Origin of the sequence: Streptomyces sp. NPDC058653 (genome assembly GCF_042716895.1) — a bacterium.
In the GTDB taxonomy this organism is placed as follows: Bacteria; Actinomycetota; Actinomycetes; order Streptomycetales; family Streptomycetaceae; genus Streptomyces.
In genome coordinates this window covers 46,711-243,320 of record NZ_JBHXRM010000006.1, presented here as the reverse complement: position 1 = coordinate 243,320, position 196,610 = coordinate 46,711, and the positions used below count along the sequence as shown (strand labels likewise).

The following is a 196,610-nucleotide window of genomic DNA, read 5'->3' as shown; positions in this document are numbered from 1 at the left end:
CCGCCGGACCTCTGAGGAGGTCCGGCGGCCCTTCCGGTGGCTCTCCGGTGGCGTCACCGGCGCGATGGGCCGGTCAGACGTTCTTGGCCGCCGCCGCGTCGGTGCTGCTCTCGCCGTCGGACCCGGCGTCCGTGGACGCGCCGACGGTCTCGGGCTCGTCGCCCTTGCCGATCCTGACCTTGGCGTCGCCGGCCTCGGCGTCGTCCTCGGTCCTGTCCTCGCCGTCCTTGGAATCCTTGGAGTCCTCGGCCTTCTTGCCGAGCGTCTCGCGGTCGGGCTCGACGATCTCCTCGCGCCCCGGCCTCGTCCGCGCCGAGAGCACGATGTACACCACGGCCAGGACGAAGACGACGATCGCCGTCCACACGTTGAGGCGGAGCCCCAGCACATGGTGCGCCTCGTCGACGCGCATGTACTCGATCCAGGACCGGCCCACGCAGTACGCGGCGACGTACAGCGCGAACGCCCGTCCGTGGCCGAGCTTGAAGCGGCGGTCCGCCCAGACCACGAGGGCCGCGACACCGAGGCACCACAGCGACTCGTAGAGGAACGTCGGGTGGTACGTACCGCCCTCGCGGTTCACCCCGTCGGAGATCTCGACGGCCCACGGCAGATCGGTGGCCTTGCCGTACAGCTCCTGGTTGAACCAGTTGCCCCAGCGGCCGATGGCCTGGGCGATCACGATCGCGGGTGCGATGGCGTCCGCGTAGGCGGGCAGCGGGATGCCCCGGCGGCGGCAGCCGATCCAGGCGCCGACGGCGCCGAAGGCGATGGCCCCCCAGATCCCGAGGCCGCCCTCCCAGATCTTGAAGGCGTCGACCCAGTTCTTACCGTCGCTGAAGTACAGCTGGTAGTCGGTGATCACGTGGTAGAGCCGGCCGCCGACAAGTCCGAAGGGCACGGCCCAGACGGAGACGTCGGCCACGGTGCCGGCCTTGCCGCCGCGGGCGATCCAGCGCTTGTTGCCGTACCAGACGGCGACGAAGACACCGAGAATGATGCAGAACGCATAGCCGCGCAGCGGGAGTGGTCCGAGATGGACCACGCCGCTCGACGGACTGGGGATATAGGCAAGTTCCATGGCAGTTCCGACGCTACCGTGCCGGGCGGGGCCTACGGCAACCCGCCCGGCAACGTCTGGATAACGAGCCCGCGCGGAAAGGCCGCCGCGCGGAGTGCCGGCTCAGGAGGGCGAGGCCCCGGTGTCCGGCGGTGTCGCCGGTGCGGTGCCCGGCTTCTTGCCCTTGTTGGCGTCCGTGACCCATCTCTTGAAATTGTCCGGAGTGATGTTCTCGTCGCCCTTCTTGGGGAAGACGGATTCACCGTTGAGCAGGACGGTCGGCGTGCCGCTGAAGCCGCCGTTCTGGAAGGCCGTGTTCGAATTCACCACCCATTTGTCGTGCTTTCCGTCCTCCACGCAGCTACGGAAGCCGGGGGCGGACTCCAGGCCCTCGACCTTGCCCGCGAGCTTCAGCAGCCGCGCGTTGTCCGCGAAGGCGTCGTCGGGCTCCGGCGGCTGATTCCGGAAGAGCGTGTCGTGGTACGGCGCGAACTTCCCGGCGTCCTGGGCGCACGCCGCCGCGTTGGCCGCGCGCAGCGAGCCGGTGCCGCCCATGTTGCCGTCGATGATCGTGGCGAGGTGGTAGTCGACCTTGAGCTGACCGGCGCGCTCCAGTTCCTCGATGGTCTCCCTGAACGCGTTCTCGAACTGGCCGCAGGCCGGGCAGCGGAAGTCCTCCCACACGGTGAGGGTCGACGGGGCGTCGGCCTTGCCCACGGGGATCGACAGCTCGTCCTTGCCCTGCGCGCCCGAGGGCGCGAGCACGGGGCCCGCGGCACCGCTCTTGCCCTTGTCCTTGTTCGCGTTGCTGGCGACGAGTCCGATCGCCCCCGCCACGCCCAGCACGCCCACCACCGCCGCCGAGACGACGAGGGTCCGCCGGCGCCGCTCCCGCCTCTTCTCCTGCTCACGCTGCTCCTGGAGCCGCTCTCTCGCGCTCCTCTTTGCCTCACGGTTCTTCTCGCTCACGCCACAGCAACGAACCGGGGAGGCGCGTACGCACCTCCCCGGTCCCAGGTCCACCCGTACGAGCGACCTCGCCCGTCAGCGCTTGCGAACGCCTTCCGCCAGGTCGGCGGCGAGGGCGCGGACCGCGTCCAGCCCCGCCCCGTGGTCGGACGCGTCCAGCATCAGCTTGACGAAGGCCGACCCGACGATGACCCCGTCGGCGAACGAGGCGACCTCGGCGGCCTGCGCCGCGTTCGACACCCCGAGGCCGACACAGACCGGCAGATCGGTGGTGGCACGGGTGCGCCGCACCAGCTCCTGGGCCTGCGCGCCCACCGACTGGCGGGTGCCGGTGACGCCCATCAGCGAGGCGGCGTAGACGAACCCGGAGCCGACGGACGTGATCTTCGCCAGCCGGTCGTCCCTGCTGCTCGGCGCGACGACGAAGACGGTGGCCAGACCCTGCTTCTCGGCGTGCTGGCGCCATACGTCGGACTCCTGCACGGGCAGGTCGGGCAGGATGCACCCGGCGCCGCCCGCCTCGGCCAGCTCGGCGGTGAAGCGCTCGATGCCGTACCGGTCGATCGGGTTCCAGTACGTCATGACCAGCACGGGCTTCCCGGTGGCCTCGTACGCCTCGCGGACCGTGCGCATCACGTCCGCGATCTTCACACCGCCCTTGAGCGCGATGTCGTCGGCGGTCTGGATGACGGGGCCGTCGAGCACCGGGTCGCTGTGCGGCAGCCCGACCTCGACCACGTCGGCGCCGCCGTCGAGGACCGCCTTGACGGCGTCGATGCCGCCGTCCACCGTCGGGAACCCGGCCGGCAGATAGGCGATGAGGGCGGCACGTCCCTCGCCGCGCGCGGCGGCGAGGGTGTCGCTCAACAGCTGGATGTTCCCGCTCACTTGGCGCTCTCCCCGTCGTACAGCCCGAAGTAGCGGGCGGCGGTGTCCATGTCCTTGTCGCCGCGCCCGGAGAGGTTGACGACGATGAGGCCGTCCTTCCCCAGCTCACGGCCGACCTCCAGCGCACCGGCGAGCGCGTGCGCGCTCTCGATGGCCGGGATGATGCCTTCGGTGCGGGAGAGCAGCAGCAGCGCCTTCATCGCGTCGTCGTCGGTCACGGCGCGGTACTCGCCGCGCCCGCTGTCCTTGAGGTACGCGTGCTCGGGGCCGATGCCCGGGTAGTCGAGCCCGGCCGAGATCGAGTACGGCTCGGTGATCTGGCCCTCCTCGTCCTGGAGGACGTAGGACCGCGAGCCGTGCAGGATGCCGGGCTCGCCCGCGCTCAGCGTCGCCGCGTGCTCGCCGGTCGCGATGCCGTGTCCGGCGGGCTCGCAGCCCACCAGGCGTACGGCCTCGTCGGCGAGGAACGCGTGGAAGAGACCGATCGCGTTGGAGCCGCCTCCCACACAGGCGACGGCCGCGTCGGGCAGCCGGCCCGCCCGCTCCTGGATCTGGCGCCGCGCCTCGACGCCGATGACGCGGTGGAAGTCGCGCACCATGGCGGGGAAGGGGTGCGGTCCGGCGACGGTGCCGAAGAGGTAGTGCGTACGGTCCACGTTGGCGACCCAGTCGCGGAACGCCTCGTTGATGGCGTCCTTCAGGGTGCGGCTGCCGGACCTGACCGGTACGACCTCGGCGCCGAGCATGCGCATCCGGGCGACGTTCAGCGCCTGTCGCTCGGTGTCGATCTCGCCCATGTAGATGGTGGATTCGAGTCCGAACAGGGCGCAGGCGGTCGCGGTCGCGACGCCGTGCTGTCCGGCGCCGGTCTCGGCGATGACGCGGGTCTTGCCCATGCGCCTGGTGAGCAGCGCCTGGCCGAGCACGTTGTTGATCTTGTGGGACCCGGTGTGGTTGAGGTCCTCCCGCTTGAGGAAGACCCGGGCGCCGCCGGCCTCCTCGGCGAACCGCGGGACCTCGGTGAGGGCGCTGGGGCGGCCGGTGTAGTTGACCATCAGGTCGTTGAGTTCGGCCGCGAAGGCGGGGTCGCCCTTCGCCTTCTCGTACTCGACGGCGACCTCGTCCACGGCGGCGACGAGCGCCTCGGGGATGAACTTGCCGCCGAACGCGCCGAAGTAGCCGTCGGGGTTCGGGCTCAGGCCCACGGGGTCGGGGATGAAGAACCCGGAGGAACCGGAGGAAACGGAAGATCCGGATGAATCAGGGAAACCGGTGGAAGCGGACGTCACGGATGATCTCCTCGTGAAGCGACGAGTGGGGTGCACCGTATGCGCCATGGGCGGGTCGGCCCCGTGACCGGCACGGCCGGAAGGGGCGCGGGTCGTCACGACCGGCCTTCCGCGCGCGTCGACCCGGCGCGACGACGTGTTCACGCCGTCCACGCGGCCGCGCGGCGGTTCTCCGCCTACGCGCGGTGGTCGCGGTCGGAAGGGCCTCGCCGGAGCGCGGCCCGGGGCCATCGCATCCCGTTGACCTGACCGGGTTCGTCGCCGATCACGTACCGCACCCGCCGTCCGTGCACCCGTCTGGCCGGGGCCCGGCAGCCGCGCGGCCGGCACCCGCGCGCCAGGGGCGCGTGGGGCGCGGGCACGGGGACCGGCCTGCCGGAGACGGGAACGGGCATCGGGGGGTCAGCTCCGCCCGTGCCGCAGTGCGGGGTGGGCGCCGGCGGCGACCAGGTCGGCCACGGCGGTCTTCGGGTCGCGGCCGGTGACGAGGGACTCGCCGACGAGCACCGAGTCGGCGCCCGCGTTGGCGTACGCGATGAGGTCGTGCGGTCCGCGCACACCGGACTCGGCGATCTTGACGATGCCGTCCGGGATCTCGGGGGCGACCCGCTCGAACGTGCCCCGGTCGACCTTCAGCGTCTTCAGGTCGCGCGCGTTGACCCCGATGATCCTCGCCCCGGCGTCGACGGCGCGCTCCACCTCGTCCTCGTCGTGGACCTCGACGATGGGGGTGAGTCCGATGGACTCGGCACGCTCGATGAGCGAGACGAGCGCGGGCTGCTCCAGGGCGGCGACGATCAGCAGGGCGAGGTCGGCGCCGTACGCCCGCGCCTCCCACAGCTGATACGCCGTGACGATGAAGTCCTTGCGCAGGACGGGGATGTCGACCCTGGCCCGGACGGCTTCGAGGTCGGCCAGCGAGCCGCCGAAGCGGCGCTGCTCGGTCAGTACGGAGATGGCGGCCGCGCCGCCCGCCTCGTAGTCGGCGGCCAGTCCGGCGGGGTCGGCGATCGCGGCCAGCGCGCCCTTGGAGGGGCTGGAGCGCTTCACCTCGCAGATCACCGTGACGCCCTCACCGCGCAGGGCGGCGACGCCGTCCTTGGCCGGCCGCGCCTTGGCCGCGCGCTCCTTGAGCTCGTCGAGGCCGACGCGCGCCTGCCGCTCCGCGAGGTCGGCGCGTACGCCTTCGATGATCTCGTCGAGCACACTCACGCGAGCGGCCCCCTTCCGGGAACGGTGTCGGATTCGGCCATGGATCAGGATCAGCCATGTCGATGGTATCCGGAGGAGGGCCGGGTGCCCGCATCCGCCGGGCCACCCTCCCACCACCTGGCACTTCACGGGGCGAGCGACGAGCCGAAAGGCAGGTTCCGTACCACCATGAAGACCACGACGACCGCACCGACGGCCCATCCGGAGAAGGGTGGCACCGAGACGCGCGGGCGTGTTCCGCGAACGACGAGAATCAGCCACATCAGCCAGACGACCGCGAAGATCGCGTAGCCGACGACGGCGAGCGCGTTGGAACCGAGGGCTGCGGCGATGTCGCCGTGCGCGACGGCGTGCGCGCTGCGCAGACCGCCGCAGCCGGGGCAGTAGAAGCCGGTCATGCTGAGCAGCGGGCAGACCGGGTAGTGGCCGCTCTCGTTGGGGTCGACCAGGCCGACGTAGGTGAAGGCGGCGGCGACGCCGGCGAGTGTGCCGAGGGGGGCGAGGAGCCGCCGGGCGCGGGTCGCCGGAGCGGGTGCCGGGGGCGGCGCGGCGGGTGCAGGCAGGGCGTCCACCGGGTGATTGTCCCCCGCCGGGGGTGGAAAGCGCAGCCGGGTTCCGTACGCGCGTGGCCGCCATGACTCGTCCAACGACGGCGTGCGAAGACGTACGACGGCGTACGACGAAGGCGCAGCCCGGCGACGGCGGGGCTGCGCCTTCGTGTCGACGCGCGCGGTACGTTCCCGTACCGGCTTGGAGGTCGGCTACGCGGTCTGCTTCGCCGGCTCGGCGGTGGCCGGGGCGGCCGGAGCGGTCTGCTCGGGCCGCTCGGTCTGCGGCTGACCGGTCGGGTGGCCCTCGCCACGCTCCGCGGCCTCACGCTCGGCACGGTCCAGGGACGCCCGGGCGGCCTCCACCCGGGCCTGCTTCGCCGCTTCGGACTCCTTCACGGCGCCGAGGCCGGCGGCCCGCATGGCGAGGCCGACGATGCCGCCGAGGAGGACGACCGCGAGGCCGCCCACGAACCCGACGGGGTCGGCGGCCACCATGAAGACGCCTGCGATGCCGAAGCCGATGACAGAGATGGTGACACCGGTCCAGGCGGCCGGGGTGTGTCCGTGGCTGCTGCCCGCCATGAATTCGCTCCTCGTTTGCTGATGTGCTGCTGTGGCGCTGGGGTCGCGCACCGGCTGAGTCGGACGCTCACCGTTCATTGTCCCGCACCGCCTCGGCGCTCCCCGCCCAGGGGTCCGGGCCGCGGGCACCGGTCAGCCCGTGGGGTCCTCGCCGCGGTCCAGCGCCTTCCAGATGTCCTCGGGCCGGTCGGGATCGGCCGCGGGCCCGCCGGCCTTGGCGGGCCTGGCCGAGGGCCCTCGGACGCGGGCGGCGCGCGGGGTGCCGTCGCGCTCGTAGCGGCCGGACATGGTGGGCCAGTGTGATCCGTATCGCAGTGCCAGCAGTCCGGCGAGAAGGATCAGTACGCCGCCGGCCGCCGTCACATAGGGCCAGGCGGTGTGGGTCAGGGCGGCGACGGTCGCGGCGGTGTCGCCCGTCGTGCGCGCGGCCCGGTCGTCGAGCGCCGAGCTGTCGCCCGCGCCGATGAACGCGGCGACGGCCGCGCCCGCGCCGCTGAGGGTGAGCAGCGCGGAGACCAGCAGCCGGCCGCCCGTACGGACGGCGAAGACGGCGACGAGGGCGGCGAGGCCCGCGATGGCGAGCGCGGCCGGGACGCCGGTGACATCACGGCCACCGGCGTGGAGCGACACGCGGGCGCCCGCGACCGCGGCGCTGCCCTCGGCCCAGGTCTGGCCGGAGGCGATCAGCACCACGGCGCAGCCGGCGGCGCCGAGGAGAAGGGCGATGCCGAGACTTCGGCCGGCGCGCCTTCTCGTGGCGTCCGCCGTGGTCTCGGCGCGGGGCTGGGGAATCGGTACGGCACTCACCCGCCCCACTATCCCCTACCGCTCCGGCCCGGCCTCGGACGGGCCCGGGTAGGGCCCGCTCAGCCGGTTCGCGGTGTGGACGGCGCGCAGCACCGCCGCCGCCTTGTTGCGGCACTCGGTGTCCTCGGCGACGGGGTCCGAGTCGGCGACGACGCCGGCGCCCGCCTGGACGTAGGCGGTGCCGTCCCGGAGCAGGGCCGTACGGATGGCGATGGCGGTGTCGGAGTCGCCGGCGAAGTCGAGATAGCCGACGCAGCCTCCGTACAGACCGCGCCGTGAGGGCTCCAGTTCGTCGATGATCTGCAGGGCGCGGGGCTTCGGGGCGCCCGAGAGGGTGCCGGCGGGGAAGCAGGCGGTCAGTACGTCGAAAGCGGTACGGCCTTCGGCCACCCGGCCGGTGACGGTCGAGACGATGTGCATGACGTGCGAGTAGCGCTCGACGGACATGAAGTCGACGACCTCGACGCTGCCGGGTTCGCAGACCCGCCCCAGGTCGTTGCGGCCGAGGTCGACCAGCATCAGGTGCTCGGCGCGCTCCTTGGGGTCGGCGAGCAGTTCGTCGGCGAGGGCCTGGTCCTCCTGCGGGGTCGCGCCGCGCGGGCGGGTGCCGGCGATGGGGTGGACCATCGCGTGACCGTCCTCGACCTTGACGAGCGCCTCCGGGCTGGAGCCGACGACATCGAAGCCGTCGAAGCGGAAGAGGTACATGTAGGGGCTCGGGTTGGTGGCCCGCAGCACCCGGTAGACGTCGAGGGCGCCGGCCTCGCAGGGGGTCTCGAACCGCTGGGAGGGCACGACCTGGAAGGCCTCGCCCGCCCTGATGCGCTCCTTGATGTCCTCGACGGCCTCCTGGTAGGCCACGCCGCCCCAGAGCGCGGTGTACGGGGGCAGTTCGGACGGCGGCAGCGCGGTGGGCGCGCTGTCCAGGGGGCGTGCCAGGTCCCGCTCCATGGCGTCGAGCCGGGCGACCGCGTCGGCGTACGCCTCGTCGACGCCGGTGTCGAGGTCGTTGTGGTTGATCGCGTTGGCGATGAGCAGGACGGTGCCGGAGCGGTGGTCGAGGACGGCGAGGTCGGAGGTGAGCAGCATCGTCAGCTCGGGCAGCCGCAGATCGTCGCGCGCGTGGTCGCCGATCTTCTTCTCCAGCCGGCGTACGACGTCGAAGCCGAGGTATCCGACCATGCCGCCGGTGAAGGGCGGCATGTCCGCCTCGTGCTCGTGGAGGGTGCGCGGTGTGTGCAGGGCCTCCACGGTGGCGCGCAGGGCTGCCAGCGGGTCTCCGTCGAGGGGGACGCCGACGGGCGGGGTGCCGTGCCAGTGGGTCTGCCCGTCCCGTTCGGTGAGGGTGGCGGCGGACCGTACGCCCACGAACGAGTAGCGCGACCAGGAGCGGCCGTTCTCGGCGGATTCGAGGAGGAACGTCCCCGGGCGTTCGGCGGCGAGCTTGCGGTAGAGGCCGACGGGGGTGTCGCCGTCCGCGAGGAGCCTGCGGCCGACCGGGATGACACGGCGGTCGACCGCCAGCTTGCGGAAGGTGTCGAGATCCATGGCAGCGGAGCCTAGTCGGCGGCGGGGCCCCTCGTCGGCGTCGATGGCTTGAGGACGTCGGCGTCGAAGCAGGTCCGGTCGCCGGTGTGACAGGCGGCGCCCACCTGGTCGACCTTGACGAGGATCGTGTCGGCGTCGCAGTCGAGCGCGACGGACTTGACGTGCTGGACATGGCCGGACGTGTCGCCCTTGACCCAGTACTCGCGGCGGCTGCGGGACCAGTAGGTGCCGCGCCCGGTGGTCAGGGTGCGGTGCAGGGCCTCGTCGTCCATCCAGCCGAGCATCAGCACCTCGCCCGTGTCGTACTGCTGGGCAACGGCCGGAATCAGCCCGTCGGCCCCGCGCTTGAGCCGGGCGGCGATGGCGGGGTCGAGGCCACTGGCGGGGGCCGGGCCCCCGGTCGCGCTGGTCATGGGCCCATTGTGCCGCGCGTGTCCGATGGGCGGCCCCGGCGTCCACTGGGCGGACGGTGGGCGGCGGTCGTACGCTGGCGGGTATGTCGACCCATGCGAAGCGTGAACGACTCCTGCTCGCCGACCTGTTGGAGTCGGTGGGACCGGATGCCCCGACCCTGTGCGACGGATGGACCGCGCGTGATCTCGCGGCCCATGTGGTGGTGCGTGAGCGCCGTCCGGACGCGGCGGGCGGATCGGTGATCGGACCGCTCAGGGCCCGGCTGGAGCGGGTGCAGGGCGAGTACGTGGCGAAGCCGTACGAGGAGCTGATCCAGCTCATCCGTTCGGGGCCGCCCCGGATGTCCCCCTTCGGGATCAAGCAGCTCGACGAGGCGGCGAACACGGTGGAGTACTACATACACGCCGAGGACGTACGGCGGGCGCAGCCCGACTGGACGCCCCGCGAGCTCGACAAGGTCTTCTCCAACTCCCTGTGGGGGCGGCTGGAGAAGGGCGCCCGGATGATGGGCCGCAGGTCGCCGGCGGGTCTGGTGCTGCGCCGCCCGGACGGCCAGACGGCGGTGGCGCACCGGGGCTCTCCGGTCGTGACGGTCACCGGGGAGCCGGGCGAGCTGCTGCTGTTCGTCCTCGGGCGGCAGGAGGCGGCCCGGGTGGAGGTGGAGGGCGACAAGGACGCGGTCGACAAGGTCCAGCGGGCGAAGCTCGGGATGTAGCCCGGGCCCGACGACTCACGAGCGGGGCGGTTCGGCGCGAGGCGGCTCGGCGCCGGGGAGTCCGGCCCGGGGCGGCTCGGCGCGAGACGGCTCGGCGCCGGGGAGTCCGGCGCGGCGCAGGCCCGCGAAGGCGAGGCCCAGCGCGCCGCCCGCCGCGCAGATCACGGCGCTGACGACGAAGACCGGGCCGGTGCCCCAGAGCCCGACGGCGGCGCCGGTCACCGGGTAGCTCAGTGGCGCGATGCCGAGGGTGAAGAGCGTCGAGACGGATGTCACCCGACCGAGGTACGCGGGTTCGGTGACGGTCTGGGTCAGCGCCCCGCAGAGTCCGCCGCCGAATCCGGCGAGCAGCCCGACGAGGAGGCCCGCGACGGCGGCGAGGGCGAGGGTGGGCACGAAGGCGAGGGCGGCGACGGCGAACGCGCCGGCGACGACGGAGAGGCACAGGACGAGGCCCGCGCGCGGTATCCGGCCGCGTACCGCCAGCAGCAGCGAGGCCCCGCCCGCGCCGGTGCCGAAGGCGGCGACGATCCAGCCCATGCCGCTCGCGCCCCAGCCCCGGTGCTCGGCGAGCAGGACGAGCCCGAGGTTGAGCGGGCCGACGAAGCCCAGCTCGCTGAGGGCGATGACGAGCATCAGCGGGCCGAGGACGCGGCTGCGGCGGATATGGCGCAGCCCGTCGGCGAGTTCGCCCCGGGCGCCGGTGGACCCGGTGTGGGCCGCTCCGTCGGTGGGCAGGGGGGCGACGCGTACGGCGACGAGCAGGACCAGTGACACGGCGAAGAGCGCGCCCGCCGCCGCGAAGGCCGCCGCCGAGCCGCCGAACGCGACGAGGAGCCCGCCGATCGGCGCCCCGGTCACATTGGCCACGCGCGCGGCGAGGCCGCGCAGCCCCTGGACCCTGGTGAGCTGCCCGGGGGCGGTGATCCGTGGCGGCAGGGCGCCGACGGCGGGCAGGAACAGGGCGTCCACGACACCGAAGACCAGGGCCACGGCGATCAGCAGCCAGAGCCCGGGCGCGGAGAGGAACAGGACCACCGCGACGGCGAGGATCACGGCGCAGCGCGCGGCGTCGCTCCCGATGACGACGCGGCGCGGGCCCCACCGGTCGGCGAGCACTCCCCCGCCGAGCATCAGGACAGCGCGTGGCACGGCGCCGAGGGCGAGCACGAGGCCGGCCTGGGTGGGGCCGCCGGAACGGGTGGCGGCCCAGGCAAGCGCCATGTAGTAGACGCTGTCGCCGACCATCGACAGGGTGTAGGCGGCGAGCCAGCGCAGGACGTTCGGGTCGCGGTGCGCGGGACGCTCGGGGACGGCGGAGGGGGCTCGTACCGCGGTTACGGGAACGGCCGGGAGCGCGGACATGAGGACGCGGACCTTCCGTCGAAGGGTGCGGGCGGTGTGCGCGGTGCGGGTTCCGCTCGAAGGGCGGTGAGCGCGTGCGGGGTCACTGGCGGAAGGGGAATCCGTACAGGTGCAGGGCGACGTTCTCGCGCCCTTCCGTGTCGCCCGCCTCCTCGGCGGCCCGGCCCAACTCCTCGTACCGCTTGACCAGTTCGTGCATCTCGGCGCCGAGCCCGGCGAGTTGTCCGGCGGTGAGGCGCGCCAGGTACTCGCTGCTGAACGAGGCGCCGCGCCACTCCGGCGCCCAGCCCGACTGGGCGTCGAGGTAGCTCCGGTAGAGGTCCGAGCGCTGTTCGAACGACAGGCGTCCCACGGCCGCGTGTGCGGCGACGGCCTCGGGCGCGTCCCGGAAGTCCTCGTCGCGGAAGCTCAGCCCTTCGGACGCCGGCCGCCACCAGCGCTCGCGCCCGTCCCGCCCCTGCGCCGGCGCCTCCTCGATCAGGCCGTAGTCGGCGAGTCTGCGCAGGTGGTAGCTGATGAGCGAGACGGCCTCGTCGACCTGCTCGGCGAGCTGCGACGCGGTGGCGGTGCGGGCGACGTAGAGCGCGCGGTAGAGCTTCATCCGCAGGGGGTGGCCGAACGCCTTGAGGGTGGCCAGGTCGTCGATTCGGCGCGATTCCTTCGCTGTCATACGGTCCACGGTAGATACGCAAGGAAAGTTGCGCAACATTAGTTGCGCAATAAATCCTGCGGATTCGGCGCGGGCAGCGGAGGGCCCCCGCACCGTGCCCGGTGCGGGGGCCTTGAGTCGTGTACGGGGTCGGCGCCGGGCGGTCGAGGTCAGCCGAGCGGACAACTCCCCCGGTACTCCTCGATGGTGGCGCTCGGCCGGGGCAGCGGGCAGAGGAACTGTTCGAAGCGGGTGTCGTCGTCGATGAACCGCTTCAGCCAGGAGACGCTGTACTTGGCGATCGTCGTGTTCGACGAGCTGGGCGCGGAGTGCGTGGCGCCGTTGAGCTCCAGATAGGCCTTGTCGAGCGAGCCGGGCAGCGACTCGTAGAACGGCTCCGAGTGCGTGGCCACGGGGGCGACCGTGTCGCCGTCCGCGCCGACGACGAGGGTCGGCGTCCGCAGCTCGGGCCAGGTCTTGTCCGTGTTCCAGCCGGTCAGCGGGATCGCCGCCTTCAGCGACGTACGGGTCTTGGCCGCCTCCAGCGAACCCCCGCCGCCCATCGAGTGGCCCATGACGCCGAGCCGGGACGCGTCGATCCGGCCGCGCACCGTGCTGTTCTGGCTCAAGTGGTCGAGCGCGGCGAGGAGTTGACGGCCCCGTGAGGCCGGCTGGTCGAGCGTGGAGAGCGTGTCGATGGTGAAGACGACGAAGCCCTGTGAGGCGAGTCTGGGACCGAGCCACGCCATGCTGGACTGGGTGGCGGTGAACCCGGGGGCGATCGCCACCGCGCCGAAGGTGCCGTCCGCCGTGGAGGTGGGGTAGTAGATGGTGCCGCCCCCGAAGCCGCTGACGCTGCCGGAGGAGACGGCGGTCTGCGAGACCGCGTACGAACCACGGGCCGCCTCGATGCTGGAGACGGTGGGGTCGGGGCCGCGCTCGTAGGGGTTGGCGGCGAGCGCCCCGGGCGCGGGGGCCGCCTGGGCTCCGGGGACGAGCCCGCCGAACAGGGCGGCGGTCGCGGCGCCGGTGGTCAGCGCGAGGCTCCAGGCGCGGAACGGGGCATGCGAGCGCGACCGGGAACGCGAACGAGAGACGGGGCGAGCGCGGCCCGCGGCGCTGTCGCCGGTGGAGAGCTGCTGCACGAGGGGGGTCCTCTCGGTGGAAGCGGACTGGCGGGTGACCCCAGCACCATCCCCCGCCAACCCGCTCCGCGCACCGGTGGGTTCACGCGTGTTGACGCAAAGCCGCCCCGGAACGGATCGTTCCGGGGCGGCTCGCGTACGTAGATCCGACTACCGCGGATACGGGGGTGCTCAGCGCACCGCGTGACCCGTGTCCCGCAGCTCCTTCTTGACCTGGGAGATCCGCAGATCGCCGAAGTGGAAGACCGAGGCGGCCAGTACGGCGTCCGCGCCGGCGTCGACGGCCGGCGGGAAGTGGGCGAGGGTGCCCGCGCCTCCCGAGGCGATGACCGGAACGCTCACCCGCGCGCGTACGGCCGCGATCATCTCCGTGTCGTACCCGTCCTTGGTGCCGTCCGCGTCCATCGAGTTCAGCAGGATCTCCCCCGCGCCCAGTTCGGCCGCGCGGTGCGCCCACTCCACGGCGTCGATGCCGGTGCCCCGGCGGCCGCCGTGCGTGGTGACCTCGAAGGTGCCCTCCGGCGTACGCCGCGCGTCGACCGACAGGACGAGCACCTGGCGGCCGAAGCGCTCGGCGATCTCCCGGAGGAGGTCCGGGCGGGCGATCGCGGCGGTGTTGACGCCGACCTTGTCGGCGCCCGCCCGCAGCAGCTTGTCGACGTCCTCGGGGGTGCGGACCCCGCCGCCGACCGTGAGCGGGATGAAGACCTGCTCGGCGGTGCGGCGCACCACGTCGTACGTGGTCTCGCGGTTCCCCGACGAGGCGGTGATGTCGAGGAAGGTGAGCTCGTCGGCGCCCTCGGCGTCGTACAGCCTGGCCATCTCGACGGGGTCACCGGCGTCGCGCAGGTTCTGGAAGTTGACGCCCTTGACGACCCGGCCGTTGTCCACGTCCAGACAGGGGATGACTCGGACGGCGAGGCTCATGCCGGGCCTCCGGAGGGTGCGCGGAAGGCCTCCACCTCGACCTCGACGACCAGGCTGGGGTCGATGAGCCCGGCGACGACGACCATCAGGGCGGCGGGCCGTGCGGCACCGAACGCCTCCTTGTGCGCGCGCCCGACGTCGTCGGCGTCCCCGGCGTGCGTCAGATACATCCGGGTGCGGACGACGTGCTCGGGGCCGAGGCCGAGGTCGCGCAGGGCCTTGACGGCGACGCCGAAGGCGGTGACGGCCTGCTCGTAGGGGCCGCCCTCGGCGATCCGTCCGTCGACGACCGAGGTGCAGCCGGAGACGAGGACGAGACCACCGGGCAGTTCGACCGCGCGGGAGTAGCCGTAGGCGTCCTCCCAGGGTCCGTCCGAGGCGATGCGGCGCACCCCGTCGGCCGCGCCGGCGTTCGTGCTCGCGCCCGCCTCGGTGCCCGCCGCGCCGCCCGACTCCGTGCCCGCGTTCGCGTGGGTCTCGCTCATCGGGACACCTCCGCGAGCGCCTCTTCCAGCGTGAAGGCCTTCGCGTACAGGGCCTTTCCGACGATCGCGCCCTCGACGCCCGCCTCCACCAGCGAGGCGATCGCGCGCAGGTCCGCGAGCGAGGAGACGCCGCCAGAGGCGACGACCGGCCGGTCGGTGGCGGCGCAGACGCTCTTCAGCAGCTCCAGGTTGGGCCCCTCGAGAGTGCCGTCCTTGGCGATGTCGGTGACGACGTACCGCGCGCAGCCGGCCTCGTCGAAGCGGGCCAGCGTCTCCCACAGGTCACCGCCGACGCTGGTCCAGCCGCGCCCGCGCAGTGTCGTGCCGCGTACGTCGAGGCCGATCGCGATCCTGTCGCCGTGCTCGGCGATGGCCTTGGCCGCCCACTCGGGCGTCTCCAGCGCCGCCGTACCGAGGTTGACCCGCGTACAGCCGGTGGCGAGCGCGGCGGTGAGCGAGGCGTCGTCGCGGATACCGCCGGAGAGTTCGACCTTGATGTCCATGGCGCCGGTGATCCCGGCGACCAGGTCCCTGTTGTCGCCGGTGCCGAACGCCGCGTCGAGGTCCACGAGATGCAGCCACTCGGCGCCCGCGCTCTGCCAGGCGAGCGCGGCCTCCAGCGGTGAGCCGTAACTGGTCTCGGAGCCCGACTCGCCGTGCACGAGCCGCACGGCCTGGCCGGCGCGCACGTCGACGGCGGGGAGGAGTTCGAGCCTCTTCGGGGAGGGGGAGGAGGGTGTGCCGGACATCAGAAGGTTCCGATCCAGTTGGACAGCAGCTGGGCTCCGGCGTCGCCGGACTTCTCGGGGTGGAACTGCGTGGCCCACAGTGCCCCGTTCTCCACGGCGGCCACGAACGGCTCGCCGTGCCGGGACCAGGTGACCTTCGGAGCGCGGATCTTGGGGTTGGTGACTTCGAGGGTCCAGTCGTGGACGGCGTACGAGTGCACGAAGTAGTAGCGCTCACCGGCGTCGAGCCCGGCGAAGAGCCGGCTGTCCTCCGGTGCCTCCACGGTGTTCCATCCCATGTGGGGGACGGTCGGGGCGACGAGCGGTCCCACGGTGCCCGGCCACTCGTCGAGCCCTTCGGTCTCCACGCCGTGCTCGATGCCGCGCTCGAAGAGGATCTGCATGCCGACGCAGATGCCGAGGACGGGACGGCCGCCCGCGAGCCGGCGGCCGACGATCCAGTCCCCGCGCGCCGCGCGGAGCCCCTCCATACAGGCGGAGAAGGCGCCGACGCCGGGGACGATCAGCCCGTCGGCGTTCATCGCCTTGTCGAAGTCACGGGTGATCTCGACGTCCGCCCCGGCGCGCGCGACGGCGCGCTCGGCCGAACGGACGTTGCCGAAGCCGTAGTCGAGGATGACGACGTTCTTGGTCATTCCCAGAGCCCCTGGATACGGAGGATACCCGCGAGGAGACAGAGCGCGGAGCAGATGCCGAGCAGGACGACGACGCCCGTGGGCTGTTTCTGCTTGGCGAAGGAGTAGACGCCGCCGGCCAGGAACAGGCCGAGGACGATCAGGATGGTGTTGAGACCTGTCATGGAGTTAGAGCGCGCCCTTCGTGGACGGGAGGATGCCGACGGCGCGCGGATCGCGTTCGCTCGCGTACCGCAGCGCGCGGGCCAGCGCCTTGAACTGGCACTCGACGATGTGGTGCGCGTTGCGCCCGTACGGGACGTGGACGTGCAGCGCGATCTGGGCCTGGGCCACGAACGACTCCAGGATGTGCCGGGTCATCGTCGTGTCGTAGCCGCCGATCATCGGGGCCATGTTCTCGGGCTCGCTGTGCACCAGATAGGGGCGGCCGGAGAGGTCCACGGTGACCTGGGCGAGCGACTCGTCCAGCGGGACGGAGCAGTTGCCGAAGCGGTGGATGCCGACCTTGTCGCCGAGCGCCTGCCTGAAGGCGGCGCCGAGCGCGAGGGCGGTGTCCTCGATGGTGTGGTGCGAGTCGATGTGCAGATCGCCCTCGGTCTTGACCGTGAGGTCGAAGAGGCCGTGCCTGCCGAGCTGGTCGAGCATGTGGTCGTAGAAGCCGACGCCGGTCGACACCTCGACCTTGCCCGTGCCGTCGAGGTCGAGCTCGACAACGACCGAGGTCTCCTTGGTGGTTCGTTCCACGCGGCCGATACGGCTCATGCGCTCTGCTCCTTCGTCAATGTACGTACCGCGTCGAGGAACGCGTCGTTCTCGGACGGGGTGCCCGCCGTGACCCGCAGTCGGCCGGGGACGCCGTTGTCGCGCACCAGCACGCCCTGGTCGAGGATCGTCCGCCAGGCCCGCCCCGCGTCGTCGAAGACCCCGAACTGGACGAAGTTGGCGTCCGACTCGGTGACCTCGAAGCCCATCGCCCGCAACTCGGTGACCAGCCGGTCCCGCTCGCCCTTGAGCAGTTCGACGTATCCGAGCAGCGTATCGGTGTGCTCCAGCGCGGCGAGCGCGGTGGCCTGGGTGACCGCGGACAGGTGGTACGGCAGGCGTACGAGCTGCACCGCGTCGACCACGGCGGGGTCGGCGGCGAGATAGCCGAGGCGCAGTCCGGCGGCGCCGAAGGCCTTGGACATCGTGCGGGACACGACGAGGTTCGGCCGGCCGGCGAGCAGCGGCAGGAGCGAGGGGTGGTGGCTGAACTCCACGTAGGCCTCGTCGACGACGACCAGTGACGGCCGGGCGGCCTGCGCCGCGTCGTACAGCCGGACGACGGTCGCGGCGTCGACGGCGGTGCCCGTGGGGTTGTTGGGGGTGGTGATGAAGACGACGTCGGGGCGGTGCTCGGTGATCGCCCGCTCGGCGGCGCCGGTGTCGATGGTGAAGTCCTCGTTGCGCGGGCCGGAGATCCAGCCGGTGCTGGTGCCGCGCGCGATGAGGTTGTGCATCGAGTACGAGGGCTCGAAGCCGATCGCGGTACGGCCGGGGCCGCCGAAGGTCTGGAGCAGCTGCTGGATGACCTCGTTGGAGCCGTTGGCCGCCCACACGTGGGCGGCGGTCAGCGGGAGGTCCCCGGCGGTGCGGCGGAGATAGGCGGCCAGCCGGGTGCGGAGTTCGACCGCGTCCCGGTCGGGGTAGCGGTTGAGGCCGCGGGCGGCCTCGCGGACCCGCTCGGTGATCCGCTCGACGAGCGGTTCGGGCAGCGGGTAAGGGTTCTCGTTGGTGTTGAGGTGGACGGGGACGTCCAACTGGGGCGCCCCGTAGGGGGACTTGCCGCGCAGTTCGTCGCGTACGGGGAGGTCGTCGATGTTCGTCACGCCTCGGGCACCTCCTCCGTGATCGCCCGGGGCGACGGCACTTTCCAGCCGAAACGCGCCTTGACGGCGGCGCCGTGCGCGGGCAGGTCCTCGGCCTCGGCGAGCGTCACGACATGGTGGGCGACATCGGCGAGCGCGTCCCGCGTGTAGTCGACGATGTGGATGCCGCGCAGGAAGGACTGGACGGAGAGACCGGAGGAGTGGCAGGCGCAACCGCCGGTCGGCAGGACGTGGTTGGAGCCGGCGCAGTAGTCGCCGAGCGAGACGGGCGCGTAGGGCCCGACGAAGATCGCGCCCGCGTTGCGGACCCGGGCGGCGACGTCCGCGGCGTCGGCGGTCTGCACCTCCAGGTGCTCGGCGCCGTACGCGTCGACGACCCGCAGGCCCTCCTCGACTCCGTCGACCAGCACGATCGCGGACTGCCTGCCGGCGAGGGCGGGTGCGATGCGCTCCTCGACGTGCTTGGTGGCGGCGGTCTGCGGCGCCAGCTCCCGCTCGACCGCGTCGGCGAGTTCGAGGGAGTCGGTGACCAGGACGGCGGCGGCGAGCGGGTCGTGTTCGGCCTGGCTGATCAGGTCGGACGCCACGTGCACCGGATCGGCGGTGGCGTCGGCGAGGACGGCGATCTCGGTCGGGCCGGCCTCGGTGTCGATGCCGATACGGCCCGCGAAGTAGCGCTTGGCGGCGGTGACCCAGATGTTGCCGGGGCCGGTGACCATGTCGGCGGGCGGGCAGCCGTCGGGGCCGCTCGTGCCGTACGCGAACATCGCGACGGCCTGGGCGCCGCCGGCGGCGTACACCTCGTCGACGCCCAGCAGCGCGCAGGCGGCCAGGATCGTCGGGTGCGGCAGGCCGTCGAACTCCTTCTGGGGTGGCGACGCGAGGGCGATCGAGCCGACGCCCGCCTCCTGGGCCGGGACCACGTTCATGATCACGGAGGACGGGTAGACCGCGCGTCCGCCGGGCGCGTAGAGCCCGACGCGGCCGACGGGCACCCACTTCTCGGTGACCGTGCCACCGGGCACGACCTGTGTGGTGTGCGCGGAGCGTCGCTGCGCGCGGTGGACGGTACGGGCCCTCCTGACCGACTCCTCCAGCGCGGCCCGCAGGGCGGGATCGAGGGCGTCCAGGGCCCGGCGGAGGGCCTCGGCGGGGACCCGTACCCGGTCCAGCGTCACGCCGTCGAACCGCTCCGCGTACTCGATCAGCGCCGCCGTGCCACGATGCCGTACGTCCTCGCAGATGGGGCGCACCTTGTCCAGGGCGGCCGCCACGTCGAAGTCGGCTCGGGGCAGCAGGTCGCGCAGGGCGCCGCCCTCGGGAAGGGCGTCGCCGCGCAGATCGATTCGTGAGATCACGCGGTCAATTCTCGCAGACCTGATCCGGCCTCCGGTCGCCCGTATCACTGGCTGATATGAGCCCTGAATGTCACTCACGGCTACTAATGTTGACGATTGGCGTTCAATCGGTCACTCAGAGGGAAGGACATTCGTACGACCCCACAACAGCAGCCCCGTACGGCGACGGCTGCCCGGGAGTCACACGACGACTGAGTACGACGACAGCGCACGACGGCACCACGACGGAGCACGCGGTAGGGCACCCATCGAGGTACGGCGCGCAGCACGGCACGGCAAACGGGGAAGAGAGGCGCGGCAGTGTCCGAGCCGCACGACGACGAAGCTCCGGACTGGCTCTCGGCCACAGAACTCGGCATGTGGCAGGCGTTCCGGAACGGCAGCACCTACGACCTGAGCGTGCCGAGTCCACTGCTCAACGATCCGGCCGCGGCAGGCCCCTGGGGCGAACACCGCAGCGTGCGCGCCCGGGTGGTCGCGCTGCTGCTCCTCAGCGGTCCGTCGGCGCGCCCCGGGAGGGTCGCCGCGCTCAAGCTGCGCGGGGCCTACATCAGCGGGTCGCTGGATCTGGCGGGCGGCAATGTCGAGCCGTACGTGGAGCTGACCTACTGCCGCTTCGAGCGGGAACTGGTCCTGCCGGAGTGCCACTTCACCACGTTGCGGCTGGTGGGCTGTGTGATCCCGCGGCTGGAGGCGGCCCGGCTGCGCACGGAGGGAGATCTGCATCTGCCGCGCTGCCAGGTCGCGCGCGGTATCCGGCTCACCGACGCGCAGATCGGCACGGACCTGCTGATCAGCCAGATATCGGTCCGGCCGGACAGCGGCAACCGGTCGATAGCCGCCGACGGGATGTCGGTCGGCCAGGATCTCCAGGCCGAACAGATAGAGACGCACGGGGAGTTCAGTCTGCGCGGCTCGAAGGTCGGCGGCTCGCTGATGCTGCGCGGCAGCCGGCTGCGCGCGGCGGGCGAGCGCCGCGCGCTCAACGCGCCGCAGCTGACCGTGGAGCGCTCGCTCTACCTGACGGGCGCGGTGGTGAGCATCGCGACGGGCAACGCCAACTCCACCCCGCCGTACGGCACGGTCTACACCGGCAACAGGGCCAGTCCCGCGTCGCTGCCGCCGGGCACGGAGATCCGGCGCTTCGAGTGCTACGGCGGGGTGCGGCTGGACGACGGCAGGTTCGGCGACACGATCGACCTGCACCAGGCCCGTTTCCTGATGTCGCCGGGCGAGGAGCTGTCGCTGCGCCGGATCACGGCGACGGAGCTGCGCTTCCAGTGCGAGCGCCCGCTGGAGGGCCGGGTCGTGCTGAACGGCGCCAAGATCATCACCTTGATGGACCTCTCCACGAGCTGGCCGGGCCCCGGCGGTCTGGCGATGGGCGGTTTCGTCTACGAGAACGTGGTGCCGTCCGGTCATTTCCCGCTCAACCGGCGGCTGGAGTGGCTGGACTCGGCGACCCCGGAGTACTCACCGGAGCCGTACGAACGCCTCGCGCAGGTGATGCGCAACAGCGGCGAGGACGCCGACGCCCGCGAGGTGCTGCTCGCCAAGCAGCGCCGGCGGCGCGAGACGCTGCCGGTCGCGGGGAAGGTGTGGGGCTTCATCCAGGACTGGACGGTGGCGTACGGCTACCGGCCGGGCCGGGCGGCGCTGTGGATGGCCATGCTGTGGGCGGCGGGCACGTTCGTCTTCGCGCGGCACCCCCCGGATCCGATCAAGTCCGAGGAGCACGCGGCGTGGAATCCGGCCCTCTACGTCCTGGATCTGCTGGTGCCGGTGATCGATCTGGGCCAGGACGGGCACTGGCGGCCGGAGGGCGGCTGGCAGTGGCTCGCGGCGGTGATGATCCTGCTCGGCTGGATCCTCGCCACAACAGTCGCAGCAGGTGCTTCACGCCTCTTGCGTCGCGGCTGACACAGGGCTCGCCTGCTTTCTTTGCTCTCCCTTGACCTGCCCGAAGACAACCTTTCACCCCCCACCAAAGCTTCACATATGCCCTCTGGCGCCCCTGCGACCTGCGGTTTTCAATGGTCCGCACCATGTCATTGATTCGCGCCCTGATCAGCACCGCGCGCATGCTCCGGCACACCCCGCGGCTCGCCGAGGGGCTGCCGCCGGACGACGCGGTACTGCTCGACGCCCCCGACGACCGGCTCGCCCCGGCGCTCGTCTCCGCCGCCCTGGGCGAGTACGAGCACGCGGCGAAGCTGCTGGCGTCCACGCGCGAATCCGCCGAGTGGGAGGACCGCGACCGCTATGTGACGCGGCTCGCCGCCTTCGCCCACAACCGCCACGAATGGCTCGCCCACTGGCTCGCCGCCTCGCCCGGCGACCCGGACGCGCTCGTCGTCAGGGCCGAACTCGGGGTGCGCAAGGCCTGGGAGTCCCCGGCCCGCGTCGAGTTGCTGCGCGACCTGGGCCCGTTGATCGACGCGGCGGCCGACGGCGACCCGCGCGACCCGGTGCCGTGGCGGATCGCGCTCGACCACGCGCGCGGCACGCACGCGGGCCACCTGGCCTTCGAGTCGCTGTGGGAGGAGGCGGTGCGCCGCTCCTCGCACCACTACGGCTGCCATGTCGCGGCGCTCCAGTACCTCTCCGGCCAGTGGCACGGTTCGCACCAGGAGTGCTTCGACTTCGCCGAACAGGCCGCCGAGGACGCGCTGCCCGGGTCACTCGTGAAGGCACTTCCGATGCGGGCCGCCTTCAGCCGGCTGCTGGGCGACGACCTCACCTCCCTGACGACGGACCGGATCGACGCGGCCTGCGACCAGGCGATCCTGCTGTCGTCCGTGTACGTGGTGGGCGACCCCTGGCCGGCGGAGGTGCGGAATCTGCTGGCGTACGTGCTGGTCAGGCGGCACCGATGGGACGAGGCGCTGGAACAGTTCCGGCTGATCGGCCCGTACGCCACGTCGTTTCCGTGGACGTCGCTGACCGACGATCCACTGGGTCAGTTCCTGGAGACACGCGACGGTGTACGGCTCCAGGTGGCCTCCGGGATGCCGTTGTGGAACCGGACAGACCGAGGGCGCCCGCGCGGCCATTACGCTTGAGCGTTGTGACCACCGCACATCTCCCTCTCTTCCCGCTGAACGCGGTGTTGTTCCCGGGCCTCGTCATGCCCCTGAACATCTTCGAGGAGCGGTATCGCGCCATGATGCGCGACCTGCTCAAGACAGACGAGTCCGAACCGCGACGCTTCGTCGTGGTCGCCATCCGAGACGGGCACGAGGTCGCGCCGACCGCGTCCGGCATGCCCGATCCCACATCACTGCCGGAGCGCGGCCCCGCGGCGGGCTTCGGCACCGAGCCGCTCAAGGCCTTCCACCCGGTGGGCTGCGTCGCCGACGCGACCACCATCCGCGAACGCCCCGACGGCAGTTTCGAGGTGCTGGGCACCGGCACCAGCCGCGTCCGGCTGCTCTCCGTCGACACGAGCGGGCCCTATCTGAGCGCCGAGGTCGAGGCGATCGAGGAGGACTCGGGCGAGGGGGCGGGAGCGCTCGCCGAAGGCGTCCTGCGGGCGTTCCGCAACTACCAGAAGCGGCTGGCGGGCGCGCGTGAGCGGTCGCTGTCGACCGGCGACGACCTGCCCGAGGAGCCGTCCGTCGTCTCGTATCTGGTGGCCGCGGCGGCGGTCCTGGACATCCCGGCCAAACAGCGGCTGCTCCAGGCCCCGGACACCGTGTCGCGGCTGCGGGAGGAGCTGAAACTGCTGCGCGCCGAGACGGCGGTGATCCGGCATCTGCCGTCGCTGCCGGCCGTGGACCTCACCCGCTCCCCGACGAGCCCGAACTGAGCGCCCACCGCGCCCTCCTGTCCTTCCGGCTCCTCAACCGACGCGAGGAACACGTCCCTTGGCGAAGAAGCAGACGAAGAAGGCCACCGGCTCCACCCCGGCGACGGTGGCGCTGACGGCGGCGAAGGCGGAGTTCACGCTGCACGCGTACGAGCACGATCCGGCGGCCCCCTCGTACGGCGAGGAGGCCGCGGCGGCCCTGGGGGTCCCGGCGGACCGGGTGTTCAAGACGCTGGTCGCCGAGGTCGACGGCGAGCTGACGGTGGCGGTCGTCCCGGTCTCCGGTTCGCTCGACCTCAAGGCGCTGGCCGCCGCCGTGGGCGGCAAGCGGGCGACGATGGCGGACCCGGCGGCGGCGGAGCGCACCACGGGTTACGTACGCGGCGGCATCTCGCCACTGGGCCAGCGCAAACGGCTCCGTACGGTGCTCGACGCCTCGGCGGGAAGCCACGCGACGGTCTGTGTGTCGGCGGGCCGCCGAGGTCTGGAGGTCGAACTGTCCCCCTCGGACCTGACGTCCCTGACATCGGCGACGCTCGCCCCGATCGCCAAGGTCTGACGGCCCGCGACGGGGTCCGTCAGTGTCCGCCCTCCGGCCCGTCCTCCCGGTCACCCGGCAGATACGGCGCCCCGAAGGGCACCCACTCCGGCTCCGGGTCGCGCGGACCGAACAGCGCCGTCAGCCCCAGGTGCACCACCATCGCCGCGACCGGCCAGGCCAGCAGCGCGCCCCGCGCGTTCAGCTCCAGGGGTGCGTCGAACGTCGCGCCCTCCCCCGCCGCGCGCGCCTGCGCGACCACGTCGTCCGGGCCCAGACTCCAGCCGACCAGCCAGGCGAGCCCGGAGGCGAGCAGCCCGCCCAGCGCCAGGCCCACGACCAGCGGGACGCCGCCGCGCCGGCGGAAGAGGAAGACCAGGGCCGCGCTGACCACCCCGAATCCCAGCGCCAGCAGCACGAACGTGCCGTCCGCGCCGATCGCCTCCTCGCCCTCCGTGTCCTTCAGGAACACGGCCGACTCACCGGCGATCAGCGGCACCCGGGGTGACAGCCAGAGCCAGAGCAGTCCCATCAGGGCGCCGGAGACAGCCAGGGCCAGCGTCAGGACGGCGGCCTGTTTCAGCTCGGTCCTGGTCTCGGTCCGGTCCGCCGCGTCGGCGGCGTGGTAGGCCGTGGACCCCGCGCCCTGGGCTTTCTGCCAGGGGTCCTCGTTCGGGGGCTGGTGGGGCGGCGTCAGAGGTGCTGTCACCCCGCCATCGTGCCAGGCATGGCCCGGCAGTGCCTCATCGGACCGCGGCACGCCTGTACGCCCACGTCGCCACGGCCAGGGAGACGACACCGACACCCGCGCAGACCGCCAGGTCGAGAGCGACGGTCGGCCAGTCCGGGTGCCGGTCGAAGGTACGGGCCAGGGCCTCCACACCGTACGTGGACGGCAGCAGGTCACGGGCGTACGTGATCGGCCCCGGCAGCCGGTCGGCGGGCAGCACACCCAGCAGCAGCGCGGCGGACATGCCCAGCTGCCCGAGCAGCGTGGCCACCTCCTGGCGGGGCGCGAGCAGCCCCAGCGCCGCCCCGAGCCCGGCCAGCGCGGCGCCCGCGAGCGGGATGACGGCGACCAGGACCCACAGACGCGTGAGCGGCAGGTCGAAGAGCAGACTGCCGGTGACCGCGGTGACGGCGGTGCCCGGCACGGTGAAGGAGGCGTACGCCCCGGCCGTGCCCAGCACCACGGCGGCGGGCGGCACGGGCAGGGTGGCGTAGTGGTCGAGACCGCCGGTGGCCCGGAGCTGGCCGAAGTACTGGGCGAGCAGGTTGAGCGCGACGAAGGCCACGACGAGCACGCTCGACCCGGCCACCACGGCCCGCGCCTCGGCGCCGCCGTCGACGACACCGCGCATCAGGATCATGATCCCGACGGACTGGAAGGTGGCCACGAAGAGCAGCGGGATCCGGGCGACCCGGGCCCGCGACAGCTGCGCCCGGTACACGGCGGCGAGCGAGGGCAGCAGCCGCGCGCGCGGCGCGAGCACCGCGGGCGCCCCGTCGGCTCCGTCGCTCACGGCACGGGTGTCCGGTGCCGGCCGGCTCTGCCGGCCGACGGCCTCCGCGGGCACGATGCTCACCTGGCGCAGCTCCTGTTCGGTGCGGACGGACGGGGGCGGGTACGACCAGTGGCGTACGGCGCCGACCGGGACCAGCGTGCCACACGCCCCGAACGCGACGAACGCCCCGTGGGTACGGGCCCGTTCCACCCGCCCGCGACGGCGGGGACGCGATGGGCGGCGCGGCCCCCGGTGGCGTGCGGGGCGGGCGTCGGAGCCGTACATCCGGAGTCGTTCGGGCTCACGTCTTCACCAGCCCCTGTGTCCGGCCGCCGAGCGCCAGATAGACATCCTCCAGGCTCGGCGTGGCCAGCGTGAAGTCGTCCAGCGCCGCGAAGGCGGCACCGCCGGTCACCGCCGCGACCGCGGCGCGCGCCTCGTCGGGGGCGAGGCGCAGCACCCAGCGGCGGCCGGACTCCTGGGCGGAGCCGCGCAGGGCAGCGACCTCGGGGACGTCGAGCGGGGCGCGTTCGCGCCAGACGAGTTCGAGCCGCACCTCGCCCGCGACCTGTTCCTTCAGCCCGGACGGGGTGTCGCAGGCGATGACCTTGCCCCGGTCCAGCACCGCGACCCGGTCGAGGACGGTCTCCGCCTCGATGACGTTGTGGGTGACGAGCAGCACCGTCGCGCCGCGTTCGGCCCGGCGGCGGTCGACAGCCGCCCAGACGGCGCGTCTGGCGACCGGGTCCATACCGGTGGTGGGCTCGTCCAGGACGAGCACGGGCCGGTCGCCCACCAGCGTCGCCGCGAAGCAGGCCATCCGGCGCTGACCTCCGGAGAGCTTCTTGAGGGGGCGCCCGGCGAGTTCGCCGAGGCCCAGTTCCGCGAGGACCGCGTCCCGCTCGGCACGTGCCTCGCTCAGCCCGAGCCCGCGCAGCCGGCCCGTGGTCTCGGCCGCGAGCCCGACGGTCAACTCGTCGAGCGCGGTGGACTCCTGGCCCAGATAGCCGATGAGGCGGGAGGCGCGTTCGGGATGGCCGACCAGATCGTGGCCGAGGACGTCGACGCTGCCGGAGTCGGGCCGCATGAGCCCGGTGAGCTGACGTACGAGGGTGGACTTGCCCGCGCCGTTGGGGCCGAGCAGTCCGAAGATCTCGCCCTGCCGTACGTCCAGGGAGATCCCGTCGTTGGCGCGCACCTCGGGGGTCGCCGGGGTGCCCCGTCCGCCGCGCGCGGCGGGGTACGTCTTGACCAGCTCCCGCACCGCGCACACCGTACTCACAAGAGACGAGCCTACGGGGTCCAACTGCCCGGAATCCGCCCGGGGGCGCGGGGACGGGCGGGCGGGAGCGGACCGGGCCCCGGGGACAGGGGCTACTCCGCCGCTCCGTCACCCTTCGCCGCCGGATGGTCCGCGCCCTTGGTGGCGGGACGGTCCGCCGCCGCCCGCACATCGATCTCGCGCCAGAAGCCCGCCCGGATCGCGTACCTGTCGTGCTCGTCGATCTGGTCGTCCTTGTGTGCCAGCAGCCCGAAGCGGGCGGCGTATCTCAGCACCTCGCCGTCGATACGGTGCGGGATCCGCGGATACATCGTGGACAGCTTCTGCACATGGCCCGCGTCGGGCAGCCGCTCCATCCAGCGTCTGGCGAACACCTGGCCCACCTCGAAGGGGTCCCCGCCGACCGTGGTGATGTCCTCCTCCCGGTCGGCCCAGCGCTGCTCGGCGCTGGTGAGCTGCGCGAGCGTCGGCAGCGACGCGGTCTCGGGCGACTCCCCGAGCTGGCCTCCGCCGCCCGTGCGCTCGACCCAGCCGCGGTCGGACGACCAGCGCAGGGTCGCGTTCCCCGGCGGGGGCGCGGGGGCGGCATGCGCTCCGGGTGCGCGCAGGGCGGCGAGGTCCTTCGGGGTGGGGACCCCCTTGGCGCCCGTGGGGGCCGGGTGCGCGGTCTCGGGGTCGTGCTCGTGGCCGGGCCCGGCTCCCGGCCCGTGCTCCGTCGTGGCCGGCGCCGTGCCGTTGCGCGCGGACGCGGCCTGTGCCTCGGCCGCCCGCTCGGCGGACGCGGCGAGCGCCGACTCGGGCAGCGGCGCCGAGAGGATCGCGGCGATCTCGGGGCGGGGGGCGGGCGGCGGCGCGCAGACACCGCCGAAGTCCTTGGCGCGTACGGCCTTGGTGATCCAGGCCCGGTCGAGCACCCGGCGTTCGTCGGCCTCGGCCACCAGGTCCTCGGACTGGTTGTAGTCACCGTCGGCGGCCTGCACCGCCCAGAGGTGCACGGCGACCCCGTGCTCCTTCGCGGACATCAGACCGGGCAGCAGATCACCGTCACCGGTCACCAGCACCACGTCCGAGCAGGCGCGATTTCTGGCCAATTCCGTGAGCTCGGCATGCATCGCCGCGTCGACGCCCTTCTGTGCCCATCTCCCGTCGCTACGGGTCAGGGCGCCGAGCCGGACGGTGACACGTGACATGACGCGCAGCCGTCGGTGTTCGGGCTGCGGTACGCGGTCGGGGGCGCCGTCGAACCAGTAGATACGCAGGAGCGGCTGCTCCGTATCGGCCTCGGCACGCTCGCGCAGCCCCTGGATGAGGGCGGCGTGGTCGACGGTGATCCGTGAGCGGGCCGGTTCTCCGGCGAGGAGGCTCGCGGCGGCGCCCAGCAGGTAACCGGCGTCCACCAGGACGACGCAGCGGTCCACGTGTTCCACCCTCTTTCGGGAACGTCGGGATCGGAAGTTGCTACGGGTTTCCTTCGAGTCTGCCCGACCGCAACTGGCTTAACGGCCGGAACTGGATCATCGGCGTGGCGCGTCCCTCCCGGCTACCCCCAGGGACGGCCGAACTATGGTCCGTTACGCACAGCTATGATCCAAAATGCGGTGAGTCACGGCATATGTGAATCTGGTCGCGGCCCTGGCCCCAACATCCTTCAGGAGGCAGCACCATGGCCAAGAACAAGAACCGTGACCGCGGCAAGCAGCAGGACCGTTCGTCCACCGAGCGTGGCGCCGAGCAGTCCTCGACCTCCTCATCGGAGGCCAAGGCCGAGCAGATACAGACGCAGGTCACGCCGTCCGACGTCGCGCGCAAGGGCCGCGAGAAGCGTTTCGGCCACAACTGACGCGCCACCGGTCCGGCGCGTGACCGAGGTGATCGGTCCGACACGGGATCGGACCGGCGCGTGACCGAGGTGATCGGCCGCATCCGGCGAAAGAGGGGCACGCCCAGTCTCCCGGGCGTGCCCCTCCCCGCGTACGTCTTCCGCCGCCGCTACCCCGCCAGGCAGGACGGCCCGAGCAGCACCTTCAAGTCGCCGAAGAGCGCCGGGTCGGGCTGTACCCGGTGCCGGTCGAGCCGCAGCACCGTCGTCTTGCGCGCGCCCTGGAGCTTGATGCGCACCTCCGAGTTGCCCCGGTGGTGGCTGAGGATCTCGCCGAGCCTGCTGACCATGGGCGGGGTGAGCTTCACCGTGGGGATGGTGATGGTGACCGGCGCGTTCGTGCCGCTGGACGACAGGTCGGGGACCTGGAGCTCCATGGCGACAAGACGCGGGATGTCCTCGCGCTTGTCGAGCCGGCCCTTGACGAAGACGACGGTGTCCTCGACCAGTTGGGTGGAGACCAGCTGGTAGGTGGCGGGGAAGAACATGCACTCGATCGAGCCCGCGAGGTCCTCCACGGTGGCGATCGCCCACGCGTTGCCCTGCTTGGTCATCTTCCGCTGGAGGCCGGAGATGATGCCGCCGATCGTGACCACCGCGCCGTCCGCGTGCTCACCGCCGGTGAGCTGCGAGATCGCCGCGTCGGACTTGTCGGACAGGACGTGCTCGATACCGAAGAGCGGGTGGTCGGAGACGTACAGGCCGAGCATCTCGCGCTCCTGCGCGAGCAAGTACGACTTGTCCCACTCGACGTCCGAGAATTCGACGTCGAGCCCGAAGCCGGGTTCGGACGAGGCGTCGTCGCTGTCGCCCATGCCGCCGAAGAGGTCGAACTGCCCCTCCGCCTCCTTGCGCTTGACCTGCACGACGTTGTCGATCATCGGCTCGTGGTGCGCCACCAGGCCCTTGCGGGTGTGGCCCATCTCGTCGAAGGCGCCGGCCTTGATGAGGGATTCGACGGTGCGCTTGTTGCAGACGACCGCCTCGACCTTGTCGAGGAAGTCGGGGAACGTGGCGTACTTCCCCTTCGCCTTGCGCGAGCGGATGATCGAATCGACGACATTCGTGCCGACATTGCGGACCGCCGTCAGCCCGAAGAGAATCACGTCGTCGCCCTGCGCGGCGAAGTTCGCCACCGACTCGTTCACATTCGGCGGCAGCACCTTGATGCCCATCCGCCGGCACTCGTTGAGATAGACGGCCGACTTGTCCTTGTCGTCCTTCACCGAGGTCAGCAGGGCCGCCATGTACTCGGCGGGGTAGTTCGCCTTGAGATAGGCGGTCCAGTAGGTGACGAGCCCGTACGCGGACGAGTGCGCCTTGTTGAACGCGTATCCCGCGAACGGGACCAGTACGTCCCACAGCGCCTGGATCGCCTCGTCCGAGAAGTTGTTCTTCTTGGCACCGGCCTGGAACAGGACGAAATTCTTGGCCAGTTCGTCGGCCTTCTTCTTGCCCATCACACGGCGGAGAATGTCCGCCTCGCCGAGCGAGTAGCCCGCGATGATCTGCGCGGCCTTCTGCACCTGCTCCTGATACACGATCAGGCCGTAGGTCAGACCGAGGACCTCCTTGAGAGGCTCCTCCAGCTCCGGGTGGATCGGGGTGATCTCCTGCTGCCCGTTCTTGCGCAGCGCGTAGTTCGTGTGCGAGTTCATTCCCATCGGACCCGGCCGGTACAGGGCCGACACGGCGGAAATGTCCTCGAAGTTGTCGGGCTTCATCAGCCGCAGCAGCGAACGCATCGGGCCGCCGTCGAACTGGAACACACCGAGCGTGTCACCGCGGCAGAGCAGTTCGTACGTCTTCGGGTCGTCCAACGGCAGTGACAGCAGGTCGAGATCGATGTCCTTGTTGGCCTTCACCATCTTGACGGCGTCGTCCATGATGGTCAGATTTCGCAGACCCAGGAAGTCCATCTTCAGCAGGCCGAGCGACTCGCACTGCGGATAGTCCCACTGCGTGATCGTGACGCCGTCGGTGTGCCTGACCCAGACCGGCACATGGTCGGTGATCGTCTCGCTGGACATGATCACCCCGGCCGCGTGCACACCCATCTGCCGCACCAGACCCTCGACACCCTTTGCCGTGTCGATGACCTTCTTGACGTCCGGCTCGTTCTCGTACATCCCCCGGATCTCGCCCGCTTCGCTGTAGCGCGGGTGCTTGGGGTCGGTGATGCCGTTGAGGTCGATGCCCTTGCCGAGGACGTCGGCGGGCATGGCCTTGGTGAGCCGGTCGCCCATCGCGTACGGATAACCCAGCACCCGCGCCGAGTCCTTGATGGCGTTCTTCGCCTTGATCTTTCCGTACGTCCCGATCATGGCGACCTTGTCGGCGCCGTATTTCTCGGTCACGTACCGGATGACCTCACCGCGCCTGCGCTCGTCGAAGTCGATGTCGACATCCGGCATGGAGATGCGCTCGGGATTGAGGAACCGCTCGAAGATCAGACCGTGTTCGATCGGGTCGAGGTCGGTGATGCCCATCGCGTACGAGACGATCGAACCGGCCGCGGAGCCACGGCCGGGGCCGACCGCGATGCCGTTGTTCTTGGCCCACATGATGAAGTCCGCGACGACCAGGAAGTACCCGGGAAACCCCATCTCGATGATGATGCCCATCTCGTACTCGACCTGCTTGAGACGGTCCTCGGGAATTCCTGCGGGGAATCGCCTGGCCATCCCCCGCATGGTTTCCTCACGGAACCAGGTGATCTCGGTGAAGCCGTCGGGGATGTCGAACTTGGGCATCAGGTTCTGTTCCTGGAACCAGCCCTCCGTGTCGATCTGCTGCGCCACCAGCAGGGTGTTGGCGCACCCCTCCTGCCACGCGTCCGACGAGTCGACCGCGTACATCTCGTCCGTCGACTTCAGGTAATAACCGGTCCCGTCGAACCGGAACCGGTCCGGGTCCGACAGGTTCTTGCCCGTCTGAATACAGAGCAGCGCGTCATGCGCCGTCGCCTCGTTCGCATAGGTGTAATGCGAGTCGTTCGTCACCAGCGGCGGGATTCCCAGCTTCTTCCCCACCTCCAGCAGCCCGTCCCGCACCCGGCGCTCGATCTCGATCCCGTGATCCATCAGCTCCAGGAAATACCGGTCCTTGCCGAAGATGTCCTGGTAGTCCGAGGCCGCCTGCATCGCCTCGTCGAACTGCCCCAGCCTCAGCCGGGTCTGCAACTCACCCGACGGACACCCCGTCGACGCGATCAGACCCTCCGACCACTTCGAGATCGTCTCGCGGTCCATCCGGGGCCACTTCGTCAGCCACCCCTCCGCATACGCGTCCGACGACAACCGGAACAGATTGTGCAGACCGGTCTTGTTCGCCGCCCAGATCGTCTTGTGCGTATAGCCACCCGAGCCGGAGACATCGTCCCGCTTCTGATGCGGCTGCCCCCACTGCACCTTCCGCTTGTTCCGCCGCGACTCCGGCGCCACATACGCCTCGATACCGATGATCGGCGTCACACCCGCCTTCTTCGCCTGATGGAAGAAGTCGTACGCGCCATGGAGATTCCCATGATCCGTCATCGCGATATGGGACATCCCCATCTCGTTGCACGCCTTGAACATGTCCCCCAACCGCGCCGCACCGTCCAGCAACGAGTACTGCGTATGGACATGCAGGTGCGTGAACGGCGGCTTGGTCACGGCTGAGGCCTCCAGCGAAACGAGCGGGCGAGCGAGAGCGCCCCCGGGGGGACAGCGTCGAAGTCTACGACCGCCCACCGACAATCCGAGCGCGTCCCGGGGATGTCCCGACGCCGGCCGGCCGGCGTCCCCGGCACCCCCGGTCGACGATGTCCCGGCCCGCGCGAAACCGGCCCCACGAACCTTCGGGTCGACCGGCGCGGGACGGGCACGCACCGGTACGTTCGTGCGTTGCCACTACTGACGGCGCCGTCGCCCGAGGCGGGTGGCGTGTCAGTTCGTCCCGCCCAGTTCGTCATGTTCCAGGAGGCACCACCGATGTCGGTCCCGCGCCCCGTCGAAGCCGCTGACCAGCAGCGAGGGGAGGAGATCCTCACCGTGTTCGGCACCGCCTTCGGTGCCCTGCTCGCCGCTGATCCGGCGGCCTTCCAGGTCAAATTCCGCAAGATGGCCGCCTCCGCCTTCGCCTTCTACCGGGGCACGGCGTCCCTGTTCTACAACGACCTGGAACGGGAGCAGCACGGCGGGCCGTACGTGGACGAGCGCACCGGCCGGGTCTGGATCCACGGCGATCTGCACGCCGAGAACTTCGGCACCTACATGGACGCGAACGGCCGGCTGATCTTCAACGTCAACGACTTCGACGAGGCCTATGTAGGACCGTTCACCTGGGACCTCAAGCGGCTGGCCGCCTCGCTCGCGCTGATCGGGTACACGAAGGCCCTCAGCGACGACCAGATCAGCGAGCTGGTCCGGATCTACGCCACCGCCTACCGCGAGCGGATCCACGCGCTGGCGACGGGCGCGAAGAACGACGAGGTGCCGCCGTTCACCCTGGACACGGCGACGGGCCCGCTGCTCGACGCGCTCCGCGACGCCCGCTCGCTGACCCGTTTCGGGCTGCTCGACTCGATGACCGAGATCCGTGACTTCGAGCGGCGCTTCGCCCCCGGCGGCGGCTCCATCGAGCTGGACGCCGCCACCCGCTACAAGGTCCTGGCGGCCTTCGACGGCTATCTGGAGACCCTGCCGGAGTCCAGCCTGACCCGCCCCGACTCCTACCGGGTGAAGGACGTCGTGGGGCGGCGGGGCGTCGGCATCGGCTCGGCCGGCCTGCCCTCGTACAACATCCTGCTGGAGGGCAACAGCGACGCCCTGGAGAACGACGTCGTGATCTACCTCAAGCAGGCGCAGACCCCCGCCGTCTCCCGGCACATCACCGACGCGCGGGTGCGCGAGTACTTCCAGCACGAGGGGCACCGCACGGTGATCTCGCAGCGCGCGCTCCAGGCGCACGCCGACCCGTGGCTCGGCTGGACCGAGCTGGACGGCGCGGGCCAGCTGGTCGCCGAGGTCTCGCCGTACGCGGTGGATCTCGACTGGTCGGACCTCGACGACCCCACCGAGATCGCCGCCGTCGTCGCCGACCTCGGCCGGGCGACGGCCACGATGCACGGAGCGGCGGACGACGAGAGCGGCCACTCGCTGGTGCCGTTCAACACGGAGCGGGCCATCGACGCGGCGATCGCGGCGGACGAGGAGGGCTTCCCCGAGCTGCTGGTGGAGTTCGCCCACAGCTACGGGGCACGGGCCCGCGCGGACCACCAGATCTTCGTGGACCTCTTCCGCAACGGACAGCTCGCCGCCGGCTGACCCTCCCGCCTCTTCCCGCCACCTCCCGGCCCGTCGGACCTGGTCGGAGCCGGTCCGACCGGCCGGATCCGACCGGGGCGACGGCGACCTTAGGGGCCCCTTACAGGTTCTCGTGGCACACTCGGCGACGATGGACATATCGGCGGCACGGCTCAGGGCGCTGCGGGCGGCATTGTTCACGGCACTGGCCGTGACGCTGTCCGCCGGTTCCCATGTCCTGCTGTCGCGGGCCCCGCTGCCCGTCTCCGTCGTCGCCGTCCTGTGCGCCGTCGTGTTCCCGGTCTCCTACGCCCTCGCGGGCCGTGAGCGGGGCTTCTGGCGCATAGCGGCGCTGCTCGTCCCGCTCGAACTGGCCGCGGACACCATCTTCACCACCGGCCAGAACGTCTGTTACGGCGCCGCCGGCGGTCCCGTCGCGGGACCGCTGCGCTCCGTCGGCTTCGACGTCCTGTGCGGCGGCGCCTTCGGCTCCCCGCTGCCCGGCGTCTCCTCGGTCGCCTCGGCCGAGAACCCGGCGGCCACCCTGCTCGGCTCCCCCGATCCCGCGCTCCCGTGGCTGCTGCTCGCCACACATGTCGCGATCGGTCTGCTCGCCGCGCTCTGGCTGCGCCGGGGCGAGGCCGCCTTCGCGGGCCTGGTGCGAGCGCTCGCCGGCTTCGCCTTCCGGCCGCTGCTGATCGCCGTCGCGGTGGCCGGCACGGTCCGCCGTACGGTACGGCGCTTCCCGCGCCCCGCCGACGGCCCCTACCCCTCCCGTACGCGCCTGTGCGCGCACTCCGTCGGACGACGGGGACCTCCTCTCCCGGCCCTTCTGCCGGCCTAGGAGCCCTAGGAGCCGCGGCCGTCTCCGGCCGCCGCCCGTCCCCCGCGTGACGGCGCGCGCCCCACCGCGCCCACGCGTCCCGTACGACCCACACGGAGCAGACCAGTCATGAGCGCACGCAACAGCAACGCCAACAAGGCCGCCGCCCGCGAGAGGCTGCGCGAGCAGCGCGAGCGGCAGGCGAAGAAGGACCGTGCCCGCCGCCAGCTCGTCGTCGCCGGATCCACCGTCGCGATCCTGGCGATCGCCGGGGGTGTCGGCTTCGCCGTCGTCCAGGCGAACAAGCCCTCGCACTGGGAGGCCGCCAAGGACGCAACGAGCATCACCGCGCCGAAGCACACCTCCGGCGAGAACGGCACGACCGTCGTCATCGGCAAGCCCGAAGCGAAGAAGACCCTGGAGCTGTACGAGGACTCCCGCTGCCCGATCTGCGCGACGTTCGAGCAGCATGTCGGCGCCACGATCCAGAAGGACGTCGACGCGGGCAAGTACAAGATCAAGTACATCGGTGCCACGTTCATCGACAACTCGGACAACGGCGAGGGGTCGAAGAACGCGCTGTCCGCGCTGGGCGCCGCGCTCGATGTGAGCCCCGAGGCGTTCTCGGCGTACAAGGCCGCGCTCTACTCGGCGCAGAACCACCCCAGTGAGAGTGACGACAAGTTCGCCGACGACGGCGTCCTGCTGAAGATCGCCGACTCGGTGGACGGGCTCAAGGGCAACGCGGCCTTCGAGCACAACGTCGAGAGCGGCACGTTCGACGCCTGGGCGATGAAGATGTCGGCGACCTTCGACAGCAGCAGCGTCGAGGGCACCCCCACGCTCCGCATGGACGGCAAGAACGTCACCGCGGAGGGCAGCGAGAACGCCCCGCTCACGGCGCAGGAGTACACGGCGGCGATCACCAAGGCCCTGGCCGCCTGAGGGCCCCCGGTCCCCGGGCCGGGGCCGGGGCCGGGGGTGACGGTGTACGGGCCACCGGCCGTGGCCCGTACGCTGATCCGCATGACCGGGGGCGACGAGAACAGGACCATCGACGGACGGTTCGAGCTGCTGGAGCGGCTCGGCAGCGGTGGGATGGGCACGGTGTGGCGGGCGCGTGACACCGTGCTCCACCGCGAGGTGGCACTGAAGGAAGTACGGTCCCCGGACGCCTCCGTGGAGGCGGGCACTCCCCGGGGCGCCGATGTGCCGCGCGAGCGGGTGCTCCGCGAGGCACGGGCGTTGGCGAGGATCAGCCACCCGCATGTGGTGACGATCCATCACATCGTCGATGTGGGGCCGCATCCGTGGATCGTCATGGAGCTGCTGTCCGGCGACACGCTCCACGACCGGCTGGCACGGGGGTCGCTGACCCCTGTGGAGGCCGCCAGGATCGGCCGGCAGGTGCTCTCCGGCCTGCGGGCCGCCCACGCGGTCGGCATCCAGCACCGTGATGTGAAGCCCGGAAACGTCATGCTGCGGGAGGACGGCGGCGCGGTGCTCACCGACTTCGGCATCGCGGCCCTCCAGGGTTCGTCCTCCCTCACGGCGACCGGCGAACTCGTCGGCTCGCCCGAGTACTTCGCCCCGGAGCGCATTCGCGGCCACGACGACGATCCCGCGTCCGACCTGTGGTCGCTGGGGGTGACGCTGTACGTCTGTACGGAGGGTGTCAGCCCGCTGCGCCGCGCCACGACCCTGGCCACGCTCGCCGCCGTACTGGACGAGGCGGTCCCGCCGCCCGTACGGTCCGGGTCCCTCACGCCCGTGCTGAACGCGCTGCTGGTGCGCGACCCGGCCGCGCGGCCCGACGCCGCGCGGCTGGAGCTGATGCTGGCCGAGGTCGAGTCGGGCACCACCCCGCACCGGCCGCGGCCGACCGTCGTCGAGCCCGTGACGCCGCCCGCACCCGTCCCGGATCCCAGGGTGGCGCTGGCCCGGCCCGTCGTCCACCACCCGGTGACGCAGCGCGTGGTGGACGACGTGGAGAGCGCCGCGCCGGACAGCCGGCCCTCCGGTCCCGGGCGGCGGAGGGCCCGGGGGCCGATGGTCGTCGCGGCGGTCGCCGTGGCCGTCGCGCTCGTGGCGACCACCGCGCTGGTCCTCTCCCTCACGGACGATTCCGGCTCACCCTCCGCCGGGAAGGACGGCGGCACGAGCGACAGCTCTCCCGAGGCCTCCACGCCCGGGCCGTCCGGCACGGACGACGGCGACGACAACAGCGGCGGCGGGGACGGACCGTCGGGAGACGACCTGACCGGCAACTGGGTCGCGCAGGTCGCCTCCACGGAGAAGTCCGCGGGCAGCGCCGCCCGCGACGAACAGGCCGCCACCCTGCGCGAACAGGGCATCACCAACGCGCGCTATCTGGACAGCGACGACCACGCCTCGCTCCAGCCGGGCTACTGGATGTTCTACGTCTCCGGCTTCAACAGCGGCTCGCACGCCCTCGACTGGTGCCGCACCCGCGGTCTGGACACGGACACGACCTGTGTGGGCCGCTACATCAGCGACGAGGCCACCGACATCACGTACGTGTGCCGCCCGGCCCCCGGCGGCCGCACCACCGGCCGCTGCACCCACGGCTGAGCGGTATCGACGGCTGAGCGAAATCCCGGGCTGAGCGGCGTGCCCGGCTGGGCGGCGTCCGCGACCGCGGGCCGGTGCGGCGGGAGCGCCCGCCGGCGGGCGCTACGCCTGGTCGGCCAGCGACTCCACGAAGGCCAGCCCGATGCGCCAGGTCTCCTCCGCCGCCGACTCGTCGTGGTCCGGCAGGTCCGGGTCGGTGTAGAGGTGCCCGACGCCCCGGTACCGGTAGATCTCCACGTCCGCCCCGATCTCCCGCATCCGCAGGTACCAGGTGTTCAGCCAGTCGTGCGGCTCGGACACGTCCGGGTCGGCGACATGCAGCTGTACGGGCAGGTCGTCCACCGAGGCGTTCGGGGCGATGTCCGACGTGCCGTGCATCAGCAGCAGCCCGCGGGCCTTCGAGTCCCCCAGCGCGAGCGTCTGCGCGACGGACCCGCCGAGGGAGAACCCCGCGTACACCAGTCCGCGCTCCGAGTACGGCGCCACCGCGAGGACGGCGCGCCTCAGCAGCTCGTCGGAGCCGATCTTGTCCCTGAGCGCCCTGCCCTCCTCGACCGTCTCGACGGTTTGGCCCTCGAAGAGGTCGGGCACGTGCACGTGGTGTCCGGCAGCGCGCAGCCGCTCGGCTCCCGCGTGCACCGCCGGGCGCAGGCCGTGGGCCGAATGAAAGAGAACGACGTCCATCCGCCCATCCTGCCAGGTGGGCCCTCTCGTCCGAATCCGGAGCCATGGAGAACGTACTGCGACCGTTGACCGTGCTGGGTGGCGCCGTTGTCGTGACGCTGCTGCTCGGCTGGGCCGTCGACCTGATGCTGCGCCGCGCGGACGCCCGGCACCCGGAGACCCCCCTGTGGGGTCTGCTGCGCCGCTGCCGGCTGCCGCTCCAGGTCGTCGTCCTCACCGCCCTGCTGTGCGGCACCTACCGCGAGACGCGCTGGCCGGTCGTCGAGAACCACGAGAGCGGCATCGGCCGCCTGCTGACACTGGTCCTGATAGCCGCCGGGGCGTGGCTCGTCGTACGCATCGTGTCGGCGGCCGTGGAGTCGACGTACGCCCGCTACGCGACCTCGGCCCGCGATCTGGCGAAGGTCCGCCGGGTCCGTACGCAGGTGACGCTCATCATGCGGATCGTGACGGCGGTGGTCGTCGTGGTGGCCGTCGCCGCGATCCTGCTCACCTTCCCCAGCATGCGGACCGTCGGCACGTCGATGCTGGCGTCGGCGGGCATCATCGGCATCGTCGCGGGTGTCGCGGCGCAGTCCACGCTCGGCAATCTCTTCGCCGGCTTCCAGATCGCCTTCGGCGACATGGTGCGCATAGGTGACACGGTCGTGGTGGACGGCGAGTGGGGTGTGGTGGAGGAGGTCACGCTCACCTTCCTCGCGGTACGCACCTGGGACGAGCGCCGGATCACGATGCCGGTGTCGTACTTCACGAGCAGGCCGTTCGAGAACTGGTCGCGCGGCGGGGTCCAGATGACCGGGACCGTCTTCCTCCAGCTCGACCACTCGGCGCCGGTGAGGCTGATGCGCGAGAAGCTGCACGAGATCCTTCGGGAGTGCGCGGCCTGGGACGGCCGGGACTGGGGTCTGGCCGTCACGGACACCACCCCGAGCACCATCGAGGTGCGGGCCGTGCTCACGGCGAAGGACGCGGACGACATCTGGACGGCGCGGTGCACCGTACGGGAGCAGTTGGTGGCGTGGCTGGCGGAGGAGCATCCGTACGCGCTGCCCCGGATCGCGACCGCGCCGGCGGCGGTGTCGCCGGCCGTGGGGAAGAACGGCGACGCCCCGGCGCGCCACGAGCCCGACCCCGTGCTGACCGAGAACGCCGACGGCGACCCGCGCACCGGACGGGGCTGACTCCGGGGGGCCGGGCCGCCCGCCTCACCGGATGCCGCCCCGGCCTCACCGCATGCTGCGGACGTCCAGAACCCTGAGCACGCGGTCGACCACCTCCGGGTTGGCGTTGGGTTCGCTGCGCGCCGCCAGGACCTCGTGCCGGGCGGCCGACATCATCTCGCGCTGGATCCGCTGCATGGTCCTGACCCGCTGGGTCCGCTTGGCGAGCCAGTCCCTCCGCTCGTCGTCGACGACGTCCGGGCTGATCCGCGCCCCGATGTCGAACGCCCCGCGCGCGAGCCGTTCGCTCAGGTCCTCGGGCAGGTCCTCCACCTCCTCGATCTCCCGGAGGCGGTGTTTCGCGGCCCGCGCGGCGCGCACCGCCAGCTCGTGCTCGAAGCCGCGCTCGGCCTCGGTGTCGGCGCGTACGCCGAGGACCTTCACCAGCCACGGCAGGGTGAGTCCCTGGAAGACGAGCGTCGCCATGATGACCGCGAACGCGATGAAGATGATGGTGTCGCGGCCGGGGAAGGGCGACCCGTCGTCGGTCTCCAGCGGGACGGCCAGGGCCAGCGCGACCGAGGCGACGCCGCGCATCCCGGCCCACCACATGATGACGGTCTCCCGCCAGCTGCCCGGGAACTCCTCGTCGTAGTCGCGGAGTTGGTGCAGGCGCGCCGTGACCCACACCGCGGGGAGCAGCCACACCAGCCGTACGAGGACGACGACCCCGACGACGGCGGCCGACCAGGCGAGCATCTCGCCGGTGTGTCCCTCGGCCGTGCCGAGGGCGGTGTGCAGTTCAAGCCCGATGAGGCCGAAGGCGATGCCGGTGACGAGGATGTCGATGATCTCCCAGAAGGTGTTCCCGGCGAGCCGTCCCATCACGTCGTCGGCGTCGGCGGTGTGCTCGGCGAGGAAGAGCGCGGTGGTCAGGACGGCGAGGACACCGGAGCCGTGGAGCTCCTCGGCGAGTACGTAGCCGACGAACGGCACCAGCAGGCTCAGTCCGACCTGGAGGGGCGCGTCCCCGAGCAGTGCCATGAGCTTGTTGGAGAGCCAGCCGAGCGCCACTCCCACGATCAGCGCGACGACGGCGGAGAGCACCAGCGTGCCCAGCGCCTCCGGCCAGGAGAAGCTGCCGCCGACGACCGCGGCGATGGCCACGTGGTAGAGCACGATCGCGGTGACGTCGTTGAACAGTCCCTCGCCCTCCAGGATCGAGACGAGCCTTCGGGGCAGTCCGAGCGAGCCCGCCACGGCGGTCGCGGCGACCGGGTCGGGCGGCGCGACGAGCGCGCCGAGCACGAAGGCCGCGGCGAGCGGCAGCCCGGGGACGACGGAGTTGGCGACGCTCGCCACCGTCACCATGGTGAGAAGGACCAGCGCCACGGCGAGCAGCAGGATCGGCCGTACGTTGGCGGTGAACTGCCGCCAGGAGGTGCGCTGTACGGCCGCGTAAAGCAGGGGCGGCAGCAGCAGCGGGAGGATCAGGTCCGGCGGCACGTCCACGTTCGGTACGAAGGGCAGCAGCGCCAGGACGATCCCGAGGATGGTCATCAGCACCGGCGACGGCAGATTGAGCCGCTCCCCCAGTGGCACCGTCACCACGGCGCCCAGCAACAGCACGAACAGCAGCGCCAACTGGGCCACGGTGCGCCCTCCGGAGTCGTGAGCCCTGACGATCAAGGCCTCTCAACCCTGCCACGCGGCCGCGCCGAACCCGGCGAGGAGGAGCGCCGCGCCGAACCCGGCGAGGCGCTGCTCCTCGCGGCCCGCTTCCGGACCGCGAGGAGACGTTTCACCGGTGCTGCCGGTGGCTGCCCGTGCCGCCGGTACCGCCGGTGCTAGCGGACCCGGTCGCGGATCCAGACGCCGGCCTCCTTGAGGACGCCGGTGCCGGAGAAGTTGCCGGCGTTGCAGGAGCCCTGCTTGAAGACGGCTCCCGAGCGGTGGTCGTCGGAGTAGTTCCAGTTGGTCCAGGAGATGTTCTTCCGCTTCATCAGGTCGAGGAAGCGCTGCGACATGCCGAAGTCGTTGGCGCCCTCGCCCGCGTAGTTCTGGGTGCCGAACTCGGTGACGAAGACCGGGAGTCGGTCCGACGCCCGGTCGAGGGCGGCCAGGTACTCGTCCCGGTGGGACGCGGCATAGAAGTGGAAGGTGTACATGATGTTGGAGGCGTTGACGGGGTTGTTCACGACCTCCTTCTCGTCGGCGCCGTCGGAGACGCCGAACGAGGACCAGGCACGTGTGCCGACGAGGACGACGGCGTCCGGGTCCTGCGCCCGGATGACCGGAATGATCTTCTCGGCGTACGACTTGACGGTCCCCCAGCTCACGTCCGAGGGCTCGTTGGCGATCTCGTAGAGGACACCGGGACTGTCCTTGTACTTCTTCGCCATGGCGGTGAAGAAGGTCTTCGCCCGCTCCAGGTTGAAGTTGGGGTCACCGGGGCTCAGCATGTGCCAGTCGATGACCGCGTACATCCCGCGGCTGATGGCGCCGTCCACGAACTTCTGGGCGAGGGAGGTGAAGCGCTGCGGGTCCGTCTCGTAGCCGCCCTCCTGTACGTAGGTGGAGACGCGCAGCACGTCGGCCTGCCACTCGTTGGCGAGGACGTCGAGCGAACCGTTCGTGACGCACTGGGAGTACCACTGGGTGCCGTGCGTGCTCATACCGCGCAACTGGACGGCCTGGCCCCGGTTGTTGCAGAGGCGGTTGCCACAGACCTTGAGCTGGCCGTTCTCGCTGATGGGCGAGGCGATACCGGCGGCCGGCGCGGCGGTGCCCGTGGTCGTGGTGGCCGCGCCCGCCTGCATGGGCGACAGCAGGGCGGTGACGATGCCGAGCGCGGAGACGGCGAGGAGTGCCTTACGGGCGCGGTTTCCTCGGGTGCGGGAGGCGCGGGGCGCGCCGGAGTCGGTGTGCTTGGGCATGGGGTGGTGCTCCCTTCGGGTGGGGTCCGTTACGGGAGTGCGACTGTCAGAGGCATGACAGCAAGTGAGTGAAAGTTAAGGTTGTTTCCAATCACCGTCAAGAGTGTTGGGAAAGTTTCCTAACGATTGGCGGGCGGAGGCGTGCCCGGGATCTCCGGGCGACCTCCCGGCGCGCTAGAGCAGGCGCCGCATCCCGCGGTGCGGGATGCCCACGGACTCGTACTCCGGGCCGTACGCCTCGTAGCCCAGCCGCTCGTAGAACCCCAGCGCGGGCGTCTGCGCGTGCAGATCCACCACCAGCAGCCCGAGCTCCCGCGCCACGTCCTCGACGGCCCTCACCAGCGCGACGCCGACCCTGAGGCCGCGCGCCTCCTCGACGACCGCGAGCCGGCCGAGCGAGCCGACCGTCGGATCACCGTCGGTCCGGTCCGCCGCCTCCGGCCCGTACAGCAGCCGCGACGTACCGAGCGGCAGCCCGTCGTCCCGCACCGCGAGCACATGGGCCGCCGCGGCGTCCAGGGCGTCGTGGGAGTCGAACTCAAGGTCCTCGGGCACCTGTTGCTCCACGACGAAAACCTGCCGGCGGACCACGAGACAGCGCTCACGGTCGGCCGCGCCGGTCGCCGACCGGATCTCGTACGCCAGACCGTCGAGGCCCGCTGCGGCCCGGGCCGCAGCGGTCTTCCCCGTGGTCATACGTTGCTCTCGGCGCGCACCGTGTCCAGCGCGTGCTGGAGATCGTCCGGGTACGTGCTCTCGAACTCGACCCACCGGCCGTCCGACGGGTGCTCGAAGCCGAGCCTCATCGCGTGCAGCCACTGCCGGGTCAGCCCCAGCCGCTTGGCCAGCGTCGGGTCGGCGCCGTACGTCAGATCGCCCACGCACGGGTGGCGGTGGGCCGCCATGTGCACCCGGATCTGGTGCGTACGGCCCGTCTCCAGCTTGATGTCCAGCAGCGAGGCGGACCGGAACGCCTCGATCAGGTCGTAGTGCGTGACCGACGGCTTGCCCTCGGCGGTCACGGCGAACTTGTAGTCGTGGTTCGGGTGCCGCCCGATCGGGGCGTCGATGGTGCCGCTCATCGGGTCCGGATGTCCCTGCACCAGCGCGTGGTAGCGCTTGTCGACGATCCGCTCCTTGAACTGCGCCTTGAGCGAGGTGTACGCGCGCTCCGACTTGGCCACGGCCATCAGCCCGGAGGTGCCGACGTCCAGCCGGTGCACGACGCCCTGGCGCTCGGCGGCGCCGGAGGTCGAGACGCGGTAGCCGGCGGCGGCCAGCCCGCCGATGACGGTCGTGCCGGTCCAGCCGGGGCTCGGGTGCGCGGCCACACCGACGGGTTTGACGACCACGACGATGTCGTCGTCGTCGTACACGATCTCCATGCCCTCCACGGGCTCGGCCACGACCCGCACGGGAGCGGCGGGCGCGGGCATCTCCACCTCTAGCCAGGCACCCCCGCGGACCCGCTCGGACTTGGCCACCACGGCGCCGTCGACCTGCACCTTGCCTGCGGCGGCCAGCTCGGCCGCCTTCGTACGGGAAAACCCGAACATACGGGCGATGGCGGCGTCGACACGCTCGCCCTCAAGGCCGTCGGGTACGGGCAGGGTGCGGATATCGGGAACGGTGCTCACCCGTCGAGTATGCCTTGCCCGGGCGCCCCCACCGCCCACGGAGGGCCCGCACGGCCCCGGCAGGAAGCCTCGGTGGGGGCGTCAGTCGCGGTGGACGGTCCCGTCGGGGTCGAGCCCCCGGAAGGAGAGGATCACGATCAGGAAGCCGCCGCAGACGATCGCGGAGTCGGCGAGATTGAACACCGCGAAGTTGGCCGGCGCGATGAAGTCCACGACGGCGCCCTTGAACACTCCGGGCTCACGGAAGATCCGGTCGGTGAGATTGCCCAGCGCCCCGCCGAGGAGCAGACCGAGCGCCACGGCCCAGGGCCCGCTGTAGAGCTTGCGGGCCAGCCGCGCGATCACCACGATCACGGTCGCGGCGACGAACGTGAAGAAGACGGTGTACGCCTCACCGATACCGAAGGCCGCGCCCGCGTTGCGCACCGCCTCGAACTTCAGCAGATCGCCGACGACACTGATCGGATCGTGGTGCTCCAGCTTCGCCACCACGAGCATCTTGCTGCCGAGGTCGAGCAGATAGGCGACCAGCGCCACGGAGAAGAGCGCGACGATCTTGCGCTCTCCCCTGACCGGCTCGGCGGGAGCCGCGCCCTCGTCGTCAATAGCCGGCGTACCGATGACGCGCTCCGCCTCTGCCACGTGAGTCCCTCAAGTTAGATCCCGATTACGGTCGAGGGTAACGGACCCACGTACGGTCTCAGCCGCGCCGTTCCTGCTTCTGCTTGTCCTCGACACAGAGGGTGGCCCGGGGGAAAGCCTGCATCCTGGCCTTGCCGATCGGCTTGCCGCAGACCTCGCAGAGACCGTACGTACCGGCGTCCAGGCGCAGCAGCGCGCGCTCCGTCTGCTCCACCATCTCGCGCGCGTTCGCCGCGAGGGACATCTCGTGCTCACGGGTGATGTTCTTGGTGCCGGTGTCGGCGTCGTCGTCCCCCGCGCCGTCGCCGGAGTCCCGCATCAGTCCCGCCAGCGCCTGCTCGGACGAGGAGATCTCGGCGTTCAGCCGGGCCGCCTCGCTCTCCAGACCGGCCCTCGCCTCGGCGACCTCCTCCTCGGTCCACGGATCCTCACCCGGCCGTACGGGGAGCTCCCCGGCCTGTGTGGTGCCACGCGCCGGGGGCGCGGCGGTCGCCGTGCCGCCCGGGGCCGCCGGACCCTTGCCCGCTGTCTTCTTCGCTGCCACCGTCTTGGCTCCCGTCTGTTCCGCGGCCTCGGCCGCCCCCTCGGCCGCGGACGCGGCCTTTTTCGCGGCCTTCTCGGCGGCGGCCTTCTTGGGAGGCGCCGTCTTCTTGGCCGCGGTCTTCTTCGCAGGTGCCTGGTGCTCCGGCCCGGCGGCGGCGGTCTCGTCCGCGGCCGGTGCGTGCGTCGCCGGTGTCCCTCGCTCCGGTGCCTTCGTCGCCGGCGTCTTCTCGGCGGCCGCCTTCTTGGCCGCCGACTTCTTCACAGCCGCTTTCTTGGCCGTTGTCTTCTTCGCGGCGGTCTTTTTCGCCACCATGGCCGCGGCCCCTTCACATTTTGTGATCTTGCACGCGAGTCGTGCTGGGACGATAAATCGACATCAGCCACGCGGCAACGGGGCACGCCGCCGGTGAGACCCGCCTCCGCCGGTGACAAGGCGAGCCTCCATCGGTTGTGCCCAGCTCCCCGCCGGGTAATCCGCCCCACGGGCCGCTCCGGGAAGTCCACTCGGCCCGCCGGACCATTCGGGTCAGCCTCGGAGCCGTATGCCGGGGGCGCCCTGCTCCCGCCCCGGGGCCCGCCGCCGGGCGTCCCGCCGGAAGCCGTGCCGGGGCGCCGGAAAACGGTCTGCCGCCTCTTCCCCGGCCCCGTACACTGGGCCGAGCGAGAGGCGTGGATGGGGACGAGTAGCTCCGAGAGCGGCCATGAGCGACCCGGGGACGGTGCGAGCCCGGGGGCAGAGCGCGGAGTGAAGCATCACCCCGGAGCCGCCGGAGGAAAGCCCTGGCCGTACGCGGGGTGAGTAGAACCGGCAGCGCGACCCCAATGAGGGGGCCGAGGGCGGCGACGCCCGGGGCCAAGGAGGGTGGTACCGCGGGAGCCGGAGGCTCTCGTCCCTCCGACGGAGATCCCGCAGTTCCGTTGGAGGAGTTTCGTCCATGACGCCACCGCAGTACAGCCAGGTGCCCGCCCAGGTCGACCTGCCCGCGCTCGAGCACGCCGTGCTCGCCTTCTGGCGCGAGAACAGGGTCTTCGACAAGAGCCTGGCCCAATCCGAGGGCCGCCCCGAGTGGGTCTTCTACGAAGGCCCGCCGACGGCGAACGGCATGCCCGGCGCGCACCACATCGAGGCCCGCGTCTTCAAGGACGTCTTCCCGCGCTTCCGTACGATGCGCGGCTACCACGTCGCGCGCAAGGCCGGCTGGGACTGTCACGGCCTGCCCGTGGAGATCGCGGTCGAGAAGGAGCTGGGCTTCACCGGCAAGCAGGACATCGAGAAGTACGGCATCGCGGAGTTCAACGAGAAGTGCCGTGAGTCCGTGACCCGGCACACCGACGCGTTCGCCGAGCTGACGACCCGCATGGGTTACTGGGTCGATCTGGACGACGCGTACCAGACGATGAACCCGGAGTACATCGAGTCCGTCTGGTGGTCGCTGAAGGAGATCTTCAACAAGGGCCTGCTCGTCCAGGACCACCGCGTCGCCCCCTGGTGCCCGCGCGACCAGACGAGCCTCTCGGACCATGAGCTGGCCCAGGGCTACGAGACGATCGTCGACCCGTCCGTCTTCGTCCGCTTCCCGCTGACCTCCGGCCCGCTGGCGGGCGAGGCGGCGCTGCTCGTCTGGACGACCACGCCCTGGACGCTGGTGTCGAACACCGCGGTCGCCGCGCACCCCGACGTCACGTACGTCGTCGCGACGAACGGCACCGAGAAGCTCGTCCTCGCCGAGCCGCTGCTGGAGAAGGCGCTCGGCGAGGAGGGCTGGGAGGTGACCGGCGAGCGGTTCACCGGCCGCGAGATGGAGCGGTGGACGTACGAGCGTCCGTTCTCGCTCGTCGAGTTCCCCGAGGACACCGAGGCGCACTACGTCGTCAACGCGGAGTACGTGACGACGGAGGACGGTACGGGCCTGGTCCACCAGTCCCCCGCGTTCGGCGCGGACGACCTGGTGGTCTGCAGGGCGTACGGCCTGCCGGTGGTGAACCCGGTCCGTACGGACGGCACGTTCGAGCCGGACCTGCCGCTGGTCGGCGGCGTCTTCTTCAAGAAGGCGGACGAGGCGCTCACCGCCGACCTGGACGCGCGCGGGCTGCTCTTCCGCCATGTGCCGTACGAGCACAGCTACCCGCACTGCTGGCGCTGCCACACGGCGCTCCTCTATTACGCGCAGCCGTCCTGGTACATCCGTACAACCGCCGTCAAGGACCGCCTCCTTGAGGAGAACGAGAGGACCAACTGGTTCCCGGACTCGGTCAAGCACGGCCGGTTCGGCGACTGGCTGAACAACAACGTCGACTGGTCCCTGTCCCGCAACCGCTACTGGGGCACCCCGCTGCCCATCTGGACGTGCGAGGACGGACACCTCACCTGCGTGGGCTCACGGGCCGAACTGACCGAACTCAGCGGCGAGGACCAGTCGTCGCTCGACCCGCACCGTCCGTTCATCGACTCGGTGACCTTCCCCTGCCCGACCTGCGGTGGGACCGCGACGCGCGTTCCCGAGGTCATCGACGCCTGGTACGACTCCGGTTCGATGCCGTTCGCGCAGTGGGGGTATCCGTACCGGAACAAGGACCTCTTCGAGAAGCGCTACCCCGCGCAGTTCATCTCGGAGGCCATCGACCAGACGCGTGGCTGGTTCTACACGCTGATGGCCGTGGGCACGCTCGTCTTCGACAAGTCGAGCTACGAGAACGTGGTCTGCCTCGGTCACATCCTCGCCGAGGACGGCCGGAAGATGTCCAAGCACCTGGGCAACATCCTCCAGCCGATCCCGCTCATGGAGCAGCACGGCGCGGACGCGGTGCGGTGGTTCATGGCGGCGGGCGGCTCGCCGTGGGCGGCGCGGCGGGTCGGTGACTCGACGATCCAGGAGGTCGTCCGCAAGACGCTGCTGACGTACTGGAACACGGTCGCCTTCCAGGCGCTGTACGCGCGCACGACCGGCTGGGCGCCGTCCGACGCCGACCCGGCGCCGGCCGACCGGTCCGTGCTGGACCGCTGGCTGCTGAGCGAGCTGCACGCGCTGGTCGACCAGAGCACGAAGGCGCTGGACGCGTACGACACCCAGCGGGTCGGCAAGCTGCTGTCGGCGTTCGTGGACGACCTGTCCAACTGGTACGTACGCCGCTCGCGCCGCCGCTTCTGGCAGGGCGACAAGTCGGCGCTGCGCACGCTGCACGAGGTCGTCGAGACGGTGACCCGGCTGATGGCGCCCCTCACCCCGTTCATCACCGAGCGGGTCTGGCAGGACCTGGTCGTCCCGGTCACGCCCGGGGCGCCGGAGTCGGTGCACCTGTCGGCCTGGCCGGAGGCGGACCTGTCGGCGGTCGACCCCGCGCTGTCGCGCCAGATGGCGCTGGTACGGCGGCTGGTGGAGCTGGGGCGTGCGACGCGGGCGGAGTCGGGCGTGAAGACGCGCCAGCCGCTGTCCCGCGCGCTGGTCGCGGCGGCGGGCTTCGAGTCGCTCTCGCCCGAACTGCGGGCGCAGATCACCGACGAGCTGAACGTCTCGTCGCTGGCGGCGCTTTCGGAGGTCGGCGGCTCGCTGGTCGACACGACGGCGAAGGCGAACTTCCGGGCGCTGGGGAAGCGGTTCGGCAAGGGCGTCCAGGCGGTGGCGAAGGCGGTCGCCGACGCGGACGCGGCTGCGCTGTCCGCGGCGCTGCGGGACGGTACGGCGTCGGTCACCGTCGACGGCGAGCCGGTCTCGCTGGCACCGGACGAGGTGATCATCACGGAGACGCCCCGCGAGGGCTGGTCGGTCGCGTCCGACTCGGGAGCGACGGTGGCGCTGGACCTGGAGATCACCCCGGAACTCCGCCTGGCGGGCCTCGCCCGCGACGCGATCCGGCTGATCCAGGAGGCCCGCAAGAACAGCGGCCTGGACGTCGCGGACCGTATCGCGGTCCGCTGGTCGGCGACGACGGAGGAGACGCGTACGGCGCTGTCGACCCACACGTCCCTGATCTCGGACGAGGTCCTGGCCCTGGACTTCACCCCGTCCCCCCCGGACGCCACGTTCGGCCCGGCATTCACGGACGAGTCCCTGTCCCTGACGTTCCACCTCCGCAAGGCCTGACCCCGGGGGGGGCTTCTCCCCCACCCCGCCCCTTCCCAAATCCGGGGACGGGCCCCCCGGACCCCCCGCCCGCCGAGGGCGGGGGGGCAGGCACCAGCGGCCTCACGGCGAACCCCCGGCCCGGCCCGTCAGGGCCGTGGTCCGGGGGTGTAACTGCAGGGGGTCCGGGGGCTGGCCCCCGGTTTCGGGGAGGGGCGGGGTGGGGGAAAAGGTTCGGGCCCGGGGTGGGTACCCCGGGCCCGGACCTTCAGCCTGCCGACGGCTGTGCGCGACGACCGCGCCCAACGCCCGTCAGTTGTCGTCCTCGTCGATCAGGAACCCACGCATCGGCGACGGAGCCTGCTGCATCGGCTGCATGGGCTGCGGCGCCTGCGGCCGTACCGGTGCCATCGGCTGCGTCATCGCCGGGGACATCTGCTGCTGGTTCCCGTACGACGGGCCGCCCGACGACGGACCGTGCCCACCGCCCATGGACGGGTTGCCCCCCATGGTGTGACCCATCGCGCCCGCACCGGCCGGTGCCATGGACGGCGACGGCGGCAGCGAGGCCGCGGCCGGCGTACGCGGCGGGGCCAGCGAGTCGTCCGCCTGGGTCTCCAGCTGACGCAGCTGGCTCTCCAGGTACGACTTCAGCCGCGTCCGGTACTCCCGCTCGAAGCCACGCAGGTCCTCGACCTTGCGCTCCAGCGTCGCGCGCGCGGACTCCAGCGAGCCCATCGCCACGCGGTGCTTCTCCTGCGCGTCCCGCTCGAGCGCGTCCGCCTTCGCACGGGCGTCCCGCTCCAGACCCTCGGCACGGCTCCGCGCCTCGCCGACGATCTTGTTGGCCTCGGAACGGGCCTCCGCGATCGCCTGGTCGGCGGTCTGCTGCGCCAGCGAGAGCACGCGCGCGGCGCTGTCGCCGCCGGGACCGCCCTGACCGGGACCCGGGCCGTGACCCATGGGTCCGCCCATCGGTCCACCCATGGGACCGCCCTGCATCTGCCCTTGCATCGGACCGCCCTGCATCTGGCCCTGCATGGGGCCGCCCTGCATGGGGCCGCCCTGCATGGGACCGGGACCGTGCTGACCCTGGGGGCCGGGGCCGTGACCGGGGTGTCCACCGGGACCGGGATGTCCACCCGGACCCGGACCGTGGCCACCGGGTCCGGCGGGAAGCTGCGGGGGCCCACCGGGCAGTTGGGGCTGGCCCATCTGCGGGGGCTGCTGCTGGACCGGCGGTCCGGATATGGCGGCGGGGACGGGCGCACCGGGCCGCTCCTGCTGCTCCGGCGGCTTACGCATCCCCTGCTGCTGTTGCTGCTGCTGGTTCTGCGCGGCGGCACGCGTCGCGGCGGCCAGCTTGGCACGCAGATCCTCGTTCTCACGAAGCAGGCGCGTCAGTTCGGCCTCGACCTCGTCGAGGAAGGCATCGACCTCGTCCTCGTCGTAGCCCTCTCGGAGGCGGACGGTCGTGAACTGCTTGTTCCGCACGTCCTCTGGGGTCAACGGCATCTCTTCTTCACCTCTACGTAGTCGTCGGCAGTCGGCAGGACCGTATCGTTCACATGCCCCTCGCAAGGCCGCTGACGACCGAGATCAGGATGTACACGATGATCATCAGAACGAAGAAGGACAGGTCGAGTGCCACGCCCCCGAGACGCAACGGCGGGATGAACCGCCGCAGAAGCTTGAGCGGTGGATCGGTGACAGTGTAGGTGGCCTCCAGAATGACCACCATCGCCTTGCCGGGCTGCCATGAGCGGGCGAATTGGAAGACGTAATCCATGACCAGCCGGAAGATCAGCACGATGAGGAAGCACACCAGCGCGATGTAGACCACCTGTAGCGCAACGCTCATCCCGCGCTTCCCTCTCCCCTGGCTCTCTGGTCCGGCCTCGTGGCCGGGTCGTTCCCGGTGTCGAATCTCAGCTCTGGTTGAAGAACCCGCCCTCTGCGATACGGGCCTTGTCCTCCGCCGTGACATCGACGTTAGCAGGCGACAACAGGAACACCTTCTGCGTCACTCGCTCAATGCTGCCATGGAGACCGAAGACAAGTCCCGCGGCAAAGTCGACAAGTCTCTTCGCATCGGTGTCGTCCATCTCGGTCAGATTCATGATCACCGGGGTCCCCTCGCGGAAGTGTTCCCCGATGGTACGGGCCTCGTTGTAGGTCCGAGGGTGCAGTGTGGTGATGCGGTAGGGCTCTCGTTCGGAGACGACCTTGGGCATGATCACTGGTGCGTTCTTCTCCAGGCTGGGGCGTTCAGGTGTGATGGACGCCACGGGGGCGATTCGGGCAGGACGTCCGCTTTCTGCCGCTACCGGCACCGGCTGACGCTCCCGTTCACGCTGCGGAGGTGGCTGCACCACTCGTACTGGTTCGTCCCGTTCGACCTGGTGCACCGGCTGGTGGCGCCGGTGTTCGCGCTCGGGTTCGGGCTCGGGTTCGAAGTCGTCGTCGGGGTCGAAACCCCGGCCGTCGTACCCATCGTCCTCCACGAGGCCGAGGTAGACCGCCATCTTGCGCATCGCGCCGGCCATGCTCTGAGTCCTCCGCTCTGTGGTGGATCGGCCTCGTCACCAAGTGCCCTCGATCCACGCGGTCCATCCACCTTTCGGCGGAAATGACCATATTTTCTGCTGTGGTCCGACTTGCTTCGCGACGTTACCCGAGCCGGGGTCGGACTCCGAGTACCGCCGTACCGACGCGCACATGTGTCGCTCCGGCCGAAACGGCGGCTTCGAGGTCCGCACTCATCCCTGCTGACACCATGTTCGCAGCAGGATGGTCCGCGCGCAGCAGGGATGACAATTCCAGCAGGCGGTCGAACGCCGCCTGTTGGCGATCGGCGTACGGGCCGGCGAGCGGCGCGACGGTCATGAGGCCGTCGAGTCGCAGCCCCGGAGCCTCGGCGACCGCGGCCGCCAACTCCCCGATCCCGTCCGGCGCCACGCCTCCCCGCTCGCCCCGCGCGCCGGAGCCGGCGTCGAGCGCGACCTGGATCAGCGCACCGATCTCGCGGTCCGCGCGCACCGCCGCGGCGGACAGCGCCGTGACGAGCCTGAGCCGGTCGACCGACTGCACGACATCGGCGTAACCGACCACGGAACGGACTTTGTTGGTCTGCAACTGACCCACGAAGTGCCATGTCAGCGACAGATCCGCGCACGCGGCGGCCTTGGGCGCCGCGTCCTGGTCGCGGTTCTCGGCCACGTGCCGGACCCCGAGCCGGTGAAGCAGCCGGACATCGCTCGCCGGATATGTCTTGGTGACCACGATCAGGGTCACTTCGTCCCGGTTCCGTCCGGCCGCCGCGCAGGCGGAGGAGATACGGTTCTCCACCGTGTGAAGATTTTCCGCGAGTTCGGTCTCGCGATCGGTCATGACGCCCCCAGCCAGACATATCCGGCGAGCCGTCCGGTGGTGCGGTCGCGGCGGTACGAGAAGTGGTCGGCCGATTCGAGGGTGCAGATCTCTGAGCGGTGCCGGTCCTCGACCCCGAGTGCGGCGAGTTGGGCGTGCACCCCGGCGACGACGTCGACCGCGGGGGTGCCCCAGCTGGTCTCGGCCCATGACTCCGGTACGGACCGGGCGACTTGGGCCCGCATGGCCTCGGGTACCTCGTAGCACCGTCCGCAGACGGCGGGCCCGGTGCGGGCGGTGATCCGGGAGGGCTCGGCCCCCCGCGCGACCATCGCCCCGACCGCCGCCGGGACGACGCCCGCGACCATTCCGGGGCGTCCGGCGTGCGCGGCGGCGGCGACTCCGGCCACCGGATCGGCCAGCAGGACCGGGACGCAGTCCGCGGTCAGTACGGCGAGTGCGAGCCCCGGGCTCGTGGTGACCACGGCGTCGACCGCCGGGACCGCGCCCGGGACTTCCGACTCCCAGGGGCCTTCGACGACGGCGACGTCACGGCCGTGCACCTGGTTCATCCAGACGACCCGCGCCGCGTCGAGCCCGAGGGACTCGGCGACGGTGGTCCGGTTCGCGCGTACGGCGGCGGGGTCGTCGCCGACCGCGCCGCCGAGGTTGAGCTGCTCGTACGGAGCGGCGCTCACCCCGCCCCACCTGTCGGTGAAGGCGAAGTGGGCGCCGCCGGCCGAGCTCAACGCGTCGTGCTGTCCTATCACTTCAAGAAGTCCGGAACATCCAGCTCTTCGGCCTGGGTGTCCTGGTACGGACGGGCCAGCGGGACGTGCGGCGGGGAGACGGGCGGCAGGGGCTTCTCGTTGGCCATCGGGGCCGGCTCGGGGGCGGGCGCCTCGTCGCGCGAGGGCACCGTGCCGAGCCCGCCGGAGGAGCGGCCCGCGTCGGGCTCCGGGGCGGAGGAGCGGTAGGTCGGCTGGTCGTCCCGCTTGGCCGAGGTGAGTCCGCTCTCGCGGCGGGTCGGCGGCTGTCCGCCGTCGAAGCCGGCCGCGATGACGGTGACCCGTACCTCGTCACCGAGGGCGTCGTCGATGACGGCGCCGAAGATGATGTTGGCCTCGGGGTGCGCGGCCTCACTGACCAGTTGCGCGGCCTCGTTGATCTCGAAGAGACCGAGGTCGGAACCGCCGGAGATGGAGAGCAGCACACCGCGTGCGCCGTCGATGGACGCTTCGAGGAGCGGCGAGGAGATCGCCATCTCCGCCGCGGCCACCGCGCGGTCGTCGCCGCGGGCGGAGCCGATGCCCATGAGCGCCGATCCGGCCTCGGACATCACGGACTTGACGTCGGCGAAGTCGAGGTTGATCAGACCCGGTGTGGTGATCAGATCGGTGATGCCCTGGACACCCGAGAGCAGCACCTGGTCCGCGGACTTGAACGCGTCCAGGACGCTGACCTGACGGTCCGAGATGGACAGCAGGCGGTCGTTGGGGATGACGATGAGGGTGTCGACCTCTTCGCGGAGTTCGGCGATGCCGTCCTCCGCCTGGTTCGCGCGCCGCCGGCCCTCGAAGGTGAAGGGGCGGGTGACGACGCCGATCGTGAGGGCGCCGAGGGAGCGGGCGATGTTGGCGACGACGGGAGCGCCTCCGGTACCGGTTCCACCGCCTTCGCCCGCGGTGACGAAGACCATGTCGGCCCCCTTGAGGACCTCCTCGATCTCCTCGCGGTGGTCCTCCGCCGCCTTGCGGCCGACTGCCGGGTTCGCGCCGGCGCCGAGTCCGCGGGTGAGTTCACGGCCGACGTCGAGCTTGACGTCGGCGTCGCTCATCAGCAGGGCTTGTGCGTCGGTGTTGATCGCGATGAACTCGACGCCCTTGAGGCCGACCTCGATCATTCGGTTGATGGCATTGACACCACCGCCGCCGACACCGATGACCTTGATGACTGCGAGGTAGTTCTGCGGTGCTGCCACGTCGAAGGCCTCTCGCCTCGAGTTACGTGTCGCCGCTTCGCTGTTGTCGCGAGGCGGGGACTGATGCCGATGGGACGGTCCGGACGCCGACCCGAACCCTAACCTTGAAGTTTAGGGTTACCAGTGTGTCTGCTTCTTGGACTCTTCCGAACAGGACACTAAGTCGACACGTGGCGCACGTTCAACGAACACGCCGAACCTCCCGTTTTTCTTTTCACCCTATGTGATCACGCACAGCGCTGACCAACCAGGGTCCTGGTCAGCACATATACGCGTCAACTCCCTGATGCGGAGGGGGCGGTGGGCGCACTCACATCGAAGTGCGTCGCGTCGGGAACTGCTTTCATGAGAGCGGTGAGAGCCCGCGCCTTCGCGCCGCCGTCCTCGCCGTTCCCCCACATCACGGTGCGCCCGCCGGTCAACTCCAGTGAGATCGAGTCGTACGAACGGACCTTCACCACGCTGGTGGCGTCGGCGACTTTGCCCGGGAGTTCGTCCCAGACGCCCACCGCCTCGGACATCAGACGAGTGGCTGTGAAGCGTCGCACACTCGGGGAGTGATCCACCGTCAATTGCAGCAGGGGTACGCCCTTCGGGGCCTTCTCGACCGTGGCGAAACGCACGCCCTTCGCGTCCACTTCGATGAACTTTGCGCCCTTTTCGATAAGCAGCGCCGCCTTTCGCTCCTTCACTTTCAGACCGATGCCGTTCGGCCATGACCGTTCGACATCCACGGAGTCGATACGCGGCAGCTTCTGCCGAAGTCGACGCTCAATCGCTTCGGTGTCGACGGAAATCAGGGGGGTGTCGAACGGAACTGCCGCGACGGCTTCCACCTCGGCGGGTTTCAGCACTTGGAGGCCGGAAGTCTTCACCCGCTCGACCCGTACCCAGGCGGAGCCGTAAAGCAGCCAGATTCCGCCACCGCAGAGCACGATCAAGGAAGTGAGAAGAACCAGAAAACGACGGCCGGGAAGCCGGAATCGACGGCCCCGGAGCCGCCCCGAACGGGGGCGGCCGGATTCCGACTCGGTGCGTTCCGCGTCACGCTCGACGGTCGTCGGTCCGGCCACTGACCCTGCCTCCCTATCCCTGACGGCGCGCTGCGACCGCCTCGTACACCATGCCGACGAGCAGCTCGTCCGCGTCCCTGCGGCCGAACTCGGTGGCCGCGCGGGACATCTCGTACAGCCGGTGCGGGTCGGACAGCACCGGCAGCACATTGCCCTGGACCCACTCGGGCGTCAGCTCGGCGTCGTCGACCAGCAGTCCGCCGCCCGCCTTCACCACCGGCTGGGCGTTGAGCCGCTGTTCACCGTTGCCGATGGGCAGCGGTACGTAGGCGGCCGGGAGCCCGACGGCGGAGAGTTCGGCGACGGTCATCGCGCCGGCGCGGCAGAGCATCATGTCCGCCGCGGCGTAGGCGAGATCCATCCGGTCCACATACGGTACCGGGATATAGGGTGGCATTCCCGGCATGTTGTCGACGCGCGGCATTTCGTTCTTCGGGCCGACCGCGTGCAGGATCTGGATCCCGGAGCGCTGGAGGAGCGGCGCGGCCTGCTGGACCACCTCGTTGAGCCTGCGGGCGCCCTGCGAGCCGCCGGAGACGAGCAGGGTGGGCAGGTTGGGGTCGAGCCCGAAGGCGGCACGCGCCTCGGGGCGCACCCGGGCCCGGTCGAGGGTGGCGATCGTGCGGCGCAGCGGGATGCCGATGTAGCGGGCGCCGCGCAGCTTGCTGTCGGGGGTGGAGACGGCGACGGCCGCCGCGTACCGGGAGCCGATCTTGTTGGCCAGACCGGGGCGGGCGTTGGCCTCGTGCACGACGATCGGCACTCCGAGGCGCTTGGCGGCGAGATAGCCGGGCAGCGCGACGTAGCCGCCGAAGCCGACGACGCAGTCCGCCTTGGTCCGTTCCAGGATCTGCTCCGCGGCCTTGATGGTGCCGCGCAGCCGGCCGGGGACGGTGATCAGTTCAGGGGTGGGTCTGCGCGGCAGCGGGACGGCGGGGATGAGGGCCAGTTCGTACCCCCGCTCGGGTACCAGCCTGGTCTCGAGTCCGCGCTCCGTGCCGAGGGCCGTGATCCCCACGGTGGGGTCCTGCCTCCGCAGGGCGTCCGCGAGGGCGAGCGCGGGCTCGATGTGGCCGGCGGTCCCCCCACCGGCGAGTACGACATGCACCGAAATTCACCGCTCTCCGGACGGACGCTTCTTGACGCGCCGTCTCATCGTCTTCCATCTCACGCCGGGCCTTCGCATGGCCAGGGCCGCTTTCGCGGCGGGATCCTCTCGCGCGAACGCGATCAGCAGCCCGACAGCGAACATGGTCGGCAGCAGGGCTGAACCTCCGTAGGAAAACAGCGGGAGCGGGACTCCGGCGATCGGCAGCAGACCGAGCACCGCGCCGACGTTGACCACGGCCTGCGCCGTGATCCACGTGGTCACGCCTCCCGCCGCGTACCTCACGAAGGGGTCCTCCGTGCGTCCGGCCACGCGGATACCCGCATAGCCTAGAGCCGCGAAGAGGGCGAGTACCGACAGCGTCCCCGCCAGCCCCAGTTCCTCCCCGGTGATGGCGAAGATGAAGTCCGTGTGAGGTTCCGGGAGTTGGCCCCATTTTTCCACACTCGCGCCGAGGCCGGAACCGAACCATCCGCCGGAGGCCAGCGCGTAGATGCCGTGCACGGCCTGCCAGCACTGGTCGCCGGGACCGGGGTCCGTGGCGCCGATGCAGGCGAGCCTGGACATCCGGTTGGGGCTCGTCTTGATGAGGACGAGGACCAGGACCAGGGCGATGGCGAGCACGCCGCCGAAGAGCCGGGTGGGCGCCCCCGCCAGCCACAGCAGTCCGAAGAGGATCGCGGTGAGGATGACGGCGGTTCCCATGTCGCCGCCGAGCATGATCAGACCGAGCAGCATGAAGGCGACGGGGACGAGCGGCACCAAGAGGTGCTTCCACTGGGTCAGCAGCCGCTTGTCCTGTTTGCGGGCGAGCAGATCGGCGCCCCACAGGATCAGTGCCAGCTTGCCGAACTCACTGGGCTGGAGCTGGAAGGGACCGCCGATGTAGATCCAGTTCTGGTTGCCGTTGACCGAGTGCCCTATCCCCGGGACCTGCACGAGGACCATCAGGAAGACGGCGCCCACGAGCAGCGGGTAGGACAGGGCGCGGTGCAGTTTGCCGGGCATCCGGGAGGCGAGCAGCATCAGTCCGGCGCCGATGACCGCCGCGAGGAACTGTTTGCGGAAGAAATACGAGCCGGGCAGCGAGAGCTCCAGCGCCTTGATCATCGAGGCGCTGTAGACCATCACCAGACCGAGCACGGTGAGCAGCATGCTGGCGCCGAAGATCAGGTAGTACGCGGTGAGCGGCCGGTCCCAGGTGCGGCGGGCCTGCTCGTACATCCGCCGCACCCTGTTGCCCCGCGGCGGACGGGGCGGGCGGGTGCCGGGTCCGGCCGATCCGCCACGGACGGCGGGAGCGCGTCGTACGGGCGCTCCGGGGGCCCGGCCGCGCAGGGCGAGGCCCGGCGGTGCCGACGGGCACGCGGACCCCGTCAGGGCGTCGGTGGCGGCCCCCGGCAGGGCGAGGGACGGCGAACCGAAGGACGGGGGGACGAGGGGCGGTGCGGGGGCGGGGAACCACCCTCGTACCGAAGGGCGCGCGGGACGCGGGGCTCGCCCCGCGGTGTCGTCGGCCGGCATCTTCGCTGTCCCCTCCAGTCGTGCGCGGCACGACCGGACCGGCCGGTGGGGCCCCGCGCGGCTCGCGCTCGCGGGGCTGTCGGCCGGTCGGTCAGGCGTGCTCGGCGGCGAGTGCGCGGACCGCGTCCGCGAACGCCTCGCCCCGCTTGTTGTAGTTGACGAACATGTCCATCGAGGCACAGGCCGGGGCCATCAGGACGGTGTCCCCGGTCTTCGCGAGGCGCGCCGCCGCACGGACCGCGGCCGACATCGCCCCAGTGTCCGTCTGTTCGAGGTCCACGACCGGGACTTCGGGGGCGTGTCGCGCGAGGGCTTCGCCGATCAGCGCACGGTCGCGGCCGATGAGGACCACGCCGCGCAGCCGCTTCGCCGACTTCTCGACCAGTTCGTCGAAGGACGCGCCCTTGGCGAGTCCGCCGGCGATCCAGACGATCGGGTCGTAGGCCGCCAGTGAGGCTTCGGTGGCATGGGTGTTGGTGGCCTTGGAGTCGTCGACGTAGCTGACGCCCGCGATGTCCGCGACATGCTCGATACGGTGCGGGTCCGGGCGGAAGGCGCGCAGCCCGTCGCGTACGGCCGCGGGTGCGACGCCGTAGGCGCGGGCGAGGGCCGCCGCCGCGAGGGCGTTGGCGATGTTGTGCGGGGCGGGCGGATCGACGTCCTTGACCTCGGCGAGCTCCTGGGCCTGCGCGCTCCGGTTCTCGACGAAGGCCCGGTCGACCAGGAGGCCTTCCACGACGCCGAGTTGGGAGGGGCCGGGGGTGCCGAGGGTGAAGCCGATGGCGCGGCAGCCCTCCTCGACGTCGCCCTCGCGGACCAGGTCCTCGGTCACCTTGTCGGCGACGTTGTAGACGCAGGCGACGGTGTTGCCCTCGTAGACACGGCCCTTGTCGGCGGTGTACGCCTCCATGGAGCCGTGCCAGTCGAGATGGTCGGGCGCGATGTTGAGCACGGCGGCGGAGTGGGCGCGCAGGCTCGGCGCCCAGTGCAGCTGGTAGCTGGAGAGTTCGACGGCGAGGACGTCGTACTTCTCCCGGCCGTTCTCGTCGGGCAGGACCGCGTCGAGCAGCGAGACGCCGATGTTGCCGACGGCCTCGGTGCGCAGGCCCGCCGCCCGGAGGATCGCGGCGAGCATGCGCACGGTGGTGGTCTTGCCGTTGGTGCCGGTGACGGCCAGCCAGGGGGCGGCGTCGGGGCCCCTGAGCTGCCAGGCCAGCTCGACGTCCCCCCAGACCGGTACGCCCGCTTCCGCGGCGGCCAGGAAGAGGGGCTTGTCGGGCTTCCAGCCGGGGGCGGTGACGACGAGTTCGGTTCCCTCGGGGAGGGTCGCGCCGTCGCCGAGCCGTACGGTGATGCCGGCCCCGGTCAGTTCGGCCGCCTGGGCGCGGGAGCGTTCGTCGTCGCCGTCGTTGACGACCGTGACGACGGCGCCCAGTTCTCTCAGTGTGCGGGCGGCCGGCATCCCGGACACCCCGAGACCGGCGACGGTGACGTGCTTGCCGTGCCACCGGGCCCGGAGGCCGGCCGAGGGGTCGGCCGGCGTCCCGGCCCGCTGGCGGTCGTTCACTTGTCGGCCGCCCAGCCCGCGTAGAAGAGTCCGAGTCCGACGATCACGCACATGCCCTGGATGATCCAGAAGCGGACCACGACAAGGACTTCGGACCACCCCTTGAGTTCGAAGTGGTGCTGGAGCGGGGCCATTCTGAAGACGCGCTTGCCGGTCAGCCGGAACGAACCGACCTGGATCACCACGGACATGGTGATGAGGGCGAAGAGACCGCCGAGCAGGGCGATCAGGAGTTCGGTACGGGAGCAGATGGCGAGGCCCGCGAGGGCGCCGCCGAGGGCGAGCGAGCCGGTGTCGCCCATGAAGATCTTGGCGGGTGAGGTGTTCCACCACAGGAAGCCGAAGCAGGAGCCCATGAGGGCGGAGGCGACGACGGCGAGGTCGAGGGGATCCCGTACCTCGAAACACGCGTCGGGGTTGGTCAGGGTGATCGCGTTGGCGCAGGACTCCTGGAACTGCCAGAGACCGATGAAGGTGTAGGCGCCGAAGACCATCACCGAGGCGCCGGTGGCCAGACCGTCCAGACCGTCGGTCAGGTTCACGCCGTTGGACATCGCGAGAATCATGAACAGCGCCCAGACCACGAAGAGCACCGGTCCGATGGACCAGCCGAAGTCCGTGACGAACGAGAGCCGGGTGGAGGCCGGGGTGTTGCCGCGCAGGTCGGCGAATTGGAGCGAGAGCACCGCGAAGGCGATGCCCACGGTCAGCTGTCCGGCCATCTTCGCCTTGGCCCGCAGACCCAGCGAACGCTGCTTGACGATCTTGATGTAGTCGTCGAGGAAGCCGACGAGGCCCATCCCCGCCATCAGGAACAGCACCAGCACACCCGAGAACGTCGGGTCCTCGCCGGTGATCACCTTCGCCAGGGCGTAGGCGATCAGGGTGGCGAGGATGAAGGCGATGCCGCCCATGGTGGGCGTGCCCTTCTTGCTGCCGTGGCTGCGTGGGCCGTCGTCCCGGATGAACTGGCCGTAGCCCTTGCGGGCCAGCAGCTTGATCAGCAGCGGCGTGCCGATCAGGGTCAGGAAGAGCCCGATGGCTCCCGCGAAGAGGATCTGCCTCATCGGCCGGAGACCTCACCCTCGACTGCGTTCTCGAGCAGTGCCTGGGCGACCCGCTCCAGTCCGGCCGACCTGGAAGCCTTCACCAGCACGACGTCTCCCGAACGCAGTTCACTGCGCAACAGATCGACCGCCGACTGCGCGTCGGACACGTGCACCGACTCCTCACCCCACGAACCCTCGTTGTAGGCGCCCAGTTGCAGCCAGGACGCTTCCCTGCCCCCGACTGCGACGAGCTTGCTGACGTTGAGCCGGACGGCGAGCCGTCCGACCGCGTCGTGCTCGGCGAGCGCCTCGTCACCGAGTTCGGCCATCGGGCCGAGCACCGCCCACGTGCGGCCGCCGGTTTCCCTGGCGGCACCGCCCATGGCGACCAGCGCGCGGAGCGCTGCTCTCATGGAATCGGGGTTCGCGTTGTAGGCGTCGTTGACGATCGTCACGCCGTCCGCGCGCTCGGTGACCTCCATACGCCAACGGGAGAGGGTCTCCGCCTCGGAGAGCGCCAGGGCGATCTCGTCGACGGACATGCCCAACTCATGGGCGACGGCGGTCGCGGCGAGCGCGTTCGACACGTGATGCTCACCGTACAGCCGCAGCGTCAGCTCCCTGCACCCGGTGGGTGTTCGAAGGAGGAAGGAGGGTCTGCCCAGGGGGTCGACGTGCACGTTCTCTGCCCGTACGTCTGCTTCGTCGGACTCTCCGAAGAGCAGCACGCGCGCCTTGGTGCGGGATGCCATGGCGCGTACGAGGGGGTCGTCGGCGTTCAGGACGGCCACGCCGCCCTCGTCGGCGGGCGGCAGCGACTCGACCATCTCGCCCTTGGCCTCGGCGATCTGCTCGCGGCCGCCGAACTCGCCGATGTGGGCGGTGCCGACATTCAGGACGAGGCCGATCCTCGGGGGGACGAGGCCGGTGAGATAGCGGATGTCGCCGATGTAGCGCGCGCCCATCTCCAGGACGAGGAAGCGGGTGTCCTCGGCGACCCGCAGGGCGGTGAGCGGGAGACCGATCTCGTTGTTGAGATTGCCGTCGGGCCAGACGGTGGGGGCGGCCCGCCGCAGGAGCTGGGCGATGAGGTCCTTGGTGCTGGTCTTGCCCGACGAGCCGGTGAGCGCGACGGTCGTGGCGCCGGTGCGCTTCACCACGGCGCGGGCGAGGGCTCCGAGGGCCTGGACGACGTCCTCGACGACGATGGCGGGGACACCGAGGGGCCGGACGGCCAGTACGACGGCGGCGCCCGCCTCGACGGCCTTGCGGGCGTAGTCGTGGCCGTCGACGTTCTCACCGGCGAAGGCGGCGAAGAGACTGCCCGGCGCCACCTGACGGGAGTCGATGACGACGGGTCCGGTGACGCGGACGTCCGGATCCGGTATGTCGTGCGGCTGCCCGCCGACGATGGTGGCGATCTCGGCGAGGGAGAGGGTGATCACAGGGACCGTCCGGCAATTGGAGGGCGGGTGAGGGAAGGGGGCGGGGCGGGGTGCCCGGAGAGGGGCTCCGGGCCGCGGACGGGGAGCTCATCCCTGGTCGGTGCTCCCGGTCTTCTCCTTGCAGGAGCGCTCGATGGCCTCGCGCAGTACCTGGCGGTCGTCGAAGGCGCGTACCACCCCGGCGATGTCCTGGCCCTGTTCGTGGCCCTTGCCGGCGATCAGGACGGTGTCGCCCTCGCCGGCGCGGGAGACCACGGACGCGATGGCGGCGGCCCTGTCGGCGTCGACCAGGACGTCGCCGCGCTCGTGGATGGGGACCTCGGCGGCGCCCGCGAGCATCGCGGCGAGGATGGCCAGGGGGTCCTCGGAGCGGGGGTTGTCCGAGGTCAGTACGGCGGTGTCGGCGAGCCTCGCCGCCGCGGCGCCCATCGAGGGGCGCTTGGCCCGGTCGCGGTCGCCGCCGCAGCCGAGGACGACGTGCACCTTGCCCCGGGTGACCTTGCGCAGGGAGCGCAGGACCGATTCGACGGCGTCCGTCTTGTGGGCGTAGTCGACGACGGCGAGGTAGGGCTGGCCCACGTCGACGCGCTCCAGCCGGCCGGGGACGCCGGGGACGTTCGCGATGCCGTCGGCGGCGACCTGGGGATCGATTCCGGCCACGGCGAGGGTGACGACGGCGGCCAGGGTGTTGGCCACGTTGAAGGGGCCGGGCAGCGGCGCCTCCGCGCGGATCCGCTCGCCCTTGGGGCTGACGACGGTGAACCTGCTGCCGCGCGAGCCGACGTGGACGTCCTCGGCACGCCAGTCGGCGTCGGGGTGGCCCTCGGCGGAGAAGGTCGTGATGGGCACGCCCGCCTCGTCGACGAGGCGGCGCCCGTACTCGTCGTCGTAGTTCACCACACCCACCCGGCTGCGCTCGGGGGTGAACAGCCGGGCCTTGGCCTGGAAGTAGTCCTCCATGCCGGAGTGGAACTCCATGTGCTCCGGGCTGAGGTTGTTGAAGACCGCGATGTCGAAGACACAGCCGTCGACCCGGCCGAGCACCAGCGCATGGCTGGAAACCTCCATCGCCACGGAGTCGACCCCGCGCTCGCGCATCACGGCGAGAAGCGCCTGGAGATCGGTCGCCTCGGGGGTCGTGCGCTCGGACTTGATGCGCTCGTCGCCGATGCGCATCTCGACGGTGCCGATGAGCCCGGTGTGGTGTCCGGCGCCGCGCAGCCCTCCCTCGACCAGATACGCGGTGGTGGTCTTGCCGGAGGTGCCGGTGATGCCGATCTGGAGCAGCCCGGCGCCGGGGTGGCCGTAGATCTCGGCGGCGAGTTCACCCATGCTGCCCCGCGGGTCGGGGGTGACCAGCACCGGGAGCCCGGTCGCCGCGGCGCGTCCGGCGCCGGCCGGGTCGGTCAGGATCGCCGCGGCGCCGAGGTCGGCCGCCTGGGCCGAGAAGTCGGCGCCGTGGAAGCGGGCGCCGGGCAGGGCGGCGTACACGTCCCCCTCGCGTACCGCCCGTGAGTCGTGGGTGATGCCTGTCGCCGCCCCGTCCGCCGGGGGCTCGGCACCCAGCCGGGCGGCCAGGTCCACGAGTGAGGTCGGCCGGACATGGTCCGGGCGGGGCGCTCCGGGATGGTTCACGGGCGCGTCCTTTGTGGCGGTTCGGTGGTTATCTGCGTGGGGCACGGCGGTGAGCGTACCGGGCTCACCGGGCACCGGGCCAAGTGAGGGCGGCCGGGTGCCGGAGCCGTCCGGCGGGGTGACGGACGGGTCGTCTTGGTTCCCCGAGTCGGGGGTGATCGTTGTCACTGGGGTGTTCCCTGGGTCACTCGCCGGGCTTGAACTCGACCGGCAGCGGATCTGATGTCTTTCCGGTCGGTGGGACCTGGAGGCTCTTGAGAGCGAACTCCATGACCTCCTTGTAGATGGGGCCGCAGATCTGGCCGCCGAAGTAGCTGCCCGTGGTCGGGTTCTGGATGGCGCAGTAGACGGTGATCTGCGGGTTGTCGGCGGGCGCGAAGCCCGCGAAGGACGCGGTGTAGCCCTTGTAGCGCCCGGTCTCGGGGTCGACGCGGTTGGCGGTTCCGGTCTTGCCGGCGACGCGGTAGCCGGGGATACGGGCCTTGGTGCCGGTGCCCGCCTCGTCGCCGACGACGGATTCCAGCATGGTGGCCAGCGTCTTCGCGGTCTTCTCGCTGACGACGCGGGTCTTCTTGGGGGCGGGGGCGGGGGTGAAGAGGCCGTCGGGCCCCTGGGTGCCGCGGACCAGGGTGGGCTCGATCCGTACGCCTCCGTTAGCGATGGTCGAGTAGACCGACGCCGCCTGCATGGCGTTGACCGAGAGTCCCTGGCCGAAGGGGATCGTGTACTGCTGCGAGGTCGACCAATCCTCCGGGGCGGCCAGGATGCCCTGGGTCTCGCCGGGATAGCCGAGGCCCGTGGGGCCGCCGATGCCGAATTTGCGCAGATAGGAGTGGAGGACCTGGTTGGCCTCCGGCTGCGTCCTGCCCAGTTGGCCGGTCGCCAGGATGGTGCCGATGTTGCTGGACTTGGCGAGGACACCGTTGAGGGTCAGGTACCAGGTGGGATGGTCGATGTCGTCCTTGAAGAGACGGTCGCCGCGGTGCAGCCGGTTGGGCACGGTGACATGGGTGCCGGGGATGGCGGCCTTCTCCTCCAGGACGGCGGCCATGGACATGACCTTGCTGGTGGAGCCGGGTTCGAAGGCGTCCTGGAGCGCGGCGTTGCCCATGCGGGCGCTGTCGGCCTGGGAGAGGTCGTTGGGGTCGAAGCCGGGGGCGTTGGCCATGGCGAGCACCTCGCCGGTGCGGGTGTTCTGCACTATCACGTAGCCGCGGTCGGCCTGCGACTCCTGGACCTGGTCGGCGATGGCCCGCTGGGCGGCCCACTGGATGTCCCGGTCGATGGTGAGCTCGATGTCGGTGCCGGGGACGGCCGGGGTCTCCTCGGAGTCCGCCGTGGGGACACGGCGGCCGCCGGAGTGCGCGTAGGTGATCTCTCCGTCCTTGCCGGACAGCTTCTTGTCGAGCATGGACTCCACGCCGCCGCCTCCGTGGCCGGCCGCGTTGACGTAACCGAGTATCCCGGCGGCCAGGTCCCCGTTGGGGTACACGCGCTTGCTGCTGGGCTCCTGGAAGACGCCGGCGAGGACGCTGCCCGGCGCCTTGTCGCCCTGGGTGGCGCGTGCCTTGTCCGCCTTCTCGGCGAGGACGGACTTGAGGTCGCTGATCTGGTTCCAGACCTGGGGGGTCTGGCGGTGGGCGAGCACCGTGAAACGGGACTTGGGGGTCGAGAGCTGCTTGGCGAGCGTCTCGGGCTCCTTGTCGAGGATCGGGGCGAGGAGCGCGGCGGCCTGCCGGGGGGCGTCGCGGACCTTGCTGTCCTCGGGGGTGAACATCTTCGGGTCGGCCGTGATGTCGTGCGCGTCGACGCTGGTGGCGAGGGCGACCCCGGCCCGGTCGGTGATCTCGCCGCGCTCGGCGGCGAGCGTGACGCTCGTGAACCGGTTCTTCTCCGCCTTCGCGGTGTACGCGCTCGCGTCGACGGCCTGGACCTGGAGCAGCCGGACGACGAAGACCAGCATGACGAGGGTCAGTCCGAGGCTGACCAGCCGCAGCCGGGGACGGTGGTTGCCGAGCCGGATGCGGTGCGGCGCGCGAGAGGCGGCGCCGGGGCGCGGGCGGTCCGGGTCGGGGCGGCGCGGGCGCCGCGGGGGCCGGGGCGCGGGGCGCTGCGGGGAGCGTGATTCGGGCCGGGGGCGGGCGCCGCTCCCGGAGCGCGCGGGGCCGGGGACCCGGCGGCGCGGTGGTTGCTCGGGGGGCACTGCGTCACCTGCCGGGGGTCGTCGGGGTGAGGGGCGTGCCGGACGTCGGTCCGGGACGGGGCTCGGTGGAGGGCGCCACGCGCGAGCCCGCGGATACGGAGGGGCCGGGCGGGGCGCTCGGGGTGGTCGACGGGGCCCCGGACGGGAGCCCTCCTGAGGAGGAGGACGGGGACGCCGCCGGCTCCGTGGACCCGGCCGAGGGGGTCACGGACGGTGCGAGCGAGGCCGGCAGGCTCGGCGCGACGGGCGGGAAGGCTTCGAGGGCGGAAGGCGCGGCGTACGGGAGGGGATCGGCCTCGGAGGGGACACCGCTGACCTTGCCGTCGGGGTTCAGGAAGGCGGGGCTGCCGCCGGGCACCATGCCGAGCTGCCGCGCGCGGCGCTGGAGCGCGTCCGGCGCCGAGAGGTTGTCCACGTCCCGCTGGAGGGCCTGCTGCTCGTCGGTCAGGTCGGTGGTCTGCCTCTTGAGTTCGCTCAGCTTGAACGACCCCGCGTTGAGCGAGGAGTTCAGCAGGAGCAGGGTGATCAGCCCGCCGCCGAGGAGCAGAACGACCAGCAGGACGAAGGGCGTACGCGCGGCGGTGCTCGCCCCGGTCGTCGGCATCAGCCGGGCGAGCCGCGCGGCGCGCCCCCTCAGCTGCCTGGCCGGTCCGCTCACCGCACGTCCTCCCGGATCCGCTCCGCGCCGCGCAGCCGGGCGGGGGCGGCCCTGCGGTTCTCGGTGATCTCGGCCTCGGTCGGCAGTTCGGCGCCGCGCGTCAGGAGTTTGAGCCTCGGCTGGTAGCGCTCGGGCACGACGGGCAGGCCGGGGGGCGCGGTGTTGGCGGCGCCGGCCGCGAAGACCTGTTTGACCAGGCGGTCTTCGAGGGAGTGGTAGGCCAGGACGGCGATGCGGCCGCCGACGGCGAGGGCCTTCACCGCGGCGGGGATCGCCGCCTCCACGGAGGCGAGTTCGCCGTTGACCTCGATACGCAGGGCCTGGAAGGTGCGCTTGGCGGGGTTGCCGCCGGTCCGCTTGGCGGCCTGCGGCAGCGCGTCACGGATGAGTTCGACCAGGCGGGCGCTGTTGCTGAAGGGCTCGACCGCGCGTTCCCTGACGATCGCCGACACGATGCGCTTGGCCTGCTTCTCCTCGCCGTACGCCCTCAGGATCCGCACCAGTTCGCCCGGCGCGTAGGTGTTGAGGACCTCGGCGGCGCTCATCCCGGCCGACTGGTCCATCCGCATGTCGAGCGGGGCGTCCTGGGCGTACGCGAACCCCCGCCCGGCCTCGTCGAGTTGCATGGAGGAGACACCGAGGTCGAAGAGCACGCCCTGGACGCGCGGGATGCGCAGCCGGTCCAGTACGTCGGGGAGTTCGTCGTAGACGGCGTGCACGAGGGTGGCGCGGTCGCCGTACGGGGCGAGGCGCTCGCCGGAGAGGCGCAGCGCCTCCTTGTCGCGGTCGAGCGCGACCAGCCGCGCGGCGGGGAAGGTGCTGAGCAGGGCCTCGCTGTGGCCGCCGAGACCGAGGGTGCAGTCGACGACGACGGCGCCCGGTTCGGCGAGGGCGGGGGCGAGCAGATGGAGGCACCGGTCGAGCATCACCGGAACGTGCCGGGTCGCCGTCATGCCCGGGCCTCGCGGGTTCGCTGGCTGCGCTCGCTCATGCGCCCTCTCAGGTCCGGCGTGGTTGTACGTACCGCCGAGCGTGGGGAGGCCGAGCCGCACGTACGCCGCACACGCGGGGGAATTCGGAAGTGTTCGGTCAAGCGTTCGGGATGTCCGTGAACTTAGCGTCACTTTAGTCCACAGGTCTCCCCGGTCAATCAACCGGCCAGCGCGTCGCCCGGCCCGCTGCGGGCGGAGCGGAGGTGGGGATCGTCCGGCGATCACGTGCGGGCCGGGTAATGATCAAAGTGGATCCGGTGAAGGTCCGGACCGACCGGAATCAGGAGCGCGCGCAAGGGAAATCGGCGGACATCACCCGTTCAAACCCTTGGACTTCACCTGTGTGGCTTACCTCACACCGGACCTCGTGGACGATGTTTCTCCTGCCGTAGAGCAGGCTCCGGGCGCGGCTGAGTATTACCGTCTACTGGTATGTCGACCTCCGCGCACCTCCCCGCCGAGTCCGCCCAGGTGTCCGCCGGTACGGCCCGTACCGACGGCACGGTCACCGATCGACTCGTGGACGCCAACCGGCACTACGCCAAGGACTTCGCCGACCCCGGCATGGACGCGCGCCCCGTGCTCCGCGTCGCCGTGGTCGCCTGCATGGACGCCCGTCTCGACCTGCATGACGCGCTGGGCCTGGAGCTCGGTGACTGTCATACGATCCGCAACGCGGGCGGCGTCGTCACCGACGACGTCATCCGCTCACTCACCATCAGCCAGCGGGCGCTGCAGACGCGCAGCGTCGTACTCATCCATCACACCGGCTGTGGCCTGGAGTCCCTCACCGAGGACTTCAGGCATGAACTGGAAATGGAGGTCGGACAGCGTCCGGCCTGGGCCGTGGAGTCCTTCGCGGACGTGGACCAGGACGTACGCCAGTCGATGCAGCGGGTCCGGACGTCTCCGTTCCTTCTGCACACCGACGACGTACGGGGCTTTGTGTTCGACGTGTCGACCGGCCTTCTGCGGGAAGTCGACCCGACGGACTGACCGCGTAGCCCGCACCAGATACACGGCAACTCCGGCAATTCCCACCCACTTATCCACAGGCGAGTGACACGAAGCGGTAACGGCTACAAGAATGCGTGAGTGACGGCGGCGTTCCGGAACCATCCGGGCGCGGCGTCCGTATTTCGGGGTGGGCCGGGCCGTGAGAAGAGCCTCGGCCCGTATGAACGGGCCGAGGAGGGCCGGGTGACGACCTATGACGATCGAGCGAGCCTCACAGATCTGACCACCACAGCGGAGCGTGTGCGCGCATCGGTGGAGGGTGTGATCGAGGGCAAGCCTGAGGTCGTACGGCTTTCGCTGACAGTGCTGCTCGCCGAGGGACACCTCCTCATCGAGGATGTCCCCGGCGTCGGCAAGACGATGCTGGCCAAGACGCTCGCACGCTCCATCGACTGTTCGGTGCGGCGTATCCAGTTCACGCCGGACCTGTTGCCCTCGGACATCACCGGGGTCTCCATCTACGACCAGCAGCGGCGCGACTTCGAGTTCAAGCCCGGTGCGATCTTCGCGCAGATCGTGATCGGCGACGAGATCAACCGCGCCTCGCCGAAGACGCAGTCGGCGCTGCTGGAGTCGATGGAGGAGCGCCAGGTCACCATCGACGGGCAGACGTACGAACTGCCCAGCCCGTTCATGGTGGTGGCGACGCAGAACCCGGTCGAGATGGAGGGCACCTACCCGCTCCCCGAGGCACAGCGCGACCGTTTCATGGCCAGGGTCTCCATCGGCTATCCGAGCGCGGAGGCCGAGTTGGAAATGCTGGACGTGCACGGCGGGGTCTCGCCGCTGGACGACCTCCAGCCGGTGGCCCACGCGCACGACATCGTGAAGCTGATCGACGCCGTACGGAAGGTCCATGTGGCCGACTCTGTGCGGCGGTACGCGGTGGAGCTGGTCGGCGCGACCCGTAACCACCCGGATCTCAGACTGGGCGCCTCGCCGCGCGCGACGCTGCATCTGCTGCGCGCGGCGAAGGCGTCGGCCGCCCTGAGCGGCCGGGAGTACGCCCTGCCGGACGACGTACAGGCGCTGGCGGTCCCGGTGCTCGCGCACCGGCTGCTGCCGACCGCGCAGGCGCAGCTCAACCGCCGGACCGCCGAGCAGGTGGTGCAGGAGATCCTCCAGCGCGTCCCGGTGCCGACGGCCGACGGCGGCCGGCAGGCGCCCGTGGTGCCCCCGCCGCTCTACGACCGGCCGCAGCCGGGCGTCCGGCGGCTGTGATGGAGCCCGGCGCAGCCCCCTCGGAGAGCGAGGACAAGGGCGGACTGCGGGCGGCGCTGGGCGGTCTCACCACCCGTGGCCGGTCGTTCTTCGCCGCGGGCATAGCGGCGGCCGTCTGCGCCTATGTCCTCGGCCAGGCGGATCTGCTCCGGGTGGGGATGCTGCTGGCCGTGCTGCCGCTGGTCTGTGTGGGCGTGCTGTACCGCACGCGCTACCGGGTCGCTGGCAGCAGGCGGCTCGCGCCCTCGCGGGTGCCCGCGGGGTCCGAGGCCCGTGTCCATCTGCGGATGGACAACGTGTCGCGGCTGCCCACCGGTCTGCTGATGCTCCAGGACCATGTGCCCTACGTGCTGGGCCCGCGCCCGCGGTTCGTCCTGGACCGGGTGGAGGCGGGCGGGCGCCGTGAGGTCTCCTACCGGGTGCGCTCCGATCTGCGCGGGCGCTATCCGCTCGGACCGCTCCAGCTGCGGCTGAGCGACCCGTTCGGGATGTGCGAGCTGACGCGTTCCTTCAGCGCCCACGACCTGCTGACCGTCATCCCCCGCACCGAGCCGCTGCCACCGGTCCGGCTGGCGGGAGCGACCTCGGGGTACGGCGACGGGCGGCAGCGCTCGCTGTCGCTGGCCGGCGAGGACGACGTCATCCCGCGCGGCTACCGGCACGGCGACGACCTCCGACGGGTGCACTGGCGCTCCACGGCGCGCTACGGCGAGCTGATGGTGCGCCGCGAGGAGCAGCCGCAGCGGGCCAGATGCACGGTGCTGCTCGACACCCGTCGGCTCGCCTACGAGGGCGCGGGCCCCGACTCGGCCTTCGAGTGGGCGGTGTCGGGCGCGGCGTCGGCGCTGGTGCACATGCTAGAACGGGGCTTCGCCGTACGGCTGTTGACGGACACGGGTGATTCGGTGCCCGGCGAGGGCGCCGACGGGTTCGCCGGCTCGACGCAGGAGTCCGCCGACGCGGCCGGACTGATGATGGACACGCTCGCCGTCGTGGACCACTCCGACGGAGCGGGGCTGTCGCGCGCGTACGACGTACTGCGCAGCGGCAACGAGGGGCTGCTGATCGCCTTCCTCGGCGATCTCGACGAAGAGCAGACCGCGCTGGTCGGCCGGATGCGGCACCGCAGCGGCGCCGCGGTGGCCTTCGTCCTGGACAGCTCCGGCTGGTACCAGGACGGTGGCGAACCGCCCGAGGCGGTGCGGGACCGGCTGAGGGAGCTGCGTGAGTCCGGCTGGACCGCGCTCACGGTGCCGGCCGGGGTGGCGCTCTCCGACCTCTGGCAGCAGGCGGCACAACAGCGCACCGAGTCGGGTGCGGCACAGGGCTCGGCGGGTTTCTCCGGAGGATGGTCATGAGCGGTCGCGCGAGGCTCGCGCTGTGCGCGTTCGCCGCCACGATGCTGTCGGCGGGGGCGCTGCTGCCCCTGGTCGATCCGGCCACGTGGCTGCTTCAGGCGGCGTTCATGGTGGCGGTCCTGGTCGGCGCGGGTGCGCTCGGCCGCCGGGTGCCGCTGGCCAGGACGCTGATCGTGGCGCTCCAGGCGGTCGTCGGGCTGCTGATGCTCACGGTGGTGTTCGCCTCGGAGCACGCCGTGCTCGGTCTGCTGCCCGGCCCCGAGGTCTTCCAGCGCTTCGGCGAGCTGCTGAACGAGGGCGGCGAGGACGTCGGGCGGTACGCGATCCCCGCTCCCGCGACCGACGGCATCAAGCTGATGCTGGTCGGCGGTGTGCTGGTGATCGGTCTCGCCGTGGACGCGCTCGCCGTGACGTTCCGCAGCGCCGCCCCCGCCGGGCTGCCCCTGCTCGCGCTGTACTCGGTCGCCGCCGGGCTCAACGGCGGCGCCGCCTCCTGGCTCTGGTTCCTGCTCGCGGCCGGCGGCTATCTGCTGTTGCTGCTGGCCGAGGGCCGGGACCGGCTCTCCCAGTGGGGGCGGGTGTTCGGCGGCGCGCCGCGCGCACCGGGGCGTACGGCCGCCGGGATGGACACCGGGAGCGGGACCGCGGCCCCGATCCGCGCGGGTCACCGTATCGGTGTGATGGCCCTGGGAATCGCGCTCGTGGTGCCCGCGGCGCTGCCGTCGTTGAACGGCGGGCTGCTCAACGGGACGGGGGCCGGGGCGGGTTCGGGTCTGGGCGGTGGCACGATCTCCGCCGTCAATCCGCTCGTGTCCCTCCAGGACAACCTCAACCAGCCCGAGGACCGGGAGGCGTTGCGGTACCGGACGAACGCGCGGAGCACCGAGAACCTGTATCTGCGGATCATGGCGCTGGACGACTTCGACGGTACGTCCTGGCGGTTCTCGCAGCGCAGTGTCGAGGACGTGCCGGACAGGCTGCCCAGTCCGCCGGGTCTGAACGGCGACGTCAGCACCACCGAGATCAAGACGAGTATCTCCGCCGCCGGTTGGTACCGGCAGAACTATCTGCCGATGCCCTATCCGGCGTCCCAGGTGGACATCGAGGGGCGCTGGCGCTTCGAGCCGAGCGGCCGGACCCTGGTCGGTGACCGCGGGCAGACGACGCAGGGCGCGCAGTACCAGGTCGGCAGCCTGCTCGTGGAGCCGACGCGCGACCAGCTCGCGGCGGCGCCGAGGCCGTCGGCCTCGATGCTGCGGGAGTACACCAAGGTGCCGGAGGTGCTGCCCGAGGAGGTCGCGGCGACGGCGCGCGAGGTGACCGAGGGCGCGGTGAACGACTACGAGAGGGCCGTCAGGCTCCAGGACTGGTTCGCCGTGGACGGCGGCTTCACCTACGACACACAGGTCGCGTCCGGCACGGGTGTCTCGGCCATCAGCCGCTTCCTCAGGGAGAAGCAGGGCTTCTGCGTCCACTTCTCGTTCTCGATGGCCGCGATGGCCCGCACGCTGGACATTCCGGCCCGTGTGGCGGTGGGCTTCACCCCGGGCACCCCGCAGTCGGACGGCTCGATGTCCGTCGGGCTGCGTGACGCGCACGCCTGGCCCGAGCTGTACTTCGAGGGGGTCGGCTGGACCCGCTTCGAGCCGACGCCGAGCCGGGGCAGCGCACCCGACTACACCATCCCGGAGGCTCCTTCGGGCGACACGAGCGATCCCTCGCAGCCCGAGGCGAGCACGTCGTCGGAGCCGAGCGCGCAGCCGTCCGCCTCGGAGAGCTGCCCGCCGCAGGCCGCGAGGATCGGGGACTGCGGGACGACCACGCCGGCGGGCGCGCTGCCGCCGACGGACTCGGGAACGTCCGCGGGGACGATCGCCGGCATCACGCTGGGCGTCCTGGCGGCGCTGCTGCTGCCACTCCTGCCGCTGCTGTGGCGGGTCAGGGTCCGGGCGCGACGCCTCGGTTCCGGGGGGCGTACGGAGGCCGACGCGACGGCGCGGGCGCTGGGGGCCTGGCGGGAGATCATCGACACCGCCTGGGACCACGGCATCCGCCCCGACGACGCGCAGACCCCACGCAGGACGGCGGCGCGCATCGTGCGGCTGGGGCGGCTGGAGGGTGAGGCAGCCAACGCCGTGCACCGCGTGGCACGCACGGTGGAACAGGTGCTGTACGCGCCGGAGCCACGGCCCGTGACGGGTCTCGCCGAGGAGGTCCAGCGGGTGCATGCGGGCCTGGACGCGGGCGCGAGCCGCTGGGCCAGACAGCGCGCGCTTCTTCTGCCGCGCTCCTCCATTCGGGTGATATGGGCCCTGTCCGAACGCTGGTCCGTGTTCACCGCCCGCTGGGCGGCCCGTAGCACGGAGCTGACCCGCCGCTCGTCGACCCTGCTCACGAGACCGTCCCGCCAACGGGGCTGACCCACCGGCCCCGGACCGCCCCCGGGGGCGGTCCGGGGCCTCCAGGGGCGGAGGGTGCGGTGAGCCCGGAAGCTGGCGGAACGGTGCCTGTGCGACCGGGGCGAGGGACGGACGGTGCCACCGCAGGCAGCCCGGGGCGAGAACGACCGAGGGGCCGGAGGCAGGCGTCGTACGCGGAAACAGGTGGTCGACCGGGCGGCCAGGGGCGGAGCCGCCGGAGGCGGGAGGCCGAAGGGCCGGAGCCCAGCGTCGTACGCAGAAACGGGTAAGGGTCCGGGCAACCGGAGCCGCTGCTGCCCGGGACCGGGCACCCAGGGGCGCCGCAGCCGGGGGCCTGCGGCCGGAGGCGCCGCGGTCGGACCCGCCCGGCCCCGGAGGGCCAAGCCGTCCCCGACCCGGGGAGCAGCAGCCGGGGCGTACAGCAGCCCGGGGGCCTGCGCCCGGAGGCGCCCCAGCCGGGGCGGACCGGCCCGGCGCCGCAGGCGGACCCGCCCGGGCCCCGGGGGCCAAGCCGTCCCCGGCCCGGGGAGCAGCAGCCGGGGGGCGCGCAGCAGCCCGGGGCGGACTCGGAGGCGCCCCAGCCGGGGCGGACCGGCCCGGCGACGCAGGCGGCGGACCCGCCCGGGCCCCGGGCGCCAAGCCGTCCCCCGCCCCGGGGAGCAGCAGCCGGAGCGGACCGGCCGGGCGACGCGGTCGGACCCGCCTGGCCCCGGAGGGCCCGGCCCGTCCCCCGTCCCCGGGGGGCCTGCGGCCAGAGGCGTCGCAGGCGGGGCGGACCGGGCCGGGCCCCGGGCGCCAAGCCGTCCCCGACCCGGGGGCCCTGCGGCCGGAGGCGCACAGCAGCCCGGGGGCCGACTCAGGGGCGCCCCAACCGAGGCGGGACCGCCGCCCCCCGGGTGGGGATCGGCGGGGCCGGATACGTCTGAGGGGCGAACGCTCTTCGCGTTCGCCCCTCAGACGTATCCGCCGTGACTCACGGCAGCCGCTCCATTACTACAAGCTTGGGCTCGAGAACCTCTGCGCCGTGCTACTGACCCTGCTCGTCACGGCGGCGCTGCCATCGCTGCTCGATCCGGTTCATGAACGAGCGGCGCTGCCGAGGTTGTCTGCGGTCCGCTGTGGCCTCCCCGGACGGCTGCTGCTCGCCCGGTTTCGGGGCCTTGCGCCAGCCGGTGACCGCGAGGACCGCACAGCCCAGCATGACGAGGAATCCCACCACGCCGATCCAGATCTGCTTGGCGACCATACCGGTCATGAGGAGCGCGATACCCACCAGAAAGCCTGCGACCGCCTGGTAGACCCGTCGCCGGGTGTACCTGCGCAGCCCGCTTCCCTCAAGCGCTGTCGCGAACTTGGGATCTTCGGCGTACAGCGCTCGCTCCATTTGCTCGAGCATTCGCTGCTCGTGCTCCGAGAGCGGCACGGAGTCCTCCTAGTCGTCGGTCGCGGGGGGCGACCGGTATGCGGCCCCTTCAGGATAGGCAGGGAATCGCCCCCGTGAAACCCGCCCTCTACGCCATTTCGCCAATCCGGGCCGCCACGACGACTCGGCCGCTGAGGCGTTGATTCCCCAACCGTCGTCCCGTCATGCCGGAAGGCGTACCCCGATCATACGGCGCCGAAGGCTCCGCCGGGGGGCCTGTGGCGCACTCCATCCACAGCTTCGTTGCTGATCAGCCCGGCGATCAGTGCTCCCCGGAGCCCGCCGTCAGGTCCGCTTCTCGCCGAGGACGTGCAACTGGCTCGCGACGGAGTGGAAGGACGACAGCTCGGCGGCCGCCGCCTCAAGCTTCAGGAGGGCCTCCAGAGCGCCGGGCTGAGTGTCCACCAGAACCCCGGGAACCAGGTCGGAGAAGACCCGTACACCGTGCACCGCGCCCACGTCGACACCGGCCTTGTCGACCAGCTCCGTGAGCAGCTCGACGGTGAACCGCCTGGGCACCGGGTCGCCTTCGCCCCAGCGGCCGGCCGGGTCCGTGAGCGCCTGCCTGGCCTCGGTGAAGTGCCCGGCGAGCGCCCTGGCGAGGACGGCCCCGCCGAGCCCCGCCGCGAGCAGGCTGAGCGCGCCGGAGGGCCGCAGCGCCTCGACCGCGTTCCGCACGCCCTCGGCGGGGTCGTCCACGTACTCAAGGACGCCGTGGCAGAGCACCGCGTCGTAACCGCCCCGCCCCACGACCTCGAACAGGCCGTGGATGTCGCCCTGAACGCCGGTGACGCGGTCGGCGACACCCGCCTCGGCGGCCCGGCGTTCCAGGGCGAACAGCGCGTTGGGGCTGGGGTCGACGACGGTCACCCGGTGCCCCAGCCGGGCCACGGGCACGGCGAAGTTGCCCGTGCCGCCCCCGGTGTCGAGGACATCCAGGCCCGCCGTACCCGCCGCGGCGGCGCGGCTTTCGAGAGCGACCTGGAGCACCTCCCAGACCACGGCCGTGCGCAGGGAGCTACGGGGGCGCGACGGCGTCTCTCCACCGAAGGCAGGGGAAGGGTCCGACACGGCAGTTGACTCCTCGGCGCGGTGCCGCCCCAGGTCGCGGGGCGTGAACGGTGCAGGCACCGCACAGCCTATTGCCTCCGTCGGCCGTCCCCGTCACCCAACGGCGCCGCCCTTCTCCGGCTGTTCGGCCCTCGGCTGGGGCAGCACCGGTTCGAGCACGAGCAGCCGCTCGACGAGGCGCAGGAACATCGCCACGTCCCGTAGCAGATCGTCCGCGTCGCGGCTGCTCGCCGCGCCCCGGATGCCCGCCTCGGCCCGCGCCCTGCGGGTGGCTCCTGAGGCGAACAGGGCGCTCCACTCGGTGAGCTCGGGGGCGATCTCCGGCAGCACTTCCCAGGCGCTGCGTATGCGCCGGCGGCGCGGGCTCGTGGGCTCGGGGCGCCCCCGTGCGGCGAGCACCGCCGCCGCCGTGCGCAGGGCGGCCAGATGGGCCGTGGCATAGCGCTCGTTGGGCGCTTCGAGGGTGGCGGCCTCGTCCAGTCCGGAACGGGCCTTGGCGAGGAGGTCGAGGGCGGCGGGCGGCGCGGTCGCGCGCCTGAGGACGGGGTGGACATCGGTCGCGGCGCCGGTCAGTGAGGGGGCAGGGCCGCCTGTGCTTCGCCGGTGTGCGGCTGCGGCGTAGGAACTGGCCATGACGAACCTCCTGGTCGTCTCTGTGACGGCTCTGTGGCCGTATGTGTCCATCGTGGAGCACGCCACTGACAATCGGCTCTGACCTGCGCTTTTACTTCGCGCGCACGTTCGCAGGCGCTTTCGCGCACGCGGCGCCGCGGCTGGCGTGGATCATCCGGGCGTGCGGCTGCGCACCCGCGGCACCTGTGAGAATCGGGCGTATGGACAGGAGCAGCACCCGCCGGCAGGCCACCCGTCAGAAGCTCTACGACGCCGCGGTGACGCTCATCGCCGAACAGGGCTTCTCGGCGACGACCGTGGACGAGATCGCCGAGCGCGCCGGAGTCGCCAAGGGCACCGTCTACTACAACTTCAGGACCAAGAACGAACTGTTCGAGGAGCTTCTGCGGCACGGCGTCGGTCTGCTCACCGACTCCCTCCGGACGGCGGTCGACGAGACGGCCGGGCGCGAGGGGACCAGCGTGGAGGCGCTGGACGCCATGGTCCGCGCGGGACTCGCCTTCATCGACCGCCACCCGGCCTTCACCCAGCTGTACGTGGCCGAGCTCTGGCGCACCAACCGCGCCTGGCAGGCCACGTTACTGGTGGTGCGTCAGCAGGCCGTCGCCGTCGTGGAGAAGGTGCTCCAGGAGGGGATCGACGGCGGTGAACTCAACCGTGAGATGGACATTCCGCTGACCGCCGGCGCGCTGATGGGAACGGTGCTGGTGGCGGCCCTCGACTGGCAGGCGTTCCAGCCCGAGCGGTCGATCGACGAGGTGCACTCGGCCCTCTCGCTGCTGCTGCACGGCCGGGTCGGCGGCGGCTGACGGGGGGTCGGCCAGGGGGGCCGCCAACGGAAAGTGCGCCGCCCCGACCGGCCTTCCTCACTCGGACCCGATCGGAGCGGCGCACCGCCCACCCCCGTTGCGGTCGGGGTGCCACGCCGCTCCGCCGCCCCGTGCCGGCGGTATCGGCACCGCGCCCCTCCCGTGCCCCTCACTCTTCCGTCTTCGCAGGTGAGGGCCCATCCGCGTCTCTACTCATCTCATGTACTAGGTACGGATACTCACGACCCCGTTCCGGAGCTCACCCGTCCGGCCGACACGCTGGCTACGATCGCGTCCGTGTCCGTACTCCCCCTTGTCTTCACCAGTGGCTGGGCCAGCGGGATCAACGCCTACGCGGTGGTCCTGCTGTTGGGCGTCTTCGGCGCGACGGGGATGACCGACGAGGTCCCCGAGTCGCTCCAGCGCACCGATGTCCTGGCCGTCGTCGGCGTGCTCTTCGTCTGCGAGGCGGTGGCGGACAAGATCCCGTACGTCGACTCGGTCTGGGACTCCGTGCACACGCTGATCAGACCGGTCGCGGGCGCGGTGGTCGCGGCGCTGCTCGCCGGGGAGAGCGGTTCGCTCCCTGAGATCACGGCGGGCGCGGTCGGCGGGTCGACCGCTCTGGTGAGCCATCTGGTGAAGGCCGGCACGAGGATGGCGGTCAACACCTCCCCCGAGCCGTTCAGCAACATCGCCGTGAGCACCGCGGAGGACCTGGGCGTCGCCGGGGTCATCACGTTCGCGATCTTCCACCCGCTCGCCGCCGCGGTCGTCGCGGGCGGTCTGCTGCTGCTCGGCGTCGTGACCGTCTTCTTCCTGGTCTCCAGGATCCGGCGGTTCCGGCGGCGCAGGGCGGAGAGACGCGAGGAGAGACGCCTCGCCACGCCGTGGCCACCACTGTGAACTCCGGCGCGGCGGGGCGCGGCACGGCGCCCCCCGCCGGGCGTCCCGGGCGCGACCGGGGGAAAACCGGCGGCTAAGGTCCACTTCCATGGCACGGATTGCGGTGATCGGCGCCGGGATGGGCGCGATGGCGGCGGCTGCCCGGCTGGCGGTGGCTGGGCACCGGGTGACGGTGTACGAGCGTTCTGCGACGTACGGCGGGGCCCTCGGCCGGTTCGAGCGTGACGGGTTCGCGTTCGACACGGGGCCCGGGTTGCTCCATCTGCCCGCCGTCTACCGGGATTTGTTCGTCAAGACCGGCAAGAAGCCCCTCGAAGAGTGTGTGCGGATGACGCAGGTCGACCCGGCGAGCCGTCATGTCTTCCCGGACGGGACCGATGTGTCCCTGCCGAACGCCTCGCGCGCCGGTGTCGTCGCGGCCCTGGACGCCGCGCTCGGCGCGGGCGCGGGAGCCAGGTGGGGGGATTTCCTCGGCCGCGCCCGGGACGCCTGGGACCGGTCGCGGCGTCCTCTGTTGGAGGAGCCGCTGCGGGCCGACTGGCAGGTGCTGGGGCGTGATCCGTATCCCGCCGTCCGGCAGCGCAGGCTGCTGCGCGGGCCCCGGCTGGCGGGCACCGTCGCCGAGGTGGGGGCGCACGAGCTGGCGGATCCCCGGCTGGCCGCGCTGCTGGAGGGCTACGCCCTGTCGTACGGGCTGGATCCGCGGCACACGCCGACGGGCGCCGCACTGCTGCCGTACATGGAGCAGACCTTCGGCAGTTGGTACGTGCGGGGCGGCATGCGGGCGCTCGCGCACGCGGTGTACGAGCGGTGTCTGGAGCGCCGGGTGGAGTTCGTCTTCCACGCCGAGGTGACCCGCATCGTCGAGAAGGACGGCCGGGCGGCGGGCGTCGAGCTGGCGCCGGGGGCCTCGGTCGGCCCCTCCCCGGTCGTGGAGGCGGACCAGGTGGTGGCGGGCGCGTCCCCCGCCGCGCTGGCGGGTCCGGAGCTCTGGCGGGACGAGGACGTACGGCCCCTGAACGGGGGCGCGGGCGGCGGGCCACCGTCGGTCCCGGGCAGATTCACCGTGCTGCTGGCCCTGCGGGAAGGCCGGCCGGACGGCACCGCGCACCGTACGGTGGTCCACTCCCCCGACAACGGCGAGGCCGCCGCCGTCTTCTCCGGGCGGACGGCCGAGCGGCCCACGGTCACGGTGCTGCGGCCGGACGACCCGACCACGCGCCCGGACGACGGGCACGAGGCGGTCACCGTCACGGCGACGGTGGCACCGCAGGGTCCCGTCGACTGGACGGACCCGGGGCTGCGTGAGCGGTACGCGGACGTCCTTGTCGCGGCGGCCGGCGGCGCGGTGCCCCGGCTGAGGGAGCGGCTGCGCTGGCTGGAGGTCCGTACGCCGGCCGACACGGCGTCACGGACGGGGGCGCGGGGCGGTTCGGTGCCCGCGCCGTCGCTGGCGGGTGCCGAGGGCCGGCTGCTGCATCCGGCGAACACGACGCGGCTTCCGGGGCTGTATCTCGTCGGCGGTGAGGCGCACCCGGGCGGCGGGCTGGCGCACGCGGGGATGTCCGGGGCGCTGGTCGCCGGGCTGATCGTCGAGGGGGCGGACTTCCGCGGCTCGCGCTGAACCCCTCCGGCGCCCGCTGAACTCCCCCGGCGTCCGTGAGAGTTGACGGGCCGTCAGGTGCGGTCAGTAACGGTACTGCTGCTCGTCGTAGTTGGGGTCGTAGCCGTACTGCTGGGGCTCCTGCTGTGGCATCGGGGGGACGTTCTCACCCTCGCGCTGCTGCGGGACCCAGACACCGCCGGGCGGGGTCTCGGCGCCGTACTGCGACTGGGCGCCCTGCCCGCTCTGGTCGCCGTAGGGGTCGGCGTACTGCTGCTGGCCGCCGTAGCTGTCGTACGAGCCGTAGGCCTCGCCGCCGGTGGTGGTCGCGCCGCTGTACGGGTCGGTGTAGGCCGCGTACTGCTGCTGGCCCGTGCCGTAGTCGTACTGCCCGGACTGGCCGTTCTGCGCCGCGTACGGGTCCTGTTGGGCCGCGTAGGAGTCCTGGCCGCCATATACGTCCTGGCCCTGGCTGGCGTACGGGTCGGGGGCCGCGTAGACCTCGGAGGCGCCGTAACCGTCCTGGCCGGCGCCGGCGTAGGAGTCGTGACCCGCGTAGGAGTCCTGGCCCGTGGTCGCGTCGTAGCCGTGGTACGGGTCGTAGTCGCCGTACTGCGTCGCCTGGTAGGCGGCGTCGGTGTACACGCCGTACTGCCCCGTCTCGTCGGGCATCGGCTCCGGCTCGTAGACGGAGGCGGCGTACGGGGGCTCGTCGGGCATGGGGCCGGCGGCCTCGGCGGGAGAGTCGGCGACGGGCTGGTACTCCAAGTCCGAGACCTCCAGGCTCGGTTCCCGGATCTCGCCCTCGCCGCCGCCCGCCTTGCGGCGCCGGCTCGCGCCGGGGCTGCCGCCGATCGCCCAGCCGGTGGAGAAGCCGCGCCGGAACGAGAGCGTCACATAGGTCTGGCCGACCGCGAACGCGATCGCGCCGACCGCGATGACCGGGACGGAGGCGAGCAGGACACCCAGCACCACGCCGAGGAACCCGGTGAAGGCGAGAAGCCTCCAGCGGAGCCGCGCCTTGTACTGGAGCAACACTTCGCCCAGCAGCCACAGCGCGACGATGCCGAACGCGATGTAGAGGACCGTCCAGCCCATGCCCGCCCCTCTCCTGTGGTCACCGTCCTGGGACGGTGACCGGTACGACCGGTCAGGACTGCTCGTGCAGTCCGAGGTTCTCGTAAATTTCGAGCGTCGCCGTGGAGTTGTTGAGTGTAATGAAGTGGAGTCCGGGAACACCCTCCGCGCGCAGCGTCGCGCAGAACTCCGTCGCGTACTCGATACCGATGGAGCGTACAGCGGCGGGATCGTCCTTGACGGAGAGGATCCGCTCTTTCAGCGCCGGGGGCAGCGAGGCGTTGCTGAGCTGCGAGAAGCGCTCGATCTGCCGGACGTTGGTGACCGGCATGATCTCCGGGATGATCGGCGTGTCGCAGCCCGCGGCCACGACCTTGTCCCGCAGCCGCAGATAGTCCTCGGGGTCGAAGAACATCTGGGTGATCGCGTAGTCCGCGCCCGCGCGGCACTTGGCCACGAAGTGCCGGATGTCGCTCTCCCAGTCGGACGAGCGCGGGTGCATCTCGGGGAAGGCCGCGACGCCGACGCAGAAGTCGCCGGACTCCTTGATCAGCCGGACCAGGTCCGCCGCGTACCGCACGCCCTCGGGGTGCTTGACCCACTCGGCCATCGGGTCGCCGGGCGGGTCTCCGCGGACGGCGAGGATGTTCCTGATTCCGGCGTCCGCGTACTGGCCGATCATGTTGCGCAGCTCGGCGACCGAGTGGTTCACGGCGGTGAGGTGGGCGACCGGGATGAGCGTGGTGTCGGAGGCGATGCGCTGGGTCGCCTTGACCGTCCCGGCGCGGGTGGAGCCACCCGCGCCGTAGGTCACGGAGACGAAGCTGGGGCCGACCGCCTCGACCCGGCGCAGCGCGTTCCAGAGATTCCGCTCGCCTTTCTCGGTCTTCGGTGCCCAGAATTCGAACGAGTACGACAATTTGCCGGTCGCAAGCAGCTCACGCACCGTACGGGCGCGATCTGTCCTGGTCGAAGCTGTGCCAAGGGCCATACCCGAAGGCTATCGAGGCTGCGGCGATCACCCAACCAGAGCAGGGCGAATTGTCCACTTCACGCCATCCCTGTCCATTACTCGGACAGGACGGACACCGGAGATCGAGAGTGGACAGGGTGCCCGCGCCCCTCCGGGGCGGTCGGAGGCCCGCTGCCGGGGGCCCGGAATCAGGCGGCCTTCTGTCCGTGTCAGGCGACTCGGTCGCGGACGCGCTTCGCGAGTCCGGCCGCGGCCATCGCCGGATCGTCCGCCTCCGTGACGGCCCTGACGACCACGACCCGGCGGGCCCCGGCGTCCAGCACCTCGTCCAGGTTTCCCGCGTCGATGCCGCCGATCGCGAACCAGGGGCGCCGGGTCGCGAGCGAGGCGGCGTACCGCACGAGGCCGAGCCCCGGCGCGTGCCGGCCGGGCTTGGTGGGGGTGGGCCAGCAGGGCCCGGTGCAGAAGTAGTCCACGCCGGGCTCCCCGGCCGCCGCCATCGCCTCGGCCTCGGAGTGGGTCGAGCGGCCGATCAGCAGCTCCGTACCGAGGATGGCGCGGGCGGCGGAGACGGGCAGATCACCCTGGCCCAGATGCAGCACGTCGGAGCCGATGGCGTGCGCCACGTCGGCCCGGTCGTTCACGGCCAGGAGCGTGCCGTGGCGCCGGCAGGCGTCGGCGAACACCTGGAGGTGGTCCAGCTCCTCGGCCGCCTCCATGCCCTTGTCACGGAGCTGCACGATGTCCACACCGGAAGAGAGGACGGCGTCCAGGAACTCGGGGAGATCCCCCTGCCGCTTACGGGCGTCCGTACACAGATAGAGCCGGGCGTCGGACAGCAGATCGAGTGCGCTGGGCGCACCGGGCGCTGCGGGCATGCGGGTCTCCCCCGTCGGATCGGTGTCTTCGGGAAACGCCCCGACGGGCGTCCCCGGACGGCCGTGCTCGGATCGGTGCCTGTCGGATCGGTTCTCTGTGACGGCCGTGCGCGGAACGGGGCGCTCCGCCCCGCGCACGGCCGGTGGTGGTGTCGTCAGACGGCGAGCGCCTGGGCGCGGCGCTTCACCTCCGTACCGCGATTCTCGCTGAGGGCCTGCGCCGGCGTGCCCGGCAGCGACGGGTCGGGAGTGAAGAGCCACTCCAGCATCTCTTCGTCGGTGAAGCTGTCGTCCCTCAGGAGCGTCAAGGTCCCGGCGAGGCCCTTGACGACCTTGTTGCCGTCGATGAAGGCGGCCGGCACCTGGAGCGCGCGGTTCTCCCCGCGGCGCACGGCGATCAGCGTGCCTTCCTTCACCAGCTGACGCACACGCGTCACCTCGATATCCAGCATTTCGGCGATATCGGGCAGGTGAAGCCAGGCAGGGACGAGAGCATCGATCTTTGCGTCAATCTCAGTCACAGGACAAGCCTGCCATCCCGGACTGACAGTCGGAAGCCGAGCCGGGCACCGAACGGGTCGGCGAACGGCGCGTCGGCCCGGCGCCCACGGCGCGGGAACCGGCGCGGGCGACGTTCAGAGAGCCGTGGATCTGAGCGGTACGGCGGGGTCGGCGGCCCGCCCCGTGTCGATCCGCGCGCCCGCTGCCACGAGCTTGCGGCCCTGGGTCAGATCACGCGGCCGGCCGACGGTCAGCAGGGCCACCAGCGCCCCGTCACGCAGCCACAGGACCGTCCAGGCGGCGGTCGCCGGGTCACCGCGCCACAGCAGCGTGTCCGCCCGCGCGTGGTGGCCCGCGTACTGCACGAAGCGGCCGAACTGCTCGGACCAGAAGTACGGCACGGGGTCGTACGGCTCGCGGGCCTCCCCCACGATGTCGGCGGCGACCGTGCGCGGCCCCTGGAGCGCGTTGTCCCAGTGGTGCACCAGCAGCCGCTCGCCGTACCGGGCCGAGGGGAAGGAGGCGCAGTCCCCGACCGCGTACACGTCGGCCCGTGAGGTGCGCAGCCGGTCGTCGGCGGTCACGGCGCCCTCGGGGCCGGTCACGATGCCGGAGCCGGCCAGCCAGGCCGTGGCGGGCCTGGCGCCGATGCCCACGACGACCGCGTCCGCCGCCAGCTCGCGGCCGTCGGCGAGGACGACGGTGCCGGGCTCGACGACCGCCACGCGCGCGCGGGTGAGGAGTTCCGCGCCGCTCTCCGCGTACCAGTGCGCCATCGGAGTGGTGACCTCCGCCGGCAGCGCGCCGGCGAGCGGCCGGTCCGCGGCCTCGACGACGGTCACCGCGCACTCGGCCTCCCTGGCGGCCGTGGTGAACTCGGCGCCGATCCAGCCCGCGCCGACCACGACGATGTGCTTGCGGCGGTCCAGGACGGGGCGCAGCCGCGCGGCGTCGTCCAGGGTGCGCAGCAGATGGACGCCGGGCACGTCCCGCGTGCCGGGGAGGGTGACCGGCTCGGCGCCGGTGGCGAGGACCAGGACGTCGTACGGGATCGGTCCCGCCTCCGTGTCCACCTCGTGGTCGTCGGGGCGTACGCCGGTCACTTCGAGCCCCAGGCGCAGTTCCAGGGAGAGCGCGTCGAAGTCCACGTCGAGGGCCGAGCTCTCGGCCGTCCCCAGGAGGACGGCCTTGGAGAGAGGTGGCCTGTCGTAGGGCCGGTGGGGCTCGGCCCCGACGAGGGTGACGGGGCCGCCGTACCCCAGTTCACGCAGGGCCACGGCGGTCTGCACGCCCGCCATGCCCGCGCCGACGACGACGGTGCGCCGCTCGTCCGCCTGCTTCCGCTGCTCGTTCACCCGATCACCTTAAGGACACCGCGGGGGCGACGACTGCCTGAACGGCTCCCTTACAGGGCACGGGGAGGAGGGTTACGCTGACCCGGAAGCACTTATCGGCAGTAGCGAACAAGAGACTTCACACCTCGCGGGAGCCCGTACGCACCGGGCTGAGAGGGAGGCTGACGCGGCCTCCGACCGTACGAACCTGATCCGGGTCATGCCGGCGAAGGGAGGAGCTGGACGCCCATGCGCTCATCTCACGTTCCGTTGGGGGGATCCGGCCCGGAGACATCTCCGGGCGGGCCTCCGGACCCGTCGGCCGGCCGGGGTCCCCGGCACAGCGACGTCCTGGTCGTCGGGGGCGGCATCATCGGCCTCGTCACCGCCTGGCGCGCCGCGCAGCGCGGGCTCGGCGTCACCGTGGTCGATCCCGAGCCGGGCGGCGGGGCCGCGCAGGTGGCCGCCGGGATGCTCGCCCCGGTCACCGAGGTCGACTACGGCGAGGAGGCCCTGCTGGGGCTGAACATCGCCTCCGCGCGGCTCTATCCCGGCTTCGTCGCCGAACTGGAGTCGGCCACCGGCCAGGACACCGGCTACCGCGCCTGCGGCACGCTGGCCGTCGCTCTCGACAGCGACGACCGGGCGCGGCTGCGTGAACTCCACGCCCTCCAAAGGAGATCGGGCCTCCGGTCCGAATGGCTCACCGGCCGCGAGTGCCGGCGTCTGGAGCCGATGCTCGCTCCGGGGGTACGGGGCGGGCTGAGGGCCGACGACGACCACCAGATCGACCCGCGCAGGCTCGCCGCCGCCCTCGTGACGGCCTGTGAGCGGGCCGGGGTGGTCTTCCACCGGGCCTGGGCCGAGAGGCTGCGGGTGGTCCGGGACCGGGCCGCCGGGGTCGCCGTCGGGGGCGGCGCCGAACTCGCCGCCGACCAGGTCGTCATCGCCGCCGGCAGTCTCAGCGCGCGGCTCGCCGGGGTGCCGGCCGAGGTCCTGCCACCGGTACGGCCCGTCAAGGGCCAGGTCCTGCGGCTGACGGTGCCGCGCCCGTACGCCCCGTTCCTCTCCCGGACGCTGCGGGCCGAGGTCCGCGGCAGCCATGTCTATCTGGTGCCCCGCGAGAACGGCGAGCTGGTCGTGGGCGCCACGAGCGAGGAGCTCGGCTGGGACACGACGGTGACGGCGGGCGGGGTCTACGAACTCCTGCGCGACGCCCACGAACTGCTCCCCGGCATCACCGAACTGCCGCTCGCCGAGACCCGCGCCGGGCTGCGCCCGACCTCGCCGGACAACGCCCCGCTGCTGGGGCCGACCGCCCTGCCGGGGCTGCACCTGGCCACCGGGCACCACCGCAACGGGGTGCTCCTGACGCCCGTCACGGGCCAGGTGATGGCCACCGTACTCACCACGGGCGAACTCCCCGACGACGCGCGGCCCTTCGCACCGGGCCGCTTCCCGTCCAGCGCCCCCGGCCCCTCGCCGGGCCCCTCCCCCGCCGCCTCCGCAGCTCAGGAGCAGCACGCATGACAGACACCGTGAACTCGCCCGCCGACCCGTCCATGACCGTCTCGGTGAACGGGGAGGCCCGCGTCCTCGCGGGCCCCGTCACCCTCGACGTCCTCGTCGCGACCCTCACCCCCGCCCCGTCGGGCGTCGCCGCCGCGCTCAACGAGACCGTCGTCCCGCGCGGGCGCTGGTCGGCCACCACCCTGTCCGACGGCGACCGGGTCGAAGTCCTCACCGCGGTCCAGGGAGGCTGAACCGGATGTCCGACGACAGGCTCGTCATCGGCGACACCGCCCTCGACTCCCGGCTCATCATGGGGACGGGCGGCGCGCCCAGCCTCGACGTGCTGGAACGGTCCCTGGCCGCGTCCGGCACCGAACTCACCACCGTCGCCATGCGCCGGCTGGACCCCACCGTGCAGGGCTCCGTCCTGTCCGTGCTCGACCGCCTCGGCATCCGGGTGCTCCCGAACACGGCCGGCTGCTTCACCGCGGGCGAGGCCGTCCTGACCGCCCGGCTGGCCCGGGAGGCGCTCGGCACCGACTGGATCAAACTCGAAGTGGTTGCCGACGAACGGACGTTGCTGCCCGACCCGATCGAACTGCTCGACGCCGCCGAGACGTTGGTGGACGACGGCTTCACCGTCCTGCCGTACACGAACGACGATCCGGTGCTCGCCAGGAAGCTGGAGGACGTGGGCTGCGCGGCGATCATGCCGCTCGGCTCCCCGATCGGATCGGGTCTGGGCATCCGCAACCCGCACAACTTCCAGCTGATCACCGGCCACGCGCGCGTGCCGGTCATCCTGGACGCGGGGGCGGGCACGGCCTCGGACGCGGCGCTCGCCATGGAGCTCGGCTGCGCGGCCGTGATGCTGGCGTCGGCGGTCACCCGCGCCCAGGAGCCGGTCCTGATGGCCGAGGCGATGCGGCACGCGGTCGAGGCGGGCCGGCTGGCGCATCGCGCGGGCCGCATCCCGCGCCGACACTTCGCCGACGCCTCCTCCCCCACGGAGGGGATGGCGATGCTGGACCCCGAGCGGCCCGCCTTCTGAGGGGGTCCGACGACGCGCTCGGGGGCGGCGGCCGGAAGGCCCCCGGCCGATTGCCGCGACGCTGTGCGGGTGCTGTCACAAGACGGCTCCATTGGGCCGTCCGGTCGCACCCGGGGGCCCGGCCCTGTCGGTGGCGGCTCGTAGACTCGGCCGGGTGGATACGACGCTCAGGGACCCTCTTGTCGGGCAGGTGCTCGACGGCCGTTACCGCGTCGACGCGCGCATCGCCGTCGGCGGCATGGCCACGGTCTACCGCGGTGTCGACACCCGGCTCGACCGGGTCCTCGCCCTGAAGGTGATGCACCCGGCCCTGGCCACCGACTCGGTCTTCGTGGAGCGCTTCATCCGCGAGGCCAAGTCCGTGGCGCGGCTGGCGCACCCGAACGTGGTGGGGGTGTTCGACCAGGGCGCCGAGGGCGCGTACGTCTATCTGGCGATGGAGTACGTGGAGGGCTGCACGCTGCGGGACGTCCTGCGCGAGCGCGGCGCGCTCCAGCCCCGGGCCGCCCTGGACATCCTGGAGCCGATGCTGGCCGCGCTGGGCGCCGCGCACCGGGCCGGCTTCATCCACCGGGACATCAAGCCGGAGAACGTCCTGATAGGGGACGACGGCCGGGTGAAGGTCGCCGACTTCGGTCTCGTACGGGCCGTCGGCTCGGTCACCAACACCAGCGGCACAATCCTCGGCACGGTCTCCTACCTCGCCCCCGAACAGATCGAGTACGGCACCTCCGACACCCGGGTCGACGTGTACGCGTGCGGGGTCGTCCTGCACGAGATGCTGACCGGCGCCAAGCCGCACGGCGGTGACACCCCCGCGCAGGTGCTCTACCTCCATCTGAACGAGGACGTGCCCGCGCCGTCCGCCGCGGTGCCGGGAATGGCGATCGAGCTGGACGAGCTGGTCGCGGCGGCCACCGCCCGTAATCCGGAGATCCGCCCCGAGGACGCCGTGGCGCTTCTGGCGCTGACCCGGGCGACCCGCGCGGCACTCGACGACGCGCAGCTGGACGCGGTGCCGCCGCAGGCGACGACGGCCGAGGGGACCCCGTCGGCCGCGGCCGGGACGGCGGACGGCACGGACCGCGCGGGAGCCCGCGCCGCGTCCCAGCCGTCCCAGGACGGCCACGGGGCCGGGCGCCCCCAGGACGCCTCCCTCGCCTCGTACGACGCCTCCGGCGGCGCCCCGGCCCACGGTCCGGCCGATGGGCCAGGCGACGGCTCCGACGACCGTACGAGCGTGATTCCGCGCCTTGTCCGCTCCCCGGTGCCGTCCGACGGATCCGGTGCGCCCGACCAGGCCGCCGCCCCGGGGGACGACCGGGTCCACCGCACCAGCCGCCTCACGATGCCGCCGCCCGGACCCCCTGCGCCCCCGCGCCGGCCGCCCACGCGGCACCGGGACGGACCTGCCCGACCGCGCAGAGGCGCGGTCGCGATCGTGGTGGCCGCGCTGCTGGTGCTCGGTGTGGGCGTCGGTGTCTGGTACATCAACTCGGGGCAGTTCACACGGGTCCCCTCCGTCCTCGGGCAGACCGAGCAGGTCGCGAAGAAGCGCCTCGGCGACGCCGGTCTGGACGCGAGGGTCGAGAAGGACTTCAGCGCGACGTTCGAGCGCGGCACGGTCATGCGCACCGACCCCGAGCCCCGGTCCCGGATCAGGGGCAACGGTTCGGTGACCCTCGTCATCTCGCGCGGCCCCGAGATCGTGCGGGTCCCGGACCTGGCGGGCACGTCGCTGGCCGACGCCAAGGACGCACTGAGGAAGGCCGGGCTGGCGCCCGGGGTCATCACCCGCTCCTTCGACCAGGAGACCGAGCAGGGCGACATCATCCGCACCCAGCCGAAAGCGGGTACGGAGCTGCGGCCCGACGCCGGAGTGGCGTTGGTCGTCAGCAAGGGCAGCCCGGTCCATATGCCGGACGTGACGGGGCAGTCCGAGGAGGAGGCGACCGCCTCCCTGGAGGACGCCGGACTCGACGTGCGGATCGCCTCCGAGCGGGTCAACTCCCCCGAGGAGGCCGGGACGGTGGCCGGACAGTCCGCGAAGGAGGGCACCAGGCTCGCCCGTGGCGACACCGTCACGCTGACCATCTCCAAGGGCCCCCGGATGATCGCCGTCCCCGACGTCACGGGCAAGTCGATAGACGCCGCGAAGGCCGAGCTGTCGGAGGCCGGCTTCGAGGTGGAGGTCGACCGGAGCTTCCCGTTCCTGGACGACACCGTGTCGAAGCAGTCCGTCGACGGCGGCGATAAGGCCCCCGAGGGCAGCACCGTCACCATCACGACCAAGGGAATCTGAGGCTTGACGCTCCCCGACCGCCTTCGCAATCCCGTCGGCGGCCATGTTCCGGTGGCGGGCGGCCTCGCCCGCGTCGGGCTGGCCTGGGCGCGGGACATCGGCGCCGAGACCGTCCAGGTCTTCGTCGCCAACCCACGGGGCTGGGCGACACCGGCCGGGAATCCGGCGCAGGACGAGCGGTTCCGCGCGGAGTGCGCCGCCGAGGGGCTCTCCGCGTACGTCCACGCGCCCTATCTGATCAACTTCGGCTCCCATACGCCGGAGACGGCCGAGAGGTCCGTGGAGTCGCTGCGGCACAGCCTTCGCCGGGGCCGGGAGATCGGCGCCCCGGGCGTCGTCGTGCACACCGGTTCGGCGACGGGCGGGCGGACGCGTGAGGTGGCGCTGGCGCAGGTACGGGAGCTGCTGCTGCCGCTTCTCGACGAGCTGACGCACGACAACGACCCGTATCTGCTGCTGGAGTCGACCGCGGGGCAGGGCTCCTCGCTCTGCTCACTCGCCGCGGACTTCGGCCCCTACTTCGCGGCGCTGGACTCGCACCCCAGGCTGGGGGTCTGCCTCGACACGTGCCATGTCTTCGCGGCGGGCCACGATCTGGCCGCGCCCGGCGGGACGCACCGGACGCTGGACGAACTGGTGGAGACGGTGGGCCCGGGGAGGCTGCGGCTGATCCACGCCAACGACTCCAAGGACGTCCGAGGCGCCCTGAAGGACCGCCATGTGAACGTCGGCGCGGGCCATATCGGCGAGGAGCCCTTCCGGGCGCTCTTCTCGCATCCGGCGACCGAGGGCGTCCCGCTGGTGATCGAGACCCCCGGCGGCAAGGAGGGCCACGCGGCGGACGTGGCCCTCCTGAAGAAGCTGCGTGAGGACGGGCGCTCCCAAAGCACCTGAACCGCTGAACCCCTGAGCCCCTGAGCCGACTCTGGGCCCCTGTGCCTCCGAGGCCGGGTCCGGGGCCGCGGGTGTCAGAGCTCGGGCCCGTCCCCGGGGCCTTCCTGGTAGGAGTAGCGCTGCTCGCCCCAGGGGTCGCCGATGTTGTGATAACCGCGCTCCTCCCAGAAGCCGCGGCGGTCGGCGGTCATGTACTCCACGCCCCGGACCCATTTCGGGCCCTTCCACGCGTAGAGATGCGGAACGACCAGCCGGAGCGGAAATCCATGCTCCGCCGTGAGGAGTTCGCCGCCTTTGTGGGTGGCGAAGACGGACCGTTCCGACGCGAAGTCGGCGAGCCTGATATTGGCGCTGTAGCCGTACTCGGCCCAGACCATGACATGGGTGACGGCGGGCGCCGGCGGGGCCAGTTCCAGGATCGTACGGGCGAGTACGCCGCCCCATTCGGCCCCGAGCATGCTGAATTTCGTGACGCAATGCAGATCGGCGACGACGGTCGAGAACGGCAGCGCCGAGAACTCCTCGTGATTCCAGCACCGCTTGTCACCGTCGGCCGTGGCGCCGAAGACCCGGAACTCCCAGCGGTCCGGCTTGAACTTGGGCACCGGCCCGTAATGGGTGACCGGCCAGCCGCGCTGGAGCCGCTGCCCCGGCGGAAGCCCGGACTGCGCCGACTCCCGCTCTTCCCGGCTTTCCGGCTGACCCATGCCTTCCATGGTGACAGACCGCGAAGGGTGGTCATGACCAGGTACGGCCCGATTCGGGCAACTACTACTAAGGATGGACTTACTGGACGCTTTTCATGTGCGGTGCGAGGATGCGCGAACTGCCAGTCCCCGTGCGGAAGGAGTCTCTGCGATGCAGGGCGACCCCGAGGTCATCGAGTTCCTGAATGAGCAGCTGACCGCCGAATTGACCGCGATCAACCAGTACTTCCTGCACGCGAAAATGCAGGAGAACTTCGGTTGGACGAAGCTCGCGAAGTACACCAGGTCCGAGTCGTTCGACGAAATGAGGCACGCGGAGACGCTGACCGACCGGATTCTCTTCCTGGACGGTCTGCCGAATTACCAGCGGCTTTTCCATGTACGGGTCGGCCAGACCGTCACCGAGATGTTCAACGCCGACCGGCAGATCGAGATCGAGGCCATCGACCGTCTGCGGCGCGGGGTCGAGGTCATGCGGGCCAAGTCCGACATCACGTCCGCGAAGATCTTCGAGTCGATCCTCAAGGACGAGGAACACCACATCGACTATCTCGACACCCAGCTGGATCTGATCGAGAAGCTCGGTGAGCCGCTGTACATCGCCCAGCTGATCGAGCAGCCGGACAGCTGACGGGCGGCGTCCGACGGTGGCGCGCCCGCGCGTCGCGTGTCAGGCGGCTTCCAGGCCCGTCGACGCCCCAACCGGCTGCTCGGCACCCGACCGGGCGACCGCCGACCGCGCGAGCACCGGCTGAGGGACCGCCGTCTCGGCGATCACGGTGTCGGCCGCCGTCCCCAGCGGCTCGCGGCGCGGGCAGCCACCGCGTCCGAGGAGGGACTGGATGCTGCGTACGCACGATCCGCAGTCCGTGCCGGCCTTCGAGGCCGAGGCGATCTGGCGGGGGGTGCACGCACCCGCCTCCGCGTGTGCGCGTACCTGCTGCTCGGTGATGCCGAAGCAGGAGCAGATGTACACGCGGTTCACCTCCCGGCGGGATCGTTGGCTGGCGCCGTCCCCGTACTGAACGGTGAGGCAAACCTAACCTTACCCGCCGCCCGGTGCGCGCGACAGACCCCCCTGCACGGCTGGGGCGCGGATCACATCGTGATCCGCGCCCCATGTGTCGTACGTCTCCGTCTGTCCGCCGCCGGCGTGCGGCCCTACTGCGCCCGGTACATCTCCGAGACCAGGAAGGCCAGATCGAGCGACTGGCTGCGGTTGAGCCGGGGGTCGCAGGCCGTCTCGTACCGCTGGTGCAGATCGTCGACGAAGATCTCGTCGCCGCCGCCCACGCACTCGGTGACGTCCTCGCCGGTCAGCTCGACATGGATGCCGCCCGGGTGGGTGCCGAGGGCCTTGTGGACCTCGAAGAAGCCCTTGACCTCGTCCAGCACGTCGTCGAACCGGCGGGTCTTGTGGCCGGACGCCGCCTCGAAGGTGTTGCCGTGCATCGGGTCGGTCACCCAGGCCACCGTCGCGCCGGACGCGGTGACCTTCTCGACCAGCTCGGGGAGCTTGTCCCTGATCTTGTCGGCGCCCATCCGGACGATGAAGGTCAGCCGGCCGGGCTCACGCTCGGGGTCGAGGCGGTCGATGTAGCTGAGCGCGTCGTCGACGGTCGTCGTCGGGCCGAGCTTGATACCGATCGGGTTGGCGATCCGCGAGGCGAACTCGATGTGCGCGCCGTCCAGTTGACGGGTGCGCTCGCCGATCCAGACCATATGGCCCGAGACGTCGTACAGCTTGCCGGTGCGCGAGTCGAGGCGGGTCAGCGCCGTCTCGTAGTCGAGAAGCAGCGCCTCGTGCGAGGAGAAGAACTCGACCGTGCGGAACTCCGCCGGGTCGGTGCCCGCGGCCTTCATGAAGTTCAGCGCGTTGTCGATCTCGCGGGCGAGCCGCTCGTAACGCTGCCCGGACGGGGACGACTTCACGAAGTCCTGGTTCCAGGCGTGCACCTGGCGCAGGTCCGCGTAACCGCCGGTGGTGAAAGCCCGAACCAGGTTCAGCGTCGCGGCGGACGCGTGGTACATCCGCTTGAGCCGTTCGGGGTCCGGGGTCCGGGCCGCCTCGGTGAAGTCGAAGCCGTTGACGGAGTCGCCGCGGTAGGTGGGCAGCGTCACCCCGTCACGCGTCTCGGTGGGCTTGGACCGCGGCTTCGAGTACTGGCCGGCGATCCTGCCCACCTTCACCACCGGCACCGACGCCGCGTAGGTGAGGACCGCGCCCATCTGGAGCAGGGTCTTGAGCTTGCTGCGGATCTGCTCGGCGGACACGCCGTCGAAGGCCTCGGCGCAGTCGCCGCCCTGGAGCAGGAACGCCTCGCCCTTGGCGACGGCGCCCATCCTGGCGCGCAGCTGGTCGCACTCGCCGGCGAAGACGAGCGGCGGATAGCTCTCGAGCTCCGCGACGGCGGCGCGCAGAGCCTCGGCATCGGGATATTCGGGCTGCTGCGCCGCGGGGAGGTCTCGCCAGGTCGCCTGCACGGCGGGTGCTCGGGTGTCAGCGTTCACGGTCACGCGGACAACATTACGGGGTCATGGGGGCCGTCCATGCCCTCTCTCAGTGGTTGAGACGTCCGTCCATGGTCGTTTCCCGGGCGGGGGATGTCGGTTATGCTCCGCGACATGTTGACGCAGCTGAACCAGGCTTGGTGGTGGACCGCACATCCGGCGGTCCGCTGATTCACGCGCGCAACACCGAATCGCAAGGCCGCCCGAGGGGCGGCCTTCCGTGTTTCCGGCCCGTCGGCCGACACGGACCGGAATCGGGGCCGCTCCTCCCTCCGGAAGGAAACCCGCCCCGCATGGACACCACCCGCCCGGACACCCCCCGTACAGACGGAGCCGGCACAGTCGGGGCCCGCACGGACACCCGCGCGCTCCTGGCGAGACTTCTCGACGACGCCTGCCCGCCCTTCGCCCTGCTGCGCCGCCGCACACCGGGGCGGGACCACGACACCGTGGAACTGCTCGTCGGCGACGTGCGCGAGGTGGCGCTGCTGGCCGACATCCCGGCCGAGGACGAGCGCCCCTCGCTGGCCCTGGTGCCGTTCCGGCAGATCCGGGAGCGCGGCTTCGAGGCGCACGACGACGGCACGCCCCTGGCGGTGCTGGTCGCCGACGAGTCCTACGAGCTGCCGCTCGCCGAGGTCCTCGCCCATCTCCCCGCGCACCCGGTCCGGGTCGAGGGCGGTGCCTTCGACATCGACGACGAGCGATACGCGGACATCGTCCGGCGTGTCGTGGAGGACGAGATCGGGCGCGGCGAGGGCGCCAACTTCGTCGTCCGGCGGACGTTCGAGGGCCGGATCCCCGGTTTCGGGCGCGCCGACGCGCTGGCGCTCTTCCGGCGGCTGCTGGCCGGCGAGCGGGGCGCGTACTGGACGTATGTGGTGCACACCGGGAGCCAGGGCGGCCGGACCCTGGTCGGGGCGAGCCCCGAGGTGCATGTGCGGATGAGCGGCGGCACCGTCGTGATGAACCCCATCAGCGGGACGTACCGCTATCCGCCCGGGGGCCCGACCGTGGAGGCGGTCCTGGACTTCCTCGGCGACCGCAAGGAGACCGACGAGCTGTCCATGGTCGTCGACGAGGAACTCAAGATGATGTGCACCGTCGGCGACATGGGCGGGGTCGTGATCGGCCCCCGGCTCAAGGAGATGGCCCATCTCGCGCACACGGAGTACGAGTTGCGCGGGCGCAGCTCGCTCGACGTCCGCGATGTGCTGCGGGAGACGATGTTCGCCGCGACGGTCACGGGGTCTCCGGTGCAGAACGCGTGCCGTGTCATCGCGCGGTACGAGCCGCCGGGCCCGGACGGCGGCGGGCGGGGCTACTACGCGGGCGCGCTGGCGCTCCTCGGACGGGACGCGGGCGGGGCGGCGACCCTCGACTCCCCCATCCTCATCCGCACCGCCGACATCGACGCCGACGGTCGGCTGCGGGTGCCGGTCGGGGCCACGCTCGTGCGTCACTCCGACCCGGTTGGCGAGGTCGCCGAGACCCATGCCAAGGCGGCGGGGGTGCTGACGGCGCTGGGGGTGCGCTCCGGGGTGCCGGGCGGCTCCTCCGTACGGAAGGCGCTCGCGGACGACCCGCGCGTGCGGGCGGCGCTGGACTCGCGGCGCGCGCGTCTGGCGCCGTTCTGGCTGCGGATGCGGGAGCGGTCGGGGTCGTTGACGGGGCACGCGCTGGTCGTGGACGGCGAGGACACGTTCACCTCGATGCTGGCGCATCTGCTGCGCTCGGTGGGTCTGGAGGTGACCGTACGGCGCTACGACGAACCCGGCTTCGGTACGGAGGCGGCGCTCGCCCACCGGGGGCCCGTGGTGCTCGGCCCGGGCCCGGGCGATCCGTCCGACCCCGCCGATCCCCGGATGCGTACGCTGCGCGCCCTGACCGCCGCGCTGCTGCGCGAGCACCGGCACGGGCTGCTGGGTGTCTGTCTCGGCAACGAGCTGATCGCGGCGGAGCTGGGGCTCGCGACGGCCCGCAAGCGGCTGCCGTACCAGGGCGCGCAGACCCGGATCGAGCTCTTCGGCAGCACGGAGACCGTGGGCTTCTACAACAGCTTCACCGCCCGCTGCGACGACGGGCGGGCGGCGGCGCTGGCGGCGCGCGGCATCGAGGTGTGCCGGGACGGCGCGGGAGAGGTGCACGCCCTGCGCGGGCCGGGCTTCGCCGGGGTCCAGTTCCACCCGGAGTCGGTGCTGACGCTGCGCGGGCCGGAGATCGTCGGTGGTCTCGTCGCGGGCGCCATGCGGGGCAGCGGGGCGCCGCGCCCGCTCTGACCGACCCGCGCCGCCGGGGGGCGGTCGGCCGTACGTACGCCACCGCGCGTACGTACGGCCCTGGCCGATGACGGTCAGCCGAAGAAGACGCCGACTTCCTTGTAAAGCTCCGGCTGGACGGTCTTGAGTTCCGCGATCGCCTCCGAGATCGGTACCCGCACGATGTCCGTGCCGCGCAGGGCGACCATCTTGCCGAAGTCGCCGTCCCTGACGGCGTCGATGGCGTGCAGCCCGAAGCGCGTGGCCAGCCAGCGGTCGAAGGCGCTCGGCGTGCCACCGCGCTGCACATGGCCGAGGACCGTGGTCCGCGCCTCCTTGCCGGTGCGCTTCTCGATCTCCTTGGCCAGCCACTCGCCCACGCCGGACAGCCGGACATGGCCGAAGGAGTCCAGCGTCCCGTCCTTGAGGATCACCTCACCGTCCTTGGGCATCGCGCCCTCGGCGATGACCACTATCGGCGCGTAGGAGGCCTTGAAACGGGAGGTCACCCAGGCGCAGACCTGGTCGACGTCGAAGCGCTGTTCCGGGATGAGGATGACGTTCGCGCCGCCGGCGAGACCGGAGTGCAGGGCGATCCAGCCGGCGTGCCGGCCCATCACCTCGCAGACGAGGACGCGCATGTGCGACTCGGCGGTGGTGTGGAGGCGGTCGATGGCCTCGGTCGCGATGCCGACCGCCGTGTCGAATCCGAAGGTGTAGTCGGTCGCGGAGAGGTCGTTGTCAATGGTCTTGGGCACGCCGACGCAGGGCACGCCGTGCACGTCGGAGAGCTGGGCGGCCACACCCAGCGTGTCCTCGCCGCCGATCACGATGAGCGCTTCGACCTCGCTGCTCGCGAGGTTCTCCTTGATGCGGCGGATGCCGTCGGCCGCCTTGAGGGGGTTGGTGCGTGAGGATCCGAGGATGGTGCCACCGCGCGGCAGGATGCCTCGCACGGTGGGAATGTCGAGCCGTACGGTGTCGCCTTCCAGCGGTCCGCGCCAGCCGTCCCGGAAGCCGGTGAACTCGTATCCGTACTCCTGGACACCTTTGCGCACGATGCCTCGAATGACCGCATTGAGCCCTGGGCAGTCGCCGCCCCCGGTCAATACTCCGACCCGCATGGAAACACTTCCCTTCGCCGTCGGTGACGCACCTGAGCCACGCCTGAGTGACACAGGTCACCCCGGCATGGTGCGCAGGCTCATTTCCGTAACACCAGAGGGCGGTGGGAGGCGGTTGCCGGCCGGCCGGGGTACGCAGGGTGGGACGGGGGCGCGTCACACGTCGTCGAGGCCGCGCTCGATCGCGTACCGCACCAGCTCGACACGGTTGTGCAACTGGAGTTTGCCGAGGGTGTTCTGGACGTGGTTCTGCACCGTCCGGTGCGAGATGACCAGGCGCTCGGCGATCTGTTTGTACGAGAGTCCCTTGGCGACCAGGCGCAGCACCTCGGTCTCCCGGTCGGTCAGTTGGGGCGCCTTGGGCTCGTCGGGCGCCGCCGGGGCGGGCTCGGAGGCGAGCCTGCGGTACTCGCCCAGCACCAGTCCGGCGAGTCCGGGGGTGAAGACCGGGTCGCCGGCGGCGGTGCGCCGTACGGCGTCGGTCAGCTCGGCCGTACTGGCCGACTTCAGCAGGTAGCCGGTGGCGCCGGACTTCACGGCTTCGAGTACGTCTGCGTGCTCGCCGCTGGCCGAGAGGACCAGGACGCGCAGACCGGGCTGGGAGCCGACCAGTTCCTTGCAGACCTGGACGCCCGGCATACCGGGCAGATTGAGGTCGAGGACGAGCACGTCGGGGGTGGTGGCCGTCGCGCGGCGTACCGCCTGGGGGCCGTCGCCGGCCGTGGCGACGACGTCGAAACCGGCCTCCGTGAGGTCGCGGGCGACGGCGTCGCGCCACATGGGGTGGTCGTCGACGACCATCACCCGCGTCGGGCCGCCTCCGGCGCCGTCCGCGCCCGTGCCCCGCTCGTGCTTCTCCGTCTGCTCGCTCATCGCTCCGCCTTCCCCCGTGGAACCTTCAACTCGACTTCCGTGCCCTGGCCGGGAACCGAGATCAACTCGGCGGTACCGCCCAGCTCCCGCAGCCGCCCCCGGATCGAGAGGGCCACACCGAGACGCCCCTCCCCCTCGGCCTGGGCGAGACGGCCCTCCGGGATACCCGGACCGTCGTCCCGCACGGTCACGACCACCTCGTCCGGGGAGTCCTCCACCAGGATCCAGGACCGCGCCCCGTCACCGGCGTGGAGACGGACATTGTCCAGGGCGGCGCTGACCGCCGCGGCCAGTTCCCTGGCGGCGGGGGGCGGCAGCAGGACGGGTGCGCCCGGCTCGGCGAGTGTCACGGAGGAGTTGGAGAACGGCGCCAGCAGCGTGCGCAGATCCCACAACTCGGCGCCGCCGTCCGCCCCGTGGCCGTGCCCGTCCTCGTACGCCGCGTCGTCGACGCCGCGCACCACCGCGCCCTGCGAGGCGTCCTCGGAGGCGCGGGTGGTGGGCACGAGGCCGCTGGAGACCAGCGTGCGCAGGGCGACCTCCTGCTCCCCCGCCATCCTGCCCAGCTCCGCCGCCTCGCCCCCGAGCGCGGTACCGCGCCGCTGGACCATGGCGAGGACCTGAAGGACGCTGTCGTGGATGTCGCGCGCCAGCCGCTCGCGCTCCCGGGTGGCCGCCTCGATCTCCAGGGCGCGCGCCAGGGTGCGTTCGGAGGCGCGGGCGACCTCCACGATGTAGCCGATGGCGATGGACGCCACCCAGACGAGCAGGACGTTGTGCAGGGTGTCCCGGCTGGGGTCGCCGCGGCCGACGAGATTGGCGACGGCGACGAGCGAGGAGGCGAACGCCGCCCACCGCCAGCCGCCCTTGACGGCGAAGGCGAGGACGGAGCCCGCGGTCCATATGCTCGGCAGGGTGGGGCCGTCGGTGTGCCGGGCCTGCGCGTCGACGACCGGGGTGAGCAGGACACCGGCGAGAGCGATGGCGAGGTCGGCGCCGAGGAAGCGCCTGGTGCAGCTGACGGCGTTGGCCACCTTGGGCAGGGTGGCGGCGGTCCAGACGACGAGGACGGCGAGATATCCGGCGGCGAGCCAGGGGCGTTCGAACTTGTCCCACGCGAAGGCGGCGATCAGGGTCGCGTAGACCATCGTCAGCAGGCGGTAGGCGGTGAGCGCCCGCCACAGCGGCTGCTCGACCGACATCCGTACGACCCGTTCGCGTCCCGCCACGTGCTCCCTCAACCCCTCGGTGCCGCCGGGCGCCCGCGGCCCCGCCGGGCTCCCGTCCTCCACGACCGGACGCGGCCCGGTCAGCCGGTCCGCCCGGTGTGGCCCGTCTTCTCCGGCTCCTGCCGCTTCCCGGTCCTCTGCGGCCTGTCCGTCTGCTGCGGCCTGTCCGTCTGCTGTGACTTTTCCGTCTGCTGTGACTTTTCCGTCTGCTGCGGCCTGTCCGTCTTCGACGGTCTGGCCGCCTTCGCCTCTTCGGCGATCCTGCGCTTGGCGGCCGTCGCGTAGATGTCGACGTACTCCTGACCGGAGAGCCTCATGATTTCGTACATGACCTCGTCGGTCAGCGAACGCAGGATGAAACGGTCGTTCTCCATGCCCTGGTACCGGCTGAAGTCCAGCGGTCGCCCGATCCTGATCCCCGGCCGCATCAGCTTCGGCATGACCGTGCCCGGCGGCTGGATCTTCTCCGTGTCGATCATGGCGACCGGGATCACGGGCGCGCCGGAGGCGAGCGCCAGGCGCGCGAGGCCGCCCGGCTTGCCGCGGTAGAGCCGCCCGTCGGGCGACCGGGTGCCCTCGGGATAGATACCGAAGAGCTCACCGCTCTCCAGGACCGCCATACCGCTCCTGATGGCCGCCTCGCCCGCGCCCCGGGCTCCGGAGCGGTCCACCGGGAGCTGGCCGACACCTTTGAAGAACGCGGCCGTGAGGCGGCCCTTCACGCCCGGCGACGTGAAGTACTCCGCCTTGGCGATGAAGGTGACCTTCCGGCTCAGGACGGCGGGAAGGAAGAACGAGTCGGAGAATGAGAGGTGGTTGCTGGCGAGGATCGCCGGGCCGGCATCGGGGATGTGCTCGATGCCCTCCACCCAAGGTCTGAACGCAAGCTTGAGCGGCCCTCCTACGGAGAACTTCATCGCGCGGTAGATCAACTCGGGTGCCTCCTGTGTGCTGTCGACCGACCTTAACCCGGCGGGGACGCGCGGGTTCCGTCCCGGGGCACCGACGGCTCTGGTCGGTGTCGGTCCGGTCGCGTACGGTGAAGTACCACTTCGAGACTGACGAACAGGAGACCCTGTGCCGGTCCTTCCCGGAGCCGAGCCGTACCGCCACGAGGGCGGGAGTGTCGGCGTCCTCCTCTGCCACGGATTCACCGGTTCCCCGCAGTCGCTGCGCCCCTGGGCCGAGTCCCTGGCCGCCCGGGATCTCACGGTCTCGCTGCCGCTCCTCCCCGGGCACGGCACCCGCTGGGAGGACATGCAGATCACCGGCTGGCAGGACTGGTACGCGGAGGTGGACCGCGCGCTGCGGGAGCTCGTCGAGCGGTGCGAGCGGGTCTTCGTCTTCGGTCTCTCCATGGGCGGCACACTGGCGCTGCGCCTCGCCGCCAAGCACGGGCACGCCGTCACCGGCGTCGCCGTCGTCAACCCCGGCAACAAGGTGCACGGCCTCTCCGCGTACGCCCTGCCCGTCGCCCGCCATCTCGTCCGGACGACCAAGGGGCTGCGCAGCGACATCGCGCTGCCGGGCAGCGAGGAGATCGGTTACGACCGGGTCCCGCTGCACGCGGCGCACTCGGTGCGGAACTTCTTCCGGCTGGTGGACCGCGAGCTGCCCCAGGTCACCCAGCCTTTGCTGCTGATGCGCAGCCCCCAGGACCATGTGGTGCCCCCCGCCGACTCGGCCAGGATCCTCGGCCGGGTCTCGTCCACGGACATCCGTGAAGTCATTCTGGAACAGAGCTACCACGTGGCGACGTTGGACCACGATGCGGAGCGGATTTTCGAGGAGAGTCACGCGTTCATCGGCCGACTCGCTCCGATCGTCGGGAAGAAGGGGAGCACAACCGGTGGCTGAGCATGACGCGGACCGCGAGCCGCAGCCGATCGACGAGGACGCCGCGTGGGCGGCGATCGTCGCGGGTTACGGGGAGGAGCCGGCCGATCCGCCGGGCGCCAAGCCCTTCAAGTCGGTCGAGGACCTGGCGCTCCTGGAGAGCGACCGGAACAGCAACGAGCCGGCGCCGCCGAAGGACAAGGGCCCGGGGACCACGAAGGCGGACCTGGGTCCGGTGAACCGCACGGGGGCCGGCCCGGAGGCGGCTTCGGACACCACGAGGCCGGACACCACGGGGCCGGACACCACCAAGCCGGGCGCCGCCGACGCGGAAGCCGTCGTGGCGCCCGCGTCCGCGCCCGAGGGCGGGCCGACCGCCGCACCGGACACCGGGCCGGACCATCCCGTCAAGCCGAGCAAGTTCGACAAGCCGGACAGGTCGCCGCTCGGCGGCTCGATCGTCTTCGCGCCCGGCGTCGGCGGCGGAGGGCCGCGCGACTACTCGGTGGCGGAGCCGAAGGACGACGACCTCGACGACGGCGACGAGGGCCATTTCGTACCGCCCGAGCCGCCGCCGCTGCCGGAGGCCGACGTCACGGCCAAGTTCGCCTGGCTCGCCGTGATCGGCGGCCCGGTGCTGATGCTCCTCGCCGTGCTGTTGCAGTGGGAGATGACCTGGTGGCTGACGACGGTCTGTATCGGCGGCTTCCTGGGCGGTTTCGTCACGCTGGTGGCGCGGATGCAGCAGGGCGACGAGGAGGACGACGATCCGGGCCGCGGCGCGGTGGTCTGAGCGACGGCGGTCCGAGTCACGGTGGTACGGGTCCGGTGGCCCGGCCCGCGGTGGTCCGGCCGGCCGGGTCCGACGGAGCCGGGAGCGCGTGCTCCTGACGCTCCGTCGGAGCTGACACCCGTTCAGGGCCCTTGTCCGGGGCCGCCGTTCAGGACGCCGGCACGCGCAGGGCGGCCAGCACCGGAAGGTGATCCGTGGCCGCCCGCAGGTCGCTCTCCACGATGCCCGGCAGCCCCAACGGCACACCGCAGCCCAGCACTTCGACACCCTCGGTCGCGAAGACCGCGTCGATGCGCTGACGCGGATCGGCGGGTGTCGAGGTGTACTCGCTCCCCCAGGGCTTGACCGCCCAGCAGTCCTGAAGCTCCTTGGCGATCCGCCGGAACGAACGCCCCGGCGGCCGGTCGTTGAGATCACCGGCCACGATCGCGTGCGGCACCTTCATCGCGCCGACGCGGTCGAGCAGCATTCCGGCCTGGGCGAGACGCTCGTCGGCCCGGAGGCTCAGATGGCAGCTGAGCAGCCCGATCCGGGCGCCACCGATCCGTACGACGGCGGTGGCGAAGCCGCGCCGGTGCAGCCCCGGTGTGAGCGGCAGCAGCACGTCCTCCGTGCGCTCCACGGTGGCGCGCAGCGAGCACAGCAGCAACGGGCCCGCGGCGGTGCCGCCACCGCTGAGGACGACGAGATCGGTCCGCGCGGCCAGCCACGCGGCGCGCTTGCGCCAGCGGAAGAAGCGCGGGGCCTCCTGTACGAAGACCAGGTCGGGCTCACAGGCGCGGATCACCCGGGCCAGCGCGTCGCAATCGTCGCGCATGGAGCGGACGTTGTAGCTGAGCACACGGATCACGGCCGAACCGTCGGGCTCGGTACGGGAGTCGGGCAGCGAAATCTTGGGGACGGGTCCACCCTGTCCACTCACCGGAATCGTCACCGGACCACGATAGGCCAACGCCCGCCGCACCCCTGAGGGGCACGGCGGGCGTGATCATCCGGATTGCCGGGCCCGTCCGCGGTTCTGGACGGGAACCGTACGGCTCAGCCCTGGCGGGCCAGGTCCGCGGCGCCGACCAGCCCGGCCTTGCCGCCCAGTTGGGCCGCGAGGACCTGCGCGTGCGGACGCCACTGGCCGCCGATCAGCCAGCGGCGGAAGGACTTTCGGATCGGGTCGAGGACCAGCTCGCCCTCGTCCGAGACGCCACCGCCGACGATGAACGCCGACGGGTCGAAGAGCGAGGCCAGGTCGGCCAGGCCCGCGCCGGCCCAACGGGCCAGCTCCCGGAAGGAGTCGACGGCCACCGGGTCGCCCTCACGGGCGGCGGCGCTGACATGCTTGCCCTCGATGCCGCCGGGGGTGCCGTCACCGAGACGCAGCAGTATCTCCGCGTTCTCGGGGGTGGCGTTGGCACGCTGCTTCGCGTATCTGACGAGCGCGCGCCCCGAGGCGTACTGCTCCCAGCAGCCCTGGCTGCCGCAGCCGCAGAGCAACCCGTCGGGAACGACCCGGATATGGCCGAATTCCGCCGCCACACCGAAACGTCCCCGGCGCAGCTTGTTGCCGATGATGATGCCCCCGCCGAGGCCGGTGCCGAGCGTGATGCAGATGACGTCGTCGTGGCCCTGTCCGGCCCCGAACCTGTACTCGCCCCAGGCAGCCGCGTTCGCGTCGTTCTCCACCACGACCTGCATACCGACCCGCTGCTCGACCTTGTCCTTGAGCGGTTCGTGACGCCAGTCGATGTTCGGCGCGAAGAGGACGGTGGCGCGCTTGTCGTCCACGTAACCGGCGGCGCCGATGCCGACGGCCTCGATGTCGTGTCCCTCGCCGGCCCCGGACACCGCCGCGCAGATCGCGTCGATGATGCCTTCGGCGGTCGGCGGGGTGGGCACCTGATGCGTATCGAGAATCGTGCCCTCTTCGTCGACCACGCCCGCCGCGATCTTCGTGCCGCCGATGTCGACGCCGATGGTGAGTCCCATGTGTCCCTCAGTTTTCGGTCGAGCCCCGCTGGGCCCAACCGTACCCGAGGGCAGGCGTCCCGCTGGTCAGTCCAGGTCGATGTGGGTACCGGGAGTAGGGCCCTCGTCACGCGGGTCCGAGGGGTCGTTGGCCTTTTCGTCCGCCTTGTTCAGGCTGATGTCGGGCGCCTCGGACGGTCCCCGGGTCCAGCGGCGCTCGTCGCCCTCGACGGCGGAGCGGTAGGCGGCGAGCAGTTCGTTTCCGGCCGCCGCGAGGTGGTCGAAGAGATCGGGATTGCGGTCGATGACCGGCTCGACCGCGGACTTGGCCTGATTGATGAACTGCTGGACGGCGCCCTGGGCGGCCATCCCGAGCAGCGGGCTCTGGAACGACGACACCTTGTCGGCGACCGCGTCCACGAACCTGCGCAGCTCCTCGGAGGCGGATCCGGGAGGCGTACCGTGCACAGCGCGACGACGGGCCTTCTCGGCGGCGAGGTCCTCCGCACAGGCCGTGGCCCAGGCGTCCGGGTCGGCGGCGGGACGCTCGGTGGCATCACTCATGGTTACTCCCGCATCGGGACAAGGTGCCTCGTCCGGGGCGGAACGGAGGCTGTGTACCTTCGACGGTACCTGAACCCCGGGGGGACGTTCAGGGAGTGCGCGGCCAGAGCCCCGGGTCCGGCGTGAAGCGGACCTTCAGGACACCGTCGGTGAGCGCGGCCCCCGAGACGGTGCAGCGCCGCAGGGCCCCTCCGAGGGGCACCATGCGCTGGAACGGCCCTACGGTCAGCAGGAGTTCGTCGCCGCGCCGGACCAGCCCGACGTCCGACTTCACGGTCCCGGGCAGGGGCAGGCACCAGAGCAGCAGACCGTCCTCCTCCCGGCGGTCCTCGACCCACCACGGGCCGCCGTGGGCGCCGGCATCCGGGCCCGCGACCGTGTCGGTGTCCGGGTCCGGGCCGGCGGGGGCGGGGTCCCCGAGGTCGCCGAGATCCGCGAGACCGCCGAGGTCCCCGAGATCGGCGACTCCGCGTGGATCACGCCCGAGATGGCCCACCGCGCGCAGCGGCCACGCGGGGCCGTACTCCTCGCCCCACTCCTGAAGGCACTTCTGCTGCTGGGCGGCGAGCGTCGCCGACCAGGCGTCGGGCGAGTCCGTCGGCAGGACCTTGTTCGGTACGAGGGCGTCGACGCGCAGCCCGTACAGGCTCAGACCGTCGCGGGCCACGCGCAGGGCGTCCGCGGCGGCCGGGCCCGGCTCGGCGACCAGCCGCACCGTCGTGGTGGGGGCCTCGATCAGCGCCTGGACCGTCGCCAGTTCCTCGTCCCTGCGGGCCGCGGCGCCGTACAGCCACTCCGCGGGCATCGGCACTCCGGCGAGCTGCGCCATGATCGGGCGCAGCGCACGGGCGGCCTGCCGCTCCACCGGCAGGAGGCGGCCCAGCAGCCGGCGGAGCCGCTCCGGCAGGGCGAGCACGGACAGGGCGTCGCGCAGCGGCGGCAGGTCGACGACGAGTACGTCCCAGTCGCCCGCGGAGGCCCGGCGCAGCGCCTGGAGCAGCGCGAACTGTTCACTGCCGGGCAGCTCGGTCAGCTCCTCGCCGTCCAGCCGGCGGGCGCCGAGCAGGTCGAGCACGGTGGCGGCGCGGTCCTGGAGGGCGAGGAACTCGGTGCGGAAGTAGTCGGTGGGGTCGACGCGCGCGGCCCAGAGGCCGGGGGTCACCTCCGCCGGTTCGTCCGCCGGTCCGGCCGCTGTGCCGAGGACGGCGCCGGGGCCCGCCGGGTCGGCGCAGAGGAGCAGCGTGCGGTCACCGCGCGTGGCGGCGGCCAGGGCGGTCGCCGCCGCGACGGTGGTACGGCCCGCGCCGCCGGGGCCGGTGACCAGGACCGTACGCGTCGTCCTCGTCGTACGTGGCCCGGGTGCGGTGTCGGCCGTACTCGGCGCCATCAGGTGCCGGGCTTCTCGTACGCCTCGGCGGTTCCGGGGGTCCCGGGGGCGCTCTCGACGCGCTTCTTCAGACCGGCGAGGGCCCGGTCGATGATGACCTTCTCGGCCTTGCGCTTGATCATCCCGAGCATGGGGATCTTGACGTCGACGGTCAGCCGGTAGGTGACCTCGGTGCGGGCGCCGCCGTCCGTCGGCACGAGGTGGTACGAGCCGTCGAGCGAGCGCAGCATCTGGGACTTGACCAGCGTCCAGCTGACCTCGTCGCCGCCGGTCCAGGTGTACGCGAGAGTGTGGTCGTCCTTGATCGCGCCCGCGTCGAGCACCAGCCGTACCTCTTCGGCGCGGCCCTGGGCGTCGGTGGCGAGCACCTCGGCCTCCTTCACCTCGCCGGTCCACTCGGGATAGCGGGCGAAGTCGGCGATCACGCCCATCACGTCGGCGGGTGCCGCCTCGATCACGATGCTCGACTTGGTGTGTTCCGCCATCGACGTGCTCCTCCAGATGGTGTCTCCCCGGTGGTGCGGGGCGACGGTCACGCTTACCGGTACCGCCCGTGCAGCGTGCAGGTTATCGCGTGCGCGCCGGTCACCATTCCATGGCCCAGGGCCGTCCGGTGGACGCGAAGTGTCCGACGTTCACGCACTCCGTCGAGCCGACGCGCATCCGGCGGGCCAGCGGCTGGTGGACATGGCCGAAGAGCGCGTATCGCGGTCTCGTACGGCGCACGGCGTCGAGGAGCGCGCGGCTGCCGCGCTCGAAGCGGCGGGCGACGGTGTCGTACGTCAACTCCGGTACGTCGGGCGGGATGTGCGAGCAGAGCACGTCGACCTCGCCGAGCCGCTCGACCTTCGCGGCGTACTCCTCGTCGGAGATCTCGAAGGGCGTGCGCATCGGGGTGCGCAGTCCGCCGCCGACAAAACCGAAGACACGCCCGCCGATCTCGACGCGCTCGCCGTCGAGGACGGTCGTGCCCGGTCCGGCGTACTCGGGCCAGAGGGCGGGGATGTCGACGTTGCCGTAGGTGGCGTACGTCGGGGTGGGGAGGACGGCGAACATTTCGGCGTACTGGCGGCGCACGGCCGATTCGATGGCCGTCTCTCGGTCGGTCTCCAGTCCGGACCAGAGGTCGCGGCCCAGCTCACGGGCCTCGTCGAAGCGGCGGGCGGTGCGCAGCTCGACGATGCGGTCGGCGTTCTCCCTGCCGAAGAGGTCGGGGAAGATGCCGCGCGAGTGGTCGGCGTAGTCGAGGAAGAGGACGAGGTCGCCGAGGCAGATCAGGGCGTCGGCGCCGTGGCCGGCGGTGGCGAGGTCGCGGGCGTTGCCGTGCACGTCGCTGACGACATGGACGCGCGTACGGGTGCGGGCGCCCCCGCCGCCGGCCGGACCGCCGGCCGCGCCCGGGCCGCCGGCCCCGCCGATGCTCGTGTCGCCGACTCCGCCGATGTTCCCGCCACCACCCATGGCGCCCACCCTAGATCGCCGCCCTCCGACTGAGTAGAGGGGTCCGGACCTGCGATTACTCGCACGTTCGCACAGCTGTGGACTACTCTGCGCGAAGGACCGTCAAAAAACGTGTGACGCAGGGAACATCTGGCCGGGACCCTCTATCCGGAACCCTGTACCGGTGGGTAACGTCCGGGCAGTCCCGTCGTGCTCACCCCCGAGAGCACCTGCCCGATGTGGACCGCAGCCGGGTCGGCACAGTGCCGTGCCACCGGCGCACGACGAGGAGCAGCAGTCTTGCGCGAGTTCAGCCTTCCGGCCCTGTACGAGGTCCCCTCGGACGGCAATCTGACGGATCTCATCGGCCGCAACGCGGCTCAGCATCCGGATGTCGCGGTCCTCGGCCGCAAGGTCGGCGGCGCCTGGACGGACGTCACGGCCGTCCAGTTCCTCGCCGAGGTGCGGGCGGTGGCCAAGGGGCTGATCGCGTCCGGGATCCGCCCGGGTGAGCGGGTCGCCCTGATGTCGCGGACCCGGTACGAGTGGGTGCTGTTCGACTTCGCGATCTGGAGCGCGGGCGCCGTCACCGTACCGGTGTACGAGACCAGCTCCGCCGAGCAGGTGCAGTGGGTCCTCGGCGACTCGGGCACCGCCGCGGTGATCGTGGAGTCCGACGCGAACGCCGCCGCGGTGCGGTCGGTGGCGGACGGGCTGACGGAGCTGCGGCACATCTGGCAGATCGACCAGGACTGTGTGGCCGAGCTGACGGCGGCGGGCGCGGAGATCACCGACGCGGTGGTCGACCAGCGCAGCGCGACGGCGAAGGCCGACGATCCGGCGACGATCGTGTACACCTCGGGGACCACCGGCCGGCCCAAGGGCTGCGTGCTGACCCATCGCGCGTTCTTCGCGGAGTGCGGCAACGTGGTGGAGCGGCTGAAGCCGCTGTTCCGTACGGGCGAGTGCTCGGTGCTGCTCTTCCTGCCCGCCGCGCACGTCTTCGGGCGGCTGGTCGAGGTGGCGTCCGTGATGGCGCCGATCAAACTCGGCTGCGTACCGGACATCAGGAATCTGACCGAGGAGCTGGCCACGTTCCGGCCGACCCTGATCCTCGGGGTGCCGCGCGTCTTCGAGAAGGTCTACAACTCGGCCCGTGCCAAGGCCCAGGCGGACGGCAAGGGGAAGATCTTCGACCGCGCGGCACGCACGGCGATCGAGTACAGCCGCGCGATGAGCGGCGCGCGGGGCCCGTCCCTCGGACTCCGGGTCAGGCACAAGGTCTTCGACGCGCTCGTGTACCGCAGACTGCGCGCGGTCCTCGGCGGCCGGGGCGAGTACGCCATCTCCGGCGGCGCCCCGCTGGGCGAACGGCTCGGTCACTTCTTCCGCGGGATCGGTTTCACGGTGCTGGAGGGGTACGGCCTGACGGAGACGTGCGCGGCCACCTCGTTCAACCCGTGGGACCGGCAGAAGATCGGCACGGTGGGGCAGCCGCTGCCGGGTTCGGTGATCCGTATCGCCGACGACGGCGAGGTGCTGCTGCACGGCGAGCACGTGTTCACGGGCTACTGGAACAACGAGGCGGCGACGGCGGAGGCGCTGGCCGACGGCTGGTTCCACACGGGCGACATCGGCACGCTCGACGAGGACGGCTATCTGGCGATCACCGGCCGCAAGAAGGAGATCCTGGTGACGGCGGGCGGCAAGAACGTGGCGCCGGCCGTGATCGAGGACCGTATCCGCGCGCACGCGCTGATCGCCGAGTGCATGGTGGTCGGCGACGGGCGCCCGTTCGTGGCCGCGCTGGTGACGATCGACGAGGAGTTCCTGGCGCGCTGGGCGAAGGAGAACGGCAAGCCGGCGGGCTCGACGGCGAAGTCGCTGCACGACGACCCGGACCTGCTGGCGGCGGTCCAGCAGGCGGTGGACGACGGCAACGCGGCGGTCTCGAAAGCGGAGTCGGTCCGGAAGTTCCGCGTCTTGGAAGCCCAGTTCACGGAGGACGCGGGCCACATCACGCCGTCGCTGAAACTGAAGCGCGGGGTCGTGGCGAAGCACTTCGCGGACGAGATCGACTCGCTGTACCGGGGCTGAGCGGGCCGGCGGCCCGCCGCCGGGGCGCGTCCCTCTACAGCAGCGCGCGGAGGCGGGTCGCCAGGAGGTCCCAGCGCCACTGGGCCTCCACCCATTCGCGGCCCCGTGCGCCCATCCGCCCGCGGAGTTCGGGGTCCAGCAGCAGTGTGGTGACGCGGTCCGCCGTCTCGCTCGCGGCGAGGGGCCCCGGGGCGCCGTGCACCACCCAGCCCGTCTCGCCGTCCAGCACCGCGTCCGGCGCGCCGCCGGAGTCGCCCGCCACCACCGGGAGGCCCGTCGCGGAGGCCTCCAGATAGACGATGCCGAGGCCCTCCACGTCGAGACCGCCGCGCCGGGTGCGGCAGGGCATCGCGAAGACGTCGCCAGCGCCGTAGTGGGCGGGCAGTTCGGACCAGGGCACCGCGCCGGTGAAGCGTACGGAGCCGGCGACCCCGGTCTCCGCCGCCAGTTTCCGCAGCTCCTCGGCGTACGGTCCGCCGCCGACGATCAGCAGTACGGCGTCCGGGACGCGCGCCAGGATCGCCGGCATGGCGAGGATCAGGGTGTCCTGCCCCTTGCGCGGCACCAGCCGCGAGACGCAGACCACCACGGGCCGCCCCGTGAGCCCCAGCCGCTCGCGTACCGCGTCCCCGCCCGAATCCGGGTGGAAGGTCTTCTCGTCGACACCGGGCGGCAGTTGGACCATGCGCCCGGCCGCGTCCGGTGTGAGCGCGGCGGCGATACGTGAGCGGGTGTACTCACCGAGATAGGTGATCGTGTCCGTGCCCTCGCCGATATGGCGCAGCAGTCGCCGGGCCGCGGGCAGCTGGGCCCATCCCGCCTCGTGGCCGTGCGAGGTGGCGACGATCCGCCTGGCGCCGGCCCGGCGCAGCGCGGGCCCCATCAGACCGAGCGGGGCCGCGGCGCCGAACCAGACGGCCTCGCAGCCGTGTTCACGCAGCAGCCCCACCGCCCGCCGGGTCGCGCCCGGGGTCGGCAGCAGCATCGTCGTGTCGTCGCGCACGACCGTGAAGGGCTGCTCGGCGTCGAAGGCCGCCGTCGCCTCCCTGCCCTCGGCCCCGCGCTTCCAGGTGGAGGCGTAGACGACGAGCCGGTCGGGGTCCAGCCGCAGCGCCATGTTGTGCAGGAACGCCTGGATGCCGCCGGGCCTGGGCGGGAAGTCGTTGGTCACGATCAAGGTCTTGTGCATCGTCGCCGACAGTACCGAACGGCCCCGCCTCACCGTTCCCGCGCCCGTTCCCCCGCATGATGGCTCCCGCCAACACGTAAGACATATCAGTCAAAACGGGCAGGTGGTCATGGCGGTCGAGGACACGGCACGCTCCCGCGCCGGAGCGGCCCCGGGGACGGCGGGCGTCACACGGGGCCGGGCGGCCGGGGCGGTCACGGTGTGGCTTCTCACCAGGACCCTGCTGATGCTCTGCGTTCTCAGGATTCTCGTCACCCCCGGCTCCGACGTCACTCCGGACGTCTCCGTCACCTACCGGGGCTGGTACGACATCCTGCGCGCCGGCACCTTCCCGCTGTCGGACGTCACCTGGCAGTACCCGCCGGGCGCCGCGTTCGCGATCCTCTCCCCCGCCCTGCTGCCCTTCCTCGGGTACGCCACGGCGTTCTTCACCCTCTGTCTGCTCTGCGACGCCCTGGTGTTCGGGCTGCTGCTCCGCGCGGGCCGGCGCCCCGGGCGCTCGACGCGCGGCGCCTGGGTGTGGGTGGCGGGCCTGGCGCTGCTCGGGCCGACCGTGTACGCGCGTTACGACCTGATGGTGACCGCCGTCGCCGTCTGCGCCCTCCTGGTGGGCCTCCGGCGGCCTCAACTGCTCGGCGCGCTCGCGGGGTTCGGGGCGCTGCTGAAGGTGTGGCCGGTGCTGCTGCTGATCGGTACGACGCGTGGCCGGGCCACCCGGCTCTCCTGGTCCGCCGCGGCCGTGACGGCGCTCGCGCTGCTGGCCGGGGTGTCCGCGGTGCTGCCCGGCGCGCTGGAGTTCCTCACCGCGCAGCGCGACCGGGGTACCGAGGTCGAGTCGCTGGGCGCGCTGGTCTTCCATGTGGCGCGCCATCTCGGCTGGGACGGGGCCGTGATGTTCTCGTACGGCTCCGTGGAGTTCATGGGGCCCTACGTCCCGCTGGTCAGCGCGCTCGCCCTGTTCCTCAGCGTCACGGCCTTCGGGTGGCTGCTGTTCTGGCGGGTGAGGGCGACCGCCTTCACCGCGAGCACCCTGGGCGACGCGGCTTTCACCGCGGTCCTGCTCTTCACCGTCACGAGCCGTGTGATCAGCCCGCAGTACATGGTCTGGCTGGTCGGCCTGGCCGCTGTCTGTCTGCTTCTGCGGTCGAGCCCGATGACGCTGCCCGCGGTGCTGGTGGTGGCGGCCTCCGCGGTCACGGTGCTGGAGTTCCCGCTGTTCTTCGACCATGTGACCGCGAGCGACCCGCTGGGGGTGACCCTCCTCGTCGTACGCAACGGGCTGCTGGTCGCCGCCGCGCTGACCGCGTGCGGCCGACTGTGGCGCGCGACGGTCTCCCCGCCGGCCCCGCGTGCGGACCAGGAGGCGGCGAGCGCGGCCGACGGCGAGGAGGCGGGCACGGAGGACAGCTACCGCCTGCTCGGCTCCTGACGGCCCGCCCAGGGCCCTTACGGGCGCCGGGCCCGGCGGACACGCGCCCCCCGCCCGGACCTCGCCCTCAGCGCAGCCGCTCGCGCATGTGGTCGCGCCACAGCCCGCCGAACTCCTCGGGCGTCACCGACAGCACCTCGTTCATCGCGTCCTCGACCGCGCCCTCCCGCTCGTCGTGCTCCCCGACCGCCCGGTAGAAGTCCGTCAGCTTCCGCTCGCCCCAGCGCTCGGCGATCAGCTCGCAGGCGAGGCGCCCGCCCTCGTACGCCCGCGCCAGTTCGTCCGCGTCCGCGTCGAACGCGAAGTCGCCGTCCTCGGGAAGCGCGGCGGGCAGATCGCCCCGGCGCAGCGACCGTTCGAGCTCCGGCGCGGCCTGTCCGTCCATGGGGCTGGTGTCCCGGTAGGCGACCCAGTCGGAGAAACCCTCCGACAGCCACATCGGCGTGGCCTTCGAGGTGTCCTCCCGGGTCGCCACATGTGTGGTCTCGTGCGTGAGCACCACCCGGCGCCCGAAGTCGCCCAGGATGCTGTACGCCTCGGGGTTGACGATCACCCGGTCCGCCGGGGAGGAGCCCTCCCGCCCGGTCTCGCCGGTCGTGACGGCCGCGATGCCCCGGTAGCTCGTCGCCGACGCGCCCAGCAGGCCGGCCATCGACGTCACCGACTCCGGCACCAGCACCACGACGCGGCCCGACCACTCGCCCGGCCACGCCTCGTCGACGGCGGGCACCGCCCGGTCGGCGGCGGCGGCGATCTCGCGCAGCCGGTCGTTGTCCTGGCCGACGCCGAGGATCAGGCTTCGCCTGCCGTGGACGACGTCGACGGCGCCCTGCTGCCAGAGCTGCTGCACACCGCCCTTGCCCGGCCGGTCGGCCGTCACGTACCAGCGCCCGTCCCGCTCCAGCAGCTCCAGCGTGCGGGCCGAGGTGACGGGCGCGCTGTCGTAGCCCTCTATCCGGTACCGCAGCTCGACCCGCGCCGTCGCGCGCTTTCCGGACCGGTCGACGTCGCGCAGCTCGTACTCCCAGGAGCGCACGGGCACGTCGCTGAGATTGCGGTACGTCCGCCGCTCGGCCGCGAGCAGATCAGCCGCCCCGGGGTCGACGGCGGCCAAATAGCGGCTCTCGTCACGGTCGAGCAGCGCCTCCGCCCGGTGGTCGAGCGTCCGCCCGATCGCGCCGGCGGCCCTGTCGCCCGCGCCGGGCGCCGAACAGCCGGAGGCGACCAGCAGGCACCCCAGCAGCGCCGCCGCCGCACGGCGGCGCGCCGTGCGAGGGGTGGGCGCACGCCCGCGACCCGCCGCACGTCTTCGAGTCGTACGTCCCTGACCTGCCACCCCGCCGATCGTACGGGGCGCCGCGAGGACGAATCCCGACAGATCGTCGGCGACCGGGCACCGCGAGGGCAGAACCCGCTCAGATCCGGGTGACCGAGGAGACCGGCATCATGCCGACCGGGTCGTAGCGGACCGAGGCACCGGGATAGGGCGCGTGCACGACCTGGCCGTTGCCCATGTACATCCCGATGTGGCTGGCGTCGTCGCGGTAGGCGACCAGGTCGCCCGGTCGCGCCTCGGAGAGCGGCACCTGCTGTCCGGCGTACCGCTGCGCCTGTGACGTACGCGGCAGGGAGACCCCGGCCTGTGCGTACGCCCACTGGGTCAGGCCCGAACAGTCGAATCCGGAGGGGCCGTTGGCCCCCCATACGTAAGGCATCCCGACGACACCGCGGGCGGCGCGGGCGGCGGCCCCGGCCCGCGCGGAGGCGGGCGCCTCCGCCCCGAAGGAGAGCGAGCCCCCGTCGCGCCCCGAGCGCGAGGCCCGGTCGGCGTCCCGCTCGGCGTCGGGCAGCGAGTTCAGCAGCCGCCGCGCCGCCGCGAGCTTGGCCTCGACGGTGCGCTTGTGGCGGGCGACGGCGGCCCGGCTGCGCTCCAGTTCGGCGAGGTCCTTGGCCGCCTCGTCACGCTGCCCGTCGAGCTTGCGCTGGGCGAGGCCGAGTTCCCGCAGGGCGGCCGCCTGCCGGTCGCTCAGCCGGCCGAGGGCCTCGGCCCTGCCGAGATAGCTGTCCGGGTCGGAGGAGAGCAGCAGGGCGAGCGCCGGGTCGAGCCCGCCGGAGCGGTACTGGGCGCTCGCGATCGAACCGAGCGCGCCCCGCATCCTGTTCACCCGCTCCTGGCCCCGGGCCGCGCTGTCCCGCACCCGGTCCACCCGCTGGCGCAGCACACCGGCCCGCTCGCCCGCCTTGTTGAACCGCTCGGTGGCCTTCTCGGCCTCCTCGTACAGCCGGTCGACCGTCGACCGGGTCGCCTCGGTCGTCTCTCTCGGGTCCGCGCCCGCCGGCGCCGTCCCGAGGGCGGCCGCGGCCGTGACAGCCGCGGCGGACAGGACCGTGACCCGGGTGCCCCGGCTGTGGCCGGGGTGTGAGGAACGACGATGGGACACCACAGGAAGCCGCACTTCCTTCCGCTGACGCAACTACGCAGCCCCTGCCGCCCGGCGGGCGGAACCACGACCGGGAGCTGCGGCGCAGCAGACAGTAACCGTGCGGACACGGAGTGACCAAAGGCCGCGCCGGGCACAGACAGTGATGCCCCGCCGGAGATCACAGGTCACCGGCGGGGCGTGCGTCAGCGGGAGTAACCGTAATTCGCCCGTACGGGCGGTCGCGGTGGTGTCCGTGGGTGTGCGCGGGTGTCCGTGGTGGGCACCCGCGCCGAGCGGTGTGTCAGACGCGGACGCCGAACTGGAAGCTGCCGGCCCACTCCATGGACTCGTAGCGCACCACGGTGCCCGGCTTCGGGGCGTGGATGACCTGGCCGTTGCCCGCGTAGAGGCCGACATGGCTCAGACCGCTGAAGAAGACCAGGTCACCGGGGGCGAGTTCGCCCCGGCCTATCTGGACGCCGTCGTTGACCTGGGTGTACGTGGTCCGGGTGAGGCTCACGCCCGCCTGGGCGTAGGCCCACTGGGTCAGCCCGGAGCAGTCGTAGGAGTTGGGGCCCTCGGCGCCGGAGATGTACGGCTTGCCGAGCTGGGTCTTGGCGGCGGCCAGCGCGGCGGCGGCCATGCCCGAAGAGGCCGACTCGTTACCGAGGTTGACGCGCTCGTTGCCACGGGCCGCGCGCTTCACGTCGTCGGCCTGGATCTTCGCGCGCTCTTCCGCGGTCAGCGTGTTGAGCAGCTTGTTCGCGGCGTTGAGCTTGGTCTGGACGTCCTTCTTCTTCTTCGCCAGCTCGACCCGGGTCGCCTCCAGGTCCTTGAGCTTGAGGGTCGCCTCCTGGCGCTGCTGCGCGAGGGTCCGCTGCTTGGCCTGGATCTTCTCCAGCGCGCCGACCTGCTTGGTGCCCATCTGGTCGAGCACGGAGGCCTTGTCCAGATAGTCGTCGGGGTCGGAGGAGAGGAAGAGCTGGAGGGCCGGGTCGATACCGCCGGAGCGGTACTGGGCGCTGGCCATCGAACCGAGGCCGGTGCGCAGCTCGTTGAGCTCCTCCTGGCCACGGGCGACCTTGTCCTGGATCGCCTCGACCTGCTTCTCGAGCTTCTTTTCCTTCTCCTCGGCGCCGCTGTGCTTCTCCGTCGAGGCCTCGGCCTCGTGGTAGAGCTTGTCGACCTTTTCCTTGACGTCTTCGACGGTCGGCTTCGGGTCGGCCTGCGCGGCCTGGGACGTCAGGGCGACAGCTGCGGCTGCGGTCGCGGAGAGCACGGTCACGCGGGCGCGGCTCGGCTGCTTGGGACGACGGTGGGACGCCACGAAGGCGAGCTCCTTCTTCCTCGAGCCGCCTACCGGGTCAGTGGGGAGCGGGTCCCCGGCTCCGTACGTTCAGCTTTCCCGGCGGGGGCCGGGAATCCGGTACAACCGGACTGAACTGGACGAATTCGGCGGTTCCTTCGCCGCCACCCCGGATGGGTGATCAACCGCGCGAAGGTTCGAGGCATGACCCTAGTGACCTTCCCGTGATCAGTTCAAATCCTGAAGAGAAAAAACTTGGCCGCGGAGTGGTTTCTTCACATACATCGCACCGACAGTGATGAGCAATTGACGCTGTGGTGTGACATGGGGGGACCAAATGCCGCATTGGCCACAGGAGTTACTAGACGCGCGAAAGCCGCTTCAGCAGCAAGGCGGACGCGACGGGCCGCGCCCCGGCCCGCGCCACTCCGTCGGCGACCTCACGGTCGGTGGAGACGACCACCACGGGGCGCCCGGGGGGCTCCGCCCGTACGAGCTGACGGATCAACTCGTCCGCCGTCACTCCCGGTTTCGAGAACAGCACCCGCACTCCGCGCGGCGGCGCGAGCAGTACGGGGGCGGCCAGCTCGGCCCCGTCGAAGACACACGTCATCTCGGCGCCGGACTGCGCCGCGAGCATCGCGAGCCCGCCCAGCAGCCGCAGCCGCTGCTTCTCCAACGGCATCGTCGGATAGCCGGTCTTGGTGACGTTGTAGCCGTCCACGACCAGATGCGCCTGGGGCAGCGCGAGCAACTGGTCCAGCAGCGCCGGGTCCATGTCGGAGAGCGCGCGCGCCGCGACGTCCTTGGGCGACATCCGGCCGGGCTCCACGGCGTCCACGAGATCGGCGGGGTGGGAGGCGGCGGGCGGCAGCGCCAGCTCCCGCCGCAGCCCCTGGGCCGACTCCAGGACGGTGTCGAGCAGCAGCCGCAGCCGCATGTCCTCCACGGAGCGCCCCTCACGGGCGGCCCGGCGGCCGGCCTCCACCGCCGACTCCGCCTCCGCGAGCCGGGCCTTGAGGCGCCGCGTCTCGCTCTCCGCCGCGGACACCTGAACGGCGGCCTCCGCGCGGGCGGCCTCGATCTCGGCGGACGTACGGCGCAGGGCGGCCTCGCCGCGCTTCACATCACTCAGGGCGCTGCGGAGCTTGCGGTGCGTGGACTCGGCCTCCTTGCGGGCGGCGTCCAGCTCCGTGCGCAGCCGCTCCGTCTCGCTCCTCGTCGCGGCGCGGGCCTGGGCCAGCTCCTCGCGCAGCCGCTCCAGCTCACGGCGGTTCTCCTCGTCGACCCGCTCGGCGTCGGCGCGCTGGACCTCCTCGCCGGCCGCCGCGACCAGCTTCACCCAGCCCACGGGCCGCAGGACGTAGGCCGCCGCCGCCACGTCGACGGGGTCGGCGGCCGGGGGCGGCGACCCGGACTCCACCGCGGCGGCCAGCTCGGGATCGGCCTGGCCGAACCGCTCGCCGATCCGCTGCCGGAACACCGGGTCGCTCTCCAGGGCGGCGGCCATCGCGTTGCCCGCGAACCGGGCCCGTCTGGTCGGGGTGAAGCGCGCGTACTGTCGTAGCTGCGGGGGCAGTTCGGTGACGGTCAGACCGCCGAAGGCGTCCGAGACCAGCGCCACGACCCGGCGCCGTACTCCCTCGGGCAGCGGCCTGTCGAGCGCCTCGGCGTCGCCGCCGGCCGCACCGGCCGGCTCAGCGCCATGTGCGGGCTGCTCCACGATCCGTCACCCCACTACCCTTTCGGGCGGCTCCCTCAGGAGCCGGCGCCCGGCCTGTCCACCAGTTCGATCTGATCCACCGCGTTGCACCAGCGGCAACGGACGGACTCGATGGTCTCACTGACCACGTCGCGCTCCTCGACCTTCGAGGTCCCGGCCAGGTCCAGATGGACGTACTCCACCACCTTGGACGAGCGCGTCACGTCGAACCTGGTGAGATTGCCGCACAGGGTGCAGCGCCACCGGGTGGCGTCGGTCGGCAAGGGAACCGTCGTCATCGTGCCGTCCTCATTTCGTCGAGCCTGATGTCGTGAGGTCGAGCCTGCCGCACCGCACTCCGGTACGGCACCGTTCCGTGGAAGTACGCGCCCGTAACCCTACGGCCTCCCGCATGTCCCATGTCGCGGCGAGGCGCTCTGTCACTCTCTGTCCGTGTACGGGATGATCCGTGGATGATCGATTGGCGGGCGGTGGCCCGAGCGCCGGTGATGACCTACGGGCTGATCGGCCTGTGCGCCCTGGCCTTCCTCACCGGCCCGCTGTCGGGGTTCAACCCCGCGTACGGGACCGGTGACGCGCTGCTCGCGGCGCAGAGCGCGTACTTCGAGCGCTGGGGAGTCATCCCCGACCAGCTGACCAGCGGCGATTCCCACGCTCTGCTCACCCCTCTCACCGCGCTCTTCGTCCACGGAAGCTGGCTCCATCTGCTCGGCAACCTGCTCTTCCTCTATGTCTTCGGGGCGATGGCCGAGGAGCGCATGGGGCGGGTGCGGTTCACCCTCTTCTATCTCGTCTGCGGCTATCTCGCCCTGCTCGCCTACGCGGCGGCGAACGCGGACTCCGACCAGACCCTGGTGGGTGCGTCGGGCGCGATCTCCGGCGTGCTGGGAGCCTTCCTCTTTCTCTTTCCCCGCGCGCGCGTCACCAGCCTCTTTCCGTTCCTTTTCTTCCTGCCGCTGCGCTTCCCCGCCTGGATCGTCCTGATCTTCTGGTTCGTCCTCCAGTGGCTGGCGGCCCACAACGCCGGGCCGGGCCCCGGCGTGGCGTATCTGGCACATCTGGTGGGCTTCGCCCTCGGCTTCGTCGCCGCCTGGGGGCTCTTCCGGCGTACGGCTAGAGTGAAGTCCCGTTCAGCGGCACCCGAGGGAGAACGTCAACCGTGATCACCGCGATCGTGCTCATCAAGACCAGCGTCGACCGGATCCCCGAGATCGCCGAGTCGATCGCGGCGCTGGAGAGCGTCAGCGAGGTCTTCTCCGTCACCGGCACCTACGACCTGATCGCCATGGTGCGGGTCGCCAGGCACGACGACCTGGCGGACGTCATCCCCGGCAGCATCAGCAAGATCCCGGGCGTCGAGGCCACGGACACGCACGTGGCGTTCCGTACGTACTCCCAGCACGATCTGGAAGCGGCCTTCGCGATCGGCCTCGACGCCTAGGGCCCTTCCTCAGGGCCGGCGGCTCAGCCCCGGTCGGGGACGCAACGGCCGTCCTCCGTGCGGTAGTTCCAGCGCGCGCCGTCCCGGACGAGTTCCTTGACGGCGCCGGTGAACCGCGCCACGTGCTCGTCCGGCGTGCCGGCCCCGAAGCTGACCCGGATCGCGTTGAGGGACCTCTCGCCGGGACCGGCGTCCGGCGCCCCGCACTCCCCCGGGTCCCCGGGGTCGCCGCCCAGCAGGGTCCGGACGAGCGGGTGGGCGCAGAAGAGGCCGTCGCGCACGCCGATGCCGTACTCCGCCGAGAGCGCGGCGGCGAAGTGGGAGCTGTTCCAGCCCTCGACCACGAAGGAGATGACGCCGACGCGGGGCGCGGCGTCGCCGAAGAGGGAGAGCACCCGCACCTCGGGCACCTCGGCGAGTCCCTCGCGCACCCGGGCCACCAGCTCCTGCTCACGCTCGACCAGCCGGTCGAAGCCCGCCTCGGTGAGCGCCTCGCAGGCGGAGGCGATCGCGTACACGCCGATGACGTTGGGCGATCCGGCCTCGTGCCGTGCCGCGCCGGTGTGCCACTCGACGTCCACACCCCCGTCCGTACGGCGCGCGACCTTGCGGCTGGCGCCACCACCGGCGAGATACGGCTCCGCCTCCCGCAGCCAGTCCGCGCGGCCCGCGAGCACACCGGAGCCGAACGGCGCGTACAGCTTGTGCCCGGAGAAGGCGACCCAGTCCACGTCGAGCTCCGCGATGTCCACGGGATGGTGCGGGGCGAGCTGCGCGGCGTCGAGCACGACACGCGCGCCGTGGGCGTGCGCGGCGGCGGCCAGTTCCCGTACGGGCCACAGCTCGCCGGTGACGTTGGAGGCGCCGGTGACACAGACCAGCGCGGGGCTCTCAAGGTCACGTCGCGCCAGCGCCCGCTCCAGCGTGGCGACCGCTTCTCGCGGGGTGCGCGGCGCGTTCAGGAAGGTGACCCGCGCGTCGCGCCAGGGCAGCAGCGACGCGTGGTGCTCGGTCTCGAAGACGAACACCTCGCACCGCTCGGGGAGCGCCGAGGCCAGCAGGTTGAGCGAGTCGGTGGTGGACCGGGTGAAGACGACCTGGTCGTCCTCGCGACAGCCGAGGAAGCGGGCGACGGTGCGGCGGCTGTTCTCGAAGAGGTCGGTGGAGAGCTGCGAGAGGTATCCGGCACCGCGGTGGACGCTGCCGTAGTACGGGGCGTAGGCGGCGACGTCGTCCCAGACGCGCTGGAGGGCGGGGGCGCTGGCGGCGTAGTCGAGGGCGGCGTAGGTGACCTCGCCGCCGGTGACGAGGGGGACGGTGACATCACGTCCGAGGACGGGCAGCGGCTGGTCGTCCTCGGTGCCCGCGGCAGTGGTGGCGCTGGGGCGATGTGTGGAGGTCTGTACGGACATGTCGGTATCTCCCGGCGGGACAAGGCGGAAACGGCGTCAGGACCCGGCAGGCCGACGCGTCGTCGTGACGGCGGATGCCGTGACGGCGCGGGACATGGCCTGGGGTGTGGGGCTCACTGAAGAGGGCCGGCCTCTGTTCCGGCGCGATGCGCGGGAACCGGGCCGAAAGCCCTATCGCATTCGCTTGCTCACGAGACTGCTCCCTCGAGGACCAAGGACCCCAGGGATGACGACATCCGAACGATGTCCAGGGGTCCGCGCTTGCCGTAGACCTCGCTGCCTACGGCCTGGTCTTCACCCGGGGCACCCCGCCACGGACGGAGGGTTGCCGGACAGCGGGCCGGGGCCGTAGTCGCTGTCACTCATGACCTGGGGCGAGATTACCCCACGCGTGCGCGACGGCCCAGACGGTGTCCGTCATACGGGACACCCTCCGGGCCGTCCTGGGCCGTGGTCGGCCTCCGTCACGCGTTGCTGGCCGCCACCCAGCGGTCCAGCGCCTGCTTCGCCGCGCCGGTGTCCACCGCGCGGGCCGCGCGCTCGTACTTCGCGGCGAGCCGGTCGTTCAGCGCGGCGTCGGACGGTTCGAGCGCCACCAGCGCCGCCGCCGCGTTCAGCAGGACCGCCTCCCTCACGGGGCCGCTCTCGCCGTCCAGCAGCCGGCGCGCCACGTCCGCGTTGTACGAGGCGTCGGCGCCACGCAGGGCCTCGACCGGGACCAGTTCCAGACCGATGTCCCTGGGGTCGAAGCTCTGCTCGGTGACCCGGCCGTCCCGAACCACCCATACGTGTGAGGTGGCGGTCGTGGTCAGTTCGTCCAGACCGTCGTCGCCGCGGAAGACGAGCGAGGAGTTGCCCCGCGCCGCGAGCACGCCGGCCACGATCGGCGCCATCCGGATGTCCGCGACGCCGACCGCCTGCGAGCGGACCCGCGCCGGGTTGGTCAGCGGGCCCAGGATGTTGAACGTGGTCTGGGCGCCGAGTTCCTTGCGGGCCTTGGCCGCGTACCGCAGCGCCGGGTGGAACTTCGCGGCGAAGCAGAAGGTGATCCCCGCCTCCTCGGCGACCTCCACGACCCGCTGCGGTGTCAGTTCCAGATTGACGCCGAGCTTCTCCAGGACGTCGGAGGCGCCGCTCGCGGACGAGGCGGCCCGGCTGCCGTGCTTGACGACCTTGCCGCCCGCGCCGGCCACCACGATCGCGGCCATCGTGGAGATGTTGACGGTCTTGGCGAGGTCGCCCCCGGTGCCGACGACATCGACGGTGTCGCCGGGCACCTCGATGGTCATGGCGTGCTCGTACATGGCGTTGACGAGCGCCGTGACCTCCTCGACGGTCTCGCCCTTGGCGCGCAGCGCGACGGCGAAGCCCGCGATCTGCGCGTCGGTCGCCTCGCCGCTCATGATGCGGTGCATGGCCCAGGCGGTGTCCTCGGCGTCGAGGTCCTCACCGCGCAGCAGCGGGTTCAGTACACCCGGCCAGGAACGCGCCGCCACGGTGTCGCCTCCGGCCGGTGTAACAGCGCTGCTCATGCTCGCTCCTGGGGTCTGTGGACGGGTGCACGGCCGTGTGGCCCGTGCAGGCGGCGTCAGCCTATCGGCGTCGGCCCCGATCCAGGACCCGCCGCCCGAAGGGCGGACGATCTGCCCGCCGAACGAGCGCCGGGAGGGGAACGCGACCGGGACGTACGAAGGCCCCGGCCCGGTCCCCCGAAGGAGACCGGGCCGGGGCCCGGCAGGACGTACGCCGATCAGTGGTGGCCGTGGCCGCTCGTGATCTCGTTGTACTCCTCGGCCGTCGGCTTGGGGATCTGGCTTCCCTCGCCGTAGTAGCCCTTGCTCAGCCTGACCCGCAGCTTCTCCGTCGGAGAGGTCTTGCGCTCGACACCGTTCTCGTCGACCGTCGGGCCGATCTCGGCCGGCTTGTACTGCTCGTGCGCGGTGAGCGTGTGCAGCGCGCTCTGGTCGAGCGGCTCGTGGACCTCGATGAACTCACCGTGCGGCAGCCGCTTGATGATGCCGGACTCGCGTCCGTGCAGCACCTTCTCGGCGTCGCGGCGCTGAAGTCCCAGACAGATCCGCTTGGTGACGACGAACGCGACGACGGGCGCGACGAAGAACGCGATCCTGACGAACCAGGTGATCGTGTTGATCGACAGATGGAAATGAGTGGCCCAGATGTCGTTTCCGCCACCGACCAGCATGACGAAGTACCAGGTCAGCCAGGCCACACCGACGCCGGTCCGCGTTGGCGCGTTGCGCGGGCGGTCCAGGATGTGGTGCTCGCGCTTGTCGCCGGTGACCCAGGACTCGATGAACGGATAGACCGCGAGGACCACCAGCACCATCGGGAAGATCATCAGCGGGATGAAGACGCCGAGGACCAGCGTATGGCCCCAGAAGTTCAGCTCCCAGCCGGGCATCACCCGGATCAGGCCCTCGGAGAAGCCCAGATACCAGTCCGGTTGGGCTCCGGTGGAGACCTGGTCCGGACGGTAGGGGCCGATCGCCCACACCGGGTTGATCGTGGCGATCGCCGAGATGATCGCGATGACACCGAAGATGAGGAAGAAGAAGCCGCCGGCCTTCGCCATGTAGATCGGCATGAACGGGGCGCCGATGACGTTGTTGTTGGTCTTGCCGGGGCCCGCGAACTGCGTGTGCTTGTGGTAGAAGACCAGGATCAGGTGCGCCACCACGAGGCCGACCATGATGCCCGGCAGAAGCAGGATGTGGATCGAGTAGAACCGCGCCACGATGTCGTGGCCGGGGAACTCCCCGCCGAACAGGAACATCGAGATGTACGTGCCGACGATCGGCGTGGACAGGATGGCGCCCTGCGCGAAGCGGACACCGGTTCCCGACAGCAGGTCGTCCGGCAGCGAGTAACCGGTGAGTCCGGTGAACAGCGCCAGCACGAACAGCAGGAAGCCGAAGATCCAGTTGATCTCGCGCGGCTTGCGGAACGCGCCCGTGAAGAAGACGCGCATCATGTGCACCAGCATGGCCGCCACGAAGATCAGCGCGGCCCAGTGGTGGATCTGCCGGATCAGCAGACCGCCACGGACGTCGAAGCTGATGTCCAGGGTCGAGGCGTACGCCTCGGTCATCCGGACACCCTGCATCGGCACGTAACTGCCGTCGTACACGACCTCGTTCATGCTCGGGTGGAAGAACAGCGTCAGATACACACCCGTGAGGATGATGACGACGAAGCTCCACAGGGCGATCTCGCCCAGCATGAAGGACCAGTGGTCTGGAAAGACCTTCCGCACCATGCCCTTGGCGGCACCGTAGATCCCGAGACGACCGTCCGCCCAGTCGGCGACCCGCTCTCCCGCAGGAGCCTGGCGGCTCTTTTCGTCAGACGCTGTACTCATCCGCGCTCCCAGAAGGAAGGACCGACGGGCTCGTCGAAGTCGCCGAGCGCTTCGAGATAACCCTCACCGTTCACACCGATCCGCAGCTGCGGAAGGGCGTGGCCGGCCGGGCCGAAGATGACGCGGGCGCCGTCGGAGAGGTCGAAGGTTGACTGGTGGCACGGGCAGAGCACGTGATGCGTCTGCTGCTCGTACAGGCTGATGGGGCAGCCGACATGGGTGCAGATCTTCGAGTAGGCCACGATGCCCTCGTGCGACCACTCGAGTTCGCGCTTGTCCTTGATGTCGGCCGGCTGGATGCGGACGATCATGAGAGCCGCCTTGGCGATCTCATTGTTGAAGTCCTCGTTGTGCTCGTCCAGCCCCTCGGGCTGGGCGAAGGTCAGCGACCCCACCGTGACGTCCTCGGGACGCAGCGGCTCGTTCGTGTTCTGGTTGATGAGCATCAGGCCCTTCTTCCAGAACGTCTTGCGCAGCTTGTCCTCGGGCAGCGGCCCGAGGTCACGCAGCAGGACGATGCCGGAGAGGGGCACCAGGGCCAGCGCGCCGAACATCGTGGTCCGGATGAGCTTGCGGCGTCCGAAGCCGGACTCCGCGGCACCCTGGAGGAAGTCCCGCTTCGCCTGCGCGGCGACCTCGGGAGTGGCCTCGATCGGGTGCCGCTCCTGGATGATCTCGACGTCGCTCATCAGGGTGCGGGCCCAGTGGACCGCTCCCGCGCCGACGGCGAACAGGGCGACACCGAGGGTCAGTCCCAGTGAGAAGTTGAGCGCGCTCACATGGCCGAAGGGCCACACGTACACGATCTTGTCGACGGGGAAGGCGACGAAGCAGGCGATGAAGCCCACCGTGGCCAGCATCGACAGGGTGAAAAGTCCCGCCACCGTGCGTTCGGAGCGCTTGGCCGCCCGTTCGTCGATGTCCTGGATACGCGGCCGGTGGGCCGGCATCCCGGGGTCGGCGAACGGGTCTTGGGCCCGCTCCACGTCGCCGTGCGCGGATTCCTGCTCGCTGCTCGGCAGGATCTCGTCTGTGTTCCGGTTGTCGCTCATGACTTCCTGGCCTTAGCGGTGTGCGCCGCGACCCAGACGGCGAGTGCGATCAGTGCGCTCAGACCGATGGCCCACGAGAAGAGCCCCTCGCTGACGGGCCCGATGCCACCGAGCTTGAGCCCGCCGGGGTTCGAGGACTCGTCGCTGTTCACGGACTCGACGTACGCGATGATGTCCTGCTTCTGCTGCTCGGGCATCGTCGAGTCGGGGAAGGCGGGCATGTTCTGCGGACCCGTCAGCATCGCCTCGTACATGTGCTTGGGGGTCACGCCCTCCAGGCTCGGGGCGTACTTGCCGTTCGTCAGCGCGCCGCCCTCACCGCCGAAGTTGTGGCACTGCGCGCAGTTGGACCGGAACAGCTCGCCGCCCTTGGCCGCGTCCGCCCCTTCCGGGTTCGACTGCTCCGCGGACGGGACCGAGGGACCGGGGCCGAGCGAGGCGACGTACGCCGCGAGCTGGTCGATCTCCTTCTGGTCGTAGATGACCTTCTTCTTGGGTACCTGCGGGCCGGGCTGCTGCGCCGGCATCCGGCCGGTGCCGACCTGGAAGTCCACGGCCGCGGCGCCGACGCCGGTCAGCTGCGGACCGTCGGTCGTACCCTGACCGCCGACGCCGTGGCAGCTCGCGCAGCCAACGGCGTACAGCTTCTTGCCCTCGTCGATGGCGAGGGACTGGGCGGTGTCGTCTGCCTGTGCCTTGCCCGCGGGCGCGAACGCGGCGTACAGCCCCCCGGTGGCCGCCAGCGCGAGGAGTAGGACGACGACCGCCGCCATCGGATGGCGTCGTCGTGCGGAGAGCTTTTTCACGGATTACCCCGGTGTCAGGATCTTCTGCGTCGGTGCTTCTGGACTGGACTGGGTGCAAGCGCTTCGGGCGCTGTGGCCCGCTACTTGATCAGGTAGATCGTGGCGAATAGGCCGATCCAGACGACATCGACGAAGTGCCAGTAATAGGACACGACGATGGCGGCGGTTGCCTGCTGGTGGGTGAACCTCTTGGCCGCGTACGTTCTGCCGAGAACCAGCAGGAAGGCGATGAGACCGCCTGTCACGTGCAGACCGTGGAAGCCGGTCGTCAGATAGAACGCGGAGCCGTAGGCGTCGGACGAGAGCGAGATGCCCTCGTGCTTGACGAGCTCCGTGTACTCGAAGATCTGACCACCGACGAAGACCGCACCCATCACGAACGTGATCACGAACCACGAGCGGAGCTTCTTCACGTCGCCCCGCTCCGCGGCGAAGACGCCGAGCTGGCAGGTGAGTGAGGAGAGCACCAGGATCGTGGTGTTGACCGCGGAGAACGGGACGTTCAGCGTATCGGCCTTCTCCGACCAGAACGCCTCCCCTGTCACCGACCGCAGGGTGAAGTACATCGCGAAGAGGGCCGCGAAGAACATCAGCTCGGAGCTCAACCAGATGATCGTTCCGACACTGGTGAGGTTCGGCCGATTGACCGTCGGGTGCGCGTGCCCGGTTTCTACTGTCGTTGCTGTCGCCACGACCGACATTATGTCGGTCGCTTATCCCGCCCTCACTCCCGGGGGTGCTTTTCGGAGTGTCAGCGGCTTCGGACGGGATTCGGGCCAGGACCGAACGGCCCATCGCGGGCGGCCGGGACCCGTGCTGACATGGCGCCCGACGGAGTAGCATCCGCGCAGCGGGTCTCCGCGCCAAGGGCCTGTCGCCTTCCACCGGCCGACAGACCCGGGGCCCCGAGGCCCTCGCAGACGCGGATGTGCGGATGTCACGACGGATGTCACGGAGGAACAATGCAGCCGACCGCCACGGTCCTGGTCTACAGCGACAACGCGAACACCCGCGAGCAGGTACGGACGGCCGCGGGACGCCGGCCGGCCGCCGATCTGCCACCGGTCGAGTACCTGGAGTGCGCGACGATGCACGCCGTCCTCAAGGTGCTCGACAAGGGTGGCGTCGACGCCTGTGTCTTCGACGGCGAGGCCACCCCCATCGGTGGCATGGGCCTGTGCCGGCAGATCAAGGACGAGATCTTCAACTCCCCGCCCGTACTCCTGCTGATGGGCCGCCCGCAGGACGCGTGGCTGGCCACCTGGAGCCGTGCGGAGGCCGCTGTGACGCTGCCGGTGGAGCCGGTCGGCTTCCCGGAGGCACTGGCGGCGCTGCTGCGCACCAGGCTCGCCGTGGAGGCCTGACGGCTCCACCGGGGCCGGTCACCCGGCGGCGTCAGACGTGTGGACGCAGCCGGGCGGCTTCCACCGGGCCCCTGCCGTCCTTGGTACCGCCCACCAGGGCGCTGCCCTGGCGCCACTCGTTCCAGTCCAGGTTCCAGTCGCCGAAGCCGTTGCCGAACGGGTCCATGTCCTCGCCCTCGCTGTTGACGACCTTGACGATGTCGCCCTCGCGTACGGCGTCGAAGAACCACTCGGCGTTGTCGGTGGACATACCGACACAGCCGTGGCTGACGTTGGCCGATCCCTGCGAGCCGACGGACCACGGGGCGGCGTGGACGTACTCACCGCTCCAGGTGACCCGCGTCGCGAAGTGGACGGGCAGGTCGTAGGACTCGCTGCTGCCGGCGGCGATGCCGACGCTGGTGCCGCGCATCCGTACGAAGGCCTGCTTCTCCAGCACGACCTTGATGCCGTTGCGGGTCGAGAAGCCGGGCTTGCCGGTCGTCACGGGGATCGTCTTGATCTCCTCGCCGTTGCGCAGCACGGTCATGTGGTGCGTACCGGCGTCGGCGATGGCTTCGAGCCGGTCGCCAGTAGTGATCTTGAGGGGCTTCACCGGCCCCCCGTAGAGCTTGTTGCCCACTTTTATCCCGTCCAGGGTGCTGCTGACCTCGATGGACGCGTTGGCGGGCCAGAACTCCCGGGGCCTGAAGTGCAGGGTCTTGTCGTCGACCCAGTGCCAGGTGCCCTCGACGGCGGGGCTGGAGCGGACCTTGAGGCCACGCTCGACGACGGCCCTGGCCTCCTTCTCCTTCACCGGCGCGCTGAGCTCCGCGGTGACGGGCTGGCCGACGCCGTACTTGCCGGCCTTGGGGCCGAGCTTCACGGACAGGTTCCGCTTCATGGGGGATGTCTCGAAGTCGAGCGTACGGCTGCCGGGGGCGCCGTCGTCGTCCTCCGTGGCGACCTTGACGGTGTAGCGGGCACCGGCGGCCAGGGGGGCCGTGGAGTGCCAGCGGGCGCCGTCGGCGGCCAGCTCGCCCGCCAGGTGGTGGCCGGAGGCGTCGGTGACGGTCACGTCGGTGATGCGGGCGTCACCGCCCTTGGCGACGATTTCCAGAGGCTTGTCGGGGTTCGCCTTGGCGTCGCCCTTGGGCGCGTTGAGGGAGACCTGGTCGGCTGCGTCGTAGGGCTTGCCTGACAGAGGATGGCCGTCCGAACCGCCACAACCGGTCGCTGTCGCCCCGAGGGACAGGACCAGCAGAGTGCAGCCGAGAACGGTGCGAAAGCGCGGCGTGTGGTTCATATGCACACGTTATGAAGAATGTGCGGTTACGGCGCGCTGTATGACTGCAAACGAGGGGCCCGGATCCACCTCAGGGGTGAGGGGATCCGGGCCCTTGTACGTCCGGTCGTGGCTCTCGCCGCGTTACGGCTACTGGTTCTGGTTCTCACCCGAGTAGTACTCGAAGACCCAGCCCCAGAGGCCGATCAGGAGCACCGGGAAGGAGAAGAACAGCAGCCACCAGCCGATGGCGACGGAGAGGAACGCGAGCGCGCCGCCGATGGCCAGCGAGAGCGGCTGCCAGCTGTGCGGGGAGAAGAACCCGACCTCGCCGGCCTCGTCCGCGACGTCGGCCTGCTTGTTGTCCTGCGCCATCGCGTCGACCCGCCGGGCCGTGAAGGCCAGGTAGAAGCCGATCATGAGGCTCAGGCCGAACGCCAGGAAGAGCGCGGCGGTGCCGGCCGGCTCCTTCGACCACGCGCCGTAGACGATCGCGACGACGAGGATGAAGAGGCTCAGCAGGGAGAACATCCAGCCCTGGACCTTCACTTGCCGACCTCCTTGCCGCCGAGCAGCGCGGCGTCCTTCTGCCCGTCGTTCTCAAGGTGTTCCAGCGCCGCGATCTCCGGGTGGTGCAGGTCGAACGCCGGGGATTCGGAGCGGATACGCGGCAGCGTGATGAAGTTGTGCCGCGGCGGCGGGCAGGAAGTCGCCCATTCGAGTGAGCGACCGTAGCCCCACGGGTCGTCCACCTCGACCTTCTTCCCGTACTTGGACGTCTTCCAGACGTTGTAGAGGAACGGCAGGACCGACATACCGAGGAGGAAGGAGCTGATCGTGGAGATCGTGTTCAGGGCGGTGAAGCCGTCGGCGGCGAGATAGTCCGCGTACCGCCGCGGCATGCCTTCCGCGCCCAGCCAGTGCTGCACCAGGAACGTGCCGTGGAAACCGATGAACAGCGTCCAGAAGGTGATCTTCCCGAGCCGTTCGTCGAGCATCTTGCCCGTCATCTTCGGCCACCAGAAATGGAAGCCGGCGAACATCGCGAAGACCACCGTGCCGAAGACGACGTAGTGGAAGTGCGCGACGACGAAGTACGAGTCGGAGACATGGAAGTCCATCGGCGGCGAGGCCAGGATGACGCCCGTCAGACCGCCGAAGGTGAAGGTGACCAGAAAGCCGATGGTCCAGAGCATCGGTGTCTCGAAGGACAGCGAGCCTTTCCACATCGTGCCGATCCAGTTGAAGAACTTCACTCCGGTCGGCACCGCGATCAGGAATGTCATGAACGAGAAGAACGGTAGAAGTACCCCGCCCGTCACATACATGTGGTGCGCCCACACCGTCACCGAGAGGCCGGCGATGGCGATGGTCGCGCCCACCAGGCCGATGTAGCCGAACATCGGCTTCCGGCTGAACACCGGAATGATCTCGGAGACGATCCCGAAGAACGGCAGCGCGATGATGTAGACCTCTGGATGCCCGAAGAACCAGAAGAGGTGCTGCCACAGCAACGCGCCGCCGTTGGCGGCGTCGAAGATGTGCGCACCGAATTTCCGGTCGGCCTCCAGGGCGAGGAGCGCGGCGGCCAGCACCGGGAAGGCGAGCAGGACGAGCACACCGGTCAGCAGCACGTTCCAGCAGAAGATCGGCATGCGGAACATCGTCATGCCGGGCGCGCGCATGCAGATGATCGTGGTGATGAAGTTGACCGAGCCGAGGATCGTACCGAAGCCGGAGAGGGCCAGACCCATGATCCACAGGTCGGCGCCGACGCCCGGTGAACGGACCGCGTCCGACAGCGGGGAGTAGGCGAACCAGCCGAAGTCGGCCGCGCCCTGCGGGGTGATGAAGCCGGCCACCGCGACGATCGAGCCGAACAGGTAGAGCCAGTAGGCGAACATGTTCAGCCGGGGGAACGCCACATCGGGCGCACCGATCTGGAGCGGCATGATCCAGTTCGCGAAACCGGCGAACAGCGGCGTCGCGAACATCAGCAGCATGATCGTGCCGTGCATCGTGAACGCCTGGTTGAACTGCTCGTTCGACATGATCTGCGTGCCGGGACGGGCGAGCTCGGCGCGCATGAAGAGCGCGAGCACACCACCGATGCAGAAGAAGACGAACGACGTGACCAGGTAGAGCGTGCCGATCGTCTTGTGATCGGTGGTGGTCAGCCATTTGACGACGACAGCGCCGGGCTGCTTGCGCCGCACCGGCAGCTCGTTCTCGTACGAGTCGTCAGCTGCTACGGCGGCACCCTTGGGTTCGTTGAGGATGCTCACAGTTGTTTCTTCTCCGCATTCCTGGCCGGGTCCGTCAGCTCGATGCCCGACGGGATGTAGCCTTCCTGCCCCTTCTCGTCCAGCTCCTTCAGGTGCTGCTGGTAGCGCTCCGGGGAGACGACCTTGACGTTGAAGAGCATCCGCGAGTGGTCCACACCGCACAGTTCGGCGCACTTGCCCATGAAGGTGCCCTCCCGGTTGGGAGTCACCTCGAAGGCGTTGGTGTGACCCGGGATGACGTCCTGCTTCATCAGGAACGGCACGACCCAGAAGGAGTGGATGACATCACGTGATGTGAGGACGAACCGGACCTTCTCCCCCTTCGGCAGCCACAGGGTCGGACCCGGGTTGCCGTTCTGGGGGTTCCTGTCGCCCGGGACTCCGGCGTCGTAGACGCCTTCGGCGCCGGCGGGGAAGTCGTCCTGGAACTTCTGGGGGATGTCCGCGAGTTCCGAGGGCACCTCGGCGCCCGTGGAGTCGTCGCCGTCCACGTTCTCGACGTAGTTGAAGCCCCAGCTCCACTGGTAGCCGACCACGTTGATGGTGTGGGCGGGCTTGTCCTCCAGGGAGAGGAGCTTCGACTCGTCACGCGCGGTGAAGTAGAAGAGCACCGACACGATGATGAGGGGAACGACCGTGTACAGGGCCTCGATGGGCATGTTGTAACGGGTCTGTGGAGGAACCTCCACCTTGGTGCGGCTACGCCGGTGGAAGATGACGCTCCACAGGATCAGCCCCCAGACCAGGATGCCCGTGATGAGCGCTGCCGCCCACGAGCCCTGCCAGAGGGAGAGGATTCTGGGGGCCTCCTCGGTCACCGGTGTGGGCATTCCAAGGCGGGGAAAATCCCTGTATGTGCAACCGGTGGCGGTCGCGAGGATCAGGCCCGCAGTCAGCACCTGCGGCAGCTTCCGCCGCATCGGGCGCCGCGACGAGCGGTCGGAGCCGTTGGGACTCACGTAGCGCCTTCCCGAGAGTCTCGCCCGCACGGCCGGCTGCGGCCGTCACGGTCGTCGCCGGCCCTGACACGGGCAGGGGTTTGGATGTTTATGCGGACCAAACCCTACTGGACGCAATTTGGGGCCACGCATGGAGGGTGCCCAACGCGCCGTCCGGCACCCCGAAGGGGTGGAATGCCTGGCTCCGGGGCACTTCTGACGCCTCTCCAGACCGGGTCGTGGTCGCCGTCGCGGGCCCGTCCCGGTCCCGGTCCCCGTCCCCGTCCCGGCGTGGTCCCGGGGGCAGGGCTTAGCGTTGCGGCGTGGCCTACTTCGACTCCGCGTCCTCCGCGCCCCTGCATCCCGTCGCTCACGAGGCCCTGCGCGCGGCCCTGGACGAGGGGTGGGCCGACCCCGCCCGGCTGTACCGGGAGGGGCGGCGCGCCAGGCTGCTGCTGGACGCCGCGCGCGAGACCGCGGCGGAGGCCGTGGGCTGCCGTCCCGACGAGCTCGTCTTCACTCCTTCGGGGACGTACGCGGTCCACTCGGGGATCGCGGGAGCGCTCGCGGGGCGTCGGCGTGTCGGCACTCATGTGGTGGTCTCGGCGGTCGAGCACTCGTCGGTGCTTCATGCCGCCCGCACGCGGGTCGCCGACCGGGGCGACGCGGCGGTGACGGAGGTCCCGGTGGACCGTACGGGGGCGGTGTCCCCGCGGACGTACGCGGCGGCCCTGCGCGCGGACACGGCGCTGGCCTGCCTCCAGTCGGCCAACCACGAGGTCGGCACCGTGCAGCCGGTCGCGGCCGTCGCCGAGGCGTGCCGGGCGGCCGGGGTGCCGCTGCTGGTGGACGCGGCGCAGTCGCTGGGGTGGGGGCCGGTCGACGCGGGCTGGTCGCTGCTGGCCGCGAGCGCGCACAAGTGGGGCGGGCCGGCCGGGGTGGGGCTGCTCGCCGTACGCAAGGGGGTGCGGTTCGCGCCCCAAGGGCCGATGGACGAGCGGGAGTCGGGGCGGGTGCCCGGTTTCGAGAACCTGCCGGCGATCGTCGCCGCCGCCGCGTCGCTGCGGGCGGTACGGGCCGAGGCGGCGGACGAGGCGGCCCGGCTGCGGGTGCTGGTGGACCGGATCCGGGAGCGGGTGCCGGAACTGGTCCCCGATGTCGAGGTGGTGGGCGATCCGGTCGACCGGCTCCCCCATCTGGTCACCTTCTCCTGTCTCTATGTCGACGGGGAGACTCTGCTGCACGAGCTGGACCGGGCGGACTTCTCCGTGTCGTCGGGCTCGTCCTGCACGAGCAGCACGCTGACTCCGAGCCATGTGCTGCGGGCGATGGGGGTGCTCTCCGAGGGCAACGTCAGGGTCTCGCTCCCCCCGGGTACGGCCGAGGCGGAGGTGGACCGGTTCCTTCAGGTGCTGCCCGGGGTGGTGGCGCGCGTACGGGAACGGCTGGGCGCCCCGGTGGTACGTACGGAGTCCGCCGGCGTCTCCGAGGCTCCCTCGCTGGTCGTGGACGCGCTCGGCAAGCTCTGCCCGATCCCGGTGATCGAGCTGGCGAAGGTGATCGGGGACGTGCCGGTGGGGGGCACGGTGACCGTCCTGTCCGACGACGAGGCCGCCCGCCTGGACATTCCGGCCTGGTGCGAGATGCGCGGGCACGAGTACGGCGGTCGGCGGGGCACCGCGTTCCTGGTGCGCCGCCTCGGCTGACCCCGGGCCCGTGCCCGTACCCCTTTCCCCGTTCTCTCCGCCGTCCTTACAACTACGTGCGCACGCGCGTGCCTACGGGCGCACGCGCGCGGGCGCGAGGGTCAGGAGACCGTGACCACGGGGGCGCCGGACGGCTGCCCGGACCCCGGCTCGTTCCCGGACTCCTCCGCGATCTTCATCGCCTCCTCGATGAGCGTCTCGACGATCTTCGACTCGGGCACGGTCTTGATGACCTCGCCCCTGACGAAGATCTGGCCCTTGCCGTTGCCGGACGCGACGCCGAGGTCGGCCTCCCGTGCCTCGCCGGGACCGTTGACCACACAGCCCATGACGGCCACCCGCAGCGGGATCTCCATCCCCTCAAGACCCGCGGTCACCTGCTCGGCGAGCTTGTAGACGTCCACCTGGGCCCGGCCGCAGGAGGGGCAGGAGACGATCTCCAGCTTCCGGGGCCGCAGATTGAACGACTGGAGGATCTGGGTGGCGACCTTCACCTCCTCGACCGGGGGCGCGGAGAGCGAGACCCGGATGGTGTCGCCGATGCCCTGCCGGAGCAGCGCGCCGAAGGCGACGGCCGACTTGATGGTGCCCTGGAAGGCCGGGCCGGCCTCGGTGACGCCGAGATGCAGCGGGTAGTCGCACTGCTCGGCGAGGAGCTCGTACGCCCGCACCATGACCACCGGGTCGTGGTGCTTGACCGAGATCTTGATGTCGTGGAAGTCGTGCTCGGCGAAGAGGGACGCCTCCCAGAGCGCGGACTCCACCAGGGCCTCGGGGGTGGCGCTGCCGTGTCTGGCCAGCAGCCGGGGGTCCAGCGAGCCTGCGTTCACGCCGATCCTGATCGGGGTCGAGCGGTCGTGCGCGGCGCGCGCGATCTCCTTGACCTTGTCGTCGAACTTGCGGATGTTGCCGGGGTTGACGCGTACGGCGGCGCATCCCGCCTCGATCGCGGCGAAGACGTACCTGGGCTGGAAGTGGATGTCCGCGATCACCGGGATCTGGGACTTCCTGGCGATCTCGGACAGCGCGTCGGCGTCGTCCTGGCTCGGGCAGGCGACGCGGACGATGTCGCAGCCGCTCGCCGTGAGCTCCGCGATCTGCTGGAGCGTCGCGTTGATGTCGGCGGTGAGGGTGGTGGTCATGGACTGCACGGAGACGGGTGACTCGCTGCCCACGCCGACGGTGCCGACGTTCAGCTGCCGGGTGGTACGGCGGGGGGCGAGGGTCCGGGGCGGGAGCTCGGGCACGCCGAGGTTGACCGTCATGACTGCTCCTTGTCCAACGCGTCGGTGCTTTCCGTCAGCCGCTTGGTGAGGGTCCCCACGATGTGGTCCTCGGTGAGACCGCAGTCGGCCAGCACCTCGCCGCGGCTGCCGTGGTCGAGGAACCGCCGGGGGATGCCGAAGGAGCAGACCGCGGTGGCCGCCCCGATGTCCTGGAGGGCCTGGGTGAGTACGGCGCCGAGGCCGCCCGTACGGAGGTTGTCCTCGACCGTGGCGACAAGGGCGTGCCGGGCCGCCAGCGCCGTGAGCGCCGGATTGAGCGGGGCGATCCAGGTGGGGTCGACGACGGTGGCCTCGGTGCCCAGTTCACTGAGCCGGTCCGCGACGGCGAGGCCGAGGCCCGCCATCGCACCGGTGGTGACCAGCAGCGGCCCGCCGGGGGCGCCCTGCCGGAGTATGTCGAGCCCGCCGCTCACGGCGAGGGCGTGGATGTCGGGGCCGACCTGCCCCTTCGGGAAGCGGATGACGGTCGGCCCGTCGGACACCTCCACCGCCTCGCGCAGGGCGGCGCGGAGGGTGGACGCGTCCCGGGGCGCCGCCATCCGCAGCCCCGGGACGAGGCTGAGCAGCGGCACGTCCCACATGCCGTTGTGGGAGGCGCCGTCGTCGCCGGTCACCCCCGCCCGGTCCAGGACGAGGACGACGGGGCAGCGGTGCAGCGCCACGTCCATCAGCACCTGGTCGAAGGCGCGGTTGAGGAAGGTGGAGTAGACGGCGACGACCGGGCGCAGACCGGCCGTCGCCAGGCCGGCCGCCGAGGTGACCGCGTGCTGTTCGGCGATTCCCACGTCGAAGGCCCGCTCGGGGAAGCGTTCGGCGAAGGAGCTGAGTCCGGTGGGGCCGGGCATGGCGGCCGTGATCGCGACGACGTCCCGGTGCTCCTCCCCCACGGCTATCAGTTCCCTCGCGAAGACCGAGGTCCAGGAGGTGCCCGGGGCGGGCGCCGATCTGCCGGTCTCCGGGTCCATCACCCGTACCGCGTGGAAGCGGTCGGCCTCGTCGTTCTCGGCGTGCGGATATCCCTCTCCCTTGCGGGTGACGCAGTGGACGATCACGGGCGCGCGGAACTGGTGGGCCCGGCGCAGCGCGAACTCGACCGCCTCGATGTCGTGTCCGTCGACGGGCCCGATGTACTTCAGGCCGAGACCCTCGTACATCCCCTGCGGGGTGAAGATGTCCTTCATCCCCTTCTTGAGCCCGTGCAGCGCGTCGTAGACGACCGGCGCGGGCGCCAGCACCTTCTTCCCCCACCGCAGCACGTTCTCGTAGCGGTGGGAGGTACGGAGCGCGGCGAGGTGCGCGGCGAAGCCGCCGACGGTGGGGGCGTACGAGCGGCCGTTGTCGTTGACGACGATGACCATGGGCCGGTCCGCCCCCGCCGCGATGTTGTTGAGCGCCTCCCAGGTCATACCGCCGGTGAGGGCGCCGTCCCCGATGACGGCGACCACCGCGCGGTCGGTGGTGCCCTGGAGGGCGTACGCCTTGGCCAGGCCGTCGGCGTAGGACAGCGCCGTCGAGGCGTGCGAGTTCTCGATGAGGTCGTGCTCGGACTCGGCGCGCGACGGGTAGCCGGAGAGACCGCCGCGCTTGCGCAGGGCGTCGAACCGGTCGGCGCGGCCGGTGAGCATCTTGTGCACGTACGTCTGGTGGCCGGTGTCCCAGAGGATGCTGTCGTGCGGTGAGGTGAAGACACGGTGCAGGGCGACGGTCAGTTCGACGACGCCCAGGTTGGGTCCCAGATGACCGCCGGTGCGGGAGACCTTGTCGATCAGGAACTCCCTGATCTCCCTTACCAGGTCCCGCAGTTCGTCCCGGTCGAGCTGTTTCAGCGCGTCGGGTCCGGTGAGGTTGTCGAGTTGTCCCACGGTGCTCACGCCTTCCGGTAGGCGACGCGCAGGGCCATGGCGCCGAGTTCGTCGCGCCACACCTGGTCCATCGGGGCGTCGTCGAGCGCCGCGCGGCCCCGCTCGACGAGTTCGCCGATGTGCCTCTCGACGTCGTCGGGCACACCGGTGCCGAGGAGCAGGTCGCGCAGTTCGTCCGGGTCGTGGCCGGGTGCCGTCACCAGGTCGCGGACCCGCTCGTCGCGCTGCATCGCCCAGCCGAGCAGCAGCGTCATCTTGTGCTGGGTGAAGTCGAGTCCGGCGGGTTTGCCGGTCTCGGCGGAGCTCCCGAAGGCGCCCAGCAGGTCGTCGCGGAGCTGGAACGCCTCCCCGACGCAGGCGCCGTACTCCTCGAAGGCCCTGCCGAGTCCGGTGCATCCGGCCAGGGTGGCGCCGACGACCAGGGGCCGGTGGATGGTGTAGCGGCCGGACTTGGCGAGGGCGATCCAGCGGGAGAGTTCCGGGTCGACGGCGAACTCGGCGGCGGCCGCGACGTCCATGTACTGCCCGATGATCAGCTCGGCGCGCAGTTCGGACCAGACGGGGACGACCACGGAGGGCGCCTCGGCCATCAGCTGGTCGGAGTAGACGAGCGCCAGGTCCCCGGCGAGTACGGCCACGGACTCGCCGAACCGGCGCTCCTCGCCCTGCCAGGCCTTGACCCGGTGCACCGCGGAGTGTTTGACATGGACGGTGGGCGCGCCGCGCCGCTGTCCCGAGTCGTCCATGACGTCGTCGTGGATGAGGGCGCAGGCGTGCAGCATCTCCAGGGCGGCGGCGGCCGGTACGACCCCGGGGGTGTCGGCGTCGCCGCCCGCCGCGAGATATCCCATGACGCAGAAGGCGGGCCGCAGTCGCTTGCCGCCGGAGTCGATCAGATCGGCCACGGCCTTGACGGGGACCGTCGCGCGTTCGTCGACGGCGGTCCAGAGCTCGTTCTCGGCGGTGAGGAAGTGGTGCAGGTGGTGTTCCACCCGCTCCAGCAGGTGTTGTGTGGTGCGGCGGGCGGAGTCGGTCGTCAGCACAGGGTCGTCGGGCCGGGCGGTCACTTCGGTGGTCACACGTGTCTCCTGGTCTAGAAGCCGTTGCGGAAGAACACGGGGCGGTGCTTCCTGCCGCCCGTGGGGGTCGGCCCCTCAGGGACCGCCGGCCGTCGCGGCGTCCGCCGTCGCGAGCTGCGTGGGCATGGAGAAGGTGACGTCCTCGACGGAGGTCACGTCGATCTCGACGTCCGTGTAGCCGAGTTCGGCCAGCCGGTCGACGAGTTGCCCGACGAGGATCTCGGGCGCGCTGGCGCCGGAGCTGACGCCGATCGACGTGACGCCGCTCAGCCAGCTCTCGTCCAGGTGCGAGACGTCGGGGGTCAGATGGGCCGCGACGCCGCCGTCGCGGGCGACGTCGACCATCCGCAGGGAGTTGCTGGAGTTGCGTGAGCCGACGACGAGCACCAGGTCGCACCGGCCGATCAGGGACTTGATGCCGTTCTGCCGGTTCTGGCTGGCGTAGCAGATGGTGTTCGTGGCGGGCGAGACGATGTCGGTGAACCGGCTCTTGAGCCGCTCGACGACGCCCGCCGTCTCGTCCATGGAGAGGGTCGTCTGGGTCAGATACGCGACGGGGGTGTCGGGGTCCAGTTCGAGGCGGTCCACGTCGTCGGCGGACTCGACGACGATCGTGGCCTCCGGTGCCTCGCCGCGGGTCCCCTCGGTCTCCTCGTGCTCCTCGTGTCCGATCAGCAGGAGCACCCGGCCGTCCCTGGTGACCCGGCGGGCGTGCTGGTGGACCCGGGAGACGAGCGGGCAGGTGGCGTCGATGACCTCCAGCCGTCGCGCCGCCGAGCCCTCCCGGACCTCGGGCGAGACCCCGTGGGCGGAGAAGAGGCAGACGGCTCCTTCCGGTACCTCCTGTTCCGACTCCACGAAGCGGGCACCCTTGCGCTCCAGCGTCTCGATGACATGGTGGTTGTGCACGATCTGCTTTCGCACGTAGACCGGGGCCCCGTACACCTCCAGCGCCCTCTCCACCATCGCGACGGCGCGCACGACGCCCGCGCAGAAACCGCGCGGTTCGGCGAGGACGACTCTCTTCCGTACCGGGACCGCCTCGGGGCCGTCCGGTTCGACGGTAAGTTTGAATTCCACGAAAACTCTGCCTCCATCAGAAGTCGGTTCAATTGCGGACCGGTAATTCACGCCGCCGGGCGTACGCCCGCGCTCACCGGGCCGTGGGTCACAACTCCCCCACCAGTAGTGGCGTTGACAGGCTCATTGTGACCGTGGGACGATCGTTTTCTTATTGTCCCAAGTTGCACCAAAGGGTCAGTTCGAATCCGGGGGTACAGCATGGAAACCAAGCCTGCCCAGATATCTGAGGCAGCCTCAGGAGTATCCAGCAGAACCGTCTTACGCGGATTACTCCGACTTTCGAAAATCCGCGTATTCCAGCATTACTTCGGCCTTGCCCTCGCGTGGCTGCTGCTCAGCCCCGACGCACTCGGCCGGCCGGGCGCCACGAGCGCCATGTTCCTTTTCCTCCTCGGCTCCGTCGCCATCGTCGCGTGCGCCTGCGCCAGCGACGACATAGCGGGATTCCGGAACGGCAGCGACCTGATGAACTACCGGTCGGAGGAGCAGCTGCGCGACATCCGCGCCAAGCCTCTGCTGACCGGCGCCGTCACCGAGAAGCAGGCGCTCGCGTTCGCCGCCGGATCGGGAGCCGTGGCCGTACTGGCCGGGGCCGGCGCCTTCTGGGCGCTCGACTGGGACTCCCCGCTCAGCGCCTATGCGCTCTATCTGCTGGGACTCGTCTTCAGCGTGCAGTACTCGGTGGGGCTGAAGGTGAGTTACCGGCGTGGCGGCGGCGAGACGTTGCTCTGTCTCTCCACCGCGGCCGGACTGCTCGCGCCCTTCCTCGCGGTGAACCGTGACTGGACCTGGCCCGCCGTCGCCCAGGCCCTTCTGCTCGGTCTCTGGCTGGTCATGGTCAGCAGCTACTCCAACGTCAACGACGTCGCGGGCGACCGGATGGCGGGCCGTCGGACGCTGGCCGTGACCACGGGCAGAGCCGTCCAGACCGCCGCCATGACCTCGTTCTTCCTGATATCGGCCGGCCTGCTCACGGCGCTGGCGTGCACCGACGGATGGCCCTGGTGGCTACTCCTCACGGCGCTTCCCGCCACCGTCCTGCACGGGGCGCAGCTCTATCAGGGCCCGGTCAGGGGCCGCTGGCTCCGGGCCAGAAAGCTCGGGCTCGTCGCGTACAACCTCGGCTTCGCCGGCGTGGCCGTACCGACGTTCTTCGCTCTTCACCGCTAGCGGCGAAGAGCGGGGGAGCCGGCGTGCCGGAAGGCCGCGAAGCCCGGCGTCACACTCGCTCCGGCGAATTCAGTTCAGCACAGGGGGAAAGAATGACCCGACAACTCTGCCGTCGAGACCATCTGTTAGAGAGGGAGCCCGTGCCCGGGCTCCGTCTGTGCGGCGCCTGTCTCCGACAGACCGAGAAGAATCTCACCGCGCTTCCCGCCCTGTACGACGAATGCGCGGACCACGTTTTCGGCGGCCCCCGGAATCCCACCCGGCAACGGGTGACCGGGACCCGGGACGTGGCTCCTCTCAACGATTCCGCCATCGAGACCCGCAGCAATATCTCCGAGGTGCTCGCCTCCTGGGCGAGCACCGTGGTCGAGGAGAAAGGGATACCGGCTCCCGGACCTTCCGTCGGGTCTCTGACGGGCTTTCTCGTCCGTCAGCTGACCTGGCTCGGGGGCCATGTGGCGGCGGTGCTGTTCGCCGACGAGACGGAGAATCTCGTCACGGAGGCCCGCCGCACCCTGGACCCCGCGCCCGACGCCCGGCTCGTCACCCTCGGACTCTGTGTGGAACCCGGCTGCTCGGAAATCCTGAGCGCCGCCGAACCGGGTCAGCGAATCTCCGCCTCACGCGGTATCAGCTGCACGGCGGGGCATTCCTGGCAGGCCCATGAGTGGTTCCTCCTCCAGAGCCGTATCGAACAGAAGGGTGAGGTCGGTACCGCATGACCAGACCACCGCGCCACCGGCGCGTACCGACCAAACTGGCCGCGCTCGCCGTGGGTGTTCCGGAGGCGACGATCAGGCAGTGGGTACGCCGGGGGAAACTCACGCGCTACGGAACGCCCGGCCGGGCCGAGTTCGACATCGGTGAACTGACCGAGATCGCCCGGGCGTCGGGCCGCTGACCGCCGCCGGGCCGGGTCACCCGCTCCCGGAGGGGTGGCCCGGCCCGGCGGAGACCGCCAGCGCCGCTCTGGCGATGGCGTCCGCGTCGCCGAGGATCACGGAGTCCGCGCCGGGCCGGATACCGGCCGCCGTGACCCAGTGGACGGTCTCGGTCGGCACCCCGAAGGCGAACCTCCTGGGATGGGCCCGGCCCGCGGCGTCGAGCAGATGGTAGGGACGTTCGGTCACGGCGAGTCCTCCGGTGCGGTAGGCGGCGCCCGTCGTCTCGCGCAGTTCGTACGGCCGGCAGGCGCCGGTCGCGAGCAGGTGGCGCACCAGTGGATCGGTGGTACGCCGGATGTCGACCTCCGGCAGCCGGGACTCGATGAGGGTGGTCACCCGCACCTCGGACCCGGTCACCGCCGGGGAGCCGACGAGGAAGCCGTCACCCGAGGGCGCGGGCCGCGCGTAGGTGTCCGGGCCGAGCAGGGTCAGCACTCCCGCCTCCATGAGCGCGATCATCTCCTCCGTGCGCAGGGCGGGCGGACCGATCGACAGATAGGCGTTGAGCGGGGTGTACCACCCCTGGAGCTCCTCCCGGTAGGAGTCGCCGGTGATCCCGGCGTGGTCGACGACGAGCCTGATCTCGTTGCGCAGATCCCTCAGCACATCGAGCGCCGCCTTGAGCGGGCTGGATAGATTGCCGGTCCGCGCCTCCTCCAGATCGCCCTGGAGCCGGCCGAGCACCCAGTCCTGGAAGGCGCCGGGACCGGGGAACCGCAGGCCGGCGGCGGGCCGGGCCACCGCCTCCCAGCTCCAGCGCTCGTCGGGGGCGATGCCGTACGCGTCGAGCAGCGCCTCCTCCAGGGTGTCGGGCACGGTCGGATAGCGGCGCGCGAACTCCACGGCGCCCGTGTGCCCGCGCCGGGCCAGCAGCGTCGCGTAGTAGACGCCCTGCACCTCCCGGGCGATCAGCGGCCAGACCTCGGCCAGGAAGGCCGGCGGGCCGCCCCGCCGGCTGCGGGCGCGGAACCCCGCGATCACCTCCGCGGTGAGCAGCTTCGGCTCGTGACGCCCGTACACCCCTTTCTCGTTGTCGCCCCGCGCGTGGTACGGGACGCCGCGCCGCGACCCCGCGTACAGGCGTGGCTCACGGCCGGAGGGCCGGTAGACGAGCTGTCCGCCGTCGCCCTTCTCGAAGACCCCGCCGCGCGCCGACGTGAGCAGGGTCAGATGGTCGAAGAAGGTGAGGCCGAGGCCCCTGAGGGCCACCGGTTCACCCGGTCGCAGACCGGTCAGGTCCTGGTCCGCCGGGTTGGCCGGCGGCTCGTAGCGCAGACCGTGGGCGTCGGCGAACGCGCCCAGCGCGCGCTCCCGTTCGCCCGGGGGCATGTCGAGGTGCCCCTGGGCGAGTACGACGGCGGAGAGCCCCGCCAGCCGGGTGCCGTTCTCCAGCGTGACGCTCTGGCTGCCGTCGGGCTCGTCATCCAGCCGCAGCGCACGGGTGCGGTGGCGGCGCACCGTGCTCCCGGCGGGAGCCGTCGTACACAGTTCGCGCAGCACCCAGTTGAGGTAGTGCCCGTAGAAGACCCGGGTCGGGTAGTCGTCCGGTCCGAGTCCGGCCGCCTCGGCGAGCATCCTGGCCGGGAATCCCTCGGGCGGCTCCGCCGTCAGGGGCGACTGGGCCCACTCGTAGAGGCTCGGACCGCGGACCACCGGTCCCTCGCAGGTGACGCTGGCGTCGGTGAACATCGTGACCTGCGAGGCGATCGTGTTCATGAGCAGCACGTCCGGCTGGTCGACGCTCCACACCCGTCCGCCCGCCCCGATGAGCGGGTCGACGAGATGGACGACGAGTGGTCCGGCGGACGGGCCGCGCTCTCGGGCGTTGGCGAGGAGCCGCTCGGTCACGCTGATCCCCCGCGGTCCCGCGCCGATCACGCATATCTCGGCGCGGGGTTCGGGCCCGCTGTGCTCTGTCACCTCGGTCTCCCCGTGTTCCGGTGTTCCGGTCGTCGGCGGTCCGCCGGTTCGCTGGGCCGCCGGTTCGCTGGGCCGCCGGTTCGACTGCTCCGTCGGCGGCGCCGGCGGCGGTCAGAACTCGCTGATCCGCTCGGCCACCTTGATTCCGACGTGCCGGCCCGGTTCGGTGACATGGCCCAGGAGCTTGGTGCCCGGCACCACTTCCGTGAGGTTGAGCGGCTTGCCGTCGGCGCCCATCACGCGCACATGCCAGTCGTCCTGGAGGAAGACGTTGACCTTGACGTCCCCGTACACCGCCTCGACGAGCCGCAGCGGACGGAGCTCGACCTTGACCCGGCCGACGACGACCTCGCGGAACGTGCCGTCCGCCGCCACGGCGTGCGTGCGCTCCCCGGCGGCGAGGTCGGTGATGTAGGCGGTGGTCTCGGAGCCGAACACATAGCTGTGGACGGCGCCCGCGTTGACCCGGAACGGGCGGAGGTTCATGTACGGCAGGTAGTGCACCTCCGCGCAGACCAGGATGCCGCCGGACGAGGTCGAGCCGACGATCATGCCCTCGTCCTCGCCGAACAGCGTGGCGGTGTCGACGCAGCCCCGGTAGCCCATGCCGATCGGTTCGGCGCGGACGACCTCCAGCGGCACAAGGTCCTTGCGGACCTGCCGGCGCAGCCGCAGCGCCTCGCCCACCCGGTCGATGTCGGCGAGCTGGTCGCCGCGGACCACCAGTCCGGCGGGTCCGCTCTCCAGCACACCGGCGACACTGGCGGTCTCGGCGGCGCTGAGCAGTTCCTTGAGGACCCGCGTCCTGCCGTCCTGGGCGCGGGCCAGCAGCAGCTCCAGCGGGATGTTGGTCTCGTCGACGAAGGCGGCCACCAGCACGTCGACCCGGCCGCAGAGGTCGGCGGCCGCGTTCATGCTGTCGCCGTCGACGATCTCGCAGCGGACACCGACCGGACGGCCGTCGGCCAGGCTCCGTACGGCGTCGAGCTGGTCGGGTCCCCGCACCAGCAGGGCGCCCACCCGCCGGTCGTCGAGTGCGGCGGCGGCGTTCCCGGTGTCCACCAGGGCGGCCAGGGTGATCCGCTCCAGCGGCTCCCAGCCCTCCAGCTGGTCGGGCCGCAGCAGGACCGTCGTGGCGGCGGAGGACCGCGCGTGGGCGAGGGCCGCCGCTGTCTCGTCGGGGCCGAGTCCGGTGACGTCCGCCCAGAGTTCCTGTTCCTTGTCCACGTGCCATCCGTTTCTGAGATGTGGTGAGGGATTTCGCGGGGTGGTGGAGGGAGAGCGGGGAAGGGAGGGGAGCGCGGCGGGGCTCAGCCGGAGCCGTGCACGATGCCGCGCAGCTCGGACGTGGCCCGCGCGGGATCGGCGCTGCCGAAGACCCACCGGCCGACGCAGAGCCCGCCGATGCCCGCCCCGATGGCGTTCTTGGCGGAGTTGAGGAAGTCCTCCCACGTCCCGTCGGCGGCACCGCCGGCGATCACCACGGGCACCGGCACCTGGCTGGCCAGATCGGTGAGGTACTGCTCGCCGGGGTGCGCCGCCTTGACGATGTCGGCGCCCAGCTCGGCCGCTATCCGGGCGGCGTGCAGCACCTGCGGACCGATGTCCGCCGCCTCGGTCCTGATGTAGGTCATCACCAGCAGCGGCAGGCCGAGCCGGTCGCAGGAGCGGGCGATGGCGCCGAGCCCCACGAGCGCGTCGCGGTCCTCCCGGTGGCCGCAGCCGAGGGTGATGTGCGCCGAGACGGCGTCGGCGCCCAGGGCGGCGGCGGTCTCGGGTTCGCAGACGGTGGCCTTGAGTTCGGCCTGTGCGCTGAGGGCGGTGTTGCCCGACAGGTGCACGATCATCGCCGTGTCCCGCTGTACGGGCATCTCCCTGGCGGCCGAGCCCCGGTGGGAGACGATGCCGTCGGCGCCACCGCTGATCACCGAGCGCATGACCGAGCCCATGTTGGCCAGTCCGCCGACGACACCCGTGGTCACCGAGTGGTCCAGTGCCACGAGGAGCGTTCTGCCGTCCTCTCCGACGAGCCGACGCAGCCGTCGCTGTTTTCCGTTCACCAGTGTCACTGCCCTACCTCTTCCGTTGCTGGTCTCCGGCACGCCGAAGGGGCCGGCTCCGGCGCGCGGGGCGCCGGGGCCGGCCCCTTCGGGCGACCGGTTCGGTTCGGGTTGCTACGGACAACTCATGGGGCTACCGCTGTGCGGCCGGTGCCGGCTCGACCACCGCGTGGACGGTGTGGGGGCCTCCGTCCGACTCCTTCAGGCCGAATCTGGCGTGCAGGCGACGGAGCGGCGCGGGCGCCCACCAGGTGGCCCGCCCGCCGAGGCGCATCAGGGCGGGCAGCAGCAGCCCGCGGATCAGGGTCGCGTCCATCAGGACGGCGAGCGGCAGGCCGATGCCGTACGCCTTGGACAGGGTGATGTCGGAGACGGCGAAGGCCAGGAACACCACCGAGATCAGCACCGCCGCCGCGGTGACGATCCGTCCGATGCGCTCCAGGCCGCGGGCGACCGCCGCGTTGCCGTCCCCGGTGATCTCGTACTCCTCCCGGATCCGGGCGAGCAGGAAGATCTGGTAGTCCATCGCCAGGCCGAACGACAGCGCGAAGAGCATCACCGGCACCGTCGCCGCGATGTCCCCCGTGACGGTGAATCCCCCGAGCAGGCCGGAGAGATGACCGTCCTGGAAGATCCAGACCAGTGCGCCGAAGGTCGCGGTGAGACTGAGCGCGCTGAGCAGTACGGCGATGAACGGCACCAGCACGCTGCCGGTCACCAGGAACAGCAGCACCAGCATCGCGAGCACCACCGACACCAGCGCGTACGGCAGCCAGTGGATCATCGAGCTGGTCGCGTCCTCGTTGACGGCGGCCGTGCCGCCGACGAGGGTCCCGGACGGGGCGGGCGCGTCGCGGATCTCCCGCACCAGCCCCGCCGTCAGGTCCGCGTCGGCCCTCGTGGGCGTGACCGAGAGGAAGACCGAGCCGTCGCCGCGGAAGCGCTGGTGCGCCTCGGACGCCGGACCCGCCGGGGACCCGTTCGCGTAGCTGCCGGTGGAGGTGTCCACCCGCGCCACGTCGTCGAGCCGGGAGAGCGCGGTGGCGTACGACGCGATCTCGCCGTTGGCCGGGGCGTCGGGGACGACGACCTGGAGCGCGCTCTGTTCGCTGGTGTCGAAGTCGGCACGGATCTCCGTGACGACCTGCCGGGCCATGGACGACTCCGGCAGGGTGCGCTCGTCCGGCATTCCCAGCTTGATGCCCAGGAACGGCACGCCGAGCAGCAGCAGGAAGGCCGTCACGAGGGTCGCGATCGGCAGCGGCCTGCGCATCACGAAGGTCGCGAGCCGGTGCCAGAAGCCGCTCTCCAGCTCCGCCGTCGCCGGACGCTCGCGGCGCCGGAGGATCCGGCCCTTCTCGATCCGGGGGCCGAGTGCCACCAGGACCGTGGGCAGCAGGGTGACCGAGACGAGCGCGGCCAGCAGGGCGGTCGCCACTCCCGCGTACGCCATGGAGCGCACGGCGGGCAGCGGGAACCAGGCCAGGCCCGCGAGGGCCACGGCCACCGTGATCGCGGAGAAGACGACCGTACGGCCCGCGGAGAGCAGGGTGCCGTGGACCGCCTCACGCTCGTCGTGCCCGGCGCGCAGCTGCTCGCGGTAGCGGTTGACGATGAGCAGGCTGTAGTCGATGGCCAGGCCGAGTCCCAGCAGGGTGATGACGCTGACCGAGAGCGAGGACAGCGAGGTCAGACTGGCCAGCACCCACATGAAGCCCATGCAGAGCAGCACGGTGACCAGGGCGATCAGCAGCGGAAGCGCGGCGGCGACCAGGCTGCCGAAGACGAACACCAGCAGGACGAGCGTCACCGGGAAGGCGATCATCTCCCCCTTGGTGGCGTCCTTCTGGCCCTGGTCGATGATCTCGTGCTGGAGCGGCGCGTAACCGCCGACCTTGACGTCGAGACCGTCGTGCGTGCCCTGGTAGCGGGGCAGCAACTCCTTGACCCGCTTCTCCACCTCCGTCTCGTCGCCGGTGATGGTGGCCAGGATCAGGGCCTTGTCGCCGCCGGCACCGCGCAGCTGGGGCGCGCGGTCCCCGCCCCAGTAGCTGATGACGTCGGCGATCTGCGGTTCGGCGGCCAGTTTCTTGCCGAGCGAGACGCCGGCACTGGTGGCCGCGGGTTTGTCCACGCCGCCCGGCGCGGTGACGAGCAGCGTCAGATTCGACTGCGCGTGGCCGAAGTCCGACGTGAGCGCGGAGGCCGCGCGTCCTGACTCCGACTGCGGGTCGTCGAACCCTCCGGCGGTGAGTTTGGTGAACAGCGTCGAGCCCGCCGCGCCTCCCAGCACGGCGAGCAGCAGGGCCACCACGACCACCGCCCTGCGCCTGCGCAGGGCGAGCCCCGCAAGGGTTTCCAGCATTGTCGCTTCTCATTCCTCGTAATATCGACGGATGTCGGCATGCGCCAGGTATACGAGAAGCGACGGCTGCCGCTTGTGACGTGACGGGCCATAATGTGTCCGGCGTCACATCGCTCTCCCCGGACAGGAGGCACCGCCCGTGCAGGACGCCCGCCCGGACTCCCCCACGACCGGCCGCGCGGTCACCGCCGATCCCGGTCACCCCCCGTCCTCCGAACCCGAGCGGTGCTCCGGCCGCGACGCCTGGCGCCCGGGACCGGACGCGCTCGACGCCGCGACCGAGGTGTACGCCGCCCATCGCGAGCTGCTCTTCGCACTGGTCCACAATCTGCTCGGCACCGTCACCGACACCGAGGACGTCCTCCAGGAGACCTGGCTCTCCTGGGCCTCCGCGCGCCGCTCCCACATCGCCAATCCCCGCGCCTATCTGGTCCGTATCGCGGTGAACCAGGCCCTCGCGCGGCTGCGCCACGCGCGCCGCGACCGGGTGAGCGACCTCGGCCCCTGGCTGCCGCAGCCCCTCCTCAGCACCGCCGGCGCGGAGGACGGCGCGCTGCGCGAGGAGTCGGTGTCCCTCGCCCTCACGGTGGTGCTGCAGACGCTGACGCCGCTGGAGCGCGCGGTGTTCGTGCTGCGCGAGGTGTTCGGCTACGACCACGAGGAGATCGCCACCCTGCTGGGCCGGAGCCCGGCCGCCGTCCGCCAGACCGCCCGCCGCGCCCGGACCCATGTGCGCGCGCGCAGGCCCCGGGGGGCGCCGGAACCCGAACTGCGCCGGGCCGTCACCGAACGCTTCATGTCGGCGGCGCTCGGCGGGGACCTCGCCGCACTGATGGAGGTCCTCGCCCCGGACGTGGCGATGTGGACGGACGGCGCCGGCACGCTGCACATCGCGCAGCGCGTCGTGGAGGGCCGTGACCGGGTCGTACGTCTCGTACGGGCCAAGGCCCCGAGGCTGCCCGCCGGTCTGACGGCCCGCTATGTGAACGTGCGCCGGGAGTCGGCGGTGCTGCTGTTCGCCGGCGACCGGCTGCACACCGTCGTCGTGCTCGAACTGACTCCGGCGGGCGACCGGGTGAGCGGGATCTACGGTGTCGTCGACCCCGGCAATCTCACCCCCGCCGGGTAGGGCGGGGCGTCAGACCTGGACCGGCTGCTCCTCCACCGGTGCCACGGCGGGCCGCTTGAGCGCGGCGGGCGAGTGGCCCTCCCGCTTGATCTGGCGGTAGAGCATCCGCGCGTAGGTGATGTCCAGGACGATCACCGTCGCGCCGAGGACCGGGATCATCAGGCTCTCCGGGTAGAGCGAGACCGACATCAGCACACCGAGCGCGGAGCCGATGCCCTTGCAGCCCGCGATGTACATCGACTGGCCGGCCGACGACCCGCGGCGCCGCAGCATGGAGATGAAGGCCATGCTCATCACGCAGTTGACGCCGAGGCCCGCGTAGGCGCCGTAGAAGTCGTTGATCTCCAGTTCCGCGGCCGGGATGAAGAAGACCGCGAAGAGGAAGGCGCCGCCGAAGAACCGTTTGAACTCCTTCGCGGTGAAGGCCGGGTAGTCCTTGAGGCCGAACTTCAGGACCTGCGTGACGATGTAGATGTCGAGCAGGAACCAGGCGAGGTTGAAGGGCCGCTGCCAGCCGGCGTGCGGCACGATGAAGGTGTCGTTGAACTCCCACGCGATGTTGAAGGCCACCGCCACCGCCGGGATGCCCACCCGGCGGTCGAGCCGGGCGCGCTGGATCGCGAACATGTACGCCGCCAGCCAGAAGGCTCCGACGACGACCACGAGCCCCACGTAGTACCAGTCGGGGAGGTCGCGCGCGTCCTCCAGCCGGATCCGTCCCTCATCGCCGAACAAAGGGGGTGGCCACACTGTCGGTCTCCTTGTCTCGTACGGGGGTTGGCGGTGCCGGTCATGTCCACCGGCCGGTGCCCCGGCCGGTCTTCTCGCCCAGCAGCTGTTCGCGCAGCTGGGTGCGGCGGACCTTCCAGGTGGCCGTGCGCGGTACGTCGTCCCAGGGGACGAGCCGCGGTTCGTCGAGGTCGGGCAGCCCCTTCACCGCCCGTTTCCACTCCTCGGGGTCGAGACGGTTGTCGCGCATGCACAGGACGGGCACGGGCAGCCCGTCGGGCACGCTGAGCACGACCACCTCCTGGGCCCGCTCCAGCCGGTCGAGCAGGGTGCTCTCGGCCTCGATGCAGCTCATGCCGGGGATCATGTCGACCTCGCGGTCGACGAGCCGGACCCGGCCGAAGCGGGTGCGTTCGCCGAGGTCCCCGGTGTTCCACCAGTCGCCCCTGGTCTTCATCCGGTGCCGTTCGCTCTCGCCCAGATAGTCCAGACAGCGGGTGCGGGTCCTGACCATCAGGAGTCCCCGCTCGCCCCGGGGCAGTCGGCGGCCGGTCTCCGGGTCGACGACCTCGACCCGGACCAGGGTGGGCCAGCCGACATTGGTGACGTCGTTGCGGGTCGTACGCGCCCTGCGCATCGTCCGGCGGGTGAAGAGGTTCGCCGAGATGCCGGCGATCTCGGACTGGCCGAGCCCCCAGGCCCACACCGGGAAGCGGGCACGTGAGACGCCGAGGAACGTGCGTACCGTACGCGGATGCACGGCGTCGAAGGTGCTGATGAACCGGCGGACCCGGGCGAAGAGTTCGGGCTGTTCGTCCGCCAGCTCCTCCCACCGCTGATAGATGTTGGGCAATGCTTCGAGCGAGGTCGGCCGGTGCCGCGCGAGCACCCTGGCGGACGATTCGAGGCCCGGGTCGGAGATCACCACCATGGCCCGGGGCGCCAGCGCGAACTGGGACCTCGTCCAGGACAGACCCCGCATGTGGCAGAAGGAGATGGCGCTGGCGACCACATCGCCCCGGCCCGAGGTGAGCAGCGGGATCCGTGAGGACTCCAGCCGGTAGGGCGGCGCCCCCAGCGCGGTGTACGGCGAGTGCATCACCAGCTTCGGTACGCCGGTGGTCCCCGACGTATGGGTCACGATCATGGGCTCGTGGTCGCCGCGCAGCCGGACGGGGGCCGCGGCCGCCCCGCGCAGGTGGTCGAGCGCGATCGCACCGGGCGGAAGCCCTTCCCGGGGCTCGCCGATCACCACCAGCCGTACGCGGGGACCGGCCGGCGCGATCCCGGCGCTGGCCGCGCGGTCCAGCACACTCGCGCCCGCGACGAGCACCTTCGGATCGGCTCTGGCGATCATGGTCCGGAGGGCGTCCAGGTCCTGGACGGGCGCCATCATCACCGGGAGCGCGCCGATCCTCGCCGCTCCGGCCGCGATCAGGACCATGTCGAAGTGGTTGTCCTTGACGACGGCGAGCCGGTCGAGAGGGCGCAGGCCTGCCGCGTAGAGCCAGTTCGAGATCTCCTCGACCTGTTCGGCGAGGTGCGCGGCGCTGTAGGTGGTGCCGCCGTCCGGCGCGATGTCGAAGGGCCGGTCGAGGTGGAGAACGGTCCGGTTCCTCTTCCGGGCGTGCCAGTCGAAGACAAGACCGATGTTGATGGGGGGACGCGTACGCAGGGCCATACTCAGGGACCTCTTCAGATGCGTGGGGGGACGAAGACGCTGTGGCCGTACCGCGGTTGCTGCCCGGTGCGCGCCCGGGCATGGGAGAACCCCCGGCCGCGGCGTCCTGTTGGACGGGCCGCGATGCGGGGGTTCATCTGTTTTCGGGCGTGCCGAACGTAGTGAAAGAGTGACACCTGCCGTCGGCGGAGGCCAAGGCGCGTCCGAAGCGACATGGATCACTCGGAGTGACAAAGGCGCACGTCGGGGGCGCGGGCAGTACAGCGGGAGTCCGGTGAATGCCGCGCGCCCCCGGGGCCGCCCCTACGTGAGGTGCTTGCGGACCTCGTTCGCCGCCTCGTCCCCGTACGCCTTGGTGAAGCGGTCCATGAAGTTGTTGCGCCGCAGCGTGTACTCCTGGGTGCCCAGCGTCTCGATCACCAGGGTCGCGACCATGCAGCCGACCTGCGCCGCGCGCTCCAGGCTCACGCCCCACGACAGACCGGAGAGGAAGCCGGCGCGGAAGGCGTCGCCGACGCCGGTCGGGTCGACCTTCGCGGTCTCCTCCGGGCAGCCGACCTCGATCGGGTCGTCGCCGACGCGCTCGATCCGGACGCCGCGCGAGCCGAGGGTGGTGACGCGGTGGCCGACCTTGGTGAGGATCTCGGCGTCGCTCCAGCCGGTCTTGGACTCGATGAGCCCCTTCTCGTACTCGTTGGAGAAGAGGTACGTCGCGCCGTCGAGCAGCAGCCGGATCTCGTCGCCGTCCATCCGGGCGATCTGCTGCGAGAAGTCGGCGGCGAACGGGATGGACCGGGTGCGGCACTCCTCCGTGTGGCGGAGCATCGCCTCGGGGTCGTCGGCGCCGATCAGCACCAGGTCGAGACCGCCGACCCGGTCGGCGACCGACTTCAGCTCGATCTGCCGGGCCTCGCTCATGGCGCCGGTGTAGAAGGAGCCGATCTGGTTGTGATCGGCGTCCGTCGTACAGACGAAGCGCGCGGTGTGCAGGACCTCGGAGACCCGGACGGACGCGGTGTCGACGCCGTGGCGGTCGAGCCAGGCGCGGTACTCGTCGAAGTCGGGGCCGACGGCACCGACCAGGATCGGCGCGGTGCCGAGCTGACCCATGCCGAAGCAGATGTTGGCACCGACACCGCCCCTGCGTACGTCGAGGTTGTCGACGAGGAAGGAAAGCGAGACCGTGTGCAGCTGGTCTCCGACCAACTGGTCGGCGAAGCGACCGGGGAAGGTCATGAGGTGGTCGGTGGCGATGGAGCCGGTGACTGCGATTCTCACGGCTGACTGCTCCTGGGGAGGAGGGCATGGTGGACAGCTCACGCTATCGGGTCGGCCCGGGAGCTTCTCAACGGCAAGCTACCCGGACGTACGGCTTTCCCGCCGACGGCTCCGTGCTTACGGTGCGTACATGAGGAATGACACCGTCCCCCGCGAGCGCGCGGTCCGCGAATCCGACACCAGCCTGGCCGAACTGCGCGGTGACTGCGCGCGGATGGCACCGGACTGGGTGAGGCCCGCGCCGGACGCCCCCGCCCCCGTACCGCCGTCGCTGATCCTGGGCGTCACGGTCCCGCCGGACTCCGCCCGGCTGATCGACGGCATGTCCGAGTACGGCGACTGACGTTCATCCCTTGGGGGGAACCGGGCGCGCCTCGCGCCCGTCCCACCGGTGTCCCCGGCCACGGCGGGGCCATCCGGCCCGAAGGAGCAGACGGTGACCAGTACCGAACGACCTCAGGACAGCGGCGAACGGGGCGGCGCCCGCCCGGGGGCGCGGCGATCCCCGCTCGCGATCGTGTCGGTCGCGGCGGCGGTGCTGCTCGCGGGTGGCGGTGGGGCGTACTACGCCACGACCGCGTCGGACGGCGGTGGGGACAAGCGGGCGGCGCGCGGGGGTGATCTGGATCCGCCGCCCCTGGCGCTGGGCGCCGGCGGGGAGGCGGCGGCGCCGGCCGGCCGTCTCGCGGACCCCGGCCCGGGCATCGCGCCCGGTGAGCCGAGCCCGTACGGCGTCGAGTACCACGCGGCGGGCCCGCTGCCCGAGGGACCCGGATCGGCCGCCGTACACCGTCCCGAGGGGTCCGTCGCGGCGGCCGACGTGGCGCGTCTGGCCAAGGCCCTGGGAGTGGCCGGTACGCCCGAACTCTCCGGTACGGCCTGGAAGGTCGGCGGGCGGAAGGACGGTTCGGGCCCGCTGCTCAGCGTCGACAGGCAGGCGCCCGGCGACTGGACGTTCGGCCGCTTCGGCTCCGCGCCCGGCGGTGACGACTGCCTCAAGGGCAAGGAGTGCCCGAGCGGTGGCGGCGGTGTGGCCGGCGCCAATCCCGTCGTACCGCCGGACGGGGCCGGACCGGTGAGCGAGGAGGCCGCGAAGAAGGCGGCTGCGCCCGTGCTGGAGGCGCTCGGCCAGCAGGACGCGGCGCTCGACGCGGGCCAGTTGATGGGCGCCGTACGGGTGGTGAACGCCGCACCGGTGATCGGCGGACTGCCGACGTACGGCTGGTCGACCGGCATCCAGATCGGCGCGGACGGCCAAGTCATGGGCGGCAGCGGGAAGTTGAAGGAGCCCGCGCGGGGCGACGAGTATCCGGTGGTGGGCGCGGCGGAGGCGCTGAAGCTGCTGAACGGTTCCATGAACGCGCCGGGCACGGGCGGGATCGGCGGCTGCGCGTCGGCGGTGCCGCACAAGGACGGGCGGGAGCCCGCCGCTCCGTGCGAGCCGAAGGGCAGGGGCGGGGAGCCGGCGGAGCCCACGCGGGTGGAGGTGGACAAGGCCGTCTTCGGTCTGTCCGCGCGGCAGGTGGACGGGCGGCCCGCGCTCGTACCGGCGTGGTGGTTCGAGGTGGTGGGCACCGGGAGCGGGCCCACGTCGACCGTCACTCGAACGGCGGTACTTCCCGAGTATCTGACGCAGGACGGCGAGGGCGTCGGCGGCGGGAGCGGCACGGACGGGGGCGGCACCGACGTGGTGCCGCCCGTCGAGCCAGCCCCGAAGGACCCTCAGGAGGAGCCGCAGGAGGGGGAGCGGCGCGAAGGCCCGCCGGTCGAGACGTACAGCGCCGACGGCAGCGCCTTGAGCGTGCGCTTCGTCGGCGGCGTGTGCGGTGAGTACTCCCTGCGGGCGGACGAGAGCGGGTCCACGGTCACGGTGGAGGTGGTGGACTCCGCGCCGCCCGGAGGCGTCTGTGTCTCGATGGCCAAGAGCTTCACCGAGAAGGTGACCCTGGACCGCCCGCTCGGGGACCGGAAGGTCCTGGACGCGGTCACGGGTGAGGCGCTGCCCTCACGGAAGTAGCGGGAGCGCCGGGCCACCGGCGTACGCGGAAGGGGGGGGGGGCCCCCAGGGGGGGGGGCGGCAGTCCTTTAGGGGTGCGCGCGGTGCCGGGGACGGGGTGGGGTCTGCGGCAGGGGTGGGGCGCGCCCCTCAGGTATTTGGCGGGCGGCCCGTGCCACGGGCGTCCGCGGAGGGCGGCGGTCCCCCAATGGGGGGCCGCCGCCTTCCGTTCTGCGTTCAGCTCGGTCCGCGGTCAGCGGTCGACGATCAGCTGAAGGAGTCGCCGCAGGCGCAGGAGCCGGAGGCGTTGGGGTTGTCGATCGTGAAGCCCTGCTTCTCGATGGTGTCGACGAAGTCGATGGAGGCGCCACCCAGATACGGGGCGCTCATCCGGTCGGTAACGACCTTGACGCCGCCGAAGTCCTTGACGACGTCGCCGTCCAGCGAGCGCTCGTCGAAGAAGAGCTGGTAACGGAGACCGGAACAGCCGCCGGGCTGGACCGCGACGCGCAGCGCGAGGTCGTCCCTGCCTTCCTGGTCGAGCAGGGCCTTGACCTTGCCCGCGGCGGCATCGGACAGGAGGATGCCGTCGCTCACGGTGGTGGTCTCGTCCGATACGGACATCTGCTTCTCTCCCGGGGTGGGGCCTCCCCGCCGAGGCAGGGGAAGTACGGACTCAATTAGCGGCAGTTACAACCGGTACGGCCGCGGATTCATTCCCGGCCCCGCCGCTCGTCTCGTCTGCCGTCCTTCTGTCGAGCTGTCGAGCTTCTGTTGTTCTTCTCTGTTTTCCCCTTCATGCTCGCACACCCTGCTCCGGAGCGGGATGTGCCGTGTTCCCCGGGAATGCGTCACATCGACGCTATCGACATCGTCAAAGTGACGTGAAGGGGTTATGATAGATAACGTCAATTAGACGAAAAGGCTCCTCCGCAGAGAAGAAAGGGTGCGTGACGTGACCACGGCCCAAGCTCGTCAGGATCTCGATGTCCAGCCCACGCCCCTCGCACTGCTCCTGCTCGGCCGTGAGGCCGACACCCGGAGCGAGCGCGGCGTGGAGTGCCCCGGTGATCTGCCGTCGCCGTCCGACCCGGACCTGGTCGAACGCGCCCGCGCGGCGAAGGAGAAGCTCGGCGGGAAGGTCTTCGTCCTCGGCCACCACTACCAGCGCGACGAGGTCATCCAGTTCGCGGACGTGACCGGGGACTCGTTCAAGCTGGCCAGGGACGCGGCGGCGCGCCCCGACGCCGAGTACATCGTCTTCTGCGGTGTCCACTTCATGGCCGAGTCGGCGGACATCCTGACGGCCGACGACCAGAAGGTCGTCCTGCCCGACCTCGCCGCGGGCTGCTCCATGGCGGACATGGCGACGGCCGAGCAGGTCGCCGAGTGCTGGGACGTGCTGACCGACGCCGGTATAGCCGAGGGGGTCGTCCCCGTCTCGTACATGAACTCCTCCGCCGACATCAAGGCCTTCACCGGCAGGCACGGCGGCACGATCTGCACCTCCTCCAACGCCGCACGCGCCCTCGAATGGGCCTTCGAGCAGGGCGAGAAGGTCCTCTTCCTCCCCGACCAGCACCTCGGCCGCAACACCGCCGTGCGGGATCTGGGGATGTCCCTGGAGGACTGCGTCCTCTACAACCCGCACAAGCCGAACGGCGGTCTGACCACCGAGGAGCTGCGGAACGCGAAGATGATCCTGTGGCGCGGGCACTGCTCCGTGCACGGACGGTTCTCGCTGGACTCGGTCGACGACGTCCGCGAGCGGGTTCCCGGGGTCAATGTGCTGGTCCATCCGGAGTGCCGGCACGAGGTGGTCTCCGCCGCCGACCACGTCGGCTCGACGGAGTACATCATCAAGATGCTGGAGGAGGCGCCGGCCGGTTCCAAGTGGGCCATCGGCACCGAACTGAACCTGGTGCGACGGCTGGCGAACCGATTCGCCGCCGACGACAAGGAGATCGTCTTCCTCGACAAGACGGTGTGCTTCTGCTCGACGATGAACCGCATCGACCTGCCGCACCTGGTGTGGACGCTCGAATCGCTCGCCGACGGCAAGGAGATCAACCGGATCCAGGTCGACAAGGAGACGGCGGACCTCGCCCAGCTGGCGCTGGAGCGGATGCTGGCGCTGCCGTAGCCCCAGCCATAGCCGTACGGCGCTGTCCGCGGCGTGATCCGGAACAGCGGTAAGGGGCGCCCGCCAATGGCGGGCGCCCCTTACTGACCTAACGCCCGGAATCCCGGTCAGACGTTGACCGGCTGAGCCGGAGGCGCCTCGGAGGCCGGCGACGTACCGCCACCGACGTTCCCGTCACCCGACTTCTTGGCGCGCTTCGCCGCCTTCTTGCCGGCACGGCGCTCCTTGCGGAGCTCGACCATCGTGTACAGCGTCGGCACCAGCAGCAGCGTCAGCAGCGTCGACGACAGCAGACCGCCGATCACCACCACGGCCAGCGGCTGGCCGATGAAGCCACCCTCGCCGGTGATCCCCATCGCCATCGGAAGCAGCGCGAAGATCGTGGCCAGAGCGGTCATCAGGATCGGCCGCAGCCGGTGCCTGCCGCCCTCGACGACCGCCTCGATCACCCCGAGGCCCTGCCTCCTGTACTGGTTGATCAGGTCGATGAGCACGATCGCGTTGGTCACCACGATGCCGATCAGCATCAGCATGCCGATCATCGCCGGCACACCCAGCGGCGTACCGGTGAGAAGCAGCAGACCGATCGCGCCGGTCGCCGCGAACGGGATGGAGACCAGCAGGATCATCGGCTGGATCAGCGACTTGAACGTGCCGACCAGCAGCATGAAGACGATCGCGATGGCCGCCAGCATGGCGAGCCCCAGCTGGAGGAACGCCTCGTCCTGGTCCTCGGAGACACCGCCGATGGAGGCGGTCGCACCCTCCGGCAGATCGAGCCCGTCGATCTTGGACTGGAGCGTCGCGCCGATCGCGCCGGTGTTGTCGCCCTCGGGCTTGGCGGTGATCGTCGCGGCCGTGGAGCCGTCGATCCGGGTCTTCGACAGCGGACCCGGCGCCAGCTCGACGTCGGCGATCTGACCGAGCTTCACACCGCCGAGCGGCAGCTCCTTCAGCTCGTCGAGCGTCTTGGCGGGCTTGGCGGACGTGACGTACACGTCGCGCTCGGTGTCACCGAGAATCGCCTTGCCGGACGGCGTACCGCGTACGGCCTGGCCGACGGCCATACCGAGCGTGGCGTCGTTGAATCCGGCCTCGGCCGCCGCGGGCTTGGCCTTGACCGAGATACGCGGGATGCTCTGCGCCAGGTCGCTCTGGACGTCGGTGACGTCGTCGATGCTCGCGACCTCCTCGCGCACCTGCTCGGCGGCGCTCGCCAGGGTCTTCGCGTCGGGCGCCTTGACGACGACGCTCAGGTCCTGGGCGCCGAAACCGTCGCCGGCCGTGATGTTCGTGTCACCGATGCCGTCGAGCTTGCCGAGGGCCTCGTCGATGGCGTCGCTGGTGTCCTCGTACGTCCCCGAGTCCTTCAGGGTGATCTGGTACGACGCCTGGTTGGCACCGGTACCGCCGCCGAACGCCGCCATGAAGCCGGACGAGCCGACGGTGACCTGGTACTCCTTGATCTCGTCGATGCCGTCGAGGGTCTTCTCGACCTTCTTCGCCGCCGCGTCGGCCGCCTCCAGGCTGGTGCCGGGAGCCAGTTCCTGCTTGACGGTGAGGACTTCCTGCTCGCCCTGGTCGAAGAAGTTGGTCTTGAGCAGCGGCGCCATGCCCAGGGTGACGAGCAGGACGACGAACGCCAGGACGACGCTCGTGATCCGGCGCCGGGTCGCGAAGCCCAGCACCTTGACGTACATCCGCTGCATACGGCTGGTGGACTCCTTCTCCTCCGCGATCCGGCGGGCCTCGGCGGGGTCCATCCCGCGTACGGCCTTCGGGGCGCGCAGGAACCAGTACGAGAGCACCGGTACGACGGTGAGCGAGACGAGCAGCGACGCCAACAGGGCCGCCGTGATCGTCAGCGAGAACGAGCCGAACAGCTCGCCCACCATGCCGCCCACGAGGCCGATCGGCAGGAACACCGCGACCGTGGTGAGCGTCGAGGCGGTGACCGCGCCCGCGACCTCCTTGACCGCCGAGGTGATCGCGAACTCGCGCTCCTCGCCGTAGCCCAGGTGCCGCTTGATGTTCTCCAGCACCACGATCGAGTCGTCGACGACGCGTCCGATCGCGATGGTGAGCGCGCCCAGGGTGAGCATGTTGAGCGACAGGTCACGGGTCCACAGCACGATCAGCGCGAGGACGACCGAGAGCGGGATGGAGACCGCCGTGACCAGGGTCGAGCGGATCGAGGCCAGGAAGACAAGGATCACCAGGATGGCGAAGACGAGACCGAGCGCACCCTCGGTCGTCAGGCCGGAGATCGACTTGGAGACCGCCGGGCCCTGGTCGCTGACCACGGTCAGATCGGCGCCCGCGCCGAGGTCCTTGCGCAGGTCGGGCAGCTGGTCCTTGACGGCGTCCGAGATGGTGACGGCGCTGCCGTCGTTGTCCATGGTGGCCATCACGGCGAGGCTGGGCTCACCGTTCGTACGGGTCAGCGACGCCGCCGCGGCCGGCTCCTGCTCGACGGTGGCGATGTCACCCAGGCGTACGGGCTCACTCGCCCCGCCGCCGTCGGGGGCGCCGGGTGCCGGGCCGCCGACCCGCAGGTCCTCGATCTGCTCCAGGGAGGTGAAGCCGCCGCCCACCTGCACGGTGCGGCTCTTGCCGTCCTCGGAGAACGAACCCGCCGGGACGGTCGCGCCGCCCGCCTTCAGCGCCTCCGAGAGCGCGACGGTGTTCAGGCCCGCGGCCGCGAGCTTCCTGTCGTCGGGGGTGACGGAGACCTGGAGGTCCCTGACACCGTCGATGGTGACCTGGCCGACGCCGTCGATGCCTTCGAGCGCCGGGACGACCGTGCGCTCCAGCCGGTCGGCGAGCGCCTGCTGGTCCTCGTTGGAGGTGGCGGCGAGGACGACGGTGGGGATGTCGTCCGTCGAGCCGGCGATCACCTGCGGGTCGACGTCGTCGGGAAGCTGGGGCCCTGCCCGGTTCACCGCCTGCTGGATGTCGGCGACCAACTGCTGCGAACCGTCACCGCCGAAGTCGAAGCTGGCCATGATCACGGCGCTGCCCTCGCTCGCCGTGGAGGTGACGCCAGTGATGCCGTCGACGGACTCGAGTGAGGCCTCGATCGGCTCGACGACCTGCTTCTCGACCACGTCGGGCGAAGCGCCCTGGTAGGGGGCGAGAACCGAGACCATCGGAAGCTCGATGGAAGGCAGCAGCTGCTGCTTGAGCTGGGGGATGGCGATCGCCCCGAAGACGAGCGCGATGATCGATATCAGCCCTATGAGGGCCCGTTGCGCGAGGCTGAATCTGGACAGCCAGGACATGGGGTCTCTCTTCTGTGGTGTACGCGTGCAGAAGGGCGCAGGGGCCCGTCTATACGATCTGCCATCCGGCAGTGCTGTTCCGTCGAACCCCAGGGCCATTTCCTTACGCGCGGCATACCGCGCCTGGAGTAGTGACCCCCGGGAGCTACTCCACCCTTGGACGTACCAGGCCCGATTCGTAGGCGATTACCACCAATTGAGCCCGATCGCGTGCCCCCAATTTCGCCATGGCCCGGTTGACATGGGTCTTGACGGTGAGCGGACTGACGACCAGCCGCTCCGCGATCTCGTCGTTGGAGTGACCGCCGGCGACGAGGACGAGGACTTCGCGCTCGCGGACCGTCAGGGCGGCGAGCCTCTTGGAGTACGCGGCCGAGTCGGGTCCCTCGCCCGCGCTGCCGCCCTGGGCCAGGAAGGTGGCGATGAGCCCCTTCGTCGCGACCGGCGACAGCAGCGCCTCACCGGCCGCGGCGATACGGATGGCGTTGAGGAGTTCCTCGGGCTCGGCCCCCTTGCCGAGGAAGCCGGCCGCCCCCGCCCGCAGCGACTGCACCACGTACTCGTCGACCTCGAACGTCGTCAGCATGACCACCCTGACCCCGTCCAGCTCGGGATCGGCGCTGATCATCCGGGTGGCCGCGAGACCGTCCGTACCGGGCATCCGGATGTCCATCAGGACGACGTCGGCCTTCTCGGAGCGGGCCAGCGCCACGGCCTCGGCCCCGTCGGCGGCCTCGCCCACGACCTTCATGTCCGGCTCCGAGTCCACCAGCACCCGGAACGCGCTGCGCAGCAGCGTCTGGTCGTCCGCGAGCAGCACCCTGATCGTCATGTGTCCTCCCCCGTGCGGGCCTTGACCGGCAGTATCGCCTGCGTACGGAAGCCGCCCCCGTGGCGGGGGGCCGCCGTGAGGGTGCCGCCCAGCGCGGTGACGCGCTCGCGCATCCCCAGCAGGCCGTGGCCGCTGCCGTCGGCGGGCTCGCCGGTGCCGGTGCCGTCGTCCAGGACGGTCACCTCGACGGTCGGGCCGACCCGTACGACGCTCACCTCGGCCTTCGCGCCGGGGCCCGCGTGCTTGCGCACATTGGTCAGCGCCTCCTGGATGATGCGGTACGCCGCGAGGTCGACGGCGGCGGGCAGCCGCGAGACCGCGTCGCCGTGGGCCACCTCCACGGGCAGGCCCGCGTGCCGGAAGGTGCCGACGAGCTCGTCGAGCAGGGCGAGGCCGGGGGCCGGTTCCGTGGGGGCGGCGGGGTCGCCGGACTGGCGCAGCAGACCGACCGTGGCGCGCAGCTCGTTGAGCGCGGAGCGGCTGGCCTCCCGTACGTGCGCGAGCGCCTCCTTGGCCTGGTCGGGGCGCTTGTCCATGACGTGCGACGCGACGCCCGCCTGGACGTTGACCAGCGCGATGTGGTGGGCGACGACATCGTGCAGATCCCGGGCGATCCGCAGCCGCTCCTCGGCGACCCGGCGGCGCGCCTCCTCCTCACGGGTGCGTTCCGCCCGCTCCGCCCGCTCCCGTATGGCGTCGACGAAGGCGCGGCGGCTGCGTACGGCGTCGCCCGCGGCGCTCGCCATCCCGGTCCAGGCGAAGATGCCGAGGTTCTCCTGCGTGTACCAGGGAGTGGGACCCGAGACCATCGCGGCGACGGTCAGTGTGGCCATGGTGGCGAGGCCGACGCGCCAGGTGGTGTGGCGGTCGGTGCGCGAGGCGACGGTGTACAGCGCGACGACGGCGCTCATCGCGGCCGGCGAGACCGCGTCGTTGGCCAGCAGCTCGGTGACGCTCACCGCCGCGGTGAAGACGAGCACGGCGAGGGGGTTACGGCGCCGGAGGACGAGCGCGCCGGCCCCGAGGGCCATCAGGCCCACGCTGGGCAGCCCGGGGGCCTCCTGGCCGAAGGCGGGGAGGGCGTCGTGCCGGGAGCGCGGGTCGGCGAACGCGCCCACGATCATGCACACCAGCACGGCCGCGGCCAGCCCGGCGTCGAACGCGAGGGGGTGGGCCCGCAGCCAGCTCCTTACGCGTTCGAGGCCGGTTCCGAGTGAGGTCACAACCGGAACGGTACGGCGTGTGGGGCCGAACAGGTGAGACCCGTTCACCGACGGGCTTCCCCGGCGCCCCTCCCAGGGGGTCGCCCGCCGGGGACAGCACGATGCCCCGGGCCATGGGGCACGGGGCATCGGGAGTGCTGGAGCGGGCTGGGCGGAACGGCCGGAGAGGTCAGGGAGAGGGGATCAGACCGTCGTCGCTGAGCAGTGCGCGGACTTCTTCGATCGTGGCGCCCGGGGCGGGCAGAATCAGGTCCGACGGCTCCAGGGAGTCGTCGGGCACCGCCTCGCCCAGCTCGCGCACCTTGGCGAGAAGCGCGTGGAAGGTCCGGCGGAAGCCGTCACCGTCGTCCGCGTTGATCTCGGCGAGGAGATCGTCGTCGAGCTTGTCCAGTTCGGCCAGGTGGCTGTCCGCGAGCTCCACCTGGCCTTCCCCCATGATCCGTACGATCATGACGCGCCCTTAGCTCTTGTCGAATTTATTCGGACTCTGCGAGGGCTGGGCGCTGTCCTGCTGCTCGCCCTTGCCACCCTCGATGGCCTGCTGCTGCGACGACGGACCGCCCGCCAGCTCGGCCTTCATCCGCTGAAGCTCCAGCTCTACATCCGTACCACCGGAGATCCGGTCCAGCTCGGCGGCGATGTCGTCCTTCGCCAGCCCCGAGTGGTCGTCCAGGGCGCCCGACGCCAGCAGCTCGTCGATCGCGCCCGCCCGCGCCTGGAGCTGCGCGGTCTTGTCCTCGGCCCGCTGGATGGCCATGCCGACGTCGCCCATCTCCTCGGAGATACCCGAGAAGGCCTCCCCGATCCGGGTCTGCGCCTGCGCGGCCGTGTACGTGGCCTTGATGGTCTCCTTCTTCGTACGGAAGGCGTCGACCTTGGCCTGAAGACGCTGGGCCGCGAGAGTGAGCTTCTCCTCCTCGCCCTGCAGCGTCGTGTGCTGCGTCTCCAGATCACTGACCTGCTGCTGGAGCGCGGCGCGACGGGACAGCGCCTCACGCGCCAGGTCCTCACGGCCGAGCGCCAGCGCCTTGCGGCCCTGGTCCTCCAGCTTGGTGGACTGGCCCTGGAGCTGGTTCAGCTGCAGTTCCAGCCGCTTGCGCGACGTGGCCACATCGGCGACACCGCGCCGTACCTTCTGAAGCAGCTCAAGCTGCTTCTGGTACGAGTAGTCAAGGGTCTCGCGCGGATCCTCAGCCCTGTCCAGGGCCTTGTTGGCCTTCGCGCGGAAGATCATCCCCATACGTTTCATCACACCGCTCATGGGCTTCGCGCGCCCCCTTCTGACGGACTCCGGATCCAGCACTCCAACAGAACCCACAGTACGGGCCCTGCCTCTATTACCGCACTGTTCGGGCACGGATGGGCTCATCCCCAAGGACGACTGGCCCCCAATCTCGCTCCGGCGCAGGGAGTAGGTGACCTTCGGGGGCAGTGGGCGCTTAGTCCCCTCTGCACCAGTACAGACGTCCGCCGTTGCCGGATCGTTCCCCGCGGGGGTGGGTCACCCGGGCGGCACCCCGTACCCTTGGGCTTTGTGTTCCGTAGCCGCTCCAAGGACGAGAAGGCCCCCACCGGCAAGGTGACGGCGGACCTCTCCACGCAGACCCGAGACCCGCAGGCCCCGAAGGGCCGCCCGACACCGAAGCGCAGTGAGGCCCAGACGCAGCGTCGCCGTGCCTCGACGACGCCGACCGACCGCAAGTCGGCGATGAAGAGGCAGCGCGAGGCACGCCGTATCGATCTGGCCAAGCAGCGCGAGGCGCTGGCCAGCGGTGACGAGCGCTACCTGCCGGCCCGCGACAAGGGCCCGGTGCGCCGGTTCGTCCGTGACTACGTGGACGCGCGTTTCTGCATGGCCGAGTTCTTCCTGCCGCTCGCGGTGATCATCCTCGTACTGAGCATGGTCCGCGTCGGTCAGCTCCAGAACATCGCGCTGCTGCTCTGGCTCGGCATCATCGTGCTGATCGTCGTCGACTCCATCGGCATCTGGATCCGGCTGAAGAAGCAGCTCGCGCTGCGCTTCCCGGACGAGCCGAAGCGCGGCGCCATCGCCTACGCCCTGATGCGCACGCTCCAGATGCGCCGGCTGCGCCTGCCCAAGCCGCAGGTCAAGCGCGGGGACCGGCCCTGAGCACTGGGGTATCCGGCGTCCCGGGCGGCCCCGGCGGGCTGCGGAGCGTCGTCCGCCAGGAGCTGGTCTCCCGGCAGCTCGACGAACAGCTGGCCTCCCGCTACCCGGTCGGACAGCGGCTGCGGGTCCTGGACGTCGGCATGGGCCGGGGCGGCCAGGCGCTGCGGCTGGCGCGCGCCGGGCACACGGTGACCGGGCTGGAGTCCGATCCGGAGATGATGGCCTCGGCGCGGGACTCGCTCGAAGCCGAACCCGCCGGCATCCGTGAGCGGGTCACCCTGGTCGAGGGCGACGGCCTCCAGACCGGGGTGCACTTCCTGCCGGGCAGTTTCGACGTGGTGCTCTGTCACGGCGTGCTGATGTACGTCGAGGAGCCCGACGCCATGCTCGCGGGGCTGGCCAGGATGCTCGCGCCCGGCGGCCTGCTCTCGCTCCTCGTACGGAACGCGGACGCGCTGGCGCTGCGGCCGGGGATCACCGGGGACTGGGCGGGGGCGCTCCACGCCTTCGACTCCCCCACCTACACCAACCGGCTGGGGCGGCCGGTCCGCGCGGACCGGCTGGCCGCGCTGACGGCCACGCTCGCCGGCATCGCGGCGCCGCTGAACACCTGGTACGGGGTGTGCGTCTTCTCCGACACCATGTCCGGCGACGCGGAGCTCCCGCCCGAGGCCGAACTGGACCTGCTGCTGGCCGCGGAGGACCGGGCGGGGCGCACGGAGCCCTACCGGAGAGTCGCGGCGCTGCTGCATCTGTGCGGCGTACGCGGATGACGACGCCGCGGTCGGGTACGCGTGCCCGCCGCGCGTCCTGACGGCCCGCCGAATCCGCCCTCTTCTTCAAGAGGACTCGGGGGAACGGCCCGTCCCCGGGCGCCGGACGGGCCGCCGGGCGCCTGAGGACGGACACGGCTGTCAGGTCTCGTCCGGGGCGCTCTCCGGATCGGCCTGAAGGCTCATCGGCCCGTAGATCTTCTCGTCGTCCTCGAACAGGATCACCTGGTCCGCGCCGCCCTCCAGCAGTTCCTTCCAGGCCTCACCGATCCAGGACTCGGCGTCGCCCTGCGTGGTGAACTCCTCCGGCTCCACGGCCGGCTGGACCTCCGTCCCGTCGGCCTTCTCGAACCGCCACGTCCACGCCATGTCCGCCTCCCGGGCCCCGCCGAATGATCTGTTTGCTGCCCGCAGCGTAGCCGGGCGCGCACCCAGCGCGGTGACACGGGAGGATCATCCGCGTGGAACTGACTCTGCTCGGCACCGGAGCCCCTGACGGGCTCCCCCGCGCCCACTGCCCCTGCGCGTCCTGCGCCACCGCCCGGGGCCCGCTCGCGCGCGCGGCGACCGCGCTGCTCGTGGACGGGGCGGTGCTGCTCGACCTCACCCCGGGCGCCGCGCTCGCCGCCGCGCGGGCCGGGCACTCACTGGCGGGCGTACGGCAGGTGCTGCTCACGCACCCGCACGAGGGCCCGGCCGTCGAGCTGCCCGCCGGACTGCCCACGGCCGGACGGGTCGCCGACGGACGGGTGTTGACGCTGATCAGCGGACACCGGGTGCGGGCCGTCCCGATGGACTCCCCCGGCACGGGGTACGAGGTGACGGCCCCCGACGGCGAGCGGCTGCTGTATCTGCCGCCGGGCGGCGCGCCGGCGGGGCTGTCGGCCGCCGACGGCGACTCGGAGGGCGCGAAGGCCTCCGGCCGGGGCGGGGGCCGCGCCGCGCGGGACGCCGGGGGCGCCCCGTACGACATGCTCCTCGTGGACGTGGTCGGCCGCCCGGACGCCCTGGCGCGGCTGCGGGCCGCCGGGGCGGTGGGGCCGGGCACCGACGTCATCGCCGTCCACATCGGCCACGACGTGCCGCCCGGCGCGGAGTTGGACCGCAGGCTGGCGGCGGCGGGCGCGCGGGCGGTGCCGGACGGGACGACGCTGACGGTCGGCGAGTACCACGACGTACCCGATCTGCCGCGCCGCACCCTGGTGACGGGCGGCGCGCGCTCGGGGAAGTCCGTCGAGGCCGAACGGCGGCTGGCCGCCTTTCCCGGTGTGCTGTACGTCGCGACCGGCGGCGCCCGTGAGGGCGACCCGGAGTGGCGGGCCCGCGTCGCGGCCCACCGTGACCGCCGGCCGGGGTCCTGGCGGACGGCCGAGACCTGCGACCTCGTCCCCGTGCTCACCGACGAGGGCCCGCCGGTGCTGATCGACTGCCTGTCGCTGTGGCTGACCGACGCGATGGACCGGGTGGGCGCCTGGGACGACGGGGCGTGGGCGGCGGGCGGCGAGCAGGCGCTGCGCGAGCGGACGGACGAGCTGGTCGGCGCGGTGCGGGCGGCGCGGCGCACGGTGGTCCTGGTGACCAACGAGGTCGGCTCCGGAGTCGTGCCGGCGACGGCGTCCGGCAGGCGCTTCCGGGACGAGCTGGGGCGCCTGAACGCGGCCGTGGCGGCCGAGTGCGAGCACCTCCTGCTGGTCGTCGCCGGGCAGGCCCTGCCGCTGCGCGGCTGACGGCGGGCGGGCCGCTGCGAGGGGCCGGGGTGCCGGTACTGTTCGGCGAATGAGCTCGCTGAATCTCGACGACTTCTCCGATCTGATCGAGCGCCCCGACGGCGGTCTGCGGCGTGACGCCGAGGAACGCCGCGAGCGGCTGACCGTCCCGTCCGGCGCGCTGGGCCGGCTCGACGAACTGGCCGAGTGGCTCTCGGCCGCGCAGGCGACCGTGCCCGTCACCGCCGTCGAGCGGCCGCGTGTGGTGCTCTTCGCCGGTGACCACGGTGTCGCCGCCCTCAATGTCTCGGCGCGCCCCGCGGGCAGCGCGCACCGGCTGGTCCGCGCGGTGCTGGAGGGCGAGAGCCCGGTGGCCGTGCTGGCGCGCCGCGCGGGGGTGCCGGTACGGATCGTGGACGCCGGTCTGGACTGCGATCCGGAGCTGCTTCCCACGGAGGTCGTACGCCACCGGGTGCGGCGCGGCAGCGGCCGTATCGACGTCGAGGACGCGCTGACGATCGAGGAGGCCGAGGCGGCCGTACGGCTCGGGATGGCGATCGCCGACGAGGAGGCCGACTCCGGCACGGACCTGGTCGTCCTCGGCGATCTGAGTGTCGGCGGTACGACGGCTGCGTCCGCCCTCATCGCGGCGCTGTGCGGCACGGACGCGTCCGTGGTGACCGGGCGCGGCGGCGCGGGGATCGACGACCTGGCGTGGATGCGCAAGTGCGCGGCGATCCGCGACGCGCTGCGCCGGGCCCGGCCGGTGCTGGGCGACCAGCTGGAGCTGCTGGCGACGGTGGGGGGCGCGGATCTGGCGGCGACGACCGGGTTCCTCCTGCAGAGCGCGGTGCGGCGGATGCCGGTGATCCTGGACGGCGTGGTCTCGGCGGCCTGCGCGCTGGTGGGCCAGCGGGCGGCGTTCCGGGCCCCGGACTGGTGGCTGGCGGGCCAGGTGAGCGGCGAGCCCGCCCAGGCGAAGGCACTGGACCGTATGGCGATCGAACCGCTGCTCGACCACGGGGTGGTGGTGGGCGAGGGCACGGGCGCGCTGCTGGCCCTCCCGCTGGTCCAGGCGGCGGCGTCCCTGGCGGCGGAGCTGCCGGAACGCCCGGAGCCGGCCGAGCCGTCGGCGGTCGAGGACATCACGTAGGACCGGTCGGGCCTCTCCCCCGGAACCGTGCTCGGACCGGCCGTACCCGGACCGGTCCGGGTACGCGGAGATCCGCCCGGCAGGGCCTACGCGCCTTCCTCGTCCGGGGCGCCGCCGATCCAGTCCTGGACGCGGCGGCGCGGGGTCGACCAGCGGCGGACACGGCGGTACTCGCGCAGCGTCATCCGGGCGCGCGCCCGGTGGCGGCGTCGGTAGAAGCGGCGCGCCCAGACCGAGCCCGGCCGCGCCAGCCGCAGGGCGCCGAGGATCGCCACCGGGGGCACCAGCGTGCCCACGAGCGCCATCCACAGCTTGCCCTTGGACAGCGCGATCAGGACGAAGACGAAGCTGGAGCCGAGGGTCAACAGCAGCGAGGTCCGGTCCTGGCGTTCCTCCTGGGACAGCGAGTCGACGCCCAGGGGCGAGAAGCCGCTCAGGACGAGGAGGGCCAGCGCGGCGGCGAGGACCACGACCTCCACGCTCTGCCGGCCCTGCTCGGTCCAGTACACGTCGTCCAGATGCAGGATCAGCGCGAACTCGTCGAGGACCAGACCGGCGCCGACGCCGAAGATCACGGCGCACACCGCCGCGCCCACCCCCGATCTGGCGCTGCCGACCGCGCCGAAGCCGCCGATCACCATGAGCACCACACCGGGCACCACATGGTGGATGTGCGTCCCGCCCGACCCGATGTTGCGGAACGGGCCCCTGCCCGCGCGGATCAGCCGGGTGATCGTCCGGGTGACGGCGAAGGTCAGGACGAAGGAGGCCAGTACGAGCAGCATGGGGACCTTGCCCGGCTCGACGAAGTTCTGGTGGAACCAGGAACCCATGCCGCCCGCCTCCGCTCCGACCGTGTGAACCACGGCCCTTTTGTACGCCTATGGGCAACTTACCGGCCGACCGGCCGACTTCGGCGCACACCCCGCCCCGGCTACCCTTCGCGCGATGAGCGCCCCACGTACGACGCGAGCCGCGGCCGACGGCATACGGTTCGCCTTCGGCACCCTCACCGCGCTCCCGGTCCGCGTCACCCGCTGGGACCGGGAGGCCGCCCGCGCCGGGATGCTGGCGGCGCCGCTGGCCGGTCTCACCGTGGGCCTGTGCGCCGCGGCCCTCGGCGGCGTACTGCTCCTGGCGGGCTCCGGGCCGCTGCTCGCCGCCGTGGCCACCACCGCCGTCCCCGCCGCGCTCACCCGGGGCCTGCATCTCGACGGTCTCGCCGACACCGCCGACGGGCTCGGCAGCGCGAAACCGGCCGAGGACGCGCTGCGGATCATGAAGCGGTCGGACATCGGGCCGTTCGGTGTGATCACCCTGCTGCTCGTGCTGCTGGCACAGGTGGCCGCGCTGACGGAGCTGTACGACGAGGGCTGGGCGTACGGCGCGGCCGCCGCCTGCGTCGCGGCCGTCACCGCGCGGCTCGCCCTGACGCTGGCCGCGCGTACCGGCATACCGCCCGCCCGCCCCGACGGGCTCGGCGCCACCGTCGCGGGCTCGGTGCCCGCCCGGTCCGCCCTGCTGGCGTCACTGCTGGTGGCGGCCGTCGTGGCGGCGGCGTGCGGCGGACTGTTCGGGGGGTACGGCGCTCTCCACCACACGCTGGCCCTCGTGGCCGGTCTCGGCGCCGCCCACTCGCTGCTCACTCACTGCGTGCGCCGCTTCGGCGGCGTCACCGGGGACGTCTTCGGCGGCCTCGCCGAGACGGCGGCCACCGCGACTTTGATCGTTCTGACCCTGGGGTGAGGCTGCGCCGACCGGGGCCCGCCGCAAGGCTTCTGACGGAGCGTCAGCCAGCCCCGCGCCGACCGGGCCGGGCCGCCCCCGCGACCGGAGGAGAACACCGAGCGTAGGCTCGTTCCAGGTGCTCCGCGGGCCGAATTACGATGCGGTGGGCACGGCCGGCCCTGCGAACGACCGGCTTCCGCCGAATGAACTTCTATGGAAGCGAGATTTCACCACCGTGACTGCTCTCACTCTCAGCACAGCCGGCGCGGCGACGTTGCGCGCCGACGCGATCGTCGTCGGCGTCGCCAAGGGAGCCAAGGGCCCGGCCGTCGCGCCGGGCGCCGAGGCCGTGGACAAGGCGTACGACGGCAAGCTCGCCTCCGTCCTGGAGTCCCTCGGCGCCACGGGTGCCGAGGGCGAGGCGACGAAGCTGCCGGCGCCGTCCGGCCTCAAGGTCCCGATCGTCATCGCGGTCGGCCTGGGCACCGCCCCGGAGAAGGACGAGGCGTACGGCGCCGAGACCCTCCGCCGGGCCGCCGGAGTCGCCGCCCGCACCCTCTCCGGCGCCAAGAAGGCCGCGTTCGCGCTGCCCGTGGAGGCCGCCGAGGACCTCGCCGCCGTCGCGGAGGGCGCGCTGCTCGGCGCGTACGCCTTCACCGCGTACCGCGGCACCGAGAAGACCGCCAAGTCCGGCGACGACAAGGGCGACAGCGGTGTGAAGCAGCCGCTCGGCGAGATCACCCTCCTCGGCGCGAAGCCGCGCGACAAGGCGCACAAGGCGGCCGTCGAGCGCGCGATCTCCCTCACCGAGGAGATCAACCGCGCCCGCGACCTGATCAACACCCCGCCGAACGACCTGTATCCGGAGACCTTCGCCGCCATCGCCGCCGCGGCTGGCAAGGAACACGGCGTCAAGGTCCAGATCACCGACGAGAAGGCGCTCGTCAAGGGCGGCTACGGCGGCCTGCTCGGCGTCGGCCAGGGCTCGGAGCACGGGCCGCGCCTCGTACGCCTGGAGTACACGCACGCCAAGGCGAAGAAGACGATCGCCCTGATCGGCAAGGGCATCACCTACGACTCGGGCGGCATCTCGCTCAAGCCGCCGGGCCACAACGAGACGATGAAGTGCGACATGAGCGGCGCCGCCGCCGTCTTCGCCGCCGTCATCTCCGCCGCCCGCCTCGGCCTCCACGTCAACGTCACCGGCTGGCTGGCGCTCGCCGAGAACATGCCGTCGGGCACCGCCACGCGCCCCGGCGACGTCCTGCGGATGTACAGCGGCAAGACCGTCGAGGTCCTCAACACCGACGCCGAGGGCCGGCTCGTCCTGGCCGACGCGATCACCCGCGCCTCCGAGGAGAAGCCGGACGCGATCGTCGACGTGGCCACGCTGACCGGCGCCATGGTCGTGGCGCTGGGCAGCCGGACCTTCGGCATCATGTCGAACGACGAGGCCTTCCGTACCTCCGTGCACGAGATCGCCGAGGAGGTCGGCGAGGCGTCCTGGCCCATGCCGCTCCCGACCGAGCTGCGCAAGGGCATGGACTCCCCCACCGCCGACATCGCGAACATGGGTGAGCGGATGGGCGGCGGTCTGGTCGCCGGACTGTTCCTCAAGGAGTTCGTGGGCGAGGGCATCACCTGGGCGCACCTCGACATCGCGGGCCCGGCCTTCCACGAGGGCGCCCCGTACGGCTACACGCCCAAGGGCGGTACGGGTTCGTCGATCCGCACCCTGGTCAGGCTCGCCGAGCGCACCGCCGCGGGCGACCTGGGCTGATCGCCCGACGGTCCGGCGCCGGGCCGTCAGGGGAATGCGCGACCCGCCCCGCTGGTTCCAGTCGAGTACTGGGGCGGCGGGGCGGGCCGTTCCGCTCCCCGCGAAACGTGCCGTCACGCCGGTCGTCCGCGCGGGCTCTCCATGAGCCCCTCCCCCGGGCCTCCCCGAGGAGGACGGCTTCCCGCGGCGGCCGACGAGGCATCCGTACGGAACGCCCCGCCTGTGCAGGACATGCGTAGAACATGAGTACGGCCTGCGCACGGGCATCCGCGCGAGCGCACGTACGAGTCAGTAACCTCTGATGACGGCCGGCCGGCCGTCTCAGACCCCGGCCCCGCGTCCCGTCGCCCTCCGACAAGTGCGAAGATGGGTTCTCGGCAGGACAGGGCCCCCACCACAGGGCCGACGAAACAGCGGCCGAACACCAGCCGCCGCCCGGTCATCGACCGCGCCCGGCGCACATGCATGGAGGACGTGACGTGGCGAACGACGCCAGCACCGTTTTCGACCTAGTGATCCTCGGCGGCGGTAGCGGCGGTTACGCCGCGGCGCTGCGCGGAGCGCAGCTGGGCCTGGACGTCGCCCTGATCGAGAAGAACAAGCTCGGCGGCACCTGCCTGCACAACGGCTGCATCCCCACGAAGGCCCTGCTGCACGCCGGCGAGATCGCCGACCAGGCGCGCGAGGCCGACCAGTTCGGTGTCAAGGCCACCTTCGAGGGCATCGACATCGCCGGGGTCCACAAGTACAAGGACGAGGTCGTCTCCGGCCTCTACAAGGGCCTCCAGGGCCTGATCGCCTCCCGCAAGGTCACCTACATCGAGGGCGAGGGCCGGCTCTCGTCGCCGACCTCCGTCGACGTCGACGGCCGCCGTGTCCAGGGCCGTCATGTCCTGCTCGCCACCGGCTCCGTACCGAGGTCGCTGCCGGGCCTGGAGATCGACGGCCGGCGGATCATCTCCTCGGACCACGCGCTGAAGCTGGACCGCGTCCCGCAGTCGGCGATCGTCCTCGGCGGCGGCGTCATCGGCGTCGAGTTCGCCTCGGCGTGGAAGTCGTTCGGCACGGACGTCACCGTCATCGAGGGCCTCAAGCACCTCGTACCGGTCGAGGACGAGAACAGCTCCAAGCTCCTGGAGCGCGCCTTCCGCAAGCGGGGCATCAAGTTCAACCTCGGCACCTTCTTCGACAAGGCCGAGTACACGCAGGACGGTGTGCGCGTCACGCTGGCCGACGGCAAGACCTTTGAGGCGGAGGTGCTGCTGGTCGCGATCGGCCGCGGCCCCGTCTCACAGGGCCTCGGATACGAGGACCAGGGCGTCGCGATGGACCGCGGCTTCGTGGTCGTCGACGAGTACATGCGCACGAACGTGGAGACGATCTCGGCCGTCGGTGACCTCGTCCCGACACTCCAGCTCGCGCACGTCGGCTTCGCCGAGGGCATCCTCGTCGCGGAGCGGCTGGCGGGTCTGCAGACCGTCCCCGTCGACTACGACGGCGTGCCCCGGGTGACGTACTGCCACCCCGAGGTCGCCTCCGTCGGTATCACCGAGGCCAAGGCCAAGGAGATCTACGGTGCGGACAAGGTCGTCGCTCTGAAGTACAACCTGGCGGGCAACGGCAAGAGCAAGATCCTGAAGACCGCGGGCGAGATCAAGCTCGTCCAGGTCAAGGACGGTGCCGTGGTCGGCGTCCACATGGTCGGTGACCGTATGGGCGAGCAGGTCGGTGAAGCACAGCTGATCTACAACTGGGAGGCTCTGCCGGCCGAGGTCGCGCAGCTCATCCACGCGCACCCGACGCAGAACGAAGCCCTCGGCGAGGCCCACCTGGCCCTGGCCGGCAAGCCGCTCCACTCCCACGACTGATGCGTCAGTCCGGGCGCGACGACCTTTACCGCACTTCCCCTCGCCCGGCGCTCCGCGCCGGCTGGGGAGATCCCACCGTTAGGAGCAACTGAGACCATGGCGGTTTCCGTAACCCTGCCGGCGCTCGGCGAGAGCGTCACCGAGGGCACTGTCACCCGCTGGCTGAAGGCCGAGGGCGAGCGCGTGGAGGCCGACGAGCCGTTGCTCGAGGTCTCCACGGACAAGGTCGACACCGAGATCCCGGCGCCCGCCGCCGGGGTCCTCGCGTCGATCAAGGTCGCCGAGGACGAGACGGTCGAGGTCGGCGCCGAGCTGGCCGTGATCGACGACGGTACGGGCGGCGCGTCCGCCCCCGCGGAGCCGGAGCAGGCCGCGGCTCCCGCCGAGCCCGAGCCGGAGCCCGCGCCGGCTCCGGCCCCCGTGCAGCAGGCCCCGGCGGTGCCCGAGGCATCCGCGCCGGCTCCCGCCGCGCAGTCCGGCGGCTCCGCCGAGGGCACGGACGTCACTCTCCCGGCGCTCGGCGAGAGCGTCACCGAGGGCACCGTCACCCGCTGGCTCAAGGAGGTCGGCGAGGCGGTCGAGGCCGACGAGCCCCTTCTCGAGGTCTCCACGGACAAGGTCGACACCGAGATTCCCGCCCCGGTCTCCGGTGTGCTGCTGGAGATCGTGGTCGGCGAGGACGAGACCGCCGAGGTCGGCGCGAAGCTGGCCGTGATCGGCGCCGAGGGTGCCGCTCCGGCGGCTGCCCCCGCACCGGCTCCGGAGGCTCCGGCCGCCGCTCCGGCACCCGCGCCGGCGCCCGAGCCCGCTCCCGCGCCGAAGCAGGAGGCCCCGGCACCTGCTCCGGCTCCGGCTCCGAAGCAGGAGGCTCCGGCGCCCGCTCCCGCCGCCGCCCCCGCTCCCGCCCCGTCGGCGCCCGCCGCCGCACCTGCCGCCCCCGCCCCGGCTCCCACCGACGACGGCGCGTACGTGACACCGCTCGTGCGCAAGCTCGCCGCCGAGAACGGGGTCGACCTGGCCTCGGTCAAGGGCACCGGCGTCGGTGGCCGTATCCGCAAGCAGGACGTCGTCGCCGCCGCGGAGGCCGCCAAGGCCGCCGCGCAGGCTCCGGCACCCGTGGCCGCCCCGGCCCCCGCCGCGTCGAAGGCCCCCAAGCTGGAGGTCTCCCCGCTGCGTGGCCAGACGGTCAAGATGCCGCGCATGCGCAAGGTCATCGGCGAGAACATGATGAAGGCCCTGCACGGCCAGGCCCAGCTGACGTCGGTCGTCGAGGTCGACATCACGAAGCTGATGAGGCTGCGCGCGCAGGCCAAGGAGGCCTTCGCCGCCCGTGAGGGCGTCAAGCTCTCCCCGATGCCGTTCTTCGTCAAGGCCGCGGCCCAGGCGCTGAAGGCGTACCCGGTCGTCAACGCCCGTATCAACGAGGACGAGGGCACCATCACGTACTTCGACTCGGAGAACATCGGCATCGCCGTCGACTCCGAGAAGGGTCTGATGACGCCGGTCATCAAGGGCGCGGGCGATCTGAACCTCGCCGGTATCGCCAAGAAGACCGCCGAGCTGGCGGGCAAGGTCCGTGGCAGCAAGATCACGCCGGACGAGCTGTCCGGCGCGACCTTCACCATCAGCAACACCGGTTCACGCGGCGCCCTGTTCGACACGATCATCGTGCCCCCGAACCAGGTCGCCATCCTGGGTATCGGCGCGACGGTCCGCCGTCCGGTGGTCATCAACCACCCGGACCTCGGCGAGACCATCGCGGTGCGCGACATGGTCCACGTCGTGCTCTCCTACGACCACCGGCTGGTGGACGGCGCGGACGCCGCCCGTTACCTCGTCGCGGTCAAGGCGATCCTGGAGGCGGGCGAGTTCGAGGTCGAGCTCGGCCTGTAGTCCCCGCCGCACACGTCACGACGGCGCCCCCGCCCGGAGAGATCCGGTCGGGGGCGCCGTCGTTCGCGCGAACGGACCGGCCCCCGCGTGCGGCCGGATCCTCCTCCTGGCGGTCGGGTCCTCCTCTTATACGTGAACACATCGCCTCATCTCCCCCGCGCGGATACGGTGTTGACCCCGCGTGAGGGAGCGGACACGAAGCGCGTGACACCAGGGGGAACACCGTCCATGCCTCATCAACCGATCAACGATGTGGTCGTCGTGCTGCCCGGCATCATGGGCAGCCGCCTCGCCGACGCCGAGGGCCACGAGGTGTGGGGGGCGTCGGGGGCGGCGCTGTGGCGCGGCATCCGTACGCTCGGCCGGTCCGTGTCCGGCCTGACGCTGCCCGCCGATCTCGGCGACGGCCATCCGGGCGACGGCGTCCGGGTGCTCGGCACCGTCCCCGATCTGCACGCGGTCCTCGGCCGCTGGAGGGTGATCGACGGCTACAGCGGACTGCTGGACTGGCTGGAGCGGCACTTCACCCTCCGCCGCCGGCTCCCGGGCGAGGCCGCCGACGCGCCCGCCAACCTGGTGGAGTTCGGCTACGACTGGCGGCTCTCCTGCCGCTACAACGCACGCCTGCTGCGGGACCGTGTCGACGAGGAGCTGGGCCGCTGGCGCGCCTCCGCCCCGGCCCGCCGCGACGCGCGGGTGACCTTCGTCTGCCACTCGATGGGCGGTCTGATCGCCCGGTACTACGCGCAGTGCCTGGGCGGCCACGCGATCACCCGCCGTCTCGTCACCATCGGCACACCTCACCGGGGCTCCGTCGACGCCCTGGAGACCCTGGTGAACGGCCACAGCGCCGGTCCCCGCCCCGTCCGGGCGGCACTGACCCGGTTCGCCCGGAGCCTGCCCTCGCTCCACCAGCTGACGCCGGACTACGCCTGCCTCCAGTCCGGCAAGGGACTGCTGTACGCGCGCGAGCTGCCGCACCGTGTGCCCGGCGTGGACGGGGAGTTGATGCGGGACGCGGGCCGCTTCCACGCGGAGATCCGGGAGGCTGCGGCTGCGCGTACGGGCGGCTCGTTCCTCGTCCCGTTCGTGGGGGTGGAGCAGCCCACGGCGACCACGGCCGCGTTCTCCGAGGACGGCGAGCGGCTGACGACCCTGCTGACCATCGACGGCGCGTCCGAGGGCGGTGACGGCACGGTCCCCCGGCTGTCGGCCCATCCGCCGGGCTCGACGGCCGGCCACGCCCCGTACGAGCTGCACGGCTCCCTCCAGGTCAACCGGGGCGTACGCGACGCCCTGTGGAACCTGCTGGCCCCCGAGCCCGCCTACCACCGGGACCCCGACCACGACCCGGTCCCGCTGCGGGTGCTGGCGCCGGAGTACGTGGCGGGCACCGCCCCGTACGACATCGCGGTGACGGTCCCGGCCGGGACCCCGCGCGGCGACGAACTGCGCGTCCGCGCGACGCTCCGCCCGGCGGGCGAGGGCGGGACCGTCGGGCGCACGCTGCGCAATCTGGGCGGGGGCGCCTACGGAATATCCGTCACCGAACCGCTCGTCCCCGGCCCGTACCGGGTGGCGGTCGAGGCGGTGGGACGGCCGGACTCGACCGTGACGGCGCTCGTACTCGTGGGGGACGGCAGTGACGGGGAGCGGGACGGGACCGATGGCTGAGCCGGCGGAATTCACCGTCGGGGGGACCGCGCTCGGCATCGTCGTGGAGAACTACGCGCGGCCGGCCCTCCGCCGACTCCCGGACGCGCGGGCGCAGTTGGACCGGGTCATGGCGCAGCTCGCCAGATACGGGTACGAGCCGTCGGTGTTACGCGATCCCACCCGGGACCAGGTGCGCGACACGGTGCTCGACTGGCGGCGGGGCTGGGAGGCGGGGGGCGGACACGGCCCCGCGGTCGTCGTGTGGTCGGGCCACGGCGAGAGGCACGGCGAACAGCTGCATCTGATCACCCATGGCACCGAGGAAGCCTTCGACCCGGACCAGATCTACACCGTGGAACTTCTGGCGGGGGCCGCGCTGCGTTCCGGCGCCGACCAGATCCTGTTGATCGTGGACACCTGCTACTCGGGGGCCGGGGTGCGGTCCGCCCTGGAGCGGGCGCTTCGGGACTGGGCGGAGAAGTCCCTCCCGGAGCACCGGGCCAATTGGCTCGGCGTGGTGGCGAGTTGTCAGCCGGACGAGCCGGCCGCGGGGCGCGGCACGCTGCTCGACACGGTCGTCGAGGTTCTGCGGTACGGACCGGCCACGGAGAGGTATCAGCACGCGTGGAGCGTCCACAACCGGGGGGTGACGGGCACGACGGTGATCGACGCCGTGCTGGCCCAGTTGCCGCAGGGGGGACAGCGACCTCTGTCGGTCACGGCCGGGCTCTCCCTGCCGATGTTCCAGAACCCTCTCTGGGAGAAGAGCGCGCCCCCGAGGCTGGTCGAGCATCTGGTGCTGTCGGGGCGGGCGGCCGATGCCACGGAGGAGGGCTGGTTCTTCACCGGCCGCCGGGACGTGCTGGCCGGGATCGTGGCCTGGCTGGGCGCCGGGAGGCCCGGCCTCTTCCTGGTGACGGGCAGCGCGGGCAGCGGGAAGTCCGCCGTACTGGGCCGTCTGGCCACCCTCTCGGACCCCGAACAGCGCGCGGAGGCGCTCCGGCACGGCGCCCTGGCGGACGGCGATCCGGACCCCGGCGAGGGCTCCGTCGACGCGTCGGTGCATCTGCGCGGGACGGACGCCCGGCGGCTCGCCGAGACACTGGCCGAGCATCTGGGGCTGCCCGTGCCGAAGACGCCGTCGGCGCTGATCGCGGACCTTGAGGCACGCGACTCGCCGCGCCCGGCGACCCTGCTGCTGGACGGTCTGGACGAGGCCGCCCCGGAACAGTCCACGGCGATCGTCGAACAGCTGCTGGTACCGCTGAGCCGCATCGCGACGGTGCTGCTGGGCTCCCGGGACCGCCCGTTCCGGCCCCACGCGGAGCCCCGGGAGCCGCTGGACGAGACGCTGAGGAGGTGGCTGGGTGCGACGGTGACCGTGGTCGACCTGGACAGACAGCCGGACAGCGCGGGCGACCTCCGGGCGTACGCGGAGAGCCGGCTGCGCGCGGGAGGCGTACCGGAGCCGCGATGCGGCACGACGGCTGCCGCCGTGGCCAGGCGTGCGACGAGCGGTGACGGGGGCTTCCTGTTCACGCGGCTGGCCACCGGCGCACTGGTCCGGCGTTTCAAGGAGTACGGCGGCGAGAGCGGGGAGAGCGAGCTGCCGGACTCGATCGCCGAAGCTCTCGCCGACGACCTGCGGAGCGGTCCGAAGCTGACGCGTGGCGGGGAGGAGGTCCCCCTCGGGGCGTACGACCTGCTCACCGCGCTGGCGTGGAGCACCGGCCGGGGCATGCCGGCCCGTGGCGTCTGGGAGAGCGCGGCCCGGGCCGTCAGCGCGGCGGGGACCGGCTACGGCCCGGCGGATGTGGACTGGGTCCTGGCCGAGTACGGCCGGTACCTGGTGGAGGACACGGACGGTACGCAGGCGGTGTACCGGCTCTACCACCGGGAGTTCGTCGACCAGCTGCGCCGCGTCTCCCCGCGGGGCGGGCGGGACGGTACGTCCGGCCCCGCTCTGCGCGTCGCGGAGGCGCTGATCGCGCTGCTGCGGAGCGAGACGGACGACATGGCGGCTCCGGAGCGGGCGAACCCGTACCTGCTGCGCGAGTTGCCGGCGCACATCGTGGCGGCCGGGGCCCCGGGGGTCGAACTGCTGCGTGCTCTGGTCGAGGTGCACGCGGAGCGGTTCCTCCCGATGCTCGCCGCGGCCCTGTTCGATCTGGCCGTCCAGCGGAGCAGGTCCGGAAACCCCGCGGCGGCGATCGGGCCCGCCCGGGAGAGCACCGGTCTCTACCGGGACCTGGTCCGCGAGAATCCCTCCGCCCATCTGCCCGACCTCGCTGCCTCACTCCACAACCTCACCCGTTGTCTGGCCGACTCGGGAGATCCCCGGGAGTCACTCGCACCCGCTCGCGAGGCGGTGGCCATCCGCCGCGCTCTGGCCGGGGAGAACGCCGCCGCCCACCTCCCCCGCCTCGCGGCGTCGCTCAACACCCTCTCCAGCCATCTCGCGGCGGCGGGCGACCGGCCGGCGGCGCTGGCGCCCGCGCGGGAAGCCGTGCGGATCTGCCACACCCTCGCGCGGACACACCCGGCCGCCTACCGCCCCGAACTCGCCCGGTCCCTCAACAATCTCTCCCAGCGCCTCGCGGAGACGGGGGACACGTCCGGCGCGCTCGCCGCCGCGCGGGAGTCGACCGAGCTGCGGCGCGCGCTCGCCGAGGAGAACCCCGGCGCCCATCTCCCCGAACTCGCCCGGTCCCTGGTCGATCTGGGAGTGCAGCTGGCCGCGAACGGGGAGGGGCGGGAGGCGCTCGACGTCACCCGGGAGGCCGCCGGTCTCTGGCGCGACCTGGCCGAGGAGAACCCGGCGGCGTACCTGCCGTTGCTGGCGGGGGCGCTGGCCAATCTCGGCGCCCGCCTGGGCGCGGAGGGGTACTGGCGGGAGGCCCTCGAACCGGCGCACGAGGCCGTCGGCCTGCACCGGCGCCTGGTGGAGAGGAGTCCGGCCCCGCACCTTCCGGGCCTCGCCCTGTCCCTCAGCAACCACGCCGCCCGTCTCGGGGACCTCGGCGAACGGCACGCGGCCCTCGTGGCCGAGGAGGAGGCCACCGGCATCCGCCGCACCCTGGCGCGGGACAACCAGGCCGCCCATCTGCCGGACCTCGCCCTGTCCCTCAACAATCTCGGCGCCCATCGCGCGTCGGTCGGAGACATTCGGGGGGCGCTCGCCTGTGCCCAGGAAGCCGTCGACCGGTACCAGGTCCTGGGGGAGGAGAACCCGGCCGTCCATCTCCCCGGACTCGCCAAGTCGCTGAGCAACCTCGCGGTACGCCTCGCCGAGACCGGAGACCGGCACGAGGCCCTCGTACGGGCCAACGCGGCGGCCACCATCCAGCGCGGCCTGGCCGAGCGGAACCCCGCCGTGCACCTCCCCGGCCTCGCCTTCTCCCTCCACAACCTCGCCCTCCATCTCGCGGAGACCGGACGGCCAGCCGTGGCGCTCGCCCCCGCGCGGGAGGCCGTCGACATCCGCCGCACCCTCGTCGAGGAGAACCGCGCCGCCCATCTGCCCGACCTGGCCATGTCCCTCAGCAGCCTCGCCCAGCGCCTCACCGACAACGGCGACGGGGAGGCCGGACTCGCGCACGCCCGGGAGGCCCTGAGGGCCCACCGGGAACTGGCCGGCCAGTACCCCGCCGCGCACCTGCCCGCCCTGGCCATCTCCCTCAACAGCCTCGCCGTCCAACTCGTCGCCACCGGCAACGGGCGGGACGCGCTCAGGGCCGTCCAGGAGGTGGTCGGCATCAGCCGCGCCCTGGCCGCGGAGAACCCCGCAGTCCACCGCCTCGGCCTCGCCGTATCCCTGGGCGGCCTCGCCTTCCTCCTCGCCGACTCCGGGGACGGCCCCGGGGCCCTCGCGCCTGCGCGGGAAGCCGTCGACATCCGCGTCGCACTGGCCCAGGAGAACCCCGCCGCGCACCTCCCCGGCCTCGCCTTCTCCCTCAACGGCCTCGCCGCCCAGCTCCTCGGCGACGGACAGCACGAGGAGGCGCTCGCCGTCTACACGGACACCGAGGACAAGCTGGCCGCGCACCCCGAAGCGGCACGCCGGATCGCTTTCGAGCGGGCGCTGTTCCGCCTCCTGCGCCTCGACGCCGCGGCGGGAGTGGCGGAGTTGGTACCGATGACCGTCGCCTCCGAACCACCGGGTCCGGCGGGCGAACGTGTCTTCGCCGCCCGTCATCAGCTCCGTACCCACAGAGCCCTCGGCCCGGGCGAGGCCGAACGCGTCGCCTCCGCCTGGGAGCGGATCACCGGGACCGGGCCGCCGGTCTGGCTCACCCTGCCCCAGCGGGCCCTGGAACTGGCCAGGGAGTGGCTCGATTGCCGCAGCTGGGCCGCGTCCCGCGCGTTCTGGACCGACCACTCGGCCGAACTCCTCTCCCCGGAGGTCGCGTCGGCCCTGCGGGAGTTCGCGCTGATCACCGACACCGCCGACCTAGGACTGGAGATCGTGGAGCGGGCCGCCTCGGCCGGCCCCGACGCCGCCTTCCGCCCCCATCTCGTCGGAGAACTGCTCAGCACCTGGCTCGCCGCGCCCTCCTGGGACGAGTCCCGCGCCCTGCTCTCCGCCCACGCCGCCGACCTCCTCCAGGCCGACGCCGAACAGTTCGCCGCCGGGGGCGGGCCCAGCGTCCGCGTCCATGCCGCCGTGCTCCACCTCGCCCGTGCGTTCGGCATCCCCGCGGCGTACACCTGCGTCGCGAACCGCGCCGCGCTCCACGACCGGGTCACGGCCGCCCTGACGGTCCCCTCCCCCGACACCCTCCGGCACTGCGCCACGCTCGAAGAGACCATCTTCGCGGACCCGTTCGCCGGCCTCGTCCACCGGGCCGTCGCGGACATCCTCGGCGGCGCCGGGGGTCCCCTTCCCACGCTGCCCGCCCCGGCCGGTCCCGACGACCGCGACCGGGTTGTCTCGGAGATCGCCGCGCTCATCGGACGGCACCCGCCGCACGCCCAGCCGCTCAGCGCCCTCCTCCAGGCCGTCCTGGCGGCCACCCCCGCCCCGTGACCGATCGGCCGGCGCCCCCGAGGGGTAACCTCGGCCTCGGTCACCCGAAGGAGCACCGACATGATCCCGCCCGTCGTCCAGTCGCTGCGCGAGCAGATCCGCGAGCACATCGTGGAAGGCATCGTCAGCGGTCGCTGGAAGCCGGGTGAGCGGATCGTCGAGCGTCGGATCGCGACCGAACTGGCCGTCAGCCAGACCCCCGTACGCGAGGCGCTGCGCGAGCTGGAGTCGCTGCGGCTGATCGAGTCCGCGCCGAACAAGGGCGTACGGGTACGGAATCTGACCGCAGCCGATCTGGAGGAGAGCTACCCCGTCCGGGCCGGTCTGGAGCAGATCGCGGCCGAGCTGGCCGCCGACCGGCTGGCGGCGGACACCTCCGCCCTGGAGCCGCATGTGACGGCGCTGTACGAGGCGGACCGGCGGTCCGACGGGACGGCGCAGGTGCGGCACACCGTCGACTTCCACCGCGAGCTGGTGCGCGCCGCCGGGAACGGCGTGCTGCTGCACACCTGGGAGGGGCTCGGCATCGAGGTCTTCACGGCGCTGTCGATCCGGTGGCTCGGCACCGTCCAGCAGTCGTACGCCGAGGAGCACCAGGAACTGGTCGAGGCCTTCCACCGGCGCGATCCGCTCATCGGCGCACTGGTGAAGGACCATGTGCTCGGATGTGCGCCGCGAGCCTGAGACGGAGCCCGATTCATCCCGCTTTCCGGCGTCACCGGGTGCCCTGTCCCGGGGCACCGAATGCCAATTTCTTCAGATCATGAAATTTTGCCGTCAACTCTTTGATCGATCATCGATCAGCGATTTACAGTCGACGTCGGGCTGTACCCAGCCCACCGCCCTGTCCTGCCAGACAAGGCTCTCTCCACAACTTCTGACCACCCCCTCCAGTTGTCCGGAAGGCGGCGACCATGCCTGACCCCGTAGGCAAGCTTCCGAGCGAGCTCGACCAGCTCCCGGACCGTGACGCCGAGGAAACCGCCGAATGGGCGGCCTCACTCGACGCCGTCACCGAGCACGCGGGCCCGCACCGTGCGGCGTATCTGATGCGGCGCACGCTCCAGCACGCCGAGCGCGCCGGCGTTCCGGTGCCCGCTCTGCTGGAGACCGACTATGTGAACACCATCCCGACCCCCGCCGAGCCCGCCTTCGACGGCGACGAGGCCATGGAGTCCCGGATCGCCGGCTGGAACCGCTGGAACGCGGCCGCCATGGTCACCCGTGGCGCGCGCCTCGGGGTCGGCGGGCACATAGCCACCTTCGCCTCGGCGGCCTGGCTCTACGAGACGGGCTTCAACCACTTCTTCCGCGGCAAGGAGGGGGAGGGCTCCGGCGACCAGCTCTACATCCAGGGCCACGCCTCCCCCGGCATCTACGCCCGCGCGTTTCTCGACGGCCGGCTCACCGAGGAGCACCTCGACAACTTCCGCCAGGAGGCGGGCGGCAACGGCCTCCCCTCCTACCCGCACCCCCGGCGGCTGCCCTGGCTCTGGGAGTTCCCCACCGTCTCCATGGGCCTCGGCCCCCTCTCCGCGATCTACCAGGCGCGCTTCAACCGCTACCTGACGAACCGCGGGATCAAGGACACCTCCGCCTCCCACGTCTGGGCGTTCCTCGGCGACGGCGAGATGGACGAGCCCGAGTCGACGGCGGCACTCGCCCTGGCGGCCCGCGAGGGGCTCGACAACCTGACCTTCGTGATCAACTGCAACCTCCAGCGCCTCGACGGCCCCGTCCGCGCCAACTTCAAGATCGTGCAGGAGCTGGAGTCCCAGTTCCGCGGCGCCGGCTGGAACGTCGTCAAGTCGCTGTGGGGCTCCGCCTGGGACGAGCTGTTCGCGCTCGACACCACGGGCGCCCTCGTACGGAGGCTGCGCGCGGTACCGGACGCGCAGTTCCAGACGTACGCGACCCGCGACGTGGCGTACATCCGTGAGCACTTCTTCGGCGCCGAGCCCGCGCTCGTCGAGCTGGCGAAGCTGCTGAGCGACGCGAAGATCGACGAGTGCTTCCACTCCTCGCGCGGCGGCCACGAAGCCCGCAAGGTCTACGCGGCCTACCGCGCGGCGCTCGCCCACAAGGGCGCGCCGACCGTGGTCCTCGCGCAGACGGTGAAGGGCTACACGCTCGGCACCGGCTTCGAGTCGCGCAACGCCAACCACCAGATGAAGAAGCTCTCCGGCGAGCAGTTCCGCGCCATGCGGGACCTGCTGGAGCTGCCCATCCCCGACGCGCGGCTGAACGAGGAGCTGGTGCCGTACTGGCACCCCGGCGCCGACTCCCCCGAGGTCCGCTACCTCCAGGAGCGGCGTGCCGAGCTCGGCGGGCCCGCCCCGGCCCGCCGGGTGCACGCCGTCACCCTGCCCGAGCCGTCCGAGAAGACGTTCCAGAGCGTCTACAAGGGCTCCGGCAAGCAGTCGGTCGCCACGACCATGGCGTTCGTCCGGCTGGTGAAGGACCTGATGCGGGACAAGGAGACCGGCAGGCGCTGGGTCCCGATCGTCCCGGACGAGGCCCGTACGTTCGGTATGGAGGCGCTCTTCCCGTCGGCGGGCATCTACTCGCCGCTGGGCCAGACGTACGACCCGGTCGACCGCGACCAGATCATGTACTACAAGGAGGCCAAGGACGGCCAGATCCTCAACGAGGGGATCACCGAGGCCGGTTCGATGGCCGACTTCATCGCCGCCGCCACGTCGTACGCGACGCACGGCGAGACGATGATCCCGTTCTACATCTTCTACTCGATGTTCGGCTGGCAGCGCACGGGCGACCAGCTGTGGCAGCTCGCCGACCAGCTCGGCAAGGGCTTCGTCGTGGGCGCGACCGCCGGCCGTACGACCCTGACGGGCGAGGGCCTCCAGCACGCGGACGGCCACTCGCACCTGCTCGCGGCGACGAACCCGGCCTCGCTCAACTACGACCCGGCGTTCGCCTACGAGATCGCGGTCATCGTCAAGGAGGGCCTGCGCCGGATGTACGGCCCGGCCCGCCCGGGCGAGGACTCGGACGTCTTCTACTACCTGACCGTCTACAACGAGCCGATGCCGCAGCCCGCCATGCCCGAGGGCGTGGAGGAGGGCATCGTCAAGGGCCTGTACCGCTTCAAGGAGGGCGTGCCCGCGAAGGCGGACTCGCCGAGGCTCCAGCTCCTCGCCTCCGGCACGGCCATCCACTGGGCCCTGGACGCCCAGCGGATGCTCGCCGACGAGTGGGGTGTCACGGCCGACGTCTGGTCGGCGACGTCCTGGGGCGAGCTGCGCAGGGACGCGCTGGAGTGCGACGAGGCGCTGCTGCGCGGTGAGCAGCGCACGCCGTACGTGACGCGCGTCCTGGACGGGGCGCCGGGACCGGTGCTGGCCGTCAGCGACTGGATGCGCCAGGTGCCCGACCAGATCAGCCAGTGGGTCGAGCAGGACTACTCCTCGCTCGGTACGGACGGCTTCGGCCTCTCCGACACCCGTGAGGCGGCCCGCCGGCACTTCGGCGTCGACGCCGGGTCGATCACGGTCGCGGCGCTGGCGCAGCTCGCGCGGCGCGGCGAGGTGCCCGCGTCGGCGGTGAAGGAGGCGCGGGAGCGCTACGGCCTCTGAGCCGCGCGACCGTGACACGTCCTCGGTGACACGTCCTCTGTGAGGAAGCGGCTCCGGCCGGCCCCCGACGGGTCGGCCGGGGCCGCTTCCTCGTGGCGCGGGGTCCACGAGATGCTTGACCCTGACACCGTGTGAAGCCGTGCAGTAGGGGACGTCATGTTCACCATCGGAGACTTCGCCAGGCACGGCCGTGTGTCGGCCCGCATGCTGCGTCACTACGACGCGATCGGGCTGCTGCGTCCCGCCAGGACCGACCCGTACAGCGGGTACCGCCACTACACGGCGGCCCAGCTCGCCCAGCTCAACCGCATCATCGCCCTGAAGGATCTCGGCTTCACGCTCCAGCAGGTGGGAGAGATCCTGGAGGACCGGGTGAGCTCGGACGAGCTGCGCGGGATGCTCACGCTGCGGCGGGCCGAGCTGGAGGCGGCGATGGCCGCCGCCGCGGCCACACTGGTCCAGGTCGAGGCGAGGCTCCGGTCGATCGAGAGTGAGGGGCGCATGCCCACCGAAGACGTCGTCGTCAAGCACGTTCCGTCGGTACGGGTGGCCGAGATCTCCGCCGTGGCCGCCAGTTACGAACCCCAGGACATCGGCCCGGTGATCGTTCCTCTGTACGAGGAGCTGCTCCGGCGCATGGAGGCGGCCGGGGTGGAGGCGACCGGGCCCGGTATCGCCCGCTACGAGGACGTGCCCGAGGGGAACGGTCCGGTCGTCGTCCACGCGGGAGTGGTGGTCGCCGCCGACCCGGCGCCCGGCCACGGTTTCGAGATCCTGGACCTGCCCCCGGTCGAACGGGCGGCGACGATCGTGCACCGGGGTTCGATGGAGACGATCATGCCGACGGCCCAGATCCTGGCCCGCTGGATGGAGACGGGCGGCCACCGCTCGGCCGGGTACGCGCGTGAGGTCAACCTCGAATGCCCGGCGGACAAGGACAAGTGGGTGACCGAGCTCCAGGAGCCGCTCGCGTAGCGGACCCGCCCGGCGGCCGGCGGCGCGCGTGGACAATGGGTCCATGCGCGCTGCCCGGCTGATCAAGATGGTGCTGCTCCTCCAGGCGCGGCCCTCCATGACCGGGGCCGAGCTGGCACGGGAGCTGGAGGTGTCCGAGCGCACCGTCACACGCGACGCGCTGGCCCTCTCCGAGGCCGGGGTGCCCGTCTACGCGGACCGGGGACGCTCGGGCGGCTACCGGCTCGTCGGCGGCTACCGTACGCGCCTCACGGGCCTGGCACGGGGCGAGGCGGAGGCCCTGTTCCTCTCCGGCCTCCCGGACGCGCTCCGCGAGATGGGCCTTCAGGACGAGGCGTCCGCCGCCCGGCTGAAGGTGTCGGCGGCGCTGCTGCCCTCCCTGCGAGGAGCCTCGGACTCGGCGGCGCAGCGCTTCCACCTGGACGCGCCCGGCTGGTACCACGAGCCGCAGACACCGCCCTGGCTGCCGGCCGTCGCCGAGGCCGTGTGGGACGACCGCACCGTCGTGGCCCGCTACCGGCGCCAGGACACCGAGGTGGAACGGGAGTTGGCACCGTACGGTCTCGTCCTCAAGGCGGGCGTCTGGTACCTCTGCGCCCGCGTCGACGCCTCCTTCCGGGTCTACCGGATCGACCGCTTCACGGAGGTCACGCTCTCGGAGGAACGCTTCGAGCGGGAGGCCTCCTTCGACCTGCCCGCGTTCTGGGAGGAGCGCGCCGCGCAGTTCGCCCGGTCGATCCTCCGTACGGAGGTGGTACTGCGCCTCTCCCCCGACGGCCTGCGCCGGCTGCCGTACGTGACCGACCGGGCCTCGGCCCGGGAGGCCGCCGAGGCGGCCGGCCCCCCGGACGAGGACGGCTGGACGACCCTCACCCTGCCGGTCGAGTCGGCCGACGTGGCGTTCTCCCAGCTCTTCGGCCTCGGACCGGAGTTGGAGGTGCTGGAGCCGGCGGAGCTGCGCTCCCGCTTCGCCGGCTCCGCCGAGCGCACCGCGCGTCTCTACCGGTAGCCGTCCATCGGGATCACGGTGCCGGGCGCCGCCGCCTCGGCCGCCATGTACCCCCACACATCCGGCCGGCTGCCGTCCACGTCGGTGACGCCGTACTCCTTCGCCAACCGCCCGCTGGAGAGCGACTGCCCGGCCCAGCGCTCCCGCTCCGGGTCCGCGACCAGGGCCGCGACCCCCCGGCCCAGATACACCGGCGTCTCCGAGAGCGCGAAGTGCCGCTCGATCTTGATCCCGTCCCGCCAGTTCTTCTCGGTGATGCCGAAGCCGTCGAGCATCTCCTCGGAGCGCAGGAAGCCGGGAGTGACGGCGACCGCCGTGCCGCCCACCTTCCTCAGCTCCTCGGCCAGCAGATAGGCCATCCGGATCGGGGCGTTCTTCGCGAGGTCGTAGTAGAAGTTCTCGCGCGGCCTCCGGTTCGACTCGGCGGTGCCGTCGGTGACCTCCACGACCAGGCCGCCCGGCCGACGGACGAGCAGCGGGAGAGCGACGGCGCTGGTGATCAGATGGGTCCTCACCCCGAGGTCGAGCATCCGCAGCCCCCGCTCCAGGTCGATGTCCCACACGGGAGTGTGGAAGTCGAGGAGCTTGTTGCCGCCCCACACGTCGTTGACCAGCACGTCCAGCCGGCCCTGCTCCCGGTCGATCCGCTCCACCAGGGCCCGTACCCGCTCGACCTCCAGATGGTCGGTCGGCACGGCGATGCCCTCGCCGCCCGCGCGGGTGACCAGTTCGGCGGTCTCCTCGATCGTCTCCGTCGCCCGTCCCACCTCGCTGACCCGCTCACGGGTGGTGCGCCCCGTCACGTACACCGTCGCACCGGCGGCGCCCAGTTCCACCGCGATCGCCCGCCCGGCGCCCCGGGTGGCCCCCGCCACCAGCGCGATCTTCCCCGTCAGTGGCCTGTCCTGGTTCTCGGTCATCGGCCGGCTCCCTCTCTGTCGGTCATCGACAGTGACCGTTCCACGGAAAGGAGACATCTTCTGTCCGGCATTCACGCGCCCGCTCCGTTCGGCCGCCCGGCCCGGATCTCGCCCGCTTTCCGCGCTCCGCGTGCGCCGCCCTCCGCCAAGCACGATGCTGTACCCGTGACCGACGAGACGGAGTTCTGGGAGATCATCGACACCACGCGCGAGGCCGCCGGCGGTGACCCGGACGAGCACGCCGATCTCCTCGTGGAACGGCTGCTCCAGCTGGACCCGGACTCGGTCCTGGACTTCGCCCGGCACTTCGAGACGCGCTACAACCGCGCGTACCGGTGGGATCTGTGGGCCGCCGCCGCGATCCTGCTCGGCGGCGCCAGCGACGACGCGTTCGACTACTTCCGCTGCTGGCTCATCGGCCAGGGCCGGGAGCTCTTCGAGGGCGCGGTGCACGATCCCGACAGCCTCGCGGAGCTGATCGACGAGTTCGACGAGGAGGTCGACGGCGACGGCGAGGAGCTCGGCTACGCGGCCGACGAGGCGTACGAACAGCTCACCGGCGCGGTCGCGCCCGACGTGGGGGCCGGCCCGCAGGCCCCGGAGCCCGAGGGCACGCCGGTCGACTTCGAGGACGCACAGGCACTCGCCGACCGGCTGCCCCGCCTCTGGGAGCGGTTCGGCGTCGACTGACACGTCGTCCGGCGGCCCGGAGTCAGTCGTCCAGGGAGCGGCCCATCAGCACGTCGTCGACGTACCGCCTGTCCAGGTGGAACTCCCCCGGCAGCACGCCCTCCACCACGAAGCCCTCCGACTCGTAGAGGGCCCGGGCCGGCTTGTTGTGCCCGAGCACCCGCAGCGTCATCCGTACCGCGCCCTCGCCGCGCGCCCTCTCCATCGCCGCGCGCAGCAACCGCCGCGCCGCGCCGCGGCCCCGCGCCCACTCGTGCACGGCGAGCCCCTGGATCTGCCGGACGTGCGCGTTGGAGGCGAGCGGAGTGGGCGGCACCAGCCGGAGGTAGCCGGCGATCCGGCCGTCGATCTCGGCGATCAGATAGTCCTGGGGCCGGTGACGCGCGTCGAAGAACGCCTCGAACGGCGGCTCCAGCCTGGGCGTGACCGCGTGCAGGGAGGACCACGTGTCGTGGTCGAGACGGCTCAGCGCCTCTCCGTCCGACGGAAGAGCGCCACGTATGAGGGGTTCCGGCATACCGTCAACTGTCCCACGCGGGCGGCTACCGGCAGGATGGTTCGCATGAGGATCGCGATCACCGGCTCCACCGGGCTCATCGGCACGGCGCTCACGCGCTCCCTGCGTTCCGACGGGCACGAGGTGGTCCGCCTGGTCCGGCACCCCTCCCGCGCGGGCGACGAGGTCGAGTGGGACCCCGTGCGCCGGTACGTGGACGTGAGCGGGCTGTACGGCTGCGAGGCCGTCGTCCATCTCGCGGGCGCGGGGGTCGGCGACCACCGGTGGACCGAGGCGTACAAGCGGAAGATCAGGGACAGCCGCGTGCTCGGTACGTCGGCGATCGCCGAGGCGCTGGCGTCCCTGGACACCCCGCCCAAGGTCCTGGTCTGTGGCTCCGCCGTCGGCTACTACGGCGACACGGGCGACCGACCGGTGGACGAGTCCGCGCCGCCGGGCGAAGGCTTTCTGCCCTCCGTGTGCGTCGAGTGGGAGGGCGCGGCGGCCCCGGCGACGGAGGCGGGCGTACGGACGGTGTTCGGGCGCACGGGGCTCGTCGTGGCCCGCGAGGGCGGCGCGTGGGGACGGCTGTTCCCGATCTTCCGGGCGGGGCTCGGCGGGCAACTGGGGGACGGCCGGCAGTACTGGAGCTTCATCTCCCTGCACGACCATGTGGCGGCGCTGCGGCATCTGATCGACACGGAGTCCCTGACGGGCCCGGTGAACCTCACCGCCCCCGAACCGGTGACGAACCGCGAGGTCACGGCGGCGATGGGCCGCGTGCTGCGCCGCCCGACGGTCTTCGCGGTCCCGGCGGTGGCGCTGCGGGTGGCGCTGGGCGGGTTCGCGGAGGACGTGCTGGGCAGCCAACGGGTGCTGCCGGGGAGGCTGCTGGAGTCGGGGTTCACGTTCGCGTTCCCAAAGATCGACGACTCGATCGAGGCGGCGGTGCGGGGGTAACGGGGTCGGTTCGCGTGCGGGGTCGCCTGCTGCGGGCTGGCTGGTTCGCGTGCGGGTCCGTGCCTGGTTGGGGTCGGCCTCAAGCGCCGGCCGGGCTGGGGGTGGTTCCGGTGGTTGCCGGGTGCCGCTCCGGGGTCATGCCCGGACGGCGTGATTTACGCCGCGTGCACCGCTCGTCGGACCCGGGGGAACCGGGTTGTCCACGCGGCACAAATCAGCCTGAGTGTCCGGACACGACCCCTGCGCGTCCCCCTTCCCCGCGCGGGCCGGAGCGACCGGGGGGCTTGTACGGGTGTCGGGACGGTGTGAGGGGGGCGGGGTCGCAGGAGGGGTGTGTTCGGACACTCAGGCTGATTTGTGGCGCGTGAACAAGAACGCCACAGCGGGACCAACGAGCCGTGCACGCGCCGTAAATCACGCCGTCCGGACATACCCCTCCGGAGACCCCGAACCCCGCCCCTCGGCACACAACCGCAACCCGAAACGCCCCCGCGCCCCAAGACACCCGCGCCGGACGGCGACCCCGCAACCAAGACACCCCGCGACCGCCGGAGGCGTGCGCCCCGTACGCACCGATGCCCCCACCACTGCGCGACTGCGACGCACCGCTTCCCTTCCTAGTCTCGACCCGCACTCGGGTATTCCCCGAGCCGGGCGGGGCACCAGCCCCCGGACCGTACAGCCGCGCCGACCTCGGGGAGGGGCACGTGCTCAACACTGAACATCACGCGGACGTCGTCATCATTGGCGCCGGGATCGCAGGCCTGTCGGCAGCTCATCAGCTCACCCGCGCCGGCGTGACGGTCATGGTCCTGGAGGCCGCCCCCCATGTCGGCGGCAGAATGGCCACCGACCACCTCGACGGCTTCCGGCTCGACCGTGTCGGTCAGTTGCTCAACACCTCGTACCCGGAACTGCTCCGCACACCCGCGCTGACGAACGCCGCGCTCCGGCCGTTCTCGCCGGGCGTGCTCGTCCACAGCGAGGGCCGGCACCACCGGGCCGGCGTCACCGTCAGCGCAGGGAGCGCGCGGGGCGCACTGACCGCCGCACGCGCCCTGGCAAGCGCCCCACGCGCCAGGACGGCACGGACCCGCGTCCCGGGCGGTGTCAGGGCCGCCCGGCCGGTCTCCCGCCCCCCGCTGGGCAACGCCCTCGACCAGGCCCGCCTGCACGCCGCCTTCGGCCGTCTCGCGACCACCCCGGTGAACCGTCTGCTGGCCCGTCCCGAACGCCCCGCCCTCGCCGCGCTCTCCGCGCGCGGACTGCCCGCGCGTACGGTCGACGGCTTCGTACGCCCGCTGCTGTCCGCGCTGCTCTGCGACCCCGACCTCACCACCTCCAGCCGCTGCGCCGACCTCGCCCTGCGGAGCTTCTCCCGGGGCCGGCTCTGCGTCCCCGAGGGCGGCGCCTCCGCCCTGCCGGAGCTGCTCGCGGCCACGCTGCCGCCCGGCACCGTGCGGACGGGCGTGTGCGTGACGGACGCGTCGATCAGCTCCGTCGGCACGAAGGAGCACGGCGAGATCTCCTGCCGCTCCCTGCTCGTGGCGACCGGCGCCCGCGCCGCCGCCGAGCTGCTGCCGGGGCTGCGGGTGCCGGACTTCCACCCCGTGACGGTCCTTCACCACACGGCTCCCACCGCCCCGATGACCGAACCGGCGCTGCTCCTGGACGGGGACCGGCGCGGCGGCCCCGTCGCCCACACGACGGTGATGAGCGCGGTGGACCCGTCGCGCGCCCCGGCGGGCCGGCCGCTGATCTCCTCGACGGTGCTGGGGCTCCGTACGCCGCCTCCCGGGCCGGAACTCGACGGCGCGGTCCGCGCGCATCTCGCGACGCTGTACGGCACGTCCACCGCCGACTGGGAGCTGCTGGCGGTCCAGCACGACGCGGAGGCGGTCCCCGCCATGCCGGCGCCGCACGATCTGCGCCGTCAGGTGCGGCTGCTGTCGGGGCTGTACGTGTGCGGGGACCACCGCGACACGAGCACCGTCCAGGGCGCGCTCTCGTCGGGCCGCAGGGCCGCGTACGCGATCCTGCACGACCTGGGCGTACGACCCGGCGACGGGGCCGTCCAGCTCCCCACGGCGGCGTAGAGGGCACCGCGACCGGAGCGCCCCGGACCGCACCACCCCGCACCACCGCTCAGCCGAACGCCGCGATCCGGTCCCGGTAGTTGCGTACCGCGGGCGCTTCCCGGTACGGCTCCAGCCGCCGCTCGAAGTCCCGTACGTAGTCCACCGCACGCGCCGACCGGATCTCCGTCGCCTGCTGCGCCGCCTCCGCTCCGAGTGCGCACGCCTGGTCCAGCTCACCGAGCCCCAGGCGGGCGCAGGCCAGCACCACGCGGCAGAAGAGCCGGCTGCGCGCGAACGCGGGCGACCGCAGGTGCAGGGAGCGCTCGGCGTGCTGGACGGCGGCGCGGTACTGCTGGAGATCCCGGTAGCAGTGCGCGAACTCGTCGGCGAGCTGGCCCTCGTCGAAGGTGCGCGCCCAGTGCGGCACGTCGTCGCCGGGACGCGCCGACTCCAGGGCGCGCTCGGCGCGTGCCAGCGAGGCGGTGCAGGCCCGCGCCTCGCCGAGCACGGCGTGGCCGCGCGCCTCGACGGAGTGCAGCAGTGCCTGTACGACGGGCGGCGCGGACGAGCCGACACCCTGCTGGGCGACGCGGGCGAGCTGGACGGCTTCCCTGCCATGGCCGAGATAGACGGCCTGCCGGCTCATGGTGATCAGCACGAACGACCCGTACGCCCGGTCGCCCGCCGCCTGGGACAGCCGCAGCGCCTGGACGAAGTAGCGCTGGGCGAGTCCGTGCGCGGCGATGTCGTACGAGGTCCAGCCCGCCAGTCTGGTCAGGTCGGCCGCGGCGGCGAACAGCCGCCGGCCGGTGGACTCCCCGTAGACACCGCGCAGCATCGGCTCGCACTCGTGCTCCAGGTACCGGACGAGCGCCTGGCGGGCGTGGCCGCCGCCGTACGCCTGGTCCAGGGTGCGGAACAGGTCGCTGACGGAGCGCAGGGCGGCGACGTCGCCGCTGCCCACCCGCTGCCCGGCGAGGCGGTCCGTCTGCCGGAGCGGCGGCATCCCGGCGGGGACGGTCTGGCGGGGCACCGTGGACCGTCCCTGGAGGGGCACCCGGGCGCCCATCGCGGCGTCGCCCGCGCGTGTCCCGCCACCGCCCCCGCTGCCGCCTCCGTAGGAGGACTGTGTCCCGTACGAGGGGGTGCCCGCGCCCCCGGCCGCCGCCAGTTGGTGACCCGAGGGCTGCCCCGCCGCCGGGGCGGTGCCGGGCGGCGACGAGGGCGCGTCGTGGCCGACCCGTTCGTCCGCGCGCCCGATCAGCCAGTCGCGGCTCGGCACGACGAGCCCGGCGGGGGTGAACGCGATCTTCCGCAGCTCCGCGTGGCTCCCCGAGTCCTTGCGCCAGAGCCCGCCGACGATGTCGACGGCTTCCTCCGGGGTCGCCGCGAACTCCAGCCCCGCGTACACGGGCGCGCAGGCGTCCAGCCCCAGGTCCTGCGCGGAGAGCCGGCGGCCGAGCCGGCGTGTGAACACCTCGGCGATCAGCGCGGGTGTGGTGCCGCGTGGCTGCTGTCCGCGTAGCCACCGGGTCACGGACGTTTTGTCGTACCGCAGGTCGAGGCCGTGTTCCAGCCCGAGCTGGTCCACCCGGCGGGCGAGACCTGCGTTGGAGAAACCGGCTTCTGCGATGAGCGCGGCGAGCTGGCGGTTGGGGATGCGCTGCGGAGGTCGTTCCGACATCAGCTGTACGGTCTCCTGCCTTCCGGGCCCCGGGAGCAGCCCTCATGGAACGGCGCGAATTTAGCGGTCGGAGCTGCCCGCACCGTCACCTTCGTCCCACATTCATCCGATCGTGTGAGGATTGCGGGCTTAGCTGACGTACCGCCCACACCGGTCCTGTAAGGCCTCCCGGCCCCCGCGGGCCTGCCGGACCACTCCGCGGAACGCGGCCGTACAGTGGCTGAGGCGCGATATGTGCACGTGCCCGGTTGCCGTGGGGACACCCCGGATCGCACCCCCGGATACCGGGCGCAGACGAAGGAGGCAATGCCGTGAGTGAGCTGCGGTTCGTCCATCTGGGCTTCGGCGACGACGCCGTCGAGTACCTGGAGGCGTGGGAGAAGCAGCGCGAGGTCCACGCGGCCCGCTTCGCGGACGAGATCCCCGACACCTGCCTGCTGCTCGAACACCCGCCCGTCTACACGGCCGGACGCCGTACGGAGGACAGCGAGCGTCCCCTGGACGGCACCCCGGTCGTCGACGTCGACCGCGGCGGCAAGATCACCTGGCACGGCCCCGGCCAGCTCGTCGGCTACCCGATCCTGAAGCTGCCGCGCCCCGTGGACGTGGTGGCGCACGTACGCCGTCTTGAGGAGGCGCTGATCCGTACGGCGACCGATTTCGGCGTCCGGACGACCAGGGTCGAGGGCCGCAGCGGCGTATGGGTGCTCGGCGATCCGGTGGAGGAGCGCCGCGCCCCGGGCGGTCTGTCGCTGGACCTCGACCCGCGGATGGCCGACGGGGAGTTCGACCCCCGGCTGAACGGGCCGGAGTACGCCCCCTCCAACGCGGGCCAGCGCCGCGAGGACCGCAAGCTCGCCCAGATCGGCATCCGCGTCGCGAAGGGCGTGACGATGCACGGCTTCTCGATGAACGTGAACCCGGACAACACCTGGTTCGACAGGATCGTGCCGTGCGGGATCCGGGACGCGGGCGTGACCTCGCTCTCGTACGAACTGGGCCACGACCTCACCGTCGCCGAGGTGCTTCCGGTCGTGGAGCACCATCTGCGGAACGTCCTGGAGCAGGCGGAGCCGAAGCCTCGCGACATCGAGGCGGAGGCGGCCCTCAAGGCCTCGGCCGCGGCGAAGTCCGAGGCGGGCGCCGCCGTTGCCGGTCAGCCCGCGCGCGCCTGATCCGTCCCCGCCGGGCCCGGAGCCGTCGGACCGGCGCCGGCCGCCGGGGAATGCCCCTCGGCGGCCTCGGGTTCTCCCTACGCCGTACGTCGCGGCAGAGGGCTGTACACCGCCGCACAAGGCCATGTGACGCCATGGCCCCGCAGTACCAAGCAATCAACGGGCGTACTCTGGTGTTCGCCGAAGATTCGAATGCCGCGCCAGCAGAGAGAGGTGCCGGACGTGTCCGCTGTCGCACCCGACGGACGCAAGATGCTGCGCCTGGAGGTCCGGAACAGCCAGACCCCCATCGAGCGCAAGCCCGAGTGGATCAAGACCCGGGCGAAGATGGGGCCCGAGTACACCAAGATGCAGCAGCTCGTGAAGAGCGAGGGCCTGCACACCGTGTGCCAGGAGGCCGGTTGTCCCAACATCTACGAGTGCTGGGAGGACCGCGAGGCGACGTTCCTCATCGGCGGCGACCAGTGCACGCGGCGCTGTGACTTCTGCCAGATCGACACCGGCAAGCCCCAGGCGCTGGACCGCGACGAGCCGCGCCGGGTCGGCGAGTCCGTCGTCACGATGGACCTGAACTACGCCACGATCACCGGCGTCGCCCGCGACGACCTCCCGGACGGCGGCGCCTGGCTGTACGCGGAGACCGTGCGTCAGATCCACGCGCAGACCGCGGAGCGCACGGAGGGCCGTACGAAGGTCGAACTCCTCATCCCCGACTTCAACGCCGAGCCCGAGCAGTTGGCCGAGGTCTTCTCCTCGCGCCCCGAGGTGCTCGCGCACAACGTCGAGACGGTGCCGAGGATCTTCAAGCGGATCCGCCCGGGATTCCGTTACGAGCGTTCCCTCGACGTCATCACACGGGCCCGCGAGGCCGGTCTGGTCACCAAGTCCAATCTGATCCTCGGCATGGGCGAGACCCGTGAGGAGGTCAGCGACGCGCTGCGCGATCTGCACGACGCGGGCTGCGAGCTGATCACGATCACGCAGTATCTGCGGCCCTCCGCGCGTCACCACCCCGTGGAGCGCTGGGTGAAACCGCACGAGTTCGTGGAGCTGAAGGACGAGGCCGACGCGATCGGCTACTCCGGTGTGATGTCGGGGCCGCTGGTCCGGTCCTCGTACCGCGCGGGGCGGCTGTTCCAGCAGGCGATGGAGGCCCGGAGCGCGGACTCTGTCCGCCAGGCGGTGTGAATCCGCCGGCTCCCGCCGACCCGTTGCGCGCGCCCGCTGTGTGAATCCGAGCACAAGAGACTACTAAACAGTAACGGTCGCAACGCCGCGGCCCGTACTCTCCCCGCAGGCAAGGGGTCGGGTACGGGCCGCGGCACCGTTCGGAGGTACGGCTTCGGACATTCACGGCCGTTTGACCGCTTGGTCACGCACTGGTAACACCGAGGGGTAACCCTCGACATCAGGTACCGGGCGATTCCGGTTCGCGGTCCGGCCCGGCCGGCCGGGCCGGACCGGCCGGGGCCCGCGCTCGTACCACCCGCACCGCCAGCACCATCCGCACTCGCACTCGTACTCGTTCCTAGGGGGAACAGCCACCATGCAGGCCGCGCCGGTACCACCCCTCACCGAGGTCATGGCGGCAGCCAGCCGCCCCCACGCGCTTCCCACCGTCTCCACCGCCCTGCGCGCCGTGGAGTCGCTCCTCCTCGGCGGTGGCCAGCGCACAGCCCGCAGGAACGCCTGGACGGCCGTCCTGGAGGACCGCCGCAGGGCCCAGGACCGGGTCGAGGCGCAGCACGTCCTGGAGGCCGTGTCGGGCCGCACTTCCTGAGCCACGTAAACTTCGGTTATGGCGAGGAAGGAAAACGCAGACACTGCGGCTGAAACCGGGCGACTGAAGCAGATCGCCCTCACCTACAAGATGACCCGACGGGTCGACAAGAGGGTCGGTCTCGTCCTGGCGGGCGTGGGCATCGTCACCTTCGGCGTCCTCCTCGCGATCGGCTTTCTGGTCGGTCACCCCATTTACCTGGGCATTCTGGGCTTCATTCTGGCCTTCCTCGCGATGGCGATCGTCTTCGGACGCCGCGCCGAGCGTGCTGCCTTCGGGCAGATGGAGGGCCAGCCGGGAGCGGCGGCGGCCGTGCTGGAGAACGTGGGCCGGGGCTGGTCCACGACCCCCGCGGTCGCGATGAACCGCAGCCAGGACGTGATCCACCGCGCGGTCGGCAAGGCCGGCATCGTGCTGGTGGCCGAGGGCAACCCCAACCGGCTGAAGAGCCTGCTGGCGGCCGAGAAGAAGAAGATGGCGCGCATCGTCGTGGACGTACCGGTGCACGACATCATCGTCGGCGACGGCGAGGGCCAGGTGCCGCTGAAGAAGGTCCGTACGACGATGCTCAAACTCCCCCGGGTGCTCTCCGGCCCGCAGGTGACGGCGGCCAACGACCGGCTGCGGGCGATGGGCGACCTGATGAGCAACATGCCGCTGCCGAAGGGGCCGATGCCGAAGGGCATGCGGATGCCGCGCGGCGGAAAGATGCGCTGACCGGACTTCTCCGGTCCATGGACGGCCGAGGGCGGCGAGGGGACCCGAATTAACAAGCCGCCCCCCCCCAAGACCAAAA

General features: G+C 71.5%; 170 protein-coding genes, 1 pseudogene and 2 riboswitches. Of the genes and pseudogenes, 62 read left to right on the top strand and 109 right to left on the bottom strand.

The features are described 5' to 3' along the window. Nucleotides 1-73: 73 nt before the first annotated feature. From lgt to hisI, 11 genes and pseudogenes are all read right to left on the bottom strand, one after another. Complete coding sequence (gene lgt / locus ACFWU9_RS08030; protein WP_384315543.1) at nucleotides 74-1,081, bottom strand: prolipoprotein diacylglyceryl transferase; 1,008 nt, start codon at nucleotides 1,079-1,081, stop codon at nucleotides 74-76. A 102-nt stretch (nucleotides 1,082-1,183) separates the two neighbouring features. After that, on the bottom strand, nucleotides 1,184-2,029 hold the full coding sequence (locus ACFWU9_RS08025; RefSeq protein WP_384315542.1) for a thioredoxin domain-containing protein: 846 nt from the start codon (nucleotides 2,027-2,029) through the stop codon (nucleotides 1,184-1,186). A 75-nt stretch (nucleotides 2,030-2,104) separates the two neighbouring features. Further along, entirely contained in the window at nucleotides 2,105-2,917 is an 813-nt protein-coding gene (trpA, locus tag ACFWU9_RS08020; protein ID WP_384315541.1) for a tryptophan synthase subunit alpha, read from the bottom strand. Then, nucleotides 2,914-4,206 carry a tryptophan synthase subunit beta gene (trpB, locus tag ACFWU9_RS08015; protein WP_384315540.1) on the bottom strand — a complete coding sequence of 431 codons (1,293 nt, stop codon included), beginning with the start codon at nucleotides 4,204-4,206 and terminating at the stop codon, nucleotides 2,914-2,916. Before trpB ends, trpA begins: the two co-directional genes overlap by 4 nt. A 176-nt stretch (nucleotides 4,207-4,382) precedes the next feature. Next, a complete protein-coding gene (trpM, locus tag ACFWU9_RS08010; RefSeq protein WP_384315539.1) occupies nucleotides 4,383-4,601 on the bottom strand; it encodes a tryptophan biosynthesis modulator TrpM in 219 nt (72 codons plus the stop codon). Between the two features lie 7 nt (nucleotides 4,602-4,608). Further along, nucleotides 4,609-5,418, bottom strand: coding sequence for an indole-3-glycerol phosphate synthase TrpC (trpC, locus tag ACFWU9_RS08005; protein ID WP_384315538.1), 810 nt, complete (start codon nucleotides 5,416-5,418; stop codon nucleotides 4,609-4,611). 125 nt (nucleotides 5,419-5,543) lie between these two features. Further along, nucleotides 5,544-5,990: a DUF2752 domain-containing protein gene (locus ACFWU9_RS08000; RefSeq protein WP_384315537.1), complete on the bottom strand. Its 447-nt coding sequence runs from the start codon at nucleotides 5,988-5,990 to the stop codon at nucleotides 5,544-5,546. 321 nt (nucleotides 5,991-6,311) lie between these two features. Further along, nucleotides 6,312-6,551: pseudogene (locus tag ACFWU9_RS07995) on the bottom strand (HGxxPAAW family protein); the annotation flags it as partial. A 132-nt stretch (nucleotides 6,552-6,683) separates the two neighbouring features. Further along, nucleotides 6,684-7,367: a TIGR02234 family membrane protein gene (locus ACFWU9_RS07990; protein ID WP_384315536.1), complete on the bottom strand. Its 684-nt coding sequence runs from the start codon at nucleotides 7,365-7,367 to the stop codon at nucleotides 6,684-6,686. Nucleotides 7,368-7,373: 6 nt separating this feature from the next. Continuing rightward, the gene (locus tag ACFWU9_RS07985) at nucleotides 7,374-8,906 is read right to left on the bottom strand and encodes an anthranilate synthase component I (protein WP_384315535.1); all 1,533 of its coding nucleotides are present in this window, start codon (nucleotides 8,904-8,906) and stop codon (nucleotides 7,374-7,376) included. 11 nt (nucleotides 8,907-8,917) lie between these two features. Then, nucleotides 8,918-9,319 carry a phosphoribosyl-AMP cyclohydrolase gene (gene hisI, locus ACFWU9_RS07980; RefSeq protein ID WP_384315534.1) on the bottom strand — a complete coding sequence of 134 codons (402 nt, stop codon included), beginning with the start codon at nucleotides 9,317-9,319 and terminating at the stop codon, nucleotides 8,918-8,920. 83 nt (nucleotides 9,320-9,402) lie between these two features. On the opposite strand from hisI, the gene ACFWU9_RS07975 reads away from it, so the two are divergent. After that, on the top strand, nucleotides 9,403-10,035 hold the full coding sequence (locus ACFWU9_RS07975) for a TIGR03085 family metal-binding protein (RefSeq protein WP_384315533.1): 633 nt from the start codon (nucleotides 9,403-9,405) through the stop codon (nucleotides 10,033-10,035). Nucleotides 10,036-10,050: 15 nt separating this feature from the next. Here the strand turns inward: ACFWU9_RS07975 and ACFWU9_RS07970 are convergent, their stop codons facing one another. The 11 genes from ACFWU9_RS07970 to hisD form a co-directional block, all read right to left on the bottom strand. Further along, nucleotides 10,051-11,400, bottom strand: a complete 1,350-nt coding sequence (locus ACFWU9_RS07970; protein ID WP_384315532.1) for an MFS transporter — start codon at nucleotides 11,398-11,400, stop codon at nucleotides 10,051-10,053. Between the two features lie 82 nt (nucleotides 11,401-11,482). After that, nucleotides 11,483-12,070: an ArsR/SmtB family transcription factor gene (locus ACFWU9_RS07965; protein WP_384315531.1), complete on the bottom strand. Its 588-nt coding sequence runs from the start codon at nucleotides 12,068-12,070 to the stop codon at nucleotides 11,483-11,485. Nucleotides 12,071-12,219: 149 nt separating this feature from the next. Continuing rightward, nucleotides 12,220-13,086 (bottom strand): alpha/beta hydrolase, encoded by an 867-nt coding sequence (locus ACFWU9_RS07960; protein ID WP_384315555.1) that lies wholly within the window; start codon nucleotides 13,084-13,086, stop codon nucleotides 12,220-12,222. A gap of 279 nt (nucleotides 13,087-13,365) precedes the next feature. Next, the gene (gene hisF / locus ACFWU9_RS07955) at nucleotides 13,366-14,121 is read right to left on the bottom strand and encodes an imidazole glycerol phosphate synthase subunit HisF (protein WP_384315530.1); all 756 of its coding nucleotides are present in this window, start codon (nucleotides 14,119-14,121) and stop codon (nucleotides 13,366-13,368) included. Further along, nucleotides 14,118-14,606, bottom strand: a complete 489-nt coding sequence (locus ACFWU9_RS07950) for a RidA family protein (RefSeq protein ID WP_384315529.1) — start codon at nucleotides 14,604-14,606, stop codon at nucleotides 14,118-14,120. The genes hisF and ACFWU9_RS07950 overlap by 4 nt, the downstream gene beginning before the upstream one ends. Then, nucleotides 14,603-15,355: a bifunctional 1-(5-phosphoribosyl)-5-((5-phosphoribosylamino)methylideneamino)imidazole-4-carboxamide isomerase/phosphoribosylanthranilate isomerase PriA gene (priA, locus tag ACFWU9_RS07945; protein WP_384315528.1), complete on the bottom strand. Its 753-nt coding sequence runs from the start codon at nucleotides 15,353-15,355 to the stop codon at nucleotides 14,603-14,605. Before priA ends, ACFWU9_RS07950 begins: the two co-directional genes overlap by 4 nt. Further along, the gene (hisH, locus tag ACFWU9_RS07940; RefSeq protein ID WP_384315527.1) at nucleotides 15,355-15,990 is read right to left on the bottom strand and encodes an imidazole glycerol phosphate synthase subunit HisH; all 636 of its coding nucleotides are present in this window, start codon (nucleotides 15,988-15,990) and stop codon (nucleotides 15,355-15,357) included. Before hisH ends, priA begins: the two co-directional genes overlap by 1 nt. After that, nucleotides 15,987-16,154: a hypothetical protein gene (locus tag ACFWU9_RS07935; protein ID WP_384315526.1), complete on the bottom strand. Its 168-nt coding sequence runs from the start codon at nucleotides 16,152-16,154 to the stop codon at nucleotides 15,987-15,989. The genes hisH and ACFWU9_RS07935 overlap by 4 nt, the downstream gene beginning before the upstream one ends. A 4-nt stretch (nucleotides 16,155-16,158) precedes the next feature. After that, on the bottom strand, nucleotides 16,159-16,752 hold the full coding sequence (gene hisB, locus ACFWU9_RS07930) for an imidazoleglycerol-phosphate dehydratase HisB (RefSeq protein WP_384315525.1): 594 nt from the start codon (nucleotides 16,750-16,752) through the stop codon (nucleotides 16,159-16,161). Then, a complete protein-coding gene (locus ACFWU9_RS07925; RefSeq protein WP_384315524.1) occupies nucleotides 16,749-17,858 on the bottom strand; it encodes a histidinol-phosphate transaminase in 1,110 nt (369 codons plus the stop codon). Before ACFWU9_RS07925 ends, hisB begins: the two co-directional genes overlap by 4 nt. Beyond that, nucleotides 17,855-19,216, bottom strand: coding sequence for a histidinol dehydrogenase (gene hisD / locus ACFWU9_RS07920; protein WP_384315523.1), 1,362 nt, complete (start codon nucleotides 19,214-19,216; stop codon nucleotides 17,855-17,857). Before hisD ends, ACFWU9_RS07925 begins: the two co-directional genes overlap by 4 nt. A 300-nt stretch (nucleotides 19,217-19,516) precedes the next feature. Between hisD and ACFWU9_RS07915 the strand changes: the two genes are divergently transcribed. The 4 genes from ACFWU9_RS07915 to ybaK all read left to right on the top strand — a co-directional run bounded on the left by ACFWU9_RS07915 (nucleotide 19,517) and on the right by ybaK (nucleotide 23,583). After that, nucleotides 19,517-21,136, top strand: coding sequence for an oxidoreductase (locus ACFWU9_RS07915; protein ID WP_384315522.1), 1,620 nt, complete (start codon nucleotides 19,517-19,519; stop codon nucleotides 21,134-21,136). A 113-nt stretch (nucleotides 21,137-21,249) separates the two neighbouring features. Continuing rightward, a complete protein-coding gene (locus tag ACFWU9_RS07910) occupies nucleotides 21,250-22,278 on the top strand; it encodes a hypothetical protein (RefSeq protein WP_384315521.1) in 1,029 nt (342 codons plus the stop codon). Nucleotides 22,279-22,283: 5 nt separating this feature from the next. Continuing rightward, nucleotides 22,284-23,024 (top strand): LON peptidase substrate-binding domain-containing protein, encoded by a 741-nt coding sequence (locus tag ACFWU9_RS07905; RefSeq protein ID WP_384315520.1) that lies wholly within the window; start codon nucleotides 22,284-22,286, stop codon nucleotides 23,022-23,024. Nucleotides 23,025-23,082: 58 nt separating this feature from the next. Next, nucleotides 23,083-23,583, top strand: a complete 501-nt coding sequence (gene ybaK, locus ACFWU9_RS07900; RefSeq protein WP_384315519.1) for a Cys-tRNA(Pro) deacylase — start codon at nucleotides 23,083-23,085, stop codon at nucleotides 23,581-23,583. A 19-nt stretch (nucleotides 23,584-23,602) separates the two neighbouring features. On the opposite strand, the gene ACFWU9_RS07895 is transcribed toward ybaK, so the two are convergent. The 4 genes from ACFWU9_RS07895 to ACFWU9_RS07880 all read right to left on the bottom strand — a co-directional run bounded on the left by ACFWU9_RS07895 (nucleotide 23,603) and on the right by ACFWU9_RS07880 (nucleotide 27,776). Continuing rightward, nucleotides 23,603-24,271 (bottom strand): DUF2567 domain-containing protein, encoded by a 669-nt coding sequence (locus ACFWU9_RS07895; RefSeq protein ID WP_384315518.1) that lies wholly within the window; start codon nucleotides 24,269-24,271, stop codon nucleotides 23,603-23,605. 34 nt (nucleotides 24,272-24,305) lie between these two features. Beyond that, entirely contained in the window at nucleotides 24,306-25,148 is an 843-nt protein-coding gene (locus ACFWU9_RS07890; RefSeq protein ID WP_384315554.1) for an ABC transporter permease, read from the bottom strand. 220 nt (nucleotides 25,149-25,368) lie between these two features. After that, on the bottom strand, nucleotides 25,369-26,340 hold the full coding sequence (locus ACFWU9_RS07885) for an ABC transporter ATP-binding protein (RefSeq protein ID WP_384315553.1): 972 nt from the start codon (nucleotides 26,338-26,340) through the stop codon (nucleotides 25,369-25,371). Between the two features lie 101 nt (nucleotides 26,341-26,441). Next, nucleotides 26,442-27,776, bottom strand: a complete 1,335-nt coding sequence (locus ACFWU9_RS07880) for an NYN domain-containing protein (RefSeq protein ID WP_384315517.1) — start codon at nucleotides 27,774-27,776, stop codon at nucleotides 26,442-26,444. 236 nt (nucleotides 27,777-28,012) lie between these two features. Here ACFWU9_RS07880 and ACFWU9_RS07875 point away from each other — a divergent pair, with 236 nt between their 5' ends. Next, nucleotides 28,013-28,189, top strand: a complete 177-nt coding sequence (locus tag ACFWU9_RS07875) for a hypothetical protein (RefSeq protein WP_384315516.1) — start codon at nucleotides 28,013-28,015, stop codon at nucleotides 28,187-28,189. Between the two features lie 149 nt (nucleotides 28,190-28,338). On the opposite strand, the gene dnaE is transcribed toward ACFWU9_RS07875, so the two are convergent. Then, nucleotides 28,339-31,884: a DNA polymerase III subunit alpha gene (gene dnaE / locus ACFWU9_RS07870; RefSeq protein ID WP_384315515.1), complete on the bottom strand. Its 3,546-nt coding sequence runs from the start codon at nucleotides 31,882-31,884 to the stop codon at nucleotides 28,339-28,341. A 318-nt stretch (nucleotides 31,885-32,202) separates the two neighbouring features. On the opposite strand from dnaE, the gene ACFWU9_RS07865 reads away from it, so the two are divergent. From ACFWU9_RS07865 to ACFWU9_RS07850, 4 genes are all read left to right on the top strand, one after another. Further along, nucleotides 32,203-33,537, top strand: coding sequence for a DUF2252 domain-containing protein (locus ACFWU9_RS07865; RefSeq protein WP_384315552.1), 1,335 nt, complete (start codon nucleotides 32,203-32,205; stop codon nucleotides 33,535-33,537). Nucleotides 33,538-33,667: 130 nt separating this feature from the next. Then, a complete protein-coding gene (locus ACFWU9_RS07860) occupies nucleotides 33,668-34,360 on the top strand; it encodes a hypothetical protein (RefSeq protein WP_384315514.1) in 693 nt (230 codons plus the stop codon). 108 nt (nucleotides 34,361-34,468) lie between these two features. Further along, a complete protein-coding gene (locus tag ACFWU9_RS07855; RefSeq protein ID WP_384315513.1) occupies nucleotides 34,469-35,284 on the top strand; it encodes a DsbA family protein in 816 nt (271 codons plus the stop codon). Between the two features lie 81 nt (nucleotides 35,285-35,365). Beyond that, nucleotides 35,366-36,931, top strand: a complete 1,566-nt coding sequence (locus ACFWU9_RS07850; RefSeq protein ID WP_384315512.1) for a serine/threonine-protein kinase — start codon at nucleotides 35,366-35,368, stop codon at nucleotides 36,929-36,931. Nucleotides 36,932-37,033: 102 nt separating this feature from the next. Here the strand turns inward: ACFWU9_RS07850 and ACFWU9_RS07845 are convergent, their stop codons facing one another. Further along, nucleotides 37,034-37,615 carry a dienelactone hydrolase family protein gene (locus ACFWU9_RS07845; RefSeq protein WP_384315511.1) on the bottom strand — a complete coding sequence of 194 codons (582 nt, stop codon included), beginning with the start codon at nucleotides 37,613-37,615 and terminating at the stop codon, nucleotides 37,034-37,036. 44 nt (nucleotides 37,616-37,659) lie between these two features. On the opposite strand from ACFWU9_RS07845, the gene ACFWU9_RS07840 reads away from it, so the two are divergent. Then, nucleotides 37,660-38,796 (top strand): mechanosensitive ion channel family protein, encoded by a 1,137-nt coding sequence (locus tag ACFWU9_RS07840; protein ID WP_384315510.1) that lies wholly within the window; start codon nucleotides 37,660-37,662, stop codon nucleotides 38,794-38,796. 45 nt (nucleotides 38,797-38,841) lie between these two features. Here ACFWU9_RS07840 and ACFWU9_RS07835 read toward each other — a convergent pair whose 3' ends face one another. The 6 genes from ACFWU9_RS07835 to ACFWU9_RS07810 form a co-directional block, all read right to left on the bottom strand. Next, nucleotides 38,842-40,428: a Na+/H+ antiporter gene (locus ACFWU9_RS07835; protein ID WP_384315551.1), complete on the bottom strand. Its 1,587-nt coding sequence runs from the start codon at nucleotides 40,426-40,428 to the stop codon at nucleotides 38,842-38,844. Between the two features lie 194 nt (nucleotides 40,429-40,622). Then, nucleotides 40,623-41,711, bottom strand: coding sequence for a glycoside hydrolase family 5 protein (locus ACFWU9_RS07830; protein ID WP_384315509.1), 1,089 nt, complete (start codon nucleotides 41,709-41,711; stop codon nucleotides 40,623-40,625). Between the two features lie 174 nt (nucleotides 41,712-41,885). Next, nucleotides 41,886-42,407, bottom strand: coding sequence for a GNAT family N-acetyltransferase (locus tag ACFWU9_RS07825; RefSeq protein WP_384315508.1), 522 nt, complete (start codon nucleotides 42,405-42,407; stop codon nucleotides 41,886-41,888). After that, nucleotides 42,404-43,348: an RluA family pseudouridine synthase gene (locus tag ACFWU9_RS07820; protein ID WP_384315507.1), complete on the bottom strand. Its 945-nt coding sequence runs from the start codon at nucleotides 43,346-43,348 to the stop codon at nucleotides 42,404-42,406. Before ACFWU9_RS07820 ends, ACFWU9_RS07825 begins: the two co-directional genes overlap by 4 nt. Before the next feature lie 81 nt (nucleotides 43,349-43,429). Further along, on the bottom strand, nucleotides 43,430-43,990 hold the full coding sequence (gene lspA, locus ACFWU9_RS07815; protein WP_384315506.1) for a signal peptidase II: 561 nt from the start codon (nucleotides 43,988-43,990) through the stop codon (nucleotides 43,430-43,432). A gap of 58 nt (nucleotides 43,991-44,048) precedes the next feature. Beyond that, entirely contained in the window at nucleotides 44,049-44,846 is a 798-nt protein-coding gene (locus ACFWU9_RS07810) for a TraR/DksA family transcriptional regulator (RefSeq protein WP_384315505.1), read from the bottom strand. A 622-nt stretch (nucleotides 44,847-45,468) separates the two neighbouring features. On the opposite strand from ACFWU9_RS07810, the gene ileS reads away from it, so the two are divergent. After that, on the top strand, nucleotides 45,469-48,615 hold the full coding sequence (ileS, locus tag ACFWU9_RS07805; RefSeq protein WP_384315504.1) for an isoleucine--tRNA ligase: 3,147 nt from the start codon (nucleotides 45,469-45,471) through the stop codon (nucleotides 48,613-48,615). Nucleotides 48,616-48,906: 291 nt separating this feature from the next. On the opposite strand, the gene ACFWU9_RS07800 is transcribed toward ileS, so the two are convergent. From ACFWU9_RS07800 to rsmH, 16 genes are all read right to left on the bottom strand, one after another. Then, nucleotides 48,907-50,109 (bottom strand): DivIVA domain-containing protein, encoded by a 1,203-nt coding sequence (locus ACFWU9_RS07800; protein WP_384315503.1) that lies wholly within the window; start codon nucleotides 50,107-50,109, stop codon nucleotides 48,907-48,909. 49 nt (nucleotides 50,110-50,158) lie between these two features. Beyond that, nucleotides 50,159-50,455, bottom strand: coding sequence for a YggT family protein (locus tag ACFWU9_RS07795; protein WP_384315502.1), 297 nt, complete (start codon nucleotides 50,453-50,455; stop codon nucleotides 50,159-50,161). Nucleotides 50,456-50,522: 67 nt separating this feature from the next. Next, nucleotides 50,523-51,140 (bottom strand): cell division protein SepF, encoded by a 618-nt coding sequence (locus ACFWU9_RS07790; RefSeq protein ID WP_031231917.1) that lies wholly within the window; start codon nucleotides 51,138-51,140, stop codon nucleotides 50,523-50,525. 124 nt (nucleotides 51,141-51,264) lie between these two features. Continuing rightward, on the bottom strand, nucleotides 51,265-51,984 hold the full coding sequence (locus tag ACFWU9_RS07785; protein WP_384315501.1) for a YggS family pyridoxal phosphate-dependent enzyme: 720 nt from the start codon (nucleotides 51,982-51,984) through the stop codon (nucleotides 51,265-51,267). Continuing rightward, complete coding sequence (gene pgeF, locus ACFWU9_RS07780; RefSeq protein ID WP_384315500.1) at nucleotides 51,981-52,733, bottom strand: peptidoglycan editing factor PgeF; 753 nt, start codon at nucleotides 52,731-52,733, stop codon at nucleotides 51,981-51,983. Before pgeF ends, ACFWU9_RS07785 begins: the two co-directional genes overlap by 4 nt. After that, on the bottom strand, nucleotides 52,730-53,944 hold the full coding sequence (ftsZ, locus tag ACFWU9_RS07775; protein WP_384315499.1) for a cell division protein FtsZ: 1,215 nt from the start codon (nucleotides 53,942-53,944) through the stop codon (nucleotides 52,730-52,732). Before ftsZ ends, pgeF begins: the two co-directional genes overlap by 4 nt. Nucleotides 53,945-54,219: 275 nt before the next feature. Then, nucleotides 54,220-55,017 (bottom strand): cell division protein FtsQ/DivIB, encoded by a 798-nt coding sequence (locus ACFWU9_RS07770; protein WP_384315498.1) that lies wholly within the window; start codon nucleotides 55,015-55,017, stop codon nucleotides 54,220-54,222. Nucleotides 55,018-55,030: 13 nt separating this feature from the next. After that, nucleotides 55,031-56,125: an undecaprenyldiphospho-muramoylpentapeptide beta-N-acetylglucosaminyltransferase gene (gene murG / locus ACFWU9_RS07765; RefSeq protein WP_384315497.1), complete on the bottom strand. Its 1,095-nt coding sequence runs from the start codon at nucleotides 56,123-56,125 to the stop codon at nucleotides 55,031-55,033. Between the two features lie 6 nt (nucleotides 56,126-56,131). After that, nucleotides 56,132-57,505, bottom strand: coding sequence for a putative lipid II flippase FtsW (gene ftsW / locus ACFWU9_RS07760; protein ID WP_384315550.1), 1,374 nt, complete (start codon nucleotides 57,503-57,505; stop codon nucleotides 56,132-56,134). Nucleotides 57,506-57,740: 235 nt separating this feature from the next. Then, nucleotides 57,741-59,111: a UDP-N-acetylmuramoyl-L-alanine--D-glutamate ligase gene (gene murD / locus ACFWU9_RS07755; RefSeq protein ID WP_384315549.1), complete on the bottom strand. Its 1,371-nt coding sequence runs from the start codon at nucleotides 59,109-59,111 to the stop codon at nucleotides 57,741-57,743. A 101-nt stretch (nucleotides 59,112-59,212) separates the two neighbouring features. Next, nucleotides 59,213-60,283 (bottom strand): phospho-N-acetylmuramoyl-pentapeptide-transferase, encoded by a 1,071-nt coding sequence (gene mraY, locus ACFWU9_RS07750; RefSeq protein ID WP_384315496.1) that lies wholly within the window; start codon nucleotides 60,281-60,283, stop codon nucleotides 59,213-59,215. Next, a complete protein-coding gene (gene murF / locus ACFWU9_RS07745; RefSeq protein ID WP_384315495.1) occupies nucleotides 60,280-61,710 on the bottom strand; it encodes a UDP-N-acetylmuramoyl-tripeptide--D-alanyl-D-alanine ligase in 1,431 nt (476 codons plus the stop codon). Before murF ends, mraY begins: the two co-directional genes overlap by 4 nt. 87 nt (nucleotides 61,711-61,797) lie before the next feature. After that, nucleotides 61,798-63,345 carry a UDP-N-acetylmuramoyl-L-alanyl-D-glutamate--2,6-diaminopimelate ligase gene (locus tag ACFWU9_RS07740; protein ID WP_384315494.1) on the bottom strand — a complete coding sequence of 516 codons (1,548 nt, stop codon included), beginning with the start codon at nucleotides 63,343-63,345 and terminating at the stop codon, nucleotides 61,798-61,800. Between the two features lie 184 nt (nucleotides 63,346-63,529). Continuing rightward, nucleotides 63,530-65,548 carry a peptidoglycan D,D-transpeptidase FtsI family protein gene (locus ACFWU9_RS07735; RefSeq protein WP_384315493.1) on the bottom strand — a complete coding sequence of 673 codons (2,019 nt, stop codon included), beginning with the start codon at nucleotides 65,546-65,548 and terminating at the stop codon, nucleotides 63,530-63,532. 4 nt (nucleotides 65,549-65,552) lie between these two features. After that, on the bottom strand, nucleotides 65,553-66,206 hold the full coding sequence (locus tag ACFWU9_RS07730; protein WP_384315492.1) for a septum formation initiator: 654 nt from the start codon (nucleotides 66,204-66,206) through the stop codon (nucleotides 65,553-65,555). Then, a complete protein-coding gene (gene rsmH, locus ACFWU9_RS07725) occupies nucleotides 66,203-67,159 on the bottom strand; it encodes a 16S rRNA (cytosine(1402)-N(4))-methyltransferase RsmH (RefSeq protein ID WP_384315491.1) in 957 nt (318 codons plus the stop codon). The genes ACFWU9_RS07730 and rsmH overlap by 4 nt, the downstream gene beginning before the upstream one ends. 471 nt (nucleotides 67,160-67,630) lie before the next feature. Between rsmH and ACFWU9_RS07720 the strand changes: the two genes are divergently transcribed. The 4 genes from ACFWU9_RS07720 to ACFWU9_RS07705 all read left to right on the top strand — a co-directional run bounded on the left by ACFWU9_RS07720 (nucleotide 67,631) and on the right by ACFWU9_RS07705 (nucleotide 73,214). Then, the gene (locus tag ACFWU9_RS07720) at nucleotides 67,631-68,194 is read left to right on the top strand and encodes a beta-class carbonic anhydrase (RefSeq protein WP_384315490.1); all 564 of its coding nucleotides are present in this window, start codon (nucleotides 67,631-67,633) and stop codon (nucleotides 68,192-68,194) included. Between the two features lie 204 nt (nucleotides 68,195-68,398). Further along, a complete protein-coding gene (locus tag ACFWU9_RS07715) occupies nucleotides 68,399-69,436 on the top strand; it encodes an AAA family ATPase (protein ID WP_384315489.1) in 1,038 nt (345 codons plus the stop codon). Further along, complete coding sequence (locus ACFWU9_RS07710) at nucleotides 69,436-70,794, top strand: DUF58 domain-containing protein (RefSeq protein WP_384315488.1); 1,359 nt, start codon at nucleotides 69,436-69,438, stop codon at nucleotides 70,792-70,794. Before ACFWU9_RS07715 ends, ACFWU9_RS07710 begins: the two co-directional genes overlap by 1 nt. Continuing rightward, the gene (locus ACFWU9_RS07705) at nucleotides 70,791-73,214 is read left to right on the top strand and encodes a DUF3488 and DUF4129 domain-containing transglutaminase family protein (RefSeq protein WP_384315487.1); all 2,424 of its coding nucleotides are present in this window, start codon (nucleotides 70,791-70,793) and stop codon (nucleotides 73,212-73,214) included. The genes ACFWU9_RS07710 and ACFWU9_RS07705 overlap by 4 nt, the downstream gene beginning before the upstream one ends. Before the next feature lie 1,027 nt (nucleotides 73,215-74,241). Here the strand turns inward: ACFWU9_RS07705 and ACFWU9_RS07700 are convergent. The 3 genes from ACFWU9_RS07700 to ACFWU9_RS07690 all read right to left on the bottom strand — a co-directional run bounded on the left by ACFWU9_RS07700 (nucleotide 74,242) and on the right by ACFWU9_RS07690 (nucleotide 76,341). Further along, nucleotides 74,242-74,637, bottom strand: coding sequence for a DUF3040 domain-containing protein (locus ACFWU9_RS07700; protein WP_384315486.1), 396 nt, complete (start codon nucleotides 74,635-74,637; stop codon nucleotides 74,242-74,244). A gap of 285 nt (nucleotides 74,638-74,922) precedes the next feature. Then, entirely contained in the window at nucleotides 74,923-75,708 is a 786-nt protein-coding gene (locus tag ACFWU9_RS07695) for a methyltransferase (RefSeq protein ID WP_384315485.1), read from the bottom strand. Between the two features lie 93 nt (nucleotides 75,709-75,801). Next, complete coding sequence (locus ACFWU9_RS07690) at nucleotides 75,802-76,341, bottom strand: SAV_6107 family HEPN domain-containing protein (RefSeq protein ID WP_384315484.1); 540 nt, start codon at nucleotides 76,339-76,341, stop codon at nucleotides 75,802-75,804. A 200-nt stretch (nucleotides 76,342-76,541) separates the two neighbouring features. Here ACFWU9_RS07690 and ACFWU9_RS07685 point away from each other — a divergent pair, with 200 nt between their 5' ends. The 3 genes from ACFWU9_RS07685 to ACFWU9_RS07675 all read left to right on the top strand — a co-directional run bounded on the left by ACFWU9_RS07685 (nucleotide 76,542) and on the right by ACFWU9_RS07675 (nucleotide 79,680). Further along, nucleotides 76,542-77,150 carry a TetR/AcrR family transcriptional regulator gene (locus ACFWU9_RS07685; protein ID WP_384315483.1) on the top strand — a complete coding sequence of 203 codons (609 nt, stop codon included), beginning with the start codon at nucleotides 76,542-76,544 and terminating at the stop codon, nucleotides 77,148-77,150. Nucleotides 77,151-77,447: 297 nt separating this feature from the next. Next, nucleotides 77,448-78,056: a DUF4126 domain-containing protein gene (locus ACFWU9_RS07680; RefSeq protein ID WP_384315482.1), complete on the top strand. Its 609-nt coding sequence runs from the start codon at nucleotides 77,448-77,450 to the stop codon at nucleotides 78,054-78,056. An 88-nt stretch (nucleotides 78,057-78,144) separates the two neighbouring features. Continuing rightward, nucleotides 78,145-79,680, top strand: a complete 1,536-nt coding sequence (locus tag ACFWU9_RS07675; protein ID WP_384315481.1) for a phytoene desaturase family protein — start codon at nucleotides 78,145-78,147, stop codon at nucleotides 79,678-79,680. A gap of 63 nt (nucleotides 79,681-79,743) precedes the next feature. Here ACFWU9_RS07675 and ACFWU9_RS07670 read toward each other — a convergent pair whose 3' ends face one another. The 5 genes from ACFWU9_RS07670 to ACFWU9_RS07650 all read right to left on the bottom strand — a co-directional run bounded on the left by ACFWU9_RS07670 (nucleotide 79,744) and on the right by ACFWU9_RS07650 (nucleotide 84,386). Next, complete coding sequence (locus ACFWU9_RS07670; protein ID WP_384315480.1) at nucleotides 79,744-80,757, bottom strand: hypothetical protein; 1,014 nt, start codon at nucleotides 80,755-80,757, stop codon at nucleotides 79,744-79,746. 52 nt (nucleotides 80,758-80,809) lie between these two features. Then, nucleotides 80,810-81,727, bottom strand: a complete 918-nt coding sequence (gene metF, locus ACFWU9_RS07665) for a methylenetetrahydrofolate reductase [NAD(P)H] (protein WP_384315479.1) — start codon at nucleotides 81,725-81,727, stop codon at nucleotides 80,810-80,812. A 191-nt stretch (nucleotides 81,728-81,918) separates the two neighbouring features. Beyond that, nucleotides 81,919-82,587: a thiamine phosphate synthase gene (gene thiE / locus ACFWU9_RS07660; RefSeq protein WP_384315478.1), complete on the bottom strand. Its 669-nt coding sequence runs from the start codon at nucleotides 82,585-82,587 to the stop codon at nucleotides 81,919-81,921. Between the two features lie 155 nt (nucleotides 82,588-82,742). Beyond that, nucleotides 82,743-83,108, bottom strand: a complete 366-nt coding sequence (locus tag ACFWU9_RS07655) for an Rv2175c family DNA-binding protein (protein WP_031231907.1) — start codon at nucleotides 83,106-83,108, stop codon at nucleotides 82,743-82,745. Nucleotides 83,109-83,222: 114 nt separating this feature from the next. Next, the gene (locus ACFWU9_RS07650; RefSeq protein WP_384315548.1) at nucleotides 83,223-84,386 is read right to left on the bottom strand and encodes an NAD(P)/FAD-dependent oxidoreductase; all 1,164 of its coding nucleotides are present in this window, start codon (nucleotides 84,384-84,386) and stop codon (nucleotides 83,223-83,225) included. Between the two features lie 174 nt (nucleotides 84,387-84,560). Continuing rightward, a riboswitch (TPP riboswitch) is annotated at nucleotides 84,561-84,675 on the top strand. On the opposite strand from ACFWU9_RS07650, the gene thiO reads away from it, so the two are divergent. From thiO to ACFWU9_RS07625, 5 genes are all read left to right on the top strand, one after another. Continuing rightward, the gene (gene thiO / locus ACFWU9_RS07645) at nucleotides 84,672-85,952 is read left to right on the top strand and encodes a glycine oxidase ThiO (protein ID WP_384315477.1); all 1,281 of its coding nucleotides are present in this window, start codon (nucleotides 84,672-84,674) and stop codon (nucleotides 85,950-85,952) included. It overlaps the preceding riboswitch by 4 nt. Before the next feature lie 32 nt (nucleotides 85,953-85,984). After that, complete coding sequence (gene thiS, locus ACFWU9_RS07640; RefSeq protein ID WP_229700887.1) at nucleotides 85,985-86,185, top strand: sulfur carrier protein ThiS; 201 nt, start codon at nucleotides 85,985-85,987, stop codon at nucleotides 86,183-86,185. 5 nt (nucleotides 86,186-86,190) lie between these two features. Next, nucleotides 86,191-86,985, top strand: coding sequence for a thiazole synthase (locus tag ACFWU9_RS07635; RefSeq protein ID WP_384315476.1), 795 nt, complete (start codon nucleotides 86,191-86,193; stop codon nucleotides 86,983-86,985). A 154-nt stretch (nucleotides 86,986-87,139) separates the two neighbouring features. Further along, nucleotides 87,140-89,287 (top strand): Stk1 family PASTA domain-containing Ser/Thr kinase, encoded by a 2,148-nt coding sequence (pknB, locus tag ACFWU9_RS07630; RefSeq protein ID WP_384315475.1) that lies wholly within the window; start codon nucleotides 87,140-87,142, stop codon nucleotides 89,285-89,287. A gap of 3 nt (nucleotides 89,288-89,290) precedes the next feature. After that, nucleotides 89,291-90,181: a deoxyribonuclease IV gene (locus ACFWU9_RS07625; protein ID WP_384315474.1), complete on the top strand. Its 891-nt coding sequence runs from the start codon at nucleotides 89,291-89,293 to the stop codon at nucleotides 90,179-90,181. 74 nt (nucleotides 90,182-90,255) lie between these two features. Here the strand turns inward: ACFWU9_RS07625 and ACFWU9_RS07620 are convergent, their stop codons facing one another. Continuing rightward, nucleotides 90,256-90,888 (bottom strand): sulfite oxidase-like oxidoreductase, encoded by a 633-nt coding sequence (locus ACFWU9_RS07620; protein ID WP_384315473.1) that lies wholly within the window; start codon nucleotides 90,886-90,888, stop codon nucleotides 90,256-90,258. A 151-nt stretch (nucleotides 90,889-91,039) separates the two neighbouring features. Between ACFWU9_RS07620 and bfr the strand changes: the two genes are divergently transcribed. Beyond that, on the top strand, nucleotides 91,040-91,519 hold the full coding sequence (gene bfr / locus ACFWU9_RS07615; protein WP_384315472.1) for a bacterioferritin: 480 nt from the start codon (nucleotides 91,040-91,042) through the stop codon (nucleotides 91,517-91,519). Between the two features lie 39 nt (nucleotides 91,520-91,558). Here the strand turns inward: bfr and ACFWU9_RS07610 are convergent, their stop codons facing one another. Further along, complete coding sequence (locus tag ACFWU9_RS07610; RefSeq protein ID WP_384315471.1) at nucleotides 91,559-91,864, bottom strand: bacterioferritin-associated ferredoxin; 306 nt, start codon at nucleotides 91,862-91,864, stop codon at nucleotides 91,559-91,561. A gap of 185 nt (nucleotides 91,865-92,049) precedes the next feature. Continuing rightward, entirely contained in the window at nucleotides 92,050-93,405 is a 1,356-nt protein-coding gene (locus ACFWU9_RS07605; protein WP_384315470.1) for a class II 3-deoxy-7-phosphoheptulonate synthase, read from the bottom strand. 287 nt (nucleotides 93,406-93,692) lie between these two features. On the opposite strand from ACFWU9_RS07605, the gene ACFWU9_RS07600 reads away from it, so the two are divergent. Beyond that, nucleotides 93,693-95,678, top strand: coding sequence for an anthranilate synthase family protein (locus tag ACFWU9_RS07600; protein ID WP_384315469.1), 1,986 nt, complete (start codon nucleotides 93,693-93,695; stop codon nucleotides 95,676-95,678). Between the two features lie 74 nt (nucleotides 95,679-95,752). Here ACFWU9_RS07600 and ACFWU9_RS07595 read toward each other — a convergent pair whose 3' ends face one another. The 4 genes from ACFWU9_RS07595 to ACFWU9_RS07580 all read right to left on the bottom strand — a co-directional run bounded on the left by ACFWU9_RS07595 (nucleotide 95,753) and on the right by ACFWU9_RS07580 (nucleotide 99,815). After that, on the bottom strand, nucleotides 95,753-96,781 hold the full coding sequence (locus ACFWU9_RS07595) for a 6-phosphofructokinase (protein ID WP_384315468.1): 1,029 nt from the start codon (nucleotides 96,779-96,781) through the stop codon (nucleotides 95,753-95,755). A 156-nt stretch (nucleotides 96,782-96,937) separates the two neighbouring features. Then, nucleotides 96,938-97,654, bottom strand: a complete 717-nt coding sequence (locus ACFWU9_RS07590; RefSeq protein WP_384315467.1) for a response regulator — start codon at nucleotides 97,652-97,654, stop codon at nucleotides 96,938-96,940. Next, nucleotides 97,651-98,883, bottom strand: coding sequence for a MacS family sensor histidine kinase (macS, locus tag ACFWU9_RS07585; protein ID WP_384315466.1), 1,233 nt, complete (start codon nucleotides 98,881-98,883; stop codon nucleotides 97,651-97,653). Before macS ends, ACFWU9_RS07590 begins: the two co-directional genes overlap by 4 nt. 80 nt (nucleotides 98,884-98,963) lie before the next feature. Then, nucleotides 98,964-99,815, bottom strand: a complete 852-nt coding sequence (locus tag ACFWU9_RS07580; protein WP_384315465.1) for a lysophospholipid acyltransferase family protein — start codon at nucleotides 99,813-99,815, stop codon at nucleotides 98,964-98,966. A 145-nt stretch (nucleotides 99,816-99,960) separates the two neighbouring features. Here ACFWU9_RS07580 and ACFWU9_RS07575 point away from each other — a divergent pair, with 145 nt between their 5' ends. Both ACFWU9_RS07575 and ACFWU9_RS07570 read left to right on the top strand, forming a co-directional pair. Next, a complete protein-coding gene (locus ACFWU9_RS07575; RefSeq protein WP_384315464.1) occupies nucleotides 99,961-100,740 on the top strand; it encodes an alpha/beta hydrolase in 780 nt (259 codons plus the stop codon). Beyond that, the gene (locus ACFWU9_RS07570) at nucleotides 100,733-101,512 is read left to right on the top strand and encodes a hypothetical protein (RefSeq protein WP_384315463.1); all 780 of its coding nucleotides are present in this window, start codon (nucleotides 100,733-100,735) and stop codon (nucleotides 101,510-101,512) included. Before ACFWU9_RS07575 ends, ACFWU9_RS07570 begins: the two co-directional genes overlap by 8 nt. A 148-nt stretch (nucleotides 101,513-101,660) precedes the next feature. Here ACFWU9_RS07570 and ACFWU9_RS07565 read toward each other — a convergent pair whose 3' ends face one another. The 6 genes from ACFWU9_RS07565 to ACFWU9_RS07540 form a co-directional block, all read right to left on the bottom strand. Beyond that, nucleotides 101,661-102,446 carry an endonuclease/exonuclease/phosphatase family protein gene (locus ACFWU9_RS07565; protein ID WP_384315462.1) on the bottom strand — a complete coding sequence of 262 codons (786 nt, stop codon included), beginning with the start codon at nucleotides 102,444-102,446 and terminating at the stop codon, nucleotides 101,661-101,663. Between the two features lie 104 nt (nucleotides 102,447-102,550). Beyond that, entirely contained in the window at nucleotides 102,551-103,492 is a 942-nt protein-coding gene (locus tag ACFWU9_RS07560; protein WP_384315461.1) for an ROK family glucokinase, read from the bottom strand. Between the two features lie 66 nt (nucleotides 103,493-103,558). After that, nucleotides 103,559-104,035: a DUF5304 domain-containing protein gene (locus ACFWU9_RS07555; RefSeq protein WP_384315460.1), complete on the bottom strand. Its 477-nt coding sequence runs from the start codon at nucleotides 104,033-104,035 to the stop codon at nucleotides 103,559-103,561. Between the two features lie 88 nt (nucleotides 104,036-104,123). Continuing rightward, nucleotides 104,124-105,422: an ArsA family ATPase gene (locus ACFWU9_RS07550; RefSeq protein ID WP_384315459.1), complete on the bottom strand. Its 1,299-nt coding sequence runs from the start codon at nucleotides 105,420-105,422 to the stop codon at nucleotides 104,124-104,126. Next, nucleotides 105,422-105,907 (bottom strand): SRPBCC family protein, encoded by a 486-nt coding sequence (locus tag ACFWU9_RS07545; protein ID WP_384315458.1) that lies wholly within the window; start codon nucleotides 105,905-105,907, stop codon nucleotides 105,422-105,424. Before ACFWU9_RS07545 ends, ACFWU9_RS07550 begins: the two co-directional genes overlap by 1 nt. 100 nt (nucleotides 105,908-106,007) lie before the next feature. Continuing rightward, nucleotides 106,008-106,883, bottom strand: coding sequence for a metallophosphoesterase (locus ACFWU9_RS07540; RefSeq protein ID WP_384315457.1), 876 nt, complete (start codon nucleotides 106,881-106,883; stop codon nucleotides 106,008-106,010). A 279-nt stretch (nucleotides 106,884-107,162) separates the two neighbouring features. On the opposite strand from ACFWU9_RS07540, the gene ACFWU9_RS07535 reads away from it, so the two are divergent. After that, nucleotides 107,163-108,959, top strand: coding sequence for an AMP-dependent synthetase/ligase (locus ACFWU9_RS07535; RefSeq protein WP_384315456.1), 1,797 nt, complete (start codon nucleotides 107,163-107,165; stop codon nucleotides 108,957-108,959). 34 nt (nucleotides 108,960-108,993) lie between these two features. Here the strand turns inward: ACFWU9_RS07535 and ACFWU9_RS07530 are convergent, their stop codons facing one another. Beyond that, nucleotides 108,994-110,148: a glycosyltransferase family 4 protein gene (locus ACFWU9_RS07530; protein WP_384315455.1), complete on the bottom strand. Its 1,155-nt coding sequence runs from the start codon at nucleotides 110,146-110,148 to the stop codon at nucleotides 108,994-108,996. A 109-nt stretch (nucleotides 110,149-110,257) separates the two neighbouring features. On the opposite strand from ACFWU9_RS07530, the gene ACFWU9_RS07525 reads away from it, so the two are divergent. Continuing rightward, nucleotides 110,258-111,577: a glycosyltransferase 87 family protein gene (locus tag ACFWU9_RS07525; RefSeq protein WP_384315454.1), complete on the top strand. Its 1,320-nt coding sequence runs from the start codon at nucleotides 110,258-110,260 to the stop codon at nucleotides 111,575-111,577. Between the two features lie 67 nt (nucleotides 111,578-111,644). Here the strand turns inward: ACFWU9_RS07525 and ACFWU9_RS07520 are convergent, their stop codons facing one another. From ACFWU9_RS07520 to ACFWU9_RS07500, 5 genes are all read right to left on the bottom strand, one after another. Continuing rightward, nucleotides 111,645-112,913: a hypothetical protein gene (locus ACFWU9_RS07520; protein WP_384315453.1), complete on the bottom strand. Its 1,269-nt coding sequence runs from the start codon at nucleotides 112,911-112,913 to the stop codon at nucleotides 111,645-111,647. 79 nt (nucleotides 112,914-112,992) lie between these two features. Further along, nucleotides 112,993-114,021, bottom strand: coding sequence for an NlpC/P60 family protein (locus tag ACFWU9_RS07515; RefSeq protein WP_384315452.1), 1,029 nt, complete (start codon nucleotides 114,019-114,021; stop codon nucleotides 112,993-112,995). A gap of 280 nt (nucleotides 114,022-114,301) precedes the next feature. After that, a complete protein-coding gene (locus ACFWU9_RS07510; protein WP_384315451.1) occupies nucleotides 114,302-115,327 on the bottom strand; it encodes an NlpC/P60 family protein in 1,026 nt (341 codons plus the stop codon). A gap of 340 nt (nucleotides 115,328-115,667) precedes the next feature. Beyond that, nucleotides 115,668-117,029 carry an NYN domain-containing protein gene (locus ACFWU9_RS07505; RefSeq protein WP_384315450.1) on the bottom strand — a complete coding sequence of 454 codons (1,362 nt, stop codon included), beginning with the start codon at nucleotides 117,027-117,029 and terminating at the stop codon, nucleotides 115,668-115,670. A gap of 35 nt (nucleotides 117,030-117,064) precedes the next feature. Further along, nucleotides 117,065-117,307, bottom strand: a complete 243-nt coding sequence (locus tag ACFWU9_RS07500; protein ID WP_384212449.1) for a hypothetical protein — start codon at nucleotides 117,305-117,307, stop codon at nucleotides 117,065-117,067. A 174-nt stretch (nucleotides 117,308-117,481) separates the two neighbouring features. Here ACFWU9_RS07500 and ACFWU9_RS07495 point away from each other — a divergent pair, with 174 nt between their 5' ends. Beyond that, complete coding sequence (locus ACFWU9_RS07495) at nucleotides 117,482-118,192, top strand: rhomboid family intramembrane serine protease (protein ID WP_384315449.1); 711 nt, start codon at nucleotides 117,482-117,484, stop codon at nucleotides 118,190-118,192. Next, on the top strand, nucleotides 118,189-118,470 hold the full coding sequence (locus tag ACFWU9_RS07490; protein WP_242570311.1) for an Lrp/AsnC family transcriptional regulator: 282 nt from the start codon (nucleotides 118,189-118,191) through the stop codon (nucleotides 118,468-118,470). The genes ACFWU9_RS07495 and ACFWU9_RS07490 overlap by 4 nt, the downstream gene beginning before the upstream one ends. Nucleotides 118,471-118,493: 23 nt before the next feature. On the opposite strand, the gene ACFWU9_RS07485 is transcribed toward ACFWU9_RS07490, so the two are convergent. From ACFWU9_RS07485 to ACFWU9_RS07460, 6 genes are all read right to left on the bottom strand, one after another. Continuing rightward, the gene (locus ACFWU9_RS07485) at nucleotides 118,494-119,882 is read right to left on the bottom strand and encodes an aminotransferase class V-fold PLP-dependent enzyme (protein WP_384315448.1); all 1,389 of its coding nucleotides are present in this window, start codon (nucleotides 119,880-119,882) and stop codon (nucleotides 118,494-118,496) included. 252 nt (nucleotides 119,883-120,134) lie between these two features. Next, nucleotides 120,135-120,252, bottom strand: a riboswitch (SAM riboswitch). A gap of 94 nt (nucleotides 120,253-120,346) precedes the next feature. Beyond that, complete coding sequence (gene trpD, locus ACFWU9_RS07480) at nucleotides 120,347-121,414, bottom strand: anthranilate phosphoribosyltransferase (RefSeq protein WP_384315447.1); 1,068 nt, start codon at nucleotides 121,412-121,414, stop codon at nucleotides 120,347-120,349. Between the two features lie 218 nt (nucleotides 121,415-121,632). After that, nucleotides 121,633-123,261 (bottom strand): cytochrome bc complex cytochrome b subunit, encoded by a 1,629-nt coding sequence (locus ACFWU9_RS07475; protein WP_384315446.1) that lies wholly within the window; start codon nucleotides 123,259-123,261, stop codon nucleotides 121,633-121,635. Then, complete coding sequence (locus tag ACFWU9_RS07470; RefSeq protein WP_384315445.1) at nucleotides 123,258-124,313, bottom strand: Rieske 2Fe-2S domain-containing protein; 1,056 nt, start codon at nucleotides 124,311-124,313, stop codon at nucleotides 123,258-123,260. The genes ACFWU9_RS07475 and ACFWU9_RS07470 overlap by 4 nt, the downstream gene beginning before the upstream one ends. Continuing rightward, nucleotides 124,310-125,119: a c-type cytochrome gene (locus ACFWU9_RS07465; RefSeq protein ID WP_384315444.1), complete on the bottom strand. Its 810-nt coding sequence runs from the start codon at nucleotides 125,117-125,119 to the stop codon at nucleotides 124,310-124,312. The genes ACFWU9_RS07470 and ACFWU9_RS07465 overlap by 4 nt, the downstream gene beginning before the upstream one ends. Before the next feature lie 80 nt (nucleotides 125,120-125,199). Further along, nucleotides 125,200-125,820: a heme-copper oxidase subunit III gene (locus ACFWU9_RS07460; RefSeq protein WP_384315443.1), complete on the bottom strand. Its 621-nt coding sequence runs from the start codon at nucleotides 125,818-125,820 to the stop codon at nucleotides 125,200-125,202. 261 nt (nucleotides 125,821-126,081) lie between these two features. Here ACFWU9_RS07460 and ACFWU9_RS07455 point away from each other — a divergent pair, with 261 nt between their 5' ends. Continuing rightward, nucleotides 126,082-126,483, top strand: a complete 402-nt coding sequence (locus tag ACFWU9_RS07455) for a hypothetical protein (protein ID WP_384315442.1) — start codon at nucleotides 126,082-126,084, stop codon at nucleotides 126,481-126,483. 31 nt (nucleotides 126,484-126,514) lie between these two features. On the opposite strand, the gene ACFWU9_RS07450 is transcribed toward ACFWU9_RS07455, so the two are convergent. From ACFWU9_RS07450 to coxB, 4 genes are all read right to left on the bottom strand, one after another. Then, complete coding sequence (locus tag ACFWU9_RS07450) at nucleotides 126,515-127,768, bottom strand: Ig-like domain-containing protein (RefSeq protein ID WP_384315441.1); 1,254 nt, start codon at nucleotides 127,766-127,768, stop codon at nucleotides 126,515-126,517. A gap of 129 nt (nucleotides 127,769-127,897) precedes the next feature. Next, the gene (locus ACFWU9_RS07445) at nucleotides 127,898-128,296 is read right to left on the bottom strand and encodes a cytochrome c oxidase subunit 4 (RefSeq protein WP_384315440.1); all 399 of its coding nucleotides are present in this window, start codon (nucleotides 128,294-128,296) and stop codon (nucleotides 127,898-127,900) included. After that, nucleotides 128,293-130,032, bottom strand: coding sequence for a cytochrome c oxidase subunit I (gene ctaD, locus ACFWU9_RS07440; protein WP_384315439.1), 1,740 nt, complete (start codon nucleotides 130,030-130,032; stop codon nucleotides 128,293-128,295). Before ctaD ends, ACFWU9_RS07445 begins: the two co-directional genes overlap by 4 nt. Beyond that, entirely contained in the window at nucleotides 130,029-130,991 is a 963-nt protein-coding gene (coxB, locus tag ACFWU9_RS07435; RefSeq protein ID WP_384315438.1) for a cytochrome c oxidase subunit II, read from the bottom strand. Before coxB ends, ctaD begins: the two co-directional genes overlap by 4 nt. Before the next feature lie 302 nt (nucleotides 130,992-131,293). Here coxB and ACFWU9_RS07430 point away from each other — a divergent pair, with 302 nt between their 5' ends. Next, nucleotides 131,294-132,676 (top strand): cysteine desulfurase/sulfurtransferase TusA family protein, encoded by a 1,383-nt coding sequence (locus ACFWU9_RS07430; protein ID WP_384315437.1) that lies wholly within the window; start codon nucleotides 131,294-131,296, stop codon nucleotides 132,674-132,676. Nucleotides 132,677-132,777: 101 nt separating this feature from the next. Here the strand turns inward: ACFWU9_RS07430 and ispG are convergent, their stop codons facing one another. The 4 genes from ispG to ispH form a co-directional block, all read right to left on the bottom strand. Next, the gene (ispG, locus tag ACFWU9_RS07425; RefSeq protein ID WP_384315436.1) at nucleotides 132,778-133,941 is read right to left on the bottom strand and encodes a flavodoxin-dependent (E)-4-hydroxy-3-methylbut-2-enyl-diphosphate synthase; all 1,164 of its coding nucleotides are present in this window, start codon (nucleotides 133,939-133,941) and stop codon (nucleotides 132,778-132,780) included. Beyond that, on the bottom strand, nucleotides 133,938-135,824 hold the full coding sequence (dxs, locus tag ACFWU9_RS07420; protein WP_384315547.1) for a 1-deoxy-D-xylulose-5-phosphate synthase: 1,887 nt from the start codon (nucleotides 135,822-135,824) through the stop codon (nucleotides 133,938-133,940). The genes ispG and dxs overlap by 4 nt, the downstream gene beginning before the upstream one ends. Nucleotides 135,825-135,829: 5 nt before the next feature. Next, nucleotides 135,830-136,903, bottom strand: coding sequence for a polyprenyl synthetase family protein (locus ACFWU9_RS07415; protein WP_384315435.1), 1,074 nt, complete (start codon nucleotides 136,901-136,903; stop codon nucleotides 135,830-135,832). Nucleotides 136,904-136,978: 75 nt separating this feature from the next. Continuing rightward, nucleotides 136,979-137,983, bottom strand: a complete 1,005-nt coding sequence (gene ispH, locus ACFWU9_RS07410) for a 4-hydroxy-3-methylbut-2-enyl diphosphate reductase (protein WP_384315434.1) — start codon at nucleotides 137,981-137,983, stop codon at nucleotides 136,979-136,981. Nucleotides 137,984-138,184: 201 nt separating this feature from the next. Here ispH and ACFWU9_RS07405 point away from each other — a divergent pair, with 201 nt between their 5' ends. The 3 genes from ACFWU9_RS07405 to ACFWU9_RS07395 all read left to right on the top strand — a co-directional run bounded on the left by ACFWU9_RS07405 (nucleotide 138,185) and on the right by ACFWU9_RS07395 (nucleotide 140,057). Continuing rightward, nucleotides 138,185-139,156 carry a UbiA family prenyltransferase gene (locus ACFWU9_RS07405; RefSeq protein ID WP_384315433.1) on the top strand — a complete coding sequence of 324 codons (972 nt, stop codon included), beginning with the start codon at nucleotides 138,185-138,187 and terminating at the stop codon, nucleotides 139,154-139,156. A gap of 140 nt (nucleotides 139,157-139,296) precedes the next feature. After that, on the top strand, nucleotides 139,297-139,878 hold the full coding sequence (locus ACFWU9_RS07400; protein WP_384315432.1) for a hypothetical protein: 582 nt from the start codon (nucleotides 139,297-139,299) through the stop codon (nucleotides 139,876-139,878). Next, nucleotides 139,875-140,057 (top strand): hypothetical protein, encoded by a 183-nt coding sequence (locus ACFWU9_RS07395; RefSeq protein ID WP_384315431.1) that lies wholly within the window; start codon nucleotides 139,875-139,877, stop codon nucleotides 140,055-140,057. The genes ACFWU9_RS07400 and ACFWU9_RS07395 overlap by 4 nt, the downstream gene beginning before the upstream one ends. A gap of 16 nt (nucleotides 140,058-140,073) precedes the next feature. Here ACFWU9_RS07395 and ACFWU9_RS07390 read toward each other — a convergent pair whose 3' ends face one another. From ACFWU9_RS07390 to ACFWU9_RS07375, 4 genes are all read right to left on the bottom strand, one after another. Next, on the bottom strand, nucleotides 140,074-142,020 hold the full coding sequence (locus ACFWU9_RS07390) for an FAD/NAD(P)-binding protein (RefSeq protein WP_384315430.1): 1,947 nt from the start codon (nucleotides 142,018-142,020) through the stop codon (nucleotides 140,074-140,076). Nucleotides 142,021-142,131: 111 nt separating this feature from the next. Further along, complete coding sequence (locus ACFWU9_RS07385; protein WP_384315429.1) at nucleotides 142,132-143,247, bottom strand: 3-dehydroquinate synthase II; 1,116 nt, start codon at nucleotides 143,245-143,247, stop codon at nucleotides 142,132-142,134. An 83-nt stretch (nucleotides 143,248-143,330) separates the two neighbouring features. Continuing rightward, a complete protein-coding gene (locus tag ACFWU9_RS07380; protein ID WP_384315428.1) occupies nucleotides 143,331-144,089 on the bottom strand; it encodes a class I fructose-bisphosphate aldolase in 759 nt (252 codons plus the stop codon). A 124-nt stretch (nucleotides 144,090-144,213) separates the two neighbouring features. Continuing rightward, nucleotides 144,214-146,445, bottom strand: coding sequence for an MMPL family transporter (locus ACFWU9_RS07375; RefSeq protein ID WP_384315427.1), 2,232 nt, complete (start codon nucleotides 146,443-146,445; stop codon nucleotides 144,214-144,216). Between the two features lie 139 nt (nucleotides 146,446-146,584). Here ACFWU9_RS07375 and ACFWU9_RS07370 point away from each other — a divergent pair, with 139 nt between their 5' ends. Continuing rightward, nucleotides 146,585-147,574 carry a sigma-70 family RNA polymerase sigma factor gene (locus ACFWU9_RS07370; RefSeq protein WP_384315426.1) on the top strand — a complete coding sequence of 330 codons (990 nt, stop codon included), beginning with the start codon at nucleotides 146,585-146,587 and terminating at the stop codon, nucleotides 147,572-147,574. 9 nt (nucleotides 147,575-147,583) lie between these two features. Here the strand turns inward: ACFWU9_RS07370 and ACFWU9_RS07365 are convergent, their stop codons facing one another. From ACFWU9_RS07365 to ACFWU9_RS07355, 3 genes are all read right to left on the bottom strand, one after another. After that, nucleotides 147,584-148,324, bottom strand: coding sequence for a hypothetical protein (locus tag ACFWU9_RS07365; RefSeq protein WP_384315425.1), 741 nt, complete (start codon nucleotides 148,322-148,324; stop codon nucleotides 147,584-147,586). 40 nt (nucleotides 148,325-148,364) lie between these two features. Further along, on the bottom strand, nucleotides 148,365-149,984 hold the full coding sequence (locus ACFWU9_RS07360; RefSeq protein WP_384315424.1) for an AMP-binding protein: 1,620 nt from the start codon (nucleotides 149,982-149,984) through the stop codon (nucleotides 148,365-148,367). 303 nt (nucleotides 149,985-150,287) lie between these two features. Then, entirely contained in the window at nucleotides 150,288-151,262 is a 975-nt protein-coding gene (locus tag ACFWU9_RS07355; protein WP_384315423.1) for a carbohydrate kinase family protein, read from the bottom strand. 130 nt (nucleotides 151,263-151,392) lie between these two features. Between ACFWU9_RS07355 and ACFWU9_RS07350 the strand changes: the two genes are divergently transcribed. Together ACFWU9_RS07350 and ACFWU9_RS07345 are read left to right on the top strand one after the other, a co-directional pair. Continuing rightward, nucleotides 151,393-151,605, top strand: a complete 213-nt coding sequence (locus ACFWU9_RS07350) for a hypothetical protein (RefSeq protein WP_384315422.1) — start codon at nucleotides 151,393-151,395, stop codon at nucleotides 151,603-151,605. 93 nt (nucleotides 151,606-151,698) lie between these two features. Continuing rightward, nucleotides 151,699-153,279: a hypothetical protein gene (locus ACFWU9_RS07345; protein ID WP_384315421.1), complete on the top strand. Its 1,581-nt coding sequence runs from the start codon at nucleotides 151,699-151,701 to the stop codon at nucleotides 153,277-153,279. A 246-nt stretch (nucleotides 153,280-153,525) separates the two neighbouring features. Here ACFWU9_RS07345 and ACFWU9_RS07340 read toward each other — a convergent pair whose 3' ends face one another. Beyond that, a complete protein-coding gene (locus ACFWU9_RS07340; RefSeq protein WP_023542295.1) occupies nucleotides 153,526-153,882 on the bottom strand; it encodes an iron-sulfur cluster assembly accessory protein in 357 nt (118 codons plus the stop codon). Nucleotides 153,883-154,204: 322 nt separating this feature from the next. Between ACFWU9_RS07340 and nadA the strand changes: the two genes are divergently transcribed. Beyond that, the gene (nadA, locus tag ACFWU9_RS07335) at nucleotides 154,205-155,401 is read left to right on the top strand and encodes a quinolinate synthase NadA (protein WP_384315420.1); all 1,197 of its coding nucleotides are present in this window, start codon (nucleotides 154,205-154,207) and stop codon (nucleotides 155,399-155,401) included. Nucleotides 155,402-155,508: 107 nt separating this feature from the next. Here nadA and ACFWU9_RS07330 read toward each other — a convergent pair whose 3' ends face one another. The 5 genes from ACFWU9_RS07330 to ACFWU9_RS07310 all read right to left on the bottom strand — a co-directional run bounded on the left by ACFWU9_RS07330 (nucleotide 155,509) and on the right by ACFWU9_RS07310 (nucleotide 161,998). Then, nucleotides 155,509-158,682, bottom strand: coding sequence for an efflux RND transporter permease subunit (locus tag ACFWU9_RS07330; protein WP_384315419.1), 3,174 nt, complete (start codon nucleotides 158,680-158,682; stop codon nucleotides 155,509-155,511). Nucleotides 158,683-158,827: 145 nt separating this feature from the next. Then, nucleotides 158,828-159,514 carry a response regulator gene (locus ACFWU9_RS07325; protein ID WP_384315418.1) on the bottom strand — a complete coding sequence of 229 codons (687 nt, stop codon included), beginning with the start codon at nucleotides 159,512-159,514 and terminating at the stop codon, nucleotides 158,828-158,830. Beyond that, nucleotides 159,511-160,737, bottom strand: coding sequence for a sensor histidine kinase (locus tag ACFWU9_RS07320; protein WP_384315417.1), 1,227 nt, complete (start codon nucleotides 160,735-160,737; stop codon nucleotides 159,511-159,513). The genes ACFWU9_RS07325 and ACFWU9_RS07320 overlap by 4 nt, the downstream gene beginning before the upstream one ends. A 169-nt stretch (nucleotides 160,738-160,906) precedes the next feature. Beyond that, a complete protein-coding gene (locus ACFWU9_RS07315; protein ID WP_384315416.1) occupies nucleotides 160,907-161,188 on the bottom strand; it encodes a hypothetical protein in 282 nt (93 codons plus the stop codon). Between the two features lie 9 nt (nucleotides 161,189-161,197). Further along, complete coding sequence (locus ACFWU9_RS07310; RefSeq protein ID WP_384315415.1) at nucleotides 161,198-161,998, bottom strand: PspA/IM30 family protein; 801 nt, start codon at nucleotides 161,996-161,998, stop codon at nucleotides 161,198-161,200. 273 nt (nucleotides 161,999-162,271) lie between these two features. Here ACFWU9_RS07310 and ACFWU9_RS07305 point away from each other — a divergent pair, with 273 nt between their 5' ends. Both ACFWU9_RS07305 and ACFWU9_RS07300 read left to right on the top strand, forming a co-directional pair. After that, nucleotides 162,272-162,868: a DUF3043 domain-containing protein gene (locus ACFWU9_RS07305; RefSeq protein ID WP_384315414.1), complete on the top strand. Its 597-nt coding sequence runs from the start codon at nucleotides 162,272-162,274 to the stop codon at nucleotides 162,866-162,868. Further along, the gene (locus tag ACFWU9_RS07300; protein ID WP_384315546.1) at nucleotides 162,865-163,641 is read left to right on the top strand and encodes a class I SAM-dependent methyltransferase; all 777 of its coding nucleotides are present in this window, start codon (nucleotides 162,865-162,867) and stop codon (nucleotides 163,639-163,641) included. The genes ACFWU9_RS07305 and ACFWU9_RS07300 overlap by 4 nt, the downstream gene beginning before the upstream one ends. 141 nt (nucleotides 163,642-163,782) lie before the next feature. Here ACFWU9_RS07300 and ACFWU9_RS07295 read toward each other — a convergent pair whose 3' ends face one another. Further along, entirely contained in the window at nucleotides 163,783-164,010 is a 228-nt protein-coding gene (locus ACFWU9_RS07295) for a hypothetical protein (RefSeq protein WP_384315413.1), read from the bottom strand. Between the two features lie 92 nt (nucleotides 164,011-164,102). Between ACFWU9_RS07295 and ACFWU9_RS07290 the strand changes: the two genes are divergently transcribed. Both ACFWU9_RS07290 and cobT read left to right on the top strand, forming a co-directional pair. Next, nucleotides 164,103-165,368: a bifunctional adenosylcobinamide kinase/adenosylcobinamide-phosphate guanylyltransferase gene (locus ACFWU9_RS07290; protein WP_384315412.1), complete on the top strand. Its 1,266-nt coding sequence runs from the start codon at nucleotides 164,103-164,105 to the stop codon at nucleotides 165,366-165,368. Nucleotides 165,369-165,417: 49 nt separating this feature from the next. Next, on the top strand, nucleotides 165,418-166,500 hold the full coding sequence (cobT, locus tag ACFWU9_RS07285; protein ID WP_384315411.1) for a nicotinate-nucleotide--dimethylbenzimidazole phosphoribosyltransferase: 1,083 nt from the start codon (nucleotides 165,418-165,420) through the stop codon (nucleotides 166,498-166,500). Nucleotides 166,501-166,586: 86 nt separating this feature from the next. Here the strand turns inward: cobT and ACFWU9_RS07280 are convergent, their stop codons facing one another. Next, nucleotides 166,587-167,333, bottom strand: coding sequence for a hypothetical protein (locus ACFWU9_RS07280; protein ID WP_384315545.1), 747 nt, complete (start codon nucleotides 167,331-167,333; stop codon nucleotides 166,587-166,589). 115 nt (nucleotides 167,334-167,448) lie between these two features. On the opposite strand from ACFWU9_RS07280, the gene ACFWU9_RS07275 reads away from it, so the two are divergent. From ACFWU9_RS07275 to ACFWU9_RS07230, 10 genes are all read left to right on the top strand, one after another. Further along, nucleotides 167,449-168,246 (top strand): adenosylcobinamide-GDP ribazoletransferase, encoded by a 798-nt coding sequence (locus tag ACFWU9_RS07275; RefSeq protein WP_384315410.1) that lies wholly within the window; start codon nucleotides 167,449-167,451, stop codon nucleotides 168,244-168,246. Nucleotides 168,247-168,463: 217 nt separating this feature from the next. Further along, nucleotides 168,464-170,008 (top strand): leucyl aminopeptidase, encoded by a 1,545-nt coding sequence (locus ACFWU9_RS07270; RefSeq protein WP_384315409.1) that lies wholly within the window; start codon nucleotides 168,464-168,466, stop codon nucleotides 170,006-170,008. Nucleotides 170,009-170,487: 479 nt separating this feature from the next. After that, nucleotides 170,488-171,876, top strand: coding sequence for a dihydrolipoyl dehydrogenase (gene lpdA, locus ACFWU9_RS07265; protein ID WP_384315408.1), 1,389 nt, complete (start codon nucleotides 170,488-170,490; stop codon nucleotides 171,874-171,876). A gap of 96 nt (nucleotides 171,877-171,972) precedes the next feature. After that, on the top strand, nucleotides 171,973-173,769 hold the full coding sequence (gene sucB, locus ACFWU9_RS07260) for a 2-oxoglutarate dehydrogenase, E2 component, dihydrolipoamide succinyltransferase (protein ID WP_384315407.1): 1,797 nt from the start codon (nucleotides 171,973-171,975) through the stop codon (nucleotides 173,767-173,769). Nucleotides 173,770-173,997: 228 nt separating this feature from the next. Continuing rightward, nucleotides 173,998-175,443, top strand: coding sequence for an esterase/lipase family protein (locus ACFWU9_RS07255; protein ID WP_384315406.1), 1,446 nt, complete (start codon nucleotides 173,998-174,000; stop codon nucleotides 175,441-175,443). Continuing rightward, a complete protein-coding gene (locus ACFWU9_RS07250; RefSeq protein ID WP_384315405.1) occupies nucleotides 175,436-180,451 on the top strand; it encodes a tetratricopeptide repeat protein in 5,016 nt (1,671 codons plus the stop codon). The genes ACFWU9_RS07255 and ACFWU9_RS07250 overlap by 8 nt, the downstream gene beginning before the upstream one ends. A gap of 60 nt (nucleotides 180,452-180,511) precedes the next feature. Next, nucleotides 180,512-181,135 (top strand): GntR family transcriptional regulator, encoded by a 624-nt coding sequence (locus ACFWU9_RS07245; RefSeq protein WP_384315404.1) that lies wholly within the window; start codon nucleotides 180,512-180,514, stop codon nucleotides 181,133-181,135. Between the two features lie 230 nt (nucleotides 181,136-181,365). Next, nucleotides 181,366-184,047, top strand: a complete 2,682-nt coding sequence (aceE, locus tag ACFWU9_RS07240) for a pyruvate dehydrogenase (acetyl-transferring), homodimeric type (RefSeq protein WP_384315403.1) — start codon at nucleotides 181,366-181,368, stop codon at nucleotides 184,045-184,047. A gap of 156 nt (nucleotides 184,048-184,203) precedes the next feature. Further along, complete coding sequence (locus ACFWU9_RS07235; protein WP_384315402.1) at nucleotides 184,204-185,022, top strand: MerR family transcriptional regulator; 819 nt, start codon at nucleotides 184,204-184,206, stop codon at nucleotides 185,020-185,022. Between the two features lie 43 nt (nucleotides 185,023-185,065). After that, nucleotides 185,066-186,031, top strand: a complete 966-nt coding sequence (locus tag ACFWU9_RS07230) for a helix-turn-helix transcriptional regulator (RefSeq protein WP_384315401.1) — start codon at nucleotides 185,066-185,068, stop codon at nucleotides 186,029-186,031. Here the strand turns inward: ACFWU9_RS07230 and ACFWU9_RS07225 are convergent. Beyond that, on the bottom strand, nucleotides 186,022-186,951 hold the full coding sequence (locus ACFWU9_RS07225) for an SDR family oxidoreductase (protein ID WP_384315400.1): 930 nt from the start codon (nucleotides 186,949-186,951) through the stop codon (nucleotides 186,022-186,024). The two genes, ACFWU9_RS07230 and ACFWU9_RS07225, sit on opposite strands and share 10 nt — an antisense overlap. 165 nt (nucleotides 186,952-187,116) lie before the next feature. Here ACFWU9_RS07225 and ACFWU9_RS07220 point away from each other — a divergent pair, with 165 nt between their 5' ends. Next, nucleotides 187,117-187,641, top strand: coding sequence for a DUF4240 domain-containing protein (locus ACFWU9_RS07220; RefSeq protein WP_384315399.1), 525 nt, complete (start codon nucleotides 187,117-187,119; stop codon nucleotides 187,639-187,641). A 22-nt stretch (nucleotides 187,642-187,663) separates the two neighbouring features. On the opposite strand, the gene ACFWU9_RS07215 is transcribed toward ACFWU9_RS07220, so the two are convergent. Beyond that, on the bottom strand, nucleotides 187,664-188,158 hold the full coding sequence (locus ACFWU9_RS07215) for a GNAT family N-acetyltransferase (protein WP_384315398.1): 495 nt from the start codon (nucleotides 188,156-188,158) through the stop codon (nucleotides 187,664-187,666). 36 nt (nucleotides 188,159-188,194) lie between these two features. On the opposite strand from ACFWU9_RS07215, the gene ACFWU9_RS07210 reads away from it, so the two are divergent. Then, nucleotides 188,195-189,097: a TIGR01777 family oxidoreductase gene (locus ACFWU9_RS07210; protein ID WP_384315397.1), complete on the top strand. Its 903-nt coding sequence runs from the start codon at nucleotides 188,195-188,197 to the stop codon at nucleotides 189,095-189,097. Between the two features lie 707 nt (nucleotides 189,098-189,804). Continuing rightward, nucleotides 189,805-191,193 (top strand): NAD(P)/FAD-dependent oxidoreductase, encoded by a 1,389-nt coding sequence (locus ACFWU9_RS07205; protein ID WP_384315396.1) that lies wholly within the window; start codon nucleotides 189,805-189,807, stop codon nucleotides 191,191-191,193. A gap of 49 nt (nucleotides 191,194-191,242) precedes the next feature. Here the strand turns inward: ACFWU9_RS07205 and ACFWU9_RS07200 are convergent, their stop codons facing one another. After that, nucleotides 191,243-192,859 (bottom strand): regulator, encoded by a 1,617-nt coding sequence (locus ACFWU9_RS07200; RefSeq protein ID WP_384315395.1) that lies wholly within the window; start codon nucleotides 192,857-192,859, stop codon nucleotides 191,243-191,245. 311 nt (nucleotides 192,860-193,170) lie between these two features. Here ACFWU9_RS07200 and lipB point away from each other — a divergent pair, with 311 nt between their 5' ends. The 4 genes from lipB to ACFWU9_RS07180 all read left to right on the top strand — a co-directional run bounded on the left by lipB (nucleotide 193,171) and on the right by ACFWU9_RS07180 (nucleotide 196,531). Next, nucleotides 193,171-194,034, top strand: a complete 864-nt coding sequence (gene lipB, locus ACFWU9_RS07195; protein ID WP_384315394.1) for a lipoyl(octanoyl) transferase LipB — start codon at nucleotides 193,171-193,173, stop codon at nucleotides 194,032-194,034. Nucleotides 194,035-194,256: 222 nt separating this feature from the next. Continuing rightward, a complete protein-coding gene (lipA, locus tag ACFWU9_RS07190) occupies nucleotides 194,257-195,222 on the top strand; it encodes a lipoyl synthase (RefSeq protein WP_384315393.1) in 966 nt (321 codons plus the stop codon). Between the two features lie 358 nt (nucleotides 195,223-195,580). Further along, nucleotides 195,581-195,814 carry a hypothetical protein gene (locus tag ACFWU9_RS07185; RefSeq protein ID WP_384315392.1) on the top strand — a complete coding sequence of 78 codons (234 nt, stop codon included), beginning with the start codon at nucleotides 195,581-195,583 and terminating at the stop codon, nucleotides 195,812-195,814. 18 nt (nucleotides 195,815-195,832) lie between these two features. Then, nucleotides 195,833-196,531 (top strand): DUF4191 domain-containing protein, encoded by a 699-nt coding sequence (locus ACFWU9_RS07180; protein ID WP_384315391.1) that lies wholly within the window; start codon nucleotides 195,833-195,835, stop codon nucleotides 196,529-196,531. Nucleotides 196,532-196,610: the final 79 nt, after the last annotated feature.

What these genes read in the sequence shown, in the direction of transcription:
- lgt (WP_384315543.1), bottom strand. Translation starts at nt 1,081, where the DNA reads ATGGAACTTGCCTATATCCCCAGTCCGTCGAGCGGCGTGGTCCATCTC.
- trpM (WP_384315539.1), bottom strand. Translation starts at nt 4,601, where the DNA reads ATGCCCGTTCCCGTCTCCGGCAGGCCGGTCCCCGTGCCCGCGCCCCAC.
- ACFWU9_RS07985 (WP_384315535.1), bottom strand. Translation starts at nt 8,906, where the DNA reads ATGGATCTCGACACCTTCCGCAAGCTGGCGGTCGACCGCCGTGTCATC.
- hisI (WP_384315534.1), bottom strand. Translation starts at nt 9,319, where the DNA reads ATGACCAGCGCGACCGGGGGCCCGGCCCCCGCCAGTGGCCTCGACCCC.
- ACFWU9_RS07975 (WP_384315533.1), top strand. Translation starts at nt 9,403, where the DNA reads ATGTCGACCCATGCGAAGCGTGAACGACTCCTGCTCGCCGACCTGTTG.
- ACFWU9_RS07970 (WP_384315532.1), bottom strand. Translation starts at nt 11,400, where the DNA reads ATGTCCGCGCTCCCGGCCGTTCCCGTAACCGCGGTACGAGCCCCCTCC.
- ACFWU9_RS07965 (WP_384315531.1), bottom strand. Translation starts at nt 12,070, where the DNA reads ATGACAGCGAAGGAATCGCGCCGAATCGACGACCTGGCCACCCTCAAG.
- hisF (WP_384315530.1), bottom strand. Translation starts at nt 14,121, where the DNA reads ATGAGCCTCGCCGTCCGAGTCATCCCCTGTCTGGACGTGGACAACGGC.
- ACFWU9_RS07950 (WP_384315529.1), bottom strand. Translation starts at nt 14,606, where the DNA reads ATGAGCGAGACCCACGCGAACGCGGGCACGGAGTCGGGCGGCGCGGCG.
- priA (WP_384315528.1), bottom strand. Translation starts at nt 15,355, where the DNA reads ATGTCCGGCACACCCTCCTCCCCCTCCCCGAAGAGGCTCGAACTCCTC.
- hisH (WP_384315527.1), bottom strand. Translation starts at nt 15,990, where the DNA reads ATGACCAAGAACGTCGTCATCCTCGACTACGGCTTCGGCAACGTCCGT.
- ACFWU9_RS07935 (WP_384315526.1), bottom strand. Translation starts at nt 16,154, where the DNA reads ATGACAGGTCTCAACACCATCCTGATCGTCCTCGGCCTGTTCCTGGCC.
- hisB (WP_384315525.1), bottom strand. Translation starts at nt 16,752, where the DNA reads ATGAGCCGTATCGGCCGCGTGGAACGAACCACCAAGGAGACCTCGGTC.
- ACFWU9_RS07910 (WP_384315521.1), top strand. Translation starts at nt 21,250, where the DNA reads ATGGTCCGCACCATGTCATTGATTCGCGCCCTGATCAGCACCGCGCGC.
- ACFWU9_RS07875 (WP_384315516.1), top strand. Translation starts at nt 28,013, where the DNA reads ATGGCCAAGAACAAGAACCGTGACCGCGGCAAGCAGCAGGACCGTTCG.
- ACFWU9_RS07865 (WP_384315552.1), top strand. Translation starts at nt 32,203, where the DNA reads ATGTCGGTCCCGCGCCCCGTCGAAGCCGCTGACCAGCAGCGAGGGGAG.
- ACFWU9_RS07860 (WP_384315514.1), top strand. Translation starts at nt 33,668, where the DNA reads ATGGACATATCGGCGGCACGGCTCAGGGCGCTGCGGGCGGCATTGTTC.
- ACFWU9_RS07855 (WP_384315513.1), top strand. Translation starts at nt 34,469, where the DNA reads ATGAGCGCACGCAACAGCAACGCCAACAAGGCCGCCGCCCGCGAGAGG.
- ACFWU9_RS07850 (WP_384315512.1), top strand. Translation starts at nt 35,366, where the DNA reads ATGACCGGGGGCGACGAGAACAGGACCATCGACGGACGGTTCGAGCTG.
- ACFWU9_RS07845 (WP_384315511.1), bottom strand. Translation starts at nt 37,615, where the DNA reads ATGGACGTCGTTCTCTTTCATTCGGCCCACGGCCTGCGCCCGGCGGTG.
- ACFWU9_RS07840 (WP_384315510.1), top strand. Translation starts at nt 37,660, where the DNA reads ATGGAGAACGTACTGCGACCGTTGACCGTGCTGGGTGGCGCCGTTGTC.
- ACFWU9_RS07830 (WP_384315509.1), bottom strand. Translation starts at nt 41,711, where the DNA reads ATGCCCAAGCACACCGACTCCGGCGCGCCCCGCGCCTCCCGCACCCGA.
- ACFWU9_RS07825 (WP_384315508.1), bottom strand. Translation starts at nt 42,407, where the DNA reads ATGACCACGGGGAAGACCGCTGCGGCCCGGGCCGCAGCGGGCCTCGAC.
- ACFWU9_RS07810 (WP_384315505.1), bottom strand. Translation starts at nt 44,846, where the DNA reads ATGGTGGCGAAAAAGACCGCCGCGAAGAAGACAACGGCCAAGAAAGCG.
- ileS (WP_384315504.1), top strand. Translation starts at nt 45,469, where the DNA reads ATGACGCCACCGCAGTACAGCCAGGTGCCCGCCCAGGTCGACCTGCCC.
- ACFWU9_RS07800 (WP_384315503.1), bottom strand. Translation starts at nt 50,109, where the DNA reads ATGCCGTTGACCCCAGAGGACGTGCGGAACAAGCAGTTCACGACCGTC.
- ACFWU9_RS07795 (WP_384315502.1), bottom strand. Translation starts at nt 50,455, where the DNA reads ATGAGCGTTGCGCTACAGGTGGTCTACATCGCGCTGGTGTGCTTCCTC.
- ACFWU9_RS07790 (WP_031231917.1), bottom strand. Translation starts at nt 51,140, where the DNA reads ATGGCCGGCGCGATGCGCAAGATGGCGGTCTACCTCGGCCTCGTGGAG.
- ACFWU9_RS07785 (WP_384315501.1), bottom strand. Translation starts at nt 51,984, where the DNA reads ATGACCGATCGCGAGACCGAACTCGCGGAAAATCTTCACACGGTGGAG.
- murD (WP_384315549.1), bottom strand. Translation starts at nt 59,111, where the DNA reads ATGCCGGCCGCCCGCACACTGAGAGAACTGGGCGCCGTCGTCACGGTC.
- mraY (WP_384315496.1), bottom strand. Translation starts at nt 60,283, where the DNA reads ATGAGGCAGATCCTCTTCGCGGGAGCCATCGGGCTCTTCCTGACCCTG.
- rsmH (WP_384315491.1), bottom strand. Translation starts at nt 67,159, where the DNA reads ATGACGGCGACCCGGCACGTTCCGGTGATGCTCGACCGGTGCCTCCAT.
- ACFWU9_RS07720 (WP_384315490.1), top strand. Translation starts at nt 67,631, where the DNA reads ATGTCGACCTCCGCGCACCTCCCCGCCGAGTCCGCCCAGGTGTCCGCC.
- ACFWU9_RS07710 (WP_384315488.1), top strand. Translation starts at nt 69,436, where the DNA reads ATGGAGCCCGGCGCAGCCCCCTCGGAGAGCGAGGACAAGGGCGGACTG.
- ACFWU9_RS07705 (WP_384315487.1), top strand. Translation starts at nt 70,791, where the DNA reads ATGAGCGGTCGCGCGAGGCTCGCGCTGTGCGCGTTCGCCGCCACGATG.
- ACFWU9_RS07690 (WP_384315484.1), bottom strand. Translation starts at nt 76,341, where the DNA reads ATGGCCAGTTCCTACGCCGCAGCCGCACACCGGCGAAGCACAGGCGGC.
- ACFWU9_RS07685 (WP_384315483.1), top strand. Translation starts at nt 76,542, where the DNA reads ATGGACAGGAGCAGCACCCGCCGGCAGGCCACCCGTCAGAAGCTCTAC.
- ACFWU9_RS07675 (WP_384315481.1), top strand. Translation starts at nt 78,145, where the DNA reads ATGGCACGGATTGCGGTGATCGGCGCCGGGATGGGCGCGATGGCGGCG.
- ACFWU9_RS07670 (WP_384315480.1), bottom strand. Translation starts at nt 80,757, where the DNA reads ATGGGCTGGACGGTCCTCTACATCGCGTTCGGCATCGTCGCGCTGTGG.
- metF (WP_384315479.1), bottom strand. Translation starts at nt 81,727, where the DNA reads ATGGCCCTTGGCACAGCTTCGACCAGGACAGATCGCGCCCGTACGGTG.
- thiE (WP_384315478.1), bottom strand. Translation starts at nt 82,587, where the DNA reads ATGCCCGCAGCGCCCGGTGCGCCCAGCGCACTCGATCTGCTGTCCGAC.
- ACFWU9_RS07650 (WP_384315548.1), bottom strand. Translation starts at nt 84,386, where the DNA reads ATGGCGGGCGTGCAGACCGCCGTGGCCCTGCGTGAACTGGGGTACGGC.
- thiO (WP_384315477.1), top strand. Translation starts at nt 84,672, where the DNA reads ATGCGCTCATCTCACGTTCCGTTGGGGGGATCCGGCCCGGAGACATCT.
- thiS (WP_229700887.1), top strand. Translation starts at nt 85,985, where the DNA reads ATGACCGTCTCGGTGAACGGGGAGGCCCGCGTCCTCGCGGGCCCCGTC.
- ACFWU9_RS07635 (WP_384315476.1), top strand. Translation starts at nt 86,191, where the DNA reads ATGTCCGACGACAGGCTCGTCATCGGCGACACCGCCCTCGACTCCCGG.
- ACFWU9_RS07620 (WP_384315473.1), bottom strand. Translation starts at nt 90,888, where the DNA reads ATGGGTCAGCCGGAAAGCCGGGAAGAGCGGGAGTCGGCGCAGTCCGGG.
- bfr (WP_384315472.1), top strand. Translation starts at nt 91,040, where the DNA reads ATGCAGGGCGACCCCGAGGTCATCGAGTTCCTGAATGAGCAGCTGACC.
- ACFWU9_RS07600 (WP_384315469.1), top strand. Translation starts at nt 93,693, where the DNA reads ATGGACACCACCCGCCCGGACACCCCCCGTACAGACGGAGCCGGCACA.
- ACFWU9_RS07595 (WP_384315468.1), bottom strand. Translation starts at nt 96,781, where the DNA reads ATGCGGGTCGGAGTATTGACCGGGGGCGGCGACTGCCCAGGGCTCAAT.
- ACFWU9_RS07590 (WP_384315467.1), bottom strand. Translation starts at nt 97,654, where the DNA reads ATGAGCGAGCAGACGGAGAAGCACGAGCGGGGCACGGGCGCGGACGGC.
- ACFWU9_RS07560 (WP_384315461.1), bottom strand. Translation starts at nt 103,492, where the DNA reads ATGGGACTCACCATCGGCGTCGACATCGGCGGCACGAAGATCGCGGCG.
- ACFWU9_RS07555 (WP_384315460.1), bottom strand. Translation starts at nt 104,035, where the DNA reads ATGAGTGATGCCACCGAGCGTCCCGCCGCCGACCCGGACGCCTGGGCC.
- ACFWU9_RS07550 (WP_384315459.1), bottom strand. Translation starts at nt 105,422, where the DNA reads ATGGCGCCGAGTACGGCCGACACCGCACCCGGGCCACGTACGACGAGG.
- ACFWU9_RS07545 (WP_384315458.1), bottom strand. Translation starts at nt 105,907, where the DNA reads ATGGCGGAACACACCAAGTCGAGCATCGTGATCGAGGCGGCACCCGCC.
- ACFWU9_RS07540 (WP_384315457.1), bottom strand. Translation starts at nt 106,883, where the DNA reads ATGGGTGGTGGCGGGAACATCGGCGGAGTCGGCGACACGAGCATCGGC.
- ACFWU9_RS07530 (WP_384315455.1), bottom strand. Translation starts at nt 110,148, where the DNA reads ATGCACAAGACCTTGATCGTGACCAACGACTTCCCGCCCAGGCCCGGC.
- ACFWU9_RS07525 (WP_384315454.1), top strand. Translation starts at nt 110,258, where the DNA reads ATGGCGGTCGAGGACACGGCACGCTCCCGCGCCGGAGCGGCCCCGGGG.
- ACFWU9_RS07500 (WP_384212449.1), bottom strand. Translation starts at nt 117,307, where the DNA reads ATGACGACGGTTCCCTTGCCGACCGACGCCACCCGGTGGCGCTGCACC.
- ACFWU9_RS07495 (WP_384315449.1), top strand. Translation starts at nt 117,482, where the DNA reads ATGATCGATTGGCGGGCGGTGGCCCGAGCGCCGGTGATGACCTACGGG.
- ACFWU9_RS07485 (WP_384315448.1), bottom strand. Translation starts at nt 119,882, where the DNA reads ATGTCCGTACAGACCTCCACACATCGCCCCAGCGCCACCACTGCCGCG.
- trpD (WP_384315447.1), bottom strand. Translation starts at nt 121,414, where the DNA reads ATGAGCAGCGCTGTTACACCGGCCGGAGGCGACACCGTGGCGGCGCGT.
- ACFWU9_RS07475 (WP_384315446.1), bottom strand. Translation starts at nt 123,261, where the DNA reads ATGAGTACAGCGTCTGACGAAAAGAGCCGCCAGGCTCCTGCGGGAGAG.
- ACFWU9_RS07470 (WP_384315445.1), bottom strand. Translation starts at nt 124,313, where the DNA reads ATGAGCGACAACCGGAACACAGACGAGATCCTGCCGAGCAGCGAGCAG.
- ACFWU9_RS07460 (WP_384315443.1), bottom strand. Translation starts at nt 125,820, where the DNA reads ATGTCGGTCGTGGCGACAGCAACGACAGTAGAAACCGGGCACGCGCAC.
- ACFWU9_RS07455 (WP_384315442.1), top strand. Translation starts at nt 126,082, where the DNA reads ATGCAGCCGACCGCCACGGTCCTGGTCTACAGCGACAACGCGAACACC.
- ACFWU9_RS07450 (WP_384315441.1), bottom strand. Translation starts at nt 127,768, where the DNA reads ATGAACCACACGCCGCGCTTTCGCACCGTTCTCGGCTGCACTCTGCTG.
- ispG (WP_384315436.1), bottom strand. Translation starts at nt 133,941, where the DNA reads ATGACGGTCAACCTCGGCGTGCCCGAGCTCCCGCCCCGGACCCTCGCC.
- ACFWU9_RS07405 (WP_384315433.1), top strand. Translation starts at nt 138,185, where the DNA reads ATGGAAACCAAGCCTGCCCAGATATCTGAGGCAGCCTCAGGAGTATCC.
- ACFWU9_RS07395 (WP_384315431.1), top strand. Translation starts at nt 139,875, where the DNA reads ATGACCAGACCACCGCGCCACCGGCGCGTACCGACCAAACTGGCCGCG.
- ACFWU9_RS07375 (WP_384315427.1), bottom strand. Translation starts at nt 146,445, where the DNA reads ATGCTGGAAACCCTTGCGGGGCTCGCCCTGCGCAGGCGCAGGGCGGTG.
- ACFWU9_RS07360 (WP_384315424.1), bottom strand. Translation starts at nt 149,984, where the DNA reads ATGGCCCTGCGTACGCGTCCCCCCATCAACATCGGTCTTGTCTTCGAC.
- ACFWU9_RS07350 (WP_384315422.1), top strand. Translation starts at nt 151,393, where the DNA reads ATGAGGAATGACACCGTCCCCCGCGAGCGCGCGGTCCGCGAATCCGAC.
- ACFWU9_RS07340 (WP_023542295.1), bottom strand. Translation starts at nt 153,882, where the DNA reads ATGTCCGTATCGGACGAGACCACCACCGTGAGCGACGGCATCCTCCTG.
- ACFWU9_RS07330 (WP_384315419.1), bottom strand. Translation starts at nt 158,682, where the DNA reads ATGTCCTGGCTGTCCAGATTCAGCCTCGCGCAACGGGCCCTCATAGGG.
- ACFWU9_RS07325 (WP_384315418.1), bottom strand. Translation starts at nt 159,514, where the DNA reads ATGACGATCAGGGTGCTGCTCGCGGACGACCAGACGCTGCTGCGCAGC.
- ACFWU9_RS07315 (WP_384315416.1), bottom strand. Translation starts at nt 161,188, where the DNA reads ATGATCGTACGGATCATGGGGGAAGGCCAGGTGGAGCTCGCGGACAGC.
- ACFWU9_RS07310 (WP_384315415.1), bottom strand. Translation starts at nt 161,998, where the DNA reads ATGAGCGGTGTGATGAAACGTATGGGGATGATCTTCCGCGCGAAGGCC.
- ACFWU9_RS07295 (WP_384315413.1), bottom strand. Translation starts at nt 164,010, where the DNA reads ATGGCGTGGACGTGGCGGTTCGAGAAGGCCGACGGGACGGAGGTCCAG.
- cobT (WP_384315411.1), top strand. Translation starts at nt 165,418, where the DNA reads ATGAGCTCGCTGAATCTCGACGACTTCTCCGATCTGATCGAGCGCCCC.
- ACFWU9_RS07280 (WP_384315545.1), bottom strand. Translation starts at nt 167,333, where the DNA reads ATGGGTTCCTGGTTCCACCAGAACTTCGTCGAGCCGGGCAAGGTCCCC.
- ACFWU9_RS07275 (WP_384315410.1), top strand. Translation starts at nt 167,449, where the DNA reads ATGAGCGCCCCACGTACGACGCGAGCCGCGGCCGACGGCATACGGTTC.
- sucB (WP_384315407.1), top strand. Translation starts at nt 171,973, where the DNA reads ATGGCGGTTTCCGTAACCCTGCCGGCGCTCGGCGAGAGCGTCACCGAG.
- ACFWU9_RS07255 (WP_384315406.1), top strand. Translation starts at nt 173,998, where the DNA reads ATGCCTCATCAACCGATCAACGATGTGGTCGTCGTGCTGCCCGGCATC.
- ACFWU9_RS07250 (WP_384315405.1), top strand. Translation starts at nt 175,436, where the DNA reads ATGGCTGAGCCGGCGGAATTCACCGTCGGGGGGACCGCGCTCGGCATC.
- ACFWU9_RS07245 (WP_384315404.1), top strand. Translation starts at nt 180,512, where the DNA reads ATGATCCCGCCCGTCGTCCAGTCGCTGCGCGAGCAGATCCGCGAGCAC.
- aceE (WP_384315403.1), top strand. Translation starts at nt 181,366, where the DNA reads ATGCCTGACCCCGTAGGCAAGCTTCCGAGCGAGCTCGACCAGCTCCCG.
- ACFWU9_RS07235 (WP_384315402.1), top strand. Translation starts at nt 184,204, where the DNA reads ATGTTCACCATCGGAGACTTCGCCAGGCACGGCCGTGTGTCGGCCCGC.
- ACFWU9_RS07230 (WP_384315401.1), top strand. Translation starts at nt 185,066, where the DNA reads ATGCGCGCTGCCCGGCTGATCAAGATGGTGCTGCTCCTCCAGGCGCGG.
- ACFWU9_RS07225 (WP_384315400.1), bottom strand. Translation starts at nt 186,951, where the DNA reads ATGACCGAGAACCAGGACAGGCCACTGACGGGGAAGATCGCGCTGGTG.
- ACFWU9_RS07215 (WP_384315398.1), bottom strand. Translation starts at nt 188,158, where the DNA reads ATGCCGGAACCCCTCATACGTGGCGCTCTTCCGTCGGACGGAGAGGCG.
- ACFWU9_RS07210 (WP_384315397.1), top strand. Translation starts at nt 188,195, where the DNA reads ATGGTTCGCATGAGGATCGCGATCACCGGCTCCACCGGGCTCATCGGC.
- ACFWU9_RS07200 (WP_384315395.1), bottom strand. Translation starts at nt 192,859, where the DNA reads ATGTCGGAACGACCTCCGCAGCGCATCCCCAACCGCCAGCTCGCCGCG.
- ACFWU9_RS07185 (WP_384315392.1), top strand. Translation starts at nt 195,581, where the DNA reads ATGCAGGCCGCGCCGGTACCACCCCTCACCGAGGTCATGGCGGCAGCC.
- ACFWU9_RS07180 (WP_384315391.1), top strand. Translation starts at nt 195,833, where the DNA reads ATGGCGAGGAAGGAAAACGCAGACACTGCGGCTGAAACCGGGCGACTG.